The following is a 230,686-nucleotide window of genomic DNA, read 5'->3' as shown; positions in this document are numbered from 1 at the left end:
TAATCGCCGTAAATAGTATGTTTAAGGCAACAAGAAGCCACGGCAATATCTATTGCGCGTTGTTTATCCATAGGTTTATCTATGAGGCCATATGCAAGACCTCCCATAAAGGCGTCTCCACTACCTACACGATCTACCACGGGAGTTACCTCTTGCACGTGTGCTTTATAAATTTGATCACCGTCATATAGTATTCCTCCTATGCGCTGGTGAGAGGCGCTTACAGAGTAGCGCAGTGTGGTCGCAACTTGCTTTAGATCTGGGCACATTTTAAAGAGTTTATCATACAGCACAGGTAACGACTTTTCGTCGTGATAATTGGGCTGTACTTTAGGTTCTCCCAGCATAAAATATGCAGTGTCTATGTCGCCTAGTATAAGGTTGCTATACTTGAGTAGTTCTGGCATTACCTCGTGAGGTTCTTTTCCCCATTTCCATAATTTAGATCTGTAATTTAAATCTGTAGAAATGGTGAGTCCCATTTTCTTTGCCATTTTAACTGCTTCTAGACATTCTAAAGCAGCTTGCTCAGATATGGCTGGAGTGATACCACTCCAGTGAAACCAAGATGCTCCTTTAAAAATGGTCTCCCAGTCAAAAGCTCCCTTTGTAACGGTAGCCATAGAACTGCCAGCACGGTCGTAAACGACGTTGCTGGCTCTTGTTCCGGCTCCTGTTTCTAAAAAGTAAATACCTAATCGATCTCCACCTCTGTGTATATGTGTATCACCTACACCTAGTTTTTTTATTTCTTGCAGCGCAGTATCGCCTATCTCATTGTGAGGAAGACGTGTTACAAACTCTGCAGGAACACCTAAGTTGTTAAGTGATACTGCTACATTAAACTCACCACCACCGTAGGTAGCTCCAAAGGTTTTGGCTTGTGAGAATCTCAAGAAGCGCTCTGTAGAGAGACGCAACATTATTTCTCCAAAGGTGACTACTTTGCTCATATGCTAGTTATATACCTAATGCTTGACCACCACCTACTTGAATAGTTTCGGCAGTTAAGAAGGCTGCATCTGCACTTGCTAAAAATGATACAACACCTGCAACATCTTCTGGTTGTCCTAATCTACCTAGCATAATATTATTTGCCCACGAAGCAAACACTTCTGGTTTTGTCTCTTTAATTTGCTTGTGGAAAGGTGTATCTATCGTACCTGGCGATACAGCGTTTACACGTATACCATACTCAGCTAGATCTTTTGCAAGTGCTCTTGTAATAGTATGCACTCCAGCCTTAGATGTACCATAGATTCCAGCACCTGGTCCTCCGGCATTCCATCCTGCGTTAGACGTATAGTTAATAATAGTAGGGTGGTCACCTTTCTTTAAGAATGGAATCGCCGCTCTAGAAGCAAAAAATACACTGTCAAGGTTAAGAGCCATTACAAATCTGTAAAACTCTGTTGTCATTTCTTCAAAACGTGATCTACCACCTAGACCTCCTGCATTGTTTACAAGCACATCTATCTTACCGTATTTTTCACCTATTTTTTTGATGTTTGCTGTAACCTCTTCTTCTTTAGTTACGTCAAAACCGTAGTACTCTGCAGTTACTCCAGCAGCTTTAAGCTCCTCTAGTCGTTGCGCACCATCTTCATCTTGAATACCGTTTATGATAACCGTATATCCTTCTTCTCCCAGTCTCTTTGCAACAGCAAATCCTATTCCTCCTGTGGCACCAGTTACGATAGCCACTTTACCTTTATTTTTACTCATAGTTTTTTAATTAATTAGTTATTTTCAACAATTTTTATATTTCTGATTAGCCCAAAGATTGATATCACAACCATAGGCGCTAGTATTGCAATTACAATAAATGCAGGTGTATATGATGTAGAAGCTATCATAGGTATGAACCAGTTCATAATAATAACTGATATTGCTCCCACAGTTCCTGCGAGGCCTGCAAGCGTTCCCACAGAAGGCCCTCTAAATAAATCTGTAGATAATGTCTGGATGTTTCCGATAGCAAACTGAAATCCAAAAAGTACTACGCCCGTTATATAAATAAACGTCATAGGGTTATTATCATCTACTAAGAAAATGATACCTAAAAGACCTAAAAATATAAGTGTAGCCCCTATTAGTATCGTACGCTTACGCGAAAAGTCAACCGAATGTTTTGCCATTAACTTACCGCTGTACCATCCACCAGCAAGACTTCCTATCATACCTCCTACGTATGAAATCCACATTGTAGACCCTATTTCTTCTACACTAAAACCAAACTGACTGTTAAGGTATAATGGCATCCAGCCTACAAATAACCACCAGATAGGCTCTATAAAGAATCGCGCAGCAAGAACACCCCAAGATTCTTTATAACTTAAAATTTGCAGAAGAGAAAGACCTTTTTCCTTTGTAGCATTTTCATCTACAATAGCTCTACCTTCCATAATGAGGGCTTTTTCCTCATCTGTAATCCACGAGTGATGTTTTGGAGCGGCTTTATTGATAATAAACCAAGGTATTACCCATAAGATACCTAATGCACCAATGATGATATACGTACTTCTCCATCCATAATTCCCATATAAAACAGCAATAAGTGCAGGAGCAATAATACTTCCTACAGATGCCCCAGCATTAAAAATTCCTTGTGCAAGTGCTCTCTGGTTTACCGGAAACCACTCTCCATTACTTTTTACCGCTCCAGGCCAGTTTCCTGCTTCTCCCAGACCTAATAAACCTCTAAAAATACCTAATGAAACCAGTCCTTTTGAAAATGCGTGAAAAACAGAGGCAAGTGACCATAGTATGATAGAAAATGCAAATCCTAACCGTGTACCTATAATGTCCATAAGTTTACCAGACAGAAACTTTCCGGCAGCATAGGTTACCATAAAAATGTTGAGCATTAAGGCATAATCATAATCATCCATACCGAGATCTTTCCCCATCTCTGGCCACATAATTCCAAAGGCAGAACGATCAATATAGTTGATAATGGTTGCAAGGCATATGAGCGCTATAATCCACCATCTTAGTCCTTTAAGTTTCATAGTTTTTATATTTTTTTGGCTCTTTATTATTTCATATAAGAAAGTAAACGCCCTGGCTATTTTTTAATAGCTATTCTAAATTTGTAATATTTTTTGATTGTTTTTGCGCTTTCGCGAAAGCGTATATACTCATAAACTATAGATCGTAACAGTATTGATATAGTGCTTTAAAGTGCTCTTTCATCATTTGTTTTGCAACCTTTGTTTTTTGATCACGTATAGCTTCATATATGCGCTCGTGTTCTCCTATACTGGTTTGTGCCATTGTGCTATCACAAACGTGGTATTTTTCAAAATTTGTGATAATCTCTGGTGTAATCATTAACATAAAAGTGTTCATCGTACTGTTTCTAGAAGCTTTTGCAATTGCTAGGTGGAAGAGTAAATCTTCTTGCACTGCATCTTCTCCATTAAGCACTTTCTCGGTATATGCATCAAGTGCAGATCGCATTGCTTTAAGATCATCATCTGTGCGGCGCATTGCTGCTAGACGAGCGGTTTTGAGTTCTAATAAAATTCTAGTTTCTACTAGTGATTTAAAGTGTGGAGTCTCTAGACTTAAGATATCATCTATAATTCCATTCATTGCAATCACACCTATATTTGCTACAAACGTACCGCTTTGAGGAATGGATTTAAGTAAACCATAAAATTCAAGTTTTTGAATAGCGCTTCTCACGTTACCGCGAGACACTTCAAACTTTTCTGAAAGCATACGCTCTGAAGGAAGTTTATCTCCAGGCTCAAGATTTTTATAATTGATCAATTCTTGAATTTGAGCAATTATAGACATCTCAACATCGGCATTTTCAGATTTTGTACGTATGTCTAGATTCATAATTAATTATTTATAGTTACACGTTCTTATATGTTTGATTTACTGTAATATAAGATTTTTGCTATATTTTAAATCAGTGATTTACTTCTAATTTATAGACTCTTACTTTTGCAAAGGCTCCTTCGTCTCGGGTTTGTAAATAGTTGCCTACTTTAAAATAATTTTCAAAGATATTCCATCTTTTGATAGATGTACTGTCATATACAGCAAACTCTTGATTATTTAACGATACTACCATTTTTCCGTCTTCTACATCTACCTCTAATGTGAATTTTCCGAAGCCTACTTCTTGTTTAAAAGTATACCCCTTATCATCATCCCAGGCTTCGTCAAGTAATATGGCGTCATCAATCACATTTTGACTTTTTAAAACCTTAGTCTTTACTCTTATTTTTCCATCTTGCCAGTATACTTTTAATATGGGTGGCGCATTGTTATCTTTTTGACCTAGTCTATCTCGTTGCTCATTAGTAAGTCTGCCGTGTATCTGGGCTATAATTACTTTGTGGTATTTACCATTTTCTGCTCTTGAGACAGCATCCATAGCCATCTTGACTTTCATATTACCACCTTGTTCAAAGGTCCAGTTTACATTATTTTCTCCAGAGACCATTTGTTCTCTTAACTCAGATCTGGAGTATTTTGTATTTCTGGTAGTTTTACTAGGGTAGGCGTGAAAAACAATAGCCCCTCGTGTACTATCATTGTACATAAATGGCTTTAAAGTTTCGTTTGTTGCATACTCTAGAATCTCAGGAGGGCTTACCTCTATTACTTTAGGATCTCCTTTAGGTATGGTTACCTTCCAGTTTGTAAGATCTATTTCTGGCAGTTTATATTTTTTCCGTTTCTTTTTCTTTTTTTTCTTTACTTTTTTTGGAGTTAGAATTTCACTAGGGGTATTACCACTGCTTTCTACCATCTGTCCAAAAGACAGCGTGGTAGAAAGTAATAGTAATATGAAAAATGTGGCTTTCTTCAAAATATATGTTATTGTAATCCTGCCGTAAAGTTGTCTATACGTGCTTCTACACTTGCATTGTAAAAGAATATACTTACTGTACTATCTGCACCTGAGTTAAAATCAAGTGTTACTAGTGTATAATCTTCATCAGATCCAGTAAACTCAACAATTGCAGATGCTTCTGCAGTAGCGCGGTCTACATAACCACCACCAGGTAAAACAGATACTGTTGCAGACCCTCCTGGATCTTCTATTCTATATGAATATGTAATTCTGTAATCTGTATTAGGTGTTACTGTAAGTTCTTGATATCCTATTCTAGAAGCGTCACTTGGCAATTTTGCTGCTTGTCCACCTTCTGGTACAGTACTACTTGTGTTGATTTGAATCACGCCTCCTAGATCTGAGTTACGCCAAGAATCACGTCCATCACCAGTACCATCTGGAAGTGTGTTGTCCTCAAAGCTAGGCTCAATTATAACTGGAATAATAGCTTCTGGTTCTTCTGGTTCTACAACCTCTACTACATCCGAAAATGTACTTACTACGCCTAAAGCATCAGATGCTGTTAGGGTTACTGTATATGTTCCTTCTGCTGCATATTCGTTCTGTCCATCTACCTCACTAGAAGTGTTACCATCACCATAGTCCCAAGAGTACGTAGTGGCACTTGTAGATAAATTTGCAAAGTTGTAAATGGCAAAATTATTTATATCTACCGTGGCAATAAAGTTTGCTTCTGGTGGTGTTGTGTCTTCTTGACTTCCTGCCTCAGGAAGGTCTAATTCATTTTCACAAGAAATGGCTGCCACCATCCCTAAAAGTAAAAGGGCAATCTTGCTTGTTTTTAAAAAATATTTCATCTTCTTAATTTTTTAGATTAGTACCCAGGGTTTTGTGATAATAACCCATTACTAAGGTTAATTTCAAACTGAGGAATAGGTAATAATAAATCTGTAGCGCTAAAGCTATGTCCATTTGCATTTGAGAATTCAGTAAGAACATCTTGAGCTACCCCAAATCTTCTTAAATCGTGTATTCTGTGATTTTCAAAGGCAAGTTCTACACGTCTCTCGACAAGTAAATCATCTCTTGTAATTACAGTTACCGTATTTGCATCATCATCTGGATTATCTGGATCATCTGCTAGTCCAGCTCTATCTCTAATTTCTTGAAAAGATGCAAGAGCATTAGATGAGGTAGTCTGAGCACCACCAGCTAGTATAGCCTCTACGTGCATTAAAAGTACATCTGCATAACGCAATATAATCCAATCATTACCTGCACTCGTAGGGTCACTACTCGTTTCTGCAATACCTAAATCTGCATCTCCATTAGGAATCCATTTTACTACTTGAGTTTGTGTAGGTTGTTGTGCATCTACTCGCTTTGAGTATTGTGCTCTATCTCCACCAAATTCATCTAGAGCTGCAATAGCCTCATCTGTAACATAGTTTACTCCACTTGTACGACCTACACCGTTAAGCATTTCTGCTGAGAAGTTTTGACTTTCAAGAGAGTTGCTTGCTACATAACCTACAGTAAAAATGTTTTCACCATTTGCCTCATTAAAGAATACATCTCTAAAGTCTGCTTCAAGGGCATATTGCTGACTGTTTATGATATCTTCAAGTAAACCTTGAGCTTCACCATAATTAGTTCCTTGTGTTAAATATACTTTTGCTAGCATACCCTGTGCAGCAGCTTTTGAAGCTCTGTTAGGAGTACTAGTAACATCTAGAGATGAGATAGCATTTTGAAAATCTGTAACAATAAAGTCATAAATATCACTTGTTGCTACTCTGGTAAACTGTGCTTCAGTGTCAGTGATAATTATAGGTGCATCAATAAGTGGTACATCACCATACGAGCGTACTAAGTTAAAATATGCAAGTCCTCTTAAGAACCTAGCCTCGCCTTCTATAGTTGCAGCATTATCACCGGCTAAATCTATATTATCTAAAACTAGATTAGCTTTCGTAATAATATCATACATACTACGGTAGTAATCAAATACAAAACCATTAGTAGGTTGTACTGTAAAGTTGTCAAATTGACCAGCTTCACCTTCACCACTTTTTGATCTCGTGTTGTCACTGAGCATCTCTGTTACATAGAACTCAATTTGTTGAGAGTGATTAAGACTTGCATCTGTAAGCTCAAGGCTATTAACACCTTGTAGTGCGTCATAGACTGATACTAAAACAGATTCAAGCTCTTCTGCATTATTTGGGAATGTTTCACCCACAAGTACCGCTGTTGGTACTGGCTCTAAAAAGTCATCGCCGCAAGAGACAGTGCTCACTACGATCAATAACATCAATAAATTTTTAAATGTTTTCATAGTTGTCTTTCTTAAAATTCTAAATTAACTCCTAGCGATATAGTACGTGCAATAGGCGACCCTCCACGTTGGTATCCTACATTAAGAGCACCTTCATTCTGGTATGATTCTGGATTCCATCCAGTATAACCATCTGCAGTGATATACATTAAGTTTTGCCCTGAAGCATATACACGAGCACGAGATAAACCTACACGTGAGATAAGATCTTTATCAAAAGTATATCCAAGGCTCAACGTACGAAGTGCTACGTATGATGCGTCAGAAATAATATCATCAGTAAAAATTTTCTCTTTAATAAATTGTTGATCTGGAGTCGTTTCTGTGTTGAAATCCTCACGACTACTAAACTGATTAAAGATATACTGGTCTGCAATGTTTCTTACCTCTGCACCCCAGCTTCCTTGTAGTGTGAAGCTAAAATCTACATCACCTATTTGGAAATCATTTGCAACACTCCAGATGAGATCTGGGAATGGATCACCTATGATTGTTTTATCCTCATCATCTATAAGTCCATCTCCATTTAAATCTTTTACGTAAACATCTTGTGCTTCACCACCTACTACTGCATATGGATCATTTATAAATTCAAGCGGGATATCTCTATCCACTACATAACCATAAAAAGAAGAGATAGGCTGTCCTTCAAGTGTAATCCACTCTGCAGCACGTTTACTATCTACATTTGTAATAAGTCCACTTGCTCCAGCAAAGTCAGTTAGTTCATTCTTATTTGTAGAAGCTAGTATAGTCGTATTCCAAGTAAAGTTTTCATTTGTAATGTTACGTGTACGTAACTCAATCTCTATACCCTTATTTACCACTTCACCTCTATTTGCAAGTGCTTGACTAAATCCTGTAGTTGTAGAAACTGGCACATTAAGTAATAACTGGTCTGATGTCTTGTTATAAGCATCAATAGATCCAGAGATTCTCCCTTGGAAAAGGCCAAAGTCTACAGCGACGTTTGCCTCACTTGAGCGTTCCCACTGTAAATCTGGGTTTGCAACGTTTATAGGAGCAAGACCATTAACTACTTCATTGTTAAAGACACTAGAATTTGGTCCGTATAATTGTAGTGATGGGTATAGTTCAATATTATCAGATATAAGACCGCTACCTAGGCTTAAGTCTTTGTTACCTGTAAAACCGTAACTAGCTCTAAGTTTTAAGTTACTTATTACATCACTTTCGCTAAGGAAATCTTCTCTCGCAAGGTTCCAACCTAATGATACCGCTGGGAAGTAACCATATTTGTTATTTACTCCAAAAGAAGAGTGTCCATCTGCTCTTAAACTTACAGAGGCAAGATATTTATCTTCATAAGAATAGTTTACACGTCCAAAAAATGAAAGTAAACGCTCTTCAGTATTATATGATACATTTTCTATAACAGTTGTTCCACCACCGAGAGTTTGTATAAGATCATTTGAAAATCCGTTTACAGCAACAGATGAGTATTCACGATCCCACTTCTCTGCAGAGGCTCCTAAAAGTGCACTTAAGTTATGCGATCCAAAAGACTTGTCATAAGTAAGTAATGCTTCAGTAAGGATATGTATACGCTCGAAGTTGTCTAGATCTAGTTGTGCGGCAGATGCACCGTTACGGCTAGCTTCTACTCCTTGGTAACGACGTTGCTTTCTTGACTGGTAATCACCACCTAGAGTAGCTTTAAAGTTTAATCCTTCTGCAATCTTGTACTTTCCGTAAAAGTTACCATACATTCTAAACTGCTTATCTGTACGATCTCTCTCTAATACTTTTGCAGCAGGGTTTTGGTTACTTGTAGTACTTATATCTACTAGCTCACTTCCATCTCCAAAGAGATCATAATTATCAAAGTGACGTTCTCTAGCATAATCACCTATTTGTACATCTGGATACACGTTGCGATCTACATATTGAATAGAGTTTGCATCGTGAAAAATAGGTAACCACGGCTGTTGCCTTAAAATATCGTGAGTAGATCCATCAAAACGTCTTCTATTTGTATAAGAAGGAGCAAGGTTAGCCCCAAAAGAGAAGTTGTCATTTACTTTAGTGTCTACTTTAAGTCTAAAGTTATATTTCTTAAAGTCATCTGTAATTAGAACCCCTTCATCGTGTACATATGATAATGAGGTGTTGAATTTTGTTTTCTCGCTTCCACCTCTTGCGCTCAGGGAGTGACTTTCTATCTGTCCACCGTCAAAAATGCGATCTTGCCAAGACTCATCTATACCTAAAAGCTCTCTATATTGAGACCTTAGAGAAAGTTCTCCAGTATTCGCAAGCTCTCTAGCGTGAGATGCTGCTACGCTAATATCATAAGCATCACTTTGTCTTGCTTCCTTAAAACCAGTAAAGGTGTTGTAACTAAAAACCGTTTTACCTTCTTTACCTTGTTTAGTAGTTATTATAATAACTCCACCAGAAGCTCTAGAACCATAAATAGCAGCAGATGCTGCATCTTTAAGAACTTCTACAGAGTCTATGTCGTTTACATCTACAGTGTTTAGGAAGTCTGCATCGAGAACTACGCCATCTACTACAAGAAGAGGCCCGCTGTCTCCAGCAATAGATCCTACACCCCTAATGTTTATTGTAGCATTAGATCCAGCTTCACCTTCGGTAGCCTGTATATTAAGACCGGCAACTTGACCTACGAGGGCTTCGTTTGCCGTACCTACAGCTATCTGATCTAGATCTTCATTTTTTACCTTACCTACAGCTCCAGTAATTTTTGTTCTAGATTGTGTACCATAACCTATTACAACTACTTCTTCAAGAGCATTTGCATCTACTGTAAGACTCACGTTTGCTTCAGTTTGCCCAGTAATAGGGACAATCTTAGTAGCAAAGCCTACATACGAGTACTGTAAGACATCACCAACCGATACAGACAACTGGTAATTACCATCAAAATCTGTTGAGACTCCGTTTTGAGAACCTTGTACAATTACACTCACTCCAGGAATAGGAGCATTGTCTTCCTCCGAGACTACGGTACCTTTTATAATATATGCGTCTTGCCCAAAAAGCAATACACCACATAAAAGAAAAAAGGCTAAGGAAAACTTAGTTTTTACATTCATAATTAATGATTTAAGATTTAATTAATTTGTTTTTTAAATAATCCTCAGAAAAACATTAAGTGCTATAGGTTCTGTATGCGTTTTACTACTTTTACAGCAAATAGACTTTCTAAGTTTATTTATACTTCCTACCAGAAGTGATTATCAAGGACAGTGTCGCAGCTGTCCTTTTTTTATTGGTTTTCCAGACTGGTTTACCAGTTTGGAAAACCAAATATGATGATAATAAATTGTTAATGCAAAAAAAAGAGTGTTAAAATATTAACTATTTCATAAAATCTTCGCGTATTGGTGAGAAAACGTCAATAAGCACCCCTGCTTCAGTACAAATAGCTCCGTGTAAATCGTGTGGCGGAATGTAAAAAGAATCTCCAGCTTTGAGGGTCTGAGTCTTTCCGTCTATAGTAACATCAAAAGATCCACTCTCTACATAAGTTACTTGAGAATGGTAGTGCTCGTGCATAGGTCCTATTCCTCCTTTTTCAAAATATACCTTAACGAGCATAATCTTATCGTCATAACCCATTATTTTGCGTTTTACGCCTTCACCTACTACTTCCCACTCAATGTCTGCGCCTTGTATAAATTCTTTACTTGATCCAAATGATTCCATAATGTTTAATTTTTAAGTTGTTTAAAATAATATGTACCCTTCCAGGTGTATGTATTGTTAGATAATTCTAGTTTGTGTTGCGCTTTCGCGAAAGCGGAATCTACCACAATCACTATATAACGGTCTTTGTTTTGTAAGGTAAGCTCGAGGGCTGTATACCCTTGAGGTGACGCAAGTGATTTAATATTTTGAACGGCTGCATAAGCATTTTCTGCTTTTTCGGTCACTGGGTTATACGTGCCGTGAGACTCTATTACTTGCACAAAAAGACCATCCTTCATATTGTTGCGACGATGTATAAGCATAGGGTCGCGACGTAAATTAAACTCTGGATCACTGGCCCCTACACGACCAAAAATGAACTGGTCTTTACCCTCTGTGAGAACAGTTGCCGAGTAAAACTTCTTGTTATCTAGCCAGGTAAACTGTGTGTTTTCTGTACTAGGGATGCCTGTAGCCTCTTTCCAGATATGCTGGTAACCTGCCTTTGTGCCTAGGGGGCTGAGTTGTGGTGGAGTGTTTAAATCAAGGTTAGTCGCTACTACCTGCCCTTTATAATAGAGTGGGAGGTCATATTTGTGATTGCCATCACTGGTCACATTAAGAATATCTAAAAGCAATGGCTTTTTATGATGGTCTAGCGTTACCATCATCATAGTACGAGTAAACTCTGTGCCGGGGTAGGCATTTGCCTCTACGGCACTTACGACCTGAATGTTTGGGTCGCTTGTTTCAAAAGTGGTTATCTCTGGGTGATGTTTTGAACTTTCTTTAAATATGCCCTTGTAATGAGAGTTTTCATCTTGTACGAGGGTGTTGTGAGCTATTGTTTGTTTTGCCCAACTCGTATTTTCTTTAAGATATCCTCCACCATTTTTTTGCTCTACATTTACAAAACGCGCCAGGCCATAGTCTTGTAATACCTCTTCACCATCTTCATATAAGGAGTATGATAATTTATCAAAGTGACCGTGACTTAAGCCGTGAGCGGCATTCTTCATAACAAGTGCCATTGTGCCGCCCTCATAATTTGCACGCAATATAGCTACACCACCTTCATCACCTTTTGCCCCGTCACGTAAGAGCATAGACTCTTTTATAAAAGGTTGTGCTTTGCCTTGATGTATGCCTTGAGCAACGGCAAGACCTGTGGCATCTAGCTGTACATTGTCTTGTTGTAGTGCAACAGATAGTAGTCTAGGATCTTGATTACCGTAGTAGTATGCAATATCTACAGCAGAAACTAGGGACGCCGTTTGGTATGACATTCCCTTCTGTCCATCATTAAGAGGGAAGAACTCACCATCTGCATCTGTGAGGTTTAATAGGGCATCTACCGCTTTAATAAGTACACCACCGTTGTATTCAAATATCTTGAGCTCTGGTTTTTTAGTTTCTAACGCTTGCGCGAAAGCTAAGAAAGGATACATCGCATAACGCTGATAGTAAGGCCCCTCTGTATAATAACCATCTGGCGAAAATGGCTCATCTAGATTTGCCAAAAACCCGGTTTTCTGTCCTTCTCTCTTTATCGTTCCGCCATCATTGTCAAGGGCTTCACTGTCTATTCCGTCGTCCTTAATTCCGTATAAAGCTCTATCTACAAGCTCGTCATCATTTATCACTAAGCCTATCATCCCTACAGCTACAGTTCCCCAAGTGCTATGGTTATGTACTCTATTAAAAAACTGTGGCGTTTCTACAGATAGAAAATCTGCAAAGGGGCGAAATAACTCATTGTCTAAGGTCTGTCGTTCTTCTTCTGTGATCCATCCTCTTATACCGTCATACGCCTGACTCATATACACGAGCCAGTTTGCATCATTAAGACATTGCCAAAAGATTTTTCCGCGGGCATATGAGCGTTCTTGCGGGTGACGAGGTAGTGACTTGTACATCTTTGCATATGCTAGTAGTACATCTCTGGTAAACGCTGCATATTTGGTGTCGCCTGTAATTTGAAACAGTGCACCTGCTTTTTGTAAAGTGGCATAATTTTTTTTGTGTTGAGTATGGGTGTAGCCACCAGCCATATCTTTTGGTATGGGCACTTGTATACCTTCTGCCATTGCCGCATCTACTTCTTGCTTTGCTCGCTCAAGCGATTTGTCAAATAATGGTACACTCCCTAATGCACTTTTGATATCATCTACACTTTTTGAGGTAAGCATTAGTTTAGGGTGATCTGCAACATTTTCTGAGTCACTTACTATAGTAGTTTGATCCTGATCTTTACAAGAAAGAGCAACCATTACAATTGCGATGAGCTGTATAGCTTTTTTTAAGTGTTTAAAGTGTGTCATAAATAGTTACTTTATCTTATAAGTTACCTCTGTTGCAGGTTGTAATGTGTAGTTTGTATCAATACCATCTTGAGTGACAATAATCGCTACTTTTTTGCCACTTAGTAGTGTGATGGTTAATTCTTGATTGTTTACTTGAGTCATTATATCTGCCCCTTCTGGAATTTCAATATTTATTGTGTCAATAATCGCTTTTGAAATATTAAAATAAATGGAGGTGTTTCCTTTAGATAGTATTTTTATACTGCCATTATGAAGTGACCACCCTTTTAAAGATGGGTTTTTATCAGTCTCAAGTATGCGGGTGTCATAAGTGCTATAAGGATAAAGTACAGTAATAAAACTATGTGATGCTTCTCCTTCTTTAGAAATGGTAGACCATTGTTTTCCTCTTTTTCCAGAAGTAGTTACACGATCAACCTTATTGAGTTGGTAAATATCTAGACCGCTTCCGTTAGAAAAATTAGAACGTAAGAGTTCAGCTCCATTTTCTGTGGTGTAGTGACCTTGCCATTGTTGCTTATAGATATGTGCTTCTTTAGCGTAAAAGTTGTCTTTCACAATCCAAAAATCATTTTCTACAGAGATTACTTGTCTTGTGTATGTAACCCCTTTTTCCTCAAAGCCATCGTGGCTGCCTATAAAAAGATCTATAGATTCGTTAGAAAGCCATCCCAGCACCTTAGGTTCTGGAAGACTTTTAAATTTACCAAAACCACTTCCTCCTTTATTAGATGTGTAGTCTTTACCTTGAAGTATATTGTCTACAAGTGCAACATTTTTTACTTCACTATTTTTAAATAGTTCTAGGTCATCTAGTGAGTAGCGTACTTGGTAATTAGGTAAAACTACGTGCTCATTTGCCATTGCTTGTATACCTAGCATATCTCCGTGCTGGTGGTCTGGCTTGTCTTTATCTAAACCTGCAGATATTATGAGCATTTTATCACTAGTCTTCCAGCCTTCCCTCATTATATAATAACCTGTGTCTGTAAAAGCATATGACTTTGTTTCTGGTGGTGTTGCTTTTATAGATTTTAATCCTTCTAGTTGATTACGGCTTAGGTACCATAAATACTTAGGTTGTACTGCTTGCTTTGCAAAATGTCCCATTGCTGGATCATCAAATAATAGGTAGCCTAGTGTAAGCGTCCCCGAGATGTCATTTTTTTCTGCCCAAGGCGTATCTGTATCATCAGATAGTACAGGAGCGCTTCCGTCTGGATAAGCAACTTTAGTGAGCGTTGTAAATAATGATTTAAGCTTGTCTTCCCATAGTGCACTTACTGGCATATTACTTTTTTGAGCCAATTGGTACACATAAAAATAGTTGTCTATATCGCTCTGGTGGTAATGTATCGTACGTTCAAACTGAAACCCATCTTCATTAATCTCTCTTTTAAGATGCTCTTCTAGAAGAGACATAGCGTGTGTATACCACACATCTGCATCTTTAAAGTCATTTAATATTATAGCAAGCATAGCCAGTGCAGAGAGACCTCTGGTCTGGTGATTGCCAGGTTTAAACTCTTTATTGTTTTTATATAAATGTGCTGCGTGTTGAAGTAGTGTGGCTATAGTAGTAAGTTGATTTTTGTCTGTGTATGCTGCTTCTCCCAGATATCCATTATGTATTTGAAGCCAGTTTAAAATGCGATAACCAGATCTAAAAGATTCATACACGCCATTACCATCATTTATGGTTTCAAAACTACTAGTAATTAAAGCATTATTAAGAGATGCTAGTTGCGATGTATAATAGTCTATGTAAGATGGGTTTTTATTCTCATAGCGGTATAAAAAAGCAATGTCTACCATTTTATGTTGCCTAGCAAGGTGTCTTAAACCATATGCATTAATAGGAGTTCCATTTTTATAGTTAAAAGGTAATTTCCAAAACGTGCTATCATCAAATTTATCTAGGTGATCTTGAGCTCTAGCCGTGTGATATGTCTCCATCTTTGGGTAAAGACGTTTGTACTCTTCAAAACGCGTGTCTGTCTCGTGCCAGTCATAAAAATAACGAGAGGCAAAAACAGTTCTAAAATGTAGGGCGAGACCAGTCTGAGAAACTTCTCCTAGATCTTTTTGTACACTAGTTTTGAGATATGGGAGTATATCATCTATAGCAATTACCCGCTCAGAAGGAATATGCTGTGCATATCCTGATAGGGTAAGTAATAAAAAGCATAGCTGGACCCCATATTTTTTAAAACGCTGCAACATTAGTAAACTAACTTAAGTTTTAAGTTTTGCACCACTTTAATCTCTCCAGAGTTTGAAATCTTATTATCCACAGGTTCTTGTCCTTTTTCACCCCAAAGTACTGCAATGGTTTTTATAGGGTTATTTGTAAAGGTATTTTCGGCAAGAGTTACGTTTACGATCCCTCTTGTTTTTAATAAAATATTACTCTTCTCTTGAGCGCCACATTGTGTAAATGTATTGCCACGCACGACAAGGCTACCGCCTATAGTAGACTCATCATAACCACCACGGTAGTAGTCTAGCACATTCATCCCTACGTTTGTAAAGTTGTTATCCTCTACAAAAACAAAAGCCGCGTTATAATCTCCTTTGTCATTAGTTTCCTTATTAAGTTGGATACCTCTTGAAGTGTTTTTTATGGTGCTATTTTTAATTGAGATTGTATCTGCAAACGACGCTTTACTAGTTTCTAACACACTTTTAAAACCATCTATCTCAACATTATCTAGCCATAATTCATATGCCTGGCCCATCCCTTTTTCTAGGGTTGCAAACGCGTCTGTACCCTTATCACCCTTAAGTATAATGTTTGATAGCTTAAGCTTTGCTCTGGGTTGTAGTTCAAAACCTTTGGTAGCGTTTTTAAAAGTAATCACGGGTCTGTTAGTCGTTGCTGTAGATTGTAGGGTTACCGCTTTCGCGAAAGCGTAATTACCATCCACCTCATAAGTGCCAGGTGCTATATTTATGGTAGTGCCTTGGCTAGCATTTTTTATAGCTTTTGCAAGTTCTGCTTCAGTCGAAACTGTTATTGTTTCTGGGCTGTTTTGCGCAGGTCTGGTGTTAAACCAAGAGGTCCCGTAGTTTGAGATATCTAGCAATTCTTTATGATTACTTGATACCGAAACAATAGCTCCGGCACGGTTAGACTTATCACGGCTATTGCCTAATAAATCTTGATCTATACGGTCAAAATCAAAACCGTTGTAAAGTTCATTTTGCGCTCCTTGAGGTACAGAAAATAAGTTGTCACCTTGTGATAGGTCTAGTGTTTTTGTAATAATACCATCTGTCTTATAATCGCTCGTGTTTTTTACATTTATAAAGTTGCTCTTAAAAGTCACTCCTGTTATAGAGTCATATGTTTTTACAACACTCGCAGTGGGCGCATCTGTGTATATAAGATTATTTGCTACCACCATACGCTCTGCTCTTGCAGATCTAATCTCTGAAGCGGGTAATACCTCTGCCTGACTTAAATTTGCCCCTACACCAAAATGCCAAGGCGTCTTTGAGTTTATAAAAGAGTTATGTGCAACCACAACATCTGTCACTTGGTTATAACGATTAAGTGGAGATTTTGGGATACCATTCATCACGGCAAGCGGTGCTCTAAACTCGTTTCCTTTTAAGTTATAGAAGTAGTTGTTTACAATCCAGTGGCCCGTGTTTATAACACGTATACCACCTATAAATTCTGAATTTTCATTACCTATAAATACGTTTCCATCTATAGTAGCATAATTACCGTGTCTTAATACCAGTGAACCCTCAGATTCAAAAAACACATTGTTTTTAAATGTATTGTAGTTACTCTTACTAGAGATAATCTCTACCTCACCATTACAACGTTCAAAATAATTGTGCTCTACATTTACATACCCTGGTGTCATAGAGGTATAGCTGTCTCCCAGTTGCAGCGTCTCTGCACGTGGACCTCCTTTTCTAGGGCGTGGTCCAAAATGGTTGTCTTTAATCTGGTGATAGGTATTTACATTTTCATTACCCTTAAGCATAACACGCAGGGTAGGACCTTGGTTTGTTTTACCAGTGATGTAGTTATGGTCAAAGCTGTTATGTTGCCCCCACAGTTCTATCCAGTGGTTTTTACTATCTCGATCTGGGTTTGTAAAATCTTCTATCACACAGTCTGTCACTCTAGAGTGGTAAGCAATTTTTGAATCATCTATTTTATATCTTATTACAGCTTTTTCTGTCGTAAATCCGTTTTTAAAATGTAAACCGCTCACGTGCAAGTACGACCCGCCCAGCTTGAGTGAAGAGTTACCCTCTAAGATAACCTCACCTGGAGTTTCGGCTGTAAGAGATATGGGGTTTGCTTCTGTACCCTTACCATAAAATTTTATGGCAGCATCTGTCCAAACACCGTTTTTAAGCACAATATGATCTCCGGGTTCTGCATTTTTAATAGCTGTGTTGAGCTCGTCTATGGTAGCAACGGTCTGACTTGCGTCTAGTGCTGCCTCTTTACAGGCGCTTAAAAGTACGAGTGAGCAAAGAAGTATGAGATGTTTATACATAATGTGATTGTTGATGTTTTAAGAGCGCTTTCGCGAAAGCGTACTATTAATGTGTAACCTCTATATTATAGTACTTAAGCGTGGCAAATGCCTGTGCGTCTGTACTGGTTAAATAATTACCTGCTTTAAAGTAGTTTTCAAAAGGCCATTTCTCTAGACTCACGTCCTCATAGATTAATGGACTTTGATCGTTGAGCTGTATTTCTAAACGGGCGTCACTAGCTGTAATGCTCAAACTAAAAGGTTCAAACCCCACATAACCCATATTGTCTTTTATGTCTTCCCAAGTATCGCTTGAGGTGTCTAGTAATGCATCACCCTCTGTAGACTCATCTACTAGTGATTTTTTATGAGACCAGATATAACCGTCTTTCCAATACATTTTTAAGAGAGGTGGCCCGTTATTAGAACTAAAGTCGTGGGTCTCCATATCTTCTTCAGATATAATACCGTGTATTTGCATTACGATAGTGCGATGATAGTCGTTACTTGAGTTACCATCTTGAGATATGTCTTCCATTTTAAGATTACCAGAGAGTATGCCTCCTTGCGCAAGAGTCCAATTTTCTCTCGAGTTAGAAGGGTTGATGAGTTCTCTTAACTCTGTTCTAGAATAACTACTGTTTGCTGTAGATGAAGATGGATATACGTGAAAAACGAGTGAGGTGTCCTCAATGTCGTCATACATAAATGGTGTAATTGCCTCTATGCTTTGATACCCAAAATTAACTAGTTGTGCTGGTTGATATTCGTCTGGGCTTCCGTTATTATTTTCATCAACAGGTAGTGTCACTTTCCAGTTAGAAAAATCTATTGAGGCATACTGGCTAGTATCTGTCTCACCATCTGTAGTGCCTTGTGTGTCTTCTACTTGTGGTGTAGGTGTAAAAGGGGCATCATCTCCCTCATCTGTAGACGAGCAAGATATACTAGCTACACATAATAAGAGGATAATAATAAACCTATATTGTGTAGATCGTAGCATACATTGTAGGGTGATTACTGTTTGCATTTAAATTTTTTAAACTGGTTTTCCAAATTGGTTTACCAGTTATGTATCTCAAATATAGATATAATTATAAGACTCGCAATATTTTGGCGTAAATTTTACGCTATTGCAAATTATTACCTACTATAATTGTTTAATTTGAGTTTGTTGTTTTCTTGAAGCCATAATTAAATTTTACACTAAAAGGAATTTTAACTTAGTATAATGAGTATGTATTATTTATTAATCGTAATATTGCAATCAAATAATATAATAAGATGGGATTAACAAAAACCGAAATGTTTACAGATGAGCAAAACCAGATTTCACTTTTTTCAAAAGTATTTGGTCACCCTGCTCGTGTAGCGATATTGCAGCATTTATTTAAAATAAATAGTTGTGTATGTGGCGACCTTGTAAATGAAATAGGTCTTGCACAACCTACCATCTCACAACACCTTAAGGAGCTCAAAAATTTAGGTTTAATAAAAGGTAATGTAGAGGGTACGAGTGTTTGCTACTGTATCAATTCAGAAAATTGGACACGTATGAAAGAAGTAATGCAGCAATTTTTAGATCAAGATATTGTCGCAACAGATTGTTGCTAAAAAAAATTATTCTCATTAATCGTATAATCGCAATAAACAAATAGAATTATGAAACTGTCAGAAGTAAAAAATGTACTTAATGGGTTGGAGACAATTTCTTTCCAACTACCAAGTGGAGAATTAGTGCCAAGTCATTTTCACGTGACTGAGGTAGGTAAGGTGTCAAAGCACTTTATAGACTGCGGTGGTACCGTGCGAAAAGAGGAAGTAGTAAACTTTCAACTATGGAATGCAGATGATTATGACCATAGACTACATCCAGAAAAGCTGGTAAATATTATTGAGCTTTCTGAAAAGATATTAGGTATAGAAGATCTAGAGATAGAAGTAGAGTATCAAGCGAGCACCATAGGTAAATATGGACTTGATTTTAATGGGTCAAGTTTTTTACTTACCTCTAAACAAACAGATTGTCTAGCAAAAGATCAATGCGGTATACCTGGCGTAGAACCAGCTGTTGAGACTGTCGCAGAGACAAGCTCTTCTTGCTGTGGGCCTAATAGTACGTGTTGTTAATCACATTTTATAAAGAAACCTATATGACCACAACAGCGTCAACACTATATCCAAAGATTAATGATTTTATAGAGGGGTTAGATATACATAGTATTACAGAAGAGCGCAAGGAGACCCTTGAACCGTTAGTAGCGTTTGTTAAAGAAAAGCACAGGCAGCAGGAGATTATAAGACTCAATTTTATATGTACACATAACTCTAGAAGAAGTCATCTCGCTCAAGTGTGGGCACAGGTTATGGCTTACTATTTTGAGGTAGGGAAGGTATATAGTTATTCTGGCGGAACGGAGCGTACAGCTCTTTTTCCGGTAGTTGCCACAACATTAGAAAACACAGGTTTTTTAGTAAAGACTATTTCTAGTGGTGATAACCCTGTTTACACAATAAAGTTTGCAGAAAATGAGCATCCTGTTATAGGGTTTTCAAAAAAGCTGGATGATACTTTTAACCCCAGTGCAGGCTTTGCAGCAATAATGACCTGCTCGCAAGCAGATGGTGGATGTCCCTTTGTAGCCGGTGCAGAAAAGCGTGTGCCTATTACATTTGAAGATCCTAAGGTATATGACGGCACTCCACAGCAAAAGGAAAAATACCTAGAGCGTAGTACACAAATTGCAACAGAAATGCTTTATGTGTTTTCTCAAGTGAGAGGATAGAATTGATGCGTCATATTTATACAATAAAGAAATCCTCTTGGTTTTATACTAAGAGGATTTCTTATTAATATCGCTTTTTTATCCTTAGGTCTAAATGCGTTTATATACTTTCTTGCTTAGGAAAGCTATAGCTATAACGATGCCAAGTATAGAGAGGAATGATACCTGTCCCATCGAAGCTTTCTGAATATTTATATCTATAAACTCATCTTCAGTTACCGAAAGTGATAGCGAGTAATTATTATCCTTATTAAGTATAAACTTTGTTTTTTTAAAGTCTTCTTTAAGTATAAGTAGGGCACTCTTACTGTTATGTATATTCTTAAATAGCGTGTTAGTTAAGTCTATAGTCTCAAGATGAGAAGGCACCTTAGTTAACGTAAATAATACCTTTGTCTCGTGACCTAGTTGCACTTTACCATTAGTAAGGATGTAATTTTGATTCTCATTAAAACTTAGGTTAAGATTCTGTGCAATATGATTTAAAACCATTTCTCTAAACTCCTCTGGGGTCTTATATGGAGTGCTGGCATATGCTTGCTTTATTTCTTGCTGAAATGCAGTGAGAGAAGCATTAATTTGTAATACCCAGACATCATTTTGCTTTTCTGCTAAGATAATCGTGGAGGCCTCTGTTTGATGAGCAAAACTCACTGATGTTATAAAAATCACTAGAGCCGAAAGAAGAAACTTTTTCATAATTCTAAATTTAGTTTGCATAAGCCCCTTTGAGACCATTTATAAAGTTGTTGTTGCCTGCGTTATCTACGTGATAGTGATAACCTCTAGTGACATCTGTATGACCGCGAAGCTCATCAAGATCTGAAGCAGCGATTCCTTCTTGATTTTTATTTTCATAGATTCCGTGTCCATCTAGTGCATATCCTATAAGTGCGGCGTGACCATCTTCTTGTTCTACTTTTAGGCTAATGCCCGTTGCTGCGTGATAGTGATATCCTTGGTGTACATTAATATGACCTCCCGCATCATCAAATGGGGCTAATGTATAAGCTCCTAAAATGTTATCTACTGGTGCTGGTGCAGAAAATTCAACTCCGTTAAGGGCGATACCTCGCGTAGACGGTGCACTATTTTGTCCAGGAGGTCCTCCTGGGCCTGTAGCAAAAAGTGTGGAAGTATTTTGTAATACTGGAGTTATAGGTATTAGGTATGTTTGAGATATATCTGTGATATAAGAAGGTAAACATTCTACACAAAAATTTTCATATTCTTCACCCACAGCAGGGTTTGCTGCATTTATACAATCTTGTTCTGTGTCTGTGACGTATATGTCACCATTTTCATCATACATTAACCAGTTGTCATCTTCATAAAAGGCTGCCATATTTTCTATAAAAGCGCCATCTACATCATAAACTTCGCCATTTTCTAACCAGATCCCTCCCGCGTCTGCTCCATCTGCTATGTTATCTGGACACCAAGGCCCCATCTCGTGGTCAGACGGAGTACTGTTTGTGATAATCTGATAGCAATCTGTATTTGTGCCATCTGAGAGTGTGCAGGGTACAATGGTTAAGTTAACACTGTTTGTTGTGAAATTTTCTGGGTTCACATTTACAACTATTTCGTCACTATTGTTATCGCTATCCTGATTAGAATTGTCATCATTAGAACAAGATGTGCAGCTCATCATTCCCAAACAAAGGATGATAATGGCACTTAGGTAGATTTTAGAATGTTTCATAAGTATAGTTTTGCTGGGTTATTTTTCTTTTTTTAAAGTGTTTATATCTGCTATAAGTTGCTGTACAGATGTTTTATTGAGACCATTGTAAATACCTCGTATATGTTTGTCTTTATCTATGAGCACAAAATTCTCAGTATGTAGAAACTCATCTTCGGTTTTATTGAGACCTAAATCTTCCTCTATGAAGTATTGATTTCTACCTAGATCATATATTTCATCTCTTGACCCTGTTACAAGGTGCCATTTATCTTTTGCAACTCCGTTTTGACTTGCATAGTCTTGAAGCACTTCGCTTGTGTCGTGTTGAGGGGTTACAGAGTGTGAGATTAATAGTATTTCTGGATCATCTATAAAGGCTTGCTGAATTGAAGCCATATTTTTTGTCATTTTTGGACATATGCCTGTACAGAATGTAAAGAAGAAATCTGCTACGTATATTTTATCTTTAAAGCTATCTTGTGTGATAGTATCATTATACTGGTTATATAATTTAAATGGTGGTACTGTATGTAAGGTGTCGCTAGTGGTATAAGATGCATCTAGCCATAATGGAGTAAATGTGGCTTCGTTATAATACGGGAGGATTTCTACACGACTTGAGGTTGTGTTTGTATCTGTACAGCTTATGATGCTTAGTATAATGATAAGGCTAGCGCTCCACAAGTTGCACTTGCTCATCATCCAACTGAAAGCAGAGATTTGCTCTTTTGAGCCCAAATATTCTTCCATTTTTTGCTTCATAGTTGTTATAGATTTTTCCGTTTTCTCTCCAAGATTGCTGTAGTCCTTCTTCTTGACCGTTTACAAGGGTAATTACCTTAAACTTAACGCCGCTTGTATACCATTGATATTGCTTGCCGTGGGGAACCCCATTTTCATAATTTGCAATAGATCGTTTGTTTCCATTATGCCACCAGGTGCTGGCCTTTCCATCACGTATCCCATTATTATAATTTGCTTTAAAACTCAGAACCCCATTAGAGAAGTATTTTTCTTCAGCGCCGTGTTTTTTTCCTTTCGCGAAAGCAGTCTTCTCAGAGATAGTTCCATCAAGATATATGCTTGTTGCAACCCCTGTAAAAGGCTCTCCCTTATAATAGAAAAGCCCTTTGTGGAGGTTTAACTCGTTTAGTGTGACGGCTAATTCAAACTTTGAGTTTACTGAGGGTGTATAGTTTGTGACTTTTGCCTCAGTATTACGGTTACAGCTTATAATCAATAAGCATATTATGAGTGTTAGGCTATAGTATCGCATTTGGGGTGCCTTGATAATCTCCAGGAAATATGATGTAGTACTGGTTAAGATAAAGATCATCTTGTATGTGGTAATGATACTCCTCTTGATCTGTGTGTTGTGTGGTTGAGGTATGCCCACCAGATGCATCTAGATCTTCTGGATAGCTACCAGTACTTGAACAAATACGACCATACACAAAAAAACCATCGCTTATAATCCCTATAAGGTTGTCATCATTGTTGCTAAAAGCCTTTGGCTCTAGGTGATAGTGATAACTTTGTGGACCCGTGTGTGCTGCTGTGTAGTCTAGGGATGGTACGGCGTCATCTAGAGGTACGTTAGGGCCTTCTTGATCATCATAAATCATAGCGCCACTTACAGCAATACCTATAGGACCAAGACCTGTAGCCGTGGTAGTACTTGCTAGTTGTGGTGATGAAGAAACGGTAAGAGAGTATGAACCATTAAAATCATCTATATTACCAGGTGCCATCATCTCATAAGTTGTGAGAGTGGGCTCTACAAAGAGTGGGTGATTCTCATCTGCTGCTGGTGTTACGAGTACATTACCCATAGGATCTGTAGCGGTACGCTCTGTAGTATTAGACCAGTAGGGAGAGGTATGGTTAGGGTAACCATTACTCTCTATAATAACATTAGAACCGCTTAGTAGGACTGAAACATTATCTTGATCAAACTCTGCAAAGGCTGCGTGAAGCTCTGCGGTTGTATCGCCGTCATCTGTCGTTGTAGTAGTGTCATTATTATCATCATTACTACAAGCTACAAGTATCACAATTGCACCACTTAGTAGTAGTGAAAGTGCTGCTAGATTTTTTTTGATGGTCGATTTCATAATTGCTTTTTAAAGGGTTTGTTTTATAAATGTACCGTGTTTGTCTATGCTGTTTTTTAAAATTCTGTGAATGCTAGTTAGTTTTAAGTGAATGGTCCTAAAAGCTGTATCGCAGGTTTTTAATGCAGATGGTTAATTGTTGAATAAGTGAAAAAAAGGAAACTCCATAATTTCTTATGGAGCTCCCTAACCAAACATCAATCAAACAATTTATATACTATTTCTTACCTCTCGGTTCTCTTCTTTTAGGTTTTGGAGCTTTTTTGAACTCCTTTTCTGTGATAAAACCATCTTCGTTAGTATCTACTTCTTTAAAAGCCTCTTTAAGTGGTCCTTTTATTTCTGACTTGTCGAGCTTATTATCTTCATTTGCGTCCATATCTTTAAGTAATTGTGCAAATGTAGGCGGCTCTTTTCTATCATTATTTCTTTGCCCTTGAGCACAAGAAACAGATACAATACCTAGCGTAAATACAATCGCTAGTGCGCTCATTTTAAAATTTATCTTTTTCATAATAATTGTTTTTGTGTTACGCTTATTTGACTCCAAAGTTGGCAATTAGTTAATTGCAAATAGGCTGTTTTCTGCCAGTTGCCTTTGGTTTTCTGCGAGTGACGTATTACTATCTATAAATGAGATAAAACAATAGCTGTAATTGCCTCAAAACAGCGATTGTATGAATTTTTATTTACGTTATTTGCGCTATGAATCTATTAGGAAGATATATTTCTCAGGTATTATTATGGCTAGGAGTCTGGAGTACGCTCTGGATATCTGGCGGTCGCGATGATATATTTATAAGAGACAACGGTCTCGCATTAGTATTACAAGTGTTGATTTTATTTGGTCTAGTATACTATGTAGTGCCTCGCTTATTGTTTAAAAAGAAGTACCTCTACTTTATTGTTGCCACAGTGCCTGTAGTGATACTATGTGCTTATATCTCATCAGAGTTTGCACCTACACCTGTTAGAAGACCGCCACCTATGGGTCTTCAAGGTGGAGCTCCTGGTAAGTTGCCTTCTCGTTTTTTTATACACTTACTAGTCCTTACTATCTCAAGTGTTACAGCTATTTTACTAGAGACATTTATTTATGCTCAAGAAAAAGAAAAGAGTTATGCATATGCTCAAGCAGAGCTAAAAGAAGCAGAGCTTAAGTTTTTAAAAATGCAAATCAACCCTCACTTTCTCTTTAACGCGCTAAATAATATCTATGCACTCTCTGTTACAAACTCAGATAAAACGCAAGAAGGAATAAGCACGCTCTCTCAAATGTTGCGATATGTGCTGTATGATTGTGAACGACCAGAGGTATCACTTGGTAAAGAAGTGGAGTATATAGAACATTACATTGCCCTCTTTAAACTCAAAAGCAGTAAAGAGTTTAATATAGGTTTTGAACAAGATATCACAAATGAAAATATACAAGTAGCTCCTATGCTATTTGTTCCTTTTATAGAAAACGCTTTCAAGCATAGTGGGATAGAACTAGGAGGTAGTAACTACGTATTTATTTCGCTTAAAGCGAAAGAAAATCACATAGACTTTTATATAGAAAACAGTATGCCTTCAAAACCGCTAGTTACAGACGGAGCCGGTGGTATAGGTTTACAAAATGTAGAGAAGAGACTGGAGATTTTATACCCTCAAAAGCACAAGCTTACTATAAAAAAATCTGATACCTTTAGTGTAGCTTTAAAAGTAAACTTACAATGAGCACCATAAGCTGTATAATAATAGATGATGAAGAGCTAGCAAGAACCCTACTAGAAACCTATGTAGAAAAGGTGACCTATCTCAATAGTATTGGTTCTTTTCAAAATCCAATAGAAGCCTTGTCATTTATAAAAGAAAATCCTGTAGATCTTATATTTTTAGATATACAAATGCCTGAGCTCAAAGGAACTGAATTTGCGAGCATCATTGCTACAAACAAGAGTAAAGTGATATTTACAACAGCATACTCTGAGTATGCATTAAAGGGTTTTGAGCTTAATGCTCTAGACTACCTACTCAAACCCATTACCTTTAATAGGTTTTTAAGTGCAGTAGAGAAGTTTCCGTCACAAGAAGTATCAGTAGAGTCTTCACATCTAGTCATAAAATCTGGATATGATCTTTATAAAATTGTTCCAGACGAAGTGCGCTATATTGAGAGTGATAGCGAGTATGTAAACTACCATCTAGAAACTGGTAAAAAGATAATCGCAAACCAGTCACTAAGTAAACTTATAAAAACCTTACCAACCTCATTTTTAAGAGTACATAGGTCTTTTATAGTAAATGGTAATAAAGTCACGGGTTTAAAAGGACGCGATCTTATTATAGGAGATAAAAGAATACCAGTAAGTGATAGCTACTACGATACGGTGAAGAAATCATTATTTAATTAGTACTTTTAAGTACTATGAAAACAACTGCTGTACATATATTATGCACTTTGCTTTTGGCACTAAGTGTCATAAGCTGCAATGAGCAACCTCAAGTAAGTTCTGTAAGCCCAGAAAACTGGGGAGCAAGAACGGCTACAATCCCCACCGGTGATACGCTAGCTGTAGGTAAGACGTACCTGTCTATCTATTCTCAAATTTTTAGTTACTCAGAGCATAAAACGCATAACTTGACCGCTATGGTAAGTTTGCGTAATACTAGTGATACAGATACGATATATATAACAACTGCCTCTTATTATGATACGCACGGCAAGTTAGTGCGCTCTTATTTTGATAATGCAATATACCTATCACCACTTGAAACTACAGAGATAGTGATAGATGAAAAAGATGTCACTGGAGGTACGGGGTCTAATTTTATATTTGAGTGGAGTACACCTGCAGGAGCATCAGAGCCGCTTTTTGAGGGTGTAATGAGCTCTACTATGGGTCAACAAGGATTATCTTTTACCACCCAAGGGAAAAGAATCAAATAGGTGAGTAGCTATAAAATTATTCTCTAGCTTAATAGATTATTAATCTCATCATTAGTAACTACAGGGTTTGCACCAGGTTTACCAGCAACCAGGCTACCTACTGCACAAGCAACTTCTAGCGCGTCTTCGGCAGTCTCACCAGAGAGAAGCCCAAAAACTAATGTTGCCAGAAAGCTGTCTCCAGCACCTACAGTATCTACCACCTTTGCAGGAAAACCTACTTGTGTATGTATGCCACCTTTATGATAGAGCATCGCACCTTCAGACCCTAGCGTTACACAAACTGTAGGAGTCTCTGTCATTGCACTGAGCATTTTTAACTCATCCTCTAGTGTGTCACCCTCTATGCCCATTGCCATCACGATGAGCTCAAGCTCTTCATCATTAAGCTTTATCATATCTGCCGCTTCCATTAGGCCCGCCACAATCTCAAGATCATAATGAGGAGCACGCAGGTTAAGGTCAAAAACAGTAAACTTAGATCGTTCGGCAAGTACCTCAATAGCTTCAAGATTTACAGCAGTTTCAGCCATAGTACTATCTTCATCAAGAGCATCAAGTATATTTCCGCTTTCGCGAAAAGCGAGACTACCTATAATAAGAGCATCTGCAGCGGTGACTGCTTCGGCATTTTTTTCATTCCAAGCGATAGCATCCCAAGCCGTGTCTTGAGCAATCTCATATGAGGCACTTCTAGCTTTGTCTAAGGTGACCTTTACTTGTCCTGTAGCTTTGTCATTGCGTTGTATCAGAGCCGTGTCAAGCCCTTTTTCCTTTATAAGCGCCAGCGCTTCTTTACCTAAAGCGTCATTTCCCAAAGATGAGATCATAGATACATCTACCCCAAAGGAGTGTAAACGTAGCGCAACGTTAAGTGGCGCTCCGCCTAGTCGTTTCTCATCTGGGAAAACATCCCATAATATCTCGCCGTAACTGGCTATTTTAAGTGGTGTATTAGGCATCTGTAACAAGCTCTTTTTCTAGTTCTTCTAGGGTACGTCCTTTGGTCTCTGGCATAGCAATAATTGCCCATAATAGTTGGAGTACCATCATTCCTGCAAAGAAATAATAAATATTCCAAAGATGGTCTCTCATTATGCCTTCTTTATCATCTATAAAAAATGGAGTTACGAGCGTTATGATGGCTGCAAAAACCCAGTGTGTGCTCGTACCCCAAGATTGCCCATAAGCGCGTACACGATTCGGAAAAATTTCTGAGATAAAAACCCATATAACAGCACCTTGTCCTATAGCGTGTGACGCAACAAAGGTACATATGAAAGTAAGTAAGAGTGCCGGGCTTAGTTGCATCTGGAAACAAATACCTACCATAATAAGGCTTACAATATAGCCTACAGACCCTATTATTATAAGTTGTTTTCTTCCTAGCTTGTCTAGTAATCGCACGCCTATAAATGTAAAGATGAGGTTTACAATACCTATCGCAATAGAGTTAAAGAGCGACTCAGAACCGCCAAGACCTGCTTGTTCTAATATTTGTGGAGCATAATAGAGCACAAAGTTGATACCAGATAACTGATTGAAAAAAGCAATAAGGAAACCTAACCATAGTACTTTTGAATATTTCTTTTGGAAAAGATTTTCTGAGGTTTTAGTTTGCTGTAAGTCTAGTTTTATTTCTTCTAATCTAGACTGTGCAGCCTCAGCTCCTTCATATATTTTTTGTAAAACAAGCATTGCGCCTGCATCATCTTTTTTCTGTAGTACGAGCCACCTCGGGCTGTTAGGCACTTTCATCACCATAAGCGTATATATAAGTGCAGGTATAGCTTCTACACCTAGCATCCATCGCCAGTCGTTTGTACCGTCTACTCCTTTAAGCAGCCAGTTTGACACAAAGGCAATGAGGATACCAAAGACAAGCCAGAACTGATAGAGACCTCCCAGTTTACCGCGGTTAGACTCAGAGCTTATCTCAGATATATAAATAGGTGCCGCCACAGATGAGACTCCCACACCAATGCCTCCTATAAATCTAAAAGCCGAAAATGAATACGGGTCTTGTGCTAGCGCACAACCTACGGCAGAGACAAAAAAGAGGATTCCTATCCAGAAGAGTGTCTTTTTACGTCCTAATTTTTTAGTAGGAAAACCACCTAGTAGAGATCCAGCCACGGTCCCCCATAATGCCATACTCATTATGAAAGTACCGTGCATAAAAGGCGATAAATTCCATAACTCCTTTATGGGTGAGTTTGCACCACTTATAACTACGGTGTCAAAACCAAATAAAAAGCCAGCGAGGGCTACGGTAATACTCCATTTTGTAATTTCTTTCATATGCCTTGTTTAGGGTGATGAGAGGTCGCGTGCTTCTACACTACTTCCATATTCGTTTTATTTTACTCACTTTTAAATTTGCGATTGTAGCATTCTCACTTGTAAATGTGAGTGCGGTAAAAGGTGTGGTAGGAAAAATTTGATCTGTAAATACAGTGCTCCCACCATCTATAAAAATCTCAATAGATGATGCATCCATTACAATACTATAAGCTACATCAGTAGGGCTGTCAATAATGGCTGGTGCTGTGTGAACTTTATCGCCAAAGGATGGTTCAAAGCTTACAATGCCAGATTTTCTCCGGTCTAGATAGTAGCTCTTTGTGTTGCTGTTATAACCAAATTTTACTGATTCCTTATTGACATTTGTAAAGTTGAATTTAAAGTCATCTAGTTTACCAGGTATTTTAAAATCTAAGCGTTGCTCATTATAATTTTTACTAGAGAGAGACATTCCATTCTTCATCGTATCGTGTACTACGGTTGCATAGGCATATTCATCTAGAGAGGTGACGGGATAGTTTTTAAGGTAAAAGCCATTTGTGTTGTTTTTATGAAGAGTAAGCTTTCGCGAAAGCGTCATTGCACTTCGCCACGCTTCTGTAGGAGTGTCACGGGCATAGTTCCAGTTGCTCATCCAGCCTATAAACGTACGTTCTGTATCTGGTAGTCCATTAAAGGTAACGCCGGCATAGTTATCTGTACCGTAGTCTAGCCATTTTATTTTCTTTTGGTTTGTAGTAAATGTGGTCCCGTCAAAGTCACCTACAAAATACTGAGTTCCCGATCCACCATTTGGCGCGCCAGGATTAATACTTATAATCAAGACCCACTTAGTCTCATCGCTTCCCTCAACTTTGAGCGGAAACAAGTCTGGACACTCCCAGACGCCGCCGTGAGCTCCTATATTTTTTCCAAACTCACTCATAAGAGTCCAGTTTTTAAGATTTGGGCTACTATAAAATTTGGCGTGATCGCCAGCGACAAGTGTCATCACCCATTGCTCAGTATTTTCATCCCAGAATACTTTAGGATCTCTAAAATCTTTGATGTTTCCGTCATTACTTATAACAGGGTTGCCACTGTATTTTTTCCAGGTTTCACCTTCATCTAGACTATAAGCTATACCCTGAGTTTGAAAATCTTTGCGTCCTGCTTTTTCACCCTCCATAAGGTGATAGGTAAAAATAGCAACCATAGGAGGATTGTCTTTTGTCCCTAAGCCAGAGGTGTTGTGTATATCCATCACAGCGCTACCAGAAAAGATAAGACCTAGCTCATCTGGATACAAGGCAATGGGTTTGTGCTCCCAAGAGATAAGATCTTTTGAGGTGGCGTGACCCCAGTGCATAGGCCCCCAGACTATGTCTTCTGGGTAATGCTGGTAAAATAAGTGATAAGTGCCGTTGTGGTATAAAAGCCCGTTTGGGTCATTCATCCACATTGTGGGAGGAGTGAAGTGGTATTGAGGGCGATAGTTTTCGCGAAAGCGGTCTTCTACCACTGCCACTTCATTTACAGGAGTTGTTTTTTCTTTACAACCTATAAGAGTAAAAAGTGCAAGAATGATAAGAAGCTGCTTCATTTTTTGACTAGTTTTTAGACATAAATTGAACAAGTAGATTAATTTAAAATGATCTAAATGCTATTTAAACCATCCTAAAATAGGGCAAAAATTCACATTTTGATAATAAATATAATAACTTATTAAGAATACATCGTTTTCGTACCCAAAAGGATTTGTTTAAATTGTACTATAGCTTTTAGTAAGCCTATTTTTACGATACCATTATGAAAAGAAAACTCACCTTAAAATTAATTGCCAAAGAACTTGATGTTTCTATCTCTACTGTCTCAAAAGCACTGCGTGATAGTGCAGAGATAAGTGAAGACACACGCCAGAAGATTAAAGCCTTTGCAAAGCTGTATAATTATAAGCCTAATAATATCGCGTTAAGTCTTAAAAACAGGAAGACGCGCACCATCGGGATTATTATACCGCAAATAGTGCATCACTTTTTTACCACTGTAATACGTGGGGTTGAGCAAATGGCGAGAGAGCATAATTATAATGTGATTATCACCCTTTCTAATAATGATTTTGATAAAGAGGTCCTTAATATGGAGCTACTCGCAAATGGTAGTACAGATGGATTTATCCTTTCTTTATCAAAAGAAACAATGCAAAAGGACGACTTTAGACACCTCACAGAGGCTATTGATCAAGGAATGCCTGTTGTAATGTTTGACCGTATAGTAGATGAGATACCTTGTGATAAAGTCCTTATAGATGACCGCGAGGGGGCAAAGCTAGGCGTAAACCACTTGATTAAAACAGGTTGTAAAAAAATAGCCATCATCACTACCGAAGATTATATCACTATAGGAAAGTTACGTACTAAAGGATATATGGAAGCCCTTGAGTCTGCCGGAATTGAGGTAGATAAAGACCTCATTTTAAAACTAGATGCTATAGATGAGCTCAATGATAAGGCAAAGGCACGTATCAAACATTTCTTAAAAGGGAAGGACATAGACGGTGTATTTACGATAAATGAGATTTTTGCTGTCACCGCCGCCAAATATATTATGGAGGCAGACAAAAGCATTCCAGAAGATGTGAGTATCGTGAGCTTCTCAGATGGTGAGTTATCTCAACACTTTGTACCTAGCCTCACTACAGTAAGCCAGCACGGAGAAGAGATGGGACGTAAAGCAGCAGAGTTACTTATCAATAAATTAGAGCGACCAGAAGAAGAGGTAGAGCAATATACTACCGCATATATAGATACAAGTCTCATAGAGCGTGAGAGCACAAAGAGAGTAAAATAGTGCTATTACGCTTTCGCGAAAATTAAATACAAACACATCGAGTTATAACTAAACAGCTCTGATGACCGAAAACATATTAAAATTGAAAAAGAAAGCATTCCTTTTTGACCTAGACGGAGTTATAGTAGACACTGCAAAATTTCACTATCTCGCCTGGCGTAACCTTGCCAAAGAGATGAATTTTGACTTCACAGAAGAGCAAAACGAACTTTTTAAAGGGGTAAGTCGTGTGCGATCGCTAGAGATACTACTAGACCTAGCTTCATACGATGCAACTCAAGAACAAAAAGACAGGTGGCTCATCCAGAAAAATGAAGAGTATCTTAAGTACATCAAAGGGATGGATGACAGTGAGATTTTACCAGATGTGGTGAGAGTACTCGATTTTCTAGAAGAAAAAAATCAAGGTATTGCACTAGGTAGCGCAAGTAAAAATGCACGACCTATCTTAACTAAGCTTGATTTATTAGATAAATTTCAGGCGATTGTAGATGGTAATGATGTGACAGCAGCAAAGCCAGATCCAGAAGTATTCTTAAAAGGAGGAGAAGCTTTAAAAATTGAACGTACAGATTGTATCGTTTTTGAAGACTCTATTGCAGGTATACAAGCTGCAAACAGCGCAGGTATGATAAGCATAGGTATAGGAGAGCAAGACGTGCTACACGAGGCAAACTATGTTTTTAAAGACTTTACAGGGATGAGTAATGCTTTCCTTCTAGAACTTATAGAAGCATAAATTTTATCTAACTACAACTATCATCAAGTATGAGGTAAGCTCATACGTAAGACTACCATAATATGCATATAGATTATATCACTCCAAATGATTGGTCCATTATAGAGGATGGATGGAACCCAAATAACGTAAAATCATCAGAGAGTCTTATGGCGCTAGGTAATGGTGCAATGGGGCAACGCGCAAATTTTGAAGAAGATTATAGTGGCGCGACCTTTCAAGGAAGTTATATAGGAGGTGTGTATTACCCAGATAAAACCCGCGTAGGCTGGTGGAAAAATGGGTATCCAGAGTACTTTGCAAAGGTGCTCAATGCGCCTAGCTGGATAGGTATAAAAGTCATAGTAAACGGAGAGAGTCTGGATTTACATACCTGTAAAGAGATAAAAGATTTTCGTCGTGAGCTTGATATGAAAGCTGGTGTATTGTACAGAAGTTTTAAAGCCACCCTACAAAATGACGTTGAGATTGCAGTAAAAGCAACACGTTTTTTAAGTATGGAGATGGATGAGGTAGGTGCAATTAAGTACGAAGTGACACCTATCAATGTAGACGCTACAATAAGTTATGAGCCGTATTTAGATAGCGGTATAACTAATGAAGATTCAAACTGGGATGACAAGTTTTGGAACACGCTAGAAGTTTCAGAAAATGATGATATGGCTTTCATCACCGCACATACAATGAAGACGGAGTTTCACGTATGTACGATGATGCAAAACAAGCTTTTTATAGATGGTGATGAGATTACGCTTTCGCGAAAGCGTTCTCAAAAAACTGCAACGTACGTAGGTCACGAGTATGAGACAGATGTTGCCAGAGGAGAAACCTTTGCCATACAAAAAATAGGAGGTTATGTAAGTAGCCTTAATCACAATAAAGGTGGTCTCGTAGCAGTAGCAACAGATGTACTAAATAAAGCAACAGGCTTAGGATATGATGCTTTACTAGCTTCTCAAAAAGAAGCCTGGGCAAAAACCTGGGAGATGTCTGACATCACAATTGAGGGTGACACAAAAGCACAGCAGGGTATACGTTTTAATATCTTTCATCTTAATCAAACCTACACGGGGCAAGATAGCCGTCTCAATATAGGCCCAAAAGGGTTTACTGGTGAAAAATACGGAGGCTCTACCTACTGGGATACCGAGGCTTACTGTATTCCATTTTATATGGCTACCAAAGATCAAAGTGTTGCACGACAGTTACTCACCTATAGGTATAACCAGCTTGATAAGGCTATAGAAAATGCTCAAAAACTAGGTTTTACAAATGGAGCGGCACTATACCCTATGGTTACTATGAACGGGGAGGAATGTCACAATGAGTGGGAAATCACCTTTGAAGAGATACACCGTAACGGCTCTATGGTTTATGCTATATATAACTACGAGCGTTATACAGGAGATATGAGCTACATTCCAGAAATGGGGCTAGAAGTTATTATAGGTGTAGCGAGATTCTGGAGACAGAGGGCGACTTTTTCTAAGGCTAAGAATGCTTATGTGATTCTAGGGGTTACAGGTCCTAACGAGTACGAGAATAATGTAAATAATAACTGGTTTACAAACTACATCGCAAAGTGGTGTCTCGAGTATGCTTTTGAACAAGCAGAGTTGCTAAGAGATACTGCCAAAGAAGATTGGTCACGTATTTCTGGAAAAACGCATCTGTCTTATGACGAGATGCTTTCTTGGAGGTCTACGGCAGAGCAGATGTACTTTCCATACTCAGAAGAAAATGGAGTGTACCTACAGCAAGATGGTTTCTTAGATAAGGAATTAATCACCGTAGCAGATTTACCAAAATCAAACCGACCTATTAATCAAAAATGGTCTTGGGACCGCATACTGCGCTCTCCGTATATAAAGCAAGCAGATACCTTACAAGGGTTCTACTTTTTTGAAGACCACTTTACTAAGGAGCAATTAGAAAAGCATTTTGATTTTTATGAGCCATTTACCGTACACGAGAGTTCATTATCACCTTGTGTGCACGCTATACAAGCCGCAAAATTAGGCAGGATGGATCAAGCATATGAGTTTTACTTACGCACATCACGCTTAGATCTTGATGATTATAATAAGGAGGTAGAAGAGGGATTGCACATCACGAGTATGGCAGGTACCTGGCAGAGTGTGGTAGAAGGCTTTGGAGGGATGCGTGTAAAGAATGACACCTTATCTTTTGATACTAAAATACCTAATGCTTGGAAGGGTTACAGTTTTAAAGTAAACTTTAGAGGCCAGATTTTAAAAGTAGAGGTGGCTAATAATGCAACCAACTTTACACTGGTGAGTGGAGAAGGGTTAAGTATTCTTGTAAACGGAGAAAAGAGAGAGGTATTACCAGCTTAAAGAGCTGGTAAGCCTATAATTTTATAGGTGTACTATCTGTAACTGCATCCCCATTATATTCAAGTGTCCACCCTAGTGAGTTAGTAAGAAAGTATATTTTAGAAAGTTCTGAGATAAGTCTGTTTTGGGCATTTGAGTAAAGGGTAGAGTTTTTAACTTCCTTTTCAAGCCCTTTTTGCACGCGTGATTTTATGATATTATAATCTCGAGCATTAAACTGGTTGAGGTAGTCTTGTTGCACATCATAATATTCTATATTAGGATTAATCTTCAACTCAGGTTCTGGAATATTAGTAATGCGAACAGTTTTTGTGAGCTCATCGATTTCTGTAGCAACCTTAGAAAGGTCGTAAGCGATAGTTGCTTCGGCATTTACGACTACTAGGGCCTTTTTTGTAGCAGAAAGTACATCTACATAGAATTTTTTTGAATCTTCATAGGTAAAAACTTGGGCATAGTTACCTTCTGTAACGATGAGTTTCCCCACATTTTTTATTTGTTTCTCAATGAGCGCGGTGTTTGCTCTAAGTTGCTCACTTTCATCTTTTGTGTGTTCACAATAACGCACACCAAAAACAATCACAAGTGCAAGAGCTGCCCCAAAAAGTATTTTACGCATAATAGTTTATTATATAACCAAGGTACATAAAATAAAAAGCCGCACGTAAGTGCGGCTTTAATGAGTTTCTAAATCCCCCAATTTCGATTCTCATTCTAATGATGTAAATGTAATTGCTTCTTTAAGTTTTAGGTAGGGGTAAATGCCCCTAATTAAACATTATTTAATAATTATTCCGGTTGATTGTAAGAGGCCTGACAGGTTGTTTTTTGAGAAGATGGCTCCTTTAAGCATATTCTTTGTGGGATCTATCTTGTAGTCAATAGCAGTTGTAAAATCTGCTTTAAGTAATCTAGTTTGCTCAAATGTAGATCCCGTGAGAAGGCACTCTGTAAATACTGCCTCGCTTAGGTCTGCGTTAGTAAAATCTACTTCGGCCATAGGGCAGTGTAGAAAAGTTGTTTTTTTAAGTGGTAATGCGGTGAAGTTTGAGAGGTTTAGAACGCTTTCGCGAAAGCGTAATCCCAACATAAATATATTGCAAACACTAAAATCTGCTCCTAGCAGTTTACAGCCGTCAAATAAAACTTGATTGAGACTAGTACCACCAAACTTTACATTTGTGAGGTTGCAATTTATAAATGTGCACTCTAAAAAGGTGCTGTTTGAGAGATGAAGGTTTTCAAAATTACACTCCATAAATGTGCAATTATCATACTCTCCTTTTTTAAAGGGTTGCTGGGTATAGTTTATACCTGTAAACTCTTGATCATCATAATAAGAGCTCATATTAATCTATTATAGGCATATAAACTTCGGTTTTCCAGCTACTCTCGTTTCCAGCCATATTTGGATTATTATGAAATACTTCGGTAGGCTTAGGGTCTACCTTAATGTTGTTGCTTTTTGCATAGTTAAGTAAGGCATACCAGGCACGGTCTGATGTAATATAATTACCGTTATAAATGGCTTTAAGAGCTTTTTTTGCTGGTCTTTCTCCGTACTTTATATCTTTTACTTGAGGAAGTGAGTCGCTCTTAATTAATGGGAAGGCAAAGCGATACTTTATGCTGTCTGTCTTACGGTTCCAGTCTGTAACTTGTACAAATGGACGTCCATCTAGGGTAACATCATAACGAGCCATTGTATTCTGTAAGTGGCTTATGTCTCTCATCATACCGCCAGCTTTAAGTATCTGTAATTCTTCTACCTCTGTATATGCATAAAACTTTGCAGGTAGCTCTTCTTGACCTATAACTCTCACTGTAATCCTGTCTAAATGGTCTTGCAGTAACTCATTAAATTGTAGTACGGTTGCAGTTGCACTTTTTTTAAAGTTTGTGTTTTTAAAAAGTCCTTGCAATCTATTATTTAATGAATGTGCAGGGTCTGTAACGTGCACGGTGACTTGAGATAGAGAGTCGTTTATTTTTTTAATATGCCACTTATAGATATGTGTTGAGTCTTGTACATTAAACTCTTGAGTAAGTTGTGTATGCTCATCTCCTAGTTGTACATCTGTTGTGATAGCACCTTCTTTCCAGTTCTTTATAGATTGTTCTATAGTACCTAAAGTGGTTTTGGCTTTAAACTTTGCTGTAAAGTCTCCTGGTTTTATGAACAAGAACCAGGCGCAAAAAACTACTAACAGTATTGCGACAAGTATAATTACCTTTTTCATAAACAATTATTAGTTTACAGAAACTGCTGTTTCTACTTTCATATCAAGTTCTGATACTACAAATTTACCTAGATCTTTACCTTGATTAAGGCCTACGTCTACAGCAGCGCGGTAGTGTATACCACCATACATACGACTTACAGCTGCCTCTTGAGCCGCAGCTCTAAACGATTTAAAATTACGTATAGGTAGGCCGTAAGCAATCTCTGTATCATCATTAAAAGAAAAATTATTCCCAAAAATACTAGTAAGACTCTCTGCCGCAGCACCAGAAACTACTGAGTGACCACTTACGTACTCTGGGAAAGGTGGCGTTTGTAAAATAGGTTTCCAAGAGTCGTCTATGTGATCATTTATAAGCGTCTCTGGGCGTATTAAATTAGAGCGGTACTTCTCGTCCCAACAAGAGATAAAAGCATCATACATTGCTATGGTAGTCCTTGTATATGCATATAAAGTGTTGGTCACATCAAAGCCTGCTTTTTTTGAGGCGATTTTTGTGATTCCTACCCAGTGACCACCAGGAGTTATCTTTTTTGTAGCAAACATTAAGTGACCTCGTGTAACAGATACATAAGGATTACAATCCCAAAACTGTGCTATGGCAATCTCCTCAGAGTTGTCTCCATCTTTTGTGATTTGCTGGCTTATGTCATAGACCTCTTTAAGCTCTTTATAAAAATCTGAATCTTTTTCTAGTGAAAATGCTGGTGGTGGTACAGGCTTAAACTGGTCTGCAGCATTAATTACAAATGGTCTTATTTTATTCCAGTGTGGCTCAATTCCATCCATATAAGCGGGTGGTGTAGGTTGCCATCTAGAAGGCTCGTCAGAACGCACAGAGAACTTAGGCATTGTGCGAGTTTGTTTATAATTATCACCATCCATCCACGCTGCAATATGATTAGACACTTGTAGACCATAATCTCTTGACTGCACAAACTCCTCTTCATTAAGCTCTTGCCATCCTGCATAAAGGCTATCTCTATATACCTCTATATCTTGCTCAGAAAATATAAGGCGTTTACTCATATCCATATGTGCTACTAGCGCTGCAAGCTCATAATTAATAGATGCATCTTTTGCTGGCGCTGGGATGGCTGTAAAGTTTGTAAGCTGGCCAGAAAGTGATGTAAATGATGGGTTATTTACAGCTAGTATCTCATAGGCCGCAATATTAGGGTATGCATAAATTCTACTAGCTACTGGAGGCGAGAAGATATCGTGTATAATTACTTCTGTAACTTTATCTATCGCATTATGAAAGTGATCTGGTGTAATCACAATAGGCTCACTCTTTTTTGAACAAGAGCTTAAAGTAATTAAAGCAGTAAGTAGGACTATGAGTGTGTACTGTGTTTTCATTATTGTGTAGTTTCTATTGTATATACCTGTGCTGGTTCATTATTAAATGTAACGAGCAGGTAATTTATGTTATTATGTGTTATGATAGATAGCTTACGAACAGACTTTTGAGCAAAATCTACGCCTAGGGTATACCCATCTATTATTTCTTGCTCTGATTTTATAAGCGCACCAGAAAAAGAATCTAACCTACCGTGATACGGTTTTGTGCCAAAATAATTTCCCCCTACGAGGGCCTCTTTTTTTCCATCATTAGTAAAGTCAAACACTACAAAATCTAGTAGAGGAGCAACTTGTAATGATGATGGGAAAGGTACAAAAGTAAAGGAACCTTTTTCATTTTTTAAGTATCCGGACTTTAGAGTGGTAACATTTAATTCTTGAGCCTTAGATAAACTCTTGGCACCTATAATCTCTGAGATAGTTTTACCGGCAAAATCATTATTTGTACTGTATTTCTTTTTAAGGGATACAAGTTGTGTCGCTAGTTCAGGAAGATTTTGAATAGGGTAGTAGTTGCCATTTCTAGAAGTAGCAACCAGTGTTTCGGTCTGACCGTTGTTGTCAAAGTCTGCGTGATACATTTTGAGCGGCTCACCTTCTGTAGCTGTAAACTTGCTGTTAGTTCCCCAGTTGCCTAGCAAGTAATCCAGATCACCATCATCATCTATATCAAAAGGCGCTATGGTTTGCCATAAGCCAGTAAGCATCTCTGTTGTTAACTTCTCTTTAGAAAGCACGCCATCATTATTAATGTAAAATTGAGGTTCCATCCATTCACCTATTACAATGAGATCTTTCTGGTTATCATCGTTAAGATCTGTCCACACGGCATCTGTAACCATACCTATATTACCTAGGTTGTTATTTTTATCTACAGTGTATTTGCCATTGTTGTTTTTGAGGAGCACACTTTCTGGTGCTGTGCCAAAATCGCCAGTAATTACTTGATGACCTATAAACAAGTCCATATCACCGTCATTGTCATAATCATTTGGAGCGATAACAGAAGTGTTGCCTAGTAAGTTGAGAGGTTGCTTTGACAGGCTATCATCTAGTTTTAAGATATAATCACCTAGTGCAGTATTAGTAGCCGAAAAATCTGCGCCAGCGGTGCCTACTATAATTTTACCATCTTGAATGATTGCTGTTTTGTCTTCGGTTTTACTCTGTTTTTTTAAGGGTTCTATATACGCTTTCGCGAAAGCGGAATCTCCACCCAAGTATATTTGAGACGAAGTAAATTTTGAACTACCAAAATAAATATCATCCACCCCATCATTATTTATATCACCCACTGCGGTAGCTGGACCCCGATCTGAAAGTTGATAAGGAATTAATTTTTGACGGTTAAAGTCTATATAAGCATCTTCCTTGTGTGTGTAATCTATGCCTAGATTTCCTGGTGTTTTTGAGAAGAGTTTTTCATTTTTTGGCAATAAACTATGGTAATCAAAAGGTGTTGAAGCCCGTGGCGACAGCTTTACCAATGAATTAGTAGTTATGTTACGCTCAGTTTGATACGTGTTATCTGGCCATATAACCTTGAGAGAATCAATAGTCGTGTTTTTAGGAAGGCCAAAATGCACAAGAGGCTGTGACGATGCTTGAAATCCTCTGGCTGTATAGAGCTCTTTGTACTGGGTCTTACCTCCTGCATATGCAAATACTTTAGTACCTATCCCAAAAGGATTCTTAGCTGTGTACTCAAATTTGAGTTGGACAGATGTAGCCGTAGTATCTGTCTGGTTGATGTAGAGCGTTGCTTCTTTATTTATATTATTAACTACAATGTCTAGGTCCCCATCGTTATCTAAATCTGCAAGGGCAGATGCGCCAGAAACAGATGGTTGAGATGCTAGCCACGTCTGTGATTTATCTGTAAAGTTCAAATCTCCATCACCCTTAAATAACCTGTTTGGTGTTGCCCCGCTGGGCATAAGGTCTAGAGCTTCATTATCCAGTAGTCGGGACTCGTTAATGCGATTTTGAATTTTATCACTAGAGATAAAGTTTATAAAATCTAGATTGTTAGGTCGCTTAGGAATACCGTTTGCAATAAATAAATCTTGTAGACCATCGTGATCAAAATCTGCAAAAAGAGCGCTCCAGCTCCAGTCTGTAGCAGCAATTCCAGAAGATAGTGCTTGCTCTTTAAATTGATATCCCGGTTGATTTACAAAAAGCATATTACGGGTAAACTGGTAGTGATACCCAAAGCGTTCTGTGCGTAACTTTTGCGTTTGGATATTATCATCGCCTTCAGACGCTTTAAGAGCAACTTCATCATCTGGAAGCATATCTAATGAGATGATATCTGGGAAGCCATCACCGTTAAGATCTGAGTTGTCATTACCCATTGAGAATCTCGAGGTGTGTGGAAAGTGTTCTTTTAAGCTTTCGCGAAAGCGTACACCTCCTTCATTAATGTAGTAGTAATCATCTTCGTGAAAATCATTACCCACATAGATATCTGGCCATCCATCTTGATTAAAATCTGCCACCGAAATGCCGAGGCCGTAGCCATTTATGCCACCATAAATCCCCATCTGCTCACTTACATCTGTAAAGCGGTTACCATCGTTTCTGAGAAGTTTGTCGCCTGTCTTTTCTGTACGCTTGTTGCGTAGGGATGCTTTGCCAAAAGAGGACTCTGTGTGTATGGCGTGGTTGAGTAAATAAATATCTAGATCTCCATCAAGATCATAATCTAGCACTGCGGCTGTAGTCCCGTAGTCTTTAAAATCAAGTCCATAGGCTTCTGCCTGTTCTGTAAAAGTACCATCACCATTGTTTATGAATAACTCATCGTGACCAGTGAAATCATTTATACCCACCACAGCACGCACATAGATGTCTAGGTATCCATCTGCATTTGCATCAAACATAATAGCACCGGTACTCCAAGAGTTATTTCCTCCAGTTTTGGAGCTAGTTGTGATGTCTGTAAACTTGAGATTACCCTCGTTGAGATAGAGTTTGTTTTGTACTTGGTTGCCAGATAGGTAAATGTCTTGTAGGCCGTCATTATTAATGTCACCCACAGCTACGCCACCACCATTATAAAAGTAGAGGTAATCTAGTATGTTAAGGGAATCGCTCTCTGCAAGTGTATTTGCAAAGGTGACTTCAGTACTGTGTCCAGATGGAGTTTTGAAAAGCGGCGGGCTCTCATCTACAGTCTCGCGTGTACACGAGACAATGATAAGTGCCATCCATAAAAGTACTAGTGCACCTCTTCTCATAGTTAATTGTTAAGCGCAAAAACTCTAGGTTTACTGTCATTAAGCGCGGCTATAAAGTATGTGTTACCAGCTGCATCTGTAAACGTCTGTAAGTGTTTCATCTCTTCGCGCACATAAAATCCGCTTTTGGTATAGGGTTGCCACTCAAAGTTTGCAGAGCCATCACCTAGTAATACACTCCCAAAACTTGCATCTAGTTGAGAGTACTGTGGTTTGTACTCAAAGTTATTACCACCCATAACAAGATCAAGTAGTCCATCATTATTTACATCTGTACAGCTTATGCCGCACACACAAGATAATTGTACGCCAGCAGGTAGTGCCTTTAGTGTAAAGTTTCCTTTTCCATCATTTACGGCAACAGCAGACTCAGAGGTGTTAACTTTCTTTACTTTAGAGTTTGCCAGTACCTCTGCAGAGAATAACTCATCTATAGATCTTTTTGCATAATCTGAGGCTTTTATATTCTGTTTTTTTAATGATACGATTTGCCCCATTATCTCCTTTTTCTGGTGTAGCGGGTAATCTTTACCCTTTTGAGTTATGGTAGTAATTTGCTCTATCGTACTATTTGCATCAAAATCATTAATAAATAACTTCATAGGTGCATCTTGAGTAGGTTTGTAATGAATATTTGTTCCTTCATTACCTAGTATTAAGTCTAGATCACCATCATTATCTATATCTGCACTTTCAATACTTTGCCACCAGCCGTAAGCCTTATCAAGACCAGAATTGTGTCTTATAAGTTTTCCATTTTCTAGTTTGTATGCTTTTACAGTATCCCACTCTGCAGTAATCACTAGTTCTTTTATAGTGTCACCATCTATATCTGTCCATACAGCATCTGTAACCATACCAGCATCATTAAGGACAGCTCCTTGTTGAGGCGTTACATTTGTAAAGCTACCTTTACCATTGTTTTGTAATAACAAATGCTTTGGGTTAATACCATAGGTGCTTGTTGTATTTCTAGAACCTATAAATAAATCTACATCACCATCTTGGTCATAATCATAAGGAGCGATGACAGAGGCACCTTGATTTACAGCGGGTAGTAATTGAGCCGGATTAAATGAGCCGTCACCTTTATTTACGTATAAACGTGGTCTGTAAAATGGAGCGCCATCTATCTGGTTTCCTCCAGTAGCTACGATGAGGTCTAAGGCGCCATCACCGGTTACATCTACAAAAGAGGCCGCAGTATCTTCAAAAATTGCTGACTTATCAAAATTTATAGAAGAAGGTACAAGCTTCCCATTACCCTTATGTAAATACAGGGTAGGAGCTTGGTCTTTTGCTCCACCTATAAAGATATCTTCATTACCATCTCCATCTACATCACCTACTGCGAGGGCAGGACCTTCTTGTGAGAGTTTCTTTGCAATAAGCCCCTCGTAGTCAAAATCATTGTACTCATTTTCTTGATGTGAAGTAAGGAGTGTGTTATCTAATTCTCTAAGCAGGGTGTTAGACTCTTTGACTGGGTATTTATATACTTCAGAGGCCTCACTAATTTTAGCCGTAAGTGTTTGGTTCGCATTAATGTTTTTGAGTAGTTGTGTCTTGTCATTAGGCCATATAATACGCAATGAGTCTATGGTTTTTGAAGCACCTAGGCCTATGGTCATTCCATACTCCATAGAAGATTGAAAACCTCTAGATGGAACAAGTTCTTGTAAAATAGATTGATTGTCGTGATATAGACGTACAGTAGTACCCACTGCAAATCTATTTTTATCACTACCCTCAAAGTTTATTTTTATATAATTATGAGACTCATCTACTACGGAGTTGTTTCTGTAAACAAATGCATCCATATTTACATTATTCACCACAATGTCTAGATCACCATCATTATCTAGGTCACCATAAGCAGCGCCATTAGACATACTCTCTAGACCTAGGCCCCAGTCTTGTGCCTTGTTTGTGAATGTTAAGTCTTTCTGGTTTTGATAAGCATAATTAGGTAGCGGTTTTACAGGCATTTTATTAATGATAGAGTCTACTGGGTGTGTTTTTCCATTAGCCTTACTACGTATAAGCTCATTTGCAAAGAAGTCTACAAAATCAAGATCTGTGAGGTCGTGGTTAATACCGTTTGTAATATAAATGTCTCTGTAACCGTCATTATCCATATCAAAAACAAGCCCAGACCAACTCCAGTCTGATGCCTCTACACCACTGTAATAAGCCGTTTCCGAAAAAGAACCGTTACCATTATTTATTTGTAGCGTATTCTGGATAAACTGCTGGTAAAAGTCATCACGCTGTTTACGTTTATAAATGTTGTAGCCATCAAATTCCATTACAGACTTTACTCGCTCCTCACCGTCTGGAAGCATATCTGTAATAAAAATATCTTGAAGCCCATCGTTATTTATGTCTGAGATGTCTATACCCATCGCAGAGAGAGATAGGTGAGAGGTCCACTCTTTAATCTCTTCTGTAAAAGTTCCGTCTTGATTATTGATGTATAAATAATCTCGTTCAAAAAAGTCATTAGAAATATAGATGTCTGGCCATAAATCTTGATTAACATCTGTCACTACAACGCCTAGTCCAAAACCTATAAGAGAACCATATATGCCAGACTCTTCACTTACATCTGTAAAAACGCCATTGTCATTACGCATAAGTAGGTCTCCCACACCACGTATGTCTTCATTTACATTTGCCCAGTCTTGTGCTCGCTTATCTCGTTGTCCTTTGTTACCTAGACTGTTTACAGGTACATTGCTGTTATTAAGGATATATGCATCAAGGTCTCCATCTTTATCATAATCAAAAAAAGTAGCGTGTGTTGTAAACCCGGATGTAGCGAGGTTATACTCTTTTGCGCGCTCAGTAAAAGTGAGGTCACCATTGTTAATATACAAGTCGTTGTCGTGGCTATTCTCCTTTAAATTTCCTGCATTGCTTACATAGATATCTAGAAGTCCATCTGCATTAACATCTGCCATTGTAACTCCTGTAGACCAAGGTTTGTTACCCTCAATACCAGCGGTTTTAGAAATATCTTCAAATTTAAAATCACCTTTATTGAGGTATAATTTGTTCTTGCCCATATTTGCGGTTAAGTAAATATCTGCAAGTCCATCATTATTAATATCGCCTATTGCCACACCTCCTCCATTGTAAAAGTTGCGATACTTAAAGATATTAAAATCCTTTTGGTTCTTAATACTATTTATGAAGGCTATACCGGTGCTGTCTGGAGACATTTGAGTAAAAAGAGTAGGAGCGGTAGCGTGCTCCTCAGTAATGGTTTCCTTGTCGCAAGAGCTTATGAGCAGAGTAAGTGCTATAGCCGCAAATAGATTATATTTTTTAAAAACATTCATAAGTTTAATCTTCTTTTCTAAGGAATAATGGAGTATCATTATTTCTACCAACGATGATATATTTCTTTCCAGATATCGTTGCTGTGTCAATGCTTCTGGAAGCACCTAAAATATTGAATTTTGTCTTTTTACCCACGTTAAAAAAGCCATTTTTGTCATTATAAAGAACAATGCCTTTTGAACCATCAAGTCTTCCTAGTTGTGTGCTTATTTCATAATCATTTCCTACTAAGACTAGGTCCTTATAACCATCATTGTCTAGATCATCTACAAGTATATCGTGCACAGAAGATACTTGTGCTGGTAGTGGCAGCTGCTTTTCTGTAAACGTGCCATCTCCGTTATTTTCAAAATAGACAGAGGCTAGCTGGGTAACCTGTTTTACTGTAGCCGTTGCAAGCTTGTTGCTGGGCAGTAAATCTTTAAATTCCGCTTTCGCGAAAGCGCTATAAGAAAGATATTTCTTGTTGAGTTGTGGTAGTTGTTTTGTAAGCTCATCTTTGGTAGCAATTGTGGTTTCTTCACCTTTGTAGAAATAGGTTACTATAGGGTCAAGTTTGCCATTATCATCAAAATCTTGGATATATAATTGCACAGGCTCTGCCGCCGAAGCTTTAAGGCGTGTGTTGAGGCCCCAGTTGCCAGCTATAATATCAAGATCGCCGTCATTGTCAAAGTCTGCTACTTGTGATGAATTAAACCATCCAGTAGTGTTTTCTAAGCCGTTGTTGTCTTGCTTTGTTAGCTTCTTACCATCATTGAGGAAAATTGTGGGAGCCATCCAGTGACCTACAACCATTGCGTCTGGATAACCATTATCATCAATGTCTTGCCACTGTATATCACGTACATTACCGATGTCTTTAAAGTCTGGGCTATAACTCTCTGTAATATTACTGAAGTTACCTGAACCATCATTACTAAAAAGATACTGCAGCGGAGTGGTGCCAAACTCCTGAGGGATAACGTCGCTGGTTATAGAGATGTCTAGGTCGCCATCTTGATCTAGATCTACAGCGTTAATAGTAGATGCATTAATAAATGTATTATTAAAAGCTTCTTTTTTGTGTTCTAGACCTCTCGCTGTATTGATATAGAGTCTAGGTTGTAACGCGTTACCTGTTTGTATTTCATTACCACCACTTACAATGATAAGATCGTTTAAGCGGTCACCATTTGCGTCAAATATGATTGCATCTATATCTTCTGCAATGGCGTGCTTATTATTGCTAGGAAGTTCTTGTTTTGTAAAACTTCCTGAAGTGGTTTGCAGTTGTAATGAAGTGACTTGAGATTTTGCACCAAGGGTGACAAAATCTTGTAGGCCGTCATTGTTTATATCGCCACCACATATCGCATTACTGAGGTTTGTAGAAGAATATGGCACCAATGGATTACGACTAAACTCTACAGTAGGATTTTCTTTATGTTTAAAGGATAGCAGTGTGTCATTTACATACTGTCTCGTTTTTACTTTTGCTATTAATCCCTTATAATAATTGCCACCAGCGTTTGTGTAGTTTAGTGTTATCTTTTGATTTGCTGATATTGTTTCTTGTTTTTCAGTTTTGCCATCAGGCCATATGATACGTAAAGAGTCTATTGTTTTAGAACTATCTAGGCCAATTAAAATTTCTGGGACGACAGATGATAGAAATCCTCTTGTTGTATAGTTTTCAAAGTATTGAGAATTGCCATCTGTATAGACTTGTATTTTTGCACCTATTCCTTGTATGTTTTTGCTAGGCCCTGCAAAGTCTACTTTAAGATAATTTGCTTTTGTGGTTGTTTTGTTGGTTTTATTTTCGAGTATAAAAGCCTCCTCATTTACATTATTTACTATTAGGTCAAGATCTCCATCATTATCTAGATCTGCATAGGTACTTCCATTACTGAATGAAGTTTTGCTTTTTATCCAGTCTGTAGAGGTGTTTTTAAAAGTGCCGTTTCCATTGTTTTTAAAAAAATAGTTCACCGTTTTTTTGCTAGGCATTTCTTCTATAAGAGGAAGTTCACCATCTGTCATATTTTTACCTAGACGCTTTTGTATATTTTCATTTGATATGAAATTAATAAAGTCCATATCATTTGTTGCACCTAGAATACCATTTGTAATATAAAGGTCTTTGTGTCCATCATTGTTAAAGTCTGCAAGTAGGGGAGACCAGCTCCACTCAGAACTTGCAACATTGCTTAAAAAAGCGCTTTCTGTAAAAGAGGAAGAACCCTGATTAATATGCAAGGTGTTCTGCATAAATTGTGATGTATAGCCTTGTTTTAGATTATTTGAGAATATGGGATAATTATATTCGGCACCAGAAGTTTTTAGGGTATAAGGATCTTCAGGGAGCATATCTACAGATATGATGTCAGGTAGGCCGTCATTATTTACATCTGCTATGTCATTTCCCATAGAAAAATGTGAGGTGTGGCCTAGTGCTCCATTTTTATTATTAATTTCATTAAAGGTTCCGTCTTGATTATTGATGTATAGATAATCATCTTCAAAAAAGTCATTACCTATATACATATCTGGATATCCATCATTGTTAAGATCACTTATGTTTATCCCGAGGCCGTAACCTATTTTTGATGAATATATGTTCGCTTTCGCGGAAGCGTCATAAAAAACACCATCCCTATTTTCTAGTAATTTATCACCGTTTATTGTATCTCTAGTTGTGCGCTGGCTACCTCTCCCGAAATATGCGTTAGGGTACAGTGAGTGTGATAGTATATATGCATCAAGGTCACCATCTAGGTCGTAATCAAAAAAAGCTGTTTGTGTGTTGAGACCTTCTATATTTAATTGATAGGTTGACGCTTCTTCTTTAAATGTTGGTATGCCATCTGTAAGGCCTTGATTAATGTAAAGTAAATTTGACCCTTTGAGATGTAAGTGTCCTGAGACTTTAGATACGTATATGTCTAGATATCCATCATTATTAATATCTACCGTGGTCACGCCTGTAGTCCATCCAGAGTTGTTATTTATACCCGAAGTGGTGGTTATATTTTGAAACTTTAAGTTGTCTAAGTTTAAATAAAGGTGATCTTGATTAAGATTTGAAGCAAAATAAATATCTACAAGTCCATCATTATTAAAATCGCCTGTAGCAACGCCAGCGCCATTATAATAATAGAGGTAGTTAAGTATGTTAAGCTCTGCAGATTTTGTGAGCTCATTTGTAAAGGTTACACCTGTATCTTTTTTATGTATAAAGCGGTAATTTTTCTCTGGCTGTGAGCACGAGAAAAGAAACATTAATAGTAAGAGTAGGGGCAATGAAGTTTTCACTTAAACAAATGAATTTTGAGAATGTAATATATAAAAAGAGGGTTAGAAAACTCTAACCCTCTTTTAAGCTAATTATTATACCAAGTTTAGTAGCCTGGATTTTGGGTAAGGTTAGGGTTTAGTATTACCTGACTCGCTGGAATAGGGAAGAGGTTTTTAGTCTCATCTCCTACCGCTCCTGGAGCTTTAAGTTCCCAGTCTGCAGTAAATTGTCCAAAACGGATTAAGTCATTACGTCTCCATAGTTCTGCATATAATTCACGTCCTCTTTCATCTATAAGCTCTTGTGCTCCTACAGATCCTAATGGAGTTGCTCCTCTAAGTAGACGAAGCTCATTAACTAGCGTTGTAGCGTCTCCACCTGAACGGAAGATTGCTTCTGCCTTCATAAGGTGAGCATCTGCATATCTAAAGAATATTTCGTGTGCGTTAAATGATCCGTAACGTGCAGCATACTTTTGTACACGTATACCAGTAGTCTCATCATTATTAATAAGACTTACATTACCGTCTCCATCTTTAAAATCTCTTTTAAAAGTTAATGGAGCACCTGCTCTATCCTGTAGTGCAGATCCATCTGCAGCATATTGTTGTCCTATTAAGAATCCAACACCAATGTGTGTTGCATCTGCAATACCATCACCATTGTTATCTGTACATCCATCACAGTCTGCGATAGGCATCCCTCCTGTAGGAACTACACCACGACGCTCTTCTTGACCACTACCTTCTATGTTAATTTCTGAATCTCCTTCAAAAAGGTCATAGTAAGATGATAATGTAGCAAAACCGTTCCATCCACCACCGGTGTTGTCACGCTCACTAGTTTGTGCATAGTGAAGTCCATTCCAAATTCTGTTTCCTACACCAGCTCCTAAGAACCAGATAGTTTCATTATCACCAGAATCACGGAAGATATCAAAATAACCTTCTTGTAAGTCATATCCTTCTCCGTTAATCTGATCTACAAGTGATACCACTTGGTTCATATCGGCAGTGTCAGGAGTTGTACTTAAGTAAATGTGTTTGTTAAGTAACACCTTTGCTAGTAAGTATCTTGCTGCTGCTTTGTTAGGTCTATTGTTATTAGTCATAGGCGCGCCAGCAGGAAGTTGATCTATAGCTGCATTTAAGTCAGATACAATCTGATCTACAGCTTCTGCACCTCTAAGTACGATAGGATCTTCAAATAATGAAAGTTCTGGATCACGTACAGGTACTTGTCCCCAGTTATCAAGAACAACCCACATACCTAATGCTCTTAATAAATGAGCATTTGCACGATCTTCTGCAGTTGCATTTACTGATAGTTCAGAAAGCACTTGTGCTGCTTGAAAGTGTGTTGTGTTCCACTGTAAGAAAGCAGTTTGAATAAACTGGTGACTTGTTAACCAGTTGTGCTGGTGTAACTGTCTCCAGATTCCGTTATCTCCCCAGTCAGATCCTCTAGTAGGTATAAGAGCAGCATCTGTAGTCACTTCTTGAAGTGCAAAGATGTTTGCTTGATCACCTATTTGACCATTAAGAGAGTTGAACATATTATCTACAAAAGATGAAGGGTCCAGTACTCCGTTAAAAGTTTCTCCAGTAATTACCGAGTCGGTGCTTTCGATTTCTAGATCAGTACACGACGTCACCATCGCTCCGATCATAAATGCTCCTGCTATGAAGCGGGTTGCATTTAGTTTAATGTTTCGTTTCATAATTTTTCTTTTTTTATTAAAATCTAGCATTTACACCAAGTGTAAAAGTACGAGCTCTTGGGTATGGGGCATAGTCAATACCTGCTGTTGGTATCGCAGAAGCGTTAAGTGATCCTGTGTCAGAACTGATTTCTGGATCAAGACCGCTGTAACCTGTGATTAAGAATAAGTTTTGACCTGTAAGTGATAAACGTAAAGAGTCAAACATACCTTCTCCACTTAATGGCCAGTTGTAACCTAAAGATGCAGATTGTAATCTTACAAAATCTCCTTTCTCAAGAAAACGTGTAGAAACTGCTACCGAAGAGTTAGGATTTTCTGAACTATTTGCAGCTGCTTGAGTTACGTTTTTACCAATAATTAGAGCAGACTTAGTAAAGAATGCATTGTCTGTTGCGTTATATACTGAGAATCCAAATTGACCATTAAAATATGTACTAAGGTCAAAGTTCTTGTAACGAGCGCTAAGTGATAAACCAGAAGTTACCTTAGGTACTGCATTTTCTCCTACAAAGAATTTATCTGAATCTGGATCTCCTACACCATCACCATTTACGTCTAAATATGTAGGCTCTCCATTTGCGTCAAATCCTGTAAACTCAGCCATATAGAATGAGAATAATGGTTGTCCAGCTTCAAGCTGTTGAGCAAATGCTCCTGTAAGACCATTACCACGTATAGCTCCAGTTTGGATCACACGTCTTGTATCTTGAACTTCGTTTTTGTTATAAGCAACATTAAAAGCTGCATTGAAACCAAAATCATCCGTATCAATAAAGTCATAGTTAAGCGCAAGTTCAATACCTTGGTTAACTACCGTACCATCATCTAAGTTACCAAATGCTGTTTGAACGTTTGCAGGTGCAGCAGTCTCAGCAAGTAATAAAAGATCATTTGTTTCTTTACGGTATAAGTTGAAAGAACCATTAAAACGATCGTCGTTAAATCCAAAATCAATACCTACGTTAAAGTCTGTAGTCTCTTCCCATTTTAAACCAGGGTTAACATCACCTACAGGAGAAGTTCCTGGTATGTTATCTCCACCACCAATAACGTTAAGATCATTATCTATTCCTGTGAAGTTTGCTTGAGTTCTAGTTGTAAACTGACCGTATCCTAGCCCTTCTTGAGAACCTACGATACCAGCTCCAATACGAAGCTTAAGAGTTGATATGTTATCGCCTACAAAATCTTCTTCATCAAGCTTCCAAGCAAATGCTCCAGAAGGGAAGTATCCATAACGCTCATCTTCACCAAAAGTAGAAGAACCATCTGCTCTAAAAGTTCCTGTAAATAAGAATTTCTCATTTATAGTAACATTTGCTCTTGCAAAGAAAGATTGTAACTCATCTGCGTTGTCATAACGACCAGCGATGTAAGCTGGTATAACTTGTGCAAATCCAGCAGGAAGTGTAAGCCCTGTTTGTACTTCAGGTAGAAGTGTAGTTAAGAAACTACCATCGTTACCATATCCAAATACTTGAGCATTACCAGGAACAACATTGTTTAAGATGTTGTACTGGTCAATAAGTTGTCCTCTCATATCTGCAAGGTTGGTAGTGTTAAAACCAGCTCCATTAGAGAATATACCGTCTCTCTGGAATTCTTGATAAGAGAATCCTCCTAAAAGGTCAAGCTTTACATTACCTAAATCTTTCTTGTAATTAAGCGTTGCTTCAAGAAGTTTGTTTTCATTATTGTTTATGTTGTAATCTCCACGTCCTATACCAGTAATACCCTGAGTGTTTAGAATAGAAGAAGCAATAACTCCAGTAGTATTTGCCTCAGTTCTATCATAACCTACAGTTACCTTAGCGCTTAACTCTTCTGTTACATCATAATCAAGAGATAAGTTTGCAAGTATACGGTCACTCTCAGAAAGTCCTTGAAAACTATTTAAGTAGTTTAATGGGCTAAAAATACCAGGCGTTTGCTCAAAAAATTCGTCATTAGTAGGGTACGTAGGGTTAGCAGATATAGAAGCACCTATAAGGTCTCCTCTTGATCCTGCTCCACCATTTAAAGGTGCAGTCTCTCTGTTAATACGAGAGATACTACCAGTACCTGTTACTGTAAGCTTATCATCAAAAAACTTTTGAGAAAAGTTAAGTCTTCCAGATATTCTTTCTATTGAAGAGTTTTCTACAACACCATTGTTATTTCCATATCCAAAAGAAGCACGTACATTACCTCCATTGTAGCTCTTAGAATAACTTAGGTCAGTCTGTCTTGAGAAAGAGTTACGTAAGTAAACATCTTGCCAGTCTGTATCTGCATTACCTATAAGTTGGTCGCTTGCTCCTGGTATGTTACCAATTGCATCAAGAAACTCAGCTCTGTTTAATAAGTCATATCGCTGTGCTGCTTTAGAAGAACTCACAGATGAGTTAAGTTCCCAAACACCTTTAGAAGCTCCTCTACCACCTTTAGTTTGTACAATAATAACCCCGTTTGCTCCACGTGAACCATAAATAGCAGTTGCAGATGCATCTTTTAATATCGAGATACTCTCAATATCATTAGGATTAATAAAGCTTAATGGGTTACCACCACTAGCTTGAGCAATACCTCCAGTGTTTACACCAGGAGCTCCACCCCCAGCAAGAGGTACACCATCTACTACAAATAATGGGTTGTTTCCAGAACGTATAGAGTTGTTACCACGTATACGTATAGCAACACCACCTCCAGGCTCTCCAGAAGACTCTGAAATTTGAACCCCGGCAGTTTTACCTTGTATAAGTTGTTCTGGTGTTTGTATCACACCTTGGTTAAAGTCCTCTGCACCTACATTGTCTACAGAACCTGTAGCATCTTTAATAGTAGTAGAACCGTACCCTATAAGTACAACCTCATCTAGTGCGTTGTCTGATGCTAAAGAAACATTTACTACACTTCTACCTCCTACAGCAACTTCTTGTGTAGAAAAACCTACGTAGCTAAAGACTAGAGTAGCATCACTAGGAACATTGTTAAGACTGTAGTTACCGTCAAAATCGGTTGTGACACCATTTGAGGTTCCTTTTACAATTACGTTTGCTCCCGGTAATGGGCCATTTTCTTCAGTAACAGTACCTGTTACAGTTTGGGCTTGGGCAATCCCTACAAAGAGAATTGCAACAAACAAGAGCATACTTTTAAGTATTACTTTCTTCATAAGAATCTTGTTTAAAAATTAGTTTGCTTAGTTTTTTTATGAGTAATCACCTCATTTTAAAAGCTAAAAATATGTAAATTTTATGTTAAGACCATATACTTTGCCCGTTAAAGTTACGAAAACGATTTCGTGTGAACAAACCGTCATTTGTAGGAATTCGGTAAAAAATGATGGTTGAAATTAGCGTTTTCGTATAATTTTAGGTGTGTAATTTCCAAATGCGGAATGATATTTTTTGAATCTTGCTTTTTAGTAATCTTTTCGTGATGTTTTCGTAACAAAGAGAACTGTTAATTTATTTATGTTTTGACTCATAGATAATGAGTAGTTTTTTCTTTCTTTTTAGTGATTATTTATTTTGAAAACACACGCTTTCGCGAAAGCGTAATGAAGACTCATAAATATTTTAAAAGTGATCACGAGTGTGAAGTGAATCTTTTTACGTCATACTCCTGGGAACTATATTCTAACGAGACCTTACAGATTTAGGTCTTTAAGCTTTTTAATACACTTATCTTTGTGACTCGTATTATTCCAGATGTTAAGATGACTAAATTTGATATACTCATAGTAGGTGGTGGTGCTGCCGGTTTTTTTACAGCTATAAATCTTGCCGAAAAAAACCCGCAACTTAAGATTGCCATACTTGAGCGAGGTAAAGATGTTCTTACTAAGGTTAAAATTTCTGGTGGTGGTCGTTGCAATGTCACCCACGCAGAATTTATACCTAAGGAGCTTTCAAAAAAATATCCTCGAGGTGAGAAAGAGCTACTAGGCCCCTTTCATACCTTTATGACGGGAGATACCATCGCCTGGTTTGAAGAACGTGGCGTAGAGCTCAAGATAGAAGATGATGGGAGAATGTTTCCAGTAACAGATTCTTCGGCCACTATTGTAGATTGTTTTATCTCTCTGGCAAAAAAGCATCATATTGAAGTGCTCACTAACCACGCGGTGCAAGATGTAGGTTTTGATGACGCTTTCGCGAAAGCGCAAACTACCACCAACACTTTTTTTGTAAAAACTAGTAAGGGGGTGTTTACTTGCGATAAGCTAGTGATGACCACAGGTAGCAACCCTAAAATGTGGAAACTCCTCGAAAAACTAGGTCATAATATTACTAATGCTGTACCGTCACTTTTTACTTTTAATATAAAAGATAAACGTATAGATGGGTTAATGGGTGTTGCAAAAGATGTCACTATAAAAGTACTTGGCACAAAACAGAAGTCTGAAGGGCCATTACTTATTACACACTGGGGGATGAGTGGCCCGGCTATATTAAAACTGTCTGCCTGGGGAGCGAGAGACCTTGCTGCTATCAATTACAAATTTGACATACAGGTAAACTGGCTACAGCATTACTCGCAAGAAGAGGCACTAGAGATGCTTATGGAGCTCAAAATGGCTCACGCAAAGCAGTCGCCTCACACCTACGCGCAGTTAGACTTGCCTAAGCGCCTGTGGCAAAGTTTACTCATTGCAGCCGGAATACAACCATCTATAAAGTGGGCAGAGCTCACAAAAAGCCAGCTTCAATCTCTTAGTAGAGAACTTACTCAATCCAGATACAAGGTAGATGGTAAGAGCACCTTTAAGGAGGAGTTTGTGACTGCTGGAGGTGTAAATCTTAAAGAAGTACACTTTAAAACCTTTGAGAGTAAAAAAGTAAATCATCTTTATCTTGCTGGAGAGGTGCTTAATATAGATGCAATTACAGGAGGGTTTAACTTTCAAAATGCCTGGACGGGAGGCTATCTCATTGCCCAGGCTATAGATTCTTAAAGAGTAGATTTATGAATACGTATATATGTTTACTGCGCGGGATTAATGTAGGAGGTCATAAAAAAATCAAAATGGCAGACCTCAAAACTCTTTTTACTTCGCTAGGATATAATGACGTGGTGACTTATATACAGAGTGGAAATATTATATTTAAATCTCACGAGACAAGTAGATATGAGATAACAGCTGTTATAAAGAAAGCTATTGCAAGTACCTACGGTTTTGAGGTTCCTGTGTTTGTTTTAACTTGTGCAATGCTCATTCAGGTTTATGAGAATTATGTGCTCTCACCAGAATGTATAGCCTCAAGTTACTTTACATTGTTGCATACCGTGCCCAGCACAGAAGATATTACCCTTGTAAATAATCTAGAGTTACCTAACGAACATTTTGTAGTTACTGAAAATTGTGTTTACATATATCCAGAGAAAGGATACGGAAAAGCAAAGGCGACAAACACTTTTTTTGAAAAGAAATTAAACGTGGTTGCGACAACCCGCAATTATAAAACCATCGTAAAATTGCTAGAGCTTTCTAGTTAAGGCGCCAGATTTCAAAATTAAGAGCAGTTGCAAAGGCTAGCCATAGTAGGTAAGGAATAAGTAATGCTGCGCTCCACCGGTCTACTACTCTAAACCATTTTATAGTAAATATCACTAAGATAAACAGTCCGCAAATTGCTAGTAAGGCAAGAAACGGCTCTTGCCACCCAAAAAATATAATACTCCACATTCCATTAAGGATGAGCTGAAACCCAAAATGATAAAGGGCCGTTTTTACCCATTTATGATAAAAACCTCGATTCCATACAATGCCGGCGGCAATCCCCATAAGAATATATAACGTGATCCACACGGGAGCAAATACCCAGTTAGGAGGGCTCCAGCTAGGCTTCATAAGGCTTACATACCAATTGTCAATACTAGATTGAGTAGCTAGAGAACCTATGGTTCCTACAAGTAGGCAAATAATAATGCTTAGCACAATGCGCACTAGTAAATCTTTGTTCATAAGGAAAGGATTGGACTTAAAGGTAGTAAATATTCTTAGAGGTGTCTAAGCGTTGATATTGCTATCTTTGCTCATATATCTATAACCACCCTATGACCGAAAGCGATTTTATACCCTCAGAAAATTATAAAGTACTTACACAAGGATCTGTCACTTACCAGTCTCCTAGTAATATAGCCCTTGTAAAATACTGGGGTAAACACGGTGAGCAATTACCACAAAATCCTAGTATAAGTTTTACGCTTTCTAACTGTCACACTACGACCACGCTTTCTTATAAAAAGGCTACTAGTGCTACAGGTGAGATTGAGTTTGATGTACTGCTAGACGGCAAGTCTGAGCCAGATTTTAAACCTAAAATCGCAAAGTTTTTTGAACGTATAGAGAAGTATGTACCTTTTGTTAAGGAGTACTCGTATGTGATAGACACGGCAAACTCTTTCCCGCATAGCTCAGGTATTGCAAGTTCTGCTTCTGGTATGAGTGCGCTTGCTTTATGCCTTATGGAGATAGAGCGACAAAGTAATCCAGATATGACGCCTGCTTATTTTTTACAAAAGGCTAGCTTTCTCGCAAGACTTGGTTCTGGTAGCGCGTGTAGAAGTCTAGATGGTCCTCTAGTGGTATGGGGTAACCATAAAGAGATATCTAATAGTAGGGATATTTTTGGAACGAGTTATAATGGCAATGTACACGATAATTTTAAAAATTATCAAGACACCATCTTACTTGTAGATAAAGGAGAGAAACAAGTAAGTAGTACAGTAGGTCACGGTCTTATGCACGGTCACGCTTTCGCGAAAGCGAGATTCTCCCAGGCTCACGATAACTTATCTGAGCTTATGCGTGTTTTTGAGGCAGGTGATGTAGATGCGTTTATAAAACTAGTTGAAAGTGAAGCACTCACGCTACACGCAATGATGATGACCAGCCACCCTTATTTTATATTGATGAAGCCTAAAACGCTCGAGATTATAAATGAAATATGGGATTATAGACAACAAACGGGCTCAAAGGTGTGCTTTACACTAGATGCTGGCGCAAACGTACACGTACTTTATCCCGAAAATGAGAAGCATAGTGTGCAAGATTTTATAGCTACTAAACTTTCAAAATTTTGCCAAAACGGCCACTATATCAATGACTTTGTGGGTAATGGAGCAAAAAAATTGTAAATTTGTAATTGGTATTAAGAGCACCCCATATGAAAGGTCCGTTATTTTATTCTAAGATTTTACTTTTTGGTGAGTATGGAATCATAAAAGATTCCAAAGGGCTTGCTATTCCTTATAACTTCTATAACGGAGCGTTAAAGATAGAGGAGAACCCTTCACAAGAGGCAAAGGACTCAAATGAGAAGCTTGCAAAGTTTGTTACTTACCTTAATGATTTACAAACAGAGCAGCCAGAGTTAGTCTCTTTTGATATTGATAAAATGAATCAAGATGTAGCTGCGGGTATGTACTTTGATTCAAGCATTCCACAAGGATATGGTGTGGGAAGTAGCGGTGCGCTAGTTGCAGCTATTTATGATAAATATGCCGTAGATAAAATTACCGTTTTAGAAAACCTTACAAGAGAGAAGTTGCTCACACTAAAAACAATTTTTGGTGGGATGGAATCATTTTTTCACGGTAAGTCTTCTGGATTAGACCCTCTTAATAGTTATTTAAGTCTTCCTATACTTATTAATAGTAAAGATAGCATTGAAGCTGCTGGTATTCCTTCTCAAGCAGAAAAGGGTACGGGAGCCGTATTCCTTTTAGATAGTGGTATTGTAGGTGAAACTGCACCTATGGTAAATATCTTTATGGAAAATATGAAGCAAGACGGTTTTAGATCTATGCTTAAAGATCAGTTTGTAAAGCACACAGATGCCTGTATAGATGACTTCTTAAAAGGAGATGTAAAATCACTTTTTGGGAATGTAAAGCAGCTTTCTAAAGTAGTTTTAAGTAACTTCAAGCCAATGATTCCTACAAAGTTTCACGACTTATGGAAACAAGGTATTGAGTCTAATGATTACTATCTTAAACTTTGTGGTTCTGGAGGTGGAGGTTATATGCTAGGTTTTACAGAAGACCTTGAAAAGGCACAAGCAGCTCTTAAAGATCACAAGCTAGAAGTGGTTTACACTTTCTAATTAATTTTCATACATTTTTTATTAAACGAGATAGCTTATGCTTTCGCGAAAAAACAAACGTTTTATCCTTAAGTTAGTAAGTCTATTCTCTGTAGTGAGAGGTTACAATATTCTTATTATTGTACTTGCTCAGTACCTTACATCTATATTTATACTTGCGCCAGATAAGAGGCTTAGTGAGATATTATTTGACCCTAACCTTTTCTTTTTAGTGCTTGCAGGTGTTTTTACTATAGCCTCTGGATATATAATAAACAGCTTTTACGACTCAGAAAAAGACCTCATAAACAGGCCTAAAAAAACAATGCTAGACCGCTTAGTGAGTCAAAACACAAAGCTGTCTATTTACTTCACCCTTAATTTTCTTGCAGTTATAGCAGCTAGTTATGTCTCTTTTAAGGCTGTTGTTTTTTATGCGCTTTATATTTTTGGTATTTGGATTTACTCACATAAGCTTAAAAAGATTCCTTTTTTAGGAAATCTCGTGGCGGCAACACTTGCTATAACACCCTTCTTTGCTGTGTTTATCTATTATGGAAATCTGGCTCCAGTGATATTTGTACACGGGTCCTTTTTGTTTTTAGTGATAGCTATGCGAGAGATGGTAAAAGACTTAGAGAATCTTAAGGGAGATTTTGCACAGAGATATCGTACAATACCTGTAATGTATGGGGCTACTACTTCAAAATGGCTACTGTCGTTGCTAGCTGGTCTAACTGTTATACCTGTATTCTTCCTTATAAACCATTTTAAGCTGGGTTATATGAGCTATTATTTTTATGGTAGTGTGGTGTTGTTGCTCCTTTTTCTTGCTATTTTATGGCAGTCTAAAGCAAGACCTCATTATGTGCTACTCCATAATATTTTGAAGTTTATTATAGTCGCTGGTGTATTCTGCATCATACTACTGGATGCTAGCGTTGTCCTTAATCGAATTTTTTAGAACTACCTATTGTAAAGGTAAAGCCAATAAAAAAGCCCGCCATAGGCGAGCTTTTTTGTAATCGTAAAAAAGTATCTATCTTAATTATGACAGTACACTTACTTGTGCAGCAGTCAATCCTTTTCTTCCTTCTTCTTCTACGTACTCAACTTTGTCTCCTTCGTTGATAGTTTCCCCGTTAAGACCTGTAACGTGTACAAAGATGTCTTTACCAGTCTCGTCATTAGTTATAAAACCATAACCTTTTGACTCATTGAAAAATTTTACTGTTCCTTCCATTATAAAATATGTAATTAATAAAGTGCAAACTTACACTTTTATTTGTTAACCAATACTCGTGCCAAGATTATATTAATGTAAACTCTTTAAATTCAGTGCTTTTTATCCTTGGAGTTGTTAAATTCTTTCATTCTCTTAAAGGCGTCATCTGTAAGCATATAGTCGGCAACTTTGCGATCCTTCCATCTATGGTAGATAAATGTAGGCATCAAGATAAAGAATCCTCCAGCGATAGATAGTCCTATAAACTTATGACCTAGAGCTTCATCTATGTTTGCTTTGCAGTAAAACCCATAAGCAAGCATACCCGCAAGAATAAAGAATAATACGATGATAAAAATACGCCTCACTTTATCCATCTAGTCAAAAAATGTAATGGTTATAAAGAAAGCAATAATAGCTAGTATTAATATACTTACCATAGTGATAGCTATCGTTTTAAGAACAGTCTTAAAGACTTTGCTATTGCTTTGTGATTCTTCGGTTTCCAAAATTATATAGGCTTAGTTGTTAAGCTTCAAATTCAATTCTTGCAGTTGCTCATTGTCAAGTGGAGCAGGAGCGTCTATCATTACATCACGACCGCTATTGTTTTTTGGGAAAGCAATAAAGTCACGTATAGTCTCTTGACCACCTAGTATAGCTACAAGTCTGTCTAGTCCAAAAGCAAGACCACCGTGTGGAGGTGCTCCATACTCAAAAGCGTCCATTAGGAAGCCAAACTGTGCTTTAGCCTCCTCTTCAGAAAAGCCTAGGTGACGTAGCATTATAGCCTGTGTTTCTTTATCGTGTATACGTATAGAACCTCCACCTATCTCGTTACCGTTAAGTACAAGGTCGTAGGCATTTGCTTTTACTTCACCAGGTTTTGTGTCAAGTAATTCTATTTGACCAGGTTTTGGAGATGTAAATGGGTGGTGCATTGCGTGGTAATGTCCTGTCTCTTCATCTAGCTCAAGTAGCGGGAAGTCTATGACCCACAGCGGTGCAAACTCATCTGGCTTGCGTAGTCCTAAGCGCTCTGCAAGCTCCATACGTAGTGCACTCATCTGTGCACGTACTTTATTAGTCTCACCAGAGAGTATACAAACTAGATCACCTTTTTGAGCTCCTGTTACTTCTGCCCACTTTGCAAGATCTTCTTGATCATAAAATTTATCTACAGAAGATTTAAAGCTTCCATCGTCATTACAACGAGAGTACACCATTCCTAATGCTCCTACTTGCGGGCGTTTTACCCACTCTATAATTTTGTCAATCTCTTTACGAGTGTAAGAGTTGCCTCCTGGTACAGCTATACCTACTACAAGCTCTGCATTATTAAAAACACCAAAGTCTTTATGTTGTGCCACCTCATTAAGCTCGCCAAATTTCATCCCAAAACGAATGTCTGGCTTATCATTACCATACAGACGCATTGCATCATCATATAGCATACGTGGGAACTTCTCAATCTCTACCCCATTTACTTCCTTAAGTAAGTGACGAGTAAGCCCTTCAAAGATGTTTAAAATATCTTCTTGCTCTACAAAGGCCATCTCACAGTCTATCTGTGTGAACTCTGGTTGCCTGTCTGCACGTAAATCTTCATCTCTAAAACATTTTACAATCTGGAAGTATTTATCCATACCACCCACCATAAGCAATTGCTTAAAGGTCTGTGGTGATTGTGGTAATGCATAAAATTGTCCTTCATTCATACGAGAAGGCACTACAAAATCACGCGCTCCCTCTGGTGTAGATTTTATAAGGTAAGGAGTCTCAACTTCAATAAAATCTTGCTCAGATAAGTATTTACGGACCTCAAGAGCCACACGGTGTCTAAAGATAAGACTCTCACGTACCGGCTTGCGGCGTATGTCTAGGTAACGATACTTCATACGGAGGTCTTCTCCACCATCTGTCTCATCTTCTATAGTAAAAGGAGGAGTGAGAGAAGCGTTAAGTATCTCTAGTTTTGATACTAATAACTCTATATCTCCAGTAGCGATATTAGGGTTTTTTGAATCACGCTCAACTACGGTGCCAGTAACTTGTATTACAAACTCGCGTCCCAGTTTACGTGCTTCTTCCATAAGAGCAGCATCTGTACGTTCTTGGTCAAAAACAAGTTGTGTCATCCCATAACGATCTCTTAGATCTACCCAGATTATAAAACCTTTATCTCTAGATTTTTGTACCCATCCTGCTAGGGTTACTTCTTTATTTACATCGGCGGCGCGTAGGCTTCCGTTATTGTGCGTTCTGTACATAATTCTTGCTCAGTTTGAGATGTGCAAAAATAGAAATATAACAGGTCATTTTAAGGATAAGTAGCCATAAATGTTATTTCATAAAGTGGTGGGGTGATGAGTACGCTTTCGCGAAAGCGTAATAAGAACCCTCAAAGAAGATTTACTGAAGAATTTTCACATTTTCTTTAGAGTCAAAAACCCTATTTATAATTGCTGCGTATTTATTTTTGTAAAATAAATCACGCTATGATTACAACTGTCGAAAAGGAAATAGAATCACTTCAGGAACAATTACTCAACCACCCACTTTATAAACGCATACATACTCCAGAGGATCTTGTTGTTTTTATGGAGCATCACGTCTATGCGGTGTGGGATTTTATGTCACTACTTAAGGCACTGCAACGTGGGTTAACCTGTACAACCTTACCTTGGAAACCGGTGGGAAATCCAGAAACCAGATACCTTATAAACGAGATTGTGCTTGCAGAGGAGACAGATATTAATGCACAAGGGAAAAAGGTGAGCCATTATGAGATGTATCTAGATGCAATGAGAAAGGCGGGTGCAGATACTACAGCAATCACAGCAGTTGTTAATGCAGATTATAGTGGGGAGACACTGGCAGATATTACAGGTCACTTGCCAGAAAGTGTACAGCAATTTTTACAATTTACCTTTGAGGTTATAATGGGTGGTAATCTACACGAGATTGCTGCAGCTTTTACCTTTGGGCGAGAGGATTTAATACCATCTATGTTTACAGCTATCATAGGTGAAATAGAAACGCACTTTCCAGAAAATGACCTTACAGATTTTAAATACTATTTTGACAGACACATAGAGCTAGATGAAGATGAGCACGGGCCTATGGCTCTTGAGATGGTGAGACAGCTTTGTGGTGATGATCAAACAAAGTGGCAAGAGGTGATTACGGTTTCAAAACGTGCGCTAGAGGTGCGACTTGTTTTGTGGGATGGTATTTTAGAAGAGATTGGGGAGCCATCACTGGTTTCATAGTGAGATGGGAAAGTATAAATGAGACGTATATAAAAAAGCCTGCTAGATGCAGGCTTTTTTATATAGTAAGTAGAAGTGTTTACTTCTTGTTTACAGATTTTATATACTTCTCTAGAGCCATCGTCATAGATGGAGTCTCTGGAGTAGGTGCCATAATATTAATCTCAAGCCCTGCTTCTTCGGCTGCTTTTACTGTCGTGTTTCCAAAAACGGCTATACGCGTATTCTTTTGCTCAAAGTTAGGGAAGTTCTTAAATAAAGAGTCAATCCCACTTGGACTAAAGAATACTAAAATGTCATAAAAAACATTTTCATATTGTGATAAGTCGCTTACTACCGTTTTGTAAAAAGTAGATTGCATCCATTTTACTCCTAACTCGTCAAGTAATTCTGGCACATTAGGCTTAAACTTGTCTGAAGAAGGAAGTAAAAAAGTTTCGTTCTTATGCTTTTTTATGAGTGGTATAAGTTCTGGGAAGGTACGTTTACCTACATAAATCTTGCGTTTACGGTATACTACATATTTTTGCAGGTAGTATGCCACAGCCTCACTCTGGCAAAAATATTTTAAAGTATCTGGTACTTTAAAACGCATTTCTTCTGCGATTCTAAAAAAGTGGTCTACAGCGTTACGACTAGTTAATATTATAGCCGTATAATCTTTAAGATCTACTTTTTGTAATCTTACTTCTTTTCCAGAAACGCCCTCAACGTGTATAAAGGGTATGAAATCTATTTTTACGCGCTGCCTTTCTTCGAGCTCAAAATATGGTGAGTTATCAACCTTAGGCTTAGGCTGCGAAACAAGTATAGTTTTCACTTTCATATTGACTCATTTTTTTAATAAGCCCCTTATTATTTTGTAATTAATTCATACAAAATGAAGTAGGGCCCAATTTCGAGAGTGCAAAAGTACAAAATAAAATAAAAAGGATTTTTAAAAATTTCCTTCCTGTATTGCCTAAGGAGTAAAAACTGTGATACAGTATAAATTGTAATTATCAAGATTAGGGCGCTATAGATAAGTATATGAGGTGGTTCTAGCTGGTAGATGATAAAAGCACTACTTACAAGTGCAAATAACCCTAACATATTTTTAACATTAAGACGCTTGTAAATGAAGGGTTGCATTTTTTTATGGATGTCAAAAGCGTAAGTTGAGAGGCGTTCTGTTAAGAATTTCGCAATTTCGAAGGTCGAGTAGCCAGCGAGTATGATGAGAAAAACATCATAATTATCACGTATTAACCTCTCGGTAGAAACGCAAAAGGCGACATAGAGCAATAAAGATATGCCTATGCATTGTATGGTGGCAAGAACTAATTGTAGTGGATGGAATATATACACTCCTCGTGATCTGGATACAATAAAACGATCTGCTCCCGTAATGGTTATAAAGTCTTCAAAACGTTGGGCATATAAAAATTTGGAAACAGCAAGAAAAACCAGACAGGTAACCAGTAAGATGGTTATCCAGTTTTGGTAGGTAATTTCGCGAAGTATGGTTTCCAAAATATACAGTCTTTATAGACCGTTAAAAATACTACAAATTCTTTCAAAAGGGTGCTTACAGGCGTAATGAACTCTCTAAAATAAGTACATTTGCTTTAAACAAGATTATATGGCAAACGCTGTAGTTATTATACCCACCTACAACGAGATTGACAATATAGAAAGACTTTTGCGCAATATATTTGCACTGCAAAGGGCTTTTCATATTCTTGTAGTAGATGATAACTCACCAGACGGTACTGCACAAAAGGTACAGGAGCTTCAAGGTTTTTATAGAGAAAAGTTATTTCTTCTTAATAGAGAAGAAAAGAAGGGGCTAGGTACTGCATATATTGCTGGGTTTAAATGGGCATTACATCAAGAGTATGAATATATTTTTGAGATGGATGCAGATTTTTCTCATAACCCTAATGATCTTATACGTCTATATAACGCTTGCGCAAAAGATGGTGCAGATGTTGCTATAGGTTCAAGGTATGTAACTGGTGTTAATGTAGTAAACTGGCCTATGGGTCGTGTTCTTCTTAGCTGGGGGGCATCTAGATACGTACGATTCATAACGCGTATGGACATTTATGATACTACAGCAGGGTTTATATGCTATAATAATAAGGTACTAAGGGCTATAAATTTAGACACTATTAAATTTGTAGGCTATGCTTTTCAAATAGAGATGAAGTACAAGGCTTACTTGAAGAAGTTTGATATAGTTGAAATACCTGTCATATTTACAGACAGAACAAAAGGAGAAAGTAAAATGAGTTCTGGTATCATTTCAGAAGCTATTTTTGGTGTTATTAAGATGCGCTTGCAGCATTTGTTTAAAAAATAAGTATGGAAAAAATATTAATTAAAGATGCACATATTGTTAATGAGGGTACTATCTTAAGAGGGGATGTTCTTATTCACAATGGAGTAATAGAAGAAATTGCAGAGAGTATAAGTGCAAAATCTGGAGATGTCCATATTTTTGATGCCGAAGGGCAATACTTATTGCCTGGCGCTATAGATGATCAAGTGCACTTTAGAGAGCCTGGCTTAACCCATAAAGCAAACATAGCTACAGAGTCTCGAGCTGCTGTTGCTGGAGGGATTACTTCTTTTATAGAAATGCCTAATACAAACCCACAAACTACTACTGTTGAGAAACTGGAAGAAAAGTTTGAGATTGCAAGTAAGACATCTGCTGCAAACTATTCTTTTATGTTTGGTGGTACAAATGATAACCTTGATGAGATTTTAAAGGTTGATAAGAAAAGTGTTGCAGGTCTTAAGTTGTTTTTGGGAAGCTCTACTGGTAATATGCTGGTTGATGATGAGGCGGTACTCGAAAAGATATTTAAGTCTACAGATATGGTTATCTCAACCCACTGTGAAGACGAAGAGACTATTAGAGAGAATCTAGCAATATATAAAGAGCGCTATGGTGATGATATACCTATGAATCTTCACCCTATTATAAGAAGTGAGGAGGCTTGTTATATATCATCTTCTAGAGCGATAGCTCTTGCAAAGAAAACTGGAGCTAGACTTCACGTTTTTCACTTATCTACGGGTAAGGAAACAGAGCTGTTTGACAACAGCATCCCACTGGCCGAAAAGAAAATTACAGCAGAGGTTTGTATACATCACCTATGGTTTTCTGATGCAGATTATGATGAGAAGGGCTCTAGAATAAAATGGAACCCAGCTGTAAAAACGGCTCAAGATCGTGATATGCTTTTTCAAGCATTGCTAGATGATAAGATAGATGTCATAGCTACAGATCACGCACCTCATACCATTGAAGAAAAAGATAACGTTTACACAAAGGCACCTAGTGGAGGTCCTCTAGTACAACACGCCTTACCTGCTATGCTAGAGTTTTATCATCAAGGTAAAATATCATTAGAAAAAATAGTAGAAAAGATGTGTCATAACCCAGCGATACTTTTTCAAGTAGAAAAGCGCGGTTACATTAGAAAGGGCTATAAGGCAGATCTTGTGCTAGTAGATCTTAATGCTCCGTGGACTGTTAATAAAGATAACATTCTATATAAATGTGGCTGGTCTCCTTTTGAGGGTACTACTTTTAAATCACGTATCACACATACTTTTGTAAATGGTCGTCTCGCTTATAAAAACTTTAAGGTGTATGATGAACTTTTTGGAGAGCGCCTTACGTTTGATAGGTAATGAGGAAATTTTATATAATCATATCCATTATTTTAGTTGTCACTAGTTGCCAAGAAATTCCAGAAGTTCAAAAGCCAGAAAGCTTTATAGAGCAACCCGTGATGGAAGAGATACTTTATGAATCTATCTTAATTAATGCAGCTCAAGGATATAATATTGCAAAGCTTAAGCTTATAGGTCTCAAGCCAGATACCTATGTATATGATAAATTTAATATAGATAGTGCCACCTATGCTCAAAACATAGCATATTATACTACAGATATTGATGCCTACAAAGCAATGAATACAAAGGTTCTTAATAGAATAAAAGCTCAACTTGCTGTAGATGACTCCATAGAGACTACAGAGCGTAAGCTTAAAGATTCCCTAAGAACAGCTAGAGCAAAGGAAATCCAGAAAGAAAAGCAAGAAAAGGGCACAATAGGAAACAACCCTAATATACCTACTCGCACGGTTACAGATTCTTTTGCGAGAAAATATCGTAAGGATAATTAATGATTAAGATGCTTTGCTACACGATCTAGAGTTGCTGTTAGTGCTGTAGGAGTATAGTGAAACGTGCTACATAGCTTGTCGTTACTATAAGTGCTTTCTGTCTGTAGAGATTTATATCCTATGCTTGTAATTTGTCTTCTTTTTACAAAAACACCTTTTACCATATCTAGTGCATTTAGAACTTTGAGAATGACAGTAGATAATGGTTTGCTAGGTGGCTTTAGTTTTAGGGCAGTTGCGATTTTAGAAAAAAGTAACTTGTACGAAACTGTGTGCCCTATTGCAATATAACGCTCTTGTTGTATGGAGCTATTCATTGCGCTTATCATAAGAGGTACAAGATCTTTAACATCTATCACACCGGTAGACCCAGTAGGGAAGTACGACTTTTTTTTAAGCACATAAGAAAAGAGTTTCCCGCTACCAGTAGTATAATCTCCTTCTCCTATAATAACTCCTGGATTGAAAATCACAGCCACAAGTCCTTCTTCACTGCCGCGCCAGACTTCCATTTCGGCACCATTTTTTGTGAGTGCATACACAGAATTCTGAGCATCTGGGTCCCAGTAGTTTTCTTCTGTAATGGGATTGTTTGGTGTGCTGGCTAGTGTAGCAATAGAGCTTAAATGAACGAGTTTTTTTACACCAGTACTTAAACTTAGGTTTACAACATTTGCTGTTCCTTCTACATTTACCTTTGTGAGTTCGTTAAATCGATAAGGATCAAAAGAGATCAAAGCTGCACAGTGATAAACGTGAGTTACACCTGTAAAGGCAGCACTTAGGGCAGGTATGTCTGTAATATCTCCCAGGGTCCATTCTATAAGGTGTGTGTGTGTTTCCGCTTTCGCGAAAGCGTAATACGCAAGCACCTCTTCCTTTTTATGCTCGCTACGATATAATGCACGCACGCGTTTGCCACTTTCTATAAGTGAGAGGAGTAGGTGTCTACCTACCAGACCTGTGCTTCCGGTGATTAAAATCATAATGTAAAGATACACGACACGAGGGTAATGTGAGTACCTCTGTTATATTGTCTTTTTCCAGAAAAAGGATGATCACAGGTGGTGGCTTATTTTTATATTTGCTTTTGCAGTTAAAACGATAAGATGATCAAGAATTTTGTAGAAGAATTAAAGTGGCGTGGTATGGTACACGATGCAATGCCACAAACAGAAGAACACTTAATGGAGGCTATGCGCTCTGCTTATGTAGGTTTTGACCCTACTGCAGATTCTTTGCACATAGGTAACCTTGTTCCTATTATGCTACTAGCACATTTTCAGAGAGCTGGGCATAGACCTGTTGCGCTTGTAGGTGGTGCTACGGGTATGATAGGAGACCCATCTGGAAAATCTTCTGAGCGTAATCTTCTCGATGAGGAGACTCTAAGACACAATCAAGAATGTGTGCGCAAACAGTTATCACAGTTTTTAGACTTTACATCTGGGGCAGAGAACCAAGCTCTTATGGTAAATAACTATGACTGGATGAAGGAGTTTTCTTTTCTAGACTTTATACGTGATGTAGGGAAGCATATTACAGTAAACTATATGATGGCAAAAGATTCTGTAAAAAATCGCCTTACAGGTGAGAGTGCAGACGGTATGTCATTTACAGAGTTTACTTACCAGATGGTACAGGGGTATGACTTCTTACACCTATATAAAAATAATGACTGTACGTTACAGATGGGTGGTAGTGACCAGTGGGGTAATATCACTACAGGTACAGAGCTTATACGTCGTATAGCTGGAGGAAAGGGCTACGCGCTTACGTGCCCACTTATTACTAAGTCTGACGGAAGCAAATTTGGTAAGTCTGAGGGTGGTAATGTGTGGCTAGATGCAAATAGAACATCACCTTATAAATTTTACCAGTACTGGCTTAATACGAGTGATGAAGATGCGGCGAAGTACATTAAGATATTTACCTTCTTAGATCGTGAGGAGATAGAGGCTCTTATTGAGACTCACAAAGAAGCACCACACCAGCGAGCTTTACAAAAGAAACTTGCAGAAGAGGTGACAACTACGGTACACGATGAAGAGGCTCTTAAAAAAGCGATTGCAGCTTCAAATATGCTTTTTGGAAAAAGTACGAGTGAGGATTTAAAATCCCTAGACGAAGCTACGTTTCTAGATGTTTTTGAAGGAGTACCTCAAGCAGAGATTGCAAAAACAGAGATTGAAGCCGGTCTTGATATGATTGCTGCTCTAGCCGAAAAAACAGGTTTCTTAAAATCTAATGGAGAAGCTAGACGTGCGCTTAAAGAAAACTCTATATCTCTCAATAAGGAGAAGGTAGGAGAAGATCGTACTATACAATCTTCAGATCTTATAAATGATACATTTATACTACTACAAAGAGGTAAGAAAAACTACTTCTTAATACGTGCTGTATAGTGCCTAATAGACTAGTCATACAAATGAAAACCCCAGTGTTCTTGAAAGAGCATCTGGGGTTTTCTAACTAACTAACCAATCTATCATTAAGTCGTATTTAATTCTTAGTCCTTACAGATTGCCACTCTATATCTGCTTTTTTCTTTAGACTTTCTGCACCCTCTTCATTCCACTTATCAAGGGTGTTAACTCCCCAAGAGTTGTAAAACAGGTATAACTTGCCATCTCTTATCTCAAAGGTTTCTGGATCTACACTTACTTTTTTACCTTTATCTGCTATCGCATAGGCACAATAGCCACCATACTGTGGGATAAAGTCTTCTGGAGCTGCTTTAAAACGATCTAGGTTAGCTTGACTAGCAAACTTAAACTTAGCCCCATCATAGGTAGTTGTAAACTTTTTATCGCCCTCTGTAGCTTTATTGTTAAAATACTCGGTTACGTCATAACCTTCGGCAGCATAGCCTTTTTTAAGATTGTAATCTGTCTCTTGAGCGCTGGCTGTGAGGCTCATTAATGCTATAATAAAAAATGTAATTGTTCTCATAAGAAGTATTTATGTGTCTATACCTACGCAATTTAAGTCGCAAGAGTTTTGAGATAATTACAACTTCAAAGTGTTGTTCTTAAAGCGCCATAAGATTGCACCCGCGTATGTCTGAATTATCAAACCTGCCTATCACGCTAAAACTGCCATCCTCGTAAACTTTACCTAGATCTTGAGTTGCTATAAATGAACACGAATTTTTATTTGCGAGATCTATTATGTTAAGTCCGCCGCTTTTTGAGTCTGTGAGTAGGGTGAGTGCATCTTCTGTATCGCGTGTGTAGACTTTCATCCACGGCGGAGTGGTAAAAACCCCATCGCCAGAAGAATATCCTTGACTTAGTAGCTCTGTCATACCATACTCGCTATGTATTTTTTCTACCCCAAAACCTGTGCTCAGTATTTTATGAAGTTCTGGGCGAATAATTTCTTTACGTCTTCCTTTCATACCGCCCGTTTCCATAATAATGGTGTTGTTGAGGTTAAAAGTATGCTTTTCTACAAGGTCTAAAAGTGCAAATGAAACACCTATAAGAAGGACTTTCTTTTCTGAGGTGTCCAGTGTTACTAATTTGTTTGCCAGCTCGTCAAGATTGTTAAGGTAAAAGCCACTGTCTGGATGATTGCTACTTTTAATTAAATCATCTACCATATAAATAAGCGATGATCCAGATCGTTCTAAATAGGACGGTAGTAAGGCTAGTATTACGAAGTCTGATGGGTTTCCGTACGCTTTCGCGAAAGCGGTTCTAAAACTATCTTCATACAGGCTCAGATCTGTCACGTGATGTTTGCTGGTGATGCTGCCAGTAGTGCCGCTACTGCTAAAGGTGATAGCCGGCTCTGTATTACCAGAAATGATAGAGCGAGACTTAAAAAACTGTATAGGTAAAAACGGAATGTCTCTACTTGATGTTACCTCACTGGGGTGTTTGTAGAGTAAATCACAAAAAGATCTATACACGCTATTATGCTCAAACTGATACCTGAATGTAGCGAGCGCCTCCTTCTCAAATTGCTCATTATTTGTGATATTTAAAAAGGTTTGCTGAGGCATTTATTAGAATTTGAGCAAAGATATAAAAGAAAAAACGCCCTCCATAAGGAGAGCGCTTTATAAAGGTTGTATAAATGTATTCTTTATTTAATTACAAGCTTTGCTGTAGTTGAGCTTGTAGCATCTGCTACTTGTACTACATATACTCCAGAGGCAAGTGCACTTACGTCTATAGGGTTTGCAGTAGTTGTCTCAATTACTTTCTTACCTGTAATCTCAAAAATAGACACGTTCATTGCTGTGCTAATTCCAGTACTTATCGTGATTTGATCACTTGTGGGGTTAGGAAACATTGCTATCGCTATGGCTGTAGTTTCTCCTAAGCTTAAAAACTCTTCAAAATCTGTTACATCACGAGCGGTGATAAAGTAATCTCCATCATTGCGTTCTGTGATGATACCAGATATGTTTTGAGCCTCTGTAGGTACTGCGGTACCTATATAATCTGCATCAAAGAATGTTGTTCTAAAAGTGTATGCACCTTCTGGAGTAGTAAGTCCGTATTCTGTACCAGTTACCCAGTCTGTATTTGTTGCAGTGTCTATTGTAGCTTCTGTAAGAGTTACATACTCTGCCTCATAATCATTAGGATTTGCAGCTAGTTCTGTCACTGTTACCATTTGTGCAGTAATTGTGTTTCCGGTAGAAAATGCATCTCCAGGATCCTCACTAGGAACAAATTGTAGCATTCCTTGAAAAGAGCTTAACGTACCTGTAAGACCTACTATACCATCACCTACGTTATATACCGTAGTTATAGTTCCTGCGCTGTCATCTATTAAGATGGCAGCTGTATCATCTTCAATAAATTTTTGATTTCTAAAATCTTGTTGGAAAGTAAGTAGTGCTTCTCCAGTAAGTGTGTAGAGAGTTCCTTCTGTACCTGCTCTTAGATCTGCTAGTGTTGCAACTTCTGTTGCCTCTACAGCATCTGCTTCAATATCTGCAGCATCACGAGCCGTGATGAAGTACTCTCCGTTATTACGTTCATTAATAATACCAGATACATTTGCTTCTTCTGTAGGCACTACTTCACCTATATAGTCTACATCAAAAAATGTAGTTCTAAACACATAAGATCCGTCTGTATTAGTCATTGGGTACTCTTGACCATTTACCCAAGATGCATTTGCAGAGTTGTCTATAGTAAGACCTGTTATTCTTACATACTCAGACTCATAATCATTAGGGTTTGCAGCTAGTTCTGTTACAGTTACCTCTTGTGGTGTAATAGTGTTTCCTGTAGAAGTTGCTGCGCCAGCGTCTGCGTTTGGTATAAACTGTGTCATTCCGTTAAAGTCACCTAGAACTCCTGTAATACCTGTAATACCATCTCCAAGATTATACATAGTAGCTATAGTTCCTGCACTGTCATCTATAAGAATAGCACCTGTGGCATCTTCAATAAATTTTTGATTTCTAAAATCTTGTTGGAATGTAAGTACAGCTTCTCCGGTAAGGGTGTATTCTTCACCTATTGTTCCTGCTCTAAGTGCTGCAATATCTGCAACTTCTGTAGCTGGCTCACAAGCTGGTGTTGTAACATCTATAGAGAGCATACAGTCTGTACTTGTTACTTCAAGTGTTATTGTTGTGTTTTCAGAAACGTCTGTAAGTGTGATTGTTCCGTTTGCTGTAGTTGTAGGGTCATCTCCTCCTACAACGCCTCCACCGCTTGTAATAGCTACAGTATAAGTAGCGTCTCCACCTCCAGTATAAGGTATCATAACGGTTGTGCCGTCTGTACCTGTAGTCTCAGTATCACAAGTTGCTGTAGCGGTACCAAGTACTAATGAGCAAGCTGGTGGAGTAGTAGAGTACGTACCTATTGGCCAAGGATTTGTAGCGTCTGCTTGAGTGGTGTCATCATCATTTGCATTAGTCCCACTATACGTAAAGCTACCTACCATAAATGTAGTGCCGTCAGGTCCAGTACCGCTTACACGATAAGCCCAGCCGTCTTGATATTCCCAAGCTTCACCTGTACCATCTGTATCTAGATCTCCATAAACATCTATTTGTGTTCCTTGTAGTGTTCCAGAACCGTCATCTGCCACGTTATCATAAAGAGCTATAGAATCATCTCCATTGTTATTTGCACTATTTGAGGTAAAGTCTGGAGTAAACCCAAAAAAGGTCATAAAATCATCTTCATTTGTAGAGATGTAAAAGTAATCTCCAGCGGTAGCAGACCCAGAAAAAGCAAACTCCACTTCAGAAATGCCATTTCCGTTACTTGAGTTGCTAAAACCGTATGTGCTTAAGTCTGCAATATCATTAAGTGCATAAATTTCTATTGCTTTTGGAGTACCTCCTGTAAGGTTTCCATCAAAGATACCTGTAATCACTAGGTCTTGTGCAAAAACAGTGCACGATGCTAGAAATAAGGTAATTAAAAGAGTAATTTGTTTCATACTGTAGTGATTTGATTAGGCTATAAATTTAATTAAAATAGGAGGTAGTCGTTAATTTTGCTTTCGCGAAAGCGTAAGATTTAACGCAAGCTTAATATGGTTCAAAGAATTACAATTTAATTTGCAAGCTAGTTGCAGTGGCAACAAAAAACATCAAAAAACGTATATTTACAAAACGACTTAACCGTAATTACAATGAAAAAAAAGGACCTTAAAATTTTACTAGTAGACGATGAGCCAGACATCTTAGAAATCGTTGGGTATAATTTGTCAAATGAAGGATATCAGGTAATTACTGGGACTAATGGTCTAGAGGCTGTAAAGCTTGCAAAAAAACACCAGCCGCATCTCATAATACTAGATGTGATGATGCCAGAAATGGATGGTATAGAGGCTTGTGAAGTAATACGTTCTAATAAAGATCTTGAACAAACCATCATTACCTTCTTTACTGCAAGAGGAGAAGATTACTCTCAAGTAGCAGGTTTTGACGCAGGTGCAGATGATTATATAACAAAACCTATTAAGCCTAAAGTACTACTTAGTAAAGTAAAAGCGTTACTACGTAGATTTAAAAATGAGGAAGCTCCTTCTCAAATAACTAAGGTGGGTAAACTCATTATTAACCGAGAAGAGTATAAAGTTTTTAAGGGTAAGGAAGAACTCTCGTTACCCCGAAAAGAATTTGAACTACTATCACTACTTACTTCAAAACCTGGAAAAGTATTTACCAGAGAAGATATACTTGATAAGGTATGGGGACTTGAAGTTGTAGTAGGTGGACGTACGATAGATGTACATATACGTAAGCTTAGGGAGAAAATAGGTGACGAATCATTTAAAACTGTAAAAGGTGTAGGTTATAAATTTGTGATCTAATGGCCTCAGATGTAAAACAGCCGTACTCGTTTGCACTTATAACGGCGGCTTATATTACGGTGCTTTTTGCACTACTTATTTTAGCTCTTGAATTTATACAAGACAGCGAGCCTGTGTGGTGGCTGGTCTTTGTGGGGATTCTAGTTTGCTATGTATTGTCATTTTTACTTATTCATTTTAGAACGCAACTGTTTATATTTAAAAAAGTAAGAGAGATTTATGATAACGTAAAGCTCTTAGAAGATGTAAGCCTCACTGCAGATAATATTACTACAGATATGGCCTCACTTTCTGAAGAAGTAGAGCGTTATGCTAAGAGTAAAAAAATAGAAATAGAATCTTTAAGAGTACAAGAAGAGTATCGTCGTAACTTTTTAGGCAATGTGGCTCACGAGCTAAAAACACCTTTGTTTACCGTACAAGGATATATACTTACGTTACTAGACGGCGCTATAAAAGATAAATCTGTTAGAAAAAAATACCTATCTCGTGCAGAAAAAGGTGTAGATCGCTTGATTTACTTAGTAAATGATCTTGATATGATTACTAAGCTAGAAGTGGGAGATCTTAATATTAATTATGAATATTTCAATCTTGTAAAGTTAATTTACGCAACTTTTGAGATGCTAGAAATGGAAGCTGCAAAACGTAATATAACACTTGCCTTTGACGATTCTTATGCAAAGAAGGTAATGGTTAATGCAGACAGGGAACGTATACAGCAATTACTCACAAACTTAATAGGAAACTCTATAAAATACGGTAAGGAAAACGGTACCACAGAGGTGAGTATACAAGATTTGATTCAAAACAAATTACTTATACGAGTGACAGATAACGGGGAAGGAATTGAGCCAGATCATCTACCACGCTTATTTGAGCGATTTTATAGAGTAGATAAGTCTCGCAACCGTAAGGTAGGAGGATCAGGTCTGGGGCTCTCTATTGTTAAACATATCATTGAGGCGCACGAGGAGAAAGTTTACGTTGAAAGCGAGTTTGGCGTGGGGTCTGAATTCTCGTTTACGCTCGAAAAGGCCGAAATTATCGAGTAAATCACTAGCCACTATACCCTTTTCAAAACCTGGGTAAACAGACATTTTGGATAAATCCTTAGTTTTAAACTCATCTTGAACTGCAAAAGGTGCAATTTTATTTTCTTTTAACAAAGCCGCAAGATACTCCTGCTCAGACTGTCCTGGTGTAGGGATAAAGAATGCCTTTTTCTTCATCACAGCTAGATCCATAATGGTCGTATAGCCAGATCTTGCTATGATATACCCACTTTGATTAATCACCTTTTCAAGCTCCTTAGTAGTAAGGAAATTAATTACTTTAATGTTAGGCTTAGTATGGGTGATGGTTTTTTCATCTTCAGGTTTACCTCGTACAATTAAAAACTGTCCATTGAGCTTTTTGAAGTTTTTTGTAATAATATCTTCTAGCATAGAGCGCTGTGGCTCTGGTCCAGAAAGCACAGCTGTTGCTGTGTACTTTAACTCTTCTGGTCTTGCCTTCATTCTGCTTAAGGGGCCTATGTATCGTGTTGGTATTGATAAGCTTTTGTCTGGGTGGCCTAAAACTCCGCTTAAATTAAAATCACCTTTAAGATCTGGAACCCAGCACTCATTAAAGCGCTCTAGATACTTTTTATGTATAGCTGTAGAGATTTTTGTAGTGCTACCACTTAGCACCTGTAACTGGTGACTTATGATCACACAAGGCACTTGTTTTGTATACAAACCTAGGCGGTTATCAGAGATAACTCCATCTATATTTAATGCCGGGATGAGTTTTTCTAGCTCTTTGTGTTCGCTACGTATACTTTTACGTATTGATGGCAAATTAGATATGAGCTTGCGTTTAAAGTTTTTTCCCTTTTCTGCATACTCAATCTTATAAGATGGCAGCGAGATAAAAGAAAGTTTTGGAAACTCCTTTTTAAGTAATTTAAGCGCATCACCATCACTGGCTATGGTAACCTTGTGATTTTGAGATAAAAGCGCATTAATAATAGGGATACAACGCGTCGCGTGACCCAATCCCCAGTTAAGAGGAGCAACTAGTATGTGCTTATTTCTTTTCACATTGCAAATATCTATCTCTTAGACGTAGTAAAAGTTTCCTTAATTTTACCAAAACATTAAATATACCTGTGGGAAGTAAAAATAAGCTTAAGAGATTCCGTGAGAATGAGACATTCTCAAACGTAGTACAGCCGTCTAGAGAAGAACTGGTAGATGGAACTTTTCCTCTTAAGGGTAAGTGGAATTCAGATTTTTTCAAAAATGATAACCCTATTGTAGTAGAGCTGGGCTGTGGTAAAGGTGAGTATTCTGTAGGACTTGCAGAGAAGTATCCAGACAAGAATTTTATAGGTATAGACATCAAGGGTGCACGATTTTGGCGTGGAGCAAAAACCGCTTTAGAAGACAATCTTGACAATGTAGGTTTTATGCGCACGCAAATAGAGCTTATTGAGTACGCTTTCGCGAAAGCGGAAATAGATGAGATATGGATCACCTTTCCAGACCCTCAAATCAAGTACAAGCGCACTAAGCACCGTATGACCAATACAGAGTTCCTCCAAAAATATAAGAATGTTTTGAAGGAGGATGGTTGTGTGAATCTCAAGACAGACTCAGAGTTTATGCACGGTTACACACTGGGATTACTACACGGTGAAGGTCACGAGATTTTAGAAGCAAATCATAATGTGTACAAAAACGAATACTCGCCAGAAGAGGTTGTGGGGATTCAAACTTTTTATGAAAAACAATATCTAGAACAAGGAAAACCAATTACTTATATTAAATTTAGAGTCAAGTAACGGGCACCCTTGGAGACAACCAAACTTTTTTTAATAACCTATTTTGCAGCGCTAGCCGGAGTGATACCACCTGGGCTAATAAATATGTCTGTTGCAAAAACGTGTGTTGAGCGTGGTCGCAATAATGGGCTGCTAGTTGCTCTTGGAGCTTCTTTTGTTGTGGTTTTTCAGGCACTTATAGCCGTATTACTTGCGCGCTATATTTTTGGAAATCCATATGTGCAGAGTATGCTACTGCGCACAGGTCTTGTGATTTTCTTAATAATGGCCATCTTTTTCTTTGTAAAAGCAAAGCAAAGCAAAGTCCCTAAGGTAAAAATATCAAAAAATAGAGGTTTAAAAAGTCTAGGTAAAGGGATGGCTATCTCTGCACTTAATGTATTGCCTATCCCTTACTTCTGTGCGCTGGGTGCTGCGCTTAATGTAAGCGGTAAGGTAGAGTATGATGTAGTGGCAATTGTACTGTTTGTAGTTGCTGCCGCTGTAGGCACTTTTAGTGCGTTATATCTTTACGTTCTTTTCTTTGCTCGTATCCAAAATAGAGAGAGCTCCTTTGCTCGCTTTTCAAACTACTTTATGGCTGGACTTATGGTTATACTGATGTTAATTACACTCGTACGCACCATCTACTTCGAATGAATTACGCTCCAGAGACAGAAAACTTTTTTCAAAAGGTGTATGCCGTAGCTGCGTTAATACCTTACGGTAGAGTAACGAGTTATGGTGCTATTGCAAAGTATCTTGGTGCTGCGCGTAGTAGTCGTATGGTAGGTTGGGCAATGAATGGTGCTAGTAATCATCCAGAAGTGCCAGCACATAGAGTTGTAAATAGAGTAGGACTCCTTACTGGTAAACATCATTTCCCGCAAACTAACTTAATGCAGCAATTACTTGAAAATGAAGGTGTAGAGATTAAGGATGATAAGGTGGTTCATTTTAAAAAGCACTTTTGGGATCCTGTAATTGAGCTATAAATTACAGATTGTTAGTACTAGTTTTTACAGTAAACAATGTGAGTAGATTAGTATGCCAGTTTCTATTTTAAATAATCAAATATTTTGAAAATCCAAGTATTGGAAATTACCCCTATGCAGTTGTATCTTTGCATTTAGAATTAGTCTAATTAAAGGCTGGTTTTGAATTGCTTAATAAAAGATGAAATTACAAAAGAAAGATATTCTCGAGGCTTTAAAAACTATTACTGCTCCAGGTGCTGGAGAAAATATGGTAGATAGTGGCGCAGTTACAAACGTTCTTACATTTGGAGATGAGGTAATTGTAGATATCACTATAAACAACCCAACACTACAAGCTCGTAAAAAAGCAGAAGTTGATATTATGAAAACCATACACGATAAGGTTTTTGAAAAAGCACAAGTAAAGGTTAATGTAAAAGTTACTGCTCCCGCAAAGGAAGATAAAGTAGAAATTAAAGGGAAAGCGATACCTGGTATTAAAAACATCGTAGCTGTAGCCTCTGGTAAAGGAGGTGTGGGTAAATCTACTGTAACGTCTAACATTGCAGTGACGCTTGCAAAAATGGGCTTTAAAGTAGGTATTCTTGATGCAGATATTTATGGGCCATCTGTGCCTATTATGTTTGACGTGGCAAATGAGAGACCACTCTCTGTAAATGTAGACGGAAAGTCTAAAATGAAACCTATAGAAAGCTACGGGGTAAAAGTACTCTCGATAGGATTTTTTACAAAGCCAGATCAAGCAGTTATATGGAGAGGACCTATGGCAGCAAAGGCGCTTAACCAGATGATTTTTGACGCAGCCTGGGGAGAGCTAGATTTCTTGCTTTTAGACTTACCTCCAGGTACGGGTGATATACACTTAAGCATTATGCAATCACTACCTATTACAGGAGCTGTAGTAGTAAGTACACCACAAAATGTAGCACTTGCAGATGCAAAGAAGGGTGTGGCAATGTTTAAGCAAGAGAGTATAAATGTTCCTGTTTTAGGAATTGTAGAAAATATGGCTTACTTCACACCAGATGAGTTGCCAGATAATAAATATTACATCTTTGGTAAAGAAGGAGCAAAAAACCTCGCCGAAGATTTAGGTGTACGTTTACTAGGTGAGATTCCATTAGTACAAAGTATACGTGAGGCAGGAGATGTAGGACGTCCAGCAGCATTACAGGCTAACACGCCTACTATGGAAGCTTTTGATAACTTGACAAAAAATGTTGTTGAGGAGACTGTGCGTCGTAACACAGACCTACCGGCTACCGAAGCAATTAAGATTACCACAATGGCAGGATGTTCTGCCGTAAAGAATTAATTATGAGCGCAGCAGAGTTAACACAAAAAGTAGAGGATGCCCTTGAGGAGATTCGTCCTTTTTTACAGAGTGATGGAGGCGATATAACACTTCTAGGTATAGATGATGATAAGATAGTGCGAGTACAGTTGCAAGGCGCTTGCGTAGGTTGCTCTGTAAATCAAATGACCTTAAAGAGCGGTGTTGAGATGACCATAAAAAAACACGCTCCGCAAATTGAGCAAGTGATAAACGTTGTTGCGTAGTACGCTTTCGCGAAAGCGTAAATAGATAAGCAAATGATTAAAACAGATATTCTTATAATAGGAGCAGGACCTACTGGTCTTTTTACCGTTTTTGAAGCAGGATTATTAAAGTTAAAGTGCCACCTCATAGATGCTTTACCGCAACCGGGAGGTCAGTGTGCAGAGATATATCCTAAAAAACCTATCTATGACATCCCTGCATTTCCAGAAGTACTTGCTGGTGATCTTGTAGACAACTTGATGAAGCAAATCGAGCCTTTCCAACCTGGATTTACACTTGGAGAGCGTGCGCAAACTATAGATAAACAAGAAGACGGTAGCTTTATAGTAACGACTAATAAAGGAACAAAACACCACGCACCTGTAGTTGCAATTGCAGGAGGTTTAGGAAGTTTTGAGCCTCGTAAACCACCTATTTCAAATATAGCTAGCTACGAGGACAAAGGAGTAGAGTACATCATACGTGATCCAGAGTTATACCGTGATAAGAATGTGGTTATTGCTGGTGGAGGTGATAGTGCTCTTGACTGGAGTATCTTCCTTGCAGATGTGGCGAGTGAAGTGACACTTGTACACCGTCGCAACGAGTTTAGAGGTGCGCTAGATAGCGTAGAAAAAGTACAAGACCTCAAAAACCAAGGTAAAATAAAACTTATCACACCGGCAGAGGTTGTTGAAGTGATAGGTGAGGGTGCAGTAAGTGGTGTGTCTATAAAACAAGGAGCAGAGGTTTTTACTAAGGATTGTGATCACTTTATACCACTATTTGGGCTGGCGCCTAAACTGGGACCTATTGCAGACTGGGGCCTTGAGATAGAAAAAAACGCCATCAAGGTAGATAATACGCTCGATTACCAAACTAACATACCAGGTATTTATGCCATAGGTGATGTAAACACATACCCAGGTAAGCTTAAACTTATACTTTGTGGTTTTCACGAAGCTACGCTTATGTGTCAGAGTGCATACCAGCGCATATTTCCAGATAAACGTTATGTAATGAAGTACACCACTGTAGGTGGCGTAACAGGTTTTGATGGAACTAAAAAAGAAGCGCCAAAAGCGGTTGTAAAAGCAATTGAGTAAGCTCAAAGTAAGAGGTAAATAAAAGCTATGCCAGCAGATATTAAGATAACTATAATAGACCGTGACGGAGTGTCTCACGCTATAGATGCTCCTACAGATATGAATATGAACCTTATGGAGGTTGTGCGCTCTTACGAGCTAGCTCCAGAAGGTACTATAGGTGTTTGCGGTGGTATGGCTATGTGTGCTTCTTGCCAGTGTTATGTAGAGAGTGATCACGAGCTCCCAGAAATGAGTGATGATGAAGATGCAATGCTTGCCGAGGCTTTTTATGTAGAAGATAATAGTAGACTGGGCTGCCAGCTACATATCTCAGAAGAGATGGAAGGGTTGCAAGTGCGACTTGCGCCAGAGTCATAAATCTAGAATAATTACATTTTCTTTACAAGCTATACTTGATAGGCTGTTAGTGCAGTGGGGCCTTCTAGTAACTCCCTCACTACTTGTAGTGTGCCACTCTCTGAGGTGGCAATATGCCATTTTATAAGCGAGATAGCTCCATTGTCGACTTCTAAGCCGGTTATACTCCTTGGGTGGACACAACTCCCATCATTAAAGAAAGCAATGTCTCCAGGCTCAGGAAAACGCGGCCTGTGTGTATGTCCTACTATTGTAAGAAGATTGCTATTATCTGTAATCCATTTTTTAATACGACGCTCTACTTTTATAAGTTCCTTATAATTTTTTGCTGGACTAGTAGGGTCAGAGATACCAAAGATTTGTAGGGGTTTCCAGAGTACACGTACTAGAAATCTATTAAAGCGCCAGCCGTGATAGTTCATCCAGTCTGCTTGATGACCGTGACATAAAAACAATTCTTGATGGGTGTCTTGATGTTTTAATACAATGGCCTCGTGATACTCTAGATCTTTAAAGAGTACTTCTTCTCGGCCATCTTTTGGGTCAAAATACGTGCTTAGATGCTTTTTTACGTAATTTTTATCCCTGTATACCATATCGTGATTTCCCCATATTAAATGAAGCCTATTTTCAAAATGGAACTTTTGTAGCAGGCGATATACATTTTTATGAGCCCTTAAAATACTTTCAAAAGAGGTGTTCTCCCACAGCTCATCTCCATCACCTAGCTCACAATAAGTAAATCCCTCATTGTAGTAATGCTTTAGTGCGTGGTAATAAATGTTTTCATTACGGGCAAAATCATCTGCAAAGCTTTTGTCACCACGATGACAGTCAGAAAAGAATACAAGCTTATCTTCATTAGAGAATGAAATTCTTCTCGCTTGCTTGTAAGCTCTGTCTAGACGTTGTTTTGTTTTCACAGTTTAAATATCATAAAAAAGACTGAGATAGTGGGGGTGAATGAGACCGCTTTCGCGAAAGCGTAAAAAACCACTTGAGCCTACACTACATTTTTGATGTCTTTGGTCAAGTGTCTGGAAATTAAAATATGCTTTAAAACACTAGAATAAATTGTCGGGTAGAGAGGATTCGAACCTCCGATCTCTGGTCCCCCAGACCAGCACTTTAACCGGACTAAGCTACTACCCGTTTATGTTGCGATAAATATAATAAAGCTATTTATCTTTTTAAATGACTTCTACTTCAAAATAGCTTGAAAGTAAAAGCTTAGAAAAAAATCGTATCTTAAAGTAATGTAAATCAATTGTATAACTTAAACCCCGTAATTATGAAGACGTTTGTATTAGTATGTTTGTATGTGATGGGTGCTACACTCTTAACGAGTGATGGATTGATAAATGATAAAAGTGACTTAACTCTGGAAGGAGTTTGGGAACTTGAGAACCAGCAGATGTATGAGAATGGTATGATCTCTGAGACGCTACCTAACCAAAACGGGTACAGGCAGGTCAAGATGTATAGTAAAGGTCGTGTGATGTGGACCCGTAATGACCCTAGTGATGCAAATGAATGGTTTGGGTATGGGACTTACGAGGTAAAAGATGGCATATTAGAAGAACGGCTTGAGTATGCTTCTGGACCTATGATGAAAATCGTAGATACAACTCAAGTATTTAGATTTGAATTATTGCTAGGTGCAAATAGCTACCAGCAACGACAGATGGATGATGAGGGCAACCCTACAGAAGGTGAGAGTTATAAAAGATTAGAATAACTGTAATTATATGTGATAAAGTTTGTGGTTATCTATTAGAGTTTAGTATATTTGCACCCCGATAAACGCTCGGGGTATAGCGTAGCCCGGTTATCGCGCCTCGTTTGGGACGAGGAGGTCGCAAGTTCGAATCTTGCTACCCCGACAAAAACCAGCCTTTTTAGGCTGGTTTTTTTATTTTAAGATGTTGTGTAAATTATACCTTGGAGTAAAGACATAAAAAAAAGCGAGTCCATTAGGACTCGCTTTTGAGTTATTATAGTTGTTGTTTAAAACAACATTTTCTGTATGCTTAGAAAGAGTAGCTAAGTCCTAAAACCCAGTAGCTCTGTACTTGATTATCTATATCATCAAAACCAAGTGTAGTATCTCCTAGGGTAGTTTGAGCAAAGTTAAGTGCTTCTTGCTTGTTACCTCTAAGACCGAAATCAAATCCTACACCTATCTTTTTCCATAGTGTGTAAGCAAATCCATTTGTCCAAGTCCAGTTAGAAAGGTCTGAAGATTTGTAGCTTGCAAAGGCAGATAAGTTAGACTTAAAAGCAATTTGTCCAATCTGACGTGTGTAATCTGCAACGATTTTTGCACCTAAAGAAGATTCAAATACTGCGTCATTATCAGAAAATACAAAGTTGTAGTTAAGTGGGTGTACCACCACTACAAGATTTTCTATAGGAGTCCAAGTAGCACCTATACCTAGGTCAAGGTATCCAGGATCATTAAAGTTGTTTAAAATAGTTGTTCTGTACTCTCCTAAAGCAGATGCAGCAAGTGTTTCAGTTAGTTTATAACCGTAAAGTGATGATACGTTAAAAACATCTGTTGCTTCTCTAAAGCTATCATCATCTGTTGCGTCATCTTGGTCATCAAACTTTACCCATCCTAAGTTTACATTAAGGCTATTTCTCCAGAAGTATTTATCTTCTAGTTTATTTGCAAATGCGTTACCTGTAACAGTGATGTTACCTGAAGATACGTTAGGCGTTCCTTGAGAAAACCAATCGTTAAATTTAGAGATATTTCCTCCTATAGTTCCAAAAGCACCGTACTTCCATCCTGGAAGTGCATCTATTTTAGCTTGTAGAGCGTCAACTTCTCCTTGTAGTTTTGCAATTTCTGCTTTTTTAGGTGATTGTTGTGCTTTAAGCTCTTCTTCTGTTTGTGCTTGTAAGCTGATTGCGAGGAACATAGCAGCTCCTAATACAATAAGTCTTTTCATAATAATTAATAGTTAAGTTTTGTATTACAAATATATAACTATTAAAAAACCAGAGAGATTTTTAGAAATTTTTACAGATACTATTCCTTTAATCGATTAAATGTGAGTTTTATCGTGCTAGATAAAGGCTTTTGCCTAAATATTTGAATGTATTTAAGATTTCCATTCAAGAAAGGCATATTTAAGACCTACGCCTAGTACCTCTCTTACTTGTAGACCGCTTATGGCATTCTCATCATATATGAGCTGTACGGCGAGGTTTGTAGTGATGTATTTATTAACCTGCATAGCGACATTGAGCGTGTAGTCAATATCTACATTTTTTGTATTCTCAAGGTAGTCTGCATACAGATTAAGCGTGTTTTCAAAAACTATATTTTCAAACAGTTCTTCCTTATGATAAGCACTTACAGAAGCTCCTAATTCAAAACGTACGTTTTCATTAGCCTGTACTCCAAAAAATGGCTCATAAGCTTCAATAGCGGCAGGGTCATTTTCATTTACTGTGGTAAATCTAGAGTTTACAAATATAAATCTTGCCGTAGCGGGCGCCACGTTTAACTTAAAATCGTTACTTTCTTTCCATAACAACCCAGGACCTATCTGTAAATATGCAGGAGAAAAACTAGTTGTAATGAGTTTGCGATCTTGTACCGTTTCTATAACCTCACCAGCATCATTAAGGACTTGCCTGTCAAAAAACTCATAACCCGGAGCCATTTGAGTTCTAAAATTAAAGAGACCAGAATAATACCATTTTGAACTGTCTATACGACTACCTACTAGGCTATTAAGTTCAAGCCTATCTGTGGTTTTTCTAACAAACACTTGGTCTTTTGTAGCGGCAAGACCTAGTATTGCGGTAAGCTTTGTATCCCAGTTGAGTTTTTTACGCTTGTAATTTACATCCCAATTAAGGTTAAAGTTACCTGCTACGTTTGATGTTCCTCCACCTTGCCAGTTGTCATTAAAGGCGCTCTGGCTAAATAACAACTCCATAAGACCTTTGCTTTTCCACCCATCTGGAAGGGAGTCTTTCTTTTTATCTGTTTTTTGAGCAAAGGTAATTGTGGTACCTAGTAGTAACAGTGGTAAGAGTATATACTTCATTATATAGCAGGGATGAATTAAGCAGTCTAATATACGGAGCCTTTACTTATTATTCAAGGAGCCTTACTTTGTCTTCTTGTAAAGAGGTACGGAAGAGCACGCCTCACCAAACATTAAACTACGCGCAACAGGCTGTAGTTTTTCTATAAGCAATAAATAGGCATTTTCTGGAACGGGTTTGTTAGAACATCCTTTTACAATAACAGGTACATTCTCATAAGGAGTCACGTCTATGCCTTGTATAACTTCTGTGTATAATATGGTCTCTAGTAATGCTAGGTCACCTGTAATTACTTTTTTTGCGATACCTTGCATATGAGTGGCTACAAGCATATATGCCCAAGCTGGAACAATGGCGTCTGTGCTACAATGTAACGCTACAAATGCATTTGTATATTGACTCCAGTCGTGTTCCTTTACGCTTTTTCTAAAAGCTGTCTCGCGTAGTATAAAACCTTGATCTAGCCATTGAGAAATATCAACAAGTTGTCTATTACCCTGTAGATATAAATCTTCTAGATCAAAGGTTACTAGCTTGCTATTTGCAACTCTATTTATAATTTCTTCGGCCATTGTGAGAATAATTACAGCATTCCTAGTTCTAGCTTTGCTTCTTCACTCATAAGGTCTTGTGTCCAAGGTGGGTCAAAAGTGATCTCAACCTCACAGTCTTTAACATCTTTAAGCGACTTCACTTTTTCTTCTACCTCTAGTGGTAACGTTTCTGCAACGGGGCAGTTAGGCGTGGTAAGAGTCATAAGGATTTTTGTATCCATATCTTCATTTACAAATACGTCGTAAATCAATCCTAGCTCATAAATATCTACTGGGATTTCTGGGTCATATATTGTTTTAAGAACACGTACAATTTTGTCGCCTAGCTCTTCTGTGTTGATTTCCATATGCTTTATATAATCTGCTTGTGCAGGGTTGTTTTAATGTGTTTTGTTACGCTTTCGCGAAAGCGTGATACGTCTCTTAATTAAGTTGTGTCTGGTATGCAACGGCATACAGTTTTATTTGTTTAATCATACTCACGAGTCCATTTGCGCGCGTAGGTGAGAGGTGTTCTTTAAGACCTATCTCATCTATAAACGCAGTATCTGCATCTATAATTGCTTGTGGTGACTGGTTTGAAAAAGCTCGTATAAGGATGGCAATAATTCCCTTTGTGATTATGGCATCGCTGTCTGCAGTAAATGCTACTTGTCCATTTTCCATAGTGGCGTGTACCCATACCTTGCTCTGGCATCCTTTTATAATGTAGTCATCTGTTTTAAATGCTTCATCTATGAGCGGTAGTGATTTGCCTAGATCAATCATATATTCATAACGCTGCATCCAGTCTTCAAACATAGAAAACTCATCTACTATCTCGTCTTGTATTTCTTGTATGCTAGCCATAATTATGATATCTGTATGTGTTGTATTCTATTATTACTTTACAAAGATAATGCCCAGAAGATTAACTGTCATTTTGGCGAGGGGAGCATTTTGTGCATATACCACATTTTACGATGCTCATCTTTAAGTAAGTCAAAAGGCAATAGCTGAAACTCGGTTTTTATATACCCTGCCTTCTTATAAAACAGTTGAGCCTGGGTATGTGTATGCATCGCATCAAGCCATATTATTTTATAGTCTAACTTTCTAGCGAGCTGCTCTCCATATTGCATTATATCTCTTCCTACTCCTTTACCTTGTACAGAAGGGTGTAAATAGAGTCTATGTAACTTTAAGCCTGCTAGCGGTGGTAGTGGTGTGTATACTTGATTATACACATATTTAAAAATACCTACAGTTTCATTTTTATAAAGTATGAAGTGGTAGTGACTTTGTGGTGTAGCAAGATCTTTTTTAAGGCTTTCTAAGCTGTAAATATGGTCTAAGTACCAAGAGCAGTCATCTTTCCAGAAATGCCCGTATGCAGCTGGATAAACCTCTTGCATTAACTCAAGCAACTTAGGTTGATCCTCAATTTTTATAGGCTGTAAGCTTAGATGACTATTTATTGTTATCAATAAGTGCCTTTTTAGAAATACCTGTTATGATTGCATCACTATCTCTATAAAGTGTAATCGTGTCACCCTTTTTTAGAAATGATGTAACTTCAGATAAGTTGTCATAATATAATTGTTCTATATCATCGTGAGGACAAGCCCTTTTTGTATTAGCCACATATGAAAACTGAAGCGCAGTACCTCTGAGTGCATAATCTGTCATATAGTTATTACAGCCAGTAGTGCCACTTATAGAACGCTTTTTATTATCAATTGTAAGAGATAATGCTGTCTCTGAGACGTCTTCTCCAGCCACAGATGTAATCATAAAATCACCTGTAAAGATCATTGGAGCTTGTGATAACTGGGCGTGACCCATCATAAAGCCCGCTATAAAAAGTACTAGAATACATACTGCTTTCATAATTCTATTTTTTAAGATAACATCGCAACTGCGCGTTTTACTCCATCTATAAATGTATCAATCTCTTCTTTTGTGTTGTAAAAAGAAAATGAGGCACGTACTGTACCTGGTATTTTGTAAAAATCCATAATGGGTTGAGCACAATGGTGCCCTGTGCGCACTGCTATCCCTAATTTATCAAGTATGGTGCCAATGTCATAAGGGTGAATCTCACCTACATTAAAAGAAACTACCGCAGTTTTATGTGCAGATGTGCCATAAATTTTAAGCCCTTCAATCTCGAGGAGCTGCTTTGTGGCATACTGTAAAAGCTCATCTTCATAAGCTGCAATATTATCAAAGCCTAACCCATTCATATAATCTAGCCCCACACCTGTAGCAATACCGCCACAAATATTAGGTGTTCCAGCTTCAAATTTATGTGGTAGACCCGCGTAGGTTGTTTTTTCAAAACTCACCTGGTCTATCATCTCACCACCGCCTTGATAAGGAGGGAGTTTAGTAAGCCATTCTTCTTTACCATATAACACGCCTACACCCGTCGGGCCACATATTTTGTGAGCAGAGCATACGTAAAAGTCGGCATCTAGGGCTTGTACATCTGGTTTTATGTGTGGTGTTGCTTGTGCGCCATCTATTAGTACCGCTGCACCTACTTTGTGAGCTTCGGTAATGATTTCTTCTATAGGGTTGATGGTTCCTAATGCGTTTGATACGTGATTTACAAAGACCAGTTTGAGCTGTGGTGATAACGCTTTCGCGAAAGCGTCCATATCCAGTTCTCCACTTTCTGTTTGTGGTATAACTTTAAGTATAGCGCCCGTCTTCTCACAAAGCATTTGCCACGGTACAATATTACTATGATGTTCTAGCGCCGAAACGAGTACCTCTTCGCCCTTTTTTAAAATACTTGCAAAGCCATTTGCTACTAGATTTATGGCGTGCGTTGTGCCTGCGGTGAGTATAACCTCATACGGCTGTGCCGCGTTAAAATGCTTCTGGATTTTTATGCGTGCTTCCTCATAAGCATCTGTGGCCTCTTGTGAGAGCGAATGTACACCACGGTGTATGTTTGCATTATAGTTAGAGTAATAATCTACAATGGCGTCTATAACAACTTGTGGGGTTTGTGATGTTGCGGCATTGTCAAAATAAATAAGCGGTTTTCCGTTTACTTCTCTTTTGAGAATAGGGAAGTCTTCACGTATTTTTTTAATATCTAACATAGCATTTTTTCTTTAGTACAAAGATACAAACTGAAGGACTTTTAACCAGTTATAGGAGCCTGTCTATATGTATAAAAAAAGCCGCTACGATAGGTAGCGGCTTTTGTAATTATTTGAAATCAATCTTATTGATCAAAACCGATGTTTACACCTATTTTCTTTGCAATAAGTTTTGTAATTCTTGTTTTAAGCTGTGGAATCTTAACACTAGATAATACTGTGTTTGCAAAGGCATACATAAGTAATGCGCGTCCTTCTTTTTCACCTATACCACGTGATTGTAAATAAAACAATGCACTCTCATCTAGTTGTCCAATAGTACAACCGTGAGAACAACGTACATCATCTGCAAAGATCTCAAGCTGAGGCTTTGAGTTTATGGTCGCTGTGTCATCTAGTAAGATGTTGTTATTAGACTGATATGCATTAGTCTTTTGGGCTTCTTTCTCTACAACAACTTTTCCGTTAAAGACACCTGTAGATTTTTCGGCAAAGATGCCTTTGTAATCTTGGTGACTCTCACAGTTAGGTGTGATGTGGTGCACAAGCGTGTTGTGATCTACGTGTTGTTTTCCTTCTATAATCGTAACACCTTTAAGGATAGAGTCCATATACTCACCTTTCTGGTAAAAGTTAAGATTGTTACGAGTGATGTTACCACCTAGAGAGAATGTATGTACAGATACGATACTTTCTTTATGTTGTTCAATTTCTGTAGTGTCTATAAGAGAAGCATCAAGCTTATCATTTTGAATCTTATAGTAGTCTACAAGGGCTCTTTTATCTGCAAAAATCTCTGTAACGACGTTTGTTAAGACCTTCTTGTCAGAGAGACTCTGGTGACGCTCTATAATTTGTACTTCAGAGTTTTCTTCGGCTACAATGAGGTTACGTGGTTGTAACATCATAGCATCATTTGCTCCAGTAGAGAAGTGTACTATCTGTATAGGCTTTTGAGCTACTTTCCCTTTTGGGATGTAAATATATGCACCATCTTTTGCATAAGCAGTGTTCAATGCATCCATTGACTCGCCTTTTGCAATTTTATTAAAGTACACATCTATTACTTGCTTGTACTTAGGTTTTGTAAGTGCAGCACCCATTGTACACACATCTATACCATCGTGTGTAGTTTCAGAGAGGTATGAACTGTAAACACCATCTACAAAAACAATTTTATAGGTGTCTACATCATTTAAGAAATACTGTTTTACATCCTTAAAATCAAGAGCAGCTTCTTTGCTAGGGAAGATGTTATAGTCTTCTTTAAGAATGCTGTTAAGTGAGGTGTATTTCCAGTTTTCTAACTTCTTGGTAGGAAACCCTTCTGCCTCAAAAGTTTTGATAGCTTCATTGCGTATCCCGTAGATAGGCGAGTCTGCATCTATACTTTCTTGTAAGACGATGTGGTTGCTTACTAATTTATCTTTTAAACTCATATTGTTCTGTTGTAAGATCTGTTTGTGTGATGTTAAATCACGACTGCAACAGGTCTAGTTATGCACCTACTTCTTCTTTGAGCCAGTCGTACCCTTTTTCTTCTAGTTCTAGAGCAAGTTCTTTTCCTCCAGAACGTACAATCTTACCGTTCATAAGTACGTGTACAAAATCTGGCACAATGTAGTCAAGAAGTCTCTGGTAGTGAGTGATTACAAGTACTGCATTATCTTCACTCTTAAGCTTGTTAACGCCATTTGCAACAATGCGCAGTGCGTCAATGTCAAGTCCAGAATCTGTTTCGTCTAGAATAGCAAGTTTAGGCTCAAGCATTGCCATCTGGAAAATCTCGTTACGTTTCTTTTCTCCTCCAGAGAAACCTACGTTAAGAGATCTAGATAAGAACTTACGGTCCATCTCAAGGAGTTCTGCTTTTTCTTTAATCTTCTTAAGCATCTCACTAGCTGGCATATCTTCTAGTCCTTTTGCTTTGCGAGTCTCGTTTATAGCAGTCTTGATGAAGTTTGTTACAGATACACCAGGTATCTCAACAGGATATTGAAAAGATAAGAAAACACCCTCGTGAGCTCTTTCTTCTGGATCCATTTCTAATAGAGACTCACCATTAAGGTCTATGTCTCCATTACTTACTTCATACTCTTCTTTTCCTGCAATAACAGAAGCGAGTGTACTTTTACCAGAACCATTAGGTCCCATAATTGCGTGCACTTCTCCGGCCTTCATCTCAAGGTTGATTCCCTTAAGAATATCTTTCTCTTCAATGCCTGCGTGCAGATTTTTTACTGATAACATAGTTCTACGTTCTAATTGTGCGATTATTTATCGCTTTCTACTTTTAAAGATCCGCCCTCTGTTTTGAGTTTGTCTCCTGCTTCTAATTTTAATGGAGTCTCACCTGTTGGTGCCTTGACTTCAAGTATTTCTTTTATCGTTACAATCTCATCCCAACCTTCTTCTCCAGCTGCTTTTGAGTGCAATTCTCCTTTTATAATTACTGGCACCATATCAAACTCATCACGTTGTAATGGTTTTATAATAGTTGCCAGCTCGTGCATTTTTTCATCTAGTGTTACGCCATAAATAAAAGTATCTCCTTTAAGTACAGCAGCATCTGCTAGATGAATAAATTCTCCCTCTAGTGTTTCAAATTCGGCAGCAACTTGATCACTTGCTGGGGTTTCCTTGCAAGAAATAAATGCTGTTATCGCTATCGCTAAGAGGAGAAATTTTTTCATTCTTAATTAAGTATTGCTGGTGTTTTTGCAAAATCTTCGGCGTCGTGCTGTATGATTACCGTTGCGTTTTGCGCTTTCGCGAAAGCTTCAAATTCCTTTATACTCTTCTCTGTTGTTGGGATGTCGTAGTTAAACTGAGGTACAACAGTGTTTTGTCTATTTTTCTCAAAGTGATATATATCACCAGATAATAGGGTAGGGCCATTGTTTTTAAGTTGTAAAAACAATACTTGGTGTCCTGCAGTGTGACCAGGCATAGATTTTATGATAACTGTACCGTCGCCAAAAACATCTTTGTCTCCATCTAGCTTTTCTACATTAGTAAGCTGGTTAAAGCTAGCTGGTGCATAAAAACTATTTCCTTTAATCTCTTCACTGTTTGCAAAGTCATACTCTGTAGATTGTATAAACCACTTGGCCTTAGGAAAATGATTTGCAGCTCCCGTGTGATCAAAATGTATGTGAGAAAAAGCAATCATATCTACATCCTCTGTTGTCATCCCAACACTCGCAAGTTGCGTCTTTATAGAATCTTTACGAGAGATAGTAAAAGCACCTCCTTCTGGTGTGTATGGCTCTTGACCTACTAGCATCTCAGGTAAACCTGTATCCCAAAGTAACACGCCATCTGGATGCTTGATTACATAAAAAGCATCTGCAAGTTCTTTTGACTCTCCTTTATACGTGTCTCCTTGAGCAAACAGATTGAGGTTATTTGCTTGAACAGTACCTCCAGAAAACTTATAAAGAGTTACTTCTGGTGTTTCATTAGTAACAGCTTCTCTTTTTTCTTGAGCGTCTCTTTTACCATCTTCAAACCCCTTTTTAAACTCCTCACACGAAGTAAAAAGGCCGGCAATGATTGCTATGATAACTAGTTTTTTCATCTCTTAGTTTGATTGAGTGTTATGACAATCTATCCTACAGACCCTTCTAGACTGATCTCAAGTAACTTCTGAGCTTCTACAGCAAACTCCATAGGGAGTTTGTTAAGTACCTCTTTTGAGAATCCGTTTACGATAAGGGCAATTGCCTTCTCGGTATCAATACCACGTTGGTTACAATAAAAAATCTGGTCTTCACCTATCTTACTGGTTGTTGCCTCGTGTTCTACTTGAGCAGTCTTATTTTTTGTCTCAATATATGGGAAGGTGTGGGCTCCACACTCGTTACCCATAAGTAGTGAGTCACATTGCGAGAAGTTACGTGCATTTGTAGCTCCAGAGTTAATCTTTACAAGACCTCTATATGAGTTTTGAGATTTACCGGCAGAGATACCTTTTGAGATAATCGTACTTTTAGTATTCTTACCTAAGTGTATCATTTTTGTACCCGTATCTGCTTGCTGGTGATTATTAGTCACAGCGATAGAGTAAAATTCTCCTATTGAGTTGTCACCTTTTAAGATACAAGAAGGATACTTCCACGTTACTGCAGATCCTGTCTCTACTTGTGTCCAAGAGATTTTTGCATTTTTCTCACAAAGACCACGCTTTGTTACAAAGTTGTAAACACCTCCTTTACCCTCTGCATTACCAGGGTACCAGTTTTGCACGGTGCTATACTTAATCTCTGCATCATCTAGAGCGATAAGCTCTACGACTGCGGCGTGTAGTTGGTTTTCATCACGACTAGGCGCTGTACAACCTTCTAGGTAACTTACATAACTACCCTCATCTGCCACGAGTAATGTTCTTTCAAACTGTCCAGTTCCTCCTTGATTTATACGGAAGTAAGTAGAGAGCTCCATAGGACAACGCACTCCTTTAGGAATGTAACAGAAAGATCCGTCAGAAAACACAGCACTGTTAAGAGCTGCATAGTAGTTGTCTTTTACAGGAACAATGGTGCCTAGGTGCTTACGCACTAGTTCTGGATGTTCCTTTATTGCCTCAGAGATACTCATAAAGATGATCCCTTTTTCGGCAAGTGTTTTCTTAAATGTAGTTGCTACAGATACAGAGTCTACTACAATATCCATCGCGACATTGTTCATTCTCTTTTGCTCATCTATAGAGATACCTAGTTTTTCGTACATCGCCAGTAAATCTGGATCTACATCATCTAGAGTTTTGTTTGGATCTACAGATTTTGGTGCAGAGTAATATGCGATAGATTGAAAATCTGGCTTTTCATAATTTACGTTTGCCCAGTCTGGTTCTTCCATAGATTGCCACACTTTGTAAGCTTCAAGCCTCCAGTCTGTCATCCATTGTGGTTCTTCCTTTTTCTTAGAAATTGCACGTATGATGTCTTCATTTAATCCTACAGGAAATGTCTCAGTCTCGATGTCTGTAAAAAAACCATACTCATATTCTTTGGTTTTTAACTCTTCCCTTAAATCGTCTTCAGTATATGCCATTGTATCTTTTTCTAGCTAGGGTACGCTTTCGCGAAAGCGTACTAACATTTTTTATTTATAGTGAGAAACTTTCTCCGCAACCACAAGTACGTTGTGCGTTGGGATTGTTAAACACAAAACCTTTACCATTAAGTCCTCCGCTATACTCTAGCGTAGTACCTATGAGGTAGAGAAAACTTTTTTTGTCTACGATTAGTTTTACATCGTTGTCTTCAAAAACTTTATCATCTTCTTTATGAGCTTTGTCAAAATGAAGATCATATGACAAGCCACTGCAACCACCACTTTTTACACCTACGCGCACATAGTCTGTGGTTACATCAAAACCGTCCTCCTGCATAAGGCTGGCGATCTTAATTTTTGCTGCTGGATCTACTTTAATCATAATCGGTCTAAATAGTTTGCAAATATACGGCTTAGGTCGCGTTTTTCAACGCATCCTAACATATAACTAACAGATGGTGAGATAGGTGTTTTCTATAGTGAAGTATAGTTTATAGTTTTTGCTGTGTTATGTGTGTGATTTATAGGGTTTTCATAAACCCTAAATTGTCTATAATGATTACTCCTTCTGGTGTTTTGTCAAACCGAAATACTAGATGATTTATAGAGGAGATGTCAAAGTCTGGGTTCCTTTCTTGAATCTCTGCAAATGGAAACATAAAGGTTTGAAAAATATTTTCTGAGTCGCTATCATCTGTGATAAACTGTGACTTCCATATGCGTACTTCTATTTCGCGTTGCAATGCAGAAAAATCACTAAGGCAGAAGGTGACTTTTTGACCATCGCTGTTTGAAATGATGATACTAAAGTCTATAGGTGCGTCTGGGATGTCATCCTCAAGCTTTTTATCATCTGTTTCATTTTCCTTTTCAATTTCTTTTTCAGGCTCGTTTTCTGTAGCATATTCAGTTTCAGTCTCAAGATCATCTTCATCTTCATTGTCTTTCCATTTTCCGCTAGACTTAGGGTTTGTACTTTCTGTAGACTCTGCGAGGGTAAAAGTGAGTGCCATTGTGCTATCTAATGGCTCTGGCTTAAAAGTATACTCGTAGCTTCCCACTAGTGAGTCTGGTATAGGATCACCTTCCTCTATATCTTTATAGTGCCAGCCCACATAAGCCGCTCGAGAACCTTTTTCTCCCCATTTAAGACTAATTTCTTGCTCTCGCCAGACAGTTACATTTGTACTCTTAATTGTAGTGCTGTCTTTTGTACCTGTGGTTACATTAAAATCTTCGTCATATGTTGCTAGCGGAGTAAAAGAGCTATCTTCATATTGACTTAAATAGATTGTTTCTGGAAGCCAGTCTGCGGCTGTTCGGGCATCTAAGAATAGCGGTTTGTAAGTCATCTTTTTTGTAAGTGTTGTTTCTAAAAAAGCACTTATGTAAACGCGGGCAATCTCGCGTTGCTCCTCTCCAGATAGAAGCTGCTTATTATTAAGAAAAGAAGTGCTGGCATCTGAGGTATCATTTTCTCCCCAGCTGGTGTTAAACTGGCCGTGATTTGCTCCTTGTACATACACCGCAGATTTAAAATGTGATGTGCTATCTGAGAAGGTGATTCGTTCATATTGTTTTGATCCAGCAAAGGAAGTCACATCACCATCTTGAGAACCGTGTATGGTAAGGTAGCTCACATCTTTTAATTCGTTAGGCGCATTGCCAGGTTGATACTGCCCATCTACCGGTGCAATAGCAACTATAGATTTGATATTAAAATTATAGTCTAAGGGTATGGACGCATCATCAGAGTAGTAGGGTAGGGTATTCATAAAAGCGGCGTGACCCACAGCTTCTCCACCCCTAGAGTGTCCCATAAGAGCAATACTAGTCGTGTCTATTTTTTGATAAAAAGGATGATCCTCAGTTTTGTTCCACTCGTGCCATACACGTAGGTGTTCTAATAGCATCCAGCCTCTGGCATCGTTTTCCTCATCAAGTCCGCCCGTAATATCTGCCCAAGAGCCATTAAGAAAGTTTTGATCTACAGATACAGTAATAATACCTCTAGAGGCAAGTAGCTCCCCAAGATACTCATAACCTACATCTGAGAAGTCTGACATTAAGTGATTACCGTGTACAATGAGCGCGAGTGGGAATGGTCCTTCTCCTTCTGGATACCATACATATCCATTAAGCGGTAACTCTTTATCATCAAAACCCCAAAAGTGCTCCCTATACCAGCCACTGAGACCCTCCCAATTATCTAAAAAAGGAACACCACTTACGGCTTTTGTAGTAAAGGTGACATCTTTGCCAAATTCTGGTCTATGTTTGTCCTTACCACTACCGTATGTTATTTTTTTTACAGTATAATCTCCTCGTGCTGCAGGTGACGGAGCTTCTATTTTTTGTACTGCACTTTTATGCAGTGCAGCAGCATTAAGTACTGGTTTTATATCAAAACCGCGTGGGAGTAATCCATTTATAACACTTGCCAAACCTATGATGCCAACTAGCAGGCACAGAAGTGCAATTCCTTTTTTAACCTTAGATAAGGATGAAAATACATTTGTGGTAAATAATGCAATAACTCCACCTATTAAGGAGATAATACAAAAAGCAAAAAACACATAGATACCCTCAAAGGCGAGTGCTACAAATAATAGAGGGATTGCAATAAGAAGCGCTAGCTTCAATATTTTAGGCATACGGTTGTATTTCTTTAAAATCCATAAAAAGAAATATGCGCTAAGCACTATGATTATTACAAAGACCGCAAAGAAGAGTAAAAACCAAGGGTCTTTTGATTTTGTGACAGAAGTGATAGCTGCTATAGTAAATAAAATGGCACTTACTATGAGCAAGGCAATCGCTGCTCCTCGCGTACTCGTTTTGCCTGGAGTTACTTTTGCGATAATCTTATAAAACCATTTTTTTAACTGCTTGATTTTTTTCATCTTAATTGTATGATTGGTATAAGTAAAGGTAGCTTTATTTTGATGTTCTTCTGGTAGGCAGTACTTTTCGGTAAAAATTAAGCCATTGAAAAAGACACGCATCGTAACGCTTATCAATTTGTTAGCTTTTGCATCAATTTGTTACAGTCAGACGGGGTCAATACCTGAGCAAACTATAGATACTGTAATCATACAATCTACTAGAATACAAAGTACTCTAGATAGAATTCCTGCCGCTGTTTCTGTAATTAAAACTGTACCACAAGATGCAACACGACAGCAATTATCACTACAAGAATATGTACAGGGAGTTCCTGGAGTTTTTACTCAAAATGTGACAAATTTTGCCCAAGATTTAAGAGTATCAATACGAGGTTTTGGGGCCCGATCTAGTTTTGGGATACGAGGGATAAAACTTATTGTAGACGGCATACCAGAAACTACGCCAGATGGTCAAGGGCAATTAGATAACCTCACTTTAGGAATTATAGATCGTATAGAGGTTATAAAAGGGCCTAGCTCGAGTCTTTACGGAAATGCCTCTGGAGGAGTTATTGATATAAAAACAAGGTCTTATGATTCAGAAAATATAGGTACTGAAATAAAGGTGGGCGCTGGTGCTTTCGGTTTTCAAAATTATCAAGCCACAGCAGCTATAGGAGACTCACTAGCGAGTTATATCTTTCACGCAAATTATATGCAGTCTGATGGATACAGAGATCAAAGTGGTTTTGAGCAAATTAATACTAATTTTAAAGGAAGATTTGCACTTGCAGACAGCCTTTATCTAACTACTATACTTAATTACACCGATGCCCCGCAGGCAGATGACCCAGGAGGGTTAACATTAGAAGAAGTAAATACAAACAGAAGACAAGCCCGCGATCGCAACCAGCTTTTTAAAACAGGAGAAGCTATCTCACAGCTTAAAGTAGGAGCGAGTTTAGAGTGGTTAATAAATAAAAAGAGCAGCTTCACCACCTATGGGTTTTATAGCAATAGGCTTTTTGATGGACTACTTCCTTTTGAAAATGGTGGCATAGTAGACCTCAATCGTAATTATATGGGTCAGGGAGCAGCCTATAGATATACTAAGGGTCATAATACCTTACAAGTAGGGTATGATTTTGCTTTTCAAAATGACAGTCGCCGCAGGTTTCAAAACCTTGAAGGCGAGCAAGGAGATCTTTCCCTTAGTCAAAAGGAGAAGTTTACAAACCTTGGAGTTTACCTTACAGATCACTTCAATATTAATAAATGGCTTTTTACCGCCGGGGCTAGATTTGATTACAATAAACTTTCGGCAGATGATGATTTTCTCAACGACGGGGATGATTCTGGGAGTGTGACTTTAAATTCTTTTAATCCAAGTGTGGGTGTGAGTTACGCTTTCGCGAAAGCGTTTATATCCTTTGTAAATGTGTCAACCAGTTTTGAAACTCCATCATTATCTGAGGTGTCTACGAGTCCAGATGGTCTCTCCGGCTTTAATGAAAAATTAGCTCCTCAAAAAGCAACAAGCGTTGAGGTGGGTGTAAAGGGAGCCTTAAGTAACAAGCTGCGTTATCAAGTAACCACTTTTAGTATAAACACACGTGACGACCTCGTTCCTTTTGAACTAGAAGCTTTTCCAGATCGCGAGTTTTATAGAAATGCAGGTAAAACTAACAGGCTAGGTGTTGAGATAGAGGGGCAGTATACCTTCTCAAAAAACCTGCAAGCCACAGCATCATATACCTACTCAGATTTTACTTATGATGAGTTTACCGTGGGAGATACAGATTATGCGGGTAATGCCTTGCCTGGTATTGCAAAGCATATGTCTACTTTGGGATTATTATATGATACAGAGGCAGGTTTTAGTGCACGGGTGAGTGCAAACTTTATAGGGTCACAGTTTGCACAAGATAGTAATGAGACAGCGATAGACGGCTACGAGCTGGTAAACGTACAGCTTAGTTACCAGACTCTGTTTAGAGAAATACAAATCAAGCCGTATCTTGGGATCAATAATGCACTCGATCAAGAATACACAGATAATGTGCGCATCAATGCTTTTGGCAATAGATTTTATGAGCCAGCACCTGGATTTACAATGTATGGAGGGGTTATTTTAAATTTTTAAAAAGTGACAGAATTACAAACATATGCTATCGCCATCATAGGAGCCTTAATAGCTGGAGGGATTAACACCCTTGCAGGTAACGGTAGCGCCATAACACTCACCATACTAACCGAGGTGCTAGGCTTACCTCCTAATGTAGCAAACGGCACAAACAGAATAGGCATTTTTACACAGTGTGCAGCAACCTCGTGGGTGTTTCATAAAAACGGGAGGCTTAATATCGCTCGTCATAAAAAGTACATTATTCCCATTTTTATAGGCGCGGTTGCGGGAGGCCTGCTTGCGATAAATGTAAGTAATGAGCAGTTTAGAGCTGTGTTTAAATTTATGATGCTCTTTATGCTTGTTGCTGTACTCGTAAGACCTAAACGCTGGTTGCGAGAGACAGATCTTGAGTTTAGACCTAAGTGGTATATCTACATTCCTCTATTATTTGCACTAGGCTTTTATGGAGGGTTTATACAGATGGGGATGGGAGTCTTCTTTCTTATTATTATGGTGCTGGGTATGCGTATGAATATCATAGAAAGTAATGCGCTTAAAGGATTTGTCATAGGTCTCTATACGTTACTAGTGATAGGTCTATTCCATTATCAAGGTCTTATTGACTGGAAACTAGGGTTTATTATGGCTGTGGGGCAAACTATAGGAGGTTTTCTCACCGCTCGCTTTGCTACAAAGTATAAGGGAGCAGATAAGGTGGCTTACTATGTTTTAATAGTAGTGCTCATAGCAGCCATTGCAAAATTATTTTTATTTTAAGTGTCCGCTTTCGCGAAAGCGTGACACCTACTCACATTATCAAAAAAAACTATTTATATGAAAAATCTCTATCTAGCAGCACTCACATTTATGTCACTTATGTTAATAGGATGTGGAGAGCAAGGTCAAACAGAAAAGCAAGAAGAGATGCAACCCAAAAAGTTGCGTGCACTCGTAATAGATGGTCAGAATAATCACGGAGTATGGCCTAAAACTTCGGTGATGATGAAATCTTACCTTGAAGAAACAGGCCTATTTATAGTAGACCTTCATCGTGCAAAATACTTGTATCAAGGGCCACACCACGGCACTGTAGATGGTATTAATCACGATAGTATAACAAAGCTGGTAGATCTATATAGATGGGAAGATTATAGAGTACATACCTCTACAGACACCATTACGCCAGACCCAAGTTTTAATCCACAATTTAATAAGTATGATGTGGTTATTTCAAATTTTGGGATGGACTCAAGCGAATGGACAGATGAGGTAAAATCTAATTTTGAGCAGTATATGGCAAACGGTGGGGGACTTGTAGTTATACACGCGGCAAATAATTCCTTTGGAAACTGGGAGGCCTATAACAAGATGATAGGTGTAGGTGGCTGGGGTCATCGTGACCTTACCAAAGGAAAGCAGATCTATTATAATGAAAATTATGAGCAAGTTATTGCACCTGTAAACGGTGAGGAATCTTCTCACGGCCCAGAGGTTGAGTTTTTAATTACGACCAGAGTGCCAGAGCATCCTATTATGAAAGACCTACCTGAAGAGTGGTTACATACTAAAGACGAATTATATGACCGCCTGCGTGGTCCTGCAGAAAATGTTACGGTGCTAGCCACTGCATACTCAGATGTTGAAGGTAATGCACAACCTTGGGCACCAGAAAATAAGGGATCTGGGCGTACAGAGCCATTACTTATGGCTATAAACTATGAGGAGGGTCGCGTGTTTCATACAGCGCTAGGACATATGGATTACTCTATGGAGGGTGTTGGGTTTATTACAACACTACAAAGAGGAGCAGAGTGGGCAGCTACAGGAAAGGTGACCCAAGAGGCACCAAAAGATTTTCCAACAAAAAAGAGCGCAAAAATGCGCTCTTATAATGCTTTATAAAAATGTAATTAAGCGGCAAGTCTCCCCTTAATACGTTTCTCTATTTTTTTCTTTTTTACAGTGAGACGTTTCATAACCTCCATAAGGTGGCTATCTTTTGTTTTTTTGTAAATCTCGTTTATGGCAAGAATGAGTTTCTTTCCTTCTCTAGAAGCGGCAACTCTGTCGCTTGTAGACATATGACTCATTGTTCTATTTTCATAAACTTCAGCTTGTTGTAAGAGGTCCATAACTAATTTGTTTAATTTTAGGTTAAATTAATTAAACATTTTCTATTTGACTAGAAATCTGAATCATTTATGATTATTTTATGATTTAAAAGCCTTATATGCAAGCCAAACCAAAAGCATTGTTAAAATTCTTTGAACCTGTTGTCTAGCAAGAAGTCGTTATCTGTAAGTGTTTTAAGAAAAGTAATGATTTTTTCTTTTTCATCTTGTGCGATGTCTAAGCCTAGCGTGCCATCTGGGCGTACAAGAAGTGGATCTAGATTATCACTTGCTGTAATACCGTCCGTATAAAAATCTAATACATCTTGTAGTGACTGCAATCTACCATCGTGCATATATGGAAAGGTGATCTCAATATTACGTAAACTGGGTACTTTAAACTTTCTATTATCTTCTGGTAAACCCGTGACACGTTCCCTGCCTATATCATTAAATGCTGGGTCTATCGCCAGACCATTATTGCGATATGTCTGGTCTGTTTGCAATGTGCCTGCGTGACAGCTAGCACACTTAGCATCAAAGAGAATGCGACCCGCATCTTCATCTGGGGTGAGTGTGACGGCCTCACCGCGTTCCCACTTATCATATTTTGAGTTTCCACTTATCATCATCACTATAAATTGTGATAATGCCTTAAATGTGCGCTCTGTAGTAATCTCTTGGTCACCAAAAGCATTTGCATATAACTGCGGATAGTTGTCATCATCGCGCAGTTTATTAAGCACATTAGAGATGGTTTCATTCATTTCTTTTTCTGCAGTTATGGGTATGATGTATTGTGAGTCTAAAAACGTTGCGGCACCATCCCAAGTGAAGTCTGCCATAAATGCTAAGTTATGTAACGGCTGTGCATTGCGACTACCTATTTGCCCATCTACACCGTGACTGGTGATATGTGTATGATGGGTAAATGCAAACTCTTGGATGTGACAAAAACCACAAGAAACAACTCCATCTGAAGCGAGCCTGCCGTCAAAAAATAGTCTCTTACCCAGCTCAAATCCTTGCTCTGTAGGTGGGTTTTGGGTAACGTCATACGTACTCTCCGGAAAATTTGAAGGGATCTCAAAATTAAGCGCAGGATTTGGTAACGGTGTGTAGCCATCATCTGTCATTACGCTAGTGTCATCTGTGCCTTCTGTAGAGCAGGAGATTGAGATGAAAAGCAGTATGTATAATAGTTGTTTCATTTATTCTATACTAAATGCTGTGCGTACATTTTCGGCAATTTTTGGAGCATTTTCTGGGTCTACTTGTATATCATCTTTGGCTACAAGAGACATTGTGTTTGTGCTGTCAAAAATCTTAGCCACATCAAAATTAATAGTTTGAGTTGTGGTGGTTGATGCGGTTACCGCTTTCGCGAAAGCGAGATTAATTTCCTTATAATTATCCAGATTTGCACCGTGACTCCCTACGTGATAAGTAAACGGGTTTGCATCATCTGTATCTACTGTGGTTGAATAAGTACCTTCAAATTTTAAAAACTTATATCCTGCAGACCAAGTCCATAACATACCAGCCTCCTCTGCGGTAGGAATAAAGTTTACAGATCCAGACTCAATAGGATAGCGAGTAGGATCTACACCAAAACCAAAATTTATACCCGTATAGTCACCTACTGGGATGCTATCTAGTAGCGCCGTTTTTGTACCTGCCTCGTTTATGACAAAGTAACTTCTATCTACCGGTATCGTATGGACGGTGTTATCTGACTTTGTAAGCTGTATGTTTGAGATAATATATTTTAGTTCTGAAACGCTGTACCCTTCGCCACTTAGGTTTGCATACGTTTGCGTGTTGAGTGTGAGTGGAGATGATGCAACGGTGTTCTCAAAGACTAGGTTTAAAGATCCATAAGCTGTATCCATTTCATCATTATCTTCATTGCACGATAGCAAGAGGAGTGCGATTGTACATAAAGCGATTAGCTGTTTCATAATATTAATTAGTTAAGTTTTATAATTACGGCATCTGTTGCTCCTTTTGAGGCAACTAGGGGGCCACTTGTGCTATCTGTGTCTCCAGAGATAATTAAAGCTCCATCTGTAGTGGCGGTGATGCCATAGCCAAAATCTTGACCATTCCCGCCAAAGGATTGTTGCTTGAGCAACTCGCCATCTTGATCTATAGAGACTACCCAGATGTCGTTCTGGCCATTGTTAGTCGTTACCTGTCCATCTAGGCTACGTGAGGCACCCGTTATAGCATACCCATCTGGTGTTTGTGTGATGCTACGAGTGGTTTCAAAATTGGATCCGCCTAGTGTTTTCTGCCAGAGTAGTTCTCCCTGGTCGCTTAGTTTTACGAGCCATATATCTGCGCTTCCGCGAAAGTTTGTTACATCTCCATCACTACTTCTCGTATCACCGGCTAGTAGGTAGGCTCCATCTGGAGTGGTGGTAGCTGTATATGCAATTTCTATCTGGCTACCTCCTAGCGATCGCTCCCAGAGTAAATCTCCGCTAGCGCTAAGTCTTACTGCCCAGAAGTCATAACTTCCTTGCGAGTCTGATATGTCAAAGTCGTTACTCTCTGAGTTACCTACCATAAGTATCCCACCATCTGGTGCTTGTAGAGCCACATATGACCTATCGTTATTTGTGCCTCCATAATACCTTCTCCACTCCAGGTTGCCGCTTGCATCTAGTTTATGACCCCAAAACTCTCCTACACCGTGTAGTGTAGCACGCGTATTATCGTTTGTGTTATTAGGGTCTTGTAAACCGTCATTACCTTCTCCTTGAGATGCTGTTACGTCTAGAAATCCTGAGGTAAAGAAGCCACCATCTGTAGTCTGTATGAGTCCATATGCCTGATCTGAACCCGAAAAGCCATAGCTTTTCTGCCAGAGTATATTGCCTTGTGTATCAAGTTTTGCAATCCAGTGATCATAAAAACCGGCATTTTCTGTCATATCACCATCGCTACTCTCGCTGTAACCTAGTATGGCATATCCTCCATCTGTGGTTGTAATTACTTTTGTGCCTCGGCTATCCTCACTTCCGCCATAAGTTTTAGACCATTGTATAGCACCATCTTGATCTGCTTTAACAAGCCACAGTTTATTAATCTGGCTGTCATTATCTGTCACGTCACCATCTACACTTTGTGTGTGGCCTAGAGCAGCAAATCCTCCATCTGGAGTAGCTGTAATGGCTTGAAAGGTATCCACCTGGCTTCCGCCATAAATGCTTGTGTATTGTACTGTAAAACCTTCTTCTGGAGTAACGGTGTCGTCTGTGTTTACTACATCATCTGTTATAGTAATATCGTCTGTAAGAAGCTCTTCATCATCTTTACAAGCAATGGCAATGATGAGAAGTATATAAAGGTAATAAGTACGCTTTCGCGAAAGCGTAAACCACATCATATTTATAAAGTTATTTTTTTTCATACTTAAGTGCCAGATTTACGAATTATAAAGAGGCCCCGTGTGATATCTGAAATGATAATGTTACCACTATCAAAATAAGGGTATACACTCCAAGCTCCACTAAACTCTGTAGCATCATTTTCTGGGTGTGTGTCAAAAGAACCAATGTCTGTTATACTCTCAAGACTACTACCGCTTATATCTGCAATGCGTAACCCTGCGGTGTAATTTGTCAGGTATAAATCAAAATCTTTTACATAGAGATTGTGGTCTATAGCTTGTGTAGGTCCAAAATAAGGACCGGTGTAAACGGGGTTGTCTAGGTCTGTAAGATCAAATACGAGGGTTCTAGTGTTAAAGCCAAACTCGGTTTCATCAAACTCATCATTTGCATAGTAAATCGTATGACTTTCATCAAACCAGCCTTGATGTATATAGCCTACGTTATCTTGACTTACGGTAGCTATAAGTTGTGGGTTATCTTTATCTGTTACATCTGCTATAACCACGACATCTTCATTGCTGGCTAGCAAAATTTCTCGGCCTACATAATCCATATCTGGACCGTTATAAGTTACCACTTGTGCATCGTGCGTATAGCCAGACCCTTCATAACCGCCTGCTGCAATAGGAGCAGATGGGGTACTTATATCTATAAAATGTGGACCGCCTAAAAATGTTTCTGTACCTACAACATAAGCAAATCCAGAATCTTCATTTATTACAATATTATGCGCATTGCCTATATCTGTATATAGCGCATCTGCATCAAAGGTTACGGGTGTATTTTGTGCATTGCGTAACCTTGTAAGGTCAAAAACTTGCATCCCGTGGTTTGCGGCTTCACTCACAATAAACGCGTGATTGTTATACACCTTTATATCTCTCCATCTTGAGTTTATAGATGCTGTAGGTAGTTTACCTATGATGGTTGGACTTTCAGCACTTGTAATATCTATAAAAACAGTACTTGCCTGACCACCTAGTAAAGCATACTCACGAGATGTTGTAGCATCTGTCCAGCCCCAAATATCATTAAAGCCTGGTTCCCCTATAGTCTCTTGTGATAGATGCGACATTAGATCATAGTTAGAGCAAGGGTATATGTTTGCCATTCCACCATCACAGGGTGTGCGTACAAGTATGTCTGTAACTACCTGTTCTGGTGTGGTAGGCGCTTCGGGTTCTGGTAACCCTGTGGCATCATCATCTTTACAAGAGAGAATGAGAAGTGCTAGAATGAGTATGTAAGAGGTTATCTTCATTGTATAATTAGTCGTGTAGTACTGTGGTCTGTTTTTATAAAGTAAACACCTTTATTTAATTCTCTAACAGATATAGTACCATTCTCAAGGAGTGTCTTTTCAATAACTTTTTGTCCCAGAACATTGTAAATCTTTACATCGCCTATAGGTTCTTTACTAGAAAGATGTACTTCATCTATTGCAGGATTTGGGTATATAGCTACCGAAATATCTTGGTTGTCTATATCATTAACGCCTAGAGAGCTGTTTTGTTTTACAAGAAAAAAACCACCGCCTCCACTTAGTACGATGTTGCCACTTTCAAAATATGGATAGACATTCCAAAGTCCGCCACCAAATCCCGCCGAATCATTTGCAGGATAAGTGTCAAAGAAGCCCATCTCTTCTATGTTGCCATTTTCTATAGCTGAAATATTGATAAGTCGCATCCCTGCGCGGTAGTTTGATAAATAAAAAAGATCACCCAGTACGTAGCCATTATGGTCTATCGCTTCTGTAGGGCCTTCATACTCAAAAGACAATATCGGGTTGTCAAGATCATTAAAGTCAAAAACGATAGTTCTCGTATTAAAACCAAAGTCTATCTCATCTGTTTCATCACCTAGTAAGAAGTATCGCTGGTCTTCTGTAAACCAGCCTTGGTGTGTATAGCCTATGGTAGGATAGGTAATTGTAGAAATCTCAACGGGATTTGCTTTGTCTGTTATGTCTACAAGCGCAACAATATTTGCATTACTTCCTATTAGTATTTCTCTACCCGTATAATCTGTATCTGGACCACTATAGGTTACTACCTGTGCATCGTGACTGTAATTATTGAGTCCATAACCTCCAGCTGCCGTAGGGTTTGTGGGGTCAGAAATATCTATAAAATGAGGTCCTCCATTAAAGGTTTGTGTACCCACTGCATATGCATATCCGCTCTCAGGATTGATTACAATATTATGTGCATTACCAAAGCCATCGTAGTGTGCATCTTCTGTAAATGTTACAGGAGTAGCCGTTATATCTGTAAGTCTTGTGAGGTCAAAAACTTGCATACCGTGTCCATTTGCCTCGCTTACTATGAAAGCGTGATTTTCATAAACCTTAATATCTCTCCATACACTTTCTGTAGTGTGCGTAGGCAAAGTACCTATAAGAACAATTTCATTTGGGTTTGATATATCTACAAAAGCAGTACCGTTGCCTAAACCTATGATGGCGTACTCTGTACCATCATCAGGATTAGTCCATCCCCAGCTGTCATTTACAAATGTAGTGTTGAGGTCTGCCTCAGTAAGTCTGTCTTGAAGGTCAAAACCTAAACAAGGAAACTCACCCGCCATTCCATTCTCACAAGGTGTTTGACTAGATAATAAAGTTACCTGAAAAAGGGTAAAAAGAATTCCAAGTAGTATGTTCTTAGTAATATATATTCTCATAGACGTGAGGATTAGTTTAGATAAATATACTAATGCAACAAGTGAGACGGGTAATTCCCTACAAAGGATTACTCTATTTAACACTTACCTAGCTGTCATATTAGTTTTTATTGATCTTTAGAAATAGGTTTGATTATCTTTGCGCCTATGTTAGAAGATAAAAATCAAGAGCGCACATCATTATCAGAATTAGGTGAGTTTGGACTTATAGACCACCTTACAAAACACTTTAAAATACACCATACATCTACAGTAAAGGGTGTGGGTGATGATGCTGCAGTTCTCAATTTTCCAGATGAGCAGATTGTCGTTACTACAGACCTGCTTGTAGAAGGGGTGCATTTTGATTTAAGCTATGTACCTTTAAAACACCTTGGGTACAAAGCGGTAATGGTAAATCTATCTGATGTATATGCGATGAATGCAGAAGCTACACAGATTACCGTATCAATAGCAGTTTCTAATAGGTTTCCCCTAGAGGCAATAGAGGAGTTATATGCAGGTATACAGACTGCGTGTAATAATTATAAGGTAGACTTAGTGGGAGGAGATACAACCTCGTCTAACGTAGGTCTCGTTATAAGTGTTACCGCAATAGGTAAAGCAGCTCCAGAAGAATTAGCTAAAAGATCTACAGCAAAGGCTGGTGATTTACTTGTAGTGTCTGGAGATGTAGGAGCAGCATATATGGGATTACAAATCTTAGAAAGAGAGAAAGCTGTTTTTAAAGTAAATCCAAGTAGTCAGCCAGACCTTGAGCAATATAGTTATCTTATAGAAAGACAGCTCAAGCCAGAGGCACGTAAGGATGTAAAATCTATCTTACAATCCCTAGAAGTACAGCCTACATCTATGATAGATGTGAGTGATGGCTTGTCATCAGAGATATTACACATTTGTAAAAATTCAAGTGTTGGATGTAATCTGTATGAGGATAAAATTCCGCTAGATCCACAAGTGATAAGTAGCTGTGAAGAGTTTGAACTTGATAGCACAACCATCGCATTAAGTGGTGGAGAAGATTATGAGCTGCTGTTTACTATTAAACAGGAAGACTTTCCAAAAATTAAGGCAAACCCTAATTTTTCAATCATAGGCCATATGACTGAAGAAAAAGAAGGAGCTCACCTTATTACAAGAGCAAATACTAAGATACCTCTTATAGCTCGTGGTTGGAATGCACTTTCTAATGAAGACTAGGAAGTACGTGACATTTTAGTGATGTAAAAATTTTCGTACACCTCATTAATGCGACGCATTTTTGGGGTAAGTGGGGTGTAGTGGCCGTAACCATCTAGCGTATATTGTTTTTTACAGTGCGTGCATTCAAATTCTTTTAAATGTGACTGGTAACGCTTTGTAAGACGATACTTGTGTCCAAAAATTTTACAAGCAACAGCGGCTAGTTGATTTCTTTTAGGTTGTAGGGGGGTAATTTCTATGGATTTCATTTCTTATGATTTGGGATATCAAAGTAAATAAATATCTATCAAATACACAAATATATCGACCAAAAGCATAAAAATTAATTTATATGTTAAAGTGGCTTAACGATTTACAAGTAGGGAAAGTGTAAAATTTCCTATTAGTTTTACCTACTTTAGGTCTAATCCAGACCTGAAGATGCTGTTACAAATTCTTCCAGAAGCTTAGCCACTAGCTCTGTGTGTGAGATATGAGACATATGGCCGCTATCTATGATTTTAAAAAATGCTATGTCTTTTTCAAAGTGGTCTTTATGAGTTTCTGCATTTATAATCCAGTCTGTAGCTCCTAGTATCATTCCTTGTGCAAAGGGAGCTTTTTTCCAGAAAGCGCTATGGTCCTCACGTACTTGCATTCCACTATTTGCTGCAATATATCCTTGTACAGGAGTTTTTAATGCGTGATCTAGGGCTACACTTATTTGATCGTGGTGGTTTGCTTTTGTCTTGGGGTCAAAAAGATTTGTAAAAGACATACGTACTAGCTGCTCGTACTGTGTTTTTGCCATTTTATTTGCCCTTGTGCGCAATGCTACGCGCTCATCGTCATCTGGTAGTGGTGTCGAGTTAAGTAAACAAAGTGATGTGATACGTTCTGGTTGCGCTTTCGCGAAAGCGAGACCCACATAACCACCCATAGAGTGGCCTACTAGATGCATTTTTGTGATTCCTAGAGTGTCAACCACTGTTTGTACAGCGGCCGCCATATCTTCCATAGTGTGCACATATCCAGTATTACCAGAAGCACCGTGTCCCAAAAGGTCAATACAAATGACTCTATGTCGAGATGCAAGTTTACTTTGTATAGCGTCCCACATAGTATGGTTTTCAAGAAAACCGTGAAGCAAAATAATAGGTGTGCCAGATCCTGTATCTGTATAAAAAATGGAAGCACCTTTGTGGTTAATGGTCATTAGTTCTATATTGGAGGGCAAATATCAAGCAACCTATGAGAATGACCAAACAAACCTTCATTACAGCCTTTGCGCTGTTCTCTCTTTTTTTTGGCGCAGGTAACTTAATTTTACCTCCATTCTTAGGCTATAATGCCGGGAGCTCTTGGTGGTTAGTACTTTTAGGTTTTATTGTGTCTGCAGTTGTGATACCTATACTCGCCATCTATGGGCACGCTAGATTGCAAGGTACAATGCTAGATTTTGCAAAAAAGGTATCGCCACTATTTGCTTTATTATATGGTATAATTGTTTATGCTATCTCTATTGCTTTACCAGCGCCTCGCACTGCCTCTGTAACCTATGAGATGGCTATACAGCCATATTTTGATATCTCAAGTTTAACCTTAAGTAGCCTCTATTTTATTCTTGTCTTAGTTTTTGTGCTCAATAGGTCAAAAATGATGGACATTGTAGGTAAGTATCTCACTCCAGCTATATTAATTATTCTAGCTATTGTAATAGGTGTAGGTCTTTTTGGAGAATATGAGCCTATGCGCGCTTCTATTTTTGACAATACAATTACGAGCGGTATACTTGAAGGTTATCAAACTTTTGATGCTATAGGAGGTGTTGTAGTAGGAGGTGTAATTGTCATATCATTAGGATTTAAAAATAGCACCCCTACCGAAAATAAGAGAATCATCACACAAGGAGGAATCATTGCTGGCTTAGGATTGTTATTTATTTATGGCGGCCTTATCTATCTAGGTGCTTTGCGTAGCGGAGGTGCAGAAGTAACAGATCGAACGGCTTTATTATCTATGCTTAGTGTAGACACACTAGGAGCTGTGGGTAGTAGAGTACTTGCGGTATTAGTTAGTCTTGCCTGTTTTACAACGGCTGTAGGTATTGTGACAGGTACATCAGATTTTGTAAAAGGGATTTTTAATAATTCGCAACTTGCATATAACATAACTGCGGTACTAGGTTGTGTGCTGGGCGTGGTAATGGGACAGCTAGATGTAATGTCTATTATTGCCGTAGCCGTACCTGCACTTATGTTTATTTATCCTATAACCATTGTGTTGATTATCCTCAATGCCTTACCAAATAGGTGGACAACGGTACTTGTATTTAGGTCTGTAGTGATTGCGACTATTTTATTTAGCGCGCCAGATTTCTGGGCGTCATTAGGCTTTAGTGAGCAAATGAAGGGTATACAAGAATTTATACCCCTAGGCACGGTAAGCTTAGGCTGGTTATTGCCTGCTGTGATAACACTTATTGCGGTAAATGTTTTTACGCTTTCGCGAAAGCGTACTACTTAAGATTGTAATTTTTTAATGGCAGAAAATGCTCTGTCTACAAGCTCATCTTCTACCAGAATTATAAATTCATTTGTAGTTGAAATCACCTCTTGAAGCGATATACCTTCCCAAGCAAGGCGTTTAAAAATCTGATAATATAAGCCAGCAACAGCTGTATTACCTTGTGGCAATCGTATACTTATAGCCGAAAGGTTGCCTTGAAAATTGAGTATGTTTTCTGTTTTAAAGTGATCTCTTATGTGCGCCTCTTCACTAGCAGAGCTTATGAGTGTGCTCTCGTGTATACCGCGTGTAAACGTGTAAAACACCTGCTGGTTTGTAGCGATGGTACTAAGTATCTGAGCGTGATTTTGGATAAGAGTTCCAGAGTTTTGAAATGTAAAAACGATTAGTTTTGATCGTACCGTGATATCACCTAGACCATTAAGGACCTCCTTGAGTCGTAATGATTTTTGAGTATCTGTAGGAGATGCATATCGTCTCAACGCCATAAGTATAGCGCCGTCTTTTACAGGCTTTTTAAGCATCTTAGACACTAGCGGATTTAAGTTTTCGGCTAGTGCGGCATAGTTTATTATCTTTTGAGATAATGCTTCTTCTAGGTAGGGCTGCTTTGCAATAATGGCCGCTACGCAATCTGATATTGTATTCAAATCGTTATATAATTAACATTTTGTTCAAAATTAGTCTATTTTCTTCATTTATGCGGTTAGAATGAGTCACAGAAATACATTTGTATAAAAATGTAACCTATGCAAGTATTAAAATTTGGAGGAACCTCAGTAGGATCTATTGAAAATATGATCTCTGTACGTCATATCATAGACTCACCGCAACCTAAGATTGTTGTACTATCTGCAATGTCTGGTACTACAAATGCTCTTGTTGCTATTGCAACTGCAGCACGAGAAGGTGACGTAGCTACAGCACATAAAACAAGAGGAGATTTACAATCTAGATATGATGATGTTATTGAGCAATTGTTTACAGATAAACATATTAAATCTCTGGTTATAGGGTATGTAGATGAGGTGTTTGCAGAGGTAGAGAGAATTACGGTAGAGAAGGAAATCACCTTGCAAATGGAAGAAGCTATTGTCGCTCAAGGTGAGTTGCTGTCTACATTTATATTTTGTCATTTTTTACAACAAGAAGGACTTAGTGCGGCTTTATTACCAGCATTAGAGTTTATGAGAATAGATAAGGATAATGAGCCAGACCAGTTTTATATACGTCAAAATCTTGAGCGCGTGATAGAAAATGCGGGTCAGCATACCATTTACATCACTCAGGGTTTTATATGTCGCAACTATAGTGGTGAGATATCAAACCTACAACGAGGAGGAAGCGATTATACAGCAACCATAGTAGGTGCTGCAATTGAGTCTAGCGAAGTGCAAATCTGGACAGATATAGACGGTTTTCATAACAACGACCCGCGGTTTGTAGAGGAGACAAAAGCAATAAGTGCCCTCTGTTATGACGAGGCAGCAGAGCTCGCTTACTTTGGCGCAAAAATATTACACCCTCAGACTGTACAACCCTTGCGAGAAGCGCGCATCCCATTACGTTTAAAAAATACAATGGAGCCAGATGCATCTGGTACTGTAATAACACACAAGTCGCAAGGTGAAGGAATTAAAGCAATAGCTGCCAAAGATGGTATAACCGCACTTAAAATAAAGTCGAGCAAAATGTTACTCGCCCACGGTTTTTTAAGCAAAGTGTTTGACGTGTTTGCACGCTACGAGACATCAATAGATATGATTACCACATCAGAAATCGCAGTGTCACTTACCATAGATAACACGAGTAATCTTGATGCCATTTTAACTGAGCTTGTGCAATTCTCACAAGTTGTGGTAGATGATAAGCAAAGTATAATATGCTTAGTGGGTAATGCGGTAAACCGTCATCCAGATACGCATAAACTTTTTCAAGTACTGCAAGATGTTCAAGTGCGTATGATTTCCTTTGGAGGGAGTGATCATAACATATCTATACTAGTTGCCACAGAAGATAAAAAACGAGCACTTTCTTTATTGCAAGAATATATGTTTGCAACCCCAGTTGCTTAATTAGAGAATCTAATAAAAACAAAAGCCCATCATTTTTATAAATGATGGGCTTTTTATATGATGTTACTAGCGTGTCTAGCTATTCATTAAATCTTCTATTTCTTGTACCGTGATAGGGATATCACGCATAAGATTAAAAGGCTCGCCAGACTCTTGGATAACCACATCATCCTCTAGTCTAATCCCAAAACCTTCATCTGGAATGTAAATTCCTGGCTCTACGGTAAAGACTTGATTTGCCTGCATAGGTTCGTGTAATAAACCATAGTCGTGGGTGTCAAGGCCTATGTGGTGAGAAGTACCGTGCATAAAGTACTTCTTGTATGCTGGCCAGTCTGGATTTTCATTTTGTACATCTGCCTTGTCTAGTAGTCCTAAGCCTAGTAGCTCAGAAGTCATAATCTTACCTACCTCTACGTGGTATTGCTCCCATAAAGTTCCTGGTACGAGAAGTTTTGTGGCCTCGTCTTTTACTTTTAATACCGCGTTGTAAACAGCTTTTTGTCTATCTGTAAAACTACCATTCACTGGTATGGTGCGCGTCATATCACTAGAGTAATTTGCATACTCTGCACCTACATCCATAAGGATGAGGTCTCCAGCTTTACACTGCTGGTTGTTTTCTATATAGTGAAGTACGTTTGCATTATTTCCAGAAGCAATAATAGGGGTGTAAGCAAACTTTTTAGAACGGTTTCTTAAAAACTCGTGTATATATTCTGCCTCAATCTCATATTCCCATACCCCAGGTTTTACAAATCCAAGCACACGACGGAAACCTTTATTAGTAATATCACAAGCCTTTTGCATAAGGTCTAGCTCTATTTGATCTTTTACAGAGCGCAGGCGTTGTAAGATAGGGTTGCTCTTTGCTACACTGTGAGCAGGGTACTTTACTTTCCACCATTTTGTAAAGCGATCTTCACGAGTCTCTGTCTCAACACTTGCTCTGTAGTGCTCATTAGTATTGACATATACCGTCTCTGCATAGGTCATAAGTTCTGCAAATACTTTTTCTAGGTCTTGCAGCCAGAGTACCGTTTTAACTCCAGAAGTAGCTGTGGCTTTTTCTTTGGTAAGTTTTTCACCTTCCCAGACAGCTATATGATCATTTGTTTCTCTTACAAAAAGAATCTCGCGATACTTCTCTTTTGGACAGTCCGGAAACATAACAAGCACAGACTCTTCTTGGTCTACACCACTTAAGTAAAAAATATCACGGTGTTGCTCAAAAGGGAGTGTACTATCTGCACTCACGGGGTAAATGTCATTACTATTAAAAACGGCTAGACTATTTGGCTTCATTTGTGCCATAAAGTTTTTGCGGTTTTTTATAAAAAGTGCGTTGTCTATAAGGTCGTATTTCATTGTAACTCTTGATTAGAATGTAAAAATACAAATTTGGGTACGCTTTCGCGAAAGCGTAACAACTCATAACCCCAAAAAAGGACTTCTACTTGTTAAACTAAATCCAAAAGTTTTCTTAAAATAAGTCCTTTGCGTATTTTCATTGCCTTATAAAATCCAAACCAAATGAACATACGTTACTTTCTAGCATCTGGAGCGCTGCTTTTTGCGCTTGCAAATGGAAACTCACAGCAAGCTGCATCTACAACGCAACAACAAGAGCAGGCTGTTAAAGAAAAAATGCTAGCAGCTCAAAATAGTCTTGTAAAAAATATTCCTTTTGAAAACATAGGTCCTTCTATTATGAGTGGCCGTGTGGTAGATCTAGCTATTAATCCAGATATGCCATCAGAGTTTTATGTAGGTTATGCTTCTGGAGGTTTGTGGTATACTAATAATAATGGGACCACATTTACCCCAGTGATGGATAATGCTTCTACACAAAACGTAGGAGAAGTAACAGTGCACTGGCCTAGTAATACTATCTGGGTAGGTACGGGAGAAAATAATGCATCGCGCTCTAGTTATGCAGGGATAGGTCTTCTCAAATCTACAGATGGTGGCAAGACTTGGAAAAATATGGGTCTTACAGACTCGCACCATATAGGGCGCATCCTTATTAATCCAGAAAATCCAGATGAGGTTGTGGTAGGTGCTGTAGGACACTTATACTCAAAAAATGAAGAACGTGGAGTTTATAAAACTACAGACGGTGGTCTCACCTGGAAAAAGACGCTGTATGTAGATGATGCCTCTGGTATCATTGATATAGATAATGATCCAAATGATTTTAACCTGATGTATGCCTCTTCTTGGGAGAAGGATAGAAAGGCGTGGAATTTTGAAGGCTCTGGTAGTGGCTCTGGTATTTACAAGAGTACAGATGCTGGTGACACTTGGACAAAGTTATATAGCTTTCCTGCTGGTAAGGGAGTAGGTCGTATAGGTCTTGCAGTGTATGATAAAAATACGGTGTATGCTGTGCACGATAGCCAGTTTAGAAGAGAAGAGGGTAAGAAAAGACCACAAAAATCTGATGCTTTATACAAAGATGATTTTAAAACAATGAGTGTTGCTCAGTTTTTAAGTTTAGATAACAAGCGACTCGATAACTTTTTAAAGTCTAACGGCTTTCAAGAAAAGTACAGAGCTGCAAACGTAAAGTCTATCGTGAGACAAGGTGATGCTGTGCCAGCAGATATTGCAACCTATTTACAAACGGCAAACACACAGCTTTTTGACACACCTGTAGTAGGAGCAGAGGTATATAGATCTAATGATGGAGGGAAGACCTGGAAAAAAACACACAAAGGATACATAGACGCGCTTTACTATAGTTACGGCTATTACTTTGGAGAGATTAATGTAAATCCGTCAGATAAGGAAGATATCTACATTTACGGAGTGCCTATTGTAAAGTCTAAAGATGGAGGTAAAACCTTTACAAGCATAAGTGCAGAAAATGTACACTCAGATCATCACGCATTATGGATTAACCCAAAAAATGAAAATCACCTCATAAATGGTAACGACGGTGGTGTAAACATAAGTTATGATGATGGTGCAAACTGGATAAAAGCAAACGACCCTTCTGTCGGGCAATTTTACTACATACAGGTAGATAATCAAGAGCCTTACAACGTGTATGGCGGTCTTCAAGATAATGGTGTATGGGTTGCACCTAGCAATGCATCACAAGATAAATCTTGGTTGCAAAGAGGGCAGTACCCTTGGGAGATGATTATGGGAGGAGATGGTATGCAAGTGCAGGTAGATAATAGAGATGCAAATATTGTGTACACTGGATTTCAATTTGGGAGTTATTATCGTATTAACCGTGAGACGGGTGAAAACAAGAGATTTGATATCAAGCACGAGTTAGGAGAAACGCCTTATCGTTTTAACTGGCAGACGCCTATCTTACTAAGTAGTCATAACCAAGACATCTTATATCTAGGTGGTAATAAGTTAATGCGATCTATGAATCAAGGTGATGACTGGGTAGCTATAAGTCCAGATCTTACTAACGGCGGTAAGCCGGGTAACGTCGCTTACGGTACACTCGCTACAGTTTCAGAATCTCCGTTTGAGTTTGGACTTATTTATACAGGTAGTGATGATGGTAAGGTAAGTGTAACGACTAATGGTGGTGGCGACTGGAAAGATATTACAGGTACATTGCCAAAAGACTTATGGGTATCTCGCATTGTGGCAAGTGAGCATAAAAAAGAGCGTGTATATGTAACCCTTAACGGTTATAGATGGGATGATTTTAAAACCTACGTTTATGTTTCTGATAATTATGGGGAGACTTGGAAAGACATTTCGGCAAACATCCCTATGTCTCCGGTAAATGTTATTGTAGAAGACCCAGTAAAGGATAATATCGTTTATGTAGGTACAGATAATGGTGCTTATGTGAGTCTAGATGGTGGTACTTCTTATCACGCTTTCGCGAAAGCTGAATCTGGAGACAGCACAGCACCACTTCCAGCTGTAGCCGTACACGATATGAAAATTCAAAAGAAAGCAAACCATCTCTTGCTAGGAACCCACGGAAGAAGCATCTACAGAACAGATCTTAGTGCCATTCAAAACGTGTCTCTTGATAAAACGGCAGAGATTTTTGATATCGCCGAAGTTGAACATAGCCGAAGATGGGGAACAAGCTGGAGTAACTGGTCTGATCCTTTTGAGCCATCTACGCCTATAAGTTACTACACGAGCAACGCAGGTAAATACGAGTTAGTCGTAAAAAGTACAGAAGGAAAGGAGTTAAACCGTATGGCGGTAAATCCAGCAGCGGGAATTAACCAAGTCTCGTATGACTTAACGATTACTGAAAAAGGAAAAAAATATCTTGAAAAAGCAGATAGTTCTCTCAATATTAAGAAAACAAAAAACGGAAAATATTATCTACCTAAAGGAACATATACTGTCGTTTTAGACGGTGGAGGAGGTAATACAGAAGTTGCAACTACCACGCTGTTAGTTGAGTAGTAGCACTTTTAAAATCTTTTTTAGAACCCATTGCCTCTTAAGATGTAATGGGTTTTTTAATGTCTCGTAAGTCTTTTTCAAAAATTTTGAAAGTGTTTAATCATATATAGGTTTAGGTAGGAGGTGATTGTTAAATCTTGAACAGCTGCGTTAAGGTTTTTATAATGATTCTAAATAGTAAGAATACAAACGCTCTAAGGTTGCTAAAACAACGTTTGCGCCGTATTTTTGTTGGGATTATTCCAAACTAAAACTAAATGAGCGGATTATTAAAATCTTCAATAGGGCGTAAAGTAGCAATGGCACTTTCCGGACTCTTTCTTGTGATCTTTTTGACACAACACTTCGTGATCAACAGTACAGCTGTAATTGATCCAGATACGTTTAATGCTTGGTCCCACTTTATGGGTACAAACCCATTAGTACAGTTTGCGTTGCAACCTGTGTTAATCTTTGGAGTGGTTTTTCACTTTGTGATGGGCTTTGTGTTAGAATTACAAAACAGAAAAGCGCGTCCTGTTAAGTATGCAAACTATAAAGGAGGAGAAGCAGCGCCTTGGACTTCTCGTAATATGATTTTATCAGGTCTGGTGATTCTTGCGTTTTTAGGTCTTCACTTTTATGATTTCTGGATTCCAGAGATGATTCATAAATATGTTGAGTTTGCTCCAGAAGATCCTACAAGATATTATGCAGAGACTGTGCATAAATTTGAAAGCCCAGTGCGAGTAGCACTTTATGTAATATCATTTGTATTACTTGCTTTACACTTATGGCACGGGTTTGCTTCTACTTTTCAGTCTGTTGGTTTTAATAATGCATACTCAAAAGCACTTTCAAAATTTGCAAAGGTTTGGGCAGTTGCAATACCAGTAGGTTTTATACTTATCGCAGTGTATTTACACTTTAACCAACTTTAAAAATTATAGCTATGGCATTAGATTCTAAAATACCTCAAGGACCACTAGCTGATAAGTGGACAAAACATAAAAATGACATTAATCTTGTAAACCCTGCAAACAAGCGTCTTATAGATGTAATAGTTGTAGGTACGGGTCTTGCCGGAGGATCTGCAGCAGCAACGCTTGCAGAGCTTGGGTATAACGTAAAAGCTTTTTGTTTTCAAGATTCACCTCGTCGTGCACACTCTATTGCTGCACAAGGAGGTATAAACGCCGCAAAAAACTATCAAGGAGATGGAGACTCAACATACCGTTTATTTTATGATACGGTAAAGGGTGGTGATTACCGCTCTAGAGAGTCTAACGTATACCGTCTTGCTGAGGTTTCGGCAAATATTATTGACCAGTGTGTCGCACAAGGAGTTCCTTTTGCACGTGATTATGGTGGGCTATTAGACAACCGTTCTTTTGGAGGGGTGCTTGTGAGTCGTACCTTCTACGCAAAAGGTCAAACAGGACAACAATTATTACTAGGTGCTTACTCTGCGATGAACCGCCAGATAGGTCGTGGTAAGATTAAAATGTATAACCGTCACGAGATGCTAGACATCGTAAAAGTAGACGGTAAAGCGCGTGGTATTATAACACGTAACTTAATAACAGGTGAGATAGAGCGTCACAGTGCGCACGCCGTTGTGTTAGGAACTGGAGGATATGGTAACGTGTTCTACCTTTCTACTAACGCGATGGGGTCTAACGTAACTGCTGCTTGGAAAGCTCACAAACGTGGTGCTTACTTTGCAAACCCTTGTTATACTCAAATACACCCTACGTGTATCCCAGTATCTGGTGATCACCAGTCTAAGCTTACCCTTATGTCTGAGTCATTACGTAATGATGGTCGTATATGGGTGCCTGCAAAGAAAGAAGATGCAATTGCAATACGCGAGGGGCGCCTTAAGCCTACAGATCTTAAAGAAGAAGATAGAGATTACTACCTAGAGCGTCGTTACCCAGCATTTGGTAACCTTGTACCTCGTGATGTTGCCTCAAGAGCGGCAAAAGAGCGTTGTGATGCAGGCTTTGGTGTAAATAAAACAGGAGAGGCCGTTTACCTTGACTTTGCTTCGGCAATAGAGCGTTATGGTAAAGAGCAAGCATATGTACAACACCTTGATGCAAATGATAAGGCACTTGTAAAGAAGCTAGGTCAAGAAGTTGTAAAAACAAAGTATGGTAACTTATTCCAGATGTACAACAAGATTGTAGATCAAGATCCATACAACACGCCTATGATGATTTACCCAGCGGTGCATTACACAATGGGAGGTCTATGGGTAGATTATAACTTACAGACTACTGTAGAGGGGTTATATGCAATAGGAGAAGCAAACTTCTCAGATCACGGTGCAAACCGCCTAGGAGCTTCTGCTCTTATGCAAGGTCTTGCAGATGGATACTTTGTACTACCATACACAATAGGTGATTACTTATCACACGATATACGTACGGGACCTATCTCAACAGATACTCCAGAGTTTGAAGAAGCAGAGCAAAATGTACGTAAGCAAGTGGATGCCCTTGTAAATAACGAAGGAACTAAAGCTGTAGATTATTTCCATAAAAAGCTCGGAAAGATTATGTGGAACAAATGTGGTATGTCTCGTAACGCGACAGATCTACAGAGCGCCATAGATGAAATCTCTGCACTACGTGATGAGTTCTATAAAGAAGTAAGAGTGCCAGGTACTCAAAATGAGTTTAACGAAGAGCTTGCAAAAGCGTTACGTGTGGCAGACTTCTTAGAGTTAGGTGAGCTATTTGCAAAAGATGCACTTACTCGTAACGAGTCTTGTGGAGGTCACTTTAGAGAAGAATCTGTAGAGCTAGACGGACCGCAAAAAGGAGAAGCACTACGTGATGACGAAAACTTTACATTCGTATCTGCGTGGGAGTATAAAGGAGCGCCAAAAGATGCAGTATTGCATAAAGAAGAGCTCAACTATGAGAACATTGAAGTAAAACAAAGAAGTTATAAATAAGAAAGATATATGAAACTAACGTTAAAAATTTGGCGTCAAAAAAACGCACAAGCTAAAGGACAAATGGTGACATACCCTATCGATGGTATCGATGGAGATATGTCTTTCTTAGAGATGATGGATGTGCTTAACAATAAGCTCATTAATGAAGGAGAAGAGCCAGTGGTGTTTGATCACGATTGTCGTGAAGGTATCTGTGGGTCTTGTTCTATGTTTATTAATGGAGAAGCACACGGGCCAGATCGTCTTGTAACAACTTGTCAGCTACATATGCGCAAGTTTAAAGATGGTGAGACTATTACAATAGAGCCTTTTAGAGCAGATGGATTCCCAGTGATAAAAGATCTTATGGTAGATCGTTCTGCTTTTGATCGTATACAGCACGCTGGAGGGTTTATTTCTGTAAATACTTCTGGTAATACACAAGATGCAAACTCAATTCCAATTGAAAAGGCAGATGCAGACGATGCTTTTGCTGCAGCAACTTGTATAGGTTGTGGTGCTTGTGTTGCAAGCTGTAAAAATGCAAGTGCAATGCTATTTGTATCTGCAAAGGTGAGCCAGTTTGCTTTATTGCCACAAGGTCAAGTAGAGGCTACAGATCGTGTTCTTAATATGGTAAAACAGATGGATGAAGAAGGATTTGGAAACTGTACAAACACAGGTGCTTGTGAGGTTGAATGTCCTAAAGGGATTTCTCTTGAGAACATCGCTCGTATGAACCGTGAGTACCTTTCTGCTAGTCTTAAAGGATAACAAGAATGTAGGCGTTGCAAGATAGCAACACAAATAGATTATATAAAAGTCTCAGGCCGCTAAGGTTTGAGACTTTTTTTATGCTTTCGCGAAAGCGTTATAACCCATCATATAGTTGTCGGGAGGTGTTGGTTTTTTTTATTTCAAATGACAAAAAGGGTCTTTTGACCCTAACATAAGCTATGAATTAAGGTGATATTTACAGCATAAGTAACCCCATTAACATATAAGACATTATGAAAATTACCATTGTTGTTATTGTAATTATCCTTCTAGCGCTTGCCTTTTTGTCTTAAGTCTACCTAAGCAAATTTGTGCGCATCAAAATGATTTCAAGATTTAGATATCAAAATCAGTAGTAAATAATCTTTTAAATATTTTAAAAAAATCCGTCTTGAAAACGGATTTTTTTTTGTCATGATTCTTTTTATTCAGACCCACAAATGGGTTCTCTATATTCTTATTAAAACGTTATCAAAAACCGTCCTAAGCAAGCCTAAAAGCCCTTGCTAGGCTAGTTTTAAACCATTAAAATACCAATTGTTAATAAGATTGAAAACGAATTGTAAATAATTGAAAATCAAGTAAATGAATATATAATTTTAGAAATTTTTATGAAAAGTAAGAAATAACCTGTGTTGAAAACTTTGTGAATAACGACAGTGTTAATTCTGAAGCCTCCGGCTCTTTTTTCTTGATATTTGTTAGTCCCAAGTAGAATGAAAAAGATTAATAATTAAAAGAAAAAGTATGAGCTTCGTAGAACCAATCCTAGCAGAAAATAAAGATAGATTTGTGATATTCCCTATACAGCACGATGATATATGGGAGTGGTATAAGAAGTCTGAAGCTAGTTTTTGGACTGCAGAAGAGATAGACCTTCACCAAGATCTTGTAGATTGGAAAGGAAAACTTACAGAAGATGAGCGCTACTTTATAAAACACATACTTGCTTTCTTTGCAGCATCAGACGGTATTGTAAATGAAAACCTAGCAGAAAACTTTGTAAATGAAGTACAATACTCAGAAGCAAAATTCTTCTACGGTTTCCAGATTATGATGGAAAACATACACTCTGAAACCTACTCATTACTTATCGACACCTACGTAAAAGACGAGGTAGAGAAGGACAAGCTTTTTAATGCACTTGAAAACTTTCCTGCAATTAAGAAAAAAGCAGACTGGGCTCTTAAATGGATAGACTCACCAAGCTTTGCAGAGCGTCTTATCGCATTTGCAGCGGTAGAGGGGATCTTTTTCTCAGGGGCATTTTGTTCTATATACTGGTTAAAAAAGAGAGGGCTTATGCCAGGACTTACATTCTCAAACGAGCTTATCTCTCGTGATGAGGGCGTACACTGTGATTTTGCCGTACACCTGCACAATCACCACCTTGTAAATAAAGTGCCAAAAGAGCGTATTACAGAGATTATCGTAAACGCACTAGATATAGAGCGTGAGTTTATCACAGAGTCACTTCCGGTAAGTCTTATTGGGATGAATTCAAACTTAATGACACAGTACTTAGAGTATGTGACAGACCGTTTACTTACGGAGCTAGATTGTGAGAAAGTATACAATACGGCAAATCCATTTGACTTTATGGATATGATTTCACTTCAAGGTAAAACTAACTTCTTTGAGAAGCGAGTAGGAGAGTATCAAAAAGCAGGAGTTGTAAAAGATAAAGATGACGACGGTAGTGGTCAGTCTATAAGCTTTGATGCATCTTTCTAAAGCATTATAATAAATAATTAATAGGTGGAAGAGGTTTACTTTTCCGCTTTCGCGAAAGCGTAACAACACGCAATCGCCATAACAATAACCAATGGATACATTCTCCAAAAGAGACTGTCATCCCTAATTCTAACCGAATTCTCAAAAGGGGGAAACTTATGAGGATTCACAATATTTTAAGTGTATGTATGTAGTAAAAAGAGATGGCCGTCAGGAACCGGTTATGTTTGACAAAATCACCGCAAGGGTAAAGAAGTTATGTTACGAGCTAAGTGATTTTGTAGATCCGGTAAAGATCTCAATGCGTGTTATAGAAGGGTTGTACGACGGTGTTACTACAAGTGAGCTAGATAACCTTGCAGCAGAAACTGCAGCATCTATGACTACAAGTCACCCAGATTATGCAAAGCTTGCAGCACGTATCTCTGTATCAAACTTACATAAGAACACAAAGAAGTCATTTTCTGAAGTGATGACAGACCTTTATCAATACGTAAACCCACGTACTGGTAAGAAGGCACCTATGGTAGCAGACGAGGTGTATAAAGTCATTATGGATAACAAAGATGAGCTAGATTCAACAATTATCTATAACCGTGATTTTGGATATGATTACTTTGGTTTTAAAACACTTGAGCGTTCATACCTACTTAAGATTAACGGTCAGATAGCAGAGCGTCCTCAGCATATGTTAATGCGTGTATCTATAGGGATTCACCTTAACGATCTAGAGGCAGCAAAGGAGACATATATGTTAATGTCTAAAAAATACTTTACACACGCTACACCTACATTATTTAACTCAGGTACACCTAAGCCTCAAATGTCATCTTGTTTCCTACTTACAATGAAGGATGACAGTATAGAGGGTATATATGATACACTTAAACAAACAGCAAAGATTTCTCAAAGCGCAGGAGGTATAGGATTATCTATACACAACATACGTGCAAAGGGAGCATACATAGGAGGTACTAATGGTACGTCTAACGGTATTGTGCCTATGCTTAAAGTGTTTAATGACACGGCACGTTATGTAGATCAAGGAGGAGGAAAACGTAAAGGTTCTTTTGCAATCTATATGGAGCCTTGGCACGCAGATATTTTTGACTTCTTAGATCTTAAGAAAAACCACGGAGCAGAAGAGATGAGAGCCCGTGATCTTTTTTATGCAATGTGGATCTCAGACTTGTTTATGAAACGAGTACAAGAGGATGGAAAGTGGACACTTATGTGTCCTAATGAATGTCCAGACCTTTTTAACGTACACGGTGAAGAGTTTGAAGCGCTTTATACAAAGTACGAGCAAGAAGAAAGAGGTCGCAGGACTATAAAAGCACGTGAACTGTGGGAGAAAATTATGGAGTCTCAAATTGAGACAGGTACACCATATATGCTCTACAAGGATGCTGCAAACCGTAAGTCTAACCAGAAAAACCTTGGTACCATACGTTCTTCAAACTTATGTACAGAGATTCTTGAGTACACATCAGAAGACGAGGTGGCAGTATGTAACCTTGCATCTATAGCATTACCTATGTTTGTAAAGAACGGTGCTTTTGATCACCAAGAACTTTACAATATCACAGTACGCGCTACTAAGAACCTTAATAAGGTAATAGACCGTAACTACTACCCAGTAATTGAGGCAGAAAACTCTAATATGCGTCACCGCCCTATCGGACTTGGTGTGCAGGGTCTTGCAGATACATTTATAAAACTGCGTTTACCTTTTACAAGTGACGAGGCTAAAAAGCTTAACCAAGAGATTTTTGAGACACTATATTTTGCAGCGGTAACAGCTTCAAAAGATATGGCTAAGGTAGAAGGACCTTACCAAAGTTTTGAAGGATCACCTATATCACAAGGAGAGTTCCAGTATAACCTATGGAATATAAAGGATGAGGAATTAAGTGGTCGTTGGGACTGGGCATCACTTCGTAAAGAAGTAATGGAGCACGGTGTGCGTAACTCGCTACTTGTAGCACCTATGCCTACAGCATCTACTTCTCAAATACTTGGTAATAACGAGGCTTTTGAACCATATACTTCTAATATTTATACACGTCGTGTACTATCTGGAGAGTTTATTGTGGTAAACAAGCACCTACTAGAAGACCTTGTAGCGCTTAACCTTTGGAATGATGATCTTAAAGCAGCTATTATGCGTGCAAATGGATCTATACAAGGGATAGATGTGATACCTGCAGACTTAAAAGAACTGTATAAAACTGTATGGGAAATGTCTATGAAAGATATTATAGATATGTCTCGCCAGAGAGGTTACTTTATTGACCAGTCACAATCTCTTAACTTATTTATGGAAGGGGCAAACTTTGCAAAACTTACCTCTATGCACTTCTACGCGTGGCAAAGCGGATTAAAAACTGGTATGTATTACCTCCGTACAAAATCTGCTGTAGATGCTAAGAAGTTTACACTTTCTGCAAAGAAAAAAGAGGCTCCGGTTACTGCACCTACAGCGCCAAAACAGCAAGTAGCGGCAAGAGCTGCACAAACGCTTACAGCAACTCAAGCGCCAGCACCAGCACCTATACCTGCTCCACAAGCAGAGATATCTAAGGTAGATGCTATTGCTCAACACGCGCAAAACGTTGCAGATATGCAAGTGCAAATGAGCTTAGAAGAGCCAGCTCCTGCTTATGAAGCACAGCAAGCACAACTTAAAGAGCAAACTACTGCACAGCAGCCTAACACAGCCCCTATGACGCCAGAAGAAATGAAAGCAATCATAGCACAAGCAAAGGCTGCCGAAGGTGATGACGATTGTTTAATGTGCGGTTCATAAACCGTTAAACATAACTAACCAAAAAAACGGCTCTCTATTTTATAGAGAGCCGTTTTTTATTTAAACAGTTTTAATCTTAGAATCCTAATACAAAATAGGTCGCTGCTACGGCAATTATGAGAATCACTAATGTGATAATTATAAACGTAGCTCCAAAACGAGTTTTCTTATTATCTTGAAGTAAATACTCTTCAGTTGGGTCTTCTTTATCTTTTATTATATCTGACATATCTATCTATATTTTGGTTAGATACGTAAGTTACAATGAGGTGCTCGGCATATGATGTGTGTTAAGTATTATTAACAAGAGTTTTGACGTATCATTAACGTTTTTAGGGCTGTTACGCTTTCGCGAAAGCGTAATGTCATCACTTATTATATAAAAAGCCCTACACGTGACGTATAGGGCTTTATTAATATAGTAAAGATGCTTGTTATGATCTCTTGTGTTCTGTGTTGTATAAATCTAGTAGATTCATAATCTCCTCTATAAGATCTTTTGTCTCTAAAAGAAGACCAAAGTATAACGTCGTATTCTTAGGAGAAGACTCCTCAGAACGGGTACGTTCTACTTGTTTTTGGATCTTGTCTGTAACCTGGCCATAAAGCTCATCCTTCTTACCTAGAAGCGCCTCGATGCGCATATAGTTACGATCATTAAATGCAGTGGCTGTTTCTTGTAAGAACTCACTTAGTTTGTTGTCTATCTCTTGTAGATCTTTGATTTGAGTAAAACGTAGTGGCTTGTGATTGTTGTTTACGTGCTTGTAACTAGCTTTTGCAATGTACTCTAGCGATTGTGTAATATCTTCTAGGTAGCCTAATATCTCAATGTAGAAATTAGAGCCACGTACAGAGGTTTCTTCAAGATTTTTTATAAAGTAAAAGATGTTGTTGCGTAGTTCATCTATCTCATCATTGAGCTTCTCTACGGTGCCTCTACTTTTCTTAAGGCTGCCCACTTTATTTTTTGCAAGACCTTTAAGAGTACCAGTGTAGATCTTATTGGTACGTAAGATTGTTTTTGCAATATTGTCTGCACTTTCTTCTATAATTCCAGAGATAGTCTGGCTTTCTGCTTTACGTAAGTCTTCTTCTATTTGTGCTTTTTTATTACTCTTTTTTGTAGCTATATAGTTACGTACGAGCATAGCTATGGCGAGTATAAAAAGACCTATTATTGCTAGGTTGCCACCTAAGTACATTAAGTATGCAAAGATACCTGCCGCTGTAAATGCGCTAAATGCTGTTAAGAACCATCCTCCTATTACATTAAGTACTCCCGCAACACGATATACGGCGCTCTCTGCTCCCCACGCACGATCTGCAAGAGAAGTTCCCATTGCAACCATAAACGTAACGTAGGTGGTAGATAATGGTAATTTAAGACCTGTAGCTATTGAGATAAGTACACTCGCAACAACTAGGTTTACTGCTGCACGCACCATATCAAAAGCTGGAGCGTCTATTGCCTTTGTGCTTGTCATTAAGACAGGGGTAAAGCTTTTGTTTATTCTATTTCTAATAGGAGCAGGTAATATTTTATTAACCCCAGTATTTGCTATAATAACTAGGCGTACTAGATTTTGAGAAACCCAGTTAGGTTTAAAACGTTCCTTTACCTCGTCTTGGCGTGATAAATCTACAGAAGTTTTTACTACGCGTCTAGCCTTTTTACTAAACCAGAGTGTTAACACCATTATAAGTCCTGCAACGAGAAGGAGTATAGGTTGTGTAGGTACTTTTTCGGCCAGTTGCTCCATACTAAATGCATCTGGTAAAATACCAGAGCCAGACCACGCTCCAAAAGAGTTGTAAGCTGCCATAGGTACACCTATGAAGTTTACTAGGTCATTACCAGCAAATGCCATTGCAAGTGCAAAAGTTCCTAGTATGATAACAAGTCTATAAATGTTTTGTTTTAAGACTGCGTGTGATACCCAAGATAGTATGGTCCACACAATAAAGTTAGCTCCTAAAAACTGTAAAAGATTTTCATTTGCCCAGCTACTAAAAGCAGGAGGAAGTATATCTGCACCTTTAAGCCCTTTTATGATGATAAAATAAGAAATTGCAGACACGGCAATACCACCAAAAACAGCTGCAACCCAAGATGCCTTTTTCTGAAAATCAAAAGTAAGGAGTACTCTTGTAATGAGCTGTATAATAGCTCCTACAGAAAATGCAATAAAGACGGAGAGTAAAATACCTAAAATGATCTCTGTAGCCTTATCAGTATTAATATACTCGCCCAGTTGTAAGAGTGAGTCACTATTGTTAGAAATCTTTATAATAGACATCACCACGGCTGCGCCTAAAAGCTCAAACACAATAGATACTGTAGTAGAGGTAGGCATACCTAGACTATTAAAAATATCTAGGAGTATGATATCTGTAATCATTACTGCCATAAATATGATCATTATCTCATTGAAGTAAAACTGACTAGGGTCAAAAATACCCTTACGAGCAACCTCCATCATACCACTTGAAGATAAAGCCCCAAAGGCAATACCTACACTAGCAACAATCATCACTGTTCTAAACGTGACAGCTTTTGATCCTATAGCCGAGTTTAAAAAGTTTACCGCATCATTACTCACTCCTACTACAAGATCTGCAATCGCAAGAATTGCAAGAGCGGCAATCATAAATATGTAAATGTTATCCATAAAAACGTACTGAAAAGACTAAAAGTGCAAAAATCTTAAATCTAAAAACCCTAGGTATTATCTAAAGGTTAAGTCGTGCGAAAGATAAGAAGTTTTATAGCGTGAAGAACAATATTACTATTACTAATGTGATGGTAAAATGGACTTTTTTAATGCTAACTATCTGTCTGTATGTAAATTAAAATTGTTAATATAAATTATATAAATCATTGAAAATGAGACAAATATAGATTTAATGTAAACTTTATGTAAATAAAAAGTTACCTTATTGTTGATTAATGGTAAAGTTTAAGTTATCTTTACAGGGTAAATAATTAAAAAGCGAAGAATATGAAAAAGATAATGATGATAGCGGCAGCACTTTTAATGGTAGTTTCTGTACAGGCACAAGACGATGTTGTAAAAAACACATACGTAGAAAATGGAGACGTCATTGAAGCGACAATTCATTTTGATACAGGAGAGGTAAGTCAGACGGGTTACTTTACAAAGGATGGTAAAATTACAGGAGAGTGGACAAGTTTTGATCGTAATGGAAACAAAACAGCAACAGCTCAATACGATAAGGGACAAAAAGTAGGTACTTGGTTTTTCTGGTCATCAGAGAAGCTTACGGAGGTTAACTATAGAGATTCTAGAGTTGCAGAGGTAAACACTTGGAAAAACGAAGGGACACGAGTAGTAAGCAATAGATAATATTTACGCTTTCGCGAAAGCGAACATATTTCCCCCATATAATATAAAAAAAGGTCTCCGCTATGGAGACCTTTTTTTGTGGCTAATTCAAATAATTGTTGATTAAAACTTAAAGCTGTAGCTTAAGCTAAAATCTTGTCCAGGGCTCCACTTAGAGAATAACTGGTCTTCTGCTCCAAACGATTGGAAAACACTCTCACGGTCATCATTAAGTAAGTTACCAGCTTTAAAGGTGATAGTTTGATTTTGATCTTCTCCAAAGGACTTTGAAAGGTTAAACTTAAGATCGTTAAATGGAAGTGTATATACATCTGGTACTTCTTCAGATGCAACAATTTGTAGTGTTTTACCTTGTACGTTGTAAAAAAGGCCTGATTTCCATCCTGTTTCTTTAGATTCAAAAGCAATACCTGCATTTAGTAAATAAGGTGATTGTCCTTGTAGTACACGGCCATCTCCTAGACTTTCACCTTCTCTTAAAAGGTTTTCTCTAAAAATTAGTTCATCAGCATTGTAAGTTTCATTAGACTCAATGATAGATGTGTTTACGTTAAGAGAGAAATTGTCAAGTCCTATAATATCAAGACTTTTACGTACCTCAAGCTCTATACCATAGACCTCTGCGTCACCAAGGTTTCTGGGTGTTATTTGCCCAGTCGCTTCTTTAATGAATGTTAGTTCTATAGGATCTTTGAATTCCTTATAAAACCCAGAAAGTGCTACGAAGTCACCTAGTCCAAACTTCTTTTCTTCTTCTCCGTAAATCTCATAACGAAGGTCGAAGTTGTTTATATATGAAGGCTGTAGATTTATGTTACCTATAAACAAGAGACTATTTATTGGGTCAAAGATTTGTGCATTAGACGCTTCTTTAAATGATGGTCTCGCCGTTGTTCTTGCAAAAGAAGCTCTCAGTTTTTGAGCACCTTCTTCATTCATATCAAAGATTAAGTTTGCAGACGGATAAAAATCAAATTTGTCTAAAATTTTCTCACCATCAAAGATTTGTCCATTCTGGTTTTGTCCTGAATAAATAAGATCAAACTTCTCTGCACGTAAACCTACAATTGCTGTAAACCAGCTAGAAGGTCTAAACTCTTCTGACGCATAAAGCGCAGCAATATTCATATTAGAATCAAAAGAATCATTTTCGTTTGAATCTTTTCTTACAAAAAATCCAGAATCATCTGTAGCGCTGTAAGCATATTGCCCTAAAATAGCATTTGGATCTCCGTTTAATAAAGTAGAGTCAAAGTTTCTAAATGGTGTAGAAAAACGTATTGTGGCAAAATCACGTTGTTTGTATGTAAATGCTCCTCCAAATTTAAGCTTAGCATCTTTTTCAAAAAGTTGGTGCTTGCGTGTTAAGTCTAATTTACTTGCTACATTTATTTCATCTAGTTTTCTAAAAAAACGTGAAGCATCACCAGACTCAGATGGACTTATAATAAAATCTCCAGAATCTTCATTAATTAAGAAAGGAGTTGATCTGAAATCTTTATCATCTACATTTGAAAACGTAGGAGATAATTTCCACTCTGTTGTCCAGCTCGCATCTTCATTAGTATGTTTACCACTAAAAAAGAGGTTAGTAAGAGCACGCTCTGTGTAAATAAGAACGTCTTTTTTAACCGTGTTACTGTTGTCTATACGGTTAGTTTGTGTCAAGAGAGATGCTCCAGACTCACCATTTTGTATGTGTAGTACATTAAAGCGATACTTAGAGCGGTCTGTCTTGTACGATAGGCCTCCTAGTGCACTTATTAGTACATTGTTTTCTCCTCTTTCACCTTGTTGCGTTCTATCAGTATTTAACTCAAAAATACTAGGATCTGTATCTTTTCTAAAACGTTGTCCATCTACATAATCATCATAATAGGTTGTTTCGTTTTTGTAAGAAACAGAAGCAAGGAAACCGAGTTTGTTGTCACCTACATCATAAGAGTTACCTGTGGTAAATGACAGGCTCATATCTGCACCACTATTTTCACGTGCTGCTGCTAGGGTAGGGTTAAGTCTTCCAGCAAGAAATTCTGCCGTATTTGGCGTAGTGGTAGGGAAGTTGAATTCTTGGTTCTCATTAAAAGGGTTACTACGTAAACCGTCATCAAAACCTAAAAAGTCAGTACCACTAGACTCGTTAGTGATGTAATTACTGTTAAAGTGAAAGTCTGGATTGTAACCTAACCCAATAGATGCGCTAGACTGCTTTCCGTTAGGGATGTCTTTTGTTACAATATCTACAACTCCACCTGTAAAATCTGCAGGTTGATCTGCAGTAGATGATTTTACTACGATAATGTTTTCAAGTAGTGATGATGGAAAGATGTCTAGTTGTAGTGTATTACGGTCTGGATCTAGACCTGGTACATCTACACCATTAAGTATTGTTTTTGTGTAGCGATCTCCAAGGCCACGTACATAAACATATTTACCTCCTTGTACAGATACCCCTGGTACATTACGTACAGCAGAAGCTACGTTACTTGCTCCACTCTTTTTGATGCTTTCTAATGAAAGACCATCTAGTAACTGCACAGATTTTCTCTGTAGATTCAAAACAGATTGTTCTGTGTTTTTACGTGCAGTAGTTGTGATGACAACCTCGTCTAGAGACGCTCCAGAAAGTGTTACGTCTAGTACTGTTGTGCTTCCTTCTTTTACCACAACTTCAGAAATTTGTTGTGTAGTATATCCCACAAACGAGAATTCGATTACATACGTCCCTGGCTCGACATCCAGCGTGTATTTACCGTCAAAGTCTGAGGTGGTTCCTTTGGTAGTTCCTTGAACGAGGATGTTTGCAAAAGGTAAAATGTCATTAAGTTGACCGTCATTTACAGTACCCGCAATGGTACCAGTTTGAGCTTGTAAACTTATGGCAGTTGCTAAAAGAAAGAATGAATAAATTAAAGTTTTCATAGGTGTTATAATTCATAAGATTGCCCGCTATAGCTAGCGGGCAAATCTCAATTGATAATTTTGGTGTATTGTGATATTATATTAATTAGTCAATCACGCCAGATGTACTTGCTGCTGCAAATGTCCATCCAAATACTGTAAGGTCTGCACCGCCAGATGTTCCTGTTGTTGCCCAGTCTGCAGCTTGATCTGTAAATGAAGGAGTGATTATTGTAGACTCACCGTCTCCAGTTTTTTCTACAAAGATGCTGTTTGCCTCTGTTGGTCCGTTTACTACCCAGTTTGAGAAGCTTACTAAACCGTCTATGTAGTTTTGAGCAACTCCATTGTTGTCAAGCTCTACATCTTTACCATCTTGGAATCCTGTAGCATATACGTTGTTTGTTGCTCCTTGAGCACCATCACGGTAATCTGCATACTCACCATTTGGAGCATCAGCGCTACCTATGATAGTAAGACCATCTATTACAAAAGCACCGTTTAAAGATCCTTCTGGTCCGTCTATTTCAAGTGCGTGGTCAGAAATGTTTCCAGCTACTACTACAGAGTTTGTGATAGTTCCAGAGTAAGCTTGGTCGATATCAAGACCGTCATCTCCTTGTGCCCATACTAAAAGGTTAGAAGCGTTTACTGTTCCTCCAAAGAATTCTACTCCGTCATCTACGTTTCCTACAACCTCTACGTGATCTACAGTTGTACCTGTACCTACACCACCTAGTGTAAGACCGTTAATTTCGTTTCCTTCTCCTATTAATGTTCCTCCGTGACGGATAGAAACATAAGATATTGTTCCAGAATCATCTGCAGCATCTGTACCTCCGTAAAGTCCGTTTGTATCATCTGCAGGGATACCTTCAATTTGTGTTGCTTCTATATCACCATCTTCAGAGATAGGTGCTCTTCCTAGTACGATAAGCCCTCCCCATAAACCACGGGTGTTTTCATCAAGAGTTCCTACTGTCTGTCCTACTGCAATTCCATCTGCAGCAGATGTCATAATGATAGGTGCAGTTGCTGTACCGTTTGCTTCTATTTTTGCTCCTCTTGCGATTACAAGAACAGATGCGTTTGCCTCTTGACCTGCAAAGGCCTTTATGATTGTTCCCGGCTCTATAGTAAGTGTATTGCCAGCAGTTACTGTAACACGTCCATCTAGTTCCCAGATTGTATCTGCTGTAAGTGTAAGATCCTCATTGATTTCACCTGTAAGAGTTCCGTTAACTGTCTCTCCTGGTGTTTCAGTAGGCTGTTCTGTAATAACTATTGGTTGGTCATCATCTCCACAACTTACTAATAGTGCACTTGCGAATGCTACGCTTAAAAAGAATTTTTTCATTGTTAATCGAGTTAGTTTTGAATCTTGTTTTGTTCGCTGCAAATATCATCACATTTTCTAGCGGGTGGGTTATGGGTGTGTTACGCTTGCTTTATTATCAGGTAATATTAGTGTTAGTTAAATGTTAAGAGGGTTTGTTTTACTTAACATTTGTGAGGAGATGTAGATTACGCTTTCGCGAAAGCGTAAAACCCACTATCTTGTCTACCTTAAAGAAATAGATAACTATGATGCAATGGGAACGCCTGCTTTCACTCAAAAGACAGGGAGATACAAATAAAAGATTACGAGCAGAGCAAGATGAAACGAGGTTAGGTTTTGAGGTAGACTATGATCGTATTATATTTTCATCGGCTTTTAGGAGTCTACAAGACAAGACACAAGTAATTCCTTTGTCTAAAACAGATTTTGTTCATACACGACTCACACACAGTCTAGAGGTTGCTGTTGTGGGAAGATCTTTAGGAAGGCAAGTAGGGAAGCGTATTTTAGAAAAATACCCGCATCTGGCAGAAGTACACGGTTATAAGATGAATGATTTTGGAGCTATTGTCGCTGCGGCTGCACTTGCTCACGATATAGGTAATCCTCCCTTTGGTCATTCTGGAGAGAAATCTATAGGTGATTTTTTTAAAAATGGAGATGGTAAACGATTTAAGTCTGAGCTTACAGAAAAGGAGTATGAAGACCTTTGTAGCTTTGAAGGTAATGCAAACGGATTTAAAATTCTCACCGAGTCAAGACCTGGTGCAGATGGTGGCTTGAGACTCTCTTATGCGACGCTGGGTACTTTTATGAAATATCCAAAAGAGTCACTACCTCATAAACCTACGAAGCATATAGCCGATAAGAAATACGGTTTCTTTCAAGAAGATAAGGAAGCTTTTAAAGAAGTTGCAGAGGAGCTGGGACTTATCCAGACTCGTACAGGAGAAGATGTAAGTTATGCAAGACACCCACTTACATTTCTAGTAGAGGCGGCAGATGATATCTGTTATACAATTATAGATTTTGAGGATGGTATAAACCTTGGACTTATACCAGAGGAGTATGCACTAGAGTATCTTATTAAGTTAGTTCCTCATATTAATAGGTCTAAGTATGCGGCTCTTACTGAAAAGTCTGCACGAGTAGGTTACTTACGTGCGCTTGCTATAGGAACTTTAATAGACGAAGCCGTTTCTATATTTATGGATAATGAAGAGGCCATACTCAATGGTACTTTTGCAAAAGGCTTATTGGATAAATCTAGTTATGAAGCACAAATTAACGACGTACTTAAAATAAGTGTCTCAAATATTTACCAGAGTGATGAGGTAATCTCAAAAGAGATTGCTGGATATGAGATTTTAAATACATTATTAACAGCGCGTTGTAAGGCTATTACAGAAAAGCCGACACACTACGATAAGCTGGTGATACAATTATTTAAAACACGTACTGGAGAAGATAATTCCCTTTATCAAGAATTGTTGGAAATATGCAATCAGGTATCTGTTATGACAGATAGCAAGTCGTTGAAAATTTTTGAACAGCTTAAGGGAATGAATATTTCTAGTTAAACAAGACTGTTAATCATTATTTTGCATTTGTATTAACACATTTGTTAGCATAACTTTACCCAGCTTACTAAAATCCTAAATATATGCTTAAACATTACTCAAAATTTCTTGCTATTCTTTTCTTGTTTGGCGCTGCTGGTTTGCAGGCCCAAGATTATGTATCCCTATTGCAAGAACAATTAATCAATCAAAGATCTGAGTCTGGAATTACAACCTCAGATGTAGACGACTTGTATGTGTACAGTCAGTCTAGAACGCAAAAAACAGGCATCACACACGTGTATGCCGGACAGAAATACAATGATATTTCTATTTTTAATGCTGCTGTAAACGGTGCTTTTAATGGTCAAGAGCTCGTTTATATGACAAATACACTAGAGGCAAACATAGCTTCACGTGTTAATGCAACAGTTCCACAACTTAATCCTTTGCAAGCGGCAGCATCTGCAGCAACGAGATTAGGATTAGGTACAGGTTCTTTCTCAATAATTGAAACCGTTACTACCAAGGAGTTCTTACTTAATACGGGTGATGTTTCTCTAGAAGATGTACCTGTAGAGCTTGTTTACGTGCCGGTCGGTAATGCACTTGTGCTAGCTTGGGACCTTAACATCCATACACTAGATGGTAAACACTGGTGGAGTGTGCGCATAGATGCAAGCAGCGGAGAGATTCTTGACCAGAATGACTGGGTGGTGTCTTGTTCTTTCGGAACGCATAACCACAAAGCTGTTACAAGCCGAAAAGTAAAAGAAGAAAACAACTTTACACTTTTTAAGGCAAATGAAGCAAATGCAGCCTTAGCTGGAGAACAGTATTTTGTATATCCACTTCCTTTTGAAAGTCCTAATCACGGAGATGCTGCTTTAGTAGTAGAACCACAAGATGCACTTGCATCACCTTTTGGGTGGCACGATACAGATGGAGTAGAGGGAGCAGAGTTTACAATTACAAGAGGTAATAATGTATACGCACTTGATGACACTGCCGGTGATAATGAAACGACCATTGGCTCATCACCAGATGGTGGAGAAGCTTTAAGTTTTGACTTCCCCTATAATTTTGATACAAATCCTGTAAATATGTTAGATGCAGCGACAACTAACCTATTCTATTGGAATAATATAATGCACGACGTTTTATACCAATATGGTTTTGATGAAGAAAATGGAAATTTTCAACAAACCAATTATACTGGTATGGCAGATGGTGATGATTTTGTAGTTGCAGATGCACAAGATGGATCTGGACTTAATAATGCAAACTTTGCAACACCACCAGATGGATTTAATCCAAGAATGCAAATGTTCTTGTTTTCTGCATCAGGTCCTCCTGGTGATCTGGTAACGATTGCTGAGGGTCCTTTAGCAGGTGGTTATGTAGGAGTTCCTTCGCAGTTTGGAGCGCCTATCCCAGAAGATGAGGCTATTGTAGGAGATCTTGTACTTACTATAGATGATAACTCTGGTGCAGACTCTACAGATGAGTATGATGCTTGTGATGTTATTACAAATGGCGAGGACCTTGTGGGTAAAATTGCAGTCCTAAGAAGAGGAGCTTGTGAGTTTGGAGTAAAAGTACTTGCTGCCGAAAATGCTGGTGCCGTAGCTGTTATCGTAGTAAATAACGTGGCAGATGCGCCTATCGCAATGGCTCCTGGAGCTGTAGGAGATCAGGTAACAATACCTAACCTAATGGTCTCATTAGAAGATGGTGAGGCTATCATAGCTGCATTACTAGCTGGCGAAACAGTAAACGCATCTATTTTATTTACAGGGCCATACCAAGTAGATGGTGATCTTGATAATGGAATTATAGCTCACGAGTATGGTCACGGTGTTTCAAATAGACTTACAGGTGGTAGAAATAATGCTAACTGTATGCGTACTTGTGTTGAATTTGATAATGATGGTTGTGTTGCTGGTAAGGCTACAGAGGTGATGAGCGAAGGATGGTCAGATTATTTTGGACTAATGGTAACTATGCAAGAAGGAGATACTGGAGCAGATATACGTGGCGTAGGAACTTTTGCGGTAGGTGAAGATACAGATGGTGGAGGAATAAGACCTACTCCTTATAGCACAGATCTTGCTATAAACAACTCAACTTATGATAGTGTAGCAACTTTTGAAAATACAACGGCTCCACACCCAGTAGGTTATGTTTGGACGACTATGATCTGGGATATGACTTGGAATCTTATAGAAGAATATGGTTTTGATGCAGATATTTACAACGGTACAGGAGGTAATAACATCGCGTTACAATTAGTTATAGATGGTCTTAAGTTACAACCTTGTAACCCAGGATTTGTAGATGGTCGTGATGCCATACTAGCAGCCGTAGAGATGAGTCCTTACCTAGCAGATGAAGATGAAAAGGCAGCCGTGGGTTGTATCATATGGAATTCTTTTGCAAATAGAGGTTTAGGATGGTCTGCAGATCAAGGTGACTGGAGAGAAAGAGAAGATGGTACATCTGCTACAGATTTACCACCAGATAACTTAAACCCTTGTAATGGTCCACTTTCTGTTGCAGAGGTAGGAGACGGTGTATTTAGTATCTTCCCTAACCCTTCTAATGGAGAGATAAACATTGCAGTAGCAACTCCTCAAGGAGCAGGTACGGTGAAGATTGTAGATATTAATGGTCGTACAGTATACTCAAAAGATGTTGTTCTTCAAAATACAGTAAGATTACAGGCAGAAGGTCTGGCAACAGGTATATATTTACTACAAGTACAGACAGACTTAGGGACAGAGACTACAAAACTTATTATTGAGTAGTAGCTCTAAGTCCAAATTATTTAAAATCGGTAGGTCACAAGCCTGCCGATTTTTTTTATGCGAAGTTTTTAAGAAGTAAAGAAAGTGAAGCCACAGAAATACCAGCTTCTTCATATTGCTGCTCTACCGTAGCGTGTTCTATAAAAGTATCGGGTATGCCTAAGATGGTAAGGGATCCTTTATACGCTTTCGCGAAAGCGTAATCACCCACGCTACTACCTAGACCGCCTATTTTTGAACCATCTTCTACAGTAATGATATGGTCATAAGTGGTAAAAATAGTGTCTAGTAGCGCCTTGTCTAGCGGTTTTAAAAATCCCATATCATACACACTGCAACTTGCATTTACCTCGTTTACCGCAGCCAGTACATTTTTGAGAATGCTACCTAAAGTTATAACTGCAGTCTTCTTTCCTTTGATAACGTTGTAACCTTTACCAATAGTAATTTCTTTAAATGGTAATTGCCAGTTTATATGAACACCTTTTCCTCTAGGGTAACGTATTGCAATAGGATGGTCGAGACCCTGCTGGGCAGTGTACATTATATTACGCAAAGCAATCTCATCGCTAGGCGCATAAATAATAAGATTAGGAATACAGTTGAGATAGGCTAGATCATAAACTCCTTGATGCGTGCCACCATCTTGACCCACAAGCCCAGCTCTATCTAAACAAAAGATAACAGGTAGGTTTTGAAGCGCTACATCGTGTATCACTTGGTCATAAGCACGTTGTAAGAACGTTGAGTATATATTGCAAAAAACCACCATACCCTCAGTTGCCAGTCCTGCCGAAAGTGTTACTGCGTGTTGCTCTGCAATACCTACGTCAAAAGCTCTATCTGGAAAAGCTTCAATCATATACTTGAGAGAGCTTCCAGTAGGCATTGCTGGTGTGATACCTATAATTTTTTTATTTAAAGTAGCAAGCTCAACAATGGTGTGGCCAAAAACGTCTTGATATTTAGGAGGTTGTGGAGTGCTATCTTTTGCCACTCTAATGCCTGTTGTAGCATCAAACTTGCCTGGGGCGTGATAGGTAATTTGCTCACGCTCTGCTAGAGCGAGACCTTTACCTTTTGTAGTGATTACGTGTAAAAATTTAGGGCCTTTAGTTTTCTTTAAATCCTGTAAAACCTTAGTTAAGGCATTTAAATCGTGCCCATCTACAGGTCCAAAATAACTAAAATTGAGTGCCTCAAAAATATTTTCTTCGCGAGCGGTACCTTTTTTTACGTTTGTAAGATACCTCTTGAGAGCACCTACGCTAGGGTCTATGCCTATAGCATTATCATTAAGTATTACAAGCAAGTTTGCGTCTGTAACTCCAGCGTGATTAAGCCCTTCAAAAGCCATACCACTGGCTATAGATGCATCGCCTATTACCGCTATGTGATGACGGTTGTGCGCTCCTTTGAGACCAGCAGCCATCGCCATACCCAGAGCAGCACTTATTGAGGTACTACTGTGCCCTGTACCAAAGGTGTCATAAATACTCTCACCTCTATTAGGAAAACCACTTATGCCATCTTTTTGTCTATTAGTATGAAAGACATCTTTACGACCTGTAAGGATTTTATGCCCGTAAGCTTGGTGACCTACGTCCCAAATAAGGTTGTCGCTAGGTGTGTTAAATATATAGTGTAGGGCTATGGTAAGTTCTACAACACCTAAGCTTGCACCAAGGTGTCCTTCTTTGGTAGCAATAATATCTATGATAAACCTACGTAGCTCCTGGGCAAGTACTGGTAATTGCTCCGGAGCTAAAGCGCGTAAGTCTGCTGGACTTAAAATGGTATCTAGAATACTTTTTTGCATCGCACAAAGGTACGTCTTGAATCTGTATTTTTATATCCTATAAAACACAACAGATGCTAGAACAATACGACGATACCTACTTTATGAAAAAAGCACTACAAGAGGCTCAAGCCGCTTTTGATCAAGGTGAGATACCCGTGGGAGCTGTTGTTGTGATTGATAATATGATTATAGCGAGAGCCCATAATCTTACAGAGCGTCTCACAGATGTAACTGCGCACGCAGAGATGCAGGCTATTACCAGTGCTTCAAATTATATAGGAGGTAAGTATTTGCAGCAATGCACCTTGTATGTGACACTGGAGCCTTGCCAGATGTGTGCTGGAGCGTTGTACTGGAGCCAGATAGGGCGTATTGTGTACGGAGCGATTGATGAACGTCGTGGTTATGAGAAAATGGGCACAACTTTGCATCCTAAAACTAAAGTGGAGCGTGGTATTCTCGCGCACGAGTGTGAGCAAATAATGAAACGCTTCTTTATAGATAAACGCGGACTTAACTAGTAGTAGTTACGCTTTCGCGAAAGCGAACTAAGTATTGCAACCATTGCTACGGCTGTTTCTCACTAAGATATTTCCAGTACCTTCTAGGAACGTGTTGTAAATGCAGTCTCATATTCTTTCTTGAAGGAATATTAGTGCTCTTAAAATAGTTTTTCCAGAGATCTTGATAGTGCATCTCGTCGTGGGTGAAATAAAAAGGCGCTGCCTCACTTGTATTTATATCTTTTGAAATCTCTAGCTTCACGTATGAGATTTTATGCAGGTCGTAGTACACTCCATAATGTCTGCACCTGTCATAAATGAGCCACTTTTGGTCTGCATATCTATTTTTGAAGTGAATCGCATTAAGTGGTAGCGTGTCAAAGTCTGGTTCTATCTCTGCAAAGTAAACATTGTCTTTTGTGAGTTTAAACCGTACAAAGGCATCCATTCTGTGTTTTTCTCTACCCACCATTTTTACAAGATTGCTCAGTCTCAAAACATCTACATCTGCATAATCTTCTGTAACTCGATGTCCTAAAAAACCTTTTTTTATAATGCGTAGAAGCACGCGCTCACGATCTGGTTTTTCACTGAGGAAAGCTCGATAAATCCAGTCGCCTGCTTTTTTGCCTATTTTGGTTTGTATGCCCTTCCATACGCGGTCTGCTTTTACTTGATCTGTGTAGACAGTGTGCTCTTCATCAAAGAAATTTTCGGTGGCGATGCGCTCGCTTACTATTTTTACCACCAAAGGTTTGCGCTCATATACCTCAAACACCGAAGAAAGAAAACCTTCAAAGGTGCCGTCATATATGTATTGATCTATCATTCCCATATCAAGAGGTTGTTAAAGGAGCATTTGAGCCAAAAAGGTTGAGCTGGTTACTATATGCACCACGCCACTTGCTGCCAGATGTTCCCATAATCAAGCTCTTTAATTGTGCGGCAGTACGGTCTTTGGTCTCAAAAGTTGCAGAGTCACATATGAGAAAATATTGCGCTCTGTTCATAGAGATGCCTATCGCTTTAAGGTGCTCCCAGTTTAGTTTTCTGTAGCGGCGTGCTTGTATAATTTTATGCACAGATCGCATCCCTATACCTGGTATGCGTGCAAGCATTCTCCGGTCTGCCTTATTAATATCTACGGGAAAGTGTTCTAGATTGCGTAGTGCCCAGCTTAGTTTTGGGTCTATGTCTGTCTCAAGATTAGGGTGCTCTTTATTGAGTAACTCGCGTATGTCAAATCCGTAAAAACGCAACAGCCAGTCTGTCTGGTATAATCTGTTTTCTCGCATCATAGGTACTTCTGTGCCTATAGATGGTAGACGCTCGTCATAGCTTATAGGTATGTAGCCAGAGTAGTACACGCGTTTCATTTTAAACTGTTTATAAAAGTATGCGCTGGTATACATAATCTCTGCATCTGTCTCGCCGCTTGCACCTATAATCATTTGTGTGCTCTGGCCTGCCGGAGCATAAATAGGTGTGCTTTTTATGAGTTTCTTCTCGCTCTTGTACTGTATGATTTCATTTTTTACCTTTTGCATAGGTTTTATAAAATCTTCCCGTTTCTTATCTGGTGCAAGTAGTTTTAATCCCTTTTCTGATGGGATCTCTATGTTTACAGATAATCTATCTGCATATAGACCTGCCTCTCTCATAAGCTCGTCACTGGCTCCTGGTATAGATTTGAGATGTATGTACCCATTAAAGTTTTCTTCCTCGCGCAACTTTTTTGCCACAGCAACAAGTCGCTCCATTGTATAGTCTGCATTTTTAAAAATGCCACTGCTCAAAAACAATCCTTCTATATAATTACGGCGGTAAAAGTTAATGGTAAGATCTACCACCTCTTGTACTTTAAATGCAGCTCGCTTTATATCATTACTCTTGCGAGTGACGCAGTATGCACAGTCAAAGATGCAGTGGTTGGTAAGTAAAATTTTAAGTAAAGACACACACCTGCCATCTTCTGTATACGTGTGACAAATGCCCATACCACTCGAGTCTCCCAAACCTTTATTCTTATTTGCACGCTTACTACCACTAGAGGAGCAAGAGACATCATACTTTGCAGCATCTGCAAGGATGTTTAGTTTTTCTTTAATACGTTCAAAATTCATAATTTAGGATTTATGTCAAAATTATGGAAATATTCCTAACAATAAGATAGATTCCTAATTATAGTGAACGATTTTGAAATCTTTTTGTGCGCTTTCGCGAAAGCGCAATCACTTATCATCGACTACTATTATGTATTTTTAATTATGATAACCTATTTAAACAAACCATAACCACTATATGTCACAGCCTAACCACCTTAAAGTTGCTCTTGCTCAAATCGCTCCAGTCTGGGGAGATCGAGATGCCACGATTGAGAAAATAAAAACAGCTATAATAGAAGCGGCTTCAAATGATGCAGAGCTCATCGTTTTTGGTGAGGGGCTTTTGCCAGGTTACCCATACTGGTTATCACTTACAGATGGAGCTGCTTGGGACACAAAGGTGGTAAAAGAGCTTCACGCACACTATACTAGAAATGCAGTAGATATAGAACGAGGGGATTTACAAGAAATATGTGTTCTTGCTCAAAATTATAATATTGCTATATATCTTGGAATTATAGAAAAACCAATGGATAGGGGTGGAGCTAGTCTATATTGTTCTCTTGTGTATATAGATCAAGAAGGCGTTATACAATCTGTACACCGCAAGTTACAGCCTACTTATGATGAGCGCCTTACCTGGGCGCCGGGTGATGGTCACGGTTTGCGAGTACACCCGCTTAAACAATTTACCGTAGGTGGTCTTAATTGCTGGGAGAACTGGATGCCGCTACCACGTGCTGCAATGTATGCACAAGGAGAAAATTTACACATAGCCGTATGGCCAGGCAGTGATTATAATACAAAAGATATTACACGATTCATTGCTCGCGAGTCGCGCAGTTACGTTATATCTGTATCAAGTAGAATGGCAATCGCAACAGATTTTCCAAAGGAGACACCTCATTTACAAGAAGTTTTAAAACGTGCTCCAGAAGTTTCTTCAAACGGAGGTTCTTGTATTGCCGGGCCAGATGGAGAGTTTATACTGCCACCAGATATCACAACAGAAGGTAATATTTATCACACGCTGGATTTTAATAAGGTATATGAGGAGCGACAAAACTTTGACCCATCAGGTCACTACTCGCGTCCAGATGTAACTCAGCTTACAGTAAACAGAGAACGCCAGCGGGTAGTTAAGTTTAATGATTAATGTAAAAGAGGTGTAATCCAGATTATGATTAAACCTCTTTTATGAGTTTACAGTCTTAACTCTCTTTTTGTAGTAGCTTCAGAGATGAGCATCGGGTAAAGGGAACGCACTTTTTTAAGTTGCATTTTTACTTTCTCTAGATTGCCATTATAGGTGCCTTCTCGCACCGCTTTGTTAATAGATGAATAGTCTTGTTTGTATAATCGCTTATATGCTCTCTGGCGCAAATCTTCGTAAGCCGCAGTGAGTTGAGCTTGCACCTGTATATAGGTGTTATAGTCTGTAAGTCTATCTGGAGCGAGGGATATTACTGCCTTTTGAGGATTATCTGAAGAGAGTAGGCTATGCTCACCTAGACAATAATCACAATGGCCTTCCATACCCAGTGGTATGCCACCGTTATCTAAAAATGCAATAACCACCTCTTTTAGATCTGTAATAGAGACTCGTTTTTCTTCTACAAGAATTTCATTTTCAGGATTGACCATAATTTGTAATAGATTTTTTTCTTTTACGTGAGCTTCGGTAGCATCTGTGAGTGCTGGTGGTAGCTGCCTGGCGATGCCTTTGTCCTTTTCGATGGTGGTGGTGACTAAGAAAAAAATAAGTAATAAGAATGCAATGTCTGCCATAGACCCCGCATTTACTTCTGGAGTAGTACGTCTTCTCATAATATAAAGTTTTAAAAATGTTGAACACCTATACAGAATCAAGTTCTGTGCCGAAGCAGCTGTTTTAAAATGAGTGACTTATGATATTGAGGCGGTGTGGTGGGCTTATATTGCTTTCGCGAAAGCGGTTATCACAACATTCTACACACATACTACTAATCACAACAGACTAAATCTTACCTTTGTAGCTTAAATAAAATGTAATGAGCAGAGGAGCAGATAATCGAGGAAAAGGAAAACCATCTGGACGTAGTGGCGCAGGAGGAAAGCAAAAAAGCGGTTCTCGTGGCACACAACCCGTACGTAAACAAGGAGGAAGACCTACCGCAAAGGCAAAAGATAAAGCCTTTGATGCACCAAAAAAACAAACGCAACGTAAGAAGGATGATGGGACGATGCGTCTTAATAAATATATAGCAAACTCTGGAGTATGTTCTCGTAGAGAGGCAGATATGTATATATCTATAGGTCAAGTTACCGTAAATGGTAAGGTGATTAATGAGATGGGTTACCAAGTAAAAATTGAAGATGATGTACGTTTTGACGGGCGTCGTATTAACCCAGAGGCAAAGGCATATGTATTACTTAATAAGCCTAAAGGATTTGCAACCACTACAAGTAATGATAAAGGAAATACGGTGATGGACCTCGTAGCGGGATCTACAAAATCACGTATACAACCTATAGGTAGACTAGGGCGCAACGCAATGGGGTTACTACTCTTTACTAACGATGATGAGCTTGTACAGCGATTTACAAACTCAAAAAAGGGAGTAGATAAATTATACCATATAGAATTATCTAATAATCTTAAAGCTGCAGATGCAGAGCGTATAAGAGAAGGCCTCAAAATAGGAGGTAAGACGATAATGGTAGAGGAAATAAGCTTTGTAGATGGAGCTCCTAAGAAAGAAGTAGGACTTCGTATTAAAAATACAGGTAATAGTATTATACGTACTATTTTTGAACATCTTAATTATGAGGTGGTGCGTGTAGATTGTGTTACTATAGCAGGATTAACTAAGAAAGACTTACCACGTGGTCACTGGCGTCACCTTACAAAACAAGAGGTGATCAATCTTAAAAACGGTTAATAGACTATGGAGTATCGTCTCACCATTGTTGTACCTGTGTATAATGAAGAAGATAATCTCTTACGAGTAGAATCTGAGTTTAACACCTATTTTAAAACCGCAAAAGCAAAGAGTAAAGTGCTTTTTGTAAATGATGGGTCTAAGGATACGAGTCTAGATATCATAAAAGACATTTGTGCACGTAGCACAGACTTTGAGTACATCGCCTTTACAAAAAACTGTGGCTTAAGCGCCGCTATAAAAGCAGGTTTTGATCACGCAGATACAGAGCTTGTAGGTTATATAGATAGTGATTTACAAACAGCTCCAGATGATTTTAATATACTTATTGAAGAGATAGGACCTTACGATCTAGTTACGGGTGTACGTGCAGATAGGCAAGACTCTTTTGTTAAGAATATGTCTTCAAAAATTGCAAACGGCATACGTCGTTCATTTACCCACGATGGGATGGATGATACAGGTTGCCCGCTCAAAATTATCAAAACAGATTATGCACAGCGCATCCCTATGTTTAAGGGATTGCACCGTTTCTTACCTGCAATGATATTATTACAAGAAGGTAAAGTAAAACAAGTGCCAGTGCGTCATTTTCCGCGAGTGGCGGGTGAGGCAAAATTTGGGGTTTGGAACCGCCTTCTAGGGCCGCTTATGGATTGCTTTGCTTATCTATGGATGAAGAAAAAGTATATTAATTATAAAGTAGGAAACTCCAGCCGTGGATAGTCTGTCGTTACTTGCTGTGCTTGCCCAAATCCTCTTTGGAGGAAGAATGCTTTCGCAGTGGTTACTTTCAGAAAAGAGCAAGAAGGTAGTAACACCTTTAACCTTCTGGTGGCTTAGTCTTTCTGGATCCTTTGTACTGTTTATATACGGTTACTTCCGTACAGACTTCCCGCTTATGCTAGGGCAAGTGCTGGGATACATCATTTACATAAGAAACCTACAGATACAAAAGCAGTGGAAACTCTTGCCTAAATGGTCTCAGTTTCTCATTATAGCCATACCCATAGGCATCATTGCATATGGCTGGAATAATGGAAAGTTTGATCTAGCTGCTCTCTTCTCAAAAGATGAGATGGCTACCTGGCTACTTACTTTAGGTATTGTAGCACAAGTATTATTTACTCTGCGCTTTGTATACCAATGGTTTTATGCGGAAAAGAATAAAGAGGCGACACTACCTTTAGGGTTTTGGCTATTTTCTTTTACTGGAGGGCTGCTGTCACTCGTATACTTTTTATACAGAGTAGATTATGTAATGGTCCTCTCTTACTCGTTAGGTACTTTCATTTACGCACGTAATATATACCTTCATTATATATCAAAAACAGCGTGATAGAGCAATTAGAAAAGCGTCCTGTACTCGTCATCACCTTTGTGGTGCTTGGTATGTTATTGCCTTTTCTAGATGCGCTAGAAGTAACCATAATGGAGGCGCGCAATTTTATCTCTGCAAGAGAGATGCTCACAGATAATAACTGGCTACTCACTACAATGAACGGAGAGCCCCGTTATGAAAAGCCACCATTACCTACCTTGCTTACGGCATTATCAGGCTATGTGTTTGGCATAAAAAGTGTCTGGGCAATGCGACTTCCTGCGGTACTTATGGTTGTATTATTAGGGAGTGTTGTTGTTACGCTTTCGCGAAAGCTTACTCTTTCTCCTCGTCATAGTTTACTTAATGGATTGATAAGTGTTACATCTCTTTATGTGGTGCTCATCATTTTTGAGGCTCCTTGGGATATTTATGCTCACGCATTTATGCTCTCTGGGATTTATTGCCTTTTTAGTAATTTAAGAAGTCCGTCTGGAGAAAGCAATATCTTGAAATGGGTAGTCGCAGCATTATGCCTAGGTGCATCTATACTAAGCAAAGGGCCTGTGTCGCTCTATGCACTGTTTTTACCTTTTGTGATAGCATACCTAATACAATATAGAAGAGAGACGAGTCGTAAAAAGTGGTTGCCTTTTATAATAACCATATGTATGGGGCTCGTGATAGGTTTCTCCTGGTATATTTATGTAAGAAGTGCAGATCCCGTAACCTTTGCAAGAATCGCCGAAAGGGAGACAGGTAATTGGACGAGTTATAATGTGCGTCCTTTTTATTACTACTGGAGCTTTTTTGTTCAAAGTGGTCTCTGGACGATACCTGCTTTTATAAGTATCCTTTATCCTTATTTAAAAACACGTGTGTTACACCATAAAGAATACACATTTACCTTATTGTGGACCTTGCTGGCTGTCGTTTTACTCTCTATCATACCAGAGAAAAAGTCTCGTTACTTGATGCCTGTTTTAATACCGCTTGCATTTACAATAGGTTTTTATATACATTATCTGGTAAGGAGCTTTAGTAAGCTTACAGATAGAAGAGAGACCTTGCCGGTTTATTTCAATATTGGGTTGATAGGTACTTTAATTATACTGGGAGGTTTAGCGCTGCTTACACTGGGGTGGCGATTGGCTTACCTCTCTGTATTAGATATTCTACCCGGTGTTTTTGTTGTTTTAGCTGGGGTTTGTATCATTTACTTTCTAGTAAAAAAGGAGCTCTATAAGAGCTTACTATCACTTGTTATTGCTCTTGTATTACTCGTTAATGTCGGTTTTAATGAACGGTCTCAATTTAAGGAGTATGCTCACAAGTCTGTCAAGAGTAGCTCACTAGATAATCGAGTTGAGACTTCTTTTAAAGCCTTTGAGAACTTACCGGCACTACCTGTGTATGGACTTAATGGTGCTACTCCAGAAATGGTGTGGGCTGCAGGTCAAAAAATCCCAAGGCTTTGTAAAGATGATGAGCTTGTGATGCCAGGTGAAGATAGTTTTTATACACTTGTTTTCTTTGAAGACGATTGGCTCGTATCTGAAACCTTTCCAGATATGCAACATAAGTTTATGTTTACTTTAGAACTTAATACAGCAGACCCAGCTAGTCGCAATTATACAGATAGAAAAGTGGCTAGTGTTTATCTAGTTGAGTAGCAGGTTTTGGCTTCCAAAACACTTCCCAAATAAAAAATCCTATAACAGTGATATACTCTATAGCGACAAGCCATAGGTTTTCATTAAAGCCATTTACACCATAGGCGGCATAGCTTAATATGATTGTAGCGCTCCAGACTAAAGGAAAGCGATAGCTAGTAAACACACAGAGTAATAATGGTGTCGCTACATACCAAGGGTGTACGGTAGTTGATAATAAGAAGTAAAAAAACATCCCTATGAGGATGGCTGTTATCATAGCCTGCAAGCTTCGGTTGTTGCGTATAAGAGCGAGTAGTACAAGAAGTACAACTACAATTTTGGGTAACAAGGGCCCTACATCTCCTATAATATTCCAGCCTATTACTTGATAGCCTATATACCTTATTATGTAATAGATGCTTGCGTTAAATTCAAATTTTTGAAACCATAAGGCAATGGTGGTGCCAAAATTTTCAGCAAAAGCACCGCTTAAAAATGGTATAAATGTGAGTACCATAACTCCTAGGGTGATGAGGTAAAAGTAAATGAGTCTAGGTATGTTTGTTTTTATTTCGCGAAAGCGGACTTTCCAAGGATAAGAACTTCTAAAGTGGGTTGTCTTACCGCCACCTCTGGTTAAGAAGTATTGCATAAATAGGGGTAAAAATAACAGCGGTAATAGCTTAGTTGATATAGATAGTGCTAAGAACACAGCACTTAAAATCCATTTGCCTTGCGATAACTTGTAAAGGGATAGTACAACAAGAAAAAGCATCACAGACTCAAAGTGCAAGTTGCCCGTCATCTCGATGATGATAAAAGGATTTAAGGCATACCAGAAGATGTTATAAATGGGTAAACCTAGCTTAGTAAGTAATTTTTTACCGTAGATGATTGTACCTATATCTGCTAGTATAATTACTATTCTAAATGTGATAACGCTTCCTAGTATACTTTTACTTGAGAAGAATGCTGCAACTAAGAATATGAGCTGGTTAACTGGTGGGTAGTTTGTAAAATGACTAGCATTGAGTGTACCCATACCTGCGTAGAGCTCTTGAGCTTGTGCTACAATGCTTGTTGTGCCCGCATCAATATAACTCTGTGGAGTACTTAAATACGGGTTGTAACCCTGTATGAGCATACGGCCATCCCAAATAAATCTATAGAAGTCTTGAGAGAGGTTAGGCGTGGCATTTATAAAAATTAATCTAGCTAGAATGGCAATTAAAAAGAGGAGACCAAAATCGTTTTTACTGCTCTTTACAATTAGATAAAAAGAGGCAAATAAAATACTGTAAAGACTTACTAGAAGAGGAAAATCTGATCTTTGTAAGTGATGTGCAAATAGGTAGTAAACAACAAGGGAAACAACTGCAAGAAGCAATGAGGTTTTTTGATATTTCCACAGGGCTGCTATCACGCTTTGCTCGTTAACGACTTAAAGAATACAAACCCAAAACCTATAAATAACATTAGGTGAAAAGGGAATAATCCAAAATCTCCTCCTTGGTCTCCTACCACAAAAGCAGAGTACATCCCAAAGGCAAAGTATAGCATTAATAGCCCTTCAAAAATTACATTTATAGAGATGTTTTTCTTGATGTATTTGTTGCCTTTCCAAGATTCCTTGAGTTCGCTTATGTTAAATTTTGGGGTGCGTATAAAGTCACTACGTTTCCCTAGGTGACCTTCTATTACTGCTATAGAGTTATGCAATGAGAAGCCCATTGCGATACTAAAGAATGTAAAGAACATCCCTATATAACGTATAAATTGCTTAAAACCGCCACCGTAAATACTCTTAAACATAAACCAGTAACATATAAAGAATATCACACTACTTATGACAAAGAAAGACATCACGTAAAAGTAAGGCTTAAGGTGAGCATACTCGTTCTTGATATATAACATAGGGATGCTAAGTATTGCTACAATGAGCACGTTTAAAAACATTGTGCTGTTAAGTAAGTGCAGTATGCCGTGCATCTTTGTTTTTGTAGAAAGGCTCTTGCTTGTGACCACCTTTTTAGACATCTTCTGGAAGTTCTCTGCACCACCTTTATTCCATCTAAACTGTTGTGAGCGGGCTGCACTTATAACCACAGGTAATTCTGCTGGAGTTTTTACATCCTCTAGGTACTTAAATTTCCAGTTTTTAAGCTGTGCTCTATAACTTAGGTCTAAGTCTTCTGTAAGTGTATCTCCTTCCCAGTTGCCAGCATCTTCTATACACTGCTTGCGCCATAGCCCTGCGGTACCGTTAAAGTTTATAAAGTGACCTTTACTGTTGCGACCTACTTGCTCTAGTGTAAAGTGAGCATCTAGAGCAAAAGCTTGTACTCGAGTAAGTAGTGAGTACTCTCTATTAATATGCCCCCAGCGGGTCTGTACTACACCTATGTTTCGATCTTTAAAGTAAGGTACCGTGCGTTGCAACCAGTTGGGCTCGGGAAGAAAATCTGCATCAAAAATGGCAATATATTCTCCCTTTGCAACCTTAAGTCCCTCCTTAAGAGCACCAGCCTTAAAGCCAGAGCGGTCTTCACGAGTAACGTGCTTTATATCCAAACCTTGATTTTTAAGTCTCTCAATATGATTTTTTGTACTCTCAAAAGACTCATCTGTACTGTCGTCTAGTACTTGTATCTCCAGCTTCTCCTTTGGGTAGTCTAGCAACGCAATATTGTCTAGTAATCGCTCCATCACATAGAGCTCATTATATACAGGTAGCTGTATAGTAACTCGTGGGATTTGAGCCGGGTCTTTAAAATTAAACTTTGGGGCATCGTCTTTAATGCGCTGCGCTCTTAGGTAATTAAAAAGCAAGTTGAGTTGCGATAGACTGTAGGCAAATATGATAACTAGCGATATCGTGTAGATAACTATGATAGATATTTCTAAAATCATTACTTAAAACTGTATTTAAAAATCCATCCTAATATTTTTACTCCTGCCATAACTGCGCCCTTTACAGTACCAGATACTTTTGAAACGCCTATGCGGTTTCTGTAGTTTACAGGCACTTCGGTATATTTCATTTTCTTTTTTAAGACCTTAAGTTGCATCTCTACTGTCCAGCCATATGTTTTATCTTCCATCTCTAAGGCGAGGAGGCTATCATATTTCATTGCTCTAAATGGGCCAAGATCTGTAAAACGTGCGCCAAAAAATAGACTCATAAGCGTTGTGGCTAGCCAGTTTCCAAAAATTTGTGGACCTGTCATAGACCCGCTTTCGCGAAAGCGTTTATCTCTAGCACCAATCACCATATCACAGTTGTCTTGCACAATAGGTGCGATTATCTTAGTAAGCTCTTCTGGGTAATCACTATAATCACCATCTAAAAAAACAACGATGTCTGGCTTAGGAGTATGGCTCGCAATATAATTCATCCCTTTAAGGCAAGCATAGCCATAACCCATTTGCTCTTCTCTTAAAACGGTAGCTCCGTTTTCTTGAGCAACTTGCTCTGTGTTATCTGTAGAGGCATTACTTACTACAATTACTTCGTTAACAATAGCGGGAATGTCTTGCAGAACAAGTCCTATAGAATCTTGTTCATTGTAGGCTGGTATAATAACTTTTATAAGGGGCTCCATAATGCTAGTAGAAAGAGATGTCTGGATTATCACGGCGAAAAGCTCTTACACTTGTCCATTCACCTTTTAATTGATTTGCTTCGTATTTTTCTACTTTGATGAGTTTGTTGTTTTTATAGACTAAGCAAAAACCTTCTTGCTCATTATTAACATATTGAGTTTTGCGTGTTTCTTGCCGCGCAATATCGTAAAAAATCCACCAATTTTGCGCTTTTCCCTGCTCATAATGCCCCTCGCGCACTAGTTTGCCTTGGGAATTGTAAAAATACCAATAGTCAGTTTTAAGGTTATTTGCATAGTGACCTTGAGACATAAGCTCGCCGTTACTATGGTAAAATTTCCAGTACTTAATCTTTTGCTCACCCATAACCCAGCCCTCGGCCTTAATAGTACCATTGTTATGATACTCCTTATGGTAACTATTTGGTTCTGCTATAAAAAGCAGTTGAGTTGCAAAAATAAAGATGATAAAACCTTTGGCTGTCATAGCACCTTAGACGAGAGAAGTTAGAGTCACTAACACATAAAATGTATTTTTATACAAAAACAGATGTATGGAGTTTAGTTTTTGGGAGCAAGAAACGTGGTTTACTAATGTAGATTATACCGTAGTAGGAAGCGGTATTGTAGGGCTTACGTGTGCTTTACGCTTACGCGAAAGGTTTCCAAAAGCAAAGATACTCGTGTTAGAAAGAGGAATGCTTCCTAATGGTGCAAGTACAAAAAATGCGGGTTTTGCCTGTTTTGGTAGTATTTCAGAAATACTAGATGATCTAAAATCACACTCAGAAGACGAAGTCGTAGCTCTTGTAAAAAAAAGAATAGAAGGCCTCACAAAACTGCGAGCGTTGCTTACTGATAGGAGTATCGACTATCAAGAAAACGGAGGCTACGAGCTATTTTTAAAGAAGGATAACAGTCTTTATAAGCAATGTGTTGAAGCCATACCTACCGTAAATAAATTGCTATTTTCTATTTTCAAAAAGGAAGTATATAGCTTAAAACCAAATGACCTGCAATGTGATGGAATCTACGATCAAGTTATCTTTAATAATAGTGAGGGGCAAATAGATACTGGGCGTATGATGAAATCACTTTTGCAACTCGCTCAGTCTAAAGGAATCTTGATTTTGAATAATACAAACGTAATTTCTTATGCCGAAAATGCTAGTGAAGTAACCGTTGTCACTAGCTCTGTACAGTTCAAAACAAAAAAGCTCCTCATTGCTACAAATGGCTTTGCAAAAAAGCTAGGTCTTACTCAAGTAAAACCTGCACGAGCACAGGTTTTGATAACTAATAAAATACCTGATTTGCATCTTAAAGGGACCTTTCATCTTGATAGGGGGTATTACTATTTTAGAAATATAAATGGAAGGATACTTTTAGGCGGTGGCCGTAACCTCGATTTTAAAGGAGAGGAAACCACTGTAATCGCACAAACAGAAGTCATACAGCAAGAGCTAGAACGCTTACTTAAAGAAGTTATACTGCCACATACAAAGTTTGAAATAGCACATAGGTGGAGTGGCATTATGGGGGTAGGTAGCCAGAAACAGCCTTTACTTAAAAAAATATCAGACCACACGTATTGTGGGGTTCGGCTAGGAGGTATGGGTGTTGCCATAGGCGCTACTGTGGGAGAAGACTTAGCAAATCTTATTGCGTAGTGTAGGTTTATAATAGACTATTTTTACAGATTGTAATATCACTTATGACCCATTCTGAAATAAAAGAAGAACTTCTCAAAGCTTGTAAAGAGCATCTTATGCAACGCAGAGATGTGGTACAGCAAATTCTAGATAATGTAGCAACTTCATTAAGAGAGGAGACTAAGAGTACAGCTGGAGATAAACACGAGACCGGCAGAGCGATGTTGCAATTAGAACGTGAGAATGCCGGCAAGCAACTGGCAGCTATAGAAAAACTAGAACAAATCTTTCTTAGAATAAAGCTTGATCTTTCAGAAGGTCCAGTGCACTTGGGTAGCGTTGTCGTTACCTCACAGGCATCCTATTTTATTTCTATTCCTGTAGGAGCTATAAAAGTAGATGGTCGCACTTTTTATGCAATAGGTATAGGCTCACCTATAGGTCAATTACTAATGGGTAAACGAGAAGGTGATGAAGTACGCTTTCGCGAAAGCGTAATAAAGATCACTACAATTTATTAGTTACTTGAGATTAATGTATGTAGTGTCTCCTTTTACAAGGTTGCTTTCAGAATTAAAAAGTATAGATTGTCCGTCACACAAAGCTTCTATCAAATAATGGATTCCCATAAAATAACTTCTGGTAATCTCAACCTTTATACCCTCAGGAGAGATTGTGAGCTGGTGTGGGTAGCGCAGTAGCTGCTCATCTTTTTGTGCGTCTGGAAAAAACCATTGCTTAGGTAGCTTATTAAGATCTCCAAAAAGGGAGCCTACGTAATAGGAAGGAGGGTTGTCATATAGTCTTTGAGTTTGCTCGTGAGCGATTATAGTTCCATCTCGCATAACAATAGTCTTGTCCATATATGATAAAACGTCTGTGCTGTCGTGTGTAGCAACTAGGCAGGTGATGTTTTGCTTTTTTAGGTATGCAAAGAGACGCCTGCGCAGCTTGTTTTTTCTAAAGTTATCAATGTGGGAGAATGGCTCATCTAGTAATAGGAGTTCTGGTTCTTTCGCTAGTGTTTGTGCTAGCGCTACTCGTTGTTTTTGTCCGCCAGAGAGCGTTTTTACGTGAGCAGATGCAAAGGGAGTCATTTCTACCACTTCTAGTAATTCTTCGGTTCTGGCCTGACTAGTTTCTGGCTCTAGTCTGCTTAAGTATTTATGAATATTTTCTGTGACAGATGTATAAGGCATTAGGTCAAAATCTTGCGAAAGATATTTGATATATGGCATCCCTGGAATAAGATTTTCTTCGGGACCAGTGACCTTTTTGTTATCAAACGTTATAGAGCCTTGGTCTAAATCATAAAGCCCATAAATCATTTGTAATAGAGTGGTCTTGCCACAACCACTCTCGCCTATAATGGCTGCGTGTGTACCCTTTTCAATTTGAAGTTGTATAGGTCCCACATTAAACCGTTCAGAAATAGAAAATAAGACATCTGTAAGTATAAGCATAGCGTTTACAAAAATACAGATCACGGGTAAGATATAAACGCAGAGAGCGACTTTAGTAAGCTATACGTATATTTGCAGTCTTATACTATTATGAATTTATACCCCTTATTTTTCACTCCGCTTTTTAAGTATCGCCTTTGGGGTGGTACAAAATTACGTACAGTTCTTCATAAAGAATTTGATGGAGATCATATAGGTGAGTCTTGGGAAGTTTCTGGAGTCGCTGGCAGTGAGACTATTGTTTCAAATGGACCGCTTGCAGGTAAAACCCTTAATGAGTTGATAGCTAGTTATGGCGCAGATTTTCTAGGGAAAACAGTGATTGATAAATTTGGAAGTCATTTTCCGCTACTCATAAAGTTTTTAGATACAGAAAAGCCACTTTCGGTGCAGGTACATCCTGGAGATGCGATAGCAAAAGCGCGTCACGACTCTTATGGTAAAAATGAGATGTGGTATATTATGGATGCAGAGCCAGATGCAGACATTATAGTGGGCTTTGAGAATGATACAAAACCAGAAGATTACACTAAGGCAGTTAGTGAGGGTTCTATAATCGATTTACTTCACAAGGAAAATGTTTCTAAAGGTGATATTATTCATATTCCTGCAGGACGAATACACGCAATAGGAGCTGGTATTATGCTAGCCGAAATACAGCAAACCTCAGATGTGACATACAGAGTGTATGATTATGATAGGGTGGATGTAAAGACTGGTAAGAAACGAGACCTACATACAGAACAGGCTACAGATGTGCTAGATTATAATGGGTGTGAATATTACAAGACTCCTTATAAGGCTGAGCTTAATACTTCTGTTCCAGTTATAGAAGATCATTACTTTACGACAGCTGTGTTAGATCTAGAAGGTAAATCACTTAGAGATTATAGTCATCAAGATTCTTTTACCATACTAATGTGTGTGGCAGGAAGTACTTCTTTTATATATGATAATAAGACCTATGATTTTAAGCAAGGTCAGACAGTTGTGCTTCCAGCTAAGGTTGATACTGTACAATTTATAAGTGACCGCGCTACTATTCTTGAAGTAACTGTATAGCTCACTAATAGTTAAAGAAAAGTGAAATACAGTATTGGGAGGTTGTGACCAGCTATTTTTGTTAAAATTCTTTATTTGTGCTTAGACTCATATTTTTTATTGCCTTTATTATAGCCCTAGATATTTATGCTTACCAAGCATTCAGATTCCTAGTAAAAGGAAGATGGGGTACGATACTATACTTTCTTATTACCTTATTTATAATAGGAGGGATGATTTATCAATTCTCTACAGGAGGTAGGCGCAATATGAGTCCACTTACACAGTTCTTTATTGTCTCTTTTGTGATTTTGATAGTTTGTAAGTTGGTCATTATCGCGACAATGTTTGGTGAGGATATATTCAGGCTTGTAAAGGGAGGCGTCAATAAACTTACTGGAAACACACAGGGCGGTGCAATTCCATCCAGACGTAAGTTTGTAAGCCAGATTGCACTTGGTCTAGCAGCGATACCTTTTGCTTCTATTCTATATGGTGTGATTAAGGGGCGTTATAACTTTAAGGTACTTAAGTATACACTCAGTTTTGATGATTTACCTGAAGCGTTTGATGGATACAAGATTACTCAAATAAGTGACGTGCACAGTGGTAGTTTTGATAATGCCGAAAAGCTAGACTACGCTATAGATTTAATAAACGAGCAGGCAAGTGATGCTATATTATTTACTGGAGATATGGTAAATAATGAGGCGTCAGAGATGGAGCCTTGGAAAGAGACCTTTGCAAGACTCAAGGCACGTGACGGTAAGTTTTCTGTTTTAGGAAATCACGACTATGGAGATTACATAGACTGGCCTACGCCAGAAGCTAAGATTGCAAATCTTGATAGACTTAAAGAAATTCAAAAAGAGATGGAGTTTAAGCTTCTCCTTAATGAGCATCATTATATTGAAAAAGATGGGCAACGTCTCGCTATAGTAGGTGTAGAAAACTGGGGTGAAGGCGGATTTAAAAAAGCTGGAGATCTTAATAAAGCAATCTCTGGTCTTGCTCAAGATGACTTTAAAATATTGATGAGTCACGACCCATCACACTGGGAGTATGAGGTAAAAGATCACCCAGAACATTTTCACCTTACATTGAGCGGTCATACCCACGGTATGCAGTTTGGTATTGAGATACCTGGATGGTTTAAGTGGAGCCCTGTAAAGTGGCGTTACAAGTACTGGGCAGGTATTTATGAAGATGCAAAACAGTATATAAATGTAAACCGAGGATTTGGGTATCTAGCCTTTCCGGGTAGGGTAGGAATCTGGCCAGAGATAACTGTTATAGAGTTGAAAAAAAGTGGTAAAAACGCATAGTAAGGAGAATATACTATCTTTACGAAGCTTGAAACGCCTGATTGTTTAATTAAAATTGTAGGGTATGTCAAAATTTGGTGAACTTATTGATCTTAATATTCCGGTTCTTTTAGACTTCTACACAGAGTGGAATGAAGACTCTGTCTCAATGCATCCCATACTTAGAGATGTTGCTGCGGCAGTAGGAGATAAGGGTAAAGTCATAAAAATAGATGTAGATAAGAACAATGAACTAGCAGATGCGCTACGCATCAAAAGCTTGCCTACGCTCATTATCTATAAAAACGGCGAGATGATATGGCGCCAGAGTGGTGAGCTAGATGCAAATACCATTATAGGTATTATGCAAGAATATGCCTCTTAAGTTATTCTAACCTTCCAAAAGTAAAGCCCGCTTTTTCAAAATAGTCTATTGTGCGCGGTAATGCATATTTCATATTTTCAAAGGCTTTTACACTGTCGTGAAAAACGATAATATCTCCATTTTTCGCCTTCTTAATTACATTATCAAGACACTGTTCTGGAGAAGTACGCGCATCCCAGTCAAAGGCAATCACGCGATACATAATAATTGTATAACCAAGTTTTTTTAAGACCCTAGCTTGCTTGCGTTTTATCTTTCCGTAGGGAGGTCTAAAAAGCGGCGCAGTGGGCGTGTTTACCTTTGAAGGTAAATGTGTCGATATTTCCTTTTCGGCGAGCCTAACGTTATCTATATATGCGTCTGTGCTTGTTTTCCAACCATTCAAGTGATGCTGGGTGTGATTTCCTATGGAGTGACCGCTTTGGTAAATGCGCTTAAAAATTTCTGGATGCTTCCGTACATTATCACCTATACAGAAAAAGGTAGCGGGGATGGGTTTTTTACGCTTTCGCGAAAGCGTATCTAAAACAAACTCTGTCACCTCCGGTACCGGGCCATCATCAAAAGTGAGATAGACCGTTTTCTTACTAGTCTTTTTGTCCCAAACATACCATTGTGGATATAACCACTTAAGGAATACTGGGACTCTGGACAGTTTTAAGTACACGTGCTAATATCTCTACTCCTCTATGATTGAGTCTGCATTAATTGCACCACCTGTTGCTGGTACAGTTTCTAGTGGTGCTTCTACAGCACCATTTTCTGGCTCCTCATCATCTCCTAGTAGGTAGGGGAACGAGCGCATATAGTTGTCATAAATTTGAGCCTCTTTTTCAAAGAGCTCTCTATCATCATTTATGATAAGTAGGTCTACAAGGCTTCTATACTTCTCAATGTTTGTAAGTATCTCTTCATAGTACTTGTATTGTAGCTCTGCATCTAGCGCGCTAAAGTATTTGAGTTGTTCTTGGTACTTTGCAGCTACTTCTTGCCATATGGCTTGAGCGCGCTGCTTTTCTCCTATCTCATAATAGCCAGTGATGTATGGTTCAACTAGTGTGTAGAATTCAAAGATGTCTACTGGCATTTTTTCCATCGCGAGATCCATAACCTCTTTAGCCTTTTCTGGCTTATTTTCGGCTAGTAATTGCTCTACTAGACGTGCCATATTACCTCTGTAGGTAATTGCGTTTGTGCGCGTCTCACGATCGTGATAAATGTCTGGACTACCGCTATTACCCCAGTACCATTTCTTTACAATATCATACATCTTATCTGCATCTACGCGACCCATATCATACGGGTTACGAGGGTCTATAGGTGTGCGTATAGGGATGAGCTTGTAGGTAACACCATCTAGCTGCAGGTAATCCTTCATCCATAAGTAATCATCATCACCAAAGCTTCCACCCGTAAAGTAGATAGGACGCTCCCAGTTGTTACTTGCTATAATATCTAGCATAAGCAATCTGTTTTTATAAAGCACATTGCCACTTAACTCGATGTCTATGTATGGTACAATCTCATCTGCATCATCTATAGGGACAATCTTGTTTTTAAGTACAGACTCTTTATCTACTGGGATTCTTATTTTCTTGCTAGGGAAGGTATTAAAGAACTGCCCTTTTGCATACTCAACCTTAGTCCTTGGGTCGTCACTTGCGATAAAGTTCATCCACTGTCCGATTGAAATAATGGAGTCTTTGGTCTCTTGATAAAACAGCGCCTCTCTATTATCTGCCGCATACTTGTCGTGAGTGAGGGTGCTAGGCACCGGCGGACTTTTATATGCAGCGCGCTTCATCTGGTCAAAATACCAGTCTGTGTTTATTAAACTTGTATTTACAATACGCACATCTGTACGATAGCCTTCTATCTCTTGTACATACCATAAGGCAAAGGTGTCATTATCACCTATGGTAAATATGATGGCATTCTCATCTACAGAGTCTAGGTATTTTCTTGCCATTGCTAGCGCTGTCTTTCTGCCAGAACGATCGTGGTCATCCCAGTTTTGAGATGCTAGAAGTACAGGTGCAGCTAGTAAACATACTACAGCCACAATAGGCATTGCTATTTTAGGTTTTATAAAATCTTTTACAATATCAAAGAGAGCATAAACGCCAAAACCTATCCACATTGCAAACACATAAAAGGAACCTACAAGCGCATAGTCGCGCTCACGAGGTTCAAAAGCACGCTCGTTGAGATATACTTTTAAGGCAAGGCCTGTAAACAAGAAAAACACGAGTAACACTGCAAAGCGTTTCCAGTCTTTAGTTGCGTGAAAGAGTAGACCTAGTAATCCTAATAATAATGGTAAGAAGTAGTACGTGTTGCGTGCCTTGTTGTTCTCAACATCAGACGGTAGGTTCTCTTGCGGTCCTAAAAAGATACCATCTAGCCAGTCTATACCAGAAATCCAGTTGCCATTAAAGTCATCACCTTTACCTTGTATGTCGTTCTGGCGACCTACAAAGTTCCACATAAAGTAGCGCCAGTACATATACCCAAACTGGAAGCTGAACATATAGTTCATATTATCACCAAAAGATGGTTTTTCTACATCGAGATATTGACCTATCTGACTTTTTAAGAAAGCATCGTACCCTTCATAGTTTACCTTGCCATCTCTATAATCTATTTTAAACTGAGTTACGACATCTTGAAGATACTGGCGATCTTCTTCTGGCATACTAGGGTCATACTTAATGCTAAATTTAAGTGGCCCTGTATACTGCATATAGTTTGCATTATTTTCTGGGCTCCACATTCTTGGTAAAATCGCACTGTGTGCATCATCAAGATTTTGCTTTGCATTGCGCCACTGGTTTACAACTACATACTTGCCTAGTTTTTCATCTTTCTCATAAAGTTTTGGCTTATCTAGGTAGGGAGTATCTGGATCTAATCCAGCATAGTCTGCTGTAAACTGTGGTCCGTAAAAGAGTTTTGTTTCTGGATACTGCTCACGATTATAGTATGAGAGTAGTGATCTAGCATTAGATGGATTGTTTTCATTTATTGTTGTTCCTGCATTTGCACGTATAGGAAGCATCATCCAGCTTGAGAATCCTATAAAAATGTATAACATACATAAGAGCGTAGTATGTATGAGGGGTTTGTTACGCTTTCGCGAAAGCGTTAACCCATAATAAAACAGTCCTACTAAAATTAAACCAGCAATAATAGTCCCGCTATTAAACGGAAGCCCGATAGAATTTACAAAGAATACTTCTAGGTATCCAAAAAGTGACAGGGTGTACGGTAGTAGTAGTTTAAAAATAAACATCAGTATAGCTACCACAATAACTAGGGCGATAAGAAGGTTTTTTGGGGTTACCTTTTCTGTATTTTTAAAAAAGTAAAGAAGACCTATAGCAGGTATGGTAAGTAATCCCATAAAGTGTATCCCAAAAGAGAGTCCCACAATAAATGAGATAAGTATGAGCCAGCGGTTACCACGAGGTTTGTGCATATCACGTTCCCATAATAGCCCAAGGTAGAATAGTAAGGATAGTACAACTGCAGCAGGTGCATAAACCTCTGCCTCTACAGCATTAAACCAGAAACTATCTGTAAATGCAAATGCAAGTGACCCTATGGCAGCACTTGCAAGGATGGCAAGCTGCTTAGTTTTTGTGATGAGTTCCTTTTCTTCTGTGAGCGTTCTTGTAAGCAATAAAGTGAGTGACCAGAACATAAACAGTATAGTAAATGCACTACTTAAACAGGATAGGTAGTTTACTGCAAGGGCAATATAAGTTGGGTCCGGAGCAAAAATAGAAACAAAGGCTCCTAGTATTTGATAAAGAGGTGCTCCCGGCGGGTGGCCTATCTCAAGTTTTGACGAGGTAGATATGTACTCTCCGGCGTCCCAAAAACTAGCCGTAGGCTCTACGGTAAGAGAATATACTATAAGGGCAATGGCAAATACAGTCCAGCCCAGAATCTTGTTATACTTCGCAAAGTTGAAGTCGCTCATTATGTTATATTTTGTCAAGGGACGAAGTTAAGCAATACCCCTGATTTGTGGTAACGTAGGTGGGGCATTAATTATTTCTTAAAAATAAAAATTTGAAATTTTAACAATTATGCTCTGAGCTTCATTTATAGCTGGTTATCGCAGGATTTTTGTAATGTGAAAAGTAATTTTTGAAAAATGAGCTATTTTTTTTTAAATAATGTTTGTGAATGTAAAACTTTCCTTTAAATTTGCACTCGCTATTGAAAAAACATAGTGGCCTATGGTGTAATTGGCAACACGTCTGTTTTTGGTACAGAAGAGTCTAGGTTCGAGACCTAGTGGGCCAACTTAAAAACCCGACCTTTAATTAGGTCGGGTTTTTTTTATTTCAATAGTCAAGAAGTAAATTGGGGAAATTTTACATTTAATATTGTGATTGCTTTGTAATTAATGTTTTAAGCAGATATTGGTTTAATGACGTGATAATAAGTGAGCATATTTTTATAATAGCGTAAAGAACTGTGATTGTCTTCTATGCACGACTTTAAGAAATCATTAAACCTCGCATAATCTACCGGCACTTGTACTTGTGCGGTCTCATTAATAGATAGATCTACCATAACTTCGAGTAACACCATTTGATTCTCTAAATCAAAGCTTACATTTTCTGCTTGAAAATATTTCTTTATTAATGCTTTGTGTAGGCTTGAGAAGTCTACGGGTTGAGCGGTGTGCGGCTCACAACTGTAATCTATAAGAGTGTTAAGCTCTTTAAGGATGGTGTGTTTTAATGATCTGTTCATAACCGTTTATTTTCCAGAAAGATACGTAGTGATTACTTCTTTAATTTATAATAAAATGCTAATTAGCAGTTAGTTAACATATTATTTTGAGTTGTATTGCGCTTTCGCGAAAGCAAAAAAAACACCTCTACATAATAGTGAGGTGTCTTGTGGAGTATCTCTGGGTGATTAATTTTAAATCCTAAAGGTGATAATGGGTCTTTTGGCGTGGTTAACAAGTCCCTCGCTTAGTGAGCCGTTTAGAAAGTGAGAGAGTCCTTTTCGGCCGTGAGTACCTATGCCTACAATTCCAGCATCTATCATTTCTGCAAAATGTAGGACGCCGCTTTCTATGCTGTTGTCATTATAGATATTGAGAGAGTAGTTTGTAAAGTTTGGTTCTTTTGCCATAAATTCTTTCATAGTGGCTTCTATCTCGTGGGTAGTCTGAAAGTTGCTCGGGGTATTTACGTAAAGCATATGTAGTTTTATATCGCTATCTAGAGCAAAAGCAGCGGCTTTTCTAAATGCTGTGTGGTTCTCTTCTTTAAAGTCACTTACGTATACAAACTTGTCAAGTTTAAAAAGTTCGTGTTTTTGCTTTATTATAAGCACAGGTACTTTGGAGTTTCTTACTACTTTCTCAGCATTAGAGCCTATAAAAAATTCGTGTAACCCGCTATCGCCGTGGGATCCCATCACGATTATGTCAGATTCGTACTTGTTTACGTAGTCCATAATACCCTCAAATGCTCCGTCAAACTCTGCTGTTTCTTCTATGTTAATTCCTTCTAGGTAAGGAGCGCTCATCATTGTTTCAAACTTCTGGTGAGCCAGTTTCATAAAGAATATAGCTTCTGGTAAATCACTTTGCTGTCCAGTAACTGCATCTACAAGTTGCATAGGTAAGTCTACCATATGTAATAGGTTTATAGATGCGTTGTGGCGCCTAGCAAGATCTGCAGCCACTCTAAGTGCATTTTCTGCTTGTTCTGAGAAGTCTGTGGGTACAAGTATTTTTTTAATCATAAGGATATAGTTTATAGTTAAACAATACCATAATACGTGACCTTGTGGATGAGTAATATGGTTTTAAATACTTTAAATGCTGGGTCTCTTAAAATTACAAAATAATAGCCAGCTGTTACGGCTTTTAATAACGGATAATTTGTAGTATATTTGCACCGTTGAAAGACGCAGTGAATACAGAGGGGACAGCGGTCCCCTCTTTTTATAGGCTTATATGTTGAAGGAAAAAGTAACCAATTTACTACAAGAGGCGCTAGACGAGAATCCTAATTTATTCTTGATTAGTCTTGATATTCAAGGGAATAACGAGGTGAAAATCATTATAGATGGTGACACTGGTGTGAGAGTAGAAGATTGTATGGCGGTAAGCCGTAAGGTTGAGCATAACTTAGATAGAGAAGAAGAAGATTTTTCTCTAGAAGTGATGTCTGCTGGTGCTACAAGCCCTTTAAAGATACCTAGGCAATATAAAAAGAACGTCGGGAGACATCTAGAAGTAAAGAAAGAGGATGGGTCGCAAGTCGAAGGATTAATGACCGATGCTACAGAAGCAGATGTAACGCTTACTTGGAAAACAAGAGAGCCAAAACCTGTGGGAAAAGGAAAAGTGACCGTTCAAAAGATAGAAACGATTCCTTATAGCGAGATAGTGCAAGCAAAAGTGATGATTAAATTTTAACAAAAGTTGATATGGAGAATTTAGCGTTAATCGATTCTTTTTCAGAATTTAAGGACGATAAATTAATAGATCGTGTGACCCTAATGGCCATCTTAGAAGAGGTGTTCAGAAGTACGTTAAAAAGACGTTTTGGAAGTGACGATAACTTTGATATAATTATTAACCCTGACAAAGGAGATCTAGAGATCTGGCGTAACCGTGTGGTTGTGGCAGATGGTGAGGTGGAAGATGATAATGAAGAGATATCATTAACAAACGCACGTAAGATTGAAGAAGATTTTGAGGTAGGTGAAGATGTGTCAGAGGAAGTAAAGCTTATTGATTTAGGGCGTCGCTCCATCTTAGCTTTGCGTCAGAATTTGATTAGTAAGATACACGAGCACGATAATACAAACATATACAAGCAATTTAAAGAGCTTGAAGGTGATTTGTATACGGCAGAGGTTCACCATATACGTCACAGAGCAATTATATTACTTGATGATGATGGTAACGAGATTATATTGCCAAAAGATCGTCAGATACCTTCAGATTTTTTCAGAAAAGGAGAAAATGTACGTGGGGTAATTGAGAGCGTAGAGCTTAAAGGTAATAAGCCTGCTATTATAATGTCTAGGACGTCTCCATTGTTTTTGGAGAAGTTGTTTGAGTCAGAGATACCAGAGGTATTTGATGGTTTAATTACTGTTAAAAATGTGGTGCGTATTCCTGGTGAGAAGGCAAAGGTAGCTGTAGATTCTTATGACGACCGTATCGACCCAGTAGGAGCCTGTGTTGGGATGAAGGGTTCTCGTATACACGGTATCGTAAGAGAGCTTGGTAATGAAAACATAGATGTTATTAATTACACGACTAATCTTAATTTGTATATCACCAGAGCATTGAGCCCTGCGCGTATTACAAGTATTAAGATAGATGAAGAAAATAAAACTGCACAAGCAGTTCTTAAACCAGAAGAGGTAAGTAAGGCAATAGGACGTGGTGGTCATAACATCCGTCTAGCTGGACAGCTTACTGGTTATGAGATTGATGTGTATAGAGAAGGTGTAGAAGAAGATGTTGAGCTTACAGAGTTCTCAGATGAGATAGAAGCTTGGGTAATCGAAGCCTTTGGAAAAATAGGTCTTGATACAGCACGTAGCGTACTGGAGCAGGATGTAAGTGATCTTGTACGTCGTACAGATCTTGAAGAAGAAACAGTACTTGATGTGATGCGTATCCTCAAGGAAGAATTTGAAGAATAAAGTACCCTACTCGCAATAGTAAAGTAGGTATAGATAATAATTTAGAGCAGTTTATGGCAGCAACAATGCGATTAAACAAGGTATTACGGGAATTTAATATTTCTCTTGATCGTGCCGTAGAATTTTTGGATTCTAAGGGTATTGAGATAGAGGCACGTCCGACTACGAAAATTTCAACAGAAATTTACGAGGTGCTTTCGGGTGAATTTCAAACGGATGCTAATAAAAGAGTAGCTTCTAAGGAGGTTGCTGAGGCAAAAGAAAAAGAGAAGGAAGCATTGCGCGCCGCTCGTGAAGTAGAAATTGAAGCAAAAGCTGAGGCGAAAGCAGCAGCACCTAAGAAGCAAGAGGTTGTTAAGGCTAAAGCACAGCTAGATGGACCAAAGCAAGTAGGTAAAATCGATCTTTCTAAAGCATCTGGAAAACCTGTTGCTCCAAAGCAAGAGAAGAAAGAAGAGGTTAAGAAAGAGGAGGTTAAAAAGGAAGAAAAGCCAGTTGCTCCTGTAAAAGAAGCTGCTCCTGCACCTGCTCCGGTAGTAGAAGAAAAGAAAAAAGAAGAAAAGCCTAAGCAAGCTGCTCCTATAGAAAAGGAAGCAAAGAAAGTTAAGGCTCCTGCTGCAAAGAAGGAAGAGCCTAAGAAGGCTGAAACTCCAGAAAAAGAAGTGGGTCTAGGTGATGAAGTCATTAAGACAGATTACAAAAAACTAGATGGACCTAACTTTACAGGTCAAAAAATTGACCTTTCTAAGTTTAAGAAACCAGAAAAGAAAACTTCTTCAGACGATAAGAAAAAACGTCGTCGCCGTATTACAAAGCCTGGTTCAGGTGGAGGTAAGCCGGGAGGAAATAATCGTGGAGGAAACAATAACAATCGTGGTAACTCTGGAAAGGGAAGAGGACGTGTTGTTAAGGCAGAGCCTACAGAAGAAGAAGTACAAAAACAAATACGTGAGACACTTGAAAAACTTCAAGGAAAGTCTAACAAAGGAAAAGGTGCAAAGTACCGTCGTGATAAAAGAGATCAACACCGACAAAAGACAGAAGATGATCTAGCTCAACAAGATGCAGAAAGCAAAATCCTTAAGGTAACAGAGTTTGTTACGGTAAGTGAAGTTGCTACGATGATGGATGTGGGTGTAACACAAATTATATCTGCGTGTATGTCACTGGGTATGATGGTAACGATGAACCAGCGTCTAGATGCCGAAACACTATCTATTGTTGCAGATGAGTTTGGTTATTCTGTTGAGTTTGTAACTGCAGATCTTGAGGATGCTATAGAAGATGTAGAAGACCTTCCAGAAGATCTAGTAGAAAGAGCTCCTATCGTGACAGTAATGGGTCACGTAGATCACGGTAAAACATCACTTCTTGATTACATCCGTAAGGAAAATGTAATTGCAGGTGAGAGTGGAGGGATAACACAGCACATAGGTGCATATGGTGTACAGCTAGAAGATGGTAAGAAAGTTGCCTTTTTAGATACTCCAGGTCACGAGGCCTTTACGGCAATGCGTGCCCGTGGTGCTCAAGTAACAGATATTGCTGTTATTGTAGTTGCTGCAGATGATGATATAATGCCACAAACTAAAGAGGCAATCTCTCACGCTCAGGCGGCAGGAGTGCCTATAGTTTTCGCAATAAATAAAATTGACCTTCCAGCGGCAAACCCTGAGAAGATTAAAGAAGGACTTGCGCAAATGAATCTTCTTGTAGAAGATTGGGGTGGAAAAATTCAATCTCAAGAAATTTCTGCAAAGAAAGGAACTGGTGTAAAAGAACTGCTTGAGAAAGTATTACTTGAAGCTGAGCTCTTAGAGCTTAAAGCAAACCCAGATAGAAATGCAAATGGTACCGTAGTAGAAGCATTCTTAGATAAAGGTCGAGGATATGTATCTACAATTCTTGTACAAGCAGGAACGCTTCAAGTGGGTGATTACGTACTAGCGGGAACTACCTCTGGTAAAGTAAAAGCGATGCACGATGAGCGTGGTAAGAAAATAAAGAAGGCTGGACCTTCTACTCCAGTATCTGTTTTAGGACTAGACGGAGCGCCACAAGCAGGTGATAAGTTTGTTGTAATGACGGATGAGCGTGAAGCAAAAGATATTGCAACTAAGCGTACACAACTGCAACGTGAGCAAAACGTACGTACACAACGTCATATCACACTTGATGAGATAGGTAGACGTATTGCTCTAGGAGACTTTAAGGAGCTTAATATTATCCTTAAAGGAGATGTGGATGGATCTGTAGAAGCACTTACAGATAGTTTCCAGAAATTATCTACAGAAGAGATAGCTGTAAATATTATACACAAAGGTGTAGGAGCTATTACAGAAAGTGATGTATTGCTTGCTTCTGCCTCAGATGCGATTATTATCGGGTTTAATGTACGTCCAGCAGGTAATGCTAGACAGGTAGCAGATAAGGAAGAAATCGATATCCGTACATACTCTATCATCTATGATGCGATCAATGATCTTAAAGATGCGATGGAGGGAATGTTATCACCAGAGATGCGTGAGGAGATTACAGGTACAGCAGAGATACGTGAGACCTTTAAGATATCTAAGGTGGGAACTATCGCAGGTTGTATGGTAACTAACGGTAAAATCTTTAGAAATTCAAACATACGTCTTATACGTGACGGAGTAGTAGTTTACACAGGTGAGCTAGCTGCACTTAAGCGCTTTAAGGATGATGTAAAAGAAGTTTCAAAAGGATACGATTGTGGTATGCAGATTAAAAACTACAATGACATTAAACTTGATGATGTGATTGAAGCATTCCAAGAAGTAGCTGTAAAGAAGAAGCTTAAATAATATAAAGCTATATCTATATAACAATCGCCTTAGAGTCTATCTAAGGCGATTTTTTTATGCGCTTTCGCGAAAGCGTATAACTTGTTATGTTTTGTTGTTTTAGGGTAGTGTGTGGCTTACCAAGTGTCGTAAGTTGTGTAATCTTTTGAGAGGCTTAGATGTATCTTAATCTGTTCTGTGAGGTGTTTGCTTCTTTGTTGTGAGCGTGGTGGTTTCTCTTAGAATTAAAGCTATAAAAAAACCTCAATAGCAAAGCTGATTGAGGTTTTTTTATAAACGTGATATTATTTTCTAATTATCTGGCTTAAATATAAAAGCGCTAGAAAACTCTTTTCTTATTTCGATAAGTGCGCGATCTGCCTCAAGTCTATTTCTAAAGTTACCTATCCATACTTTATAGTTAGGTGTCTCGTGTTTAATGGCAGATGTCCAGGTGCCTACGCGGTTGCGATACTTCTTAAGTGTAGCGCTGGCTGTGTTTAGGCTTCCTGAGTACAGTTGTATTTTATATCTATCTGCAAGCTTGTTATCTTTAGTAAGGCTGCTCTTAAGGTCTAGTAGTTCTGTGATTCTATCATCTTGATTTACGGTTACTTGTGCAGATTGCGCTTTCGCGAAAGCGGAAAAAGTAAGGGTAACTGCTATGGCAATTACGATATGTTGAAACGGTTGTACGCTCATAATTTGCTGATTTTGAACAAAGGTAAAAGATAAAAACTTAAACAAATTAATATTATTATTTAGAACTATTATAAATTAGTAAGAACCCCTGTAAGGTGCCCTAAAAAATGCAGTTTGTGTAGTATTTTTGCATACCATTTTGTGCGCGGGTTTAACAGGCTCTTAACAACGTTAACAGTGTAAAAACCGTGCCATCTTTTTGAAGCTAATTCAATATTAATATGATACAGGTTAAACGCCAAAATTCATTCTCGAGAATACTTACCCTAGCTGCGGTGGTGCTTCTCACGTTATCTAGTTCTCTTTTTGCGCAAGATGCACCAGCGGCAGATGCTAAGGCTGGTGAGGCTTTATTTAAAGCAAATTGTGCAGCTTGTCACAAATTATATAAGCCTATGACTGGGCCGTTACTTCATCAGGTTTCTGAGAAGTACGACCGTGAGTGGTTGTATAAGTGGATCAAGAATAGCCAGGGACTTATTAAGTCTGGAGACCCTCTTGCTGTAAAAGTATATGAGGAGAATGGTAATAAAGTGATGAACTCTTTTCCTGCATTGTCTAATGCAGATATAGATAACATTCTTGCTTATACAGATACGCCAATGGCAACTCCACCTCCACCGAAAGTTCCGAATGGAGAGGTTCAGCCTGGTGGAGTTTCAAATAATCTTATCCTTGCTATCCTTGGATTTGTGTTATTGCTTCTTGTAGCGGTGTTGTTTTTAGTAAATAACACACTTAACAAGTTTGCTTCTGCTCAGGGAATTGAAATGCCGGTTGAGGAAAAGCGTAAGCCTATCTGGAAAGCATTTGTTGAAAATCAATTCTTAGTATTGGTTTCGGTAATCTTCTTATTATTAGGAAGTGCATATTTCGCTTACGGGTGGATGTCACAAGTAGGGGTTGATCAAGGGTATATGCCTGTGCAGCCTATTCACTATTCGCATAGAATTCACGCGGGAGAGAATGCAATAGAGTGTAAATACTGTCACTCTTCTGCAAGAGTATCTAAGCATTCTGGTATTCCTTCTCTTAATGTGTGTATGAACTGTCACAAGTCTATCGCAGAAGTTGCTGGACCTGAGTCTGAGTTTAGTTCTGTTACTGAAGATTACTCTAAGGAGTTTTATGATAAGGAAATCCAAAAGCTATACAAAGCTGTAGGTTGGGATGAGGCAACTCAATCATATACTGGGGAGACTCAGGCTGTAGAGTGGGTGCGTATTCATAACCTTCCAGACTTTGCATACTTTAATCACTCACAGCACGTAAGTGTAGCTGGTATAGAGTGTCAGAAATGTCACGGACCTGTAGAGGAGATGGAAGTAATGTATCAATATGCTCCTCTTACGATGGGATGGTGTATAAACTGTCACCGTGAGACTAACGTGAAGATTGAGGGTAATGCATATTACGAAGAGATACACGAGCAACTTGCAAAGAAGTATGGAGTTGAGAAAGTGACAGCTGCTCAAATGGGTGGTCTAGAATGTGGTAAGTGTCACTACTAATAAACAGAATTTAAGTTTCGAGAGAAACTCTTAATAAAGGTTGCTAAGCGTAGTCGAAGCACAAATTAATAAATCAATTATATGTCATCAAACAAGAAATACTGGAAAAGTGTCGATGAGCTCCACGGAGATGCATCTATCGAGGCACTAAGACAGAATGAGTTTGTACAAGAAATTCCGACAGATGAATTTTTAGGTGATAAAGAAACACTTGAAAGTACAGAAACTACACGTCGTGACTTCTTGAAGTACGTAGGTTTCTCTACAGCGGCAGCATCGCTTGCAGCTTGTGAGGGTCCTGTTGTAAAGTCTGTTCCTTATGTGGTACAGCCAGAGCAAATAATACCAGGAGTTGCAGATTATTATGCGACTACTATTGCAGATGGTTTTGACTTTGCAAGTGTGCTTGTAAAGACTCGTGAGGGTCGCCCTATTAAAATAGAAAACAACGACCTTGCTAAGGCAGGTTTTGGTGCAAACGCTCGTGTGCACGCATCTGTTCTGGGAATGTACGATACAAAGCGTGCGCAGTTTCCAACGGCAGGAGGAGAAGAGGTTTCTTGGACAGATATAGATAAAGGTGTAATTGCTGCACTTGAAAATGGTAAGAAAGCAGTATTGCTTACTCAAACATTTGCAAGTCCATCTACAGATAAGCTTATAGGAGAATTTATTGCAAAGTATCCTAATGTTTCTCACGTTGCTTATGATGCTGCAGGAGAACAATTTGCTTTAGACGCTTTTGAAATAAAATACGGTTTCCGTGCATTGCCAGATTATAATTTTGGTACTGCGGAAGTAATTGTCTCAGTAGGGGCAGACTTTTTAGGAGATTGGAATGGTGGTGGGTACGACTCTGCTTACGGTAAGTCTCGTATACCTAAAAATGGAAAGATGTCTAAGCACTTCCAGTTTGAGGCAAATATGTCTCTTTCTGGTGCAAACGCAGATGTACGTGTTCCAGCAACACCATCACAACAAAAATTAATAGTGCAGGCGCTAGCTGGTGGATCTGCTTCTGGTCTTTCAGAAGGAGTGAAGGCTAAGGTTGCTCAAGCACGTAAGGCACTTCTTGCTGCTGGTAGTAAAGGATTACTTGTAACAGGTGTGCAAGATGTTTCTACGCAGAGAATTGCGCTTGACTTTAATGAGGGTAAAGTGGTAATGGATACTGCTAAGCCTAAGCTTACAAGATCTGGAGATGCTCGTAAAGTGATGCAGCTTGTAAAAGAGATGAACGCTGGTCAAGTGGGAACACTTATTATGGCTGGAGTAAATCCTGCGTATAGTCTTCCTAATGCAGATGAGTTTGTTGCTGGTCTTGAAAAGGTTGATGTTTCTGTTGCGTGTTCATTACGAGCAGATGAGACAGCGGCACTTTCTACTCATATTGCACCAGTACCTCACTACCTTGAGTCTTGGGGAGATGTGCAGATTAAAATGGGTGAGGTAAGTTTACAGCAGCCTACAATAAAAGAGATATTTAATACACGTCAGTTCCAGCAAAGTTTACTTAACTGGATGGGTGTAGATAAAACATATTACAGCTACCTTAAAGAGACTATGTCTTCGGCAGGTATCGCATTTAATAAGTCTGTTCAAGCAGGAGTTGTTGAGACTGGCGCTTTCGCGAAAGCGGTAACCGCATCAAACACTTCTATAGCTTCAGATGCTGGTCTTGCGAGTACATTGCAAGAGGGTAATGGAGGTTTTGAACTTACGTTGTATACAAAAACTTCAATGGGTGATGGAACTCAGGCAAACAATCCTTGGTTACAAGAGATGCCAGATCCATTAACACGTTGTACTTGGGATAACTACTTAACAATGTCTGAGGCAGATGCTAAAGAGCTTGGTTTGTGGTTTGATAGAAGTTCATTCTTTACAGAAGCACGTCACGATGCAAATGGTGGTCTTAATGGTCACTATGCTAACGTTACTGTAAACGGTGTTACTATTGAGAAAGTACCGGTAATGATACAGCCGGGTCAAGCTAAAGGATCTGTAGGTCTTGCGGTAGGTTATGGTCGTAAAGAAAGCATACAAGAGGAGATGCAAACTGGTGTTAATGCATTCCCGTTAATGCAAAACTTCCAGACTACTCAAAGTGTTACTATTGAAAAAGTAGGTGGTGTACACGAGTTTGCCTCTGTACAACAGCATAACACACTTATGGGTCGTGGTGATATCGTAAAAGAGACGACTCTTGAGATATTCAATACAAAAGATAAGCATTTCTGGAACGCGGTTCCTGAGGTGAGTAAGGCACACGTAGAGTACGAAGTGACATCGCCAGAAGTTGATCTTTGGGAGGAGTTTGATCGCTCAGTAGGGCATCACTTTAACCTTGCTATTGATCTTAATGCTTGTACTGGGTGTGGAGCTTGTGTAATTGCTTGTCACGCTGAGAATAATGTTCCTGTAGTAGGAAAGTCTGAAATACGTCGTAGCCGTGATATGCACTGGTTACGTATAGATAGATATTATTCATCTGAGGATACATTTGCTCAAGATGATACTAAGAAGGAAGAGTTTGATGGATTAGGTGGTGATAAAGGTTCTCTTGGAGGATTTGGAGAGCTTGAAGATCCAGCTGCAAATCCACAGGTTGCTTTCCAACCTATAATGTGTCAGCACTGTAACCACGCTCCTTGTGAGACTGTGTGTCCAGTAGCAGCTACATCACACGGTCGACAAGGTCAAAACCATATGGCTTACAACCGTTGTGTAGGTACGCGTTACTGTGCAAACAACTGTCCTTATAAAGTACGTCGTTTCAACTGGTTCCTTTATAATGGTAATGACGAGTTTGATTATCATATGAACAATGATCTTGGACGTATGGTTATCAACCCAGATGTTACTGTTCGTTCTAGAGGGGTTATGGAGAAATGTTCTATGTGTATGCAAATGACACAAAAGACTATTCTTGATGCTAAGCGCGATGGACGTAAGGTTAAAGACGGAGAGTTTGCAACAGCTTGTTCTAACGCTTGTACAACCGGAGCACTTGCCTTTGGTGATATTAATGACAAGAGCAGTGAGATTGCAGAACTTAAAGAAGATGATCGTATGTATCACTTACTTGAGCACGTAGGAACAAAACCAAATGTATTCTACCAGACAATGGTACGTAATACAGAAGAAGTATAAAACAACTAATCTAAAGACTAATTATATAGGATTATGGCGCATTACGAAGCACCTATACGAAGACCACTAGTTACCGGAGATAAGACCTATCACGATGTAACATTAGATATCGTTGCTCCAGTGGAGGGACGTGCAAATAAATCTTGGTGGCTCGTATTCTCTATCGCACTAGTAGCTTTCTTATGGGGAATAGGCTGTATTATCTATACTGTAACAAACGGTATCGGTAGTTGGGGTCTAAATAAAACCGTAGGTTGGGCTTGGGATATTACCAACTTTGTATGGTGGGTAGGTATCGGTCACGCAGGAACACTAATTTCTGCAGTACTATTATTATTCCGTCAGAAGTGGCGTATGGCAATTAACCGTTCTGCAGAGGCGATGACTATTTTCTCTGTAGTGCAAGCAGGATTATTCCCTATTATACATATGGGGCGTCCTTGGTTAGCTTACTGGGTATTACCTATACCTAACCAGTTTGGTTCTTTATGGGTAAACTTTAACTCTCCGCTACTTTGGGATGTATTTGCAATATCAACGTACCTTTCTGTGTCATTAGTTTTCTGGTGGACTGGATTATTACCTGACTTTGCAATGATACGTGATAGAGCTGTTAAGCCTTTCCAGAAGAAAATCTATAGTTTACTTTCATTTGGTTGGTCTGGTAGAGCAAAAGATTGGCAGCGTTTTGAAGAGGTGTCACTTGTTCTCGCAGGTCTGGCAACACCGCTTGTACTTTCTGTACACACGATTGTATCTTTTGACTTTGCTACGTCGGTTATACCGGGATGGCACACCACGATTTTCCCTCCTTACTTTGTTGCGGGAGCGGTATTCTCAGGGTTTGCAATGGTAAACACGCTTCTTATTATAATGCGTAAAGTTGTAAGTCTTGAAGCTTACATCACAATACAGCACATTGAACTTATGAATATTGTAATTATGATTACAGGTTCTATAGTAGGTGTAGCTTATATTACTGAGTTATTTATGGCTTGGTATTCTGGAGTGGAATATGAGCAATATGCATTCTTAAACAGAGCAACAGGACCTTATGCTTGGTCTTATTGGGCAATGATGACGTGTAACGTTTTCTCTCCGCAGTTTATGTGGTTCCCAAAATTAAGAAGATCTATAATGTTCTCTTTTATCATATCAATTGTTGTAAACATCGGGATGTGGTTTGAGCGTTTTGTAATTATTGTAACATCACTTCACCGTGATTACCTTCCATCTTCTTGGACGATGTTCTCACCTACATTTGTAGATATAGGTATCTTCATAGGTACTATAGGTTTCTTCTTTGTATTGTTCTTATTATATGCACGTACATTCCCAGTGATTGCACAAGCAGAGGTTAAGACTATTATGAAGTCATCTGGTGAGCGTTATAAAAAATTACGTGAGTCTGGACAATCACTAGTAGGTACAGGAGCAGATCCTCGTACATCTGGTGGGCCAGTAAAGATTAATCTTGATGGTGCATACATTGCAAAACCTCAAGAGGTTGCTGCTGGTGAGACTGTGATACCAGAAGATACGCACGGTAATGAATCATTAGTTAATCGTCTTGGGATTTTTGACGCTGCTACTCAAAAAGCAGATGACCTTAAGGTAATTAATGGTATAGGACCAAAAATGGAAGAGAAGCTTAACGAACTAGGAATTTATACGTACGAGCAAGTAGGTAAAATGACTTCTGTTGAGTACAACTTATTAGATAATCTAACTGGATCATTTCCTGGTCGCGCAGAGCGTGATGATTGGGCAGGTCAAGCTAACAATCTTAAATAATTAAGTATGGCATCTACAGTTATACACGCAATATACTCTGATGACGACGTTCTTATGAACGCTGTAAAGGAGGTTAGAAAAAAACATCTTCATATTAATGAGGTGTATACACCATTCCCTGTACACGGGTTAGATAAGGCTATGGGGCTTGCGCCTACTCGTCTTGCTATTACTGCCTTTTTATACGGATGTGTGGGAATTACAGTAGCAACATTAATGATGAATTTCATTATGATTGAAGACTGGCCACAAAACATAGGTGGTAAGCCATCTTTCAGCTACATTGAGAATATGCCAGCTTTTGTGCCTATTATGTTTGAGCTTACGGTATTTTTTGCAGCTCACTTAATGGTTATTACTTTCTATATGAGAAGTAAATTATGGCCTTTTAAGAAAGCTGAAAATCCAGATGTACGCACGACAGATGATCACTTCCTTATGGAGATTGATGCAACTGGAAAAGATGGAAAGGAACTTGCAGACTTTTTAGTAACAACTGGAGCTGTAGAGATTAATTTAATTGCAAACGAAGCATAAGTCAACGCAATGAAGAATATATTTAAAATAGCTGTTTTGTTTATCGCTTTTGGCAGTATGATTTCTTGTCAAGATGATAATAAACCTAACTATCAGTATATGCCTAATATGTACGTATCTGTAGGCTATGAAACTTACGGTAAGTATGAGGTGTTTCCTGAAGGGTATGAAGCTTTAAAACCGGCAGAAGGCTCGGTGATGAGGGGGTGGTTACCATATGATTATGAAAATACTATTGAAGGAAAAGCTTCCGCGAAAGCGAACCTGAAAAACCCATTACCTTATACAGAGGGGAATTATGTTAAGGGTAATGAATTATATAACATTTACTGCGGTATCTGTCACGGTGTAAAAGGTGACGGAAAAGGAACATTAGCAAAAAGAGAGAAAATACTAGGGGTCCCTGCATATAACGATGCTGGTAGAGCTATCACTGAAGGTAGTGTATACCACGTGATGTATTACGGTATTAACTCTATGGGATCTTATGCATCACAGATGACAGAGGACGAACTTTGGATGGTTGACTATTACGTAATGGGTCTTAAAGATGCATTAGATGGAAAACCTGAGAGAGCGTTTACAGCAGTAGAAATTATTGAGGAAATGACAGAGGGTGAGATTGTTACAGATCTTAACGAAGGTGCAGTAGATGCTATACCAGGTCCTGAGTCTGAGCCAATGAATGCAGCAGGTAACGAACACTAATAACTAACGGAACAACCGATATTTAAGATATGTACACATTATCTAAAAACTTAAAATTATCAGCGATTATCTTTATGGTAGTAGGATTTGTCCTATTTGCTGTAGATTACGTTTTCTTACCAAAGACAATAGCAGATATTGAAGCAATGCACGCAGGTGATGCCCACGGAGGTAGTCACGGAGATGCAACAGTTGCAGATGCTCACGAAGCAGATACACACCACGTAGCAACCGATGATGCACACGCAGAAGACGGTCACGTAATGACCGAAGAAGAGCATAATGAGCACTTACTAGCAGGTTACCAAAATAAACCTTGGTCTGCTGTTTATATCGCTGCTTTTTTCTTCTTTATGATTTCTCTAGGGTGTCTTGCATTCTACGCAGTACAATATGCCGCTCAGGCTGGATGGTCGCCTTTATTACTTAGAGTGATGGAGGGTATAACAGGATATCTTTTACCTGGAAGTATAATAATGTTTGTTTTACTAGCATTATCTGGATTCCATTTTAACCATATGTTCCACTGGATGGCAGATGGAATTACTGATCCAGCAAGTGATAACTATGATAAGCTTATTGCTGGTAAATCAGGATGGTTAAATGTGCCTTGGTTGCTTATTAGAGCTGTAATATTTATTGCTGGATGGAACATCTACAGATTCTTTGCCGTAAAGTTCTCAAAAGAGCAGGATGAAGCATCTGATAACAAATCACATAAAAAGTCATTTAAAATTGCGGCAGCATTCTTAGTGTTCTTCTTATACACTGAGTCAATGATGTCTTGGGATTGGATTATGTCTATCGATCCTCACTGGTTTAGTACTCTCTTTGGATGGTACGTACTTGCAGGTATGATGGTTTGTGGTATAACTACCATCGCTCTCATAACTATGATACTTAAGGGTGCAGGTTACTTACAGAGTGTAAATGATAGCCACATACACGATCTTGCTAAATTTATGTTTGGTTTCAGTATTTTCTGGACGTACTTATGGTTCTCACAGTTTATGCTTATATGGTACTCAAACATACCAGAAGAGGTAACGTATTATATACAACGTATTGAAGATTATAACTTACCATTCTTTGGTATGTTAGTAATGAATTTCCTTTTCCCATTATTAATATTAATGAACAGCGATTTCAAACGAGTTAACTGGTTTGTGGTAATGGCTGGTATAGTAATCTTATTAGGTCACTATGTAGACATCTTCAATATGGTTATGCCAGGTACAGTAGGACAAGCTTGGTCGTTTGGATTTGTAGAAATAGGATCACTTATGTTCTTCTTTGGATTGTTTGTACTGATTGTTTTCAGTTCACTTACAAAACGTCCATTAGAGCCTAAGCGTAATCCGCTTATTGAAGAAAGTAAACACTTTCACTATTAGAATATAGATTAAAGAAGTTAGAAAGCAATGACAGGTTTATTAGCACTCATCGTAGTAATTCTATTTGTAGTCACACTTTGGCAAATGTCAAAGATTTTTAAACTATCTCAGTTTAATAAGAAGACCAATAGTGAAAATGCTCAAGTAGCAGACGATAAAGACAACAGAATCAATGGTAAATTGATGTTGATGTTCATCACATTTTTATATGCCATAACTATTTACTGTTTCTGGAATTACAGTAAGTTTTATTTGCCAGAACCATCTTCTGAGCACGGAGCAGATTATGACACCTTGTTATTTATCTCTCTTGCACTTATAATGTTCGTACAAGTAATCACACAAGCATTACTTCATTACTTTGCATATAAGTACTCAGGTAAGAAAGGTCAAAAGGCATTATTCTATGCAGATAATGATAAGTTAGAGTTTATCTGGACTATTATTCCAGTAATAGTTCTTGCAGGTCTTATTATCTATGGCCTTTTTACTTGGTCAGATATAATGAACTTTGAAGAGGACGAGGATGCTATAGTTGTAGAATTATATGCAAAGCGTTTCGGTTGGCAAGCACGTTATGCCGGAGAGGATAATATCTTAGGTAACGCAAATGTTCGTTTCATTGAAGGAGCAAACACAGTAGGTGTTGATGAAAGTGATGCTGATGCAATGGATGATAAAATTACAACAGAGCTCCATCTTCCAGTAGGACGCCAGGTAATCTTTAAGTTACGTTCTCAGGATGTATTACACTCTGCTTATATGCCTCATTTTAGAGCGCAAATGAACGTTGTACCAGGTATGATAACTCAATTCTCTTTTACTCCATCTAAAACTACTGCAGAGATTCGTGATACGGATTATATGAAAGATAAGATGGCTACTATCAAAGAGATTAGAAAAGAAAAAAATAAAGCTTCTATAGCGGCAGGAGACGGCCCTATAGATTCTTATGACGAATTTGACTATTACTTGCTATGTAATAAGATTTGTGGAGCATCGCACTATAATATGCAGATGAAGATTGTTGTTGAAACTCAAGAAGAATATGACGCTTGGATTGCAACTCAAAAAACATTTGGCAGCTCTATAGCAGCAGCTCAAGAATAAAAAAAGAAAAAGAAAAATTAACTAAAGAATCTAGGTATGGCAGCACACGCAGCAACAGCAGATCACGGTCACGATGATCACGAGCACCACCACGAGCAAACGTTTATAACGAAATATATCTTTAGTACTGATCACAAGATGATCTCAAAGCAGTATTTGATTACTGGTTTGGTAATGGGTATTATAGGTATTGGGATGTCATTGATATTCCGTTTACAACTGGCTTGGCCAGATCACCAATTTACTATTTATGAAGTACTCTTAGGAGACTGGGGTAAAGACGGTGTAATGGATCCAAACATTTATCTTGCACTTATTACTATACACGGTACCATAATGGTATTCTTTGTACTTACAGCAGGTCTGAGTGGTACTTTTAGTAACTTATTGATTCCACTTCAGATTGGAGCGAGGGATATGGCTTCTGGATTCCTTAATATGGTATCTTACTGGCTCTTCTTCCTTTCTTCTGTAATAATGGTATTATCATTATTTGTAGAGTCAGGACCAGCAGCAGCAGGTTGGACTATCTATCCACCATTATCTGCACTACCTAACAGTATACCTGCTTCAGGAATGGGTATGACATTGTGGTTAGTAGCGATGGCAATATTCATTGCATCATCACTATTAGGTTCACTTAACTATGTTGTTACAGTACTTAACCTTCGTACAAAGGGGATGACTATGACAAGATTACCACTTACAATATGGGCTTTCTTTGTGACTGCTATTATCGGTGTGGTTTCTTTCCCAGTTCTTTTATCTGCAGCTTTAATGCTTATTATGGATAGAAGCTTTGGTACGTCATTCTTCTTATCTGATATTTATATTGGAGGAGAAGTATTACATAACTCTGGTGGTTCACCAGTATTATTTGAGCACCTTTTCTGGTTCTTAGGTCACCCTGAGGTATACATTGTATTATTACCAGCACTAGGTATCTCATCAGAGATAATATCTACAAACTCACGTAAACCTATATTTGGTTACCGAGCGATGATTGCTTCTATTTTAGCAATTGCGTTCTTATCAACTATTGTATGGGGTCACCATATGTTTATTTCAGGTATGAACCCATTCTTGGGATCTGTATTTACATTTACAACGCTATTAATTGCAATACCATCTGCTGTAAAAGCATTTAACTATATCACAACCTTGTGGAAGGGTAACCTTCAGTTCAACCCTGGTATGCTTTTCTCAGTAGGATTAGTTTCTACCTTTATTTCTGGTGGACTTACTGGTATCATACTTGGAGATTCTACGTTAGATATAAACGTACACGATACGTATTTTGTAGTAGCTCACTTCCACTTAGTAATGGGTATCTCTGCATTATATGGACTTTTTGCAGGTGTGTATCACTGGTTCCCAAAAATGTTTGAAGGTAAAATGATGAACAAGAACCTAGGTTACGTTCACTTCTGGATTACAGTTATTGGAGCTTATGGTATTTTCTTCCCAATGCACTTTATCGGTATGGCAGGATTACCTAGACGTTACTATACAAACTCAGCTTTCCCATATTTTGATGATCTTGTAGATGTAAACAAAGCGATATCTATTTTTGCTTTCATTACAGCGGCTGCACAGCTAGTATTCTTATACAACTTCATACACTCAATGTTCTATGGAAAAGTAGGTTCTAAAAACCCTTGGAAATCTAACACATTAGAGTGGACAACAGATCACAAGCACATACACGGTAACTGGGCAGGTGCAATTCCTGAAGTACACCGCTGGCCATATGATTATTCTAAGCTGAATAAAGATGAGTCAGATTATGTTATTGCTGGTCAAGACTATGTACCGCAAACAGTTCCACTTCAAGACAATGAAGAAGAAATGCATCACTAGAGATGTCATAACATAAATCATACTTTTATGATTACTTAAAACCCATTCTTAACGAGTGGGTTTTTTAGTTTTGCGCTTTCGCGAAAGCGTAACATTATCCTTTATAAGTCTTAAATGGAAGGTGGCTGTAAAGTTTCAAACAAGACAATTTCTTATCTTTGATAGAAATCACCTAGACGTATGAATGAGCACTTGGATCCTACAAATGAAGGTTACTCAAGAGAAGAAGTAGATATTGAGAAAGCGTTAAGACCTTTATCGTTTGACGACTTTGCGGGACAAGATCAAGTGCTTGAAAATCTCAAGGTTTTTGTACAAGCGGCAAATCTTAGAGGAGAGGCATTAGATCACACCCTCTTTCACGGTCCTCCAGGTCTTGGTAAAACTACCCTTGCAAATATTCTGGCAAACGAACTTGGGGTAAATATTAAGATAACCTCTGGCCCCGTTCTAGACAAGCCTGGTGATCTCGCTGGATTACTTACTAATCTAGATGAGCGTGATGTGCTATTTATAGATGAGATACATAGACTTAGTCCTATAGTAGAAGAGTATTTATACTCGGCTATGGAGGATTATCGTATAGATATAATGATTGAGACGGGGCCAAATGCACGTACCGTTCAGATAGACCTTGCGCCTTTTACACTCGTAGGAGCAACTACACGTTCAGGACTTCTTACAGCGCCTATGCGCGCACGTTTTGGTATATCTAGTAGATTGCAATATTATACAACAGAGCTTCTTACAACCATCGTACAGCGCAGCTCTAGTATACTAGGAGTGCCTATCTCTATGGAAGCTGCTATAGAGATAGCCGGTAGAAGTCGTGGTACACCTCGTATAGCAAATGCCTTATTGCGTAGAGTGCGTGATTTTGCACAAATAAAAGGAAATGGTAGTATCGATATTAAGATTGCTAAGTATAGCCTTGAAGCACTTCACGTAGATGCTCACGGGCTGGATGAGATGGATAATAAAATACTAGCTACTATTATAGATAAGTTTAAAGGCGGGCCTGTGGGACTCACTACACTTGCGACTGCCGTTTCTGAAAGCGCCGAAACTATTGAGGAGGTTTACGAACCTTTTTTAATACAGCAAGGTTTTATTATGCGTACTCCAAGAGGACGTGAAGTTACAGAGGATGCATACAAGCATCTAGGTAGAGTAAAAGGCCCTGTGCAGGGAGGTCTGTTTTAGGAACATTCTATTTTAAAATATTATATAAAAGCACCCTATGTCTAATGATATTCCAGCAGTTTCGGTTTTAAAGTTTCTGGCAAATGCTGGGAGTATTTTAAAGAATCCGCTTCCTTTTCATCACGATAATTTTGAGAGTAAGGGTGATACCTTTAAGTTGCAGTTGGGTTTTGGTAATGAAGTTGTCTTTTCTAGAGATCCGGGCTTTGCAAAGTATGCTTTGCAAAAAAACCAGCGCAACTACACAAAATCACCCATCCAGACTAAAGATCTTGCAAAGTATGTAGGGGAGGGACTTTTAACCTCAGAAGGCTCTCTATGGAAAAAACAACGAAAACTCATACAACCAGCCTTTCATAAAAAGCAGCTTGCACAGCTTATAGAAGCTATGCATACAGTAATAAAGGAGGAGCTACAAAACATAAAGACAGGAGAGGCGTTTGATGTATTTGAGATATTTAATGACCTTGCTTTTAATACAGTTGCAAAGTCACTCTTTCAGACCGAGGTAGATCGTAAAAAGATAAACCGCCTGCAATACATTACAGAGCAAGCTCAAAAGATGCTCGTAAAAGAGTTGAGACAACCTTATAAATCTTGGTATTTTAAGTATGCTGGACCTATAGATAAGCACCTGGCTCTTACTCAAGAGGCGCGTGATATACTTATGGAACTCGTAGAAGAACGTCGAGCATCACAACAAAAGGTAGGAGACTTACTAGATATGCTTTTGGAGTCTACTTATGAGGATGGCACAGGTATGGATGATGAGCAACTCATAGATGAGATTCTCATACTCTTTACAGCGGGTCACGAGACAACCTCAAATGCGCTTACATTCGCCGCCTCATTACTTGCAAGACATCCAGAGTGGCAAGATAAAATTTATGAGGAATACGCTTTCGCGAAAGCGAACTCAACATCATTAAACGAGTTTTTAAGACATTGTACAGTCACTAAGCAAGTGCTAGAGGAAACAATGCGACTTTACCCACCAGCTTACTTCATAGACAGAGTAAATATTGAAGAAGATGAATATAATGGGATGAAGATACCGGTAGGTTCTAATTTATTGTTTTCGTGTATTGAGATTCACAAGCACGACGATTTTTGGGAAGATCCATTACAATTTAACCCTACTCGATTTGATGAAAATGCGGGGATGTATCACGATGCCTATTTCCCATTTGGGGCGGGACCTAGAATGTGTATAGGTAATAACTTTGCAATGTATGAAATGATTCTTGCGGTTACCGAAATGGTATCCCGTTTTAAAATCACTCCTATAAACACACCTATAGAACTATTACCGCTCATTACCCTTAAGCCAAAAAATGCAATCTTAGAGTTTACTGCAAGATAGGGTGATAGAGAATAGATCAAAACATACAGCATTTATTAAGGCAGAAGCACAACGCTTAGGTTTTATGTCTTGCGGTATAAGTAAAGCAGGTTTTCTTGAAGAAGAAGCGCCTCGTCTTGAGTCTTGGCTCAATAAAAATATGCACGGCGAGATGCAGTATATGGAAAACTACTTTGACAAGCGCCTTGACCCTACAAAACTTGTAGAAGGGTCTAAGAGTGTAATATCACTCCTACTTAATTATTACCCTCACGAGTTGCAGAATGAGGAGTCTTATAAAATCTCTAAGTATGCCTATGGCCGTGATTATCATTTTGTGATAAAAGATAAACTCAAAGAGTTTATGCACGTTATACAAGAACAGATAGGAGAGGTGCAGGGCCGTGCTTTTGTAGATAGCGCTCCTATACTTGATAAAGCTTGGGCAGCAAAGAGTGGTCTGGGGTGGATAGGTAAGCACAGTAATTTAATTTCAAAAAAGGCAGGGTCATTTTATTTTATTGCAGAGCTTGTGGTAGACCTAGACCTTGAGTATGATACACCTGTTACAGATCACTGTGGGAGCTGCACTGCTTGTATAGACGCTTGTCCCACACAGGCCATTGTGGAGCCGTATAAGGTAGACGGTAGTAAATGTATAAGCTACTTTACGATAGAGCTTAAAAATGAAATACCTGAGTATGCAAAGAGTCAACTAGATGACTGGATGTTTGGTTGTGATGTATGTCAAGATGTATGCCCTTGGAATCGATTTTCAAAAGCACATAGTGAGCCGTTATTTAACCCAAACCCTAAGCTGCTCACTTATGATAAAAAACAATGGGAAGAAATAACTCAAGAGGTGTTCTCAGAAATATTTAGAAAATCTGCTGTAAAGCGGACCAAATTTTCTGGCTTGAAGCGAAATATCGATGCGTTAAAAAAACAGCCATAATTGATGCCTCAATTGCGAAATCCTTAAAATTACAGACACTTAACGTTATCTTAATATTTTTGCGGATATTACTGTCTTGAATCATAATTAAAATCCAGCATATTTATGAACAAAATACTCAGTAGTATCAAAAAACCTAACTTGTCCTTCTGGCAAATTTGGAATATGAATGTTGGTTTCTTTGGAATTCAATTTAGTTTTGGGCTCCAACAAACTGCCATTAACCCTATTTTTTCTTTTCTAGGTGCAGATCACGCAGAGTTACCATTACTCAACTTAGCAGGTCCAGTTACCGGTTTATTAATACAGCCTATTATAGGTGCGATAAGTGATAAAACTTGGTTGCCTAAATGGGGTGGTCGTAGAAAACCATTTTTCCTAATAGGCGCGCTACTGGGTAGTTTATGTCTTTTTGCTTTTCCATTTAGTCCAGGCCTTTGGTTTGCTGTTGGTCTTCTGTGGATACTTGATGCAGCAAACAATACCGCAATGGAACCTTATCGAGCCTTTGTAGGTGATAAGCTTAATGATGACCAGCTTACTTATGGTTATCAGATGCAAAGCCTTTTTGTTGGAGCAGGAATAACAATAGCAAATTTTTCGTTATTCTTATTTCAAGATTGGTTTGGTTCTCCTTCTGGAGAAACTACAGCCTTGTGTACAACGGCTACAGAAACTATTTCTGCTATTCCAACTTGGGTTTATTATTCGTTCTTCTTAGGTGCTGTTGCATCAGTAGGTACCATCTTGTGGTCAGTGTGGAAAACCCCTGAAATTCCACCTTCTGAAGAGCAACTATCTGAACTTAAGAGAGAAAGAAAGGATTCTACATTTGCAGGGAGGGCTTCAGAACCTTTCAAAGAGATAGCAGGCGCTATAGGTAAGATGCCTAAAATGATGTGGAAACTTGCAGCTGTTTACTTTTTTCAGTGGTATGCACTTTTCGTTTACTGGCAATTTATAACTCCTATGCTACGTACATCCTTTTTTGGCCTTGCAAATGATGATGATACGCGTTTTAATTCGATTATGGAGGCTTGCAAATCAGGAGATGTAATATCAACTGGAGATACAGCTTTTGCTCAGAATTTTCAAGCCATTTCAGAACAGGCGCTTGCCCAAACTGGATTAATGAATGGGACGTATAATTTTGTTACTATGATTGTGGCCCTTGCATTAGTCCCTTTTGCAAAAAAGTATGGGTCACGCAATGTATATGTAATTTGTCTTTTCTTTTCTGCTATTGCAATGTTGAGTATGCCTTTTATTACAAACAAATGGGCGCTTCTTGCACCTATGTTGCTCTTTGGAATAGGTTGGGCTGCAATGATGGGCATTCCATATGCAATGGTTTCTAAAATTATTCCAGAAGAAAAAAGAGGTGTTTATATGGGGATAGTTAATATGATGATTGTTATTCCTATGCTTATCCAGACTGTTACTTTCGGTCCTATTATAAAGAATTTACTGGGTAATAGTGCTGTTAATGCAATATTGTTTGGCGGTGTCTTTTTTATTATTGCTGCACTCTTAGCTTTGCGTATGAAAAAGTCTGTGTCTACCGCGGTGACAGATATGAACTAAATTATGATATACTAATAACTTATTAGTATATTAGTAGAACAATAGAAGTTCTTTTTCTTGAGCCACTATAAAAGAACTGTATGACAGTTATAAAACTGTCCCATTATTGCTAAGATTTACAGCATCTTGTTCATAAGATTAAATCCAATAATCATATGGCGTTTGAGGCTGATAAGTGGTTAATACCCAACTGAAAGCACTGGCTCGCGCTGGTGCTTTCATACTTTAATCCCTTTTTATGAAACATATAGGTGTAAAACTCTCATTGTATCTCAACTATTTTGTCTTTGCTATTCTTCTTAATAGTGTGGGTATTGTTATACTCAAGTCGCTCAACAATTATGGTGTAGATGAAACTACGGCAAGTGTGCTAGAAGCATTTAAGGATTTGCCTATAGCTATTGTCTCATTTGCTATTGCTTCCTTTTTACCTAGAATAGGATATAAAAAGGCAATGCTCATAGGTCTAGCTATGGTAACCGTAGCGTGTATCGCTATGTATTACGGTAACACATTTGATACGGCAAAGATTCTTTTTGCTACCGTAGGAGCAGCATTTGCCCTCATAAAAGTTTCTGTTTACTCTACTATAGGTCTTGTGACTAACTCTACAAAAGAGCATAATAGTTTAATGAGTTCTATAGAAGGGTTTTTTATGGTAGGTATTGCGCTTGCTTATTTTCTTTTTCCTGCATTTAATACAGAAGGTGAACCAGACGCGTGGCTTAACGTTTACTGGCTACTAGCAGCACTCTCTGCGGTGTCTTTTATTATCTTATTATTTACCAAATTTGAAAAAGAAGCAGAGATACCTGGTGCAGATCTTAAAGAAGATTTTCTTGAGATGTTTAAGTTACTAGCAAGATTGCTCATTATCGTTTTTGTTATAAGTGCATTTCTATTTGTAATGATAGAGCAAGGTATAATGTCGTGGTTACCTACATTTAATAATAAAGTGTTAGGCCTAACTGAAAATTTAGGGATTATGATGTCTAGTATTCTTGCGTTATCTCTAGCTGCTGGACGATTACTGGCAGGTGTTCTCACTCGTAAAATATCGTGGATTTATGTCCTCTCTGCCTGTACAATAGGAGCAATGCTCCTCGTAGTGTTTGTATTGCCTAAAACCGTTGGCCTCAATGTGGGTGAGATAAGTTCATTAAGAGACATACCAGCTATAGGCTTTGCGTTTCCATTAGTAGGGTTGTTTATAGCACCTATTTATCCGTTGCTCAACTCTGTTGTCTTAAGTGCGTTACCTAAGAGAGTACACAGCCCTATGACAGGGCTTATAGTGATATTTTCGGCACTGGGAGGGACATTTGGTAGTAGGATTATAGGATATTTATTTGAAACAAAAGGTCCAGAAAACGCTTTCTACTTTACACTTATTCCTATGACGGTGCTACTTGTATTTTACTTTATTCTTAAAAAACTTACAGAAAAAGATGTACTTCAAGGGTAATATAAAGGAAACACTTCGTCACTTGCTAGAGCAAGAAGACACAGATGGAGATAAGAAAATCACAGTAGAAGATCAAGGGCCTAAGCAGTTTGACATAGCTCTGTATGGAGATGATAACGCTTTCGCGAAAGCGTATACTATAAAAGGAACCTACCATCTTTCTAATTTTTTACAGGAGCTCGCTTTAGAAAGAGCGCTTAGTAAAACCGAAGCTGTAATTCCTTTGTGGAAAATAGAGGAGCAACCCACTAGCCGCATTAACCGAATGATACGTGATTACTTCTGGGACGACCTCACGCGTACAATAGATAAGAAGGGGCTTGCAAATATCCTCACAGACACAAAAGCTGGAGATAGCGTGCAACGTATGTATGTGCCTGGAACAGATCAAGAGGGTGTAGCATATTATAATAATCTAAAGACAGATTTTCCTAATCTAGAGGTTGTGGTGCTTCCTCTAGAGATTACTCCAGAGTATGTTAAGTCTATAAATGAGAAGCCAGGCATTTTGGCATTGGGTCTTGAAGGTAAAAATGGAATTCCGTTTGTAGTGCCTGGAGGAAGGTTTAATGAGATGTATGGATGGGATAGCTATTTTGAAGGTGTAGGGTTACTGCTAGATAACCGTGTAGATCTAGCTAAAGCTATGATTGATAATTTTTGCTATCAAATCACACATTATGGTAAGATATTAAATGCAAATAGGAGTTATTATCTCACTCGTACACAGCCTCCATTTTTGAGTTCGTTTATAAGAGAAACTTTTGAAAAAGATTCAAGACTAGGTAAGGAGTGGCTTGCAAGTGTTCTAGCTATTGCAATACAAGAGTATGAAAGTGTATGGATGAGAGCGCCTAGATATACAGATAATGGTCTCAATCGTTATTATGCACAAGGTGTAGGAGTGCCACCAGAGACAGAAGAAGGTCATTTTGATGAGCATCTAGCCGTTGTAGCAAAGAAAGAAGGTTGTAGTATAGAAGAACTGGTGAGTAATTATCAAAATGGAAGTCTAGACTTACCTGAGTTAGATCGTTACTTTACACACGATAGAAGTTTACGTGAGAGCGGTCACGATACTTCGTGGCGACTTGACGATGTGTGTGCAGATCTAAACACGGTAGATCTTAATAGTTTGTTATATAAGTATGAGATAGACTTTGAGTACCTCATTGCTACTTATTTTGCGGGTGACTTCAAAGGCAAAAAATCTAGATATTATAAAGAAAGTGCGCTAGCTCGCAAGGAGCGTATAGATACCCTTATGTGGAATGAAGATAAGAGCCAGTACTTTGATTATAATTGTGTCACAAAGCAGAAAACTGAATTTGAAAGTGCTTCAAATTACTTTCCATTATGGGCAGGTCTGCTAGATAATGATAAAGCAATGAAGACCGTAAGACGTCTTATGATGGATCTTAAAGAAAAGGGAGGTGTAGCAGGTACAAGTCGCGCTATGAATACAATTATCCCAGAGGGAGCAGTACAGCGCCAGTGGGATTATCCTAACGGCTGGGCTCCGCACCAGATGATGATATGGCGAGGACTTAAAGCATATGGTTTTGATAAAGAATTACAAGAGCTTGTGTACAGGTGGTTGTGGATGATTACTAGAAATGCCGTAGACTATAATGGGGTTATACCTGAGAAGTACGATGTCGTATCTGCAACGCATAAAGTCTTTGCAGAGTATGGTAACGTGGGGACCGAGTTTGATTATATTACAACTAGTGGTTTTGGGTGGATGAATGCTAGTTATCAATTAGGGCTTTCATTGCTGAATCCTAAATTGAGAGCAGCCCTAGATAACCTTGAAGATCCAGAAAAAGTATTTAATTAAAAATTAGATTTAAGTGAAAAGAGACTTAGATATTTTATGTGTAGGTGAGGTACTTATAGATTTTATAGGCCATCAAAAAGAAGTACGTATAGATAAAACACGTGATTACCACAGGTACTTAGGTGGTAGTCCTACTAATGTAGCGATGAATCTCGCACGACTGGGTATGAATGTAAAACTTGCCGCTACCATAGGAGATGATGGGCTAGGGGTTTACATTAAAGATAAACTTACCGAAAATGGCGTGCAGACAGATCTCATTGCGACAGATCCTGAAAACCCTACGAGTGTAATTTTTGTGTCAAAAACTACGGGCACACCAGATTTTATACCTTATCGATATGCAGACACTAAGATCTCAGAAACCCAAGTGTCTGATGCTTTACTAGCGCAAACTACTATTTTTCATACCACAGCATTTGCTCTAAGTAAGAAGCCTGCAAGAACTACAATTTTAGCCAAAGCAAGAAAAGCTTATGAAGCTGGTTGTACACTTAGTATAGATCTTAATTATTCGCCTCGTATTTATCCTAATAGGGAGAAGGCGATAAAAACCTTTAGAGAGTATTGCTCATATAACCCGCTCGTGAAGATAAGTGAGGATGATATGGAGCGTCTTTTTGGTGAGAAAAGAAGTCACGAGGCTATTTTTGATTTCTTCCACAATGATTTCGGGGTAGAGCTTGTTTGTCTCACCTTAGGATCAGAAGGGGTTAAGCTTTCGCGAAAGCGTAAAAATCACCCTCCAGAAATGATTGTTGAGCCAGCGGCAAGAGTTGAGCAAATACTTGATGCCACGGGAGCAGGAGATGCTTTTTGGAGTGGATTCTTATTTGCCTACATAAGAGAGTATGATATCAAAAAATGTCTCAAAGTGGCGCTGTCACTGGCGGCTATAAAATTACAGCACGTGGGTAGATTGCCACAAAATGTGGATATACTCACCCAGTTGCTAGATTTTAAATAATAACCTCCATTAGGTAGATGTTAACAAGACTAGGTGTATAACCGATACGGAATTCAGTACTTTTGTAAGTCAATAGATAACCAACTTTATGAGTCAGCAGAACAAAAGACGGAGGGAAGCCCTCGTATATCACGCAAAGCCAAAACCAGGTAAAATTGCGGTAGTTCCTACAAAAAAGTACTCAAGCCAGCGTGATCTTGCGCTTGCTTATTCTCCAGGGGTGGCAGAGCCGTGTCTAGAGATAGAAAAAGATATTAATAATGTTTATAAATATACGGCAAAGGGTAACCTTGTAGCTGTAATCTCAAATGGTACTGCGGTGCTAGGTCTGGGAGATATAGGGCCGGAAGCATCAAAACCTGTTATGGAGGGTAAAGGTTTACTCTTTAAAATATTTGCTGGGATAGATGTTTTTGATATAGAAGTAGGTACAAAAGATGTAGATGCTTTTATAGAAACTGTAAAAAATATCGCTCCGACCTTTGGGGGGATTAACCTTGAAGATATTAAGGCACCAGAAGCTTTTGAAATTGAGCGCAGGCTCAAAGAAGAGCTAGATATACCAGTAATGCACGATGACCAGCACGGTACGGCAATCATATCTGCCGCGGCGATGCTCAATGCATTAGAAATAGCAGGTAAGCGCATAGAAGATGTGCGTATCGTAGTGTCTGGCGCGGGTAGTGCAGCTATCTCGTGTATGAACTTGTATCATTTACTTGGTGCTAAGCTAGAGAATATTGCAATGTTTGATATAAATGGTCTTCTTAAAGAGGATCGTACAGACTTATCTCCAGAGCAGTTTAAGTTTAAAAGTAAAGAGAGTTTTAACACGCTAGCAGAGGCAATGGTTAATGCAGACGTGTTTTTAGGTCTCTCTGTGGGTAACATTGTAACACCTACAATGGTACAGTCTATGGCAAATGATCCTATTGTATTTGCAATGGCAAACCCAACTCCAGAGATAGATTATGATGTTGCGATAGCATCAAGACCAGACTTAATAATGGCAACGGGAAGGTCTGACCATCCTAACCAAGTTAATAATGTGCTAGGTTTTCCATTTATTTTTAGAGGCGCGCTAGATGTGCGTGCAACTGCAATAAATGAAGCGATGAAGATGGCGGCGGTAAAAGCACTAGCTCAACTAGCAAAGGAGCCTGTTCCAGAACAGGTAAATATCGCATATGGAGAGACTAGATTTACCTTTGGTCGTGATTATATTATCCCAAAACCATTTGACCCAAGATTAATAACTACAATACCTCCTGCAGTGGCACAAGCTGCGATGGATTCTGGAGTGGCAAAAGAACCTATAAAAGATTGGACCGCTTACCACGATGAGTTATTAGAGCGACTGGGTGAAGATAACAAGATTGTAAGATTACTAATGGATCGCGCACGCCGGAACCCAAAACGTATAGTCTTTGCAGAGTCAGATCAACTAGATGTGCTTAAAGCTGCACAAATCGCTCACGAAGAAGGTATCGCAATACCTGTATTACTAGGTAATCGTGATGTGATATTAGAACTTAAGGAAGAGATAGGTTTTGATGCAGATGTAGAAATTATAGATCCAAAATCTGACGAAGAGAAAGCTCACGTGGCAAAATATGGTGAGATATACTGGGAGTCAAGAAAGCGTAAGGGTATCACGCTCTATGCCGCACAAAAACTGCTTAGACAGCGAGATTACTTTGCTTCTATGATGGTGAGTCAAGGTGATGCAGATGGGATGCTCTCTGGTTTTAGCCGTAGTTATCCATCTGTGATAAAACCGGTTCTTGAAGTGATAGGTACTGCGCCTGGTGTGCAAAAAGTAGCTGCTTGTAACCTGATGGTTACCTCAAAAGGACCACTCTTTCTTGCAGATACGTCTATAAACATAGATCCTAATGCAAAGGAACTAGCAAAAATTGCCCAGATGACTTCGACGGCTGTAAGGATGTTTGGACTAGAGCCAGTGGTGGCGATGATGTCTTACTCAAACTTTGGCTCATCTACGCACGAGAAGGCAAAAACGGTAAGCGACGCTGTATCTTACTTACACCGCAACTTCCCAGAACTTATTGTAGACGGAGAGGTGCAGGCAGATTTTGCGCTTAATAGAGATATGTTGCAAAGTAAGTTTCCCTTTTCAAAGCTTGCTGGTAAAAAAGTAAACACCCTTGTGTTTTCAAACATAGATAGTGCAAACATCACTTACAAGATGATTAAAGAGCTAGAAAATGCAGATAACATAGGTCCTATAATGCTTGGTATGCGCAAGCCTGTGCATATATTGCAACTAGGTGCGAGTGTAGACGAGATGGTGCATATGACTGCTATAACGGTGATTGATGCTCAAAAGAAAGAAAACTTTTTTAACAAGCAACAGGAGTAGTGGTTTTACGCTTTCGCGAAAGCGAAAATCACACCTCATAATTTTAAAGGTTCAGGCGTTAGTCTGAACCTTTTTTTTATGTTCAAGAATAGAAAGGAAATCACGATGTAAGTCTGTTAAGACGCGGTGTAATGTTGTTAAAAGCTTTCGCGAAAGCGGTAGGATAAAATAACATTTCTCCTAGGCATAAATTTCTTACATTTACGCACCTTAAAATTCTGTTAAATGATTACGCACCTAAGCGGTAGACTTATAGAAAAGAATCCTACACACGTTGTATTAGATTGCAATGGCGTGGGGTATTTTATAAATATCTCTCTATATACTTTTGGGCAACTAGGCGATAGTGAAGCGCTCAAATTATACACACATCTTCAAGTTAAGGAAGATAGTCATACGCTTTTTGGGTTTATGGAGGTGATGGAGCGTGAGATTTTTAGATTATTATTATCTGTTTCTGGTATAGGGGCAAGTACGGCAAGAACAATGCTGTCTTCACTTGAGCCTAATCAAATCAAGCAAGCCATTGCGTCAAACGATGTGGCGACCATACAGAGTATAAAGGGAATAGGAGCAAAAACGGCACAACGTGTCATTTTAGATCTTAAGGATAAAATACTTAAAGTATACGATATCAGTACTGAAAGTGCTATGCAAAGCAATACTAATAAAGATGAGGCGTTATCTGCTTTAGAGACTTTAGGATTTGCGCGTAAACAGGCAGAGAAAGTATGTCTGGCTATCACAAAAGAAAAGCCAGATGCGAGCGTAGAGACTATTATTAAAGAGGCATTAAAAAAACTGTAGGTCTATTTTGAAGCGAAATTATTACTTGAATTTACGTGTAGCGGTATTGTTTATTACGGTTGTCTTTATAGGTAACCTAAGTGCTATAGCACAAGAGGAGGATCCTAATGAAAATGAAGAGAGCGCCACGCCTGCGACTTTCTCCTTAGGGAGCCTTGTTTTACCTAACCCAAATAGTATTGTAGCAAAGTACACCTATGACCCTGTGCTAGATAGGTACATTTACACCGAAGAGCTGGGTGCTTTTAATGTTACTTACCCGCTTATACTTACTCCAGAAGAATATGAAAAACGCGTGCGTGATGAACAAATGCGTCAATATTTTAGAGAAAAAATTACGGCAATAGATGGTCGTGCAGATGAGGATGACTCTAGAAATAGCCTTGTAAAATCCCTGTATGTAAAAAATGATCTTTTTGAATCTATTTTTGGAGGAGATGAGATTACGTTTACACCACAAGGTTCTGTAGAGATGGATCTCGGACTGTTATTTACAAAGCAAGATAACCCTGCTTTTTCTCCTCGTAATAGAAGAAATTTTACATTTGACTTTGACCAGCGTATAAGTCTTAGTTTATTAGGGCAAGTAGGTGAACGCCTCCAGATCACAGCAAACTATGATACGGAGTCTACCTTTAATTTTCAGAATCAAATAAAACTAGAATACACCCCTACTGAGGATGATATCATCCAGAAGATAGAAGTGGGTAACGTGTCTATGCCTCTTAATAGTGCATTGATACAGGGCTCTCAAAGTCTTTTTGGTGTTAAGACCGAGTTGCAGTTTGGTAAAACTAGGGTAACTGCAGTATTCTCAGAAAATCAATCACAACCTAAAACGGTTACCGCAGAGGGTGGAGCAACGGTACAAGAATTTGAAGTTCCTGCGCTTAACTATGATGAGAATCGTCACTTCTTCTTAGCACATTACTTTAGAGATACGTACAACGAGGCTTTAGAGAATTATCCTTTTATAGATAACAGGGGAGTGCAAGTAACGCGTGTAGAGGTGTGGATTACAAATAGACAAAACCAAACTACAAACGCACGTAATATTGTTGCGATACAAGACATAGGAGAGTCTGATCCTGCAAACATAGGGGTGAACGCGGGAGCAAACCCTGGGTTTATTAATAGTAGTGCAAATGCTTTTCCAGATAACAGAAATAACGATTTTAACCCAAGAGGAATAAACGATGCCTCTGTGCAGTCACAGTTAACACCTGCTATACGAGATGTTGCTACTGTGGGTCAGGGTTTTGGTAGTGTTACGGTGCAAGATGGTACAGATTATGTCCTTTTAGAAAACGCACGTAAGCTAGATAACTCGCAGTTTACATTATATCCAGGTCTTGGTTATATCTCATTAAATCAGCGTCTTAATAATGATGAGGTGCTTGGTGTAGCTTTCCAGTACACCGTAGGAGGACAAGTGTATCAAGTAGGAGAATTTGCAAATGATGGTGTAAATGCTACAGAAGGAAGTAGACCAGATGCAGATATGGACGGAATACCAGATATTGCAGATGCTGATAGCCCGGTAACCCGCCCAGATGATGATAATGACGGTATTGCAAATGATGCAGATGCAGATAGTAATGGGGATGGTATTTTAAACGGTCAAGATGCAGATGGTGATGGTATACTAGATACTGTGATACCAGCCGGTCAAGCAGGGAGCCCTGTGAACCTTGTGGTAAAAATGCTTAAGAGTAACCTCACTAACGTAGAGGAGCCTATATGGGATCTGATGATGAAGAACATCTACCCACTAGGAGCTTTTCAATTAGAGCAGGAAGGTTTTAGGTTAAACATCGTATATGCAGATCCTTCGCCTATTAACTTTATCTCTCCAGTCGCAGGTGAGCCATTACCAACACTCTTTGATGGTGTAAATAATGACAACACGATGGATGAAGGTCAAGATCGTGGTGCGCTTGAGAGTAATACGTTATTGCGACTTTTTAATCTTGATAGACTAACTACTTTTGGTGACCCACAAGTAGGTGGAGATGGGTTTTTTGATTTTGTGCCAGGTGTTACCGTACACGTACAAAACGGTAGTATTGTATTTACCACGGTTGAGCCTTTTGGAGAAAATCTATTTGATTTACTAAGTATTAACGATGGAGCAGAAAGTTATGAAAACTCAGATACTTATAATGCGCATCAAGATAAGTACGTCTATAGCTCGCTCTATCAATCTACAAAAACAATAGCAAGAGACAATGCAGAGAAGAACAAGTTCCTGCTCAAGGGGCGCTATAAATCTGCACAAGAGCAGGGTATCCCACTAGGTGCTTTTAATATTCCTCAAGGTTCTGTTACGGTAACGGCTGGTGGTCGTGTGCTTGTAGAAGGTCTTGATTATACGGTAAACTATCAATTAGGGCGTGTTATTATTTTAGACAAATCACTTGAGGCATCTGGAATTCCTATTTCTGCATCTGTTGAGAACAACACTATTTTTGGTCAACAGAATAAGCGTTTTACAGGCATTAATGTTGAACACCAGTTTAGTGAAAACTTCATAGTAGGAGGTACTTTTTTAAATTTAAATGAAAGACCGCTTACGCAAAAAGCTACATATAACTTTGAACCTATAAATAATACTATTGTAGGTCTTAATGCAAGCTACTCGACAGAGCTGCCTTTCTTAACGAGATGGGTAAATAAACTACCTAACATTGATACAGATGTGCCTTCTAACTTATCTGTACGAGGAGAAGTTGCTTACTTACTTCCAGGGCAGCCTAAGGGAACAGATTTTAATGGTGAGGCTACTTCTTATATAGATGACTTTGAAGGGTCACAAACATCAATAGATATAGGAGGGCCCTTGCAGTGGAACTTGTCATCACCTCCAGTAGGTTTTGGTGGCGAATTTGCAAATGGTGACCTTGCAACAGGATATCGTCGTGCAAAATTTGCTTGGTATACTATTGACCCTATTTTCTATAATAACCAGAGACCTGATGGAATTTCTGATGATGACCTTTCATTACCAGAAACACGTCGCGTGTTTAGGGACGAAATTTTCCCACAACAAGATATAATATCTGGTCAGACGCAAGCCCTTTTTACGCTTGACTTGGCTTATTTTCCAGATCAAAGAGGGCCTTATAACTTTAGCCCAGATGCCGTAGACGGAACATTATCTAATCCTCAAGAGAATTTTGGGGGTATCACAAGGCAATTAACCTCTACAGATTTTGAACAAGCAAATGTTGAATTTGTTGAGTTCTGGTTACTAGATCCATTTTATGCAGATGGAGATACCACAAGCCCAGGAGGAAATCTAACTTTAAACCTAGGTAGTATTTCTGAAGATATCCTTAAGGACGGTCGTAAGCAATATGAAAATGGATTACCTAATGATGGTGGAGAGGTAGGAACCTCAGAAACGGTATGGGGAAAAGTGCCAACTAACCAGTCATTAGTATATGCTTTTGATACAGAAGGTCAGGAGCGTACCAATCAAGATATAGGGTATGACGGTCTTAGTGATGCAGAAGAAATGATAGAGTTTCCAAACTTTGCAAACTTACCTGACCCAGCTGGTGATAACTATAATTACTTCCTTAATACTGAGGGAGGAGTTGTAGAGCGTTACAGAGATTATAATAATAATCAAGGTAACTCACCTGTAGAGGTAACACAAACCAATCGTGGTTCTACAACCTTTCCAGATGTAGAAGATGTAAACCGTGACAACACAATGAACACGGTAGATGCATACTTTGAGTATGAATTACCTATCAATCCTGCGTCACTTAGTGTAGAAAACAATCCCTTTGTTACTGATGTAAGAGAGCTTACAGTAACAACTCAAAATGGATCACAATTACCAACGAGATGGGTGCAGTTTAGAGTGCCAATTAACCAGGCGACTAATGTGGTAGGAGGTATTAATGACTTTAGAGCAATCCGTTTTATGCGTATGTATATGAGTGGGTGGCAAGAAGATGTTGTACTTCGTTTTGGAACATTAGATCTTGTGCGTGGAGACTTTAGAAGATATTTACTTTCTTTAGATCCTAATGAAAATACAGAGATAAATGATGGTGACAACACACTTTTTGAAGTTGCTGCCGTAAATATTGAGGCAAACGAAACTAGAGAGCCTGTCCCTTATGCATTACCTCCAGGTGTAATAAGAGAGCGCCTTAACAACAACAATAATAACATAAGACAAAACGAACAGTCTCTTTCTTTAAGAGTTGAAAATCTTGAAGAGCAGGATGCGCGAGGAGTATATAAGTATTATTCTCTCGATATGCGACAGTATAAAAATCTTAAGATGTTTATGCACGCAGAGCCTATTATTGAAAATGGGCTAGATAATCAAAATGTTGTAGGATTTATTAGAATGGGAACTGACCTTAATTCTAATTTCTATCAAATAGAGCTACCACTTGCACCTACACCATTTAATGTTTCTAACCAAGATAGAGAGGCGATTTGGCCAGCGGGTAATGAGTTAGATCTACCATTAGAATTGCTGCAAACCATAAAATCTAAAGTAATCGCAGGAGATGTAGAGTCAGATCCAGATGATATAACTTATTTTGATCAAAATGGAGATCGTATTCTTAATCCTGAGGAAGCCTGTTATGAAGAAGGACAACTTCGTATAGGTATACAAGGTCTCCCTAGTTTTGGAGATGTGAGAACGTTAATGCTAGGGGTTAAAAATGGAAACCCTACTAGTAACCAGGCAATGGGTTGCTCACCAGGAGAGATAGGGGCAGAGGTTTGGTTTAATGAACTTCGTTTATCTGATCTTACTAATGAAGGTGGGTATGCAGGTATTGTAAGTCTTGATGGTAACATTGCAGACTTTGCAAATGTATCTGCTACAGGTAGAGTGAGTACAGTTGGTTTTGGTAGTGTTGAGCAAAATGCTGGAGAACGTAGTCTGGAAGATGTAATGCAGTATGACGTAGTTACAAATCTTAATGCGGGACAATTATTACCTAAAAAATGGGGTGTACAACTACCGCTTAACTATTCTATAGGAGAGCAAAGCATCACACCTAAGTTTGATCCCCTTTATGAAGATGTTGAGCTAGATACATCACTTGATAATGCGGCAGATCAAGAGCAAAGAGATCAGATAGAAGACTATGCTATAGATTATACGAAGCGTCAAAGTTTTAATGCAATAGGTGTGCGTAAAGAACGTACAAACACAGATCGTAAACCTATGCCGTATGATGTAGAAAACCTTACCTTCTCATACTCATATAGCCAGACAGATCATAAGGATTTTGAGATTGAAGAATCATTAGATCAAAATGTGAGATTAGGAGGGACCTATAATTTTAATTTTAACTCAAAGCCTGTTGAGCCATTTGCAAAGAACGATAGCCTCTTTACAGGGAAGTACTATAAATTCTTAAAGGATTTTAATTTTAACTACCTGCCTTCTAGTGTGGCGGTGCAATCTAACATTGTACGCCAGCGTAACGAGCAAAAATTTAGAGATGTATTTGCAAATGATGGTGATATAGCTTTACCACGTTTATTTCAACGTAACTATTTATTTGACTGGGGGTATGCTATTGACTTTCCTATCACAAAAAGTCTTAGATTTAATTATAATATGAATCATAATCGTGTGGTGAGAAACTATCTCGATAGTGATGGTACTCCTTCATTTCTAGATGATGATGGTCAAGAGATAGCTGGTTTTGGTATTTATGATGGATTCTTAGATGTAGGTACGCCAGACACACACTTTGGAGTATTACAGCTTAACTACGACTTGCCATTTGATAAGTTTCCATTTACAGAGTGGATTACAGCAACCTATGCATATACAGCAAACTATAGGTGGCAGCGTGGGTCACAGCAATTCCAAGTTTTAGAAAATATACCTGAGATTGGGAACAGTGTAGAAAACACAAACACCCACGCTATAAATGGTACATTAGATATGGAGAAGCTCTATAAATATGTGGGGCTTAATAAAAAGAAAAAGAAGCGCGCAACAGCCTCTAGACCTAGAGGGCTACCATCGCCAGAAGATGATCGTAAGACATCAGATAGACAGCGTAAACAAGCGCAAGATCAAGATGCAAGTAGTGGTAGTTTAAGCGGTTCAGATAAGGCGCTTAATACAGGCGTAAGTTTGCTCACAGCCATAAAAAGGGTACAGGTCTCTTATGAAGAGCAAAACGGTCTTTACTTACCTGGATATTTACCAACTGTAGGGTTTACAGGAAGTTTGAAACCTACACCAGGATTTATCTTTGGTAGTCAGGCAGAGGTGCGAGAACTCGCGGCTAGTAATGGGTGGCTCACACTATTTCAAGATTTTAATGAGCAGTATCGTGAGGTTGAGAGTAGAAACTTAGGTATTCAGGCAAGAATAGGATTATTAAAGGATCTTGATATTGATCTTAATATGAATAGAGTTTATCAAGAAAACTATCAAGAAAATTACCGAGTAGATCCAGAAACCTTGCAGTACGAGTCTCTTACGGGTAATAGCTTTGGTAGATTTAATATCTCAACGCTACTCATCGCCACTGCTTTTAATGAGAGCACATCAGATTTTTCTGAAACATTTAATACGTTTAGAGAAAACAGGCTAGCAGTTGCAGATAGGCTCGCATCAGAATTTTATGGAGGAGCAGGTTTTGAGAGAGATGAAAATGGCTTTCCAGAAGGTTTTGGAAGAACTAACCAGCGTGTATTATTACCAGCATTTTTATCGGCATATAGTGGTCGAGATGTAAATAAGACAGATTCTGGTTTCTTAAGAAATGTACCGCTTCCTAACTGGAACATTAAGTACACAGGGCTTATGAACTTAGACTGGTTTAGAGATAAGTTTAAGAGGTTCTCAGTGCAACACGGTTACACAGCTGGATATAGTGTAAATAATTTCCAGACCAACCTTGCTTATGATAGAAGTACAGACAGAGATCCAGAGACAGCTCAGAGAGATCAAGCGGGTAACTTCTTAAATGAAACATTGCTAGGCAACGTTACCCTTACAGAGCAGTTTACACCACTAGTGCGTATAGACTTTGAGATGAAAAACTCAGTAAAAATCCTTGCAGAGGTTAAGCGCGATAGAGCACTTGGCTTAAGCTTTGATAATAACCTGCTCACAGAGATTAAAGGTAATGAGTACATACTAGGACTAGGGTATCGTATCAAAGACCTGCGTTTTGTCACAAACTTCGGAGGTTCACGTAGAGTGCTTAAAAGTGATTTAAACTTTAAGGCAGATCTATCCCTTAGGCAAAACGAGACTATTATAAGATATCTAGATATCGATAATAGTCAGACCACACAGGGTCAAGACATCTATGGGTTGCGCTTTACAGCAGACTATGCGCTCACTAAAAACTTGACAGCGCTTTTCTATTACGACCATACATTTTCGACATTTGCTATATCAACGGCATTTCCACAAACTACCATTCGATCAGGATTTACCTTAAGATATAACTTTGGAAACTAAAATAGTTACGCTTTCGCGAAAGCTTGATGCTAGAGAATATATATTTAATAAAAGATTATAATTATTTTCGCGTAAGCATACTTTAAACATATAATTAATACCACCAAAAATGAATATACCAGCAGAGTTAAAATACACAAAAGACCACGAGTGGATCCGTATAGAAGGAGATCTAGCCGTAGTAGGAATCACAGATTTTGCTCAAGGTGAGCTAGGAGACATCGTTTACGTTGAGGTAGAAACTCTTGACGAGACATTAGAAAAAGATGAGGTCTTTGGAACAGTAGAAGCTGTAAAAACAGTTTCTGATCTTTTCTTACCACTTTCTGGAGAGATAGTAGCTTTTAATGAAGGTCTTGAAGATGAGCCAGAAACGGTAAACAGTGATGCATATGGAGCTGGCTGGATGATAAAAATTAAGTTTTCTGACGCTTCAGAAATAGAAGAGCTTTTAAGTGCAGAAGCTTATGGTGAGCTTATCGGTGGGTAAAATCATAGGAGTTGTTGCTACTCTTTATACGATACTATTAACTATAGGCTCACTTATTAAGCCTGTAGATGTAGTTCCTAAAGTAACTAACATAGATAAGCTCCTGCACGCAGGAGCTTATTTTGGTCTTGCCGTACTCTGGTTATTGTTTTACTTTATGTATAAGAAGATAACAGTAAAAAAGAGTGCACACCTTAAGATCTATCTCATTATCGCTTTAATTTTAATAGGTTACGGCATAGTGATTGAGGTAATGCAAGGAAGCTTAACCGCATATAGACAGCCAGATGGCTGGGATGTGCTTGCAAATACAATAGGTGTCCTTTGTGGATGTTTATGCTTTGCTTTGTTTTTTAAGAAATTTAAAGCGTTAAATACGCTATATTAATTTCTATAGTGATAATAATTTTGCTATTTTAGCTATCTACTTAACACATTAATTATGGAACCCAAGAAAAATCCAAAAGCAGATCTTCGTAAAAGGAGTGTGCTCTTTTTTCAGTTAGGACTCATCGCAGTTCTAGCACTTACGTATATCACTATAGAGTGGAAAACGTATGACAACGCTGCTGTTGATATAGGGCAGTTAGATCTTGATGATCTTGATGATGAAGAAATTCCAATCACGGAGTTAAATACGCCTCCACCACCACCTCCACCACCGCCGCCACCAGCGCCGGAAATTATTGAGGTTGTAGAAGATGAAGAAGAAATAGAGGAAACCGTAATTGAGTCTACAGAGACAGATGCCGAAGAGGAAATCGTTGAAGTAGAAGAAGTAGAGGTAGTAGAAGAAGAAGAAGAAATTGCAGATGTACCATTTGCAGTTATTGAAAACGTGCCTATCTTCCCTGGTTGTGAGTCTATGAAGAACAACGACCAGCGTAAAAAGTGTATGTCTGAAAAGGTAAGTAAACTTGTAAATAAGAAGTTTAATACTGAGTTAGGAAGTGACCTTGGTCTTTCTGGAATAAACAGAATCTTTGTTAGTTTCAAGATTGATAAAAAAGGAAACATTACAAACATACGTTCACGTGCACCGCACCCTAGACTTCAAACAGAAGCAGAGCGTGTAATTAGATTGTTACCTAAAATGACACCAGGTAAGCAACGTGGTAAGCCAGTAGGAGTATTATACTCTCTACCTATTACATTTAAAGTAGAAGACTAGTCTATACGACTTAATTTATATAAAAACTGCCTCAGCGATGAGGCAGTTTTTTTTGTGTAAAAAAAAAGAGACCACCGCTAGGTGATCTCTTAGTTTGGCTTGCTTCTTGATTCGTTTTAAGAATTGTTCAACATTTTTAAAACCATATCTTATGGAAAATTCCAAAGAAGGTACGACTGTTCGCCAAAACAGCACGTACACATCAAGCCGCAAACACGAGGCAAATTTACGAAGAAATCCCACGCTTCATTTTCAAATTGGGTTAATCTTAGCACTTCTCGCATCCATTTTTTTTATAGAAATGCGCACTGTAGAAAAGGATTTTGCAGTAGTTGAGCCTACCGAAAGTTATGACGAAGTCTATACGATAGGTGAAGTCCGCGTAGAGAAGAAGGAGGTAAAAGTCAAGAAAAAGGTACAGCCTAAAAAGCAGCAAGAACCTAAAGTACTTGACAATATCAAAAAGCAAGAAGATGATGTAAAAGACTTAGTAGAAGATCTTACATCAGACTCAGAGCCCGACGATACTAAAATGGTAGAACCAGGTAGTGTTACAGAAGTAGAGGAGCCTGTAGAGCCGGAGACGGTTCCCTTTGTTGCTATTGAGACCGTTCCGCTTTTTCCAGGTTGTGAGGGTCTTAGTGATAATGACGAGCGCCGCGACTGTATGAGTGCAAACATCTCAAAATTTGTTTCTAAAAAGTTTAGAGCCGAAAGAGGAGAGGGCTTAGGTCTAGAGGGTGTAAATCGTATTTACGTAAACTTTAAGATAGATAAGTTTGGTAAAGTGGTAGAGGTTAAAGCGCGAGCTCCACACCCTAAACTAGAGAAGGAAGCGTTGCGAGTAGCAAGATTATTACCAGATATGACTCCTGGTAAGCAGGGAGGAAAAGATGTAGCTGTCTTATTCTCCTTACCTATAATCTTTGAAATCAGAGACTAAATGAATTAATTTACGTTAAGAATCCCGTTACCTAAGGTGGCGGGATTTTTTGTGCAATAAACCCTATCTTTCGGCTGCAAACATCACGGCTTATTATGCATAAATACCTCTTTCTTTTTGTCTCTTTTATAGCAACTACCATAACAGCTCAGGTTACGACTAGTGATTTTGAAAAATATCCTGTTTTTCCAGGCTGTGAGACTATAGATATCGCACAACTACAAGATTGTTTTAATGAGAAGTTTATTGCGCATATACTTGACAATTTTGAGGTGCCAGCTGTAGTGAGTCAAGATAACTTTCAAGGTAAAATGGTCATCCTTTTTGAGGTTACTAAAACAGGTAATTTTAAGCTGCTGTATACAGATGCGATGTATCCAGAGCTTAAAACAGCTGCTCAGGATGTTTTTAAGACGCTGCCTCAAGTTGCTCCGGCTACCTATAATGGAGAGCCTACGTACCTGCAGTTTACAATGCCCGTTTTATTACCACTAGATAGAAATGCTGTAGATGCGATGATCGTTGGAGACGATGGTAATTCAGCTTTCGCGAAAGCGGAAAAAGAAACCGTAAACCCTATGCAGCAAGAGTATGACCGCATTAAAAATCTCAAGTTTGATGATCAAAATGAATATACGAGTGGGCTAAACATACCTTTCTCACATCAAGTATATAGTAGGTTTGACCAAGAGCTTAATCTTGTGGGGACAAATGCACATACGGCAAGCAAGCCTTTTTTATATAACACGGTAAACCCATATTATAATTTTAAAGAGAAGAAAGATGCACTGCTCAAGGAGAAGTCTACGTGGTTTGGGAGAAAGTGGTCTAACGAGCATATGGTGCAAATACAAGGTGAAGATTACTGGATAACTCTAGACCCTGCAGCAGATTTGCAACTAGGTTATGAAACCGATGGTGCAAAAATTAATGACTTTACGTATAACAACACCAGAGCTGTCTATCTGCAAGGAGGGCTTGGTAAGAAGATAAATTTCTTTGCAGCCGTGTATGAGAGTCAAGGGCGTTTCCCAAGATATTTTGACGCCATAGCTAGGTCATTACGACCAGATGGAGGAAACCCAGCTGTTATACCGGGAAGAGGTATTGCAAAGGAGGGTACAAATGGAGACCTTGATTATCCGGTTGCAGAGGGCTATGTGTCATACACACCGTCTAAGTATTTTAATATACAGCTAGGGCACGGTAAGCAATTTATAGGAGATGGGTATAGGTCATTGTTACTTAGTGATAATGCCAGTTACTTTCCTTACTTAAAACTCAATACTACATTCTGGAAGTTTAAGTATACAAATACTTGGACCTCGCTGCGTGACGTGCGACCAGAGGTAACTGCAGATGGTGCTTTCCGTACAAAGTATATGAGCAATCACTATCTAAGCTGGAATGTCTCAAAACGATTAAACGTAGGTCTCTTTGAGTCTGTAATATGGGAAAATGAAAATGGTAGAGGTTTTGATTTTAATTTCTTAAACCCAGTAATTTTTTACAGAGCCATTGAGTTTTCTACAGGATCAAGAGGAGGAAATGCACTTATAGGTCTTACAGGTAAATACAAGGTAAATGACCGAGTAAACGTGTACGGGCAGATTGTAATTGACGAATTTTCGGCGGGAGACGTTTTTAATGGTAGCCAGAGTTATAAAAATAAGCAAGGTTTTCAGCTAGGAGCAAAGTATTATGACGCCTTTGGAATTAAAAATCTTACACTACAAGGTGAGTATAATCAAGTGAGACCATATGTGTACTCTAATAATGAGATACAGCTCAACTATGGTCATACTAACCAGTCACTAGCACATCAATGGGGAGCAAACTTTAAGGAGCTCATAGGTATTGCTAGATATGAGCGTGATCGCTGGTATGGAACTGCAAAGCTCATTATAGGTGCTCGTGGAGTTGAGATAGGTGATATAAACGAGGTGTATTATGGAGGTAGCATTTATGGTAATGATGAGAATAGACCTTCAGATAACGGGATTGCATTTTTTCAAGGAAACAAGGTGACAAGTTTTTATGGAGATGTAGAGCTAGGGTATCTCATAAACCCAGCTACCAATCTAAAAGTATATGTAAACCCAATATATCGCTCTCAAACGGCAGATGTTCAAGAAGCGCCACTTGGAATTGATACTAAAACACTATGGTTTAATGTAGGTTTTAGAACAGATCTCTTTAACTGGTATTACGATTACTAGATAAATAGATAGTACATACTATTTGAATAAGAGTGCTCGTTATTTGTAAAGGCGAGAAACTACTTTATCAATCCATTGTGCTATGTTATCCAAAATCAACCTTCTCTGGGTGGTTGTCGCTGTGCTTCTTGTCTCTTGTGCTCAAAAAAAGGAGTGTCATAATACACAACGCAACCCAATACTTGCCTCAAATATTTACTCTAGCAAAGCGTATCAAGCAGAGCTGTATAGACTTATAAAAGAAAGCCCAGATGTAGATTACTACTATGAGATGAGGGAAGAGATTTTTGGTCAAGTGTATCTTGTCGTGAGTGCATATGGAGATGCTTTTTGTGGTAAGCTCTGCCTAGTCATCTCAGAAGAGGATGCTTCTCGCATAGCCATAGACGCTAGTAAAGGTTATCAAGGCGCGCAGCTTATAGGTCTAAAGTATAAAAAAAAAGAAACTGCTTATGCCTTATCGAGTCTCGTTTATGACTCTATTGAGTATCTAGTAGATTGATTTTACTTAAAATTACCTATGTGCCATAGTATACCTGAGGGATCGTGTAAAAAGAACTCGCGTCCCCAGTCATTATTTACAATATTAGAGAGCTTTACATTTTTAAATCGCTCACTAAGTTGCAATGATTGTAGGTGTGAGAGATACTCATCAAGCTGTATTACTTCTAAAAAGAGCATTGTATTATCTACCCAGTCTTTTACATAGGCATCTTGTAAATAAAAGCCAAAGCCTTCTCGTGTAAACAGTGTCATATCTGGAGAGATCATACGTTCTTCAAATCCAATGGTTTTGTAAAAGGCACTTGAGGTTTTAAAGTCTTTTGAGCCTATAAAAGGCCTTATGGATTTGATGTGTATCTCTGAGCTCATATGCGTTTAGTTTTCATTCGTTTCTAACTCTTGCAAAATGCTTTTGTAAACTGTACTTCTAAATTTTGGTCCAGAGATAAAATCTTTTGCTGTTTCTGCATCTGTAAAAAACGCGCTTGTTATATACTCCATTGCGGTAACCTCTTCTAAAGATACATTGTTTTGAGCGGCTTTTTTTACCTCACTATATACGGCAACGAGCATATCGTGATATTTCTGATAGTCTGCTTTTGTTGCGAGTGACCCGTGGCCAGGGATGATTTTTGTGTCATTATTGATGAGCATCAATCCTTTTTTTGCAGCGGCAATATCACCTTCTATGCTTCCGCCTCTGTTTATATCTATAAAGGGGAATCGCCCGTTAAAAAACGTATCGCCAGTGTGAAGTACGTTACTTTGTGCAAAATACACTAGAGCATCACCATCTGTATGTGCATTGTGCACGTGTGTTAAAAAAACATCATCTCCATTTTGATAGAAGGTTGCATCCTCACTAAAGGTGATTACTGGTAGTCCTGCATTTGCAGTATTTTCATTTTCTGATAGTCTTTTGCGCACATTGTCGTGTGCAACAATCATTGCGCCGGCCGCCTCAAAATTTGCATTACCACCACTGTGGTCACCGTGAAAGTGTGTGTTTACAAGAAACTTTACAGGTTGTGGTGAGATGGTTTTTATAGCTGCGGTAATTTTATCACTAAGCGGTGCAAACTGGTCATCTATCATAAAGACACCATCTTCTCCGGTAGATATGCCTATGTTTCCGCCAGCACCTTGTAGCATATATATGTGGTCTGACACTTCTTTTACGGTAATTTCTACATTATCAAAGCGCCCTTGAGCTGCACTAAGTGTGGTGTATAATAAGATGATTGATAGTGCAAAGTACTTCATAATAGCAGATCTTTTTTTTGATGTAGTCGCAAGTTATTAATTACGCTTTCGCGAAAGCGCAATTTTAACAATCCCTTGTGTAAAGCTTTCATTTTTTATGAGTTGTACAGATTGCTTTTGTGAGGTATCTTTGCACGACAAAAATTAAAGCAAAAATTACAGTCTTTGAGCGACGTTGCAGTACATACAGAAACCTATTCGGCTTGGTACGATTTTAAGGAAATCACAAAGATGCGCTTATCTATAAGTGTTGTCTTTTCTAGTGTTGCTGGTTACTTTCTTGCGGCAGATACTATAGACTGGCTTGTAGTGGCACTCTTGTCTGTAGGTGGTTACTTTATGGTAGGAGCCTCTAATGCTTATAACCAGGTGCTAGAGCGAGATCTTGATGCACTTATGGATCGTACTAAAAACAGACCCGTAGCCTCTGGGCGTATGTCTGTAAGTATGGCGCTTGCAATAGCAATACTATTTACCATATTAGGTCTAGGTACGTTGTGGTACATAAACCCACAGACAGCAATGTTTGGTGGGATTTCTATTTTTATGTATGTACTATTATACACGCCACTTAAGACTAAAACGCCATTATCTGTTTTTGTAGGAGCCTTTCCAGGTGCGATACCGTATATGCTGGGTTGGGTAGCTGCGACAAATGATTTTGGTATTGAGCCAGGTACACTGTTTATGATACAGTTTTTCTGGCAATTTCCTCACTTTTGGGCAATAGGGTGGTTTCTTTTTGATGACTATAAAAAAGGAGGCTTTGCTATGTTACCTACGGGTAAACGCGATAAGGGTACGGCCTTGCAGATTGTGCTATACACGGTCTGGACGGTACTTATCTCACTTGTTCCTGCCTTTGGGGTAACGGGAGATTTATTTTTATCACCTATATCTGCCATTGTAGTGGGAGCTTTAGGATTATTTATGCTGTACTGGGCAATAAAATTGTACCAGAACAGAGATGCAAAAACAGCCAAACGACTAATGCTTTCAAGTGTAACGTATATTACACTACTTCAGATAGTTTTTGTAGTAGATAAATTTTTAAGATAGATGGATTATACTCAAGGAGGAGAACGATTAAAAGAAGAGCGTGCAAAAAAGCAAATGCTCTGGTTTGGAATAATAAGTTTATGTATGACCTTTGGAGGACTTACAAGTGCTTACATTGTGAGTATGGAGCGTCGCGACTGGCTAGAAACTTATGATTTTCCACAAGCACTTATCATATCTACAGTGCTTATTGTGATAAGTAGTGTGACCATACACTTTGCAAAAAATGCAATAATTAATAACAAAAAGGGTCTGGGTACGGCGCTATTGTTAATCACTTTTTTACTAGGCTTAGGTTTTGTGGCTTCACAATTTGCTGGTTTTGCATCATTTCAAGAGCAAGGCTTTTATTTTACAGGAGCTTCTAGTAATATTACCACGACATTTTTATTTTTAATTATAGCGGTTCACATCGCACACGTAGTAGCGGGATTTATTGCTCTTTTGGTAGTGATTATTAATCATTTAAGAGGTAAGTATTCGGCAGAGAGCCATTTAGGATTGTCGCTAGGAGTCACGTTTTGGCACTTTTTAGACATTTTATGGGTCTTTTTATTTGTGTTATTATTTGTGACAAAATAGAGATTGTGAGAACGCTTTCGCGAAAGCGTATCTAAAACCATTATAAATCGGAGTCTGAGTGTTGAATTCCGAATAGAAAATACTTATTTTTGCAACCATTAAATTAACCAATTCTTACGAATGGACACGACTGTGACACATAATAACTCTGAGGAAGGAACTTGGAGTGGTGGAAATCAACCACTAAAAGCGAGCTACGGAAAACTAATGATGTGGTTTTTTATCGTATCTGATGCATTAACCTTTTCTGGGTTTCTTGCGGCTTACGGTTTTTCAAGATTTAAATTTATTGATGCTTGGCCTATAGCAGATGAGGTTTTTACCCACGTACCTTTTGTACACGGTAACTTCCCTATGATCTATGTTGCCTTTATGACATTTGTTTTAATTATGTCTTCTGTAACTATGGTACTTGCTGTAGACGCAGGTCATCACTTAAAACATAAGAGTGTAGCATTCTATATGTTCTTAACGATTATAGGAGGTATTATCTTCGTAGGGTCACAAGGATGGGAGTGGGCAACTTTTATTAAGGGAGACTTTGGAGCAGTAGAGACTAAGGGTGGTAAGATCCTTCAGTTTGTAGATACAGAAGGTAACCGTCTTGCCCTTGCAGACTTTGCTATTGAGCAGGCTAGCGAGCGTGAGCAACACTTAGGTAAAAACGGTATCTGGTATGATCAAGAGGCTACGCCTACAACATACTCTATAGAGGAGGTGAAAGCAGGATTTGCTGCTACGCCTAATGCACTTATACGTATACAAACACTTACAGAAGATGGTGAGAAAACGGTACTCTCTAGAGAAGCGTCACTTGCTAAGCTTAACAAAGATGGTAAGCAAGTAGTAGAGGGAGCAAACCTTATACACAACGAGTATGGAGCACCACTATTTGCAGATTTCTTTTTCTTTATTACAGGTTTTCACGGTTTCCACGTATTTTCTGGGGTACTAATTAATATCATTATTTTCTTTAATGTGGTGTTAGGTACTTACGAGAGAAGAGGACACTATGAGATGGTTGAAAAGGTTGGGTTATACTGGCACTTTGTAGACCTTGTATGGGTATTTGTATTTACATTCTTCTACCTAGTTTAATTTACCACGCAGACAGTTATATATTATGGCACACGAACATAAACTTGCAATATTTAGAGGAACTTTAAAGTTCAAAAATAACATTCAGAAAATCTGGGGTGTACTTATATTTTTAACCTTAGTAACAGCTGTAGAAGTTGTACTAGGTATCTATAAGCCAGAATTCTTAATAGAAACTACATTTATAAGAATGAAGCTTCTTAACTGGATCTTCATTATACTTACTATAGTTAAGGCTTACTATATCACTTGGGACTTTATGCATATGCGTGATGAGGTTAAGGGATTAAGAAGAGCTGTAGTTTGGACAGGTATATTCCTTATTTGTTACTTAGTATTTATACTACTTACAGAAGGAGATTACATCTTTGAGGTTTACAACAACGGTTTCCAGAGTTGGGATTTTTAAGAATCAAACAGTATTTATAAAGCGACTTTCGAGTCGCTTTTTTTATGCGTTTTAATTCCGCTTTCGCGAAAGCGTTATTTCATAAAAATTGAAAAGAATACCTCGCTCTATTCCCATCTGGGATTTATCTTTGTAATTATGAAAAAGAAACTCGTTCTGGTATCGCTTTTTGTCTTACCTATAGTTGCTTACCTCTTCTTTGCATCTGGAGTGTATAACTTTGCAAACTTGCCACTTGTTACAGAAAAGGTGGAAGATGTAAGCCGTTATGCAAGTCAAGAATACAAAGTTGTGCAAACGGCAGAGGTGCCACTCACATTAAATAACCATATCACACTGGTAGGTTACCTAGGTGATGGTTTAATGCAAAATGAAGGATATACCGCAAACCTTAATTTGATGATCTTTAAATACTTTGAGAGGTATGATGATTTTCAAATGGTACTCTTTGTAAATAAAGGCAGTGAAGAGGTGGTAGAAGCTCTTAAAACAGAGCTTGCTCGTATTTTTGACACCTCAAAAATGCGTTTTGTAGTTGCCACAAAGGAGCAAACCGCGACACATTTTAAATCACTTGACACAGGTTTATCTATGATGAGTGATGGTGGTCACCCTAATGTGTTCTTGGTTGATAAAGCATTATCACTACGCTCTGGTCACGAAGACAAAAAAGCAAATGCTTATGGCTATGATTTTACACAGGCTGTAGAGATGGGTTACCTTAAGGATGATATTAAAATATTACTAGCCGAGTATAGACTAGCGCTTAAGAAAAATAACAATGCGAGTCCTAAGATAGAACAACGCAGAGATTAACAGTCGTTTATAGATTTTTAAAACAAATGAGAAAAAACACCTACATAGGCATCGCGGCCATCGTATTAATTTTTGGAATTATTGTAATCCCAAAAATATACAAGCGCCTCGCAAATGATGATGTATCTCGCGGCGGAAGAATGCACCAACAAGGTGGTGTGCCTATAGAAGAAGCACCAGATGGTCTTGTGTATATTACTCAAAATGGTGTAGATCGTAAAGTGCCGCCTTTTAAGTTTGTAAATCAAGATAACGATACCATAAGCAATGCAGATTATAAGGGTAAAGTATATCTAGTGGAGTTTTTCTTTACAAGGTGTACAGATATCTGTATCCCTATGAGTCATAACCTGCAGGCTATAGCAAAGAAGTTTGAAGGTCGTGATGATTTCGGAATTGCCTCATTCTCTATAGATCCAGAGCACGACCAGCCAGAGGTGCTTAAACAATATCAACAAGATTACGGGGTAACTAACCCTAACTGGTATTTTATGACAGGTGATAGATCTGTGATACGCAAGCTGTCTAATGAAGGTTTTTACCTAGCAACAAATGAAGAAGGAGATGAGACAGATTTATATCACTCGGGACTTTTTGCACTTGTAGATCAAAACGGTTTTATAAGATCTAGACTGGACCCTTATGGAAACCCAAAGCCATATTACCGTGGATTTGTGCCTATGGATAAAGTCGTTCCAGAAGGAGGCGAAACATCAGAAGTAGATATCTTAATAGAAGACATAAATAAATTATTAAAATAGTATGAGTACCCAAAACCCCACTGAAAAGAAATACAGAAACTGGATTATTATACTCTCTGTAGTGATACCCGTAGCTGTCGCTGTGCTTTTTACCATCAAGCTCAAAGATTTTGGACTAGATGTAGAACCACTTACCTTCTTGCCACCTATCTACGCTGGTATTAATGGGCTTACGGCACTTGTACTTATTCTTGCAGTAAGAGCTATAAAAAATGGTAATAGAGTAACACACGAGCGATTAATGAAGACTGCCATAGGTCTGTCTGTACTTTTTCTTTTAATGTATGTGGCATACCATATGACGTCAGACTCTACATCATACGGTGGTGAAGGTTTTATAAGATATGTATACTTCTTTATACTTATCACACACATCGCACTATCTATTATTATCATTCCGCTTGTGCTATTTACCTATGTTCGTGCGCTTGCAGAGCGATTTGATAAGCATAAAAAACTTGCTCGCATCACATATCCTATATGGTTATATGTTGCCATAACTGGCGTAATCGTTTACCTTATGATATCTCCATACTACGTGCACTAGATGAAATATATTAAGTACATCACTATTGTAATTGTTTTTTGTTGCGCTTTCGCGAAAGCGGACTTACAAGCAACCACCACTGCCGCAACCACACAGTGTGCAATGTGTCGCGCCGTTCTTGAGTCTGAAGAAGATAATAGTACTGCAAAGGGAATAAACAATGGTATCAAGTATCTAATGGTGATACCGTACATCTTAGTAGGAGGCGTATTTTACTTTATTTATAAGTCAAAAAAGAAGATCCCTGCCGAGAATGGGGAAGATGAATAATCAATAGTTCTCTCCATATATTTTCATCTTTTGTGATAAGGTTTTATTCTTTAACAAAACCTTAGTACAACTGGACTAAACCCAGCCGTAATTTGCGTGTCTCATAACAGAACCAAATTATCAAAGAGATGAAATATTTATTTACCCTCACCTTACTTGCATTTACTACGCTAGTGTTTGCACAGAGACCAGAGGGAGGAAGACCAGATGTAACTATCACTGGTAAAGTACTAGAGGCAGATACTAACGTGCCACTAGAGTATGCAACGGTATCATTTACAAATAGTGAAGGTAAAGTTGTAACTGGAGGAATCACAGACCCAAACGGAAACTATAGTATAGAAGTAGCTGCTGGAGTATATGATGTAAAATTTGAGTTTATCTCTTTCGAGACCAAAGTTCTACCTGGTCAAAAGCTATTTAAAAGTACAACGCTACCTACACAAGCACTGGCAATAGACTCACAATCACTAGATGAAGTAATTGTACGTGCCGAAACTACAGAGGTGCAAGTGAGACTAGATAAAAAAATATATAACATAGGTAAAGATCTTACTACAAGTGGTGCCACGGTAAGTGACGCTTTGAGTAATGTGCCTTCTGTTACGGTAGATGTAGATGGGGCAATCGCCCTACGTGGTAATGAAAACGTGCGTATCCTTATTAATGGTCGTCCATCTGCTATTGCAGGTTTTGGCTCTGTGGATGCATTGAGCCAGCTCCCGGCAGATGCTATTGAGCGTGTAGAAGTAATCACATCACCATCTGCACGTTATGATGCAGAGGGTACGGCGGGTATACTTAATATCATACTAAGAAAAGAAAAAACACTAGGTCTTAATGGATCTATACAAACTAATGTGGGTGATCCAGAACGTTATGGTATCACAGGTAATATAAACCTACGTACAGACAAGTTTAATATCTTTAATACAACGGGCTATAGTAAACGTACATCGCCGGGTAATGCATTTTTTGAAAACAGATTCCTTTCTGATGATGTGACAAATCCTCTTATAGAAGAAACAAGAGAATTTGATAGAAACCGTGGCGGTTTCAACACTAACCTAGGGATAGAATACTTCTTAACAGAAAAGACTTCTGTTACCGCTAGCGGATTTTTAAGACTAAGCGATAACTCTTCTGGAACAGATAACTTTACAGATGAGTTTGATACAAACGGTGACCTTGCTATCTCTAGAACACGTCTAGAGCGCGAGGTAGAAGATGATAAAACCTACCAGTTGTCTTTAAACTCTATTACAAAATTTGATGAGAGCGGTCACGAGCTTACCTCTGCATTTCAATATGCAGTAAATGAAGAGACAGAACTTTCTACCATTACAGAGTTTAACACCTTCCCAATGGATGTAACCCTTCCTGCAGAAGATATTACTCAAATAGAAGATCAAACAGAGTACCTTGCACAGGTAGATTATGTTAGACCTATAGGAGAGAATGCCCAGTTTGAGTTTGGTTATAGAGGTAATTTTGAAGAAACAGTTACAGATTATACACTACTAGAACAAGAAGAGGCCGGCGGCGCTTTTATACGTGATGATGGTCTTTCTAATATCTTCACGTATAAGGAGGATGTACACGCTATATACACACAGTATGGTAATAAATTTGGGGACTTCTCATTTTTAGCCGGTCTGCGTTATGAGAATACAAGACAGAGGGGTACAGTAGATGCTATTGTAGAAGATAGCGACCTAGGTACTAATCTTGATTTTGATAATAAAACAGATGGTTTATTTCCTACACTTAACTTAACCTATGAGTTTAACGATCGTGAGAACCTTACACTAGGTTATAATAGAAGGATAAACAGACCTAGAGGGCGTTTTATAAACCCTTTCCCATCACGTTCTAGTGAGGCAAACATTTTTCAAGGTAATCCAGATCTCGTACCATCATTTGCAAGTGCGTATGATATAGGGTATTTAAAAAGATGGGATAAAGTAACACTTACTTCATCTATCTATTATCAGTATGAGACAGACTCTTTTGAGCGTATACAAGAAGATACAGGACTAGTAACTGCAAACGGAATTCCTATTATTAGAACCCTGCCTATTAACTTGAGCACAAACCAGCGATATGGAGCGGAGATGGGCGTTCTTTATAACCCCAAAAAATGGTTACGTCTTAACTTTAGTGCAAACGCATTTTTATTTGAAACAGAGGGTGAGTTTAATGGTGTAGATTATGGTGCAAGTAACTTTAGTTTCTTTACAAGGGGTAGTGCAAAAGTGACATTACCGTATAAAATAGACTGGCAAACTAATGTGTTTTATAGAGGGCCAACGAATAATGCTCAAACAGAAACTGAAGGATTCTTATTTACCAACCTCGCTTTTAGTAAAGACATTCTTAATGATAATGCTACAATAGCATTTAACGTGAGTGACGTATTTAACTCAAGTAAAAGGCAGTCACTTACTCAAACAGAGTCTTTTGTGAGTGATAGTGAGTTTCAGTTTAGAGTGCGTTCATTTAACCTAGCATTTACATACCGTTTTAATCAGAAAAAACAACGATCAAGAGGTAACCGCGGTGGCGGTGATGATGACGGTGATTTTGAAGGATAATTGTTATTAATAGATTAAGATGTTAGAAAAATCTCCCGTGTTTATCGGGAGATTTTTTTTGTTACGCTTTCGCGAAAGCGTATATAAAACCCATAAAAAAGGGCGATTATATAAATCGCCCTTAAAGAAATTGAGTTAGTGATTCTAAAAAGTCACAGCTATTTTTCCTCTTATGAAGAAGGGTGTGCCTGGTGTAAAGTGAATCTCTTCAACTGGGGTTGCCTCGTTAAAAAGTCTACTTTCTGTTGCAAATTGTGTTTCATTCCACTCAGTGTCAAATAGGTTTTCTATTATGATTCCATAAGTCCAGTTGTTTACTTTATAATTAAGATTCATATCTGTAATAAAGTAACCCTCTGCAATAATAGAGTTGTCTTCATTTGCAGCCCTGTCATCTATATATCTATACGCAAGAGAACCGGAAAAGGCTCCTAGGTTATCTACATTAATACCTCCTACAGCTGTAAAATCTGGTGCGAGAGGGATTAAATCTTCTCCGTCTGGCTCGTCTGTACTCCTAGCATAGGTGTAGTTTACATCTGAGTAAGCATATAACCAGTCATTAAACTGGTAGCGAGCCCCTAGTTCAACACCCACTCTACGAGAGCGACCGCTAGGTTCTACAATACCTGCATCACCTACATACACAAATTCTTGATCTAGAAAAAGACTCCATAGCGCTGCATTTATCACTAGCCTGCTCGCAGGTTTTATAATTGTACCTATGTCAATACCATAAGCAGCGGGTAATATATCTTCCCCTTCATTTGCCACAACGACACGCGTGTCATTAGAGTGGAAACCTACACCTGTTTTTAAGAAATATTGAAAGGTAGTAGAGGGTGTATAAATTACATTAAGCTTAGGACTTACAGCAACTTTATTTTCGCTACGGTTGTCATAAACCGGGCTAAGCTTGTTATTGTAATCAAATTTAAAATAATCCATACGTAGCGATGGGTTAATATTCCAGTTGCCTTTTTTAAACTCGGCATTAAAAAATGCAAACGCATTAAGCTCATCTACATCGCCATAAGAAAGTCTTTCAAGCGTCTCACGACGATTTTTTGTGCGCGACAATTCAACATCGTTTACGTCATCATATCTAAAGCCAGCACCAGCTTGATAATCTAGATCAAAACTAGCAAGTTCTTTCCCTTTTCTCTCAAAGGTGCTATTAACTCCCATTAGTAAACGATCTTCATATTGCTTTATCTGATCTCCGTTTATAGGATCTTCAAAAAAGAAGGTGAAATTTGAGAACAACTCAAAGTCGTATTTAGATAGAAAAGCATTTGTGGTAAACGAGTCGTTTTCATTTAAGTTCTTGGTGTAGCTTAGAGACACATTACTGCGGCTTGTGTTGCCGCCCTCTGTGTCATCTATAGCTCCAAAACGGTCTATTAACCCTGCGTCTACAGCGCGCTGTGGTATTTGTCCAGAAGCGTCCCATTTACTTTGGAAGTGCGATACGGTGAGGTCAAGCTTTTCTTCACCAGGGCGGTCATAAACGTACTTACTCATAAGGTTAATACGGTTGAAGTTTTGGGGTGAGTTTACAGGTCCATCTGTAAGATAAACTTCAGAAGCTAGGTATAGCGAATTATAATCACTATTGATAACAGGAAATAAGCCTGTAAAGCGTTGCGTGTTAAACTGGCCAACTTCGAGCGTGACTTGGTTTTTTTCTAAAACATCTTTTAGCTTTAAATCAATATATCCAGCTGTTGCAAAATTACCTTGACTTGCAGTAAAAGGTCCTTTGCCAAATTCTATATTATTTATAGTTTCTGGTATGACAAAGTGTAGATCTGAGTACCCTTGGCCGTGAGCGTGAGATACCATATTTACGGGTAGTCCATCTACGCTAAGCGCGAGATCTGTACCGTGATCTATGTCAAAACCTCGTAAAAATATCTGTTCTGCCTTACCGCCACCGGCGTGTTGACCTATAATGAGGCCAGGCACTTTCCTTAAAATCTCTTGTGAGGACTTAACAGGGTTGTTTTTTACATCTATATCAACAATGCGACTTAGTTGATCTACTTCAGAAACTATCACAATTTGATCTAGAGAGACTGATGATGGTGTTAGTATTACTTGCAACGACGTTTGTTGATCTGTAATTACTTCAAGCAGGGTTTCGTGACCTATGCGTGAGAAGTATAATGAGTCGCCTTTTTTTGTGTTAGGTATGGCAAAATAACCTGTAGTGTTAGTATGACTATGTTGTCCAGAGGTTTTATTAAAAATGTTTACATCTTCTAGTGGAGACGAGTTAGTGTCTAATACGACACCTGTTATAGATTGCCCATATAACGGGATAATAAAGAGCATAGCAAATGCTCCAATAAGGAATTTCATATAATATAATTTGATAATTGAATTTTGAGAATGGCATATAGCTTCCCTAGTCCCGAGTGGGTTTAGAGATAAGCTTGATAAAAGGTAATTTATGCTTGTGGAGGCTCAAAAGGCAACCATCGTATAGAAGTATATGGTTTTAAAAGATAGTAGAAATTGTCCTTTTTAGTATGAGCTTGTAGATTTGAAGGCGTTGTGTATCTAGAGATAGATAATCTCTTATCTGTATTATAATTTTCTTTTTTTTGAGGAACTTCCTTTTCTAAATCTGTGTCAAATAGCTTGACGAGTAAGTCTATGCTTTGATGGTTGTGTTGAGTATTATTTACTGTTAGACTAGAGCGCTCGTTATGATGGTGAGCACCGTGGTGTGCACTTTGTGCTATAGCGTGCTCAATAGTGTGTGCCAGTTGTATAAAAGCATCTTTTGTCGAAGAGACGAAACATATCACTGCAATGCACAAGGTTAATGCGGTTAATGATTTTGATATGTGTTGCTTTTGTTTCAGAATGTTTGGTTGTTAATTATTGAATCTACGTTTATTTCTTAGGTAGGGTTTCATTTTAACAAAACCCTAACAAATTCAACTGTAACAGATAATCATCTGTATAGTCTATAAGACTATACACTACCGACGACTAACCAAAACAACCCGAAGTAGTCTTAACAAGAATTTCACAATTAGTGACAGATTATCTGTCTATATTGTCATAAAGTGTTGACTATGATAGAAATAAAAGATCTTCATAAATCGTATCAAATGGGGAGCAACTCGCTTCACGTTTTAAAAGGAATAGACTTTTCTGTAAAGGAGGGTGAGCTAGTTTCTATTATGGGTTCTTCAGGATCTGGTAAATCTACATTACTCAATATTCTAGGTATGCTAGATGAGGCAGACGAGGGAACATATAATCTAGATAATGTTCCTATAAAAAATCTTAATGAAAAGGTTGCCGCACAGTATAGAAACAAATTTCTAGGTTTCATTTTTCAGTCATTTAATCTTATCAATTATAAAAATGCGTTAGATAATGTCTCTATGCCGCTTTATTACCAAGGTATGAAGCGCGCAGAGCGTACAGATAGAGCTATGCATTACTTAGAAAAGGTAGGCCTTGCACAATGGGCAACACACCTGCCTAGTGAAATGTCTGGAGGTCAAAAACAAAGAGTTGCCATCGCGAGAGCACTAGCAAGTGACCCAAAAGTACTACTGGCAGATGAGCCTACGGGAGCACTCGATACAAAAACTTCTTACGAAGTAATGGATCTCATACAAGGTATAAATGATGAGGGTAAGACCATACTTGTGGTAACACACGAACCAGATATTGCAGAGATGACTAAGCGCATTGTAAATCTAAAGGACGGTCGCATCATAGATGACTCTGTTGTAAATCAAGTAAAAGCAAGTTTACATGTTTGATGTAGAGCGCTGGCAAGAAATATTTGAAACTATAGGTAAGAACAAGCTTCGTACCTTTCTCACTGGGTTATCTGTAGCTTCGGGTATTTTCATATTAGTCATTCTTCTAGGTTTTAGTACGGGTATTCAGAAAGGGGTAAAAACACAATTTGCTCAAGATGCAGAGAGCCGAGTAAATGTATGGACAGGTGTTACTACAAAAGAGTACGCAGGTCTCAATCCTGGTCGTCGTATCCAGATGCACAATAGTGATTTAGAAAATGTAGACCAAAAATTTGGCGAAGCAATAGAACATCAAACTGGTTTATACAATATCTGGGGAGGCCTTGTTAACTACGGCAACGAAACAGGTAATTATAGAATAGAAGGCGCAAACTACGGACAGCAGTTTATTGAGAATGCTGGACTATCTGCAGGGAGGTTCTTGACTCAGAAGGATGAAGAAGAAGGTGTTAAAGTTGCCATCATAGGCCAGAAGGTAAAAAACGACCTTTTTAAAACAGAGCAAGCAGTAGGAGCAACTATTAAAATTATGGGTATAAACTTTCTAGTAGCGGGAGTATTTACAGACCCAGGAGGAGAGCGTGAGGAGTCTCGTATTTTTATACCACTCAGCACGGCACAACGCGTTTTTAATGCAGGAGACAAGTTAAGGTCTATGGCATTTACAGTAAAAATGTCTGATAATTTTGACGAAGCCGTAGCACTTTCGGCAGCAGTGAGTCAAGGTATAGAAGATGAGATTAAGTCTAGATATCAAATCTCACCAGATGATCGTAGCGCCGTACGCGTGCGTTATAATCTGGAAGAGGCACAAAAAATTTATAGCCTCATAGATACCATACGTATGGTGTTCTGGTTTGTAGGCATAGGTACAATTATAGCAGGCGTGGTAGGTGTAAGTAACATAATGCTCATCATTGTAAAAGAACGTACTAAGGAGATAGGTGTGCGCAAAGCACTAGGAGCATTACCAAGCTCTATAATCGGGATGATATTGCAAGAGTCTATTTTTATAACTGCAATAGCTGGCTTCTTAGGGCTGTTTTTAGGTGTTGGATTATTAGAGTTAATAGGCCCACAGATAGATAGTGATTTCATCAAGTTTCCTCAGGTAGATTTTGTAACTGCGATGTCAACAGTAATTATTCTTATCGTGGCAGGAGCCCTTGCGGGTTACATACCAGCTAGAAGAGCGGCAAATATTAGACCTATAGAAGCACTAAGAGATGAGTAGTATGGAGAGTTATACCGCTTTCGCGAAAGCAAAAAAAGAATACAATGTTTAGTAAAGATCGTTGGAACGAAATACTAGAAGCGCTTAATGCAAACAGGTTTAGAACCCTGCTTACGGCATTTGGTGTGTTTTGGGGTATACTCATTTTAGTATTACTACTCGCACTTACTAATGGGTTGAAGAATGGCGTTTCGGCAGATTTTGGTGACTTTGCCACAAACTCGATGTTTATGTGGTCACAAGGAACCTCGATGTCATATAAGGGTTTGCCTAAGGGACGTTATTTCAATTTTAAGCTAGAAGATGTAGACGTTTTACGGGAGAAGTACCCACAGTTAAAATACATCTCACCTAGAAATCAGCTAGGAGGTTATAATGGTGCAAATAATGTTACCTACAAGGAAAAAACAGGTGCTTATAGCGTTTACGGTGATTATCCAGAATTTATAAAACAGCAACCACAAGATATTACTTCTGGTCGCTACATCTCTTATTCTGATATAGAAGAGAAAAGAAAAATATGCATCATAGGTGAAGATGTTGTAAAGGGTCTTTATGACAAAGGTGAAGAACCGCTTAATACCTATATTAAAATAAATGGTGTCAACTTCTTAGTAGTAGGGACATTTAAAGACCCAAAGAGTAGTGGAGATGCAGAGGAGTCTGCAAATACAATTTTTGTTCCTTTTACTACATTTTCGCAAGCTTTTAATCGTGCAGATAATGTAGGGTGGATGGCTATAACGGCTCACGACGGTACAAGTATCACCAGTATAAAAGAACAAGTTTTTACGACGATGAGGGAGCAGCGCTCTATTCATCCAGATGATAAAAGGGCCATAGGCCACTTTGACCTTGCCGAGGAGTTTGGTAGAGTGATGGGGCTATTCTCAATACTCACATTTGTAGGATACTTTGTGGGGTCTCTTGTACTGCTTTCTGGAGTGATAGGGATAAGTAACATTATGCTCATAGTAGTAAAAGAACGTACCAAAGAGATAGGAGTACGTCGCGCTCTAGGTGCAACTCCTTGGGAGATTAAATCTCAAATATTACAAGAGTCACTAGTACTCACTATAATTTCTGGTATGGCAGGTATTGCAGTTGCTGCTGGATTTATATGGGTGATGAATAGTATACTAGATCAAGTAGGTAAAGTAGACAACTTTGCAAATCCTTCTGTAAATATTACAGTGATCTTTATCGCCCTCGCCATACTCATCATCTCTGGATTACTCGCTGGTTTTATACCTGCAACAAGAGCTATACAAATGAAACCCATAGACGCATTAAGAATAGAATAATACAATCCAATCATATAATAGAATGAAACGCACAGGAACCATTATCACGCTCGTACTAATCGCAGTATTTTTCTCCATAGGTATCTGGTATATCTATACAAAAGATAAGCAGGACCCAGTGGTGTATACCACAGAGCAAGCGACTAATCGTACAATTGTAAAGAAAACAGTTGCGACAGGAAGTATTGTCCCAAAAGAAGAGGTGCTCATAAAACCTAATATCTCAGGTATTATAAAAGAGGTGTATGTAGAGGCTGGAGATAATATTAAGGCTGGAGACCTTATTGCCCAGATAGATGTAGTGCCTAACGTGTCATCACTCACTAATGCAAAAAATAATATTGCTGGAGCAAGAACTACCGTAGAGACAGCAAGACTAGCACTTGCAAACCAAAAGAGCATTTATGATAGGCAGAAAGCGCTTTTTGATAAAGGTGTTATCTCTGCAAATGATTTTGATAACATTAGAAATACTTATAACGCTGCAGAGCAAAGGCTCAAGCAAGAGCAGGTTAATCTGCGTAGCGCTTCTCAAAATTATGATATCATAAAAACGGGAACCACCAGTGGGCTAGGTAACGCAGCAACTACTCAAATACGATCTACTATTACAGGTATGATTCTGGACGTGCCAGTAAAAGCCGGTAACCAGGTGATAGAGGCAAATAACTTTAATGATGGTACTACAGTTGCTACACTAGCAGATGTTGAAAAGATGATCTTTGAAGGTAAGGTAGACGAGAGCGAAGTGGGTAAAATAAAAGAAGATTTACCACTTGAGATTACGGTAGGAGCTATAGAAAATAAAGTTTTTGATGCTACGCTAGATTACATCGCGCCAAAAGGCGTTGCCGAAAATGGAGCCATACAATTTGAAATAAAAGGAACCCTAGCAAAGAAGGATGACGACACCTTCATACGTGCAGGCTTGAGTGCAAATGCAAGTATTATTTTAGAAAAAGCAGAGGAGGTGCTTTCTATAAAAGAAGCACTTGTGCAGTATGATCCTAAAACTAAGAGCCCTTATGTTGAGGTAGCAACCGGAGATCAAGAGTTTGAGCGTCGTGATATTGAGGTAGGAGTAAGCGATGGGATTTTTGTAGAGGTAAAGAGCGGTATCACAGCAGAAGATAACATCAAAGTTTGGAACCAGCTTAAGGCGCCAGCAGGATTTGGTGGTAGAGGGTAAATCCTTTGATTACTAGTGGTTAGGAGTTTCTTTATAACGCTTTCGCGAAAGCGTAAACCTATACCCAAAAAAAATAATTAACAGTTTTTGTAACATATAACCGTTTCAATAGTCATATTGGACATCAATCAAGATTATGAAAAAAGCCATCTTATTTTGTATGACAGCGATACTAGCTCTTACTACCTACGGGCAGGAGAGAAAGTGGACACTTCAAGAATGCGTGCAATATGCGATAGATAATAATATCAATATTCAGCAAACTACGCTAGACCTTGAGTCGGCAGCAATAGATAGGTCTGATGCCATAGGTGCATTTTTACCTACTCTTAATGGTACTGCAAGTAATAGCTGGCAGACAGGTCTTACACAAAACGTACTTACAGGAGTACTAGAGTCGCAACAAACTCGTAACTCATCTTTTGGTGTAAGTTCTGGTGTGCGATTAATAAATGGTTTTAGAAATCATAAAGTACTAGATAGAGCAGAACTTTCTAAAATTGCAGCAGACTATAATATTGCAAAACTTAAGGATGATGTAGCACTTAACGTCGCAGTAGCATACCTACAAGTGTTACTGGCAAAGGAAAGCTTAAATGTAATTGTTACTCAAAACGCAGTAACGCAAGAGCAAATAGATCGCACACAAGAGCTGGTAGATGGAGGAGTATTACCTAGAGGAGATTTACTAGAGATACGTGCAACAAATGCAAGTGAGAGACAACGTATTGTTGCTTCCGAAAATTCAATAGCAATAGGACTTGTAAATCTAGCACAGCTACTTAATATATCAGATTTTGAAAATTTTGATATTGCAGAGGGAGATTATAGTGTGCAAGGAGAGAGTATACTTGATACGCAGCCAGAGGTGCTTATAAGCACTGCAAAAGACAATAGATATGATGTAAAAATTGCCGAGCAAAATGAGGCGATTGCACAAAAGGATCTTGAAATAAGTAAGACAGGGCTATACCCTACACTAGATGCATTTTTTAATTATAATACTAGAGAGTCTAACAGAGCAAGTGGTTTTAATACGATTCTTGATCCAGATAATCCAGTTATAGATTCTGGTAACCCTATAGGAGTAGTAGGTGCTACGGGAGATGTAGTAACAAGCCTTACTCCTAATATTATAGGAGGTAATGAAGTAGGACCTTTACCATTTGTAGAGCAGTTATATCTTAATGATGGTATCTCTTATGGTTTATCTTTGCGAGTTCCAGTTTTTAATGGATGGAGCACAAAAAATCAAATAAAACGTAGCAAGGTAAATGTAATGCGTGCAGAGTTTCAAAAGGAACTTGCAGAGCAAAATTTAAGAACGGCTGTTTACCAAGCTTATACAGATGCAAAAGCAGCAAAAGAGAGTTATGAAGCGGCAAATATTGCTGTAGAGTCGCAGGAGCTAGCATATCAATATGCAAAAGATAGGTACGATGTAGGGCTTACTAATGCTTTTGATTTTAGTCAGAGTAAATTACGTTATGATAACGCACAGATAGAACTTGCACGTTCTAAGTATGATTATATTTTCCGCATAAAGGTATTGGAGCTCTATTTTGGAGTGCCAGTTACCGAACTTAAATTCTAACCAAAATGAGTAAAAAAACACTTTTCATCTTACTAGGTATTGTTGCCATTGTAATTGTAGCATTAATAGCCGGCAAGAAATCTGGAGCGTTCGGTAAATCCGGAAACTTTAAATCTGTTGAAACTCAAAAAATTGAGAAAGCAACAATTATAGAGACAGTTGCAGCTACTGGTAAAATACAGCCAGAAATAGAAGTAAAGCTATCTTCAGAAGTATCTGGTGAGATTATAGACTTACCTATCAAAGAAGGTCAAGATGTAAAAAAAGGGGACTTGTTAGTAAGGATTAATCCAGACTTAGTGCAGGCAGCAGTGAGCCAGTCGCGAGCAGCTTTACAGAATAGTCGTGCTGGTCTTTCTCAGGCAGAAGCAAGTCTTAACCAGGCAAAACTCAACTTTGAACGTAACAAACCACTTTTTGATAAAGGTGTGATTTCAAAAGCAGATTTTGAACGTGCAGAGTCTGACTATCAGATAGCACAGGCTAATCGCCAGAGTGCCTTTTATAATGTGCAGAGTGTAGCTGCACAAGTAAAACAGGCTACAGATAACTTAGGACGTACATCTATTTTTGCACCACGTGATGGCACCATCTCTATGCTTAATGTTGAGCTAGGTGAGCGAGTAGTGGGAACAGCACAAATGGCAGGTACAGAAATTGTGCGCGTTGCAAACCTTCAAAATATGGAGGTAGAGGTAGACGTAAACGAAAATGATATCGTAAAAATTCAAGTAGGTGACTCTACCATCGTTGAGGTAGACGCATATCTCAAAAAGAAATTTTCGGGTATTGTAACAGAAATTGCAAACTCTGCGCAGTCTACACTTACTGCAGACCAGGTAACTAACTTTAAAGTAAAAGTGCGTATTCTAGAAGAATCTTACACAGACTTACTTGAGGGTAAAAGAGAAACATATTCACCTTTTAGACCAGGTATGACTGCAACGGTAGATATTATAACAAAAAAGCGTAGTGATATACTCGCAGCTCCTATAAGTGCCATTGTTGTAAAGAGCGATACGAGCTCAACAAAGCGTTCTACTCCAAAAACAAGTGATCTTACTTCAGATAAAAAGTTTGAGTGTGTATTTATAAAAGATGGAGACACCGCAAAGCTCAAAGTTGTTACTACAGGTATACAAGATGATTCAAAAATAGAAATCCTCTCTGGCCTTGAAGAGGGAGATGAAATCATTACAGGGCCTTATAGCTTAGTGGCAAAGTCGCTCAAGACAGGTGATAAGGTAGAGCTAGAAAACCAAGAAGGAAAGAATACAGAAGAATAAAAGAATGACACACATATTATGTCTAGAGACAGCCACCACAAATTGTTCGGTGGCTTTGTCTATTAACGGAGAAGTCGTGATGATGCAGGAGGATAATGCAAAAAAGTATTCTCACGCAGAGCGCCTACACACTTTTATAAAAGAAGTTTTAGATAAAGCAGGTGTTGCTCAAGAAAAACTAGATGCCATAGCGGTAAGTAAAGGCCCAGGGAGTTATACGGGGTTACGTATAGGAGTTTCGGCGGCAAAAGGTCTCTGTGCTGCACTAGACATACCCTTAATTGCTGTAGAGACGCTTAGATCGCTTTCGCGAAAGCAAAATCTTACTCATAATGAGCTTGTCGTACCTATGCTAGACGCCCGCCGTATGGAAGTGTATAGCGCTATTTATGATAATGAGGGCAATGTTATAAGAGGTACAGAAGCACAAATACTAGACGAATCCTCATTTACTGAATATTTAGATAAGAGCATTGTACATTTTATAGGTAATGGAGTTGAAAAATTTCAAGAAGTATGTACACACCCTAATGCGAGATTTGTAACTAATGAATTGCCAAGCGCTGCGCAAATGGCAGCGATTTCAAACCAAAAGTTTCAAGAAGGATTATTTGAAGATGTAGCTTATTTTGAACCTTATTACCTTAAAGATTTTATTGCTGGTAAGCCTAAGAAAAAATAAGCACAGTTTTATAAATGACAAACGCCCTTAATGTAAACATTAAGGGCGTTGTCATTATGAGGGACTTGATATTATGCCTCTTTTTGTATTTCAACAGCGTGAGGGTAAGGTATTTCAATTCCAGCTTTGTCAAGCTCGATTTTACAGTTTTCAATAGTTTGGAAGTACACATCCCAGTAGTTTTCTGGTGTTGCCCACGGGCGTACTTCATAGTTTACAGAGCTCTCTGCAAGTTCACCCATATTTACAGATGGAGCAGGTACTTTAAGTACATTTTCTTGAGACTCCATAGCACGCATTAGGGCTTCTTTGGTAGCTTTAATGTCTGCATCGTATGATACACCTATTGTAAGGTCTACACGTAGTTCTCCTAGCTCTGTATAGTTCTTTATATTACCATTAGATAGTGCACCGTTAGGTAAGATAACTAGCTTATTACCTGGTGTAGATATTTTTGTAGTAAAGATTTGAATCTCTGTCACAACACCTATTTCGCCTTGAGCTTCTATAAGATCTCCTACTTTAAAAGGTTTAAAAAGTATTAAAAGTACACCTCCAGCAAAGTTAGATAATGATCCTTGTAGAGCAAGACCTACAGCAAGACCAGCAGCAGCAAGTATCGCTGCAAAAGAAGCGGTGTCTATGCCTAATTGACCTAAAATAGCAATGATAAGAAGTACTAGCAATATGGTTCTTACTAGGTTAGACAAGAACTTTTCTAGGGTCTTGTCCATATTTTTATTCTTCTCGAGCATTTTTTTGAAAACTTTCATAAGTTTCCCAATAACCCATTTACCAACAATCCATATAACAACGGCCATAAGTATTTTAAGCCCGTATTCTGATCCTTTTTCGATAGCTAGATCAATCCATTTTTGATAGTCTTCCATTACAATGTTTTTAGTTTAAGTTGTTTGATACTTTAAAACTAAAAAAAACGCTCACAATAAAAATTATGAGCGCGTTATATTCTTGTAATTATTTAATAATGAGCATAGGTCTATGCTTCTGTGTCTTTCATCTATAATTATTCTTGTTTGTATAGATGCACATCACGTTGCGGGTATGGTATTGTGATGCCTTGAGCCTCTAGTCTTTCTTTGCCTTCTTCAAGCACGGTCCATCGTAAGTTCCAAAAATCATCTATATGTGCCCAATATCGTAATGAGAGATTAACGCTGCTATCGCCTAGCTCTGCAAGTACAATCATAGGGGCTTTGCCTTCTTCTTGTATTACGGTCTCTTGCTCATTTACGAGTTCTAAGAGAATGTTTTTTGCAAGCTTCACATCGTCATCATAACCTATTCCAAAAGTAAGGGCTTCTCTACGTATACCTTCTTCTGTAAAGTTTACAATGGTTTCATTAGATAATTGTCCGTTAGGGATGATAGCAAGTTGGTTCCCAAAAGTATTGAGCTTGGTTTGGAAAATAGAAATTTCCTTTACAGTTCCTTCTTGTCCTTGGGCTTTTATAAAATCTCCTACTTTAAATGGTCTAAGTAATAGTATGAGTACACCACCGGCAAAGTTTGCAAGTGACCCTTGTAGCGCAAGACCTATAGCAAGACCCGCGGCACCTATAATCGCAACAAGCGATGTAGTTTTTACTCCTAGTTGAGTGATTACAGTAACAAAAAGTATAATTTTAAGCGTCCAGTTTATGAGGTCTTGTGCAAACTTTTCTAGGGTAGGGTCATAATCCTTTCTTTGGAAGAATTTACGAGTAAAACGTTTAATAAGACGTATGATCCAGAGACCTACAAATAGGAGTATAATAGCACTTATAAACCCTGGGATAAATGCCCATATCCAGTTTGCGGCACGCTTTATATATTCTTCGTACTGACTTAACGTACTTAGGGGGTCTTTCATAACAATGTATTTTTTACAAAGTTGAAGATAAGCCCTAAGGTTCTATAAAATGTGGGGATAAACTTCTGTTAAAGTTCTATGAGTTTTAAGGCTTCCTTAACTGTTTTTACTGGTAGTTTACAAGCATTGTTAACACAGACATAAATTAATGTTTCACCCTCTAGATACCTGCCTTCAAAAATTTCTTGTTTGCTAGCGGTAGTAGTGGCAGCAATTAATTTATTTGGTAAGTATTCTTGCTCTAATTCTGCGAGAATGTTTTGAGCATCTGGCCCTACAACTACAAGCTCATAATAAGGCTTTGTGTAGTTGAGCATAAGGTCCATCCAGTTAGAAAAACTAGTAGGGCTTTGTGTAAAGTTAGGCTGCATATTATTGAGCATAGCAGCTGCGGTATCTGTATATGTTTTATCTAGATAATAGTGTGATAGGGTAAAAATGTTTTTTGCCATTATCGAGTTTGATGACGGGATCACATTATCATAAAACTCAGTATTTCTAGAAGACAGTGTAGGGTCTTCATTTGAGGTGAAAAAGAAGAGTTTATTTTCTGCGTTTTGAAAGTGAGTAAACGTATAGTCTGTTAGACTTTTTGCCTTCGCTAGCCATTGCTCATCCATAGTGACCTCAAAAAGGGCAATAAAAGCATCTATAGTTGCAGCATAATCTTCAAGGTATGCATTTATAGTGCTCTTGCCATCTTTATAGGTTCTATTAAGGCCCCCATCTTTACGAAGCAGATTGTCTACCACAAAATTTGCATTCTTAAGAGCTGCGTCGAGAAATTCCTTTTCATCAAACACGCGGTAGGCGTCTACATAACCTTTGGTCATTAAGCCATTCCAAGAGGTGAGAATTTTGTCATCTAGGCGCGGTTTTTCTTTTTTGCTTTCGCGAAAGCGTAATAAATCCTCACGCCACTTACTCTTTCTAGTAGTAAGTTCTTCTAGCGAAATCTGGTGCTCCTTTACAAAATCTGTATCTAGATCTTGCCTTATAAGCACATAGTGGTTATTCTCCCACTTACCGTAATCATTGATGTTGTAATAAGCGCTAAAGAGTTCAAAATCATCTCCTACAAGGTTCTTAAGCTCCTCTTCTGTCCATACATAATAAGCACCTTCTTCTAGCTCACCGTCTGGGGTAAGGCTGTCTGCATCTAGCGCGCTGTAAAAACCTCCCTGAGCAGTGGTCATCTCTCGCTTTATAAACTCGAGTGTCTCATACACGGTTTCTTTATAAAGCGGATTTTTAGTCTTTAAATAAGCGTTTGAATAAAGGCTCACGAGCTGAGCGTTATCATATAGCATTTTTTCAAAGTGGGGGATATGCCATTTTGTGTCAACACTATACCTCGCAAAGCCACCACCTACTTGATCATTTACCCCGCCAAAGGCGATTTGCTCTAGTGTGGTATTTACATACTCAAGTATCTCGTCATCATTATTTTGATGTGCGTAGCGCAGTAAGAATTCATAATTATTAGGCATCATAAACTTTGGCGCTCTGTTGAGACCACCTTGACGTGTGTCCCATTGTCGTGACCACTTCTCAATAGATGTTTGGAGTGTATCTATAACAAAGCTAGGTTTATTAGGGTTAGGTGTTACAAGGTCCATTTGTGCAAGACCCGTACCTAGCTTATCTGCATACTCCACCAGCTTGTTAGGGTCTGATGTGTAGATGTCTGCAACTTGGCCTAGCGCGTTGAGCCAGTCTTCTTTTGAAAAATAAGTGCCACCCCATACTGGTCTTCCATCTGGCAATGCTACAGCATTAAGAGGCCAGCCACCGCGACCTGTCATAAGCTGTACAGCATTCATATATACATTATCTACATCTGGTCTTTCCTCGCGGTCTACTTTTATGTTTATAAAATTTTCATTCATAAATTGAGCGACCAGAGTATCTTCAAAGCTCTCGTGCTCCATCACGTGACACCAGTGACACGATGAGTACCCTATACTTACGAGTATGAGCTTGTTTTCTTTTTTTGCTTGAGCGAGCGTTTCGTTGTTCCAGGCTTTCCAGTCTACAGGGTTGTGGGCGTGTTGTAAAAGGTAAGGACTTGTTTCTTT

General features: G+C 38.5%; 190 protein-coding genes, 3 tRNA genes and 1 pseudogene (2 of these 194 cut by a window edge). 100 read left to right on the top strand and 94 right to left on the bottom strand.

Annotated elements, in window-relative coordinates; all coding sequences use genetic code 11:
• The 13 genes from ACJJVM_RS06375 to ACJJVM_RS06315 all read right to left on the bottom strand — a co-directional run.
• Positions 1 to 953, bottom strand: the 5' portion of a protein-coding gene (locus tag ACJJVM_RS06375) for a sugar kinase (RefSeq protein WP_298352691.1). It extends 70 nt beyond the left edge of the window; only the first 953 of its 1,023 coding nucleotides appear in the window; it begins with the start codon at positions 951 to 953; its stop codon lies off the left edge, out of view.
• A gap of 7 nt (positions 954 to 960) precedes the next feature.
• The gene (locus ACJJVM_RS06370; RefSeq protein WP_405211137.1) at positions 961 to 1,725 is read right to left on the bottom strand and encodes an SDR family NAD(P)-dependent oxidoreductase; all 765 of its coding nucleotides are present in this window, start codon (positions 1,723 to 1,725) and stop codon (positions 961 to 963) included.
• A 14-nt stretch (positions 1,726 to 1,739) separates the two neighbouring features.
• On the bottom strand, positions 1,740 to 3,011 hold the full coding sequence (locus ACJJVM_RS06365; protein ID WP_298352697.1) for an MFS transporter: 1,272 nt from the start codon (positions 3,009 to 3,011) through the stop codon (positions 1,740 to 1,742).
• Between the two features lie 136 nt (positions 3,012 to 3,147).
• The gene (locus ACJJVM_RS06360; protein WP_298352700.1) at positions 3,148 to 3,849 is read right to left on the bottom strand and encodes a FadR/GntR family transcriptional regulator; all 702 of its coding nucleotides are present in this window, start codon (positions 3,847 to 3,849) and stop codon (positions 3,148 to 3,150) included.
• A 73-nt stretch (positions 3,850 to 3,922) separates the two neighbouring features.
• Positions 3,923 to 4,771 carry a polysaccharide lyase family 7 protein gene (locus ACJJVM_RS06355; protein WP_405212179.1) on the bottom strand — a complete coding sequence of 283 codons (849 nt, stop codon included), beginning with the start codon at positions 4,769 to 4,771 and terminating at the stop codon, positions 3,923 to 3,925.
• A gap of 68 nt (positions 4,772 to 4,839) precedes the next feature.
• Positions 4,840 to 5,676 carry a PKD domain-containing protein gene (locus ACJJVM_RS06350; protein ID WP_298352703.1) on the bottom strand — a complete coding sequence of 279 codons (837 nt, stop codon included), beginning with the start codon at positions 5,674 to 5,676 and terminating at the stop codon, positions 4,840 to 4,842.
• A 17-nt stretch (positions 5,677 to 5,693) separates the two neighbouring features.
• The gene (locus ACJJVM_RS06345) at positions 5,694 to 7,157 is read right to left on the bottom strand and encodes a RagB/SusD family nutrient uptake outer membrane protein (RefSeq protein WP_405211136.1); all 1,464 of its coding nucleotides are present in this window, start codon (positions 7,155 to 7,157) and stop codon (positions 5,694 to 5,696) included.
• 11 nt (positions 7,158 to 7,168) lie between these two features.
• The gene (locus ACJJVM_RS06340) at positions 7,169 to 10,237 is read right to left on the bottom strand and encodes a TonB-dependent receptor (RefSeq protein WP_298352710.1); all 3,069 of its coding nucleotides are present in this window, start codon (positions 10,235 to 10,237) and stop codon (positions 7,169 to 7,171) included.
• A 265-nt stretch (positions 10,238 to 10,502) separates the two neighbouring features.
• Positions 10,503 to 10,850 carry a cupin domain-containing protein gene (locus ACJJVM_RS06335; RefSeq protein ID WP_298352713.1) on the bottom strand — a complete coding sequence of 116 codons (348 nt, stop codon included), beginning with the start codon at positions 10,848 to 10,850 and terminating at the stop codon, positions 10,503 to 10,505.
• A 5-nt stretch (positions 10,851 to 10,855) separates the two neighbouring features.
• Positions 10,856 to 13,153, bottom strand: a complete 2,298-nt coding sequence (locus ACJJVM_RS06330; RefSeq protein WP_405211135.1) for an alginate lyase family protein — start codon at positions 13,151 to 13,153, stop codon at positions 10,856 to 10,858.
• A 6-nt stretch (positions 13,154 to 13,159) separates the two neighbouring features.
• The gene (locus tag ACJJVM_RS06325; RefSeq protein ID WP_405211134.1) at positions 13,160 to 15,379 is read right to left on the bottom strand and encodes a heparinase II/III family protein; all 2,220 of its coding nucleotides are present in this window, start codon (positions 15,377 to 15,379) and stop codon (positions 13,160 to 13,162) included.
• The gene (locus ACJJVM_RS06320; protein ID WP_405211133.1) at positions 15,379 to 17,682 is read right to left on the bottom strand and encodes a chondroitinase-B domain-containing protein; all 2,304 of its coding nucleotides are present in this window, start codon (positions 17,680 to 17,682) and stop codon (positions 15,379 to 15,381) included. The genes ACJJVM_RS06325 and ACJJVM_RS06320 overlap by 1 nt, the downstream gene beginning before the upstream one ends.
• Before the next feature lie 46 nt (positions 17,683 to 17,728).
• Positions 17,729 to 18,694 (bottom strand): polysaccharide lyase family 7 protein, encoded by a 966-nt coding sequence (locus ACJJVM_RS06315; RefSeq protein WP_405211132.1) that lies wholly within the window; start codon positions 18,692 to 18,694, stop codon positions 17,729 to 17,731.
• A 254-nt stretch (positions 18,695 to 18,948) separates the two neighbouring features.
• On the opposite strand from ACJJVM_RS06315, the gene ACJJVM_RS06310 reads away from it, so the two are divergent.
• From ACJJVM_RS06310 to ACJJVM_RS06300, 3 genes are read left to right on the top strand one after another with little or no spacing between them, the layout of a single operon-like run.
• Positions 18,949 to 19,278: a helix-turn-helix transcriptional regulator gene (locus tag ACJJVM_RS06310; protein WP_298352728.1), complete on the top strand. Its 330-nt coding sequence runs from the start codon at positions 18,949 to 18,951 to the stop codon at positions 19,276 to 19,278.
• A gap of 48 nt (positions 19,279 to 19,326) precedes the next feature.
• Complete coding sequence (locus ACJJVM_RS06305) at positions 19,327 to 19,794, top strand: DUF6428 family protein (RefSeq protein WP_405211131.1); 468 nt, start codon at positions 19,327 to 19,329, stop codon at positions 19,792 to 19,794.
• 23 nt (positions 19,795 to 19,817) lie between these two features.
• On the top strand, positions 19,818 to 20,450 hold the full coding sequence (locus ACJJVM_RS06300; RefSeq protein WP_405211130.1) for a low molecular weight phosphatase family protein: 633 nt from the start codon (positions 19,818 to 19,820) through the stop codon (positions 20,448 to 20,450).
• A gap of 90 nt (positions 20,451 to 20,540) precedes the next feature.
• On the opposite strand, the gene ACJJVM_RS06295 is transcribed toward ACJJVM_RS06300, so the two are convergent.
• From ACJJVM_RS06295 to ACJJVM_RS06270, 6 genes are all read right to left on the bottom strand, one after another.
• Positions 20,541 to 21,149: a hypothetical protein gene (locus ACJJVM_RS06295; protein ID WP_405211129.1), complete on the bottom strand. Its 609-nt coding sequence runs from the start codon at positions 21,147 to 21,149 to the stop codon at positions 20,541 to 20,543.
• A gap of 10 nt (positions 21,150 to 21,159) precedes the next feature.
• The gene (locus tag ACJJVM_RS06290) at positions 21,160 to 22,155 is read right to left on the bottom strand and encodes a YHYH protein (protein ID WP_405211128.1); all 996 of its coding nucleotides are present in this window, start codon (positions 22,153 to 22,155) and stop codon (positions 21,160 to 21,162) included.
• Positions 22,156 to 22,173: 18 nt separating this feature from the next.
• On the bottom strand, positions 22,174 to 22,887 hold the full coding sequence (locus tag ACJJVM_RS06285) for an SCO family protein (protein ID WP_405211127.1): 714 nt from the start codon (positions 22,885 to 22,887) through the stop codon (positions 22,174 to 22,176).
• Positions 22,808 to 23,413 (bottom strand): toxin-antitoxin system YwqK family antitoxin, encoded by a 606-nt coding sequence (locus ACJJVM_RS06280; RefSeq protein WP_405211126.1) that lies wholly within the window; start codon positions 23,411 to 23,413, stop codon positions 22,808 to 22,810. The genes ACJJVM_RS06285 and ACJJVM_RS06280 overlap by 80 nt, the downstream gene beginning before the upstream one ends.
• Complete coding sequence (locus ACJJVM_RS06275) at positions 23,400 to 24,251, bottom strand: YHYH protein (protein ID WP_405211125.1); 852 nt, start codon at positions 24,249 to 24,251, stop codon at positions 23,400 to 23,402. The genes ACJJVM_RS06280 and ACJJVM_RS06275 overlap by 14 nt, the downstream gene beginning before the upstream one ends.
• A gap of 217 nt (positions 24,252 to 24,468) precedes the next feature.
• A complete protein-coding gene (locus tag ACJJVM_RS06270; RefSeq protein WP_035326904.1) occupies positions 24,469 to 24,765 on the bottom strand; it encodes a hypothetical protein in 297 nt (98 codons plus the stop codon).
• 191 nt (positions 24,766 to 24,956) lie between these two features.
• Here ACJJVM_RS06270 and ACJJVM_RS06265 point away from each other — a divergent pair, with 191 nt between their 5' ends.
• The 3 genes from ACJJVM_RS06265 to ACJJVM_RS06255 are packed head-to-tail and all read left to right on the top strand — an operon-like array spanning position 24,957 to position 27,183.
• The gene (locus ACJJVM_RS06265; RefSeq protein WP_405211124.1) at positions 24,957 to 25,970 is read left to right on the top strand and encodes a sensor histidine kinase; all 1,014 of its coding nucleotides are present in this window, start codon (positions 24,957 to 24,959) and stop codon (positions 25,968 to 25,970) included.
• The gene (locus ACJJVM_RS06260) at positions 25,967 to 26,647 is read left to right on the top strand and encodes a LytR/AlgR family response regulator transcription factor (protein ID WP_405211123.1); all 681 of its coding nucleotides are present in this window, start codon (positions 25,967 to 25,969) and stop codon (positions 26,645 to 26,647) included. The genes ACJJVM_RS06265 and ACJJVM_RS06260 overlap by 4 nt, the downstream gene beginning before the upstream one ends.
• A 14-nt stretch (positions 26,648 to 26,661) precedes the next feature.
• A complete protein-coding gene (locus tag ACJJVM_RS06255) occupies positions 26,662 to 27,183 on the top strand; it encodes a DUF3124 domain-containing protein (RefSeq protein WP_405211122.1) in 522 nt (173 codons plus the stop codon).
• A 23-nt stretch (positions 27,184 to 27,206) separates the two neighbouring features.
• On the opposite strand, the gene ACJJVM_RS06250 is transcribed toward ACJJVM_RS06255, so the two are convergent.
• The 3 genes from ACJJVM_RS06250 to ACJJVM_RS06240 are packed head-to-tail and all read right to left on the bottom strand — an operon-like array spanning position 27,207 to position 31,069.
• Positions 27,207 to 28,145 (bottom strand): carbohydrate kinase, encoded by a 939-nt coding sequence (locus ACJJVM_RS06250; protein WP_405211121.1) that lies wholly within the window; start codon positions 28,143 to 28,145, stop codon positions 27,207 to 27,209.
• Positions 28,138 to 29,484, bottom strand: coding sequence for a sugar porter family MFS transporter (locus tag ACJJVM_RS06245; protein ID WP_405211120.1), 1,347 nt, complete (start codon positions 29,482 to 29,484; stop codon positions 28,138 to 28,140). Before ACJJVM_RS06245 ends, ACJJVM_RS06250 begins: the two co-directional genes overlap by 8 nt.
• Before the next feature lie 40 nt (positions 29,485 to 29,524).
• A complete protein-coding gene (locus ACJJVM_RS06240; protein ID WP_405211119.1) occupies positions 29,525 to 31,069 on the bottom strand; it encodes a glycoside hydrolase family 32 protein in 1,545 nt (514 codons plus the stop codon).
• A gap of 206 nt (positions 31,070 to 31,275) precedes the next feature.
• Here ACJJVM_RS06240 and ACJJVM_RS06235 point away from each other — a divergent pair, with 206 nt between their 5' ends.
• The 3 genes from ACJJVM_RS06235 to ACJJVM_RS06225 all read left to right on the top strand — a co-directional run bounded on the left by ACJJVM_RS06235 (position 31,276) and on the right by ACJJVM_RS06225 (position 35,412).
• Complete coding sequence (locus ACJJVM_RS06235) at positions 31,276 to 32,316, top strand: LacI family DNA-binding transcriptional regulator (protein WP_298352777.1); 1,041 nt, start codon at positions 31,276 to 31,278, stop codon at positions 32,314 to 32,316.
• A gap of 82 nt (positions 32,317 to 32,398) precedes the next feature.
• The gene (gene pgmB, locus ACJJVM_RS06230) at positions 32,399 to 33,055 is read left to right on the top strand and encodes a beta-phosphoglucomutase (protein ID WP_298352780.1); all 657 of its coding nucleotides are present in this window, start codon (positions 32,399 to 32,401) and stop codon (positions 33,053 to 33,055) included.
• A 62-nt stretch (positions 33,056 to 33,117) separates the two neighbouring features.
• On the top strand, positions 33,118 to 35,412 hold the full coding sequence (locus ACJJVM_RS06225) for a glycoside hydrolase family 65 protein (RefSeq protein ID WP_405211118.1): 2,295 nt from the start codon (positions 33,118 to 33,120) through the stop codon (positions 35,410 to 35,412).
• A gap of 13 nt (positions 35,413 to 35,425) precedes the next feature.
• On the opposite strand, the gene ACJJVM_RS06220 is transcribed toward ACJJVM_RS06225, so the two are convergent.
• The 9 genes from ACJJVM_RS06220 to ACJJVM_RS06180 all read right to left on the bottom strand — a co-directional run bounded on the left by ACJJVM_RS06220 (position 35,426) and on the right by ACJJVM_RS06180 (position 53,764).
• On the bottom strand, positions 35,426 to 36,031 hold the full coding sequence (locus ACJJVM_RS06220; RefSeq protein WP_405211117.1) for a DUF4230 domain-containing protein: 606 nt from the start codon (positions 36,029 to 36,031) through the stop codon (positions 35,426 to 35,428).
• 159 nt (positions 36,032 to 36,190) lie between these two features.
• The gene (locus ACJJVM_RS06215; protein ID WP_405211116.1) at positions 36,191 to 36,760 is read right to left on the bottom strand and encodes a pentapeptide repeat-containing protein; all 570 of its coding nucleotides are present in this window, start codon (positions 36,758 to 36,760) and stop codon (positions 36,191 to 36,193) included.
• A gap of 1 nt (position 36,761) precedes the next feature.
• On the bottom strand, positions 36,762 to 37,652 hold the full coding sequence (locus tag ACJJVM_RS06210) for a GyrI-like domain-containing protein (protein ID WP_298352792.1): 891 nt from the start codon (positions 37,650 to 37,652) through the stop codon (positions 36,762 to 36,764).
• Positions 37,653 to 37,661: 9 nt separating this feature from the next.
• The gene (locus ACJJVM_RS06205; RefSeq protein ID WP_405211115.1) at positions 37,662 to 39,017 is read right to left on the bottom strand and encodes a vanadium-dependent haloperoxidase; all 1,356 of its coding nucleotides are present in this window, start codon (positions 39,015 to 39,017) and stop codon (positions 37,662 to 37,664) included.
• Positions 39,017 to 42,262 (bottom strand): VCBS repeat-containing protein, encoded by a 3,246-nt coding sequence (locus tag ACJJVM_RS06200; RefSeq protein WP_405211114.1) that lies wholly within the window; start codon positions 42,260 to 42,262, stop codon positions 39,017 to 39,019. The genes ACJJVM_RS06205 and ACJJVM_RS06200 overlap by 1 nt, the downstream gene beginning before the upstream one ends.
• Before the next feature lie 2 nt (positions 42,263 to 42,264).
• A complete protein-coding gene (locus ACJJVM_RS06195) occupies positions 42,265 to 45,645 on the bottom strand; it encodes a VCBS repeat-containing protein (protein ID WP_298352801.1) in 3,381 nt (1,126 codons plus the stop codon).
• Positions 45,611 to 48,904: a VCBS repeat-containing protein gene (locus ACJJVM_RS06190; RefSeq protein ID WP_405211113.1), complete on the bottom strand. Its 3,294-nt coding sequence runs from the start codon at positions 48,902 to 48,904 to the stop codon at positions 45,611 to 45,613. Before ACJJVM_RS06190 ends, ACJJVM_RS06195 begins: the two co-directional genes overlap by 35 nt.
• Before the next feature lie 86 nt (positions 48,905 to 48,990).
• Positions 48,991 to 50,607 carry a RagB/SusD family nutrient uptake outer membrane protein gene (locus ACJJVM_RS06185; protein ID WP_405211112.1) on the bottom strand — a complete coding sequence of 539 codons (1,617 nt, stop codon included), beginning with the start codon at positions 50,605 to 50,607 and terminating at the stop codon, positions 48,991 to 48,993.
• A gap of 16 nt (positions 50,608 to 50,623) precedes the next feature.
• Positions 50,624 to 53,764 carry a SusC/RagA family TonB-linked outer membrane protein gene (locus ACJJVM_RS06180; protein WP_299147768.1) on the bottom strand — a complete coding sequence of 1,047 codons (3,141 nt, stop codon included), beginning with the start codon at positions 53,762 to 53,764 and terminating at the stop codon, positions 50,624 to 50,626.
• Positions 53,765 to 54,310: 546 nt separating this feature from the next.
• Here ACJJVM_RS06180 and ACJJVM_RS06175 point away from each other — a divergent pair.
• Together ACJJVM_RS06175 and ACJJVM_RS06170 are read left to right on the top strand one after the other, a co-directional pair.
• On the top strand, positions 54,311 to 55,549 hold the full coding sequence (locus ACJJVM_RS06175; RefSeq protein WP_405212178.1) for an NAD(P)/FAD-dependent oxidoreductase: 1,239 nt from the start codon (positions 54,311 to 54,313) through the stop codon (positions 55,547 to 55,549).
• An 11-nt stretch (positions 55,550 to 55,560) separates the two neighbouring features.
• The gene (locus ACJJVM_RS06170; protein WP_405211111.1) at positions 55,561 to 56,091 is read left to right on the top strand and encodes a DUF1697 domain-containing protein; all 531 of its coding nucleotides are present in this window, start codon (positions 55,561 to 55,563) and stop codon (positions 56,089 to 56,091) included.
• On the opposite strand, the gene ACJJVM_RS06165 is transcribed toward ACJJVM_RS06170, so the two are convergent.
• Positions 56,084 to 56,560, bottom strand: a complete 477-nt coding sequence (locus ACJJVM_RS06165; RefSeq protein ID WP_405211110.1) for a TspO/MBR family protein — start codon at positions 56,558 to 56,560, stop codon at positions 56,084 to 56,086. The genes ACJJVM_RS06170 and ACJJVM_RS06165 overlap by 8 nt on opposite strands.
• Positions 56,561 to 56,652: 92 nt before the next feature.
• Here ACJJVM_RS06165 and ACJJVM_RS06160 point away from each other — a divergent pair, with 92 nt between their 5' ends.
• Genes ACJJVM_RS06160 through ACJJVM_RS06150 form a run of 3 tightly spaced genes read left to right on the top strand, consistent with a single transcriptional unit; the run spans position 56,653 to position 59,646 of the window.
• On the top strand, positions 56,653 to 57,735 hold the full coding sequence (locus ACJJVM_RS06160) for a diphosphomevalonate/mevalonate 3,5-bisphosphate decarboxylase family protein (RefSeq protein ID WP_405211109.1): 1,083 nt from the start codon (positions 56,653 to 56,655) through the stop codon (positions 57,733 to 57,735).
• Between the two features lie 29 nt (positions 57,736 to 57,764).
• Positions 57,765 to 58,703 carry a mevalonate kinase gene (locus ACJJVM_RS06155; protein WP_299147758.1) on the top strand — a complete coding sequence of 313 codons (939 nt, stop codon included), beginning with the start codon at positions 57,765 to 57,767 and terminating at the stop codon, positions 58,701 to 58,703.
• A gap of 37 nt (positions 58,704 to 58,740) precedes the next feature.
• On the top strand, positions 58,741 to 59,646 hold the full coding sequence (locus ACJJVM_RS06150; protein WP_298352824.1) for a geranylgeranylglycerol-phosphate geranylgeranyltransferase: 906 nt from the start codon (positions 58,741 to 58,743) through the stop codon (positions 59,644 to 59,646).
• 84 nt (positions 59,647 to 59,730) lie between these two features.
• Here ACJJVM_RS06150 and ACJJVM_RS06145 read toward each other — a convergent pair whose 3' ends face one another.
• From ACJJVM_RS06145 to aspS, 3 genes are all read right to left on the bottom strand, one after another.
• Positions 59,731 to 59,925 carry a cold-shock protein gene (locus ACJJVM_RS06145; RefSeq protein WP_035326968.1) on the bottom strand — a complete coding sequence of 65 codons (195 nt, stop codon included), beginning with the start codon at positions 59,923 to 59,925 and terminating at the stop codon, positions 59,731 to 59,733.
• Between the two features lie 92 nt (positions 59,926 to 60,017).
• Positions 60,018 to 60,284: a hypothetical protein gene (locus tag ACJJVM_RS06140; RefSeq protein ID WP_035326970.1), complete on the bottom strand. Its 267-nt coding sequence runs from the start codon at positions 60,282 to 60,284 to the stop codon at positions 60,018 to 60,020.
• Positions 60,285 to 60,428: 144 nt separating this feature from the next.
• Entirely contained in the window at positions 60,429 to 62,177 is a 1,749-nt protein-coding gene (gene aspS / locus ACJJVM_RS06135) for an aspartate--tRNA ligase (RefSeq protein ID WP_298352832.1), read from the bottom strand.
• A 228-nt stretch (positions 62,178 to 62,405) separates the two neighbouring features.
• Between aspS and ACJJVM_RS06130 the strand changes: the two genes are divergently transcribed.
• Entirely contained in the window at positions 62,406 to 63,179 is a 774-nt protein-coding gene (locus ACJJVM_RS06130; protein ID WP_405211108.1) for a DUF3050 domain-containing protein, read from the top strand.
• A gap of 79 nt (positions 63,180 to 63,258) precedes the next feature.
• Here the strand turns inward: ACJJVM_RS06130 and ACJJVM_RS06125 are convergent, their stop codons facing one another.
• Positions 63,259 to 64,005, bottom strand: coding sequence for a uroporphyrinogen-III synthase (locus tag ACJJVM_RS06125; RefSeq protein WP_405211107.1), 747 nt, complete (start codon positions 64,003 to 64,005; stop codon positions 63,259 to 63,261).
• 29 nt (positions 64,006 to 64,034) lie between these two features.
• On the bottom strand, positions 64,035 to 64,691 hold the full coding sequence (locus ACJJVM_RS06120) for a DUF4271 domain-containing protein (protein ID WP_405211106.1): 657 nt from the start codon (positions 64,689 to 64,691) through the stop codon (positions 64,035 to 64,037).
• A 109-nt stretch (positions 64,692 to 64,800) separates the two neighbouring features.
• Between ACJJVM_RS06120 and ACJJVM_RS06115 the strand changes: the two genes are divergently transcribed.
• Genes ACJJVM_RS06115 through ACJJVM_RS06105 form a run of 3 tightly spaced genes read left to right on the top strand, consistent with a single transcriptional unit; the run spans position 64,801 to position 67,363 of the window.
• Positions 64,801 to 65,523, top strand: a complete 723-nt coding sequence (locus ACJJVM_RS06115) for a polyprenol monophosphomannose synthase (protein ID WP_299147751.1) — start codon at positions 64,801 to 64,803, stop codon at positions 65,521 to 65,523.
• Positions 65,524 to 65,525: 2 nt separating this feature from the next.
• Complete coding sequence (locus ACJJVM_RS06110; protein WP_405211105.1) at positions 65,526 to 66,866, top strand: dihydroorotase; 1,341 nt, start codon at positions 65,526 to 65,528, stop codon at positions 66,864 to 66,866.
• The gene (locus tag ACJJVM_RS06105) at positions 66,866 to 67,363 is read left to right on the top strand and encodes a DUF4296 domain-containing protein (RefSeq protein ID WP_405211104.1); all 498 of its coding nucleotides are present in this window, start codon (positions 66,866 to 66,868) and stop codon (positions 67,361 to 67,363) included. The genes ACJJVM_RS06110 and ACJJVM_RS06105 overlap by 1 nt, the downstream gene beginning before the upstream one ends.
• Here the strand turns inward: ACJJVM_RS06105 and ACJJVM_RS06100 are convergent.
• Positions 67,360 to 68,349, bottom strand: a complete 990-nt coding sequence (locus tag ACJJVM_RS06100) for an NAD-dependent epimerase/dehydratase family protein (protein WP_405211103.1) — start codon at positions 68,347 to 68,349, stop codon at positions 67,360 to 67,362. The genes ACJJVM_RS06105 and ACJJVM_RS06100 overlap by 4 nt on opposite strands.
• Positions 68,350 to 68,472: 123 nt before the next feature.
• Here ACJJVM_RS06100 and tyrS point away from each other — a divergent pair, with 123 nt between their 5' ends.
• Positions 68,473 to 69,768, top strand: a complete 1,296-nt coding sequence (gene tyrS, locus ACJJVM_RS06095; protein ID WP_298352854.1) for a tyrosine--tRNA ligase — start codon at positions 68,473 to 68,475, stop codon at positions 69,766 to 69,768.
• Between the two features lie 97 nt (positions 69,769 to 69,865).
• Here tyrS and ACJJVM_RS06090 read toward each other — a convergent pair whose 3' ends face one another.
• The 3 genes from ACJJVM_RS06090 to ACJJVM_RS06080 all read right to left on the bottom strand — a co-directional run bounded on the left by ACJJVM_RS06090 (position 69,866) and on the right by ACJJVM_RS06080 (position 73,786).
• Entirely contained in the window at positions 69,866 to 70,315 is a 450-nt protein-coding gene (locus tag ACJJVM_RS06090) for a YHS domain-containing (seleno)protein (RefSeq protein ID WP_298352857.1), read from the bottom strand.
• Positions 70,316 to 70,394: 79 nt separating this feature from the next.
• On the bottom strand, positions 70,395 to 71,372 hold the full coding sequence (locus ACJJVM_RS06085; protein ID WP_405211102.1) for an acyl transferase: 978 nt from the start codon (positions 71,370 to 71,372) through the stop codon (positions 70,395 to 70,397).
• 83 nt (positions 71,373 to 71,455) lie between these two features.
• Entirely contained in the window at positions 71,456 to 73,786 is a 2,331-nt protein-coding gene (locus ACJJVM_RS06080; RefSeq protein ID WP_405211101.1) for a DUF5689 domain-containing protein, read from the bottom strand.
• Positions 73,787 to 73,981: 195 nt separating this feature from the next.
• On the opposite strand from ACJJVM_RS06080, the gene ACJJVM_RS06075 reads away from it, so the two are divergent.
• Together ACJJVM_RS06075 and ACJJVM_RS06070 are read left to right on the top strand one after the other, a co-directional pair.
• Complete coding sequence (locus ACJJVM_RS06075) at positions 73,982 to 74,665, top strand: response regulator transcription factor (protein WP_298352866.1); 684 nt, start codon at positions 73,982 to 73,984, stop codon at positions 74,663 to 74,665.
• Complete coding sequence (locus tag ACJJVM_RS06070) at positions 74,665 to 75,720, top strand: cell wall metabolism sensor histidine kinase WalK (protein ID WP_298352868.1); 1,056 nt, start codon at positions 74,665 to 74,667, stop codon at positions 75,718 to 75,720. The genes ACJJVM_RS06075 and ACJJVM_RS06070 overlap by 1 nt, the downstream gene beginning before the upstream one ends.
• Positions 75,721 to 75,825: 105 nt before the next feature.
• On the opposite strand, the pseudogene ACJJVM_RS06065 reads toward ACJJVM_RS06070, so the two are convergent.
• Positions 75,826 to 76,752: pseudogene (locus tag ACJJVM_RS06065) on the bottom strand (glycosyltransferase family protein); the annotation flags it as partial.
• 68 nt (positions 76,753 to 76,820) lie between these two features.
• Here ACJJVM_RS06065 and trmB point away from each other — a divergent pair.
• From trmB to ACJJVM_RS06030, 7 genes are all read left to right on the top strand, one after another.
• Positions 76,821 to 77,495 (top strand): tRNA (guanosine(46)-N7)-methyltransferase TrmB, encoded by a 675-nt coding sequence (trmB, locus tag ACJJVM_RS06060; protein WP_298352870.1) that lies wholly within the window; start codon positions 76,821 to 76,823, stop codon positions 77,493 to 77,495.
• 9 nt (positions 77,496 to 77,504) lie between these two features.
• Positions 77,505 to 78,134 (top strand): LysE family translocator, encoded by a 630-nt coding sequence (locus ACJJVM_RS06055; RefSeq protein WP_298352873.1) that lies wholly within the window; start codon positions 77,505 to 77,507, stop codon positions 78,132 to 78,134.
• Positions 78,131 to 78,469: an MGMT family protein gene (locus ACJJVM_RS06050; protein ID WP_405211100.1), complete on the top strand. Its 339-nt coding sequence runs from the start codon at positions 78,131 to 78,133 to the stop codon at positions 78,467 to 78,469. Before ACJJVM_RS06055 ends, ACJJVM_RS06050 begins: the two co-directional genes overlap by 4 nt.
• Before the next feature lie 181 nt (positions 78,470 to 78,650).
• Positions 78,651 to 79,787: a P-loop NTPase gene (locus ACJJVM_RS06045; protein WP_405211099.1), complete on the top strand. Its 1,137-nt coding sequence runs from the start codon at positions 78,651 to 78,653 to the stop codon at positions 79,785 to 79,787.
• 2 nt (positions 79,788 to 79,789) lie between these two features.
• Complete coding sequence (locus ACJJVM_RS06040; protein ID WP_298352880.1) at positions 79,790 to 80,032, top strand: NifU family protein; 243 nt, start codon at positions 79,790 to 79,792, stop codon at positions 80,030 to 80,032.
• Between the two features lie 33 nt (positions 80,033 to 80,065).
• Positions 80,066 to 81,118, top strand: coding sequence for an NAD(P)/FAD-dependent oxidoreductase (locus ACJJVM_RS06035; protein WP_299147731.1), 1,053 nt, complete (start codon positions 80,066 to 80,068; stop codon positions 81,116 to 81,118).
• Between the two features lie 27 nt (positions 81,119 to 81,145).
• On the top strand, positions 81,146 to 81,478 hold the full coding sequence (locus ACJJVM_RS06030) for a ferredoxin (RefSeq protein WP_405211098.1): 333 nt from the start codon (positions 81,146 to 81,148) through the stop codon (positions 81,476 to 81,478).
• Between the two features lie 29 nt (positions 81,479 to 81,507).
• Here the strand turns inward: ACJJVM_RS06030 and ACJJVM_RS06025 are convergent, their stop codons facing one another.
• Positions 81,508 to 82,401 carry a metallophosphoesterase family protein gene (locus tag ACJJVM_RS06025; protein WP_299147725.1) on the bottom strand — a complete coding sequence of 298 codons (894 nt, stop codon included), beginning with the start codon at positions 82,399 to 82,401 and terminating at the stop codon, positions 81,508 to 81,510.
• Positions 82,402 to 82,555: 154 nt separating this feature from the next.
• A tRNA-Pro gene (locus tag ACJJVM_RS06020) sits at positions 82,556 to 82,630 on the bottom strand.
• A 139-nt stretch (positions 82,631 to 82,769) separates the two neighbouring features.
• On the opposite strand from ACJJVM_RS06020, the gene ACJJVM_RS06015 reads away from it, so the two are divergent.
• Complete coding sequence (locus ACJJVM_RS06015; protein ID WP_405211097.1) at positions 82,770 to 83,216, top strand: hypothetical protein; 447 nt, start codon at positions 82,770 to 82,772, stop codon at positions 83,214 to 83,216.
• 70 nt (positions 83,217 to 83,286) lie between these two features.
• Positions 83,287 to 83,361, top strand: a tRNA-Pro gene (locus tag ACJJVM_RS06010).
• A 147-nt stretch (positions 83,362 to 83,508) separates the two neighbouring features.
• Here the strand turns inward: ACJJVM_RS06010 and ACJJVM_RS06005 are convergent.
• The 15 genes from ACJJVM_RS06005 to ACJJVM_RS05935 all read right to left on the bottom strand — a co-directional run bounded on the left by ACJJVM_RS06005 (position 83,509) and on the right by ACJJVM_RS05935 (position 97,156).
• Positions 83,509 to 84,435, bottom strand: coding sequence for a DUF3078 domain-containing protein (locus ACJJVM_RS06005; protein ID WP_299147722.1), 927 nt, complete (start codon positions 84,433 to 84,435; stop codon positions 83,509 to 83,511).
• Between the two features lie 153 nt (positions 84,436 to 84,588).
• Entirely contained in the window at positions 84,589 to 85,545 is a 957-nt protein-coding gene (locus tag ACJJVM_RS06000; protein ID WP_405211096.1) for a DUF3078 domain-containing protein, read from the bottom strand.
• A 63-nt stretch (positions 85,546 to 85,608) separates the two neighbouring features.
• A complete protein-coding gene (locus ACJJVM_RS05995; protein WP_298352900.1) occupies positions 85,609 to 86,118 on the bottom strand; it encodes a DUF2480 family protein in 510 nt (169 codons plus the stop codon).
• Positions 86,119 to 86,129: 11 nt separating this feature from the next.
• Entirely contained in the window at positions 86,130 to 86,447 is a 318-nt protein-coding gene (locus tag ACJJVM_RS05990; protein WP_035327034.1) for a DUF59 domain-containing protein, read from the bottom strand.
• Positions 86,448 to 86,523: 76 nt separating this feature from the next.
• The gene (locus ACJJVM_RS05985) at positions 86,524 to 86,949 is read right to left on the bottom strand and encodes a SufE family protein (RefSeq protein WP_298352906.1); all 426 of its coding nucleotides are present in this window, start codon (positions 86,947 to 86,949) and stop codon (positions 86,524 to 86,526) included.
• Positions 86,950 to 87,017: 68 nt separating this feature from the next.
• Positions 87,018 to 87,566: a GNAT family N-acetyltransferase gene (locus tag ACJJVM_RS05980; protein ID WP_405211095.1), complete on the bottom strand. Its 549-nt coding sequence runs from the start codon at positions 87,564 to 87,566 to the stop codon at positions 87,018 to 87,020.
• Entirely contained in the window at positions 87,550 to 87,969 is a 420-nt protein-coding gene (locus tag ACJJVM_RS05975) for an META domain-containing protein (protein WP_405211094.1), read from the bottom strand. Before ACJJVM_RS05975 ends, ACJJVM_RS05980 begins: the two co-directional genes overlap by 17 nt.
• An 11-nt stretch (positions 87,970 to 87,980) precedes the next feature.
• Positions 87,981 to 89,195, bottom strand: a complete 1,215-nt coding sequence (locus tag ACJJVM_RS05970) for an aminotransferase class V-fold PLP-dependent enzyme (RefSeq protein ID WP_405211093.1) — start codon at positions 89,193 to 89,195, stop codon at positions 87,981 to 87,983.
• Between the two features lie 125 nt (positions 89,196 to 89,320).
• Positions 89,321 to 90,634: a Fe-S cluster assembly protein SufD gene (gene sufD, locus ACJJVM_RS05965; RefSeq protein ID WP_035327042.1), complete on the bottom strand. Its 1,314-nt coding sequence runs from the start codon at positions 90,632 to 90,634 to the stop codon at positions 89,321 to 89,323.
• A 58-nt stretch (positions 90,635 to 90,692) separates the two neighbouring features.
• Positions 90,693 to 91,445: a Fe-S cluster assembly ATPase SufC gene (sufC, locus tag ACJJVM_RS05960; RefSeq protein ID WP_035327044.1), complete on the bottom strand. Its 753-nt coding sequence runs from the start codon at positions 91,443 to 91,445 to the stop codon at positions 90,693 to 90,695.
• Positions 91,446 to 91,468: 23 nt separating this feature from the next.
• Complete coding sequence (locus ACJJVM_RS05955) at positions 91,469 to 91,888, bottom strand: hypothetical protein (RefSeq protein ID WP_405211092.1); 420 nt, start codon at positions 91,886 to 91,888, stop codon at positions 91,469 to 91,471.
• A gap of 2 nt (positions 91,889 to 91,890) precedes the next feature.
• Positions 91,891 to 92,775, bottom strand: coding sequence for an N-acyl homoserine lactonase family protein (locus ACJJVM_RS05950; RefSeq protein ID WP_405211091.1), 885 nt, complete (start codon positions 92,773 to 92,775; stop codon positions 91,891 to 91,893).
• Between the two features lie 29 nt (positions 92,776 to 92,804).
• The gene (gene sufB / locus ACJJVM_RS05945; protein ID WP_405211090.1) at positions 92,805 to 94,250 is read right to left on the bottom strand and encodes a Fe-S cluster assembly protein SufB; all 1,446 of its coding nucleotides are present in this window, start codon (positions 94,248 to 94,250) and stop codon (positions 92,805 to 92,807) included.
• A gap of 55 nt (positions 94,251 to 94,305) precedes the next feature.
• A complete protein-coding gene (locus ACJJVM_RS05940; RefSeq protein ID WP_038598937.1) occupies positions 94,306 to 94,635 on the bottom strand; it encodes an iron-sulfur cluster assembly accessory protein in 330 nt (109 codons plus the stop codon).
• A gap of 139 nt (positions 94,636 to 94,774) precedes the next feature.
• On the bottom strand, positions 94,775 to 97,156 hold the full coding sequence (locus tag ACJJVM_RS05935; protein ID WP_405211089.1) for a chlorophyllase/cutinase-like alpha/beta fold protein: 2,382 nt from the start codon (positions 97,154 to 97,156) through the stop codon (positions 94,775 to 94,777).
• A gap of 85 nt (positions 97,157 to 97,241) precedes the next feature.
• Between ACJJVM_RS05935 and ACJJVM_RS05930 the strand changes: the two genes are divergently transcribed.
• Genes ACJJVM_RS05930 through ACJJVM_RS05920 form a run of 3 tightly spaced genes read left to right on the top strand, consistent with a single transcriptional unit; the run spans position 97,242 to position 101,168 of the window.
• The gene (locus ACJJVM_RS05930) at positions 97,242 to 99,281 is read left to right on the top strand and encodes a TonB-dependent receptor family protein (protein WP_405211088.1); all 2,040 of its coding nucleotides are present in this window, start codon (positions 97,242 to 97,244) and stop codon (positions 99,279 to 99,281) included.
• 3 nt (positions 99,282 to 99,284) lie between these two features.
• Entirely contained in the window at positions 99,285 to 100,043 is a 759-nt protein-coding gene (locus ACJJVM_RS05925; RefSeq protein WP_038598944.1) for a sulfite exporter TauE/SafE family protein, read from the top strand.
• Between the two features lie 57 nt (positions 100,044 to 100,100).
• The gene (locus ACJJVM_RS05920) at positions 100,101 to 101,168 is read left to right on the top strand and encodes a ThuA domain-containing protein (RefSeq protein ID WP_405211087.1); all 1,068 of its coding nucleotides are present in this window, start codon (positions 100,101 to 100,103) and stop codon (positions 101,166 to 101,168) included.
• Positions 101,169 to 101,176: 8 nt separating this feature from the next.
• Here ACJJVM_RS05920 and ACJJVM_RS05915 read toward each other — a convergent pair whose 3' ends face one another.
• The 6 genes from ACJJVM_RS05915 to ACJJVM_RS05890 form a co-directional block, all read right to left on the bottom strand.
• The gene (locus ACJJVM_RS05915; RefSeq protein WP_035327058.1) at positions 101,177 to 101,398 is read right to left on the bottom strand and encodes a hypothetical protein; all 222 of its coding nucleotides are present in this window, start codon (positions 101,396 to 101,398) and stop codon (positions 101,177 to 101,179) included.
• Between the two features lie 122 nt (positions 101,399 to 101,520).
• Positions 101,521 to 102,588 (bottom strand): cytochrome-c peroxidase, encoded by a 1,068-nt coding sequence (locus ACJJVM_RS05910; RefSeq protein ID WP_405211086.1) that lies wholly within the window; start codon positions 102,586 to 102,588, stop codon positions 101,521 to 101,523.
• Entirely contained in the window at positions 102,589 to 103,338 is a 750-nt protein-coding gene (locus ACJJVM_RS05905) for an MbnP family protein (RefSeq protein WP_405211085.1), read from the bottom strand.
• An 8-nt stretch (positions 103,339 to 103,346) separates the two neighbouring features.
• On the bottom strand, positions 103,347 to 104,795 hold the full coding sequence (locus ACJJVM_RS05900; RefSeq protein ID WP_405211084.1) for a hypothetical protein: 1,449 nt from the start codon (positions 104,793 to 104,795) through the stop codon (positions 103,347 to 103,349).
• Positions 104,796 to 104,797: 2 nt separating this feature from the next.
• Positions 104,798 to 106,039 carry a choice-of-anchor B family protein gene (locus tag ACJJVM_RS05895; RefSeq protein WP_405211083.1) on the bottom strand — a complete coding sequence of 414 codons (1,242 nt, stop codon included), beginning with the start codon at positions 106,037 to 106,039 and terminating at the stop codon, positions 104,798 to 104,800.
• The gene (locus ACJJVM_RS05890; RefSeq protein ID WP_405211082.1) at positions 106,036 to 107,463 is read right to left on the bottom strand and encodes a choice-of-anchor B family protein; all 1,428 of its coding nucleotides are present in this window, start codon (positions 107,461 to 107,463) and stop codon (positions 106,036 to 106,038) included. Before ACJJVM_RS05890 ends, ACJJVM_RS05895 begins: the two co-directional genes overlap by 4 nt.
• 147 nt (positions 107,464 to 107,610) lie before the next feature.
• Here ACJJVM_RS05890 and thiL point away from each other — a divergent pair, with 147 nt between their 5' ends.
• Entirely contained in the window at positions 107,611 to 108,663 is a 1,053-nt protein-coding gene (gene thiL / locus ACJJVM_RS05885; protein ID WP_298352966.1) for a thiamine-phosphate kinase, read from the top strand.
• On the opposite strand, the gene ACJJVM_RS05880 is transcribed toward thiL, so the two are convergent.
• Both ACJJVM_RS05880 and ACJJVM_RS05875 read right to left on the bottom strand, forming a co-directional pair.
• Entirely contained in the window at positions 108,660 to 108,914 is a 255-nt protein-coding gene (locus tag ACJJVM_RS05880; RefSeq protein WP_038598960.1) for a hypothetical protein, read from the bottom strand. The genes thiL and ACJJVM_RS05880 overlap by 4 nt on opposite strands.
• 155 nt (positions 108,915 to 109,069) lie before the next feature.
• Positions 109,070 to 109,861 carry an alpha/beta fold hydrolase gene (locus ACJJVM_RS05875; RefSeq protein ID WP_405211081.1) on the bottom strand — a complete coding sequence of 264 codons (792 nt, stop codon included), beginning with the start codon at positions 109,859 to 109,861 and terminating at the stop codon, positions 109,070 to 109,072.
• Positions 109,862 to 109,896: 35 nt separating this feature from the next.
• Between ACJJVM_RS05875 and brnQ the strand changes: the two genes are divergently transcribed.
• Positions 109,897 to 111,171, top strand: coding sequence for a branched-chain amino acid transport system II carrier protein (brnQ, locus tag ACJJVM_RS05870; RefSeq protein WP_405211080.1), 1,275 nt, complete (start codon positions 109,897 to 109,899; stop codon positions 111,169 to 111,171).
• Here the strand turns inward: brnQ and ACJJVM_RS05865 are convergent.
• Complete coding sequence (locus ACJJVM_RS05865) at positions 111,168 to 111,824, bottom strand: hypothetical protein (RefSeq protein WP_035327077.1); 657 nt, start codon at positions 111,822 to 111,824, stop codon at positions 111,168 to 111,170. The genes brnQ and ACJJVM_RS05865 overlap by 4 nt on opposite strands.
• Before the next feature lie 99 nt (positions 111,825 to 111,923).
• Here ACJJVM_RS05865 and ACJJVM_RS05860 point away from each other — a divergent pair, with 99 nt between their 5' ends.
• Positions 111,924 to 113,249 (top strand): aspartate kinase, encoded by a 1,326-nt coding sequence (locus ACJJVM_RS05860; RefSeq protein WP_405211079.1) that lies wholly within the window; start codon positions 111,924 to 111,926, stop codon positions 113,247 to 113,249.
• 75 nt (positions 113,250 to 113,324) lie between these two features.
• Here the strand turns inward: ACJJVM_RS05860 and ACJJVM_RS05855 are convergent, their stop codons facing one another.
• On the bottom strand, positions 113,325 to 114,617 hold the full coding sequence (locus tag ACJJVM_RS05855) for an aminopeptidase P family protein (protein ID WP_405211078.1): 1,293 nt from the start codon (positions 114,615 to 114,617) through the stop codon (positions 113,325 to 113,327).
• 165 nt (positions 114,618 to 114,782) lie between these two features.
• On the opposite strand from ACJJVM_RS05855, the gene ACJJVM_RS05850 reads away from it, so the two are divergent.
• From ACJJVM_RS05850 to ACJJVM_RS05825, 6 genes are all read left to right on the top strand, one after another.
• Entirely contained in the window at positions 114,783 to 117,656 is a 2,874-nt protein-coding gene (locus tag ACJJVM_RS05850) for a WD40/YVTN/BNR-like repeat-containing protein (protein WP_405211077.1), read from the top strand.
• Between the two features lie 257 nt (positions 117,657 to 117,913).
• The gene (locus ACJJVM_RS05845) at positions 117,914 to 118,576 is read left to right on the top strand and encodes a succinate dehydrogenase cytochrome b subunit (protein WP_405211076.1); all 663 of its coding nucleotides are present in this window, start codon (positions 117,914 to 117,916) and stop codon (positions 118,574 to 118,576) included.
• A gap of 11 nt (positions 118,577 to 118,587) precedes the next feature.
• Positions 118,588 to 120,600 (top strand): fumarate reductase/succinate dehydrogenase flavoprotein subunit, encoded by a 2,013-nt coding sequence (locus tag ACJJVM_RS05840; RefSeq protein ID WP_298352995.1) that lies wholly within the window; start codon positions 118,588 to 118,590, stop codon positions 120,598 to 120,600.
• 9 nt (positions 120,601 to 120,609) lie between these two features.
• Positions 120,610 to 121,356: a succinate dehydrogenase/fumarate reductase iron-sulfur subunit gene (locus tag ACJJVM_RS05835; protein WP_298352998.1), complete on the top strand. Its 747-nt coding sequence runs from the start codon at positions 120,610 to 120,612 to the stop codon at positions 121,354 to 121,356.
• Between the two features lie 750 nt (positions 121,357 to 122,106).
• Complete coding sequence (locus tag ACJJVM_RS05830) at positions 122,107 to 123,093, top strand: ribonucleotide-diphosphate reductase subunit beta (RefSeq protein ID WP_298353001.1); 987 nt, start codon at positions 122,107 to 122,109, stop codon at positions 123,091 to 123,093.
• 184 nt (positions 123,094 to 123,277) lie between these two features.
• Entirely contained in the window at positions 123,278 to 125,902 is a 2,625-nt protein-coding gene (locus tag ACJJVM_RS05825) for a ribonucleoside-diphosphate reductase subunit alpha (protein ID WP_038598989.1), read from the top strand.
• Between the two features lie 76 nt (positions 125,903 to 125,978).
• On the opposite strand, the gene ACJJVM_RS05820 is transcribed toward ACJJVM_RS05825, so the two are convergent.
• Together ACJJVM_RS05820 and ACJJVM_RS05815 are read right to left on the bottom strand one after the other, a co-directional pair.
• Entirely contained in the window at positions 125,979 to 126,131 is a 153-nt protein-coding gene (locus ACJJVM_RS05820; RefSeq protein WP_169741093.1) for a hypothetical protein, read from the bottom strand.
• Positions 126,132 to 126,336: 205 nt separating this feature from the next.
• Positions 126,337 to 128,574 (bottom strand): inorganic phosphate transporter, encoded by a 2,238-nt coding sequence (locus ACJJVM_RS05815; RefSeq protein ID WP_298353010.1) that lies wholly within the window; start codon positions 128,572 to 128,574, stop codon positions 126,337 to 126,339.
• 330 nt (positions 128,575 to 128,904) lie between these two features.
• On the opposite strand from ACJJVM_RS05815, the gene ACJJVM_RS05810 reads away from it, so the two are divergent.
• Positions 128,905 to 129,270 carry a toxin-antitoxin system YwqK family antitoxin gene (locus ACJJVM_RS05810; RefSeq protein WP_038598995.1) on the top strand — a complete coding sequence of 122 codons (366 nt, stop codon included), beginning with the start codon at positions 128,905 to 128,907 and terminating at the stop codon, positions 129,268 to 129,270.
• Between the two features lie 102 nt (positions 129,271 to 129,372).
• On the opposite strand, the gene ACJJVM_RS05805 is transcribed toward ACJJVM_RS05810, so the two are convergent.
• Complete coding sequence (locus ACJJVM_RS05805) at positions 129,373 to 132,192, bottom strand: carboxypeptidase-like regulatory domain-containing protein (protein WP_405211075.1); 2,820 nt, start codon at positions 132,190 to 132,192, stop codon at positions 129,373 to 129,375.
• A gap of 85 nt (positions 132,193 to 132,277) precedes the next feature.
• Complete coding sequence (locus ACJJVM_RS05800) at positions 132,278 to 133,528, bottom strand: hypothetical protein (protein ID WP_298353018.1); 1,251 nt, start codon at positions 133,526 to 133,528, stop codon at positions 132,278 to 132,280.
• 230 nt (positions 133,529 to 133,758) lie between these two features.
• Between ACJJVM_RS05800 and dgt the strand changes: the two genes are divergently transcribed.
• Together dgt and ACJJVM_RS05790 are read left to right on the top strand one after the other, a co-directional pair.
• Positions 133,759 to 135,090 carry a dGTP triphosphohydrolase gene (gene dgt / locus ACJJVM_RS05795; RefSeq protein WP_405212176.1) on the top strand — a complete coding sequence of 444 codons (1,332 nt, stop codon included), beginning with the start codon at positions 133,759 to 133,761 and terminating at the stop codon, positions 135,088 to 135,090.
• Between the two features lie 83 nt (positions 135,091 to 135,173).
• Entirely contained in the window at positions 135,174 to 137,876 is a 2,703-nt protein-coding gene (locus ACJJVM_RS05790) for a T9SS-dependent M36 family metallopeptidase (RefSeq protein WP_405211074.1), read from the top strand.
• A 55-nt stretch (positions 137,877 to 137,931) separates the two neighbouring features.
• Here the strand turns inward: ACJJVM_RS05790 and ACJJVM_RS05785 are convergent, their stop codons facing one another.
• Complete coding sequence (locus ACJJVM_RS05785) at positions 137,932 to 139,695, bottom strand: 1-deoxy-D-xylulose-5-phosphate synthase (protein WP_405211073.1); 1,764 nt, start codon at positions 139,693 to 139,695, stop codon at positions 137,932 to 137,934.
• A gap of 53 nt (positions 139,696 to 139,748) precedes the next feature.
• Between ACJJVM_RS05785 and ACJJVM_RS05780 the strand changes: the two genes are divergently transcribed.
• Positions 139,749 to 140,198, top strand: a complete 450-nt coding sequence (locus tag ACJJVM_RS05780; protein ID WP_405211072.1) for a nucleoside deaminase — start codon at positions 139,749 to 139,751, stop codon at positions 140,196 to 140,198.
• A 46-nt stretch (positions 140,199 to 140,244) separates the two neighbouring features.
• Here the strand turns inward: ACJJVM_RS05780 and ACJJVM_RS05775 are convergent, their stop codons facing one another.
• The gene (locus ACJJVM_RS05775; RefSeq protein WP_405211071.1) at positions 140,245 to 141,015 is read right to left on the bottom strand and encodes a TIGR03915 family putative DNA repair protein; all 771 of its coding nucleotides are present in this window, start codon (positions 141,013 to 141,015) and stop codon (positions 140,245 to 140,247) included.
• Position 141,016: 1 nt separating this feature from the next.
• Positions 141,017 to 142,303 carry a putative DNA modification/repair radical SAM protein gene (locus tag ACJJVM_RS05770; protein ID WP_405211070.1) on the bottom strand — a complete coding sequence of 429 codons (1,287 nt, stop codon included), beginning with the start codon at positions 142,301 to 142,303 and terminating at the stop codon, positions 141,017 to 141,019.
• A gap of 178 nt (positions 142,304 to 142,481) precedes the next feature.
• Here ACJJVM_RS05770 and ACJJVM_RS05765 point away from each other — a divergent pair, with 178 nt between their 5' ends.
• Positions 142,482 to 143,441, top strand: coding sequence for a carbon-nitrogen hydrolase family protein (locus ACJJVM_RS05765; RefSeq protein ID WP_405211069.1), 960 nt, complete (start codon positions 142,482 to 142,484; stop codon positions 143,439 to 143,441).
• Positions 143,442 to 143,488: 47 nt separating this feature from the next.
• Here the strand turns inward: ACJJVM_RS05765 and ACJJVM_RS05760 are convergent, their stop codons facing one another.
• Positions 143,489 to 144,112, bottom strand: a complete 624-nt coding sequence (locus ACJJVM_RS05760; protein ID WP_405211068.1) for an ExbD/TolR family protein — start codon at positions 144,110 to 144,112, stop codon at positions 143,489 to 143,491.
• A 203-nt stretch (positions 144,113 to 144,315) separates the two neighbouring features.
• Between ACJJVM_RS05760 and ACJJVM_RS05755 the strand changes: the two genes are divergently transcribed.
• From ACJJVM_RS05755 to ACJJVM_RS05740, 4 genes are read left to right on the top strand one after another with little or no spacing between them, the layout of a single operon-like run.
• Positions 144,316 to 145,206, top strand: a complete 891-nt coding sequence (locus ACJJVM_RS05755) for a pseudouridine synthase (protein ID WP_038599021.1) — start codon at positions 144,316 to 144,318, stop codon at positions 145,204 to 145,206.
• A 6-nt stretch (positions 145,207 to 145,212) separates the two neighbouring features.
• A complete protein-coding gene (locus tag ACJJVM_RS05750) occupies positions 145,213 to 145,932 on the top strand; it encodes a glycosyltransferase family 2 protein (protein ID WP_405211067.1) in 720 nt (239 codons plus the stop codon).
• A complete protein-coding gene (locus tag ACJJVM_RS05745; RefSeq protein ID WP_298353044.1) occupies positions 145,925 to 146,545 on the top strand; it encodes a lipid-A-disaccharide synthase N-terminal domain-containing protein in 621 nt (206 codons plus the stop codon). Before ACJJVM_RS05750 ends, ACJJVM_RS05745 begins: the two co-directional genes overlap by 8 nt.
• Complete coding sequence (locus ACJJVM_RS05740) at positions 146,542 to 148,200, top strand: ArnT family glycosyltransferase (RefSeq protein WP_405211066.1); 1,659 nt, start codon at positions 146,542 to 146,544, stop codon at positions 148,198 to 148,200. The genes ACJJVM_RS05745 and ACJJVM_RS05740 overlap by 4 nt, the downstream gene beginning before the upstream one ends.
• Here ACJJVM_RS05740 and ACJJVM_RS05735 read toward each other — a convergent pair.
• The 4 genes from ACJJVM_RS05735 to ACJJVM_RS05720 are packed head-to-tail and all read right to left on the bottom strand — an operon-like array spanning position 148,178 to position 152,271.
• Complete coding sequence (locus tag ACJJVM_RS05735; protein ID WP_405211065.1) at positions 148,178 to 149,605, bottom strand: mannosyltransferase; 1,428 nt, start codon at positions 149,603 to 149,605, stop codon at positions 148,178 to 148,180. The two genes, ACJJVM_RS05740 and ACJJVM_RS05735, sit on opposite strands and share 23 nt — an antisense overlap.
• Entirely contained in the window at positions 149,602 to 151,092 is a 1,491-nt protein-coding gene (locus ACJJVM_RS05730) for a cellulose synthase family protein (RefSeq protein WP_405211064.1), read from the bottom strand. Before ACJJVM_RS05730 ends, ACJJVM_RS05735 begins: the two co-directional genes overlap by 4 nt.
• A complete protein-coding gene (locus ACJJVM_RS05725) occupies positions 151,092 to 151,784 on the bottom strand; it encodes a glycosyltransferase family 2 protein (RefSeq protein WP_035327121.1) in 693 nt (230 codons plus the stop codon). The genes ACJJVM_RS05730 and ACJJVM_RS05725 overlap by 1 nt, the downstream gene beginning before the upstream one ends.
• A gap of 4 nt (positions 151,785 to 151,788) precedes the next feature.
• Complete coding sequence (locus tag ACJJVM_RS05720; RefSeq protein WP_405211063.1) at positions 151,789 to 152,271, bottom strand: toxin-antitoxin system YwqK family antitoxin; 483 nt, start codon at positions 152,269 to 152,271, stop codon at positions 151,789 to 151,791.
• Positions 152,272 to 152,338: 67 nt separating this feature from the next.
• Here ACJJVM_RS05720 and ACJJVM_RS05715 point away from each other — a divergent pair, with 67 nt between their 5' ends.
• A complete protein-coding gene (locus ACJJVM_RS05715) occupies positions 152,339 to 153,454 on the top strand; it encodes an NAD(P)/FAD-dependent oxidoreductase (protein ID WP_405211062.1) in 1,116 nt (371 codons plus the stop codon).
• Between the two features lie 44 nt (positions 153,455 to 153,498).
• Positions 153,499 to 153,957: a 3-oxoacyl-ACP synthase gene (locus ACJJVM_RS05710; RefSeq protein ID WP_405211061.1), complete on the top strand. Its 459-nt coding sequence runs from the start codon at positions 153,499 to 153,501 to the stop codon at positions 153,955 to 153,957.
• Here the strand turns inward: ACJJVM_RS05710 and ACJJVM_RS05705 are convergent, their stop codons facing one another.
• Positions 153,958 to 154,899: an ABC transporter ATP-binding protein gene (locus ACJJVM_RS05705; RefSeq protein WP_405211060.1), complete on the bottom strand. Its 942-nt coding sequence runs from the start codon at positions 154,897 to 154,899 to the stop codon at positions 153,958 to 153,960.
• Between the two features lie 90 nt (positions 154,900 to 154,989).
• Here ACJJVM_RS05705 and ACJJVM_RS05700 point away from each other — a divergent pair, with 90 nt between their 5' ends.
• From ACJJVM_RS05700 to ACJJVM_RS05690, 3 genes are all read left to right on the top strand, one after another.
• Positions 154,990 to 155,961: a type I phosphomannose isomerase catalytic subunit gene (locus ACJJVM_RS05700; RefSeq protein ID WP_405211059.1), complete on the top strand. Its 972-nt coding sequence runs from the start codon at positions 154,990 to 154,992 to the stop codon at positions 155,959 to 155,961.
• Between the two features lie 77 nt (positions 155,962 to 156,038).
• Positions 156,039 to 157,265 carry a metallophosphoesterase gene (locus ACJJVM_RS05695; RefSeq protein ID WP_405211058.1) on the top strand — a complete coding sequence of 409 codons (1,227 nt, stop codon included), beginning with the start codon at positions 156,039 to 156,041 and terminating at the stop codon, positions 157,263 to 157,265.
• Between the two features lie 64 nt (positions 157,266 to 157,329).
• A complete protein-coding gene (locus ACJJVM_RS05690) occupies positions 157,330 to 157,629 on the top strand; it encodes a co-chaperone YbbN (RefSeq protein WP_035327138.1) in 300 nt (99 codons plus the stop codon).
• A 1-nt stretch (position 157,630) separates the two neighbouring features.
• Here ACJJVM_RS05690 and ACJJVM_RS05685 read toward each other — a convergent pair whose 3' ends face one another.
• Positions 157,631 to 158,296 carry a polysaccharide deacetylase family protein gene (locus ACJJVM_RS05685; protein ID WP_405211057.1) on the bottom strand — a complete coding sequence of 222 codons (666 nt, stop codon included), beginning with the start codon at positions 158,294 to 158,296 and terminating at the stop codon, positions 157,631 to 157,633.
• A gap of 12 nt (positions 158,297 to 158,308) precedes the next feature.
• Entirely contained in the window at positions 158,309 to 161,614 is a 3,306-nt protein-coding gene (locus ACJJVM_RS05680; RefSeq protein ID WP_405211056.1) for a DUF2723 domain-containing protein, read from the bottom strand.
• Between the two features lie 256 nt (positions 161,615 to 161,870).
• Between ACJJVM_RS05680 and ACJJVM_RS05675 the strand changes: the two genes are divergently transcribed.
• Positions 161,871 to 161,943: transfer RNA gene (locus ACJJVM_RS05675), tRNA-Gln, on the top strand.
• A 108-nt stretch (positions 161,944 to 162,051) separates the two neighbouring features.
• Here ACJJVM_RS05675 and ACJJVM_RS05670 read toward each other — a convergent pair.
• Both ACJJVM_RS05670 and ACJJVM_RS05665 read right to left on the bottom strand, forming a co-directional pair.
• A complete protein-coding gene (locus ACJJVM_RS05670; RefSeq protein ID WP_405211055.1) occupies positions 162,052 to 162,399 on the bottom strand; it encodes a hypothetical protein in 348 nt (115 codons plus the stop codon).
• A 174-nt stretch (positions 162,400 to 162,573) separates the two neighbouring features.
• Positions 162,574 to 163,407 carry a universal stress protein gene (locus tag ACJJVM_RS05665; RefSeq protein WP_298353088.1) on the bottom strand — a complete coding sequence of 278 codons (834 nt, stop codon included), beginning with the start codon at positions 163,405 to 163,407 and terminating at the stop codon, positions 162,574 to 162,576.
• 214 nt (positions 163,408 to 163,621) lie between these two features.
• Between ACJJVM_RS05665 and rimP the strand changes: the two genes are divergently transcribed.
• From rimP to infB, 3 genes are read left to right on the top strand one after another with little or no spacing between them, the layout of a single operon-like run.
• A complete protein-coding gene (rimP, locus tag ACJJVM_RS05660; protein ID WP_405211054.1) occupies positions 163,622 to 164,086 on the top strand; it encodes a ribosome assembly cofactor RimP in 465 nt (154 codons plus the stop codon).
• Between the two features lie 11 nt (positions 164,087 to 164,097).
• Complete coding sequence (nusA, locus tag ACJJVM_RS05655; protein WP_298353094.1) at positions 164,098 to 165,330, top strand: transcription termination factor NusA; 1,233 nt, start codon at positions 164,098 to 164,100, stop codon at positions 165,328 to 165,330.
• Between the two features lie 53 nt (positions 165,331 to 165,383).
• Complete coding sequence (gene infB, locus ACJJVM_RS05650; protein ID WP_405211053.1) at positions 165,384 to 168,155, top strand: translation initiation factor IF-2; 2,772 nt, start codon at positions 165,384 to 165,386, stop codon at positions 168,153 to 168,155.
• 291 nt (positions 168,156 to 168,446) lie between these two features.
• Here infB and ACJJVM_RS05645 read toward each other — a convergent pair whose 3' ends face one another.
• Positions 168,447 to 168,836 carry an SPOR domain-containing protein gene (locus ACJJVM_RS05645; protein ID WP_299147623.1) on the bottom strand — a complete coding sequence of 130 codons (390 nt, stop codon included), beginning with the start codon at positions 168,834 to 168,836 and terminating at the stop codon, positions 168,447 to 168,449.
• Between the two features lie 221 nt (positions 168,837 to 169,057).
• On the opposite strand from ACJJVM_RS05645, the gene ACJJVM_RS05640 reads away from it, so the two are divergent.
• From ACJJVM_RS05640 to ACJJVM_RS05525, 24 genes are all read left to right on the top strand, one after another.
• Positions 169,058 to 170,347, top strand: a complete 1,290-nt coding sequence (locus tag ACJJVM_RS05640; RefSeq protein ID WP_405211052.1) for a c-type cytochrome — start codon at positions 169,058 to 169,060, stop codon at positions 170,345 to 170,347.
• Positions 170,348 to 170,428: 81 nt separating this feature from the next.
• Positions 170,429 to 173,500 carry a TAT-variant-translocated molybdopterin oxidoreductase gene (locus ACJJVM_RS05635; RefSeq protein ID WP_405211051.1) on the top strand — a complete coding sequence of 1,024 codons (3,072 nt, stop codon included), beginning with the start codon at positions 170,429 to 170,431 and terminating at the stop codon, positions 173,498 to 173,500.
• Between the two features lie 30 nt (positions 173,501 to 173,530).
• Positions 173,531 to 175,294 (top strand): NrfD/PsrC family molybdoenzyme membrane anchor subunit, encoded by a 1,764-nt coding sequence (gene nrfD, locus ACJJVM_RS05630; protein ID WP_298353380.1) that lies wholly within the window; start codon positions 173,531 to 173,533, stop codon positions 175,292 to 175,294.
• Between the two features lie 6 nt (positions 175,295 to 175,300).
• Positions 175,301 to 175,831, top strand: a complete 531-nt coding sequence (locus ACJJVM_RS05625; RefSeq protein ID WP_035327164.1) for a DUF3341 domain-containing protein — start codon at positions 175,301 to 175,303, stop codon at positions 175,829 to 175,831.
• Between the two features lie 9 nt (positions 175,832 to 175,840).
• Positions 175,841 to 176,539, top strand: coding sequence for a c-type cytochrome (locus ACJJVM_RS05620; protein WP_405211050.1), 699 nt, complete (start codon positions 175,841 to 175,843; stop codon positions 176,537 to 176,539).
• 29 nt (positions 176,540 to 176,568) lie between these two features.
• On the top strand, positions 176,569 to 177,933 hold the full coding sequence (locus ACJJVM_RS05615; protein ID WP_405211049.1) for a quinol:cytochrome C oxidoreductase: 1,365 nt from the start codon (positions 176,569 to 176,571) through the stop codon (positions 177,931 to 177,933).
• A gap of 27 nt (positions 177,934 to 177,960) precedes the next feature.
• Positions 177,961 to 179,043, top strand: coding sequence for a cytochrome c oxidase subunit II (locus ACJJVM_RS05610; RefSeq protein WP_298353113.1), 1,083 nt, complete (start codon positions 177,961 to 177,963; stop codon positions 179,041 to 179,043).
• A 36-nt stretch (positions 179,044 to 179,079) separates the two neighbouring features.
• Entirely contained in the window at positions 179,080 to 180,903 is a 1,824-nt protein-coding gene (locus ACJJVM_RS05605; protein ID WP_298353116.1) for a cbb3-type cytochrome c oxidase subunit I, read from the top strand.
• A 180-nt stretch (positions 180,904 to 181,083) separates the two neighbouring features.
• The gene (gene ruvB, locus ACJJVM_RS05600; protein ID WP_035327173.1) at positions 181,084 to 182,106 is read left to right on the top strand and encodes a Holliday junction branch migration DNA helicase RuvB; all 1,023 of its coding nucleotides are present in this window, start codon (positions 181,084 to 181,086) and stop codon (positions 182,104 to 182,106) included.
• Positions 182,107 to 182,143: 37 nt separating this feature from the next.
• Entirely contained in the window at positions 182,144 to 183,469 is a 1,326-nt protein-coding gene (locus ACJJVM_RS05595) for a cytochrome P450 (protein WP_405211048.1), read from the top strand.
• Between the two features lies 1 nt (position 183,470).
• On the top strand, positions 183,471 to 184,403 hold the full coding sequence (gene queG, locus ACJJVM_RS05590) for a tRNA epoxyqueuosine(34) reductase QueG (RefSeq protein WP_405211047.1): 933 nt from the start codon (positions 183,471 to 183,473) through the stop codon (positions 184,401 to 184,403).
• 105 nt (positions 184,404 to 184,508) lie between these two features.
• Complete coding sequence (locus ACJJVM_RS05585; RefSeq protein WP_405211046.1) at positions 184,509 to 185,987, top strand: MFS transporter; 1,479 nt, start codon at positions 184,509 to 184,511, stop codon at positions 185,985 to 185,987.
• Between the two features lie 238 nt (positions 185,988 to 186,225).
• Complete coding sequence (locus tag ACJJVM_RS05580; RefSeq protein WP_298353127.1) at positions 186,226 to 187,452, top strand: sugar MFS transporter; 1,227 nt, start codon at positions 186,226 to 186,228, stop codon at positions 187,450 to 187,452.
• On the top strand, positions 187,436 to 189,292 hold the full coding sequence (locus ACJJVM_RS05575) for a trehalase family glycosidase (protein ID WP_405211045.1): 1,857 nt from the start codon (positions 187,436 to 187,438) through the stop codon (positions 189,290 to 189,292). Before ACJJVM_RS05580 ends, ACJJVM_RS05575 begins: the two co-directional genes overlap by 17 nt.
• A 13-nt stretch (positions 189,293 to 189,305) precedes the next feature.
• On the top strand, positions 189,306 to 190,259 hold the full coding sequence (locus tag ACJJVM_RS05570) for a carbohydrate kinase family protein (RefSeq protein WP_405211044.1): 954 nt from the start codon (positions 189,306 to 189,308) through the stop codon (positions 190,257 to 190,259).
• 88 nt (positions 190,260 to 190,347) lie between these two features.
• On the top strand, positions 190,348 to 192,642 hold the full coding sequence (locus ACJJVM_RS05565) for an NADP-dependent malic enzyme (RefSeq protein WP_298353137.1): 2,295 nt from the start codon (positions 190,348 to 190,350) through the stop codon (positions 192,640 to 192,642).
• A gap of 225 nt (positions 192,643 to 192,867) precedes the next feature.
• Positions 192,868 to 193,449, top strand: coding sequence for a Holliday junction branch migration protein RuvA (ruvA, locus tag ACJJVM_RS05560; RefSeq protein ID WP_298353140.1), 582 nt, complete (start codon positions 192,868 to 192,870; stop codon positions 193,447 to 193,449).
• 7 nt (positions 193,450 to 193,456) lie between these two features.
• The gene (gene sprA, locus ACJJVM_RS05555) at positions 193,457 to 200,926 is read left to right on the top strand and encodes a cell surface protein SprA (RefSeq protein WP_405211043.1); all 7,470 of its coding nucleotides are present in this window, start codon (positions 193,457 to 193,459) and stop codon (positions 200,924 to 200,926) included.
• A gap of 109 nt (positions 200,927 to 201,035) precedes the next feature.
• Positions 201,036 to 201,416 carry a glycine cleavage system protein GcvH gene (gcvH, locus tag ACJJVM_RS05550; protein ID WP_298353145.1) on the top strand — a complete coding sequence of 127 codons (381 nt, stop codon included), beginning with the start codon at positions 201,036 to 201,038 and terminating at the stop codon, positions 201,414 to 201,416.
• Complete coding sequence (locus tag ACJJVM_RS05545) at positions 201,394 to 201,804, top strand: VanZ family protein (protein WP_405211042.1); 411 nt, start codon at positions 201,394 to 201,396, stop codon at positions 201,802 to 201,804. Before gcvH ends, ACJJVM_RS05545 begins: the two co-directional genes overlap by 23 nt.
• Before the next feature lie 54 nt (positions 201,805 to 201,858).
• Positions 201,859 to 202,587, top strand: coding sequence for an energy transducer TonB (locus ACJJVM_RS05540; protein ID WP_035327197.1), 729 nt, complete (start codon positions 201,859 to 201,861; stop codon positions 202,585 to 202,587).
• 151 nt (positions 202,588 to 202,738) lie between these two features.
• Complete coding sequence (locus ACJJVM_RS05535; RefSeq protein ID WP_405211041.1) at positions 202,739 to 203,530, top strand: energy transducer TonB; 792 nt, start codon at positions 202,739 to 202,741, stop codon at positions 203,528 to 203,530.
• Positions 203,531 to 203,625: 95 nt separating this feature from the next.
• The gene (locus ACJJVM_RS05530; RefSeq protein WP_405211040.1) at positions 203,626 to 205,749 is read left to right on the top strand and encodes a gliding motility protein RemB; all 2,124 of its coding nucleotides are present in this window, start codon (positions 203,626 to 203,628) and stop codon (positions 205,747 to 205,749) included.
• Between the two features lie 82 nt (positions 205,750 to 205,831).
• Positions 205,832 to 206,251 (top strand): hypothetical protein, encoded by a 420-nt coding sequence (locus ACJJVM_RS05525; protein WP_405211039.1) that lies wholly within the window; start codon positions 205,832 to 205,834, stop codon positions 206,249 to 206,251.
• Positions 206,252 to 206,253: 2 nt separating this feature from the next.
• Here ACJJVM_RS05525 and ACJJVM_RS05520 read toward each other — a convergent pair whose 3' ends face one another.
• Together ACJJVM_RS05520 and ACJJVM_RS05515 are read right to left on the bottom strand one after the other, a co-directional pair.
• Positions 206,254 to 206,622 (bottom strand): glyoxalase, encoded by a 369-nt coding sequence (locus ACJJVM_RS05520; RefSeq protein ID WP_405211038.1) that lies wholly within the window; start codon positions 206,620 to 206,622, stop codon positions 206,254 to 206,256.
• Between the two features lie 6 nt (positions 206,623 to 206,628).
• Positions 206,629 to 207,516, bottom strand: a complete 888-nt coding sequence (locus ACJJVM_RS05515; protein ID WP_405211037.1) for an MBL fold metallo-hydrolase — start codon at positions 207,514 to 207,516, stop codon at positions 206,629 to 206,631.
• Between the two features lie 165 nt (positions 207,517 to 207,681).
• Between ACJJVM_RS05515 and cyoE the strand changes: the two genes are divergently transcribed.
• The 9 genes from cyoE to ACJJVM_RS05470 all read left to right on the top strand — a co-directional run bounded on the left by cyoE (position 207,682) and on the right by ACJJVM_RS05470 (position 215,652).
• The gene (cyoE, locus tag ACJJVM_RS05510) at positions 207,682 to 208,575 is read left to right on the top strand and encodes a heme o synthase (RefSeq protein ID WP_405211036.1); all 894 of its coding nucleotides are present in this window, start codon (positions 207,682 to 207,684) and stop codon (positions 208,573 to 208,575) included.
• The gene (locus ACJJVM_RS05505) at positions 208,576 to 209,157 is read left to right on the top strand and encodes a cytochrome c oxidase subunit 3 (protein WP_298353169.1); all 582 of its coding nucleotides are present in this window, start codon (positions 208,576 to 208,578) and stop codon (positions 209,155 to 209,157) included. It begins immediately after the preceding gene.
• Between the two features lie 120 nt (positions 209,158 to 209,277).
• On the top strand, positions 209,278 to 210,255 hold the full coding sequence (locus tag ACJJVM_RS05500) for a cytochrome c oxidase subunit 3 (protein ID WP_298353172.1): 978 nt from the start codon (positions 209,278 to 209,280) through the stop codon (positions 210,253 to 210,255).
• 25 nt (positions 210,256 to 210,280) lie between these two features.
• Entirely contained in the window at positions 210,281 to 210,664 is a 384-nt protein-coding gene (locus tag ACJJVM_RS05495; RefSeq protein ID WP_035327215.1) for a cytochrome C oxidase subunit IV family protein, read from the top strand.
• A gap of 138 nt (positions 210,665 to 210,802) precedes the next feature.
• Positions 210,803 to 211,480, top strand: coding sequence for a hypothetical protein (locus ACJJVM_RS05490; RefSeq protein ID WP_405211035.1), 678 nt, complete (start codon positions 210,803 to 210,805; stop codon positions 211,478 to 211,480).
• Positions 211,481 to 211,506: 26 nt separating this feature from the next.
• Positions 211,507 to 212,241: an SCO family protein gene (locus ACJJVM_RS05485; RefSeq protein WP_405211034.1), complete on the top strand. Its 735-nt coding sequence runs from the start codon at positions 211,507 to 211,509 to the stop codon at positions 212,239 to 212,241.
• Position 212,242: 1 nt separating this feature from the next.
• The gene (locus ACJJVM_RS05480) at positions 212,243 to 212,788 is read left to right on the top strand and encodes a DUF420 domain-containing protein (RefSeq protein ID WP_405211033.1); all 546 of its coding nucleotides are present in this window, start codon (positions 212,243 to 212,245) and stop codon (positions 212,786 to 212,788) included.
• The gene (locus ACJJVM_RS05475; protein ID WP_299147580.1) at positions 212,789 to 213,058 is read left to right on the top strand and encodes a hypothetical protein; all 270 of its coding nucleotides are present in this window, start codon (positions 212,789 to 212,791) and stop codon (positions 213,056 to 213,058) included. It abuts the gene before it with no gap.
• Between the two features lie 128 nt (positions 213,059 to 213,186).
• A complete protein-coding gene (locus tag ACJJVM_RS05470; protein ID WP_405211032.1) occupies positions 213,187 to 215,652 on the top strand; it encodes an outer membrane beta-barrel protein in 2,466 nt (821 codons plus the stop codon).
• A 144-nt stretch (positions 215,653 to 215,796) separates the two neighbouring features.
• Here ACJJVM_RS05470 and ACJJVM_RS05465 read toward each other — a convergent pair whose 3' ends face one another.
• Together ACJJVM_RS05465 and ACJJVM_RS05460 are read right to left on the bottom strand one after the other, a co-directional pair.
• Positions 215,797 to 218,016, bottom strand: coding sequence for a TonB-dependent receptor (locus ACJJVM_RS05465; RefSeq protein ID WP_405211031.1), 2,220 nt, complete (start codon positions 218,014 to 218,016; stop codon positions 215,797 to 215,799).
• An 89-nt stretch (positions 218,017 to 218,105) separates the two neighbouring features.
• Positions 218,106 to 218,468, bottom strand: coding sequence for a hypothetical protein (locus tag ACJJVM_RS05460; RefSeq protein WP_405211030.1), 363 nt, complete (start codon positions 218,466 to 218,468; stop codon positions 218,106 to 218,108).
• 273 nt (positions 218,469 to 218,741) lie between these two features.
• Between ACJJVM_RS05460 and ACJJVM_RS05455 the strand changes: the two genes are divergently transcribed.
• From ACJJVM_RS05455 to tsaB, 7 genes are all read left to right on the top strand, one after another.
• The gene (locus ACJJVM_RS05455) at positions 218,742 to 219,443 is read left to right on the top strand and encodes an ABC transporter ATP-binding protein (RefSeq protein ID WP_038599160.1); all 702 of its coding nucleotides are present in this window, start codon (positions 218,742 to 218,744) and stop codon (positions 219,441 to 219,443) included.
• A complete protein-coding gene (locus tag ACJJVM_RS05450; protein WP_035327234.1) occupies positions 219,436 to 220,680 on the top strand; it encodes an ABC transporter permease in 1,245 nt (414 codons plus the stop codon). Before ACJJVM_RS05455 ends, ACJJVM_RS05450 begins: the two co-directional genes overlap by 8 nt.
• Positions 220,681 to 220,724: 44 nt before the next feature.
• A complete protein-coding gene (locus ACJJVM_RS05445; RefSeq protein ID WP_038599163.1) occupies positions 220,725 to 221,984 on the top strand; it encodes an ABC transporter permease in 1,260 nt (419 codons plus the stop codon).
• 22 nt (positions 221,985 to 222,006) lie between these two features.
• Complete coding sequence (locus ACJJVM_RS05440; protein ID WP_405211029.1) at positions 222,007 to 223,173, top strand: efflux RND transporter periplasmic adaptor subunit; 1,167 nt, start codon at positions 222,007 to 222,009, stop codon at positions 223,171 to 223,173.
• Positions 223,174 to 223,309: 136 nt separating this feature from the next.
• On the top strand, positions 223,310 to 224,767 hold the full coding sequence (locus ACJJVM_RS05435; protein ID WP_298353207.1) for a TolC family protein: 1,458 nt from the start codon (positions 223,310 to 223,312) through the stop codon (positions 224,765 to 224,767).
• 5 nt (positions 224,768 to 224,772) lie between these two features.
• Positions 224,773 to 226,053, top strand: a complete 1,281-nt coding sequence (locus ACJJVM_RS05430; RefSeq protein WP_299147573.1) for an efflux RND transporter periplasmic adaptor subunit — start codon at positions 224,773 to 224,775, stop codon at positions 226,051 to 226,053.
• A gap of 4 nt (positions 226,054 to 226,057) precedes the next feature.
• Positions 226,058 to 226,735 (top strand): tRNA (adenosine(37)-N6)-threonylcarbamoyltransferase complex dimerization subunit type 1 TsaB, encoded by a 678-nt coding sequence (gene tsaB, locus ACJJVM_RS05425; protein ID WP_405211028.1) that lies wholly within the window; start codon positions 226,058 to 226,060, stop codon positions 226,733 to 226,735.
• 71 nt (positions 226,736 to 226,806) lie between these two features.
• On the opposite strand, the gene ACJJVM_RS05420 is transcribed toward tsaB, so the two are convergent.
• From ACJJVM_RS05420 to ACJJVM_RS05410, 3 genes are all read right to left on the bottom strand, one after another.
• On the bottom strand, positions 226,807 to 227,625 hold the full coding sequence (locus tag ACJJVM_RS05420) for a mechanosensitive ion channel family protein (RefSeq protein ID WP_035327247.1): 819 nt from the start codon (positions 227,623 to 227,625) through the stop codon (positions 226,807 to 226,809).
• Positions 227,626 to 227,762: 137 nt separating this feature from the next.
• Positions 227,763 to 228,608, bottom strand: coding sequence for a mechanosensitive ion channel family protein (locus ACJJVM_RS05415; RefSeq protein ID WP_298353217.1), 846 nt, complete (start codon positions 228,606 to 228,608; stop codon positions 227,763 to 227,765).
• A 68-nt stretch (positions 228,609 to 228,676) separates the two neighbouring features.
• Positions 228,677 to 230,686, bottom strand: the 3' portion of a protein-coding gene (locus ACJJVM_RS05410; protein ID WP_405211027.1) for a thioredoxin domain-containing protein. 108 nt of this gene lie beyond the right edge of the window; only the last 2,010 of its 2,118 coding nucleotides appear in the window; its start codon lies beyond the right edge, outside the window — the gene reads right to left on this strand; its stop codon occupies positions 228,677 to 228,679.

Origin of the sequence: Dokdonia sp. Asnod2-E02 (assembly GCF_045063915.1) — a bacterium.
In the GTDB taxonomy this organism is placed as follows: domain Bacteria; phylum Bacteroidota; class Bacteroidia; order Flavobacteriales; family Flavobacteriaceae; genus Dokdonia.
Note: the sequence above shows the minus strand (reverse complement) of the source record. Positions and strands in the feature narration are given on the sequence as shown.

Excerpts from the sequence above, each read along its gene's own strand:
- ACJJVM_RS06350 (WP_298352703.1), bottom strand. The coding sequence starts at position 5,676 with ATGAAATATTTTTTAAAAACAAGCAAGATTGCCCTTTTACTTTTAGGG.
- aspS (WP_298352832.1), bottom strand. The coding sequence starts at position 62,177 with ATGTACAGAACGCACAATAACGGAAGCCTACGCGCCGCCGATGTAAAT.
- ACJJVM_RS05880 (WP_038598960.1), bottom strand. The coding sequence starts at position 108,914 with ATGAAATCCATAGAAATTACCCCCCTACAACCTAAAAGAAATCAACTA.
- ACJJVM_RS06145 (WP_035326968.1), bottom strand. The coding sequence starts at position 59,925 with ATGGAAGGAACAGTAAAATTTTTCAATGAGTCAAAAGGTTATGGTTTT.
- ACJJVM_RS05765 (WP_405211069.1), top strand. The coding sequence starts at position 142,482 with ATGTCACAGCCTAACCACCTTAAAGTTGCTCTTGCTCAAATCGCTCCA.
- sufB (WP_405211090.1), bottom strand. The coding sequence starts at position 94,250 with ATGGCATATACTGAAGACGATTTAAGGGAAGAGTTAAAAACCAAAGAA.
- ACJJVM_RS06270 (WP_035326904.1), bottom strand. The coding sequence starts at position 24,765 with ATGAAAAAGATAAATTTTAAAATGAGCGCACTAGCGATTGTATTTACG.
- ACJJVM_RS05775 (WP_405211071.1), bottom strand. The coding sequence starts at position 141,015 with ATGGGAATGATAGATCAATACATATATGACGGCACCTTTGAAGGTTTT.
- ACJJVM_RS06200 (WP_405211114.1), bottom strand. The coding sequence starts at position 42,262 with ATGAGAAGAGGTGCACTAGTACTTTTATGGATGGCACTTATCATTGTC.
- ACJJVM_RS05750 (WP_405211067.1), top strand. The coding sequence starts at position 145,213 with ATGGAGTATCGTCTCACCATTGTTGTACCTGTGTATAATGAAGAAGAT.
- ACJJVM_RS05480 (WP_405211033.1), top strand. The coding sequence starts at position 212,243 with ATGAGTACCCAAAACCCCACTGAAAAGAAATACAGAAACTGGATTATT.
- tsaB (WP_405211028.1), top strand. The coding sequence starts at position 226,058 with ATGACACACATATTATGTCTAGAGACAGCCACCACAAATTGTTCGGTG.
- ACJJVM_RS05875 (WP_405211081.1), bottom strand. The coding sequence starts at position 109,861 with ATGACCATTAACCACAAAGGTGCTTCCATTTTTTATACAGATACAGGA.
- ACJJVM_RS06035 (WP_299147731.1), top strand. The coding sequence starts at position 80,066 with ATGATTAAAACAGATATTCTTATAATAGGAGCAGGACCTACTGGTCTT.
- ACJJVM_RS05825 (WP_038598989.1), top strand. The coding sequence starts at position 123,278 with ATGTATGTAGTAAAAAGAGATGGCCGTCAGGAACCGGTTATGTTTGAC.
- ACJJVM_RS05545 (WP_405211042.1), top strand. The coding sequence starts at position 201,394 with ATGGTGAGCTTATCGGTGGGTAAAATCATAGGAGTTGTTGCTACTCTT.
- ACJJVM_RS05920 (WP_405211087.1), top strand. The coding sequence starts at position 100,101 with ATGAAAAATCTCTATCTAGCAGCACTCACATTTATGTCACTTATGTTA.
- sufD (WP_035327042.1), bottom strand. The coding sequence starts at position 90,634 with ATGAGTTTAAAAGATAAATTAGTAAGCAACCACATCGTCTTACAAGAA.
- ACJJVM_RS06335 (WP_298352713.1), bottom strand. The coding sequence starts at position 10,850 with ATGGAATCATTTGGATCAAGTAAAGAATTTATACAAGGCGCAGACATT.
- ACJJVM_RS05845 (WP_405211076.1), top strand. The coding sequence starts at position 117,914 with ATGAGCGGATTATTAAAATCTTCAATAGGGCGTAAAGTAGCAATGGCA.
- ACJJVM_RS05475 (WP_299147580.1), top strand. The coding sequence starts at position 212,789 with ATGAAATATATTAAGTACATCACTATTGTAATTGTTTTTTGTTGCGCT.
- ACJJVM_RS05850 (WP_405211077.1), top strand. The coding sequence starts at position 114,783 with ATGAACATACGTTACTTTCTAGCATCTGGAGCGCTGCTTTTTGCGCTT.
- ACJJVM_RS05810 (WP_038598995.1), top strand. The coding sequence starts at position 128,905 with ATGAAAAAGATAATGATGATAGCGGCAGCACTTTTAATGGTAGTTTCT.
- ACJJVM_RS06305 (WP_405211131.1), top strand. The coding sequence starts at position 19,327 with ATGAAACTGTCAGAAGTAAAAAATGTACTTAATGGGTTGGAGACAATT.
- ACJJVM_RS05905 (WP_405211085.1), bottom strand. The coding sequence starts at position 103,338 with ATGAAACAGCTAATCGCTTTATGTACAATCGCACTCCTCTTGCTATCG.
- ACJJVM_RS06290 (WP_405211128.1), bottom strand. The coding sequence starts at position 22,155 with ATGAAACATTCTAAAATCTACCTAAGTGCCATTATCATCCTTTGTTTG.
- ACJJVM_RS06280 (WP_405211126.1), bottom strand. The coding sequence starts at position 23,413 with ATGCGATACTATAGCCTAACACTCATAATATGCTTATTGATTATAAGC.
- ACJJVM_RS06260 (WP_405211123.1), top strand. The coding sequence starts at position 25,967 with ATGAGCACCATAAGCTGTATAATAATAGATGATGAAGAGCTAGCAAGA.
- brnQ (WP_405211080.1), top strand. The coding sequence starts at position 109,897 with ATGAGAATGACCAAACAAACCTTCATTACAGCCTTTGCGCTGTTCTCT.
- ACJJVM_RS06195 (WP_298352801.1), bottom strand. The coding sequence starts at position 45,645 with ATGATACTCCATTATTCCTTAGAAAAGAAGATTAAACTTATGAATGTT.
- gcvH (WP_298353145.1), top strand. The coding sequence starts at position 201,036 with ATGAATATACCAGCAGAGTTAAAATACACAAAAGACCACGAGTGGATC.
- ACJJVM_RS05855 (WP_405211078.1), bottom strand. The coding sequence starts at position 114,617 with ATGAAATACGACCTTATAGACAACGCACTTTTTATAAAAAACCGCAAA.
- ACJJVM_RS05820 (WP_169741093.1), bottom strand. The coding sequence starts at position 126,131 with ATGTCAGATATAATAAAAGATAAAGAAGACCCAACTGAAGAGTATTTA.
- ACJJVM_RS05780 (WP_405211072.1), top strand. The coding sequence starts at position 139,749 with ATGCTAGAACAATACGACGATACCTACTTTATGAAAAAAGCACTACAA.
- ACJJVM_RS05910 (WP_405211086.1), bottom strand. The coding sequence starts at position 102,588 with ATGAAACAACTATTATACATACTGCTTTTCATCTCAATCTCCTGCTCT.
- ACJJVM_RS06050 (WP_405211100.1), top strand. The coding sequence starts at position 78,131 with ATGAATTACGCTCCAGAGACAGAAAACTTTTTTCAAAAGGTGTATGCC.
- ACJJVM_RS05605 (WP_298353116.1), top strand. The coding sequence starts at position 179,080 with ATGGCAGCACACGCAGCAACAGCAGATCACGGTCACGATGATCACGAG.
- ACJJVM_RS06045 (WP_405211099.1), top strand. The coding sequence starts at position 78,651 with ATGAAATTACAAAAGAAAGATATTCTCGAGGCTTTAAAAACTATTACT.
- ACJJVM_RS05500 (WP_298353172.1), top strand. The coding sequence starts at position 209,278 with ATGGACACGACTGTGACACATAATAACTCTGAGGAAGGAACTTGGAGT.
- ACJJVM_RS06255 (WP_405211122.1), top strand. The coding sequence starts at position 26,662 with ATGAAAACAACTGCTGTACATATATTATGCACTTTGCTTTTGGCACTA.
- ACJJVM_RS06160 (WP_405211109.1), top strand. The coding sequence starts at position 56,653 with ATGACCGAAAGCGATTTTATACCCTCAGAAAATTATAAAGTACTTACA.
- ACJJVM_RS06185 (WP_405211112.1), bottom strand. The coding sequence starts at position 50,607 with ATGAAACGAAACATTAAACTAAATGCAACCCGCTTCATAGCAGGAGCA.
- ACJJVM_RS05730 (WP_405211064.1), bottom strand. The coding sequence starts at position 151,092 with ATGATTTTAGAAATATCTATCATAGTTATCTACACGATATCGCTAGTT.
- ACJJVM_RS06320 (WP_405211133.1), bottom strand. The coding sequence starts at position 17,682 with ATGTATAAACATCTCATACTTCTTTGCTCACTCGTACTTTTAAGCGCC.
- ACJJVM_RS06355 (WP_405212179.1), bottom strand. The coding sequence starts at position 4,771 with ATGGTAGAAAGCAGTGGTAATACCCCTAGTGAAATTCTAACTCCAAAA.
- ACJJVM_RS05705 (WP_405211060.1), bottom strand. The coding sequence starts at position 154,899 with ATGCTTATACTTACAGATGTCTTATTTTCTATTTCTGAACGGTTTAAT.
- ACJJVM_RS05665 (WP_298353088.1), bottom strand. The coding sequence starts at position 163,407 with ATGATTAAAAAAATACTTGTACCCACAGACTTCTCAGAACAAGCAGAA.
- ACJJVM_RS05530 (WP_405211040.1), top strand. The coding sequence starts at position 203,626 with ATGCATAAATACCTCTTTCTTTTTGTCTCTTTTATAGCAACTACCATA.
- dgt (WP_405212176.1), top strand. The coding sequence starts at position 133,759 with ATGCAATGGGAACGCCTGCTTTCACTCAAAAGACAGGGAGATACAAAT.
- nusA (WP_298353094.1), top strand. The coding sequence starts at position 164,098 with ATGGAGAATTTAGCGTTAATCGATTCTTTTTCAGAATTTAAGGACGAT.
- ACJJVM_RS06105 (WP_405211104.1), top strand. The coding sequence starts at position 66,866 with ATGAGGAAATTTTATATAATCATATCCATTATTTTAGTTGTCACTAGT.
- ACJJVM_RS05815 (WP_298353010.1), bottom strand. The coding sequence starts at position 128,574 with ATGGATAACATTTACATATTTATGATTGCCGCTCTTGCAATTCTTGCG.
- ACJJVM_RS05790 (WP_405211074.1), top strand. The coding sequence starts at position 135,174 with ATGCTTAAACATTACTCAAAATTTCTTGCTATTCTTTTCTTGTTTGGC.
- ACJJVM_RS06150 (WP_298352824.1), top strand. The coding sequence starts at position 58,741 with ATGCTTTCGCGAAAAAACAAACGTTTTATCCTTAAGTTAGTAAGTCTA.
- ACJJVM_RS05895 (WP_405211083.1), bottom strand. The coding sequence starts at position 106,039 with ATGAAGATAACCTCTTACATACTCATTCTAGCACTTCTCATTCTCTCT.
- ACJJVM_RS06080 (WP_405211101.1), bottom strand. The coding sequence starts at position 73,786 with ATGAAACAAATTACTCTTTTAATTACCTTATTTCTAGCATCGTGCACT.
- ACJJVM_RS06155 (WP_299147758.1), top strand. The coding sequence starts at position 57,765 with ATGAAAGGTCCGTTATTTTATTCTAAGATTTTACTTTTTGGTGAGTAT.
- ACJJVM_RS05470 (WP_405211032.1), top strand. The coding sequence starts at position 213,187 with ATGAAATATTTATTTACCCTCACCTTACTTGCATTTACTACGCTAGTG.
- ACJJVM_RS05485 (WP_405211034.1), top strand. The coding sequence starts at position 211,507 with ATGAGAAAAAACACCTACATAGGCATCGCGGCCATCGTATTAATTTTT.
- ACJJVM_RS05625 (WP_035327164.1), top strand. The coding sequence starts at position 175,301 with ATGGCATCTACAGTTATACACGCAATATACTCTGATGACGACGTTCTT.
- ACJJVM_RS05710 (WP_405211061.1), top strand. The coding sequence starts at position 153,499 with ATGACCCATTCTGAAATAAAAGAAGAACTTCTCAAAGCTTGTAAAGAG.
- ACJJVM_RS05565 (WP_298353137.1), top strand. The coding sequence starts at position 190,348 with ATGAGTCAGCAGAACAAAAGACGGAGGGAAGCCCTCGTATATCACGCA.
- ACJJVM_RS06345 (WP_405211136.1), bottom strand. The coding sequence starts at position 7,157 with ATGAAAACATTTAAAAATTTATTGATGTTATTGATCGTAGTGAGCACT.
- ACJJVM_RS06205 (WP_405211115.1), bottom strand. The coding sequence starts at position 39,017 with ATGAAAACACAGTACACACTCATAGTCCTACTTACTGCTTTAATTACT.
- ACJJVM_RS05770 (WP_405211070.1), bottom strand. The coding sequence starts at position 142,303 with ATGAATTTTGAACGTATTAAAGAAAAACTAAACATCCTTGCAGATGCT.
- ACJJVM_RS05955 (WP_405211092.1), bottom strand. The coding sequence starts at position 91,888 with ATGAAAAAATTTCTCCTCTTAGCGATAGCGATAACAGCATTTATTTCT.
- ACJJVM_RS05720 (WP_405211063.1), bottom strand. The coding sequence starts at position 152,271 with ATGACAGCCAAAGGTTTTATCATCTTTATTTTTGCAACTCAACTGCTT.
- infB (WP_405211053.1), top strand. The coding sequence starts at position 165,384 with ATGGCAGCAACAATGCGATTAAACAAGGTATTACGGGAATTTAATATT.
- sufC (WP_035327044.1), bottom strand. The coding sequence starts at position 91,445 with ATGTTATCAGTAAAAAATCTGCACGCAGGCATTGAAGAGAAAGATATT.
- ACJJVM_RS06130 (WP_405211108.1), top strand. The coding sequence starts at position 62,406 with ATGATTACAACTGTCGAAAAGGAAATAGAATCACTTCAGGAACAATTA.
- ACJJVM_RS06170 (WP_405211111.1), top strand. The coding sequence starts at position 55,561 with ATGAATACGTATATATGTTTACTGCGCGGGATTAATGTAGGAGGTCAT.
- ACJJVM_RS05940 (WP_038598937.1), bottom strand. The coding sequence starts at position 94,635 with ATGATTAAAGTAGATCCAGCAGCAAAAATTAAGATCGCCAGCCTTATG.
- ACJJVM_RS06245 (WP_405211120.1), bottom strand. The coding sequence starts at position 29,484 with ATGAAAGAAATTACAAAATGGAGTATTACCGTAGCCCTCGCTGGCTTT.
- ACJJVM_RS05610 (WP_298353113.1), top strand. The coding sequence starts at position 177,961 with ATGACAGGTTTATTAGCACTCATCGTAGTAATTCTATTTGTAGTCACA.
- ACJJVM_RS05640 (WP_405211052.1), top strand. The coding sequence starts at position 169,058 with ATGATACAGGTTAAACGCCAAAATTCATTCTCGAGAATACTTACCCTA.
- ACJJVM_RS05490 (WP_405211035.1), top strand. The coding sequence starts at position 210,803 with ATGAAAAAGAAACTCGTTCTGGTATCGCTTTTTGTCTTACCTATAGTT.
- ACJJVM_RS05800 (WP_298353018.1), bottom strand. The coding sequence starts at position 133,528 with ATGAAAAAATTCTTTTTAAGCGTAGCATTCGCAAGTGCACTATTAGTA.
- ACJJVM_RS06300 (WP_405211130.1), top strand. The coding sequence starts at position 19,818 with ATGACCACAACAGCGTCAACACTATATCCAAAGATTAATGATTTTATA.
- ACJJVM_RS06100 (WP_405211103.1), bottom strand. The coding sequence starts at position 68,349 with ATGATTTTAATCACCGGAAGCACAGGTCTGGTAGGTAGACACCTACTC.
- ACJJVM_RS06090 (WP_298352857.1), bottom strand. The coding sequence starts at position 70,315 with ATGAGAACAATTACATTTTTTATTATAGCATTAATGAGCCTCACAGCC.
- ACJJVM_RS06085 (WP_405211102.1), bottom strand. The coding sequence starts at position 71,372 with ATGCCTCAGCAAACCTTTTTAAATATCACAAATAATGAGCAATTTGAG.
- ACJJVM_RS05415 (WP_298353217.1), bottom strand. The coding sequence starts at position 228,608 with ATGAAAGACCCCCTAAGTACGTTAAGTCAGTACGAAGAATATATAAAG.
- ACJJVM_RS05715 (WP_405211062.1), top strand. The coding sequence starts at position 152,339 with ATGGAGTTTAGTTTTTGGGAGCAAGAAACGTGGTTTACTAATGTAGAT.
- ACJJVM_RS06005 (WP_299147722.1), bottom strand. The coding sequence starts at position 84,435 with ATGAAAAGACTTATTGTATTAGGAGCTGCTATGTTCCTCGCAATCAGC.
- ACJJVM_RS06275 (WP_405211125.1), bottom strand. The coding sequence starts at position 24,251 with ATGAAATCGACCATCAAAAAAAATCTAGCAGCACTTTCACTACTACTA.
- ACJJVM_RS06235 (WP_298352777.1), top strand. The coding sequence starts at position 31,276 with ATGAAAAGAAAACTCACCTTAAAATTAATTGCCAAAGAACTTGATGTT.
- ACJJVM_RS05580 (WP_298353127.1), top strand. The coding sequence starts at position 186,226 with ATGAAACATATAGGTGTAAAACTCTCATTGTATCTCAACTATTTTGTC.
- ACJJVM_RS06115 (WP_299147751.1), top strand. The coding sequence starts at position 64,801 with ATGGCAAACGCTGTAGTTATTATACCCACCTACAACGAGATTGACAAT.
- ACJJVM_RS05760 (WP_405211068.1), bottom strand. The coding sequence starts at position 144,112 with ATGAGAAGACGTACTACTCCAGAAGTAAATGCGGGGTCTATGGCAGAC.
- ACJJVM_RS05755 (WP_038599021.1), top strand. The coding sequence starts at position 144,316 with ATGAGCAGAGGAGCAGATAATCGAGGAAAAGGAAAACCATCTGGACGT.
- ACJJVM_RS05990 (WP_035327034.1), bottom strand. The coding sequence starts at position 86,447 with ATGGAAATCAACACAGAAGAGCTAGGCGACAAAATTGTACGTGTTCTT.
- ACJJVM_RS05785 (WP_405211073.1), bottom strand. The coding sequence starts at position 139,695 with ATGCAAAAAAGTATTCTAGATACCATTTTAAGTCCAGCAGACTTACGC.
- ACJJVM_RS06225 (WP_405211118.1), top strand. The coding sequence starts at position 33,118 with ATGCATATAGATTATATCACTCCAAATGATTGGTCCATTATAGAGGAT.
- ACJJVM_RS05805 (WP_405211075.1), bottom strand. The coding sequence starts at position 132,192 with ATGAAAACTTTAATTTATTCATTCTTTCTTTTAGCAACTGCCATAAGT.
- ACJJVM_RS06325 (WP_405211134.1), bottom strand. The coding sequence starts at position 15,379 with ATGTTGCAGCGTTTTAAAAAATATGGGGTCCAGCTATGCTTTTTATTA.
- ACJJVM_RS05540 (WP_035327197.1), top strand. The coding sequence starts at position 201,859 with ATGGAACCCAAGAAAAATCCAAAAGCAGATCTTCGTAAAAGGAGTGTG.
- ACJJVM_RS06240 (WP_405211119.1), bottom strand. The coding sequence starts at position 31,069 with ATGAAGCAGCTTCTTATCATTCTTGCACTTTTTACTCTTATAGGTTGT.
- ACJJVM_RS06360 (WP_298352700.1), bottom strand. The coding sequence starts at position 3,849 with ATGAATCTAGACATACGTACAAAATCTGAAAATGCCGATGTTGAGATG.
- ACJJVM_RS06175 (WP_405212178.1), top strand. The coding sequence starts at position 54,311 with ATGACTAAATTTGATATACTCATAGTAGGTGGTGGTGCTGCCGGTTTT.
- ACJJVM_RS05420 (WP_035327247.1), bottom strand. The coding sequence starts at position 227,625 with ATGGAAGACTATCAAAAATGGATTGATCTAGCTATCGAAAAAGGATCA.
- ACJJVM_RS06365 (WP_298352697.1), bottom strand. The coding sequence starts at position 3,011 with ATGAAACTTAAAGGACTAAGATGGTGGATTATAGCGCTCATATGCCTT.
- ACJJVM_RS06285 (WP_405211127.1), bottom strand. The coding sequence starts at position 22,887 with ATGGAAGAATATTTGGGCTCAAAAGAGCAAATCTCTGCTTTCAGTTGG.
- ACJJVM_RS06210 (WP_298352792.1), bottom strand. The coding sequence starts at position 37,652 with ATGAAAAAGGTAATTATACTTGTCGCAATACTGTTAGTAGTTTTTTGC.
- ACJJVM_RS05495 (WP_035327215.1), top strand. The coding sequence starts at position 210,281 with ATGGCACACGAACATAAACTTGCAATATTTAGAGGAACTTTAAAGTTC.
- ruvB (WP_035327173.1), top strand. The coding sequence starts at position 181,084 with ATGAATGAGCACTTGGATCCTACAAATGAAGGTTACTCAAGAGAAGAA.
- ACJJVM_RS05585 (WP_405211046.1), top strand. The coding sequence starts at position 184,509 with ATGAACAAAATACTCAGTAGTATCAAAAAACCTAACTTGTCCTTCTGG.
- ACJJVM_RS05595 (WP_405211048.1), top strand. The coding sequence starts at position 182,144 with ATGTCTAATGATATTCCAGCAGTTTCGGTTTTAAAGTTTCTGGCAAAT.
- ACJJVM_RS06250 (WP_405211121.1), bottom strand. The coding sequence starts at position 28,145 with ATGCCTAATACACCACTTAAAATAGCCAGTTACGGCGAGATATTATGG.
- ACJJVM_RS05455 (WP_038599160.1), top strand. The coding sequence starts at position 218,742 with ATGATAGAAATAAAAGATCTTCATAAATCGTATCAAATGGGGAGCAAC.
- ACJJVM_RS05450 (WP_035327234.1), top strand. The coding sequence starts at position 219,436 with ATGTTTGATGTAGAGCGCTGGCAAGAAATATTTGAAACTATAGGTAAG.
- ACJJVM_RS06030 (WP_405211098.1), top strand. The coding sequence starts at position 81,146 with ATGCCAGCAGATATTAAGATAACTATAATAGACCGTGACGGAGTGTCT.
- ACJJVM_RS05970 (WP_405211093.1), bottom strand. The coding sequence starts at position 89,195 with ATGTTAGATATTAAAAAAATACGTGAAGACTTCCCTATTCTCAAAAGA.
- ACJJVM_RS05860 (WP_405211079.1), top strand. The coding sequence starts at position 111,924 with ATGCAAGTATTAAAATTTGGAGGAACCTCAGTAGGATCTATTGAAAAT.
- ACJJVM_RS05975 (WP_405211094.1), bottom strand. The coding sequence starts at position 87,969 with ATGAAAGCAGTATGTATTCTAGTACTTTTTATAGCGGGCTTTATGATG.
- ACJJVM_RS06040 (WP_298352880.1), top strand. The coding sequence starts at position 79,790 with ATGAGCGCAGCAGAGTTAACACAAAAAGTAGAGGATGCCCTTGAGGAG.
- ACJJVM_RS06370 (WP_405211137.1), bottom strand. The coding sequence starts at position 1,725 with ATGAGTAAAAATAAAGGTAAAGTGGCTATCGTAACTGGTGCCACAGGA.
- ACJJVM_RS05700 (WP_405211059.1), top strand. The coding sequence starts at position 154,990 with ATGAATTTATACCCCTTATTTTTCACTCCGCTTTTTAAGTATCGCCTT.
- ACJJVM_RS05635 (WP_405211051.1), top strand. The coding sequence starts at position 170,429 with ATGTCATCAAACAAGAAATACTGGAAAAGTGTCGATGAGCTCCACGGA.
- ACJJVM_RS05835 (WP_298352998.1), top strand. The coding sequence starts at position 120,610 with ATGAAACTAACGTTAAAAATTTGGCGTCAAAAAAACGCACAAGCTAAA.
- ACJJVM_RS06265 (WP_405211124.1), top strand. The coding sequence starts at position 24,957 with ATGAATCTATTAGGAAGATATATTTCTCAGGTATTATTATGGCTAGGA.
- ACJJVM_RS06220 (WP_405211117.1), bottom strand. The coding sequence starts at position 36,031 with ATGCGTAAAATACTTTTTGGGGCAGCTCTTGCACTTGTGATTGTTTTT.
- ACJJVM_RS05575 (WP_405211045.1), top strand. The coding sequence starts at position 187,436 with ATGTACTTCAAGGGTAATATAAAGGAAACACTTCGTCACTTGCTAGAG.
- ACJJVM_RS05535 (WP_405211041.1), top strand. The coding sequence starts at position 202,739 with ATGGAAAATTCCAAAGAAGGTACGACTGTTCGCCAAAACAGCACGTAC.
- ACJJVM_RS05840 (WP_298352995.1), top strand. The coding sequence starts at position 118,588 with ATGGCATTAGATTCTAAAATACCTCAAGGACCACTAGCTGATAAGTGG.
- ACJJVM_RS05430 (WP_299147573.1), top strand. The coding sequence starts at position 224,773 with ATGAGTAAAAAAACACTTTTCATCTTACTAGGTATTGTTGCCATTGTA.
- rimP (WP_405211054.1), top strand. The coding sequence starts at position 163,622 with ATGTTGAAGGAAAAAGTAACCAATTTACTACAAGAGGCGCTAGACGAG.
- ACJJVM_RS06140 (WP_035326970.1), bottom strand. The coding sequence starts at position 60,284 with ATGGATAAAGTGAGGCGTATTTTTATCATCGTATTATTCTTTATTCTT.
- ACJJVM_RS05465 (WP_405211031.1), bottom strand. The coding sequence starts at position 218,016 with ATGAAATTCCTTATTGGAGCATTTGCTATGCTCTTTATTATCCCGTTA.
- ACJJVM_RS06000 (WP_405211096.1), bottom strand. The coding sequence starts at position 85,545 with ATGAAGTATATACTCTTACCACTGTTACTACTAGGTACCACAATTACC.
- ACJJVM_RS05525 (WP_405211039.1), top strand. The coding sequence starts at position 205,832 with ATGTTATCCAAAATCAACCTTCTCTGGGTGGTTGTCGCTGTGCTTCTT.
- ACJJVM_RS06075 (WP_298352866.1), top strand. The coding sequence starts at position 73,982 with ATGAAAAAAAAGGACCTTAAAATTTTACTAGTAGACGATGAGCCAGAC.
- ACJJVM_RS06125 (WP_405211107.1), bottom strand. The coding sequence starts at position 64,005 with ATGAAAGTGAAAACTATACTTGTTTCGCAGCCTAAGCCTAAGGTTGAT.
- ACJJVM_RS05445 (WP_038599163.1), top strand. The coding sequence starts at position 220,725 with ATGTTTAGTAAAGATCGTTGGAACGAAATACTAGAAGCGCTTAATGCA.
- ACJJVM_RS05670 (WP_405211055.1), bottom strand. The coding sequence starts at position 162,399 with ATGAACAGATCATTAAAACACACCATCCTTAAAGAGCTTAACACTCTT.
- ACJJVM_RS06165 (WP_405211110.1), bottom strand. The coding sequence starts at position 56,560 with ATGAACAAAGATTTACTAGTGCGCATTGTGCTAAGCATTATTATTTGC.
- ACJJVM_RS06330 (WP_405211135.1), bottom strand. The coding sequence starts at position 13,153 with ATGACACACTTTAAACACTTAAAAAAAGCTATACAGCTCATCGCAATT.
- ACJJVM_RS05515 (WP_405211037.1), bottom strand. The coding sequence starts at position 207,516 with ATGAAGTACTTTGCACTATCAATCATCTTATTATACACCACACTTAGT.
- ACJJVM_RS06340 (WP_298352710.1), bottom strand. The coding sequence starts at position 10,237 with ATGAATGTAAAAACTAAGTTTTCCTTAGCCTTTTTTCTTTTATGTGGT.
- ACJJVM_RS06015 (WP_405211097.1), top strand. The coding sequence starts at position 82,770 with ATGAAGACGTTTGTATTAGTATGTTTGTATGTGATGGGTGCTACACTC.
- thiL (WP_298352966.1), top strand. The coding sequence starts at position 107,611 with ATGTTAGAAGATAAAAATCAAGAGCGCACATCATTATCAGAATTAGGT.
- ACJJVM_RS05435 (WP_298353207.1), top strand. The coding sequence starts at position 223,310 with ATGAAAAAAGCCATCTTATTTTGTATGACAGCGATACTAGCTCTTACT.
- ruvA (WP_298353140.1), top strand. The coding sequence starts at position 192,868 with ATGATTACGCACCTAAGCGGTAGACTTATAGAAAAGAATCCTACACAC.
- ACJJVM_RS05690 (WP_035327138.1), top strand. The coding sequence starts at position 157,330 with ATGTCAAAATTTGGTGAACTTATTGATCTTAATATTCCGGTTCTTTTA.
- ACJJVM_RS06310 (WP_298352728.1), top strand. The coding sequence starts at position 18,949 with ATGGGATTAACAAAAACCGAAATGTTTACAGATGAGCAAAACCAGATT.
- ACJJVM_RS06180 (WP_299147768.1), bottom strand. The coding sequence starts at position 53,764 with ATGAAGAAAGTAATACTTAAAAGTATGCTCTTGTTTGTTGCAATTCTC.
- ACJJVM_RS05505 (WP_298353169.1), top strand. The coding sequence starts at position 208,576 with ATGGATTATACTCAAGGAGGAGAACGATTAAAAGAAGAGCGTGCAAAA.
- ACJJVM_RS06295 (WP_405211129.1), bottom strand. The coding sequence starts at position 21,149 with ATGAAAAAGTTTCTTCTTTCGGCTCTAGTGATTTTTATAACATCAGTG.
- ACJJVM_RS05890 (WP_405211082.1), bottom strand. The coding sequence starts at position 107,463 with ATGAGAATATATATTACTAAGAACATACTACTTGGAATTCTTTTTACC.
- ACJJVM_RS06110 (WP_405211105.1), top strand. The coding sequence starts at position 65,526 with ATGGAAAAAATATTAATTAAAGATGCACATATTGTTAATGAGGGTACT.
- ACJJVM_RS05915 (WP_035327058.1), bottom strand. The coding sequence starts at position 101,398 with ATGGACCTCTTACAACAAGCTGAAGTTTATGAAAATAGAACAATGAGT.
- ACJJVM_RS06215 (WP_405211116.1), bottom strand. The coding sequence starts at position 36,760 with ATGAGCTCTTATTATGATGATCAAGAGTTTACAGGTATAAACTATACC.
- ACJJVM_RS05830 (WP_298353001.1), top strand. The coding sequence starts at position 122,107 with ATGAGCTTCGTAGAACCAATCCTAGCAGAAAATAAAGATAGATTTGTG.
- tyrS (WP_298352854.1), top strand. The coding sequence starts at position 68,473 with ATGATCAAGAATTTTGTAGAAGAATTAAAGTGGCGTGGTATGGTACAC.
- ACJJVM_RS05900 (WP_405211084.1), bottom strand. The coding sequence starts at position 104,795 with ATGAAAAAAAATAACTTTATAAATATGATGTGGTTTACGCTTTCGCGA.
- ACJJVM_RS05645 (WP_299147623.1), bottom strand. The coding sequence starts at position 168,836 with ATGAGCGTACAACCGTTTCAACATATCGTAATTGCCATAGCAGTTACC.
- ACJJVM_RS05615 (WP_405211049.1), top strand. The coding sequence starts at position 176,569 with ATGTACACATTATCTAAAAACTTAAAATTATCAGCGATTATCTTTATG.
- ACJJVM_RS06315 (WP_405211132.1), bottom strand. The coding sequence starts at position 18,694 with ATGCAAACAGTAATCACCCTACAATGTATGCTACGATCTACACAATAT.
- ACJJVM_RS05725 (WP_035327121.1), bottom strand. The coding sequence starts at position 151,784 with ATGGAGCCCCTTATAAAAGTTATTATACCAGCCTACAATGAACAAGAT.
- ACJJVM_RS05520 (WP_405211038.1), bottom strand. The coding sequence starts at position 206,622 with ATGAGCTCAGAGATACACATCAAATCCATAAGGCCTTTTATAGGCTCA.
- ACJJVM_RS05995 (WP_298352900.1), bottom strand. The coding sequence starts at position 86,118 with ATGGCCGAAGAAATTATAAATAGAGTTGCAAATAGCAAGCTAGTAACC.
- ACJJVM_RS06070 (WP_298352868.1), top strand. The coding sequence starts at position 74,665 with ATGGCCTCAGATGTAAAACAGCCGTACTCGTTTGCACTTATAACGGCG.
- ACJJVM_RS05950 (WP_405211091.1), bottom strand. The coding sequence starts at position 92,775 with ATGAAAAAACTAGTTATCATAGCAATCATTGCCGGCCTTTTTACTTCG.
- ACJJVM_RS05680 (WP_405211056.1), bottom strand. The coding sequence starts at position 161,614 with ATGAGCGACTTCAACTTTGCGAAGTATAACAAGATTCTGGGCTGGACT.
- ACJJVM_RS05620 (WP_405211050.1), top strand. The coding sequence starts at position 175,841 with ATGAAGAATATATTTAAAATAGCTGTTTTGTTTATCGCTTTTGGCAGT.
- ACJJVM_RS05440 (WP_405211029.1), top strand. The coding sequence starts at position 222,007 with ATGAAACGCACAGGAACCATTATCACGCTCGTACTAATCGCAGTATTT.
- ACJJVM_RS05935 (WP_405211089.1), bottom strand. The coding sequence starts at position 97,156 with ATGAAAAAAATCAAGCAGTTAAAAAAATGGTTTTATAAGATTATCGCA.
- ACJJVM_RS05985 (WP_298352906.1), bottom strand. The coding sequence starts at position 86,949 with ATGGCTAGCATACAAGAAATACAAGACGAGATAGTAGATGAGTTTTCT.